The following is a 227,793-nucleotide window of genomic DNA, read 5'->3' on the forward strand; positions in this document are numbered from 1 at the left end:
GCGCGCTGTCTCCTCCGGAGACATGACGCGCCGTCACTTCGCGACGGAATGATGTTGGGTTGCTCCGCAACCCTCTTGGAGGCGTTGAGGGTTGGATGTTACTCTCTGTTGTCTTTGCCCCGTGGTATCGGGCGCCAGCCTCGGGTGGGTCACCGTGCCGGCGGAACGTGGCTCCCGGGCTAGGTAGCGGCCCGGTCTTCCATTTTCCCTGTTCAGGAGCTTAATATCCCTGGTTTGAGGGGGTTTGGGTCTCTGGTCGGGGTGGGCCCGGGGCACCCTCCGGGCTTCCCGGCCCCGGTCCGTTGTGATTACAGTATGCAGCAACTAGGGGAGGTTGACAACCGGTGCTGCGCCGTTGCTGTCTGACGGCACCTCAGATCAATCGTCCATGCTTGCTTTCGAGTGGACTAGACCTCTATGGACTTGGTACGTATTCCGTTACGGGTTACATGGCATCAGAACGGATTCCGTTTGAATTGAGGGGGCGTCACTCTCGAGGGACTCCCATTAGAGGTTTGTTACGGGTTCCGGAAGGGGCGCGTAACACGTAATGGCGTTGCGAGGAGGGAAAGGCAACCCGTAAGCGGAAAGGAATTGGGGAATTGAGCGCCACGAATTCAGTAGTTGCCGTAGTCGACGGTACGCGCGAGACCGGTGAGGAGTGGGCGGCGGGAAGTGCCGCTGCTGCGGACGGGATCGGTACGGCGGTCACGGCGGCTGAGGTCCGGCGGTACGAGCGCTGGATCGACGTTCCCGCCGGGGCTGGTCACTCGGACCCGGCTGGCCGACGCCGACCCGCCCCGGCGTCCCGGTGGTCCCGTCCGCGCCCGCGTCCGGGACTTCAACTGGCGGGGGAAGGCCGAGACGTTCGACCTGTACGCCGTCTCCGAGTCCGTGCCCACCGCGGCCACCGGCCACCAGCTGGCCGCTGCGGCGCTGCGGCGCAGCGGCGGGCGGTCGGGCGGGGGTGTGAGGGGTGCGGGGTTGTCGGTCAGCTGCCGCTGCTTGAGCACGACGGGGGGCGGGTGTGCGCGGCGTGCCGGCATCTGGCGCGGCTGGCCGAGAAGCACGAGGCGCTGCGGGTGCGCAGGGCTGAACTGGGCCGGTGGGCTGGGGCGTTGCTGTCCGGGGCGGCTGGCGTTGGTGTGGGTGGAGGTGACCTCGGCTCCGCTGACGGGGGTGGGGCGGGCGCGGCCGCCGCTGGCCGGGCGGGTCCAGGTCGCGGATGAGACGGGCCTCGTCCTGGAGGACGTCCTCCGTCTCGCCGGGCCGCGGACGGGCGGGGCGCCGGCGGACGCGGTATCGGCGGGTGAGGGGGCGGCCCGTCTCGGGCGGGTGCTTGAGGGGCGCCGGCGGCTGGTGTGGGGGGCGCTCGGGGACGTCACGGTGCGGCTGGCGGTGTTGGGGCATCCCGCGGACCTCGACCGTGCCCTGGCCGTGCTCTCCGGTCACGGGATCCTTTGGCCGGACGACATCGCTTCCCGCTACGCGCAGTGGTGCGGTGAACTCGACCCGGCCGCAGGGAAGTTGCGTACTCCGTGGGCGCCCGGGAGCGCCGACCGGCTCTGGTACGTCCTCGCGCAGATGGCCGGCACGGACAGGGCGGACGGAGTGGATGCCGTGGGCGAGGTGCCGCAGCCCGGTGGGTGATGCCGGGCGCCCGCCGGTCGCCGGCAGGGTGCAGGGCGGGCGTGACCTTTCGGGGCGCGCTCGTTGTGTGGGTTGCGGGGTCTCTGCCCTCGTGGGGACCGATGTAGTCGCGAGGCTGGTGAGCATCGGCTGCGGGGCCGGTTTCCGGGCCACGGCTCAGGGGCGCCTGCCGAGGGTGGGCAGCCCGGCCGAGGTGGCCCGCATGCTGCGGCCGCGGCGCGCGGCGCGAGCGTCCTTGAGGATCCGGCGGGCCCGGGCGCGCCACAGCTGCGCCTCTTCCGGGCGGCCGGCCTCGCGGTGTACCGCGGCGACGCGCAGTGTGGCGGTGCGGGTCCGGGCGGTCAGTACCTCGGCGACGGGGGTCAGGGGTCCTTCCACCTGTATGGCGCCGGGGGCTCCTCGCAGGCACAGCACGAGGCGCCGGTCCGGCTCGGCGGCGCCGAGTTCGGTTACGTACACGCGGGCCCGGGTCAGGCCGGTGGCGATCTCGGCGAGGCGCTCCAGCTCCGGCCATGTGCAGGGCAGCAGGACGTCCTCCAGCGCGGCGTGCGGGGCCGGTCGCCAGGACGCCGCCCGTGGGCTGCTCTCGTCGCGGCGTACCCGTACGGCGATCACCGGCCAGGGTTCGCCGGTCAGCGCCGGGTGCCGGATCTCGTCTTGGGTCACCTGTTCCTCCGCGCTGCTCGGATCGCCTCACCGCGGTATCGCCGCCGGTCCTGGGATGCCGACCGTGCTCGCGGCCCAGGGGGAGCGCTGGGCTGTGGACAGGTATTGCTCTCTTCTGGGGGGTTGGCCTGTGACTTCGTGGCAGAGGGAGGAAGGTACGTCGGTCCGGGCATGCTCTGGTGGAGGTCGCGGGAGCGGGGCGGGCGCTGCCACCATCGGCTCACCGCGCCGGTCGTGCTCGCTCCCGGCCGGGCTGTCGTGTCGATCGCCTTGGAGGGCCCCGTCATGTCCGCTGTCCCGACCTCCGCCGAGCCTGCCGGCGTCCAGCCGGCCGCTGTGGCCGTGCCTGCCTCCGGCAGGCTCGGTGCGGGCGAGGCGGCCGTCGTCATCACCGCGATCGCCGCGGTGACTGTGCTCGCCGTCCTCGAGCGCCCGATCCCCGCGGTGTTGAGCGTGCTCACGGCGGCCGCGGGCCTGCTGCTCGCCGGCGCCCGCGCGGGCCGGCTCCTCGCCGCCATCGCTGCTCTGGCCGCCAGCGGCGGCCGCGGGTGAGCCGCCGGCCGGCCGGGCCGGTGGAGCTGGCGCGGCTGTGGGACTGGCTGCAGGCGGCAAAAGGGCAGCGCACCTTCGCCTTCCTCGCCCGGTGGGCCGGCGTCGGGGGGATGCCGGTATCCGTGTGCACCCTGCGCCGGGCCCTGGACGGCCGGCATCCCAGCCTGCGCACCGTCCGCGCGTTCGCCCGTGGCGCGGGCGCAGACGAGGAGGAGGCCGGGCGGCTGTGGGCGGCGGCCGAGGCCGCCGTGCGCCCCAAGCCTGCTGGGAAGCCGGCTGCGTACGTACCCGGGCGTCAGATCACCACCCGGGCGGGACTGGCCCGGGCCATGGAGAAGGTCCGGGCGGCGGCCGGCGGGCCGAGTCTGCGTCAGCTGGCCGCCTCGCCCGCGGCCGCGGGCCTCCTCTCGCGCAGCGCCCTGCACAACGCCCTGACCGGCCGGCGGCTGCCCGGCGAGGAGCTGCTGGCCGCGTTCGCCGCGGCGTGCGGCGCCGGCAAGGAGACCACCCGGGCGCTGCTCGCCGCCCGCGCGCGGCTCCTGACCGGGCCCGAGCCGCGGACGCGGGCGGGATACCCGTGCGGCATCGTCGAGGAGATCGCCGATGAGGTCGAGGAGCGGCGTGCGCGGGACGCGGCTGTGCGCCATGGATTCCGGAGGAGGACGAAGCCGACGAGTACGACCGGCAGTTGCGCGATGAGGAGGAGGCCGAGCACCGGCGGATGGCGGCCTGGGTCGACAGCCTCACCGACGACGAGCTGAAGGAACTCGAGCAGGCGCGGTCCGCGGCCGGGGCCGGCCGGGACCTTCGCGCCGAACTCGCCGCGTACCTCCCGCGGTAGGCGGGCGGGGGCCGCGCGGTGGCGCGGAACTGGTGCGGCCGGCGGCATCGTGACGGCCTCCGGCCGCGCTGCTGCGGCGCGGCCGGGCGGTTCCCGTCAAGCTCTCCAGGTCAGATGGAGGGCGCCGCGGTGCGGTGCGCGTAGTCGTTCAGGCCCGGCAGGTCGGGCCGCAGCTCGGCGACCCGTGCGGTCAGCGTGCCCACCGAGGGCCGGCGGGCCTCCAGAGGGGCGGCGAGCTCGACGAGGCGCAGCTGGGCGAAGACGCCGGCCGCATCGCCGGCGTCGAGGAGGGCCCGGGCGGTGGCGGCGCGGGCGCGTCGTTCGGCGGTGGCAGCTGGGCGCGGTGCAGGCGGCGGGCCGCGGCGAGTGCGGTGTCGAGGTCGCCGAGGTGGCGGTGGATCCCGACCCGGTACAGGGCGCACTGGGCGGCGGCCAGCTCCCGGGGGCGGCCGGCGGTGTACGGGTGGCGGGCGGTGCTCTGTTCGGCCTGGGCCGTGAAGTCGTGGGCGGTGGCGGGCTGGTGGGCCTGGGCGGCGGTGGAGGCGGCGGTAAGCGCCGCCATGCCCGCGGCATCGAGCTCGGCGGCGGTGGGCCGGGATCCGGCCGTCAGGTGGAGGCGTGCCTCTTTCAGCAGGTGCAGGGCCTCAGCGGTGCGGCCGGTGCGGCGCAGCGGGGTCGCGGCCGCGCGGGCCGCGTCGGCGAGCACCACCGGATCGCCGGAGCGGCGGGCCGCGGCACCGGCCCGGCTCGCATAGGCGCCGGCGGCCTCGGCGCGGTCCTGCCTGACCGCGAGCTGGGAGGCCAGCACCCACACGCCGGCGGCCCGGGCGGCGCCGGCCGGGCCCTGCTCGATGCTCTGCGCGGCCCCGGCCAGGAGCAGCGGCAGCACTTGGTCGAGCCGGGCGTAGGCGCCGGCGGAGAACAGCCGGCCGCCCGCGGCGACGTCGCCGGCGGACAACCGCGGCATCAGAGCCGCCCACGCTGCCACCGGGTCGGCGAAGATACCGGCCCCCAAGGCGACTCCCGCCGCCAGCACACTGCGTCGCTCCACACCCAGCCCCCTTCCGCAGCACGGTCCCGGCGGGCAGCCAGGGCCTGGTCGTGACGCTACGGCCGGGCTGGCCGGCCGCGGCAGGGCGCACGACGTCGACCGTGCGCGCCCCCGCCCCCGCCTCAACAGCCGCAACGGAGTCTCGCAACGGCACTCGCAACGCGACATGCAACGGTGCTTGCAACGCGACATGCAACGGGCAACGACGGCGTCGGCGGGACGGGGGGCTGGGAGCGGCACGCGGCTGGCCTGCCGACGTACAGTCCGGCGGGGCCCCGCGCGGAGTGCCGCGCGGGGCACCGCCGGCGGGTGACGTACGGTCCCTTTTGCCCGGCTCGACAGGACGGCCGCGGCCTGCGGTCCCGCGCTTCCTTCGCACGTTGCGCGGGACCGCGCTCGTCGTCCGCTGCTCTGCACCCAGGTCCGCAGCCGCCGTGAGGTGCGGCGCGGTACGGGCATCTCCCGCCACCGGTTCTACGGGCCGACGGCGTGCGGCGTGCGGTCTACCGGCGGCGGAGCACCGTGTACGACTCGAGAGCGGGGATGGCGGAAAATGCGCCGAGCCGGCACCGGGTGCGGTGCCGGCTCGGCGGGTCGGCGGGCGCGGGCCAACGCGCCTGCCGGAGAGTCCTGAAACGGGTTCGGGCTTGCGACCAGGGCCGTCAGGAGAACACCGGCGGCTTGCCGTCGGTGTTGTGCTGGGACCACCGTCTTTCTGATGGGGCCTGGTCCGCAAGTCGGCTGGAACAAACGGTGAGCCGCCCAGGGCGCGGACCGCGCGGACAGCGACGTCACCGGCGCGGTGGGGGCGGGCCGGCGGGGCGCCGAATTTCGTAGCGGGACGGGGAACATCTGCGGGGCCAGGAATTCACATTCCAGACAAAAGGTGCACCTGGGCGAGGTGGCGGGGTACGCGAGCGTGGAAGGCTGTGTACCGCGCAGCCCGCAGCACGGCAGGGCCAACTGCCTTGCGAGCCACGTCACTTTGCGACCAGAGCCCGGGCCCCGGCACGCCGCCGGCGGCCCCCGTCAGGACGGAGTCCTGCACGCCATGAGCCATGTCCCCCTCCCCCTCCCGGCCGGCCCCGCCCCGGCCTGTGCCTGTCCCTCTGCCGCCGTGCCGCCGACGGTCCGCGGCAGCGAACCGGACGGCGCTGCCGGGCGGTTCGGGCCCACCCACGCGCTGATCCTGCTGATCGCCTTCCTGGGTCTGGGCTGCGGCCTGTTCCTCGCCGGCACCGAGCTTCAGACCGTCTTTGCGTTGCTGGGCGGCTGCGGCGCGATCGGCGCGGCCACGCTCACCGCCGCAGGCGGCGGCCGCCGCCTGATGACGGTCCTCGTCGAGACCGCCGTGCGCTCCGGCGCGGGCAAGTAGGCGCCGGCCATGCCCCGTTCCCTCACCGTCGCCGGCTGCTCCCCGCAGCGCCCCTTCGCCGACCTCGCTCAGCACCTGATCGCGCTGCGCCGGGCCGCGCGGCTGCCCCAGCGTGTGCTGGCCGAAGCCGCCAACGTCTCCCGCAGCGCCGTGCAGCGTGCCGAGTCCGGCACCGCCGCGCCCACCGTGACAGTCCTCGACGCCTACCTGCGCGCCTGCGGGGCCGGCGAGGCAGACCGGGCCCGGGCCCGTCTCCTGCGTACCCGTGGCCGTACCGCCCAGCGCGACAAGCTCCACGAGCTCAAGGCGCCCGCCCCCGACTTCATCACCACCAAGCGGGACCTCGCTCTCGCCCTCGCCGAGGTCTACGAACGGGCCGGTGCTCCCTCCCTCAGCGACGCCGGCCTCACCCCCGGCCGCACGCCGCTTCCGCGCACCACCGCGTGGCGGATCGTCAACCGCAAGGGCCTGCCGGCCAGCGCCGAGCAGCTGGTGACGTTCCTGACCGCCTGCGGCATCAGCCGTCCGGCGGCCCAGCGTCCGTACATCGACGCCTACAGCCACGTCATCGCCCAGCGCGGGACACGCCGCCTTCCCCCGCGCGCACAGCGCACGCAGCTGATCCGCCGCATCCACCCGGCGCCCCTGGCCCGCGGCGGAGCAGACACCGGCGCCCGCTACGACCTCGCCGGACTGGCCGCAGCTCTCCCGAAGGCCGGCGAAGCCATCGCCGCAGACCGCGCCCGCTTCGACCTCACCCCCCTAGCCGCAGCCCTCCCGAAGCTCGGCGAAGCCATCGCCACGGCGTACCGGTCTGCCAGCCGGGAAGCGCACCGAAACGGGACCACCGCACCCGACTGGAACACGGCCGCACCCCTCATCGGCCACCAGCTCAGCCGCGCCCTTGCCGACGGTGTCTTCACCGTTGGCACCGACGACAGGGGCGTCGACTTCTTCATGCGCACCGACGACGGCGGCATGGTCATCTGCCAGGCCAAAAGCCACAGGGATCCGCCCGGGCCTCCCCCGGCGTTGCCCACCGAGGTCTCCGCGCCGCCGCCACGGCCCGCTCCAGCCGCCCGAGTCGGCTGACCGCAGGCGGCGGATGCCCGCCACCCGCCGCCGGCCGCGGTCTCCTGGGACAGGCCGTGGGCCCGGCTTCAGGACAACCGGCCCGCCAGCAGACCGTTCAGCACCCCGGCCCGGTACGACACCTGCGAAGTGAGGGGGCGCGCCAGGTGCCGCATCGACGCGTCCGCCGACCACTGAATGCGTCCGATGGGCAACTGCAGGACGAGCGGGGCGCCGGGGGCCAGGACATGGAAGCCGTCGGCCTCGTAGTACGGGGCCAGGTACGGCTTGTGGGTGTGGATGCCGCCCACCATCGCCTGGTAACCCTGGCGGGTGTAGGAGCGGACCAGGTGGTCGACGAGCTGGTGGCCGAGCCCTTGGCCGCGGGCGCTGTCGGCCACGGACACCGCCTCCAGCTCGACGAGCGCCCTCGACAGCAGCAGGCACAGCGGCCGGCCGAGGCCGGCTTGCATCTCCATCAACCACTGGACCGGCGGGATCGCGTGAGCCAGGCCGACAATGGGCCCTGCGGGCTGCTCCTGGGCGAGCAGCAGGGTCGCGGTGCCGAACTTCGGCGGCAGCCGCCAGCCGGTGCGCATCCGGTCGATGATCTCCTCGGGCATCGCGTCGTCGAGGAAGTCGACCGGCTGAAGCAGCGCGCGCACCGCCTCGGGGTCGTCGTCGGGAGTGGCCGGGCGGATCAGGTAGCGGCCGTGTACCTGTGGCGCTTCGGCGCCCTCCGGCTGCGGTTGCCGTGGCGCGCTGCGGCGCTCTGCCCTGCGTCGAGAGGCTCGTCCCATGCCCTCCATCGTGCCTCAACCCCACCCGGCGACAGCCGAATTGGCCAGGGCAGGCACGCGTCCGGGGCCCGAGGGCCGGGGCTGACGGCGCGGCGCAAGCGCGTCTGCCGAAGCGTCGGAAGTTGGGCGGCATCGGATATCGTCGCCGGTGGTGCTGGACACGCACGCACCCAGACCGCCGCAGATGCTCCCACGCAGCGCTGGCTCACAGGTCGAAGGCCCGCCGGACAGGGATACCGGCACCCCGGCACCCCGCCGGGCGGGGGTCCGTGGAGTTTTGGCCGCGCCCTTCTTCGTACGGCGCGCAGGCGTGGGCGGCGTGCCGGGAAGTGACCACTGTGAGCCGCCGTACCAGCTCCGATCTGACCGCCCGCGCCCAGCAGTTGGCCGCCCGGGCCGGCATCCCCTACACCGCGGCCCTGGCCGCGCTGCGCACCCCGCGCACCACCGGCCCTACCGCGCCGGACCACAGCGCGGCCACCGGTCTCCCCGCACTGGATGGCCTGCTCGGACCGCTTTCGCCCGGCACCCTGACCGTGCTGGCGGGGCGGACCATGGCCGGCGCAACCGCGCTGCTGCTGGGCATCGCCCGCCACCACGGCCACCGCGGCCGGCCTGTCATCCTGGCCGGGCTCCAGAGCAGTCCGCACGCGACGATGCGCAGCCTGCTGGCCGCCGAAGCCGGCCAGGACCTCGACCGAACGGCCGAACACGCCCCCGACCGGCAGATGGTGGCCGAAGCAGCCGCCCGGCTGCGCGGGATTCCAATCCGCCTGCTCACCCCCGACGGCTCCAACGCCGTCAGCCGGCTGCGCGCCGAAGCCGCCGCCGGCGGGGCGGGACTGCTCCTCGTCGACACGCTCCGTCTGGCGGCCGGTCTGGAACCCTCCCCGCCCCTGCCTGGCCAGAGTGCCGCCGAACTCGTGGTCCTCGCCCGGGAGCTGGATGTCCCCGCCGTCGCCACTGCCCACCTGCGCCCCCGGCGCGGTGACGGTGACAGCCGGCCCCGGCCCGACGACCTGGACGACCGCGGCGTCCTCGATCACGCCCACCGCCTGGTCCTCCTGCACCGCCCCGCCCGCCTCGGCCCCGTCCCCGGCCAACGCGACCTCGTCACCCTCCACGTCGCCCGGCCCGACGGCGCCGAGGTGGGCACCACCACGATGCTGTTCGAGCCCGAGTACCACCGCATGGTCGCCCCTCCCCGCGCCTGACCCGTCCCGCAGCCGCAGGCCTGCGGGAAGAGGAACGCGCGCCCCGCCGACCGTCCAGGGCACGGGCGGGCAGCGGGGCGGGCGGCGGGGGTGGTCAGGCGGTCTGCCTGGTCATCAGCACGCCCGGGGCCGGCCGATGCGCCTCGGGCACCCGCTGCCGGCCCCGCTTGCCCTCAGAAGTCCAGTGCCCTCTCCCCGCGCGGCCCGACCCGACAGCGAGCGCGGGGCGGGGCGGGGCTGTTCAGGCGAGGTACCGGCCCAGCAGGACGGCGCCGAGGATGAGCGGTCCGAAGATGCCCAGGAGGTTGACGGCGTTCATCAGCGGACCGTCGCCGCGTCGGCGTGATGGCATGGGTATCCGGGTCCCTTCTCAGGCGCCGAGGCCGACGTAGGAGACGAAGGTGTAGGCGCCGCCGCCGGAACAGTGATCTTCGACCTTCGCCCACGTCGTACGGACCACCTGAGACAATCTCCAGGGCGGCGAAATCGCCTCCCCGACTACGGAGGTACGCAGCATGAAGAGGATCGGCGCCATCCCAACCACCCCGTGGCCCCGCTGGGCCCTCCTCCGGGGTGGACCGTGCGCCGCCGTCGCACTGGGCGTCGTCGGGCTCGCGCTGGCAGTGGGAGTGAGTTCCGCCGTGGGCACCGCGTTCGTGATCGTCGCAGCCGTCGGGGCACTCTTCGCTTTCGTACTCACCATGCCCCGGCGCAGCAGCGATCGCGGGGAGGGGTGATTCCTCCCCCCCTTCCCGCGCTCCGCCCCTCCCGATGGCCGCTCACTTCCGAGCGGCCATAGATATTTCCAATTATGCAATTGCACCCCTCTGCGGGCCGCCGCCCGCACCCCGGTCGGCCGGACTCCCCGGCATCCGCCGAGCCCCACCGAACTGCCCCGGCCCCCATCGAGACGTCAGCCAGAGCCTTCAACCGCCACCCGGACCCAACCCACTGCCTCACCCTCTCCACGATTTCGTGCCATCCGTGCTCTCTCGTATCTGTGTCCAGTTCCATTCCTCCGTCGCTCTGCTCCTCTGCTCTACTCCTCCGCTCCTCTTGTTCCTCCTCCTCAACTCGCCGGCATCGCCCACCCGTTCTCGCATCCTGTTCCTGGCCAACTAGCCCTGTAGGGAAGTAGTCGGCGTTCCACGGTCCTCCGAATACAAGGCTTGACCTGGGCTTTTTCCACCTTCAGAGGTTGGTTCCGGCGCGACCAGGAGCGCGACGAGAGGCGCGACCAGGAGCGCGACGAGAGGCGCGACCAGAGGTGCGACCAGAGGTGCGACCTCGTCCGGCCCGCCGCATACGGACGATCCACCGCCGATGGCGCCCGGCGCCTGCTGCTTGTCTCGGGCGGGCCGGAGGCCCGGTTCACCCGAGGTGCGCGGTGTTCCGCCCGCCAGACGGTGACTTTGCCTCCCTGATAACTGGGCGCAGGAGGTGAGGGTGAGATCGCCCCGCTGCCGTCGTGCGGCCACCGGGGCGATTCCGCCTCCCTCGTCAGCAAGGACGGTCCGTCCTGCCGGGGTGATCTCCCCTCCCTGCCATGCTCCAACGTTGGAGGGTGAATTCGCCCCTCCTAGAGGAGGGCGAAATCACCTCCGCCTTCCTGTTGGCGGCTCCACAGTTCGGGGGGCGATTCCTCCCTGGCGCACGGCCGTGACGGCCCCAAGGGCGGTGCTCCGAGGATGCGGTTTATGCGGTGAGGTCGACCGGCTGCAGACAGCAGCAGAGGTGACGTTCGCCACGGCTGTACGTGTAGCCGTGGCCATGGCACTCCGGGCAGTCCCGGTCGTGTTCCTGCGGGACACCGGCCGTGCAGTCGATCGGTTCGGCCCAGACGGGCACGAAAATACCGTCGCCCTGATCGTCCCAGGTGAGGGTGGCCATGACGATGCCGTCTCCGCCGCAGCCGCCGGGGCAATCCGGCTCGTGCAGTTGGTCGTCCTCGTCCCTCTCGCCGAGTACTTCGAGATACGCCTCCAGCAGGTACTGGCGGGCGTTCTCTTCGGTCGTGCGGGGGTGCCCGTCGAGTTTTCGTACGTGGTGGCCAGCCTGAGCTGCTGCCTGCGCTGCGGCGCGGTCGGCGGGTGCGAGTGCCGACGCTTTCCAGAGCAGGAGCCCGCGCGCCATGTGGTGTCGGCGCATCTGGGCGTACGCGTCCGTGGTCAGACCGTCGTTCTGGCACGCCTTGGCCACGGCGTACGACCGGAGCACGTCGCTCACGAGCCGGGACTCGGTCGGGTAGCGCCCGGGCAGGGCGGCGGGCTCGGCCTGCTGGTCCGCGGCGGGAGGTGGGAGGGCGGCTCGGGGACGGGGGCCGGCGTGGTGGTGCAGGTCGGCATAGGTGGTGCGCAGATGGTTGATGCCGGAGCCGCGGGTGGTCGGCAGGTGGAAGCCGTCGTGGGCGAGGAGTTCGGTCCCCAGTCCGCGGGCGGTGTCGTGGACTTCGGTGTCGCGTGCTCCTCGCAGGGCGAGGACGTCGTAGAGGGCGCCGAGGTGCACGAGGTGGGCTCGCCTGATCCGGTGGAGCTGGTCGTCGCGGTAGGTGTCGGGGTGTTCGTAGGTATCGTCGCGCTGCAGGTTGGCCCAGCGGGCTTCGAGGATCATGCGCTGGACGGAGGCGCGTTCCTGGGCGTAGGCGGCGATGGCGTGCTCAGGCAGATGTGTCAACGAGGTGGCCACAGGTGTCATTCCTGTTCGGTCGGAGGGAGTGGTGCACGGGCGTGATCGTGGTGCAGGTGGTTGTGGTGATGCCGTCGAGCCGCCCCTGATCGTCGTAGGACAGCTCGAGTTCGAGGATTCGGTGGTCCGCGTGCGGGCGCCGGCAGAGACCGCAGGTGCTGTGGGCGAAGTCGTCGGCGCCGTGCGCGGCGAGTTGGCGGATGTCCCTGCGGCCGAGGACCAGGACGACGGGCCTGTCCTGTGTAGTGGCGCTGTCCGCGCGCGCCAGGTGCACGAGGAACTCGGCGGGGCTGGGATCGGTCGGTGTCCGCGGGCTGGTCATCTGACCTCCGGTATCTGGCGGGGGCCGTGGATCGGCGAAGGGCCCGGCAGTGCCGGGCCCTTCGCCGGTCAAGGTTCAGAAGTGGTCGCCGACTTCGACGCTGTCGTATTCGTCGCGGGTGACGGTCTCCCAGTCGGTCTCGTTGCCGTCCCGCAGCTTCAGCTCCCACTTCGCGGGGGTCCGGTACCCCTTGAAGACGGGGACCGAGGTCGTCCCGCAGGGCGCGGAGGGGCTGCTCTTCCCCGGTGCGCTCGGGCTCGGGCTCGGGGCGGAATGGGTCGGCTTCTGTTTGGAGGCGTCGCTGCGGGGCGGGTTCGGCTTCGGCTTCGAGGTGTCGGTGCGCGGCGGCTTCTGCACATCGGGCTGCTCGTCGGAGGTGTCGGTACGCGGCCGGGGCTTCGGCGGGTTCGGCCGGGAGAGGCTGGTGCGGAGGGTCTGCGTGCGCGCGGAGCGGCACGCGGCCGGCCGTTCGACGTTCTCGTAGATCGGGCCTGTGGCGGGCCGGGCGCGCTTTTCGACGACCTTTCCGTGGTCCAGGTCGGTGGCGCCGCATCCGGTGAGGATCAGGGCCACGGAAAGTGCTCCTGCCGCGGTCATCGGGCGCAAGGTGGTGCGGTGCAACGTAGGTCCTTGAGGTCTGTGGCTGTTGTGGTCAGGCCGGTGGGCGGCCGTGCGGTGATGCGCGGCCGCCCTGCGTGTCTCAGGTGCGGGGAAGCCCGGTGACCAGGCGGTTGTAGAGCTCGGCGTTGGACAGGGCCAGCGGGTTGGCGCCGACGGCGCTGATGCCGGTGTTTCCGGGGAGTCTCCTGAGGAGGTCGAAGTGACGCTCCGCGCCGAACGGGACGAACTGCCAGCGCACGTTCTCGTGGGCGGTGGCATGGAGGAAGTCGCGGGTAGCTGATTCGTCCTGCGGTCCTCCGTCGGTCTGGAACACGACGAAGGCGGGGATCGATGCCTTGAAGGCCTTGGATCCACGGTAGTGCTCGAGGACCGCCTCCATGGCCGGGCGGTAGTGGGTGCCGCCCATGGGGCCCAGGGAGTTGTGGAGTTGGGCGATGCGGCCTTGGTGGGCGCCCAGGGCGACTTCCTCGAAAGCCTGCGGGCGTCGGAGCAGACGGCTCCGTGCGAGTGTGTGCATCTCGTCGGAGAAGAATCCGACCGGGACCCTGCCGTCGTCGTCGAGGTGCGCGGAGAGGCTGAGGATCTGGTCGCTCAGTCGCTGGACGGTTCCATTGCGGAAGTACGGCTTCATGGAGAGGGAGCGGTCGATCACCAGGTAGACGGCGGCGCGCCTGCCGATGAGGTCGCGGTCTCGGAGGCTGGTCTCGGCGTCCTTGTACATGCCGATGAGGTCGGGCGCGGTTCCGGCGACCTTGTCGAGGCTGATGGCCGAGGTCTTCTCAAGGGAGTGGGTGGCAGGCATGGCGAACTCCTGGCTTGGAGTGGTGATCGGGTCACTACTAGAGGTGTACTTCGCGGCGTCCGTGTGACATCGCGGCGTGAAGTTTCTGGCGTGGAGGGGCCGTCACCCCGTGGCATCGGCCCCGTGTTCCCGCACGGTCAGTGGGCCAGAAGTTCTTCGAGGATGCTGTCGATGTCGATCGCGTCTAACTCGCTGCCTGCGGGGACCGCCTCGTAGGTCTTGTCGAGCCAGGACTTGACGGGGGCCGCCATGCCTTCGAGGCGCGCGAATCCCTCGGGGGTCTCCAGCTCGATGCTGAACCTGGGGTCCTGGGTGGTCCCGAGGGGGGTGATCTTCACGTCCCCGATTCCGGCGGGTGCCGTCATGCCTTGCGCCAGCAGTTCGCGGGCGAACGTCCACCGGACCACCTCGTCGGGCGAGATGTCGAAGGAGAGCTGGACGGCGTAGGGGTCGGCGCTCAGGTAGTAGAGCCTCACGGGCACGGGGACTCGCACGTCGTGCTCGGTCACGAGCGTCATGCGGATCTTCTGTTCCAGACCGGGAAAGCCCATGGATGATTCCTGTTCTTCGGCGTTGAGAGCCCGTCGGTGACGACGGGGGTGGGGCGGCGGAGGTGGCAACGCCCTGCGATACTAAAAGAGTACAGCGATATTTCCAATTAAGCAACACACGTACGCGGGTTGGTGCCGCTCCTCCCCCTCCCGGCGCCCGGACCCGGGAGCACGCTTCGCCGGCGAAGCGCTGAAAAGGCTCGCAGGCCGGGATGGTGGGTCTTGAACGGCTGGATCGGTTCTCGCAGGCCACCATCGGTCCTTGATCACGTCGGGCATTGGCCTTGTTCGGCTGGGGCCGCTGATCACGGCCAATCAGGATCCGATGGGCGCCGATCAGCCGGCCATTCACCGCAGGGACTCGATGGCCTCCTCCAGCGCGGCCAGGTAGAAGCCGCGGGGCGCGCCGTCGATTTCCCTGATCCGCTCGGAGGTCAGTTCAACCTGTGCGGCGTCCAGTTCACGCCGTACGGCCTTGCCGAGCTCCCGGAGACGGTAGATGTCGCTCTTCTCGTCCCACCGCCCCCAGCGCTCGGCGTCGAGGGCCCGCAGGTGCGGGTGGAGCTGGTCGTAGGTGAGATAGGCCGGGTCCTTCTCGAGCATGAAGGCTCCGCGCAGGACCTGGACGATCGCCGGCAGTTCCTCGGGCCTGTCGTGGTGTGCAGCGGGTGTGTCGGCGGCCAGGAGGTCCAGGAGTGCGCGCCATTCGGCGTCGAGACCGGCCTCAGACAGGGTGAAGGTGAGGTCGGGCCGGCCTGCGGCAGCGCGCTCGACGCCGACCTTGGCCGCGTACTCCGCAGTGACCTCGCGGACCTTGTAGCGCACCGGGCGGTCGGGCATGCCGGGCAGGCCCTGCGCGTAGATCTGGCCCGCATCGTTGACCTGAGTGTGAGTGGCCGCGCGCAGGAGGTCGGCGCGGTAGCCCTCGGCGATTGCGCCGCCGCCCAGGAGTTCGGTGACGTCGACGCGGCGGCAGGAACCGAGGAGCTTGCCGGACAGTTTCGGGCCGACCGCCTCACCGAGCCAGTCCTTGGTGCCGAACTGGCTTCCGCCGACCACCCAGATCGCTTCCTTGCGGCCGACCAGGAGCAGCCGGATGAGCAGGCTCTTCGCCTGGGCGGAGAGCTGGGCCCACTCGTCGACGAAAACGACGATGGCGGGGTGCTCGGGCGAGACACGCCACTTGTTGCCCCAGCCGTAGCGGGCACGCAGCCGGGCTCGGGCGGAGCACAGTGCGAGCAGGAACTGCAGGGTGGCGACGATCTTGTCGTCATCCATGCAGGCGTCGAGGGTGATCGCCTCGCCGAGGTCTCCGACGCCGGTTCCGACCGGATCGAGGTTGAAGGCGACGGCGTCGCGGCAGGCGGTGACCACCTCGGCCAGCGCCAGCATGACGCCGCTCTTGCCAGCGCCGGAGTCGGCGACCATCAGCAGCATCAGTCCTGCGAGGGCGAAGGTGAGCTGCCGGGCGTCCATGGAGACGCCGTAGTCGGCCGGCTCGGTGATCGACATGGACAGCGGGGCGCGGTACGGGACGTCGCCGACGAGTTCCGGGCTGAACGGAGAGTGCTGCACCATGCGGATGGTGCAGGCGTCTCCCGCGTCAGGATCACCTTCGATGAGCAGGCCGTTGCGGCGTAGCTTGAGCAGGGTGATCAGGCCCTTGTAGGTGTCGTCCTTGTTGAGGTCGTCGGGGGTGCCGGTGTTGAACGTGACACGAGCAGACCATCCCCAGGGCTCCCCGGTGACGTCGGTGACGTGATCGACGTCCTGACCTTCGTGCAGCAGGGCTCGGAGCAGGGCATCGCCGGCCTCTTCGGTGGTGGATGCCTGGGCGATCGGGAAGGGGGTGCGGTCCTCCTCCGGGCCGTCGCCGCTGGGTGCGCCGGCCGCCGCGGCGTCCTCCTGCACAGGAGGGGCCAGTTCGGGCAGCAGCAGGTCCTCGGGGATGGGCCGTTCGACGAGTTCAACGGGGTGGTGGGTCAGCCACCATCCGCCTGCGGCGAGCATCGGGGCAACGGCGAGCAGGCTCGCGGGGACGCTGGCGGCTGCGGTGCCCGCGGCGCCGAGGGCGGGAACGAGGGCGCTGAAGCGGCCCAGTGCCATCAGGGAGCGGGCCCTGCGGATCTGCTCCTCCGTGGGCTGCTCGGCGGCGAAGGGGACCGACTGGAGTGCGGTGAGGCCGTTGCGGCGGCGGCGGATCTCCAGGCTCAGGTCACGGATCCTCTGCTTCTCGGAAGCCTCAAGGCCGTACGCCGCGGCGTCTGCGAGTAGGCGCTTGAGCTTCTTCTCGGCTCGGCGGACCGCGCTGCGGGCCTCTTCCCGGCGGGCCAGGTCGGCTTCCAGCGGCTTGTTGATGATCCGGCGGCGGATCTCGTCGTCGGACATGTAGCCGGCGCGCAGCCAGTACCGTGCCGCGGTCAGGGCATGGCGCAGGCCGGGAAGGATCTGTCCGGCGATCGCGCCCGCGGCAGTGCGCGCGCAGTGGGCTACGCGCCGGGCCGTGACCCAGGGCCGCCTGCGGGTGCCAGGGTCAGCCGACTGTGCCTGCGACTCCTGTTGGGGGCCGGAGTCTTCATCACCAACGAGTTCGGCGAACACGAGTTCGCCGTACGGGGCAAGTTCCGTGCTCTCCGGCGGGTCGTGGGGGCGGTGGTGCATGGGTGCAGGGCTCCTTGGGGCGCTGGTGACGGGCCGGGCGCGGGCGGCCGTTCACGCACCGGGCAATGCGTGGACGACCGTCTGCGGCCGGTCAGCCGCCGAAGATCCAGAGCCCGACGTTGTTGCCGGTCAGGGTGGTGGCGCTGACGATCACACCCATGAAGCCGAGCGAGGTGCCGTAGCACATGGCCACGACGGCCCCTCCGGCCATCTCCTTCCAGTCCGCGGGCTTCCCCTTCGCCGCGTACAGGCGGACGCCGTACCAGACCAGGCCGCACAGTCCGATCGCGGCGCCGCCCGCGGACACAGGGGTTACTGCGGAGCGGGGCGGGTTCGCGTTGGCGGTGGCACCGGCGGCCTTCTCCACCGCTGTCTCACCTGCCACGTTCATGACCTGTCGTAGAGCTCCGGCGATCTCGCCGAAGAGGCCGCCGGAGTTCACCGTGACCAGCAGGACGAAGAAGAAGACAAGGACGAACGTCTTCCATTTCCTGAGCACCTTGTACTTGAAGCCCGCGACGACGGCCGTAGTGGCCATGGCGCCGAACAGCAGGGCCCCGAAGGAGGCGTTGGCGGTCGAATTGTTGAAGAGGTCAATGGCGAAATACATGATCAGGCTCCGGCAAGAAGGTGTACGAGGGCACGCCAGGTGAAAATCGCCAGGCCCGAGACGCCGGCCCAGATCACGGGGCGGGTGATGATCCAGCCCAGGCGGGAGCGCACCAAGCGCCAGGTCAGTCGCCCTGCGGACTTGGCCGCGGTCAGAGCGGCACGGCACAGCAGCCCGATAGCGCCGCCGACGATGGTTCCGATGCCGACCGCGCCCGCGAAGCCCAGGACGGCGCCCGCGGAGATCAGTGGTGCCCCGGGGCCGTCAGCCGTGAAGGCGTCGGCCACCCACCGCGCTGCGGGGGCCCCGTGGATGGGCACGACGTTGGCGACCGCGAGGCACAGGAGGTTGCGGCCGAGCTGCAGTCGGCTCCAGTCAACCTCGTTGCCCTCGGAATCGGTGCTGTGCGTGCGTTCGATGACGGCAGCGAGCAGGTCTGTCCAGCCCAGCCCGAACGCGGCGCCGACGGCCTTTTCGACGCCGCGGCTGACCACCTCCGTGATGTCGAGGCCGGAGTCTGCGGCCGCGGTAGGGGTGTGGTCCGGTGGCTCGGGCGGAGGGGCGGTCCCGGTGACGGCGCAGCGGGTCAGCCCGAGGTCGGCCAGAGTGCAGGTGTCGCTGAGCGGACAGCCCGGGCAGCAGCCCTTCGGGGCGGCGGCGGGGACCGGCTCTCCCTGCTCCTTCGACACGTTGATGTGCGGTGAGGTCATCGGTGGCCTCCCGCCTTGGCTGCCGTGGGCGCGGGGCTCGCGGCGGCGTGACGGGGCGTGGCCGTCTTCGGCACCGTTGAGGTGCCGCCAACCAGGTACAGCCCCGGCCTGCGGAATCCGCCGTACGGGGTGCCGACGATGCTCACCGCGGGCTCCGGTCGTCCGGTCGGTGCGCCTTCGGGCACGACGGCCCAGTCCGATCGCTCGCTCGCATGCGCCTGCGGGGACGGGGTCGCGTCCTCGGTGGCCGGGGCGAAGCCCGGGGGCAGCGCGGGCAGGCAGTTGCTGTGCGGCCAGCGGGCGTCGTTTACCGTGCTGGCCGCGAGGAGCGCTTCGGCCGGCTGCGCGGGGGCGCCGGCCCGGAGCAGGCGGCGTGCCCAGGCCCGATAGCGGCTGCGAGCAGCACGTTGGTCCGCCGAAGGGGAGGATGTGTAGATCGAGTCCTCCCGCTGCTGGCCTTTACGGGCGGCGCGGCGGACCTGCTCCTGACGTCGTGCGCGGCGTGCCCGGTCTCCGGCCGCCTCCAGGCGGTCGGCGCGCTCGGTGGCGGACTCCCCGGCTCCGTAGCGGGCCCGGGCAAGCCGGTGGTCGTCGCCGACGAGCAGCCACTGCAGGCTGATCGGCCGTCGGCGACGGAACGGCCGTCCCTGGCCGGGGTCGTGGGTCATGATGTGCGGGCTCCCGATTCATGGAGTGGGGAGACCCGGCCGGGCCCTAGGAAAGCGGGCCGGGTCTCCCGGTTTTGGCGCTCGAGCCGGCAGTCGGCCAGAGCGGATGTCAGACGCCTGCGAGGTGCTGGCCGAGCTGGCTCTTCGCCATGGCGTTGAGGTAGTTGGCGATCTTCAGTGCGCGCTCGTCGGCGATCGTGTCTCCGTTTGATCGCACCTCCTCCGAGATGCTGCGCTTGCTCAGCGGCTGGTTCCTGGCGACGAGGCGTTCCACCGCGGCGCGTTCCTTGTCCTCGAGCACCATTTCCTCCCCCTCTCGTTCCGCACCGCTGGTGCGCTCGCGTCCGTTCCGGTCGTTCCGTTCCGCGTTCTCCGTTCCGCCCGGCGCGTGCCGTTTCGCCGCTGGCTCCGTTCCGCCCCGTTCCGCGGTGCGGCCCTCCGGCGTCGCCGCGCCCGGTGCGCGTTCCGTTCCCGTGCCGCTCGCACCGTCCGGGGCGCCGGCCGGTGGGGCGGAACGGAACGGGACGCTGGAAGAGTCCTGGTCAGCTGAGGGACGGCCGAGCGGAACGAGGTTGTCGTTCCGGTCCGTTCCGCCGGTGTGCGTGCCGGCCGGCGGGAGCGGTGTCCGGGGCGTTCCATTCCAGTGCGCCCACGCGCCGCTGCCTGTTCCGTTCGGTGCGTTCCCGATCTGGCGGAACAGGGGGACCGTCGCCGGACCGGCGCCGTCGTAGAGACCGGCGAGTGGAACGTGAGGGATCACGATGCGGTTCAAGGCCGTTCCGGAACGGAGCGCGTTCCGGTCCGCCAGCTCGATGCTCGCCGCGTTCCAGGCTCGTTCCAGGGTGGAGAGAGAAGCGTTTTCGATCGTCAGCGACCAAGCCGTCCAGGACCGGACCGGGAAGCGGATCCAGCGGATCAGGCCGATCTTCGGTCGTGCCCGGGAGACCAGCCCCTGCTCGCGCAGGTACTGGCGGTGGACCAGGGAGGCGTACAGCTCCCACAGCACCATGCCGACGACACTCATGGTCGCAAACGCGACGGAGGCCTGCGTCGGCCGCCCGCCGGGACCACAGTGGTGGGCGTAGTTCATCGCGGCCGCTCCGGACGCGAACACCCACGTCATGATCCGGTAGATGGTTCCGGAGTCGCCCTGCTGCCGGGCCTGGTGGTACATCCAGCCGGTGAAAGCTGTCGTGAGCTCCCACGCGGCGGCAAATCCGAGCGCGAAGACGGTCCACCAGCCGAACGCGTCCTTGGCGTATTCGGTCTGGGACCACCAGGCCACCGCCATCGGGGCCAGGATCGGGCCGGTGACCAGGATACGGCGGGCCTGGTTGCGCACGAGCTCACGCACCCAACTGCGGATCTGTCCGAGCCGGTAGGTGAGCGTGGGGCGCCCTTTGGCCTGCTTGTGCTCACGCCGAGCCGTCGACCGCTGGTGACGGCCCTGCTGTCGCACCCGCTTTCGTTCCTGCCGGCGCGCGGGGCGCGAACGCGCGCGCTCCCACGCCTTTTTGGCCTCGGCGAGCAGCCGGTCGGCCTCCTCGTTCTTCTCCGTCGCCGCGGTCTGGCGGTTGGTGGCCTGCTCCAGCAGGTCAGCGGCCCGTTTCTCGGCGGATGCGACCGTCGCGGCCGCGGCGCTGCGCAGTTCCGCGGCGTCGCGGGCGGCCCGTTCCCGGTCTGCCTTGATGTCCAGTGCCGACTGCCGGCGCCGCTCGGTGTCAGCGTCGGCCGCTTCCTGGCGGATGCGTCTGGCCTCGGCCTCGGCGTCACGCAGACGGCTGTTGGCCTCATCGGCGTCGCGCCGGGCTGCACGCCGGAGCTGGTCGGCCTGGATCTGTGCGTCGGCGAGCACCTGCTCGACGTGCACCTGCGCTGTCTCGTGGGTAGCGAGTGCCCGGGTGGTGGCCTCCTCAACGAGGCGCCGTCCTTCCGCTTCCGCAGCGGTGAGGACCTGGGATGCTTCACGGTCGGCGGCTTCCTTGGTCACGGCGGCCTGCTCAGCGGCACCGGCCGCGACGGCCGAACTCGCTTCCCAAGCGCACTCCTGGAGCTCCCGGGCCCGGCGTTCCGCCTCCTCGCACACACGGGTGGCCTGGGCCCGGGCCGCGGCGAGACTGGCTTCGGCCTGCATCGTCGTCTCGGTCCTGAAGGCCTCGCACTCCTCCTTCGTCAGGTCGAGGATGTCGGCCGACCGGTCGCGGGCGTCGGCGAGGAAGGCCAGGACCTCGACGGCCTCGACGGCATCCAGCACCTGGCTGGGGTTGTCCGCAGGCTGCGGACTCTGTGGCTGCGACGAGGCCCTGGGGGGCTGGCGACGTCGGCGACGGGCCTTGCTGCTCACCGTCGTGCTCCTTCTTCGTGGCGTGCGCCATCGGCCTGATCTGGCGGGCACAGCATCGGGGGAGGTAGTTGGGGGGCGAGATCGGCGACGTGACGGTCATCTCCGGCGCCGGGCGGGCTGGCCTTCCCGCGGCTGTGCCGCGGCCTACTCCGGCTCGCCCGCGCCCTGCGCGTCCTCGGCTTCGTACGGACCGAACAGCGCGCGGTCCAGGTCGGCCTCGTTGGCGGTCGGACCGTCCAGCGGCGGGTATGTCACGCGGCTCATGAGTTGGCCGTCCGGCGCCCGAGGGCGTAGAGGCGAGCGCACATCCCGTTGTTGTGGGCGTCGGCCTGGTCCTTGAATCCGTAGCGGGCCAGCACACTGGCGGCGATCGCGAGTTGACAGGTGGCCGGGCGGCGTAGCCGGCCGCTGTGGACGCCCCGCTTGCCCTGGCGTTTCTCGTTCTTCGTGAGTGTCATGTCGTTACTCGCAGAAGTGCTGGAACGGGTAGTACCCGGCGCATGACGCCCAGTAGTACAAGGGCTGCTGCTCGTAGCCGGGAATGATCTGCAGGAGCACGGTGAATGTCCTTCGCTGCGGGCCCTGGCTTGCGGCTTGCAGGTCGTCAGCAGTTGCCGCACGGGCGGGGCCGACTGTGTTCATCGGGGTCGTCCTCCTCCCCGCGGTGCTCGGGCTGTTGGGACGGCGCCTGGTGGTGAAGGTGCGCGCACGCCGACTCGGCGGCATCGTGGACGACAGCGTCCGTCGGGGGCGCCGACTGCTCGATCCACGCTCGGTAGGCGTCGGCCTTGAGGCGGGCCCGGTGCCACAGGATCAGGAGGACACCGACGAGGGCGGTCGGCTGCGGTTCGGTGCCGTCCTGCGGCAGAGGCAGGAGGGTGACGGGTGTCTCGGCCTTCGCCTGCAGGGCCTGCACAAGACGGTGGTTGAGGGCGCGGAGCTTGCTCATCTCGGAGGAGGAGTCGCGGGCCGGCGTCGTGTGGTCTGTCATGCGGCCCACCCCGTCACGCGCCGGTACTCGCCCTGGAGCCGCTCGTGGTGGGCGACCGCGGCCTTGAGCTCAGTGTGGTTCGTCTTCAGGACGTCCGGCTTGACCGAGAGGCCGATGTGGGACTGGGTCAGCCTTTTCACCTCGCGGGCCGGGCGCAGCCGCTCGACGCGCTGTTCGGCCGGCCTGGCGTCGAGGGCGCAGGCCTTGGCCAGTCGCTCGTGGTCGGCTTTGCTGAGGGTCAGCTGCATCTCCTCGGTGGTGCCGCCGCGCACCGCCAGGTCGCGGGGGTGCTCGGGGTATCGCAGGGCGAGTTCGAGGCAGGCGGCGGCGATCGGGCAGGGTGCGCAGTACTGGGCGATGGTGAGCTCGCGGCGAGTCATCCACTCTTCGGCCGGCTCTTCGTTGAGCTGGTAGAAGGCGTTGACGTCGTTCGTGCCGCCGCAGCGTCCCAGCAGGAGGGCCTCGCGCAGCTGGGATTCGCGCATCTGGCTGGCGACGGCCTGCCCTTCGGGGCCGGTGAGGTATCCGCCGTCGGCGAGCTCGGCGGCCGAGGGGGTATCGGCGAGCACGCGGCTGATCTCGGTGGTGCCCTCCGGTGTGAAGTCGGCTGTCATGCTGGTCATTGCGTCGTCTGTCCTTCGTGGCGGGAGGGGGCGGCTTGCGTCACGACGGCCTCCGAGGGCTCGAATCCCTCGGGGGCCGTTTTGCGTGAGCGCAGAACCATCTGGACTACCTGGAGTACCCCAGGTAGTCCAGATGGTGCAACGGTTTGCCGATCTCGTCAAGAGCACTTACGGCGACAGCGGCCCTGCACACCCCGCCCCTTGGGCGTGCGGCAGTATGTGCCACATGGCCACGACCCCGACCAGCAGGCGCAGCCTCGCCGACCAGCTGCGTACTGAGATCCTCAACGGCGAACCCGACCGTGCGCCCGGCACTATCGTGTCCGGGCGCCAGCTCGCCGAGCATCTCGGATGTGCACGCAAGACGCTGATCGCGGCCATGCAAATCCTTGAGCAGGAGGGCCTGATCAGGGCAGTTCCCAAGGTCGGCTACATGATCCTTTCGCCTGCTGCCGCCTTCGAGGCACGCGTCGACGAACACGGCCACGTCCGGCCCGCCCTCGCGCAGGCCGGCGACACGACCGAGCCGGTCACCACGGCGTTCCGCAAGGCGTCCGACGGAGTCGCCGACGCGCTGGGCGGACCGCCGGAGATGAGCGTCGTCCTGCGCCAGAGCGTCCTCGGCCGAACCGGCGCCCCCTGGGCAGTGCGCGAGATGTACGTACCGCGGGGCATCGCCGACGCCGCTCCCCGACTCCTGGATCCAGACCTCGTCGACGAGGCCGGCATCCTGGACGCGGCCGGCCTGAAGGAGACCGGGCACCTGCACACCATCTCGGCGCGGCTGGCGACGGACCAGGAGACGGCGCTACTCAAGTCGCGCACCGCCGTGACGCTTTCAGTGCAGCGCGTGAGCTACAGCGGGGAACAGGCGCGGAGTTGTGAGTTTACGATCATCCGGGCCGATAGAGTCAGCTTGACTGATTGGTCTGGAAATGTGCCTAACTATGGTGAACCGGACGTGAAATGATCCCTGATCAGCGCGACGCGCGGCGTGTACCGGTCCATCAACAGGCTGTGCACTTCTGTTGTCGTTGGGGATAGGGTGACCCTCGATTGATCTACTGCTAGCCCTGACAACACGATGCCCCCGGACCTTGAGCAAGTCCGAGGGCGTGTATCGAGTTCGAGAAACCGAATAAGGCGGTGTCTCGTGGTGGAGCGTACCCGCACCCACACACAAATGCACAGTCAGCCCGGCCTCGTCGCTGCGTCCAAGACGCCGACGGACCGGGGCTTTTTGCTGTGCGGACACCGCTCATCGCTCATCGCCCTGACCGAGGAGGGCGGAATGTCGTAGAGATACCGGGCGGGCGTCCCCTAGCAGGGAACGCTCCTCGCCCTTCCGCGCCGGATCGGAGTTAGCAGCTCCTCTTCCGGCCGTCACCGCTCCTACGGAGTTACCAGCTCCGTCGAGCGAAGAGCCAGACCGCTAGGTCTGGATGATCACTGCCTCCCAGCAGCATTGGCCCCGAGGGGCCTCAGTCGTCCCTGGATAGCACCAGGGAGGAACCGGAGTACATCTTGCAGCACCACCATGGCATTTGTCAGCTCAGCAGCCGTCCGGGACCAGCCTTCTCAGCCATTCGTCCCTCAACTGTCACGTCAAGGTCACACGACGTGATGGCAATTTCTCCCCGTGTGCCCGCTTCAGGAGTGTCATCCACTTTTGGGCGCGGCCCCGGGACGGCCTGCTCACGCGACCTGCTGGTGGCGCCTTCCGCGCCATGTCCACCAGGCGCCTCGCGCTGAATCCGCCCCCGCGGCCAAGGGGTCCGGACAAGGGGCTTCGCCCCTCGCTTCACACCTTGGCCATGGGCTTTCCGCGCCCAGCTGCACGGCATGCCGCGCGTCAGCAGGCGAGCGTCCGGCCATCACTGTGCACGGATGCAGCCGCAGGGTTGACACCTCTGACCGCAGCCGGGCGCCTGGTCCCATATCTGCAAGGCCGTCTTCTCCGCACAGCCGGGAGGACGGCGACTCGAGCACCTCGTCGACGGTTCGTCACCCCGCCGACGGCGTGCGGGAGAAGTGTGTCCAGTTCTGTACTCCTCGCTACCATCGACCCGCCCATTCCGGTCCTGCCACAGCAGGCGTCGGGCTCTTCCCGCGTGTCCCGTAACCAGCGACCCGTACGGCGCCAGCGCGTCAAGGTGCCGATGCGCCTTGTGGAGTCTGCGCACTACGCCGACGTCGCCCTGACCGTCTACATGAAGATCAAGGCGCTCGGCCAGCGTCCGGAGGGCTGCACCGCAGGGACGGCGGTCCTCGCCTCCTACCTCGGGCTGTCGCGCTCGTCCGTCGAACGCGGCATCGCCCAGCTGCGCAGGCCGGGTCCGGATGGCGTCATCGAGCTCCCGACCAACCAGCGCCGGTCTCTGCCGGGAGGATCCGGCACCACGGCCCGGCGTCGCGTGCGTCCGATGCGGCGGGACGAGCGCTTCATCTGGCTGCCCGTCGCGGCCTGCGAAGACCTCAGTCCGCGGGAGCTTCGTGCGTTCGCGGTGCTCTGCTTCGCCCAGGCCCAGCGCATCCCGCTCACCGAGGGCGAGCTGGCCGGCCACCTGCACCACCACTCCGGTGCGCGCGCGGGCACAGCGCTGTCGGCGGCGGCCGCGGGAAAGGTCGTTGACGCGCTCGAAGCAACCGGATGGATCACGGTGCTGCGACGGGCAGGGGCCCGAGGCCGGCACCAGTTCATCGCGCACGACGTCCCCCCTGCGCCGCAGACATCGCCGCCCTCGACGGCGGCGGAAGCCGACTCGGCGTCTTCGCAACCTGATGAGGGATCGGGTGTGGCGCCCAGTGAAGGTTCGCTCGCGACTAGGGAAGACCAGAGAACTGACCGACCTGATGACGAGCGCCGCCCTGACTCACCCGCCGCAGGCGAAGTACAGGTGGTAAAGGGCGCTTCACCTGTGGATAACTCCGGCTCACGCCCTGCGCGAGATGGTGGGACCGAGGGAGAACTCGCGCTCCGCGCGGGTGCCAGACGAGCGCTCTCCCAGGGCGGCCAAGCCACTCAGGCCAGCTACGACGGCCCTGCGCTGACGCTGCACCCGCGGATCGTCGAAGTCCTTGAGCCCGTGCAGCCGCTGTACCGGCAGGCGAACACGTTCATGCAACGGCGAATTGCCCGCGAGGTCGGGCGCCAACTCGATCACGGCTGCGACGTCCCCCGGCTCCGCCAACGGCTGACGGCGCGATTCGCGAGCGTGCTGATGTCGGACATCAAGGACCCCGCCCGATGGCTGATGGGGGTCGCGCTGCCACGGTGGGGCTGTGGCCACCAGGCCTGTGAGTCCGGTGTGATGTGGCCGAGCGGCGAGGCCTGCGCGGCATGCTCCGACGTCGCGACCACACGGCGCTGGGAACGCCTACGGCTCCACCGGATCGAGCTCGGCCAGTGCCCCGACCACGGCCTCGGCGGACCAGGGACACCATGCACGCAGTGCGTTCCGTCGGTGCCGTCTCGTCCGGCTCCTGAACACGTGCTCCCGGCTCCGCGCCGCTCGGTCTGCCGGGACTGTGGCTGCCGGATCAACCTGCTCGGCCCCGCGCTCGGTGATCAGCTCTGCAAGCCGTGCCGGGAGCAACTGCGTGCGCTGGCCGCCTCCACGGCGCCGGAGCGCCAGCGCGCCTCGGCGCGGTGCGTTGGGTGGCCCGGGGAGACCTGTGAGCGGTTGGCGCTGCCGACCCGGCCGGTGTGCGCGCGGCACCGGGCGAAGGAACTTCTCGCCGAGGTGGCCGGACGATAACCAGCCGCCTCGTCCGCACTCGTGCGCGAGCCGAAGCGCGCGTCGGAGTGCGGGCCTGCCTCCTCGGTGCGCCGCCGGGTGCCGTCGTCGCGCGCGGCGCGCGCGGTGCCCACCGACGTGCGCTTGTGGCAGGCGCGCGGCGCGTACGCGCTCGACCCACGCGGCGCGCCGCCAATGCGGTCGGCGGCGATCGGGGTCCCGCGCGCGGTGCCGAGCGCACCGGTCGGTCAACTGATCGGACGCGGCTCCAAGGGGCTTCACGGAGCTGTCCCGCTTGTGACGTGCTGTAGTCGCCAGTGATGCGGATGGACTCCTCAATTCCGATGCACCCATGGCGGATTACCCCTTGTCCAGGTTGATGACCACGCGGCGGTCGCCCCTTGTCCAGCTTGCGGAAGCCCTCCTTCCGCCCCTTGTCCACCGCTGCGGCCTGGCGCGTCATTCCTTGACCAGGTTCGCTACCGGCCAGCTGTCGCCCTGGTCCGGGTAGGACGCGGCCCGGCCGCAGCGGGTCTCAGGGGAAACATCTCTCACGGGGTCCGCCCTTCGCGTGCATCACGCTGCGTCAGCAGAAGGCGGTGGACGCACCGCTGCTGCGGGGCGGGAGGCAGGGAACTGGCGCGCCGCGCGCGCCGGCCTTCCGTTCGGCAGGTGGCACTGTCGCCGGGCGAGGTGCGCACGGTGCGCCCGGCGAAGGTCCCGATGGCGCGCCGCGCGTTGCGGACCTGCCAGCGAAGGCGCGCACCGGTGCGCCCGGCCGCGCGCACCGCGCACCGCACCAAATCCGCGCTGGTGCGCCGGCCCCCGCGCGATGCGCACCGTGCGCGCACCCCTTGTCCAGCTCGCGCACCGGTGCGCGCACGTCCACCGCACCCCTTGTCCGGTGCGCGCGCCACCGCGATGCGAAGCGCGTTCTTCCTTGGCCGCTTGCCTCGGCCTGTGCGGTCAGACCGCGGACTAGGGGGGTCAAAAGATCGTCAGCGGCATCCCCACCGGATGACTAAGGACGGTCTCGGATGTCGCACCGCACAAGCCCCCTCAGCACCTCTTCCGCCTCGGCCACCGACGAGGGCTCCAGCACCCTTCGGAGCCTGAACCGCGACTGGGCGGCACTCTCCAACGACCACCGCGCCTGCGACCTGGTCGCCGACTGGGCCGCCGAGCACCCGCTGTTCGCCGGCGCCCAGAACCCGCAGGGTGTGGTCGACAAGATCAGCGCCCTGTTCCGCCGCGGCGCCTGGGAGGACCACGACCAGGCGATGTCCATCCTGCTGCGGCGCGCCAAGGGCACCGGCGCCGATCAGGATCTGGCCTGGCGGGCGGCGGCTCGCGTCATGTTGCCGAAGACCGTCTCGATGGCCAAGTCGCAGCAGCGCGAGGGAATCCGCTGGGACGACATCGTCTCGGCGATGTTCAGCGCGCTGTTCGAGGTCGTGGGCACCTACCCGCTGGAGCGCCGCCCCCGGGGCGTCTTCGCGAACATCTCGATGGACACCCTCGTCCTCGCGCAGAAGACCATGGCGGCCGACTACGACGACCGCTCGGCCCTGCGGGACATAGGGGACTCGTTGCTGCCACTCGTCGGCGACCGGTCCGCCGCACTGCTGCCGGCCGGCGCCCCCGACCCGGCGACGCAGGTGCAGCTGGCCGACTGCCTCGTGCGGGCCGTCGAACTCGAGATCGTCAGCAGCGACGAACCCGAGCTCTGCGCCGATGACCCCCGCGCCGAACTTCTTTCCCTCGTGATGTGGGCCGTCGACATCCAGGCGCTCACGATCTCCGACGCCCAGCGGATCGCAAGCTACTACCTGGAAGCCTCCACCGTCCCCGGCCGCGCCCCGCGCACCCGCCGGTCGATGGGCAACGAAGGCGCGCGCCTGCGCCAGCGCGCCAGCCGGGCGGTCCGGCCGCTGCGCCAGGCAGTCCGCACCGCCGCCTGAACTTTTTGCCCTCCGGCTGTCACACGGCGGACCAAAACCACACCTCTACGGGTGATCCGTGCACGGCCCCCTTTCCCGCTCTGACCATCGACTTCACGGGAGCACCTTCATGACTGCCGCCCACACCTCCGGCCCCACTCGCGCTGCAGGCCCGCTCGCCGACGAGGACGAGACCCGCGTGGCCACCGCCCGCATCACCGCCACCCGCCTGGGCACCGCCCTGGTGCGCGACCCGCTCGACCGCACAGTGCACGAGGAGATGCGCCACTTCCTCGACCACGACTCCGAGCCCGCGCTCATGTCCTGGGAGACGCTGAAGTCCCGTACCCCCGAGCATCTGAAGTCCCGCATCGCCGCACTTCTGACGGCGCAGGCCCAGCGGAGCGCGTCTTGAAGCGCTCACGCCGAAAGGCTCGCCGGGAGAACGAGGCGTGGCCCGAGGACGCGGCTGTCGAGACCGTCGAACGGGGGCCAGCCGAACAGGACGAGACGGAGGAGGCCGCCGGCTGGAAGACAAGCACGGCCGGCCTGACCGGACTCGCGCGCCTGGCCCGCCTCGGGGCATGGACACTGATCGCCTCCGGCCCGGTCATCGGAGTCCTTGCTCTGCTCAGCTCCTCCGCACCGGCCCAGAGCGCGCCCAAGCCGCAGGCCGCGGTCAAGTCGACCGAGGCGACCGGGCCGGCGGGCTTCGCGCAGCTCTTTGTCGGCTCCTACCTGGAAGCCGGGGAGGGCACCGAGAAGAACCTGGCGCCGTACTACTCGGGCAGCATCGCGCTCACGCACCCTGCCGGCACCCGCAGCGCCCTGCGCACGCAGGTGATGGACGCCCGCGAGCTCTCCTCCGGCTACTGGTCCGTCACCGTCGCGGTCAACGTCGCGGCGAAGTCCAAGAAGGGCGGCTACACCGACGCCGGAGTCCAGTACTTCCGCGTCGCCGTGCAGTCGACCGGCTCCACCGCCGACGCCACGTCCGGATACACGGCCGTCTCCCTGCCGGCGCAGGTCGCCGCGCCGCGCTCACTCAAACCCGGTGACCTCGGCTACCCGACCTCTCGCGGCAGCGGGACCGCCGACCCCGCATCGGATACCGCCGCCTCATTTCTGAAGGCGTACGTGGCCGGCCAGGGCGAGTTGGACCGCTACACCGCCCCCGGCGTCCACATCTATCCCGTGACGCCGACCCCCTACTCCTCCATCAAGCTCACCGCTGTTCAGGACGACTCCCCCGACAGCGCCGACAACAAGGTCCCCGGCGACGGCGTCCGCAGGCGCCTGCTGGTCTCGGTCGACGCCACCGACGCGGACGGCAACACCTTCCCGCTCACGTACGCGCTCGGCCTGACCGCCCGCGCCGGGCGGTGGGAGATCTCCTCCCTCGACGACGCCCCAGCCACCGCTGCCCAGAGCAAGCCGTCCAGCGCCCCGAACGCCCAGGCCCCGGCCACACCCAGCGGCGCCGCATCACCGTCCGGCAGCTGACCACCGTCCGCCCACCACCGAAAGAGGAAACGTTCATGCACCCGCTGACCGCAGATCCGAACACTGTCGTCCTCGCCGGCGACCTGCTCGACTGGGCCACGCTCAAGACCAACCAGATCGGCACCCTCATCAAGCTGGTCGTCGGCGTCATGGTCCTGGCCGCCGTCGCGATGGCGTACTGGAGGACCAAGTCCTGGGTCGCCACCCTCGTCGCGTTCTTCCTGGGCGCGCTCGTCCTGTGGGGCATTGCCAACCTGCCGTCCCTGCAGTCGAAGGTCGGCTCGGAGATCGACGACCAGGCCTCCAGCGTTGCCCCGCAGGTGCCCGGGCCGGACTCCGGCAACTTCAAGGCGCTGCTGTGAGTGCGTCCGAGGAAGACCTCGTCGGGCATTCCTACACCCGGGCCCGGAAGCATCCGCTCGTCATCGGCAAACTCCCGGGAGCCGGACGGCTCCCGGGAGGCCCGTACACGATCACCCAGATCGTCACCATGGTCGTCGTCTTCGGGCTTCTGGCCATCACACAGGCCCTCTGGGCGCATTTCGGCCTCGCGAACATCCTCATCATGGTCGCACTCCCCTGGGGGCTGGCCTGGGTGCTGCGCTACGCGCGGATTGACGGCCGGGATCCGGCACGCGCGCTGCGCTCCCTGCTCATCTACGCCTCGGCGCCCGCAGGCGGCCGGCTTGCCGGCCGCCCCCAGCGGCATCCGCGTCCCCAGCTGTCGCGGACGACCGCAACCGTCCGGGCCGTCGGGGGCCCTGACTCCGACGGGCTCGCCCCGGCGCCGCAACGGCCGCAGGTGGCTGCGGTGCCCCAATCGCGCCCGGCAGGCCGCCCGGCTTCGGCCGCCGTCTCCTCCGCCCGGCCAGCCGGCCCCGCCGGTCCGGCTCAGGCGACGCCGCCCCGCGCGAGCGGCCGAAGCCAGTTGCAGAGTCTCCTCGCCTCGCTCGAGGACCAGCACCCCCGCTCGTAGCAGCGCCCTGCGCCTCATCCACGAAGGACTTCAGCCATGCGTCTCCCCGTCCGGCACATCAGCGGCAACCTCATCTGGACGACCAACGCCGCCACGTGGGGCGTATGGAAGGTCGACACCGAGAACTACACCCACGCGTCCAAGGCAACGAAGAGGGAGAGGCTCGACGCCCTGGAGGCGCTGTTCAAGAGCCTTCGCGGTGAGGTCCTGTTGCTGAGCCTGTGCCCGCAGGTCGACGCCGCCTCTGTGGTCCAGCGGATGACGGCCGGGGTGGACTGGGACAAGAGTCCCGAATACGTCGACCTGTCGCTGAGGGTCCTCGACCAGCTGGAAGGTCTCGAACTGACCGGCCGCGTCGACTTCCTGGCAATACCCCTGCCGCACCTGGACCTCAAGCAGACCGCCAGAGCCGTCGCCTTCTCGGCGCAGGCCGAGTTGATGTCCGCGCTCGGGCTGCCAGTGCCGCCCATCACCGCAGATGAGGAGGCCGAGCGGCTTCTCCAGGCGAACCGGATCGCCGCATCCTGGCCGGCCGGCATCCAGCTCAAGGCCGCCACCGAAGCGGAAATCCTGTGGATCTACGGACACGCCGCGCGCCGAGGTCTCGACGAGCCGCTGCTCCCGGAAGAGGGTGCACTGCGCGGCCTGCGAGGCCGCGGGCGCACCGTCGCCGCTCACACCCAGGTCGTCCTGGACGAGGGCGGCCGCGCAGGGCAGAGCCGTAAGGGGCCCTCGAACCCGTTCGGCCGCCGCTTCGCCAAGGTGACCACCGAGTTCGGCAGCAGCTACCAGGCCTTCAGCGTGCTGGCGGAAATGCCCGACTCCTTCCGCTTCCCCGGCTCGGAGTACTTGGCCGCTCTGGATGACTTCGGCTTCCCGGTCGACTGGGCGGTCCGGCTGAACATCGAGGCCGGCTCGAAGGCCGAGCCCAAGTCCCGCAGGCAGCAGCGCGAGCTCGCGCACCAGCGCGGTGAGTACGACGGAGAGACCGCCGGCGTTCCGGCCTCCCTGGACAAGGCATCGTTCTCACTGGACGAATACCGGGACCGGCTGACCTCCTCATCCACCGAGGTAGAGATCCGCGCATCCGTCGTCACCTGCGTGTGGGGCGCCACCTCGGAAGAGGCCAACGAGCGGGCCAACTCCCTCAAGCACCACTTCGGCGGCAACGACTACACCCTGGTGAGGCCGGTCGGCGACCAGGTCCCCCTCTTCCACGCCATGCTGCCCGGCACCAAGACCCCGCGGCCCCTTCTCGACTTCAACCAGTACCTGCTCGCCCGCGACTTCGCCATGGCGATGCCGTTCAGCGGCGCCAGTCTCGGAGACGACACCGGCTCCCTGTACGGCCTGCAGTTGTCCGGCGGCGGTGTCCGTCCCGTCTTGATCGACTTCAGTCACGGGCCCCGCGTCAACGCCTCGGCGAGCGCGGCCTTCGTGGGGGAGCTCGGCTCCGGCAAGAGCGTCGCACTCAAGACGGCGATGTACTCAATTCTGTCCACCGGCCACCGCTACGGTGAGTCCCGCAGCCGCGGCCGCGCCCTGGTCATCGACCGTACGCCGCAGCAGGAATGGACCAGGTTCGCCCTGGCCTGCCCGGGCGAGACGCAGATCATCCGGGTCGACGAGACCGCCGGCGTTTCGCTCGACCCGCTGCGGATCTTCCGCGGACCGCGCGCGGCGCGGTACTGCGAATCGTTCCTCACGCCCCTGCTGGACATCGCCAGCATGTCGATCGAGGGCGTCACGCTCGCCGAGAGCATCGAGGCCACCCGGCGTGGCCCGGCCCCGTCCATGACCGCGCTCATCGCCAACCTCGCTGCACGCGCGAAGACGCCGGACGCGGAGGAGCCGAACGACGCTGCCGTGCGCGCCGCGGCCTCCGAGCTCGTCCGCAAGATGCGGGCCTTGTCGAAGAAGGACCTCGGCCGCACGATTTTCGACCCGACCCTGCCGGTCGTCCGCATCACGAACGCCGACTCCATCGTCTTCGCCGTCGACCGGCTCGGCCTGCCGACCAAGGAGGAGCTCAGCGAGCACCGCCTGCGCAGCCTGGAGGTTGAGAAGAGGTTCGGCTGGCGCCTGATGTACCTCATCACCGCGCTGTGCCGGGAGGTCGCGTTCGCCAACTCCTCGGAGTTCACCGGCGTTTTCCTGGACGAGTGCTGGTGGCTGACCTCGTCCGCCGAGGGTTCCAACTTGCTGCTCGAGATCATCGCCGACGGGCGCAAACACGGTGCGGGTGCCTTCGCGGGCAGCCACGACCCGTACGACATCGGGCCTAAGAACGAGCTTGGCGACAAGATCAGGGCGCTGCTCTCCCACATCTTCGTTTTCCGCCACCGTTCCAAGACCCTCGCCGCCCGGTGCCTCGAGTTCATCGACCTCGATCCCCACGACGAGGAAATGATCAAGCTGATCACGGAGAACCTGAGCCCGCTCAACGTCTCCGACGCCGAGCGCGGCCTGCGCGCCGGCGAATGCCTCTACCGGGACCTGCGCAAGCGGATCGCGGGAATGAAGGTCCTCATTCCGGCCGACGACGGCGCTGCGGACGCCATTCACACGACGCCGGGCCAGATGGGTGAGGACGAGCCGGCCGTCGCGGTGCCCCTCGAAGGGGCTCTGGCATGAAATCCGCCTCCCGTGCCGCGCCCCGCCGGCGAGCCCTGCGTATCTGGCTCATCGCCGTGCCCCTGGCACTGCTGCTGGGTCTGAGCGCCGCAGTCGCCTTCGCCGACACGGTCCCCACCCCGAGCCCTGGGCCGGCCCCCACCGCTCCGGACGCCAAGCCCACTCCGAAGCCGGGCGGCGACAAGGACAAGCCCGACCCGTGCGACCAACTGCCCCACGGCAGTGCTCAGTACAAGTACTGCAAGGAGGGCGGCAGCGGCGGGGGTGCCGACGGCAAGGACGACAAGCCGACGACGAAGCCCAAGCCGGAGGACACCTACAACCCGATGGAGCCCCGCCCCGGGGTAACACCGCCTGCGCCTCAGCCAGGTGACGAGGACAAGCCGGTCGAGGACCTGAGTAAATCGCCCAAGGACGGCTCCAACGGCCTGCTGCAGCCGTTCAACGTCAAGGACAAGGACGGCGTCCCGATCTCGGCGTACAGCGTCGACTCCGACACGGGCGGCTGGACCGACATCGACTTGACAATTTGGAACCTGCTGGCGCAGTTCTTCTTCGGAGTCGCCAAGTGGTTCGTGGGGTTCGCGTGCTGGCTGATCGATTGGGCGCTCAATTTCGGGCTCGCGAAGATCCTGGTCAAGCCCGCCGACAACATCGCCACCAGTTTGCGCAATCAAGTCATCAACCGTCTCGGTCTGCCCGGGCTCTTCCTTCTGTTCGCGGGCCTCTATGCGGCTTGGCAGATCCTCTTCAAGAACCGCAGCAAGGGCTTCGCCGAAGCCGGCACGTCCCTGGTCGTCGCCGCCATCGCCACCACAGTTCTGCTCTCACCGGCGCAGGTGCTGCTGGGCACACACGACCAGCCCTCACCGGGCGGTTCGACGATGCTGCTGAGCGACGACGGCCTGATAGGGAAGGCAAAGGACCTCTCGCTGGAGGTCAGTGCCGTCGTCCTGTCCCAGAACCCGGAGGGTGACGCCAAGCCGGAGAACGTCTCCAAGCCGATCACCGACGCTCTGGTCGACGCGTTCATCGTGAAGCCGACCCAGTTGATGCTCTACGGCAAGACGTTCAAGGACCCTGCGTGCTCAAAGGCTTTCGCCGAGGCGTCGCTGGTCAAGTACAACTTCGAGCAAATGGGCATCGACTTCTTCGAGGCCAACAGGATCAACCCCACCGGTGAGGCCACCTACGCGGCTCAACTCACCAACGCGGGCGAGCATTTCACCAAGGTGTGCAAGGTCAAGGAGGGCGACGCAAAGAAGGCGTCGGCCGACATGACGTTCTCGGCGGCCTTCGTCGCGCTCGCGGCGATCATCGTCTCCGTGCTCATGGTCCTGGTCACCGGCACCTTCCTGGTCGCGCAGGGCTGGCTCGCCTTCGAAGGCATCAAGGGGCACTGGGCCCTGGCCGCGGGCATCCTTCCCGGCGGCGGCCGCGGAGTTCTGTGGCGCTGGGTCTCGGCCATCATCAAGGCCGTCCTCGGCGTCATCCTCGCGATCTTGTTCCTCGCGGTCTTCATCGTGATCATCGTCGCGCTGATCGACGCGGACACCGGTGAGATCCTCGCCGTCAAGTTCATCTGCCTGGACCTCGCCGCCGTCGCGGGAATCGTCGGCCAGAAAAAGATCAAGGAGACCGCGCGGCAGGTCAGCGTCAACTTGAACCGGCGCCTGGCCAACGCCCGCGTCGGCGGCAGCCGTCAGAGCGTCTTCAACTCCTTCGGCCGATACGCCGAGACCGCCCCGGGCATCAAGCAGCTGTTCGGCGAGGCCCGCGGTGAAGCCCGCAAGGTCAGCAGGCCGATCGGCAAGGCTGGGCGCACGGCCAAGCAGATGTGGATGGGAACACCCCAGCGCGGCAAACGCGGTGGCCGCCTGCGCTCGGCCGCACGCCTCGCCACCAACGCCGCGGCCGCCGTGGGCACAGGTGGCGCCGCGACAGCCGCGAAGGTCGCCGCGCAAGGAGCCGCCAAGCAGGCACTGCGCCGCCGACTCGCCACTGCCGCTTCGAACAAGATGGCGCAGTCCCGCGGAGGCCGGGCCACCCTGGCGGCCGGCAAGGGCGCCGCCGCGACAGCGCAGTTCGGCTGGAAGGCCACGAAGTTCGCCACCCTCGCGACAGTGGGTGCCCCGGTAGGCGTCCCTCGAGGCATCACAGCTGCCAAGCGGGGCGGGACGGCCGCAGCCGCCCGGGCCAACGCCGTCAAGGGGCAGCTGACAGCAGCGAAGAACCGGGCCGGCGCGCGGGTCACGGCAAAGGTCGACGGCGCCCGCGCCTTCGGCAACGAGTACCGGCGCAATGTGCAGACCGCAGGGCGGTTCGTGGGACGTCACGCGGCCAACGCCCAGCTCGGCATGGCCCAACCGATCTCCGGACCAACGCGCCCGTCGAGTCCTCCTGGTGTGCGCGCGGCCGCCAGCTCGCCGCCTGTGCCCGGGCCTGCGCCGTCCTCGGGGGCTACCGCTCCGTCCGGCCGCTCGGCGGCGGGACCGGCCTCCATCCCCGCACCGGTGCTGCCCGTGCCTTCGCCCAGCGGCGGCGCCCCGCCTGCATCACCACCGCCTCCCCGGCCCATCCGCCGGGCGACGCGGCCGGCGGGCCCGCCCCGGCGCCCCTGACTGGCCGCGGGGGTGAGCGACACCTGCTGCTCACCCCCGCGCCCCGAAATCCCTGACCCGTCTTACCGGCCATGCCCGCAGGAGGTGCCCCATGCCCGAGCCCGTGAACACCAGCACCGTGAAGGTTGTCGCGCTCTTCGCCGCGGCCGCCCTCCTGGCGATCAGCGGGATCCTGCTTCTCGTCGTCGACCGCGGCCGTCCGGCCTCGCGCGCGGCTTCGCCCGCGCCGGCGGCCTCTTCGATATACACCTCCGAAGCGCAGCCGACTCAGCCCGAGCCGGCCGGCTCCGCGGCTCTCTCCATACAGGGCACCACAGCGCCGGACGAGGCGCCCGCCCCGGCGTCCGTGCCGCCGAAGGCTGCGGAGACGGCTCGCCAGTTCGCCATCGCCTGGGCCTCGCACGATGCGAGCCCGGGACACGACACCTCCTTCAGCGACGCCGGGCGACGTGCCGCGGCCTACGCCACCGCGGACCTCGCTACTCAACTGCGGGAGCCGGGCGACCGATCCACGCGGCTGTGGCAGCAGTGGGTTGCCGACAAGACCCGCGTCACCTGCGCCATCGACCGCGTAGCCGCACCCGACGGAGCGCCGGCGCCGACCATGACCCGCGCCTTCGTACGAGTCCTCTACACCTGCACGACCTACTCAGCCGGCCACCAGCCCACCCACTCCCCCGATCAGCTCGCGCTCGAGATGCACCTCGCTTCCGCAGACGCGTGGCGAGTCGGCGCGCTCGTGAACGCGTGAGGAGACCACGGTGAAGAAGATCCTCATCGGCCTCGGCATCACCTGGTTGTGCTGCTGCGCCCTCCTCGTCGCCACCGTGATGGCTGTCGCAACGAAGATCGGAAGCGACACCATGGGCAACGGCATCGAGAACGCCGGCTTCGGCGGTGGGATATCCCAAGGCGCTGACGTTCCGGATTGGCTGCGGACGCTGATCGACAAGGCCATCAACCAGTACGGGTGTCCCGAGGTCACACCCGCCCTGCTGGCGGCTCAGCTGTATCAGGAGAGCGGATTCGACCCGAAGATCCAGTCCTTCAAGACCGTCGAGAAGGACGGGAAGAAGGTCAAGGTGCCGGTCGCCAGTGGCATCGCGCAGTTCATCCCCGGGACATGGACGACGCACGGCAAGGACGGCGATGGTGACGGCGACAAGGACGTCTTCGACCCTGCCGACGCGGTGCCGGCCGCCGTCGACTACGACTGCGACATCGCCAAGGACGTCCGCAGTGTCCCCGGTGACAAGGCAGACAACATGTTGGCCGCCTACAACGCCGGGCCGTACACGGTGAAGAAGTACGGGGGGATCCCTCCGTATCCGGAGACCCAGAACTACGTCAAGATCATCCGTAGCCTCGCCAAGAAGTGGACCGACGCCCTGACCCAGAGCGGCCCGGTGCCTGCGGGTAGCGGGCGGACCGGACAAGTCGTCGCCGCGGCGCAGAAGGCGCTGGACACCGCCTACGTGTTCGGTGGGGACTGCCGCGCGCCGTACACCGGGGGGAACGGCTGTGACTGCTCAAGCCTCGTGAAAATGGCGTGGGCCAGCGTAGGTGTGAACCTGCCGCGGACCACGTATGACCAGGTGAATCAAGGGACCGTGGTGCGAACCACTGACGATCTCCAGCCTGGCGATCTGCTCTTCGCCCGCGGCAGCGCCTCTCGCCCCGAGCATGTCGGCATGTTCGTGGGCAACGGCCAGGTCATCGAAGCCCCCAGGACCGGCCTCAAGGTGCGCCTGAAGCCGCTCTCGTACTGGAAGCCCCAGATTCTGGTCATGAAGCGTGTTGGCTGACCTGCGTCTTTGTAGCTTCCGATCCAAGTTGTCAGTGTCCGATTGATCTGTCGGCAACTTGTCGGTTGGAAGCGGCATTGAGGGGTCCGTGTCAACGAGGACGGGTGGTCGGACGGTCAGCCGTGACGAGCGCGTAGATCATTGCCATGGCAGCGTCGGCGTACCGTCCGGGTCTAGGCCGTACGGCCACAGTCTCGCAAGCTCCACCCGCATCCCGAACAGGCCGAGCAGGGTGTTGCCGTGGTCGGCGGCCTGGCGGTAGAAGGCTTCGGCACCGTCCCGGTCTCCGGCCTTCTCCCTCGTCCCGGCCAGATGCAACAGGGCGCGGGTGTTGCCGTGATCGGCGGCCTGCCGGGCCAGGGCTTCGGCGCTCTGCCGGTCCCCGGCCCTCTCCCGCATCCCAACCAGACGCCACAGGACGTCGGTGTTGCCGTGGTCGACGGCCTGCCGGGCCAGGGCTTCGGCACCGTCCCGGTCCCCGGACCTCTCCCGCATCTCGGCCAGAAGCCACAGGGCGTCGGTGTCGCCGTGGTCGACAGCCTGCCGGGCCAGGGCTTCGGCACCATCCCGGTCCCCGGCCCTCTCCCTCATCCCGGCCAGATACAACAGGGCGTCAGTGTTGCCGTGATCGCCAGCCTGCCGGGCCAGGGCTTCGGCGCCCTGCCGGTCCCCGGCCCTCTCCCGCATCTCGGCCAGACGCCACAGGGCGTCGGTGTCGCCGTGGTCGACGGCCTGCCGGGCCAGGGCTTCGGCGCCCTCCCGGTCCCCGGCCCTCTCCCTCATCCCGGCCAGATACAACAGGGGGTCAGTGTTGCCGTGGTCGACGGCCTGCCGGGCCAGGGCTTCGGCGCCCTCCCGGTCCCCGGCCCTCTCCCGCATCCCAACCAGACGCCACAGGACGTCGGTGTTGCCGTGGTCGACGGCCTGCCGGGCCAGGGCTTCGGCACCGTCCCGGTCCCCGGACCTCTCCCGCATCTCGGCCAGAAGCCACAGGGCGTCGGTGTCGCCGTGGTCGACAGCCTGCCGGGCCAGGGCTTCGGCACCATCCCGGTCCCCGGCCTCCTCCCTCATCCCGGCCAGATACAACAGGGCGTCAGTGTTGCCGTGATCGCCAGCCTGCCGGGCCAGGGCTTCGGCACCATCCCGGTCCCCGGCCTCCTCCCTCATCCCGGCCAGACGCAACAGGGCGTCAGTGTTGCCGTGATCGACAGCCTGCCGGTAGAGCGCTTTGGCGCTTGCCCAGCCCCAGGCCTCCTCCCGGATCACGGCCAGATACAACAGGGCGTCGGTGTCGCCGTGGTCGGCGGCCTGCCGGCAGAGGACTTCGGCAGCCTCTTGGTCCCCGGCCTCCTTCCGCATCATGGCCAAGCCCAACAGGGCATCGGGCTGGGCGTAGCGGACGGTGCGGCGGTGGAGGTGGTGGGCCCATTGCAGGCGGTGTCGGCTCTCGGCTGCGTGGGTGAGATTGCTGAGGTCGTCAGCGTGAGTGAGGTGCGTGTGAGCGGAGTGCCAAAAGGAGGCGGGTGGGCACAGGGGGCGGCGGGTGGTGCGGCCGTGTTGTTCGAGGTAGTCGGCGAGCCGGAACACCGGCCCCGCCGACGGCGGTGCCGGGTTGTCGGCCGTGGTCGTGGGGGTGGGCGGGCGTCGTGGAGCCCGGGGGGTGGCCCGGCGAAGCGGGGCCTGTTTGCCGTGGACCAGTTCGGCGAGTTCGGCGAAGGCTCGTTCGGCCCAGTCGTCGGTGAGCTGATCGTAGTCGGTGTCGGTGAGGTAGTCGGTGGCGGCGTCGGCGAGGAAGGCTTGTGGGAGGTGGAGGCCGACGCCGAGGCGGCGTGCGTCCATCGCTGCTTCCAGCAGTGCTCTGGCGGGCGGGGTGGCGTGCTCGTAGCGGCGCAGGAGTTCGGGGGCTCCGGCCAGGTCCTGGGTGATCCGTCCGGCGTCACGGGCACGGGTGAGGGCGTCGGCCAGTAGTCGGTCGCCGTTCTCGGCAAAGGCAGCGGCCGTGGTCAGGGCGGCGTTGTCGAAGGCGTCCGGGACGGCCGACGTGTGGCCGGCCAGCAGTTCCCGCACCCGGCTGTGCGGATCCGGCCCGCCTGGCGTGGGCAGGGCGGTGTACTGGTGGGCGTACTCGGGCCACAGGGTGCCCAAGACCAGGACGGGTCCGCGCTCCTGATCGATCAGCAATCGGTGCACCGCCGCCGCGATCCGCTCCCCTGCCGCTTGGTCGCCGAAGTAGTGCTGGGCCTCGTTCAGCCACACCACCGTGTGTGGTTCGACCCGGTGCAACTCCTCCAGCGCAGCCTCCACCCGGGTCGGATCGAAGGGATGCCACAGCCGCCACCCCTTCTCCGCGAGCGGCTGGACGGCCTCCCAGCACGCCCGGGTCTTCCCCGTCGAGGACGTGCCCACCAGCACCACGATCCGGCTGCGGCCCGCCGTCACGTCCCGTACCGCATCGGCCAGCACCTGGTCATGCTCGCGGGGCACATACCCGGGCAGCGCCCGCACCCCAGGCGTATCCGCGCTGGAGACGGCCTTGCCGGAACCTGCGGGGTGGACTTCCAACTCGTACGGCTCCCACTGGCCGATCGGCCTGCCCGGCCCCGACCCGCCCGCCGTGTTCGCGCCCGACTCCTCGGCGGCAGCCCGCTGCAACTCCAAAAGCTCGCCCACCGGCAGCTTCAGTACGCGGGCCAGCGCCGCCACCGTCTCCGCCGAAGGCAATATTCCGTCGGACTGGAACGCCAGCTGCACGGTCGTACGACTCAGCCCTACGTTCTGGGCAAGTTGCGTCTTATTCAACCGGGCCCGAGCCAGCCCGTCGCTGAGCCTCCTGCGCAGTTCAGTGCGCGCCGGACTGTGACCGTTCTGCTCGTCGTGCACGGACCCGACCCCCGAGGTGGTGTTCGCCTGTGTTCATCTTCCTCCCGGCGAACCACGGCGCACACCGCTTCCGCGACTTTCGACCACGTCAACACCCCACGCCTATAGGGAGTCTGCCGTGATCGTCGCTGTCGTCCTCCTCACCACCGCATTCACCATCGTCGTCGCGCTGCTGGCTGGCGCCGCCGCAGGCAAACTGGCCCGCTTGGACGGCGCCACCTACCCCGCTGCCCTCACCCGCGCCGCCGTGACGTTCGGCGCCGTCCTCACCCTCGCCGCCACCTTGGCCTCCCTCTTTACCTGACAGTCGTCTGGTGGCAGGCCACTTACCCGGCACACCGACCGAAATCAGCTATCTGCCAGACATGCCGGAAAGCCGCAGACCTGCGCGGGGCCCGCGAGCACGAGATGGCGGAAAACGCAGCCTGATCGGGCCCTGCGAACCGAGGAATCCGACAAGTTCGCTGGACGGTTCGCCGACAAGCCTCCCGGACAGCCGCCCGAAGACACAGGCCAGCCAGGCGTCAGAGGACAAAGGGAACCGGAACCTACAGTCTTTGTCGTCCCTCGTTGCGCTTCGCGACGCCTCCTGGCCTTGGGCTCATGTTGCCCGACAGCGCAAGGCCGGTGGGATAGCCCCGGTTCGCTCATTCGTCGGTCGCGTCGGGGGCCGGTCCTTCACCAGTTCCGAACTGTTGATGCCAGCGCAGGGCGCCGAAGTTCTGCCACAGCACACCGAGTTCGATTTGGGCCGGGTTCAGACCAGTCCCCTCCGCCAGCTCGTCGGCGCTGATCCCCTGGTGATGATGCCCGATCGCCCGGCCGATCTGGCCTGCCCACAACTCAGCGTCGATGAACGGCCGACGTTTGTACTGCTCGATCAGCTGCTCGAGGTGCTCGCTGGTGCATCCCACCAAGGCGCCTGCCGTCGCCTTTCGGGTCGAAAGCGTGGACCACCGACGAGTCTCGGACCGACGCGTACCACTCGCTGTCGTCGGCGACTGTGACACCGCACAGGTCGCACAGCTCCGGCAGGGCCTCGGCCTCGTCCTCCTCGTCGATTCCGCTCACACTCCACGTCTACCGTTCAGGGGCCCGCACCCCGTTCTCACAGGCCCCAGGCGCTGTAGGAAGCGCAACGCCGGTGAGACATCCCGGCCGCCATGGAGCGGAACGACCGCCGTTCGCCGCTGGGCAACGTTCCAGGCCCGGCAGCGGCCGCGCGTCGGGCCTTAGGTGCGCTGATCTGCGGAGACTGGGCTGGATGGCAAGGACGCGCGCGGGCTGAGTTGCGTTTCCGCGCACATCGGAGGTCAGCGGCTCCCGCTCCGCGATCAAAAAGTCCGCCCAGCCATGTCACACGGTCACCGCTTTCGACACCTCTATGGGCATCCGCGCTCCCCCTCGCCCCCGGAGTTCCGACATGCCTTCCCTCACCTTGTTCCCCGCCGCTTCGCCCCCCGGAGCCACCCGATGACCACGAACGATGTCATCGACCGTCTGATCGACGTCGGACAGAACCTGCCGGCGTACGGCGAGGCCGCCTACGCCTGGGTGGCCGACAACGTGTGGCTGCTGGCCGTCGTACCCGTGGCGGTCGCCCCCCTCGTTCTGGCCGTGTCCGTGGCACGCCGGCGCTTCAGCCGGCGCCGGCTGAAGGACCGGCAGGCCTTCGAGGTCCTGCCGACCACCGGCTTCGACCCCGTACTCGAGGACGTTCTGCGCTTCGCCAAGCAACTGGCTCAGGCGCAGCGAAGCGTGTCGCGCTGGGCCTTTACCCCGGTGCGCGGGACCGCGGTGCGCGTACGGCTGCTGTCCCAAGGCGGGCTTCTGACGATGCGCGTCGAGGGCCCGGCTCGGGCGGCGGCGATCCTGCGCCACCAGGGCTACAGCCAGTGCGAGATGCGCGCGGTCGGCGCCGCCGCGATAGACGCCGACCGTCCTGAGATCCGGCTCGGCGTCGACCTCGACAGCAACTCCCGCACCGCGCTCGCGGCGTGACAAAACGAAAGGAGGCAGTGGTGAGCAAGAACTCGATGTCCCCCGGCGCGAAGCGGCGCGGCCCGAGCAGGCCCAAGCCCCGTAACGACAAGCCGACGCAGCACGTCGCCCGCGCCGAACTGGCTCTGGCCCTGCCCGACTACCTGTCTTTGCGAGAGGTGCCGCTCAAGCCCGACCCGTTGGAGGCGCTCGCGGCCGCCGTCGCCGACGTGCGCGAGGACCTGGGCGAGCGGGCGGACATCGTGCTGGATCTAGTGCCGATATCACCGTCCAAGGTCAGTCGCCGGCGCAGCCGCCTGCTGGCGCAGGCGCGCCGCAACCCGAGCAGCATGCCGGCGATCCCCGGTCTCCCGAGGCAGGTCACGGGCGGCCCCAACTTCGGCGGCCTGGCCTCCCTGGGCAACGAGATCGCCGCAGAAATGCGCGGCCAGCAGGGTCGCGGCGGCCAACGGCCAGCGCAGAGGCAGCGCATGCCCAGCATCTCCGACGTCAAGGCGGCCATGGGCAAGTTCGGCCCCGGCGCCGATCCGGTGTTCGCTCTGCAGCTGCTGATCCGGACCTGCTCCTCCGACCCGACGCGACCGCGCATGCTGCTCGAACAGATCATGGCGACGCTCGAAGGTTGGGCCGGCGACAACCACCTGCGCCCGGTCGGGCTGAACCTGCTCGTCACGCGGCTCCGCGCGGACTCGCGGCTGTACCGGCGCAGCTTCGACCGCCGTTTCGCCACGGGCGAGTTCGCCCCGCGGCGAGCCAGCTGGGTGACGGGCGCGGAGCTCGCCGGCCTGCTCAAGCCCGCCACAAAGCACAACATGGCGGCGAACGTGGCCCGATCCGGTGGCGTGGTCCCCCCGCCGCCCCCGAGCCTGCCGACCTGGACTGGGCAGCCGGACCTGCTGCCGCTGGGATGGGTAGCCAAGCCGGGTGGCGGCGAACGGCTGGCCGGTCTGCCCTTGATCTACCTCCTGTTCGGGCTCTTCCTCGGAAAGGCCGGTTACGGCAAGACCGAGATGAGCTTGGTGCAGGCGATCGCGCTCGCCCACAACGGCCACGGAATCCTGTTCCTGGACCCGCACGGCGACGGCTGGCAACGCGCACGTCCGTACCTTGCGCATCCGCAGATCGCCCCGCGGCTGTGGGAGATCGACCTGACCTCGCCGGACCTCGACGCGATGGTCGGTTCGTGGAATCCGCTGTCCATGGAGAACCGCGGGGAGTCGGAGATCCCCGACATCGTCAATTCGATCGTCACTGGCTTCGCGAGTGCGCTGAACTGGTCCGACAGTGCGGGCCGCGCCAAGACGATCCTCACGCGTTCGGTCGAGACGCTCGCCCGTCTGTCGTGGATCCTCTCGCAGGCCGGCCGGCCCGATCTGGCACCGACGATCTTCCAGATCCGCACCCTGCTCAATGACGAGGTGTGGCGCGACGCGATCGTCCCGTACCTGCCCAAGACGCTGCGCGACTTCTGGGTGCACACCTACCCGAAGTACTCGAACGAGGCCACCCCTGTCGTCACGAACATCATCGAGCGACTCGACAGCTCCAACAGCCTGAAGGGCTTCCTCGGTTCGTCGCTGAGCACGTATGACATCCGGCACGCCATGGACACCGGGCGGATTGTGTTCGTGTGCCCGTCGGGCACCGGCGACACCGACCGGATTGTCTCGTGCCTGCTGATCTACGACCTGTTCCGGGCCGGCCTGTCTCGGCGCACCATGCCCGTTGCCGACCGCAAGGACTTCTACGCGTTCATCGACGAGCTCACCGCGGTGGACGGCGCCAGCAAGGGCACCCTCGCCGCGATCGCCGAACAGCTCCGTAAGTACAAGGTCAAGCTCCTCGCGATGACCCAGATGTCGCAGCGCCTTTCGCCGACGACCCGACAGGGTCTCTTGCAGAACCTGTCGATCCTGTCGACGACAGCCAGCGACATCGACGAGGCGCAGCTGGTCACGCGCAGGTGGGGCAAGAAGGTCGCGCCGGACACGATCTCGCAGTTGCAGCGCTACCACTACGTCATGTCCGTCACGCTCGACGGCGGGCAGTCCGATCCCTTCCGGGTGCGTGGCGCGAGCGTCGAGGAGCTGTACGGCGACTACCTGCGCGAGGACGACGTGCACCACCTGGACACCGCGGTCGACGCGAACCTGCGTCGTCGCCGGGTGAGGGACATCCTCGACGACCTCGGCAAGCTCGATACCCGCCTGCGCCTGTTCCTGGCCACGCTGCCGCCCCCGCCGCCGGACGAGGACCAGGGGCCTGATGAGCCGCCGGTCAACGACGGCCCGGAGCCGCCGGACGACGACCCGGGCCCGCCGCCCCAGGAGGCGCCGGTTCCCGACAACGTCACCTTCCTCGTCAAGAACAAGGGATCACGAGTGGGATGAGCACGCTGACCGATCACGAACCCCTGTCTCAGCCGCAGCGCGTCCAGTCCTTCCAGGCGCTCGCCAAGTCGGCTCTGGAGCTTCTCTACCAGCACCGCCTCATGACCACGGACCAGCTGCACCGGCTGCTCACTCCGGGCGCCCGTGGCTCGTCCTACCTGCGTCGGCAGCTCGCGACTCTCGAAGAAGCCGGCCTGGTCCACCGCCTGCGTGCCCAGGGCGAGTCCAGCGGCAGCAACCGTCTCAACCAGCCGTACGTCTGGTTCTTGACCGAAGAGGGCGCCGACGCCGTGGAACAGGCCGCGGAAGTGTTCTCCCGCCGCTACCGGGTAACGCCCGATTCGGCGGCCAGCACACGCCAGGCCCACACCCTGGCGGTCAACGAGGTGGGGATCGCGTTCGTCACGCATGCCCGCCGGCTCGGCCATGACTGCACGCCCTTGTCCTGGACTCCGGAGGTCGCCCACCGCATCCGTGACGGGATGCGGCGGTTCGAAGACGACCACGTCATCTCCGACTCGGTCCTGCACTACGTGCACGTCCACCGCGGGGCGCGCACGATGCTCAACCTGTTCATCGAGCTCGACCGGGCCACCATGACCACGGCCGACCTCGCCAAGAAGGTGTCCGCGTACGGACGGCTCTATGAGTTCGTACCTCAGCACCCCGACCGTGCGCGGCGCTCCGCGGCGTCGACCCGGCCGGCGTGGCAGCACACCTATCCGGCGTTCCCGCGCCTGCTGATCATCCTCGACGGCGCGGCCAGCCCCACCCTGGCCAAACGGCTCGCCGACCGCACCGAGGACCTGTACACGCTCACGCGCGTGGACCCGCGCCTGGCGCGGCTCGCCCGGCATCTTTCGGTCGGGGTCACCACCCTCCAGCAGCTGCGTGAGCAGGGCCCCTTCGGCCGGATCTTCACCCCGCTGCTGCGTGGCACGCCCGAGGAGCGGCACCCCTCGACCGACATGCTCCTGCGTCATCCGGGCGCCGCGGGGCCCGCTCGACCTCCGCCGGCCCGGCCTCAACCGCGCTGATCTGTCACTCGCCATCCCTCGGGGCCAGGCGCACCCCGCCTGACGACTAGCTGTGAAGGGAGGCTCCGCCGATGAGCACCGCCGTTGAAGAAATGTCGGCCCCCACGCCCGCCGTTCTGGGCCTGGCCGAGGCGCTGGACAGCTCGGATCAACTGCGCCAGCGCCGCTTCGAGATGCTGCCGATGCGTGGCTCCGTCTACACCGACGTGCAGGGGCGTGGCCCCGGCCCGAGCACCAGCCCCGAGGGGCTCGCCGACCTGATCACCTCGATCTCGGCCGTCGGCGTTCTCCATCCCGTCCTGGTGGAGGAGCTGCCCGGCTCCGACGACCGTGTCCAGCGGCGCCTGGTGATCGGCGAGCGCCGCTACCGCGCCTGCCGCTGGGGCGCCGTGAACCAGCCGGACAACCCGCATTTCGAGAAACTGCCCGCTGTCATCTGCCCGGGTCCCATCAGCGATGAGGACCGCCGTACCTGGCAACTGGTGGAAAACCTCGCGCGCGAGGACCTTCAGCCCGGCGAACTCGCCGGCGCCCTGCTGCTCGAACGCAGCGCGATCCTGCGCACCCAGCTCGACAACGCCGGCATCGAGGTGAGCGAGGAGATCCAGCGGCTAGAAGACCCGGTGGCCCGTTTCGAAGCCTTGGAAAAGTTGCGCGGCAGCGACGCCAACCTCGCCGCTCCGTGGAACCTCGTGCTGCGCCGGCTCGGCCTGCAGATCACCCCGCGGCGCGCACGCGAGGTCGTGGCCGCCTTCCGGACTCTGCCGCGGGAGCTGTCCGCGGACATGGACCAGCACCAGGTCGCGCTCGCCGCGCGCACGAATCTGGCCCGACTCAGCCGTGGCCGCCGCGAAGCCGCCAACGAGTTGTGGCAAGCCGTCAAGCGTCTGGGCCGCACCGACCTGCTGTCCGCCGCCGCCCGGACTCAGGCCACGCATCCGGAGATGCCGGCCGAGGCCGCTGCCACTGCTGCGGTCACCTCGTACGAACAGGCCAACGCCGAGCGGGCCGCAGCGCTGACCCGGCCGACGCCCGAGAACGGCGAGGGCGAGATCAATTCCGCGGCGATCGAGGAAGCCGGTCAGTGGATCCCGTCCGAACGGAACGGTACGCGCGAGGCCTTGGACCCTGCCGACTCACCCGGGCAGCCCGGCCAGCAGGATCCCTCCGCGCAGCCGGCCGGCACGGAGCTGGGCAAAGAGGCGCCGGTCGGCGATGAGCCGAAAGACACGGCCGACCCCGTCGACCCGCCCGTCCTCGCCTCCGCCCTCGAAGGGCTGCGGGCCCTCAACACTCAGCTGGCCGAGGGCCGCACCCTGCACCGATTCGACGCGGGCTCGCTCCGCATGCTCCTGACCGAACTCCAGCGCCACACCAGCGCCGGCGCTGAAAGGACTGCCGCATGACTGTCTCCCTGCCCATGCCCGGAATCGGGCAGCCGGTTCCGGCCCCCGCGTCCGGCTGCGACTGCAACAACTGCCCCTTCTTCATGGACAACCCCCGTGCGGTCGAGCCTGTCTGCTCGGGTTGCACCTCCAGCTGCGAGTACTGCGGCTGTGCCCGTGCCGAAGACCCGGTCCCCGGCAGCGAGCCGGGCCTGGCCTGCACCCGCTGCCCCATCCGCTGCGGCACCCGCCCCGATCACGAGGCCTGGATGAAGGACATCGGCGGCACCATGCACTTCACCGGGCTCCGCGTACCGGGAGCCCTTCCCGACCTGCCCCTGTTCACCCCGCAGGTCGACGGGCACGACGTACGTACGCTCGACGCCCAGCTGAAGTGGCCCGCCTACGCTCTCGGGCTGCGCCGTGTCATCAGCCCCAAGACGCACAAGTTGTTCCCGCGGTGGGAGGGTAAGACCGCCCACCAGTTCCTGGACCTGCGCCCCGATCAGAAGGCGATCCTCAGCGGTTACGCGGAGGACCCGCTCGTGGAGGCCTACTGGACGCGGCGCAAGGCCGACGGCTTCGCCGACATGCTCGCCGCCCAGGAGTGGGACCTCGTCCTCACCCCGAACGCGTCGATGTACTTCAATCAGCCCCGCGCCGAGAACCTGATCAACATGCGGCGCAACCTGATGCTCGCCGCCGAGCTTTCCTCCGCAGGGGTGACTGCGGTCCCCAACATCTACTGGCTGCGGCTGGAGGACCTCGACCGCTACCTGGACTGGCTCGACGAGTCCCCCACCCTCCCGCCCGCCCTCGCCATGAACCTGCAAACCTTCCGCACCCAGGCCGACTGGGAGGAAATGGCGGTGCCCGGGCTGACCTACCTGGCCGCCACGCTGCCGCCCGACCTGCCCATGGTCCTCACCGGGGCGAGCCGCGCTGACCGCATTGCCACTCTCAAGGCGCTGTTCCCCGGACGGCTGTACCTGATCAGCCAGAACCCGCTGCAGTACGCCCGTCACGGCGCGGTCATGACGGAGGAGGGCCGCGTCGACACCCAGGCGCGCACCGAGGACCTGTTCACCGCCAACGTCCGCTTCTACTCCGGTCTCGCCGACGGCACGATCACCGCACGGACCGGGGCCTAACAATGGGCTCGGGCAGCCGGATCGATCACCAGCACCACCTCGTCGCCACCACGGCGGGGCTGACCATCGAGGCCCCAGCCAACGAGGTCGACCTCATGCCCGAGGCGCAGCGTGAGCTCATCGACCAGGCCCTGCAGATCCAGGCCGGCTGGGAGGCGAACAACGGGCAGGCCACGCTCGAGGAGTCCATGGAGTACTGGGGCCTGCGTGATCGGCTCCGACATGAGCACGACCTGTGGAACGGCCACGGCCTCATTGAGGATGCCGAGCGCGAAGAGGCCGAGGAAGAGAGCCCCAGCTTCCCGCCCCGGGCCAGTGAACCGCCGGCGGGCATCCCCCTGCAGCGCACCGCGGCTCAGCAGGTCCTGGATGAAGTACTGGAGGAACACCAGGCATCGGCCGCGCTCGCCGTGCAGGCCCGTGACCGATGGCCGACTGAGCCTGAGGCCGGCTTCGTGGAGGACTTCGAGGCCTTCCGCGAGATCCACGATGCGGCGTGGAACCGGGAGATCCAGGGTGAGCAAGCGGTGCCCTACCTTCTGGAAGACGCGACCGGAGGACTGGGTGCCCGCGAGGGCGGGCGCGGCTTCGGCGTGGAGATCGAGTTCGACACCGACGGCGACTGGGACGATCAGCACGAGGCGCTCCGTGCCATCGGCCGTGACCTGCACGAGGCCGGCCTGGCCCAGGACAGGCGCATGCACAGTTACCACTCCCAGCAGTACGCCGGATACACCGACGCCCCCAACGCGTGGCGCCTGGAGGACGACTGCACCGTCGCGGGCGAGATCGTCTCGCCGATCATGTACGACGAGCCGCAGACCTGGCAGAACCTCGCCACTGTCTGCGAGATCGTCCGACGGCACGGTGGCGGCGCCAGCGAGCGCACCGGCGGCCACGTCCATGTCGGCCTCCACGACTACGACCACGAGGTCGCCAACCACCACCGCCTGATGCAGATGTACGGCGACTACGAGGACGTCCTGTTTCGGCTCGCGGCGAACCGGAACGCCCCTGACTCCGCACACCGCGGAACCGGCTGGTGCGAGCCCAACCACGTGCCTGCGGGCGGCTACCGGTCCCTGCCCGACGTCCACAGCCGTGCCCGGCACGGCATGGCCGTCAACCTCACGGCAGCGCGAGGCCAACGGAGCGACCACGGCGAGTTCCGGCTGTGGGACGGCTCGGTCGATCCCGCCGTTATCCAGACGCAGATCAACGTCTCCCTCGGCATGGTGGCCGCAGCAGTCCGCGGGGGACCACAGGCATCCAGGCGGAGCGAGTCGATGTCGCTGGGCCGACACCGCCAGGAATGGGGGCCCGATCAGCGGCTCATCGACGGAGACCTGGAGGCCAACAGCCTCAGCTTCCGTCGATTCACCGACGAGATCTTCCACCGCAGGCAAGAGAGAGCTCAGGCAGCCGCCCTCTACGCCGTCACCCGCTGGCAACAGCCCGACGCCCAGGGCTGGTAGCGCTCGCACTCGCCGCCACAAGCCACCCCGCCGACCCGCTAAGGGGACGACGGACGAACAAAGACCCGAAAGGGGGCCTTACCGATGGCGTCCGGCAGCAGGATCGACCACCAGCACCACCTCGGCAGAAGCTCCGCCGACCCTGGCCGCTCTGTGCGGCTCACCACCCGACGGACCGTGAGGAGGGCCTGACACATGGGATCCGGCAGCAGAATCGACCACCAGCACCACCTCGTCGCCACCACCGCGGCAGGGCTCACCGTCGAGGCCCCTGCCAGTGGCGTCGACCTCATGCCCGAGGGACAGCGCGAACTGATCGACCGTGCCCTGCAGATCCAGGCCGATTGGGAGGCCAACAACGGAGCCGCCACCTCGGAAGAGGCCTTGGAGTACTGGGGTCTGCGCGAGCGGCTTCGCAGCGAGTACGACCTGTGGAACGGGCACGGGCTCATCACGGACGCCGAGCCCGAAGACGACGAGGGAGGAATACGTCAGGCCAGCTCCGAGTCCACTCTGGCCACCCCCGAAGCGATTGACGCTCTTCGTTCAGCGCTCAGCAACGGAGTCCCCGCTCAGCGTGAAGTTCCGCCCGATGCGGGTCTCTCCCCCGATGACCGTGCGGTCCAGCGGGCGGCCGCTCAGCAGGTCCTGGACGAGGTCGCGGCCGAGCATCAGGCGGCCGCGGCGCTCCAGGAGCAGGCTCGCGAGCAATGGCCGGCCAACGAACCTGTCAGCTACACCGACGACTTCGATGCCTTCCAGCGAGACTACGAGGCCGCGCGGGAGCGCGCGGAGCGCGGGGAGCAGGTCGTTCCGTACATGACGGAGAACGCCACCGGCGGACTTGGGGCACGTGAGGGCGGCCGTGGGTTTGGTGTCGAGATCGAGTTCGACATCGACCCCGGCGTCGACCGCTGGCAGGCCATCCAGAACATCGGCCGTGAACTGCGCGATGCGGGCCTGTCCCGCACGGCACGGCAGCACGGCTACCACTCCCAGTTGGAGGCGGGCTACACCGACGAGCCGAACGCATGGCGGCTGGAGCAGGACTGCACGGTGGCCGGCGAGTTGGTCTCGCCGATCCTGTACGACGAGCCCCAGTCCTGGCAGAACCTTGCGACTGCTTGCGAGATCATCGAGCGCAACGGCGGCCGAGCCTCGTTCGGCACAGGCGGCCATGTCCACGTGGGTATGCACGACTACGACCACGACGTTGCCAACCACACCCGGCTCATGCAGACGTACGCCGCTCACGAGGACGTGCTGTATCGGCTCGCCCAGAACCCTGCTTCCGAGGGCAATCAACACCGCGGTACACGCTGGTGCCGTCCCAACCCGGTCCCGTCGCAGGGGTATACGGCGATCTCGCAGATCGAGTCGTACCACGGCATGGCCGTGAACCTGAGCGGCGCGCGGCGCGGCGGGCAGAGCGCGCACGGCGAGTTCCGGCTGTGGGACGGATCGCTCAACCCTTCTGTGATCCAGACGCAGGTCAAGCTCTCCCTGGGCATGGCGGCCGCGGCCGTTCGGGGCGACACCACCGTCCCGGGCACGCGCATGCAGCTGGGCAGCCATCTCGAGCAGCGGCGCCAGGCCGGCGTCGGACAACGTAGGCGGCTGTCCGGTGACGATTGGCGCACGACCACCGCGGACTTCCGGCGGATGGTCGATTCGCTCTTCCAGCGCCCTGAGGATAAGGCGCAGGCAACCGCTCTGTTCCAACAGACCCGCTGGCAGCGGCACTAATCCCCTGGAGATGCTATGACCTTCATCCGCACCCGCAACGCCTCTTCCGCCGCCACTCCGCTGGACCCTCCGAAGAAGGACAACGGCAGCAACTACGTCTTCGAGATGATCTACGACGGCGGTAGCTGGCGCGGCTACTCCGACACCCCGACCGAGCTCATGGAAGGCCTGATCCCGGAATACCCCGAACTCATCAGCCCGAAGGAGAAGGCTGCCGCACGCATCCGGCTGGCCCTGCGCCTCCAGGTGCAGCTGCAGGCCGCGCTCGCGGCGTCGGAAGAGTTCGCGCAGTGCAGTCCCGAACAACAGCAGGCGATTCTCGCCCCGCGGGACACGCCACCGGTGGTCAGCCGCTGGGATGCCCCCGTCCCGCTGGTCCTGGTGACCACGTTCTACAAGCCGGCCGGTCGGCTGCCTCGTCCCGAGGGGCCGGATGAGGCGCTGATCTGGATCGAGCCCGATGACGAGTGGAGCCTGCTGGTTTCGCTCCACCAGGCCGGTGTGATCCACCTGGCGGCCGAGCAGGGTGCGCTGCCGCCGAACGTGCGGGGAGAATGAACGTGGGGTCGGGAAGCCGAATAGATCATCAGCACCACAGTGTCGCGCCGACGCGGGGCACGGACACGCTCGTCGCTGAGGCTCCGCCGCTGACCATTGAGGAGCGGCCGGAGCGCGCTGAGGTGCGCTTCGTTGACACCAGTCCAGTCGACGAGCCGATTCTGCAGAACTACGTGGTCAGCGGCGACGACCACCTGCTGTTTTTGCCGCGCCACCCGGACACCATCCAAGGACAGGTGACCGACGAGCAAGACGCCCTGGTCAACCTCGGTGCCAGCGTTTCCGACGAGGACGGGCGCCACTTCATCGAGGGCGACGTTCGGGTCACCCGCGGCCCGGACGGCCAGATCCAGGTGAGCCCGGAGAGCCTGCGGTGCACTGGCGGCGACATGCACGCCGGTGACGAGGACGGCACCTGCTCCCACCAGGCCGCGGTGGCCAACCTGGTGCAGGAGCAATTCGGCGCAAGCGGCCGCTCGGCGATCGACCGGGCCGCCGCTCAGGAGGTCCTGGACGAGGTGGCGGCCGAACATGCCGCCTCGATCGCTGCCCAGGATCAGGCCCGTGCCGAGCGGGCGGCCCAGCCAGCGGTGCGCTCCTACTTGACGGACATGGACGCCTTTCAGGAGGCGTACGACCAGGCCCGCGAGCGCAGGGCGGCGGGCGAACCGCTGGTGCCCTACCTGACGGAGAACGCCACTGGCGGCCTAGGCGCGCGCGAAGGCGGGCGCGCCTTCGGTGTCGAGATCGAGTACGACTACCCGTCGTCGATGTCCTACTCCGAGCAGCAGGCTGCCAATCAGCGGATCGCCCGTGAACTGCATGAAGCCGGCATCGCGCCCGACCCGCACATGCACCGATGGCACCAATCCGCGCGCGAGGGATACACCGACAATCCCAACGCTTGGCGCCTGGAGAGCGACAGCACCGTCGCCGGTGAGATCGTCTCGCCGATTCTCTACGACGAGCCGCAGACGTGGAACAACCTGGCCAAGGTGTGCGAGATCGTCCGCCGTAACGGAGGCATCGCCAACGCCCGCACCGGTGGCCACGTCCACGTCGCCGTCCCGGACTACGACCATACCGTCGAAAACCACAACCAGCTGATCAATACCGTGGCTGGGTACGAGGACGTCCTCTACCGGATCGCCCAGAACCCGGCCAGCGACCGCCACCGTGGACTGGAATGGTGCGCTCCCAACCACCAGCCGTCGAGCCCCTACACCTCGGTCTCAGCCGTCCAGCGGTACAACAACGACCACCACATCGGACTGAACTTCCAGTCCGTCCACGGTCGGGACAGCGACCACGCCGAGTTCCGGATGTGGGACGGCTCGCTGGATCCTGGGACCATCCAGGCTCAGGTCAACGTGTCGCTTGGCCTGACGAACGCCGCCCTGCGGGAAGCCGGGACCACTGAGCCGCCGCCGCGGCAACGTGTCGGGCACCACCGTCAAGCCTCGGCCGGGCACCGCGGGCGACTGACTGGGGAGGCCTGGTCCAACACCACGCGGTCGTTCCGCAGCCTCGTGGACCGGATCTTCAGCCGGGAGGAGAACCGGGCGCAGGTCACCGCGCTGTTCGCCGGCACCCGCTGGCACAACGGTCAGTACTGAGTGCCCAACGGGAAAGGGGCTGGGGCACCGCAATGTTGCGGTTCCCCAGCCCCTTTCCCGGGTCGGTGGCCTTACTTGGGCGAGAGCCAGAGCGTCGGCGGCACGGACCGCGACCGCTGGGGCTCCCGGAGCGTCCGGTGGCCACACACCTCCTCGTCGGCCAGCTGGTCATCCAGGCTGAAGCCCCGGTAGGCGACGATGTGCGCCAGACGGTCGTCCTTGGCACGGGCCGTCGCGGTGAACTTCCGCTGGTCGATCGGGACCGGAGCCCCCGAGGAGTAGTCCACCATCATCAGCGTTCCCTCCGGAACCATCAGGACTTCCGTGATGGAGACGTCCGCCCCACGGGCGGCCTTGTCGAACCACCCGGGGTTGGACGCCCAATAGAGGTTTCCGTCCGTGTCGACAGCGACAGAGAGCGGGCTCACCGCCGTGCGCGCCAACATGACCAGCTGCGGCCAGCGCCGGTCGGTCCACACCAGCGCAGCCCGGCCCACGGTGGACTCCAGGACGTCGAGGGTGGGCAGAATGACCCCGCCCGCCTGGTCGAGAGCCTGGTACAGGACCTCGGTGTCGGTACCCCCGGTCGGACGCGGGAGACCGAAGTCCGACCGGAGCGGCCAGGTGTCCACGTCTCCGTTGTGCGTGCCGATGAGCTGACCCACCTGCAACGGGCTGGAATTGACCAGGGTCGTCCCGCCCTGGGTCGCCCAGCGTGTGTGCCCGAGAGCGACCGGAGCCGCGTCGAGCGCGCTGTTGTAGGCGGGCTTCCACACGTCGCGGAACCGGCCCGGTCCCTTGATGATCCGCCAGCCGCCCGCCGTCACGTCGCGACGGTTGGTGACCGGGCGCCGGTCCAGCTTCTTGGTCGCGGAGGTGGCGAATGCCAGCCCTGCCGAGTCCTTACCCCTCTCCTCGGCCAGCTGGCCGAGGGCAACGCACATGATGGTCGCGCGAGTGGGGTCACAGGTCTGGTTGCGGATAACCCCGAACAGACCGCACATGGTTGTTCCTTACTTCGCCTCGGGCACCCAGAAGGGTCCGAGGTGTACTGCTCAAGCCGTCAGGCCGCGCCGCGCGCGGCCTGACGGGTGTTTCAAGATGGGTTGTGCCATCCGCCGCCCCGGACAGGGGTTCGTACGGTGGCGTTGCGGACTACCGGTAGTTCCGGGATTCCGCCTTGACGAAGTCCCCGCCGGGGATCTCGTCAGCGTCGGTGAACCAGCGGCGGGACGACTCGCCCGCGAGGTAGACGTACGCCTCAACCGTGCTGCCATCGGCGAGAGTGACAGTACGAACCTTGCGGTCGTACATGTTCTCGCGCCCCTCACCCCGATAGCCTTCGAGCCGGTCCAGGCGACGGAGCACCGTGGCCCACAGCTCGGCGTCCACGTCCATGACCTCACCGACGACGATGCGGCCCTCTCGCTTGACGGCGAAGGGGACACCCGCACCGAAGAGCGTGTAGTCGTTCAGAGTCGCCGGGCGCTCCTGAACCGTGGTCCCCTGGAGGATGCCCAGGTAGTTGCCCTGTCCGGCACGGAGCGTGCCATAGACGAAGACGGGCTTCTGCTCAGTGGTGAACAACTCGTTCGCCACCCTTCTGTACTGCTCGCCGGTGACCTTCTCCGGCGTTGATAACTCAACTCTACAGCATAATTTCCAATTATGCAACTACACTCGTAGTGTGCTGCCCGACACGAGAGTGCACTTGAGGTTGTGAGCCCCGGGAGAGGGACCTCAAGCTCACCGCGCGGAGACAGTGCCGCTCGGAGGTCCGCAGGCTCGTGGGCATGCCGGCAGGCTCGACCGTTCACCTCTTCGGCGCCCGGCTTTCGACTGTTTCGAAGGCTCTCAAAGTCACAACGCGCAGGTCAGACACGCTGTCAACTCTCACTTCTGCTGGCGTTTCTCAGCAGTCGAGATGGTGGACGAGATCGTGACCGCCCTGCGCCACGATGCCGCCCAGGCCCTGGCCGCGCAGGGCGTCGGTGCCGAGGACAGAGTGAGGCCGGACGATCAGCTCGCCCATGATGAGCTGATGGGTGCGGGCACGCAGCAGTATGCGCCGGACGCAGGCGAATTCTTGCGGGCCCTGCTCACCTCTCCTCCAGATATGCGGTGATGCGGGCGGCGGTCGGGTCGAGGTATTGGCGCTGCGTCGCAGCATGAAGGATTCGGCCGAAGATCGAGAAGGTCAGCCGGAGGTAGCCTCGGCCTCGCTTCTTCAGCAGGATCGTGCCGTACTCCTCGCGCTTCTCGATGCGCCATCCGGCGAACACCGCCGCCGTAAGGACGCGGACCTCGTTGTCGCTGCGCCCCTCGCGGTTCTCCGGACTGGCGACAGTCGGTAGCGCCAGGCCCTGGGCGACGGTGGCGGGCAGATTGGCCGCGAACGGGGCCGGTCCGGCGGCCTGAGGCGGCAGCATGTCGCCGGCGATGCCGCCTGCACGGGCCTGGAGCCATCGGCAGCCGTAACAGACGCCGGTGAGGCCACGACAGCGGCGGTGCACAAAGCCCTCACAACGGCGGCACCGCACCCGGAGCTCGCCAGCAGAGTCCTGTCCGCACGAGTCGCAGCCTCGGAGGTAACTCACCAGCACTTCCTTCGGTTGTCGCGCCTGCTGCACAGATGGTTGATTGCAGGCGGCTCCGAGTGCAGCGGACGGGACGGCCTCGCCCACCTGCATCCCGAAGCGGGGCCGCCCTGGCAGCCCGGGTGTTGGGGCTGCTACGGGTCGCGCGGCGGGTGTGTTGGACAGGGCGGGGCTGGAGCGGCGGCCGCGCCGCTGAGCCTGCCCGACTATCCCGTCACGGTGGAGCTGAAGCCCGTGCTCATCACGCCTTCCTGGCATCAGAATCCGCGTCGACCGAGTGTGCCATGGCGTCGGATTCAGCCAGGTACGACCGCAATCGCTCGGCCCGCTGCTGGAGCGTCGTTGACAGCTCCTCTATCTGGCGTAGGTCCTGGAGTGCTCCCTTCCGGCGCCACTTCGCGCCACGCGCGTACAGGCGGTCCATCCGGCCCACGAGCGCCTCATCCGCCTCATGCACCTGGATCACCGCGCGAATGACGTGCTGCGTCTTCGCTGCTACGAGGGCTGATGCCTCGGCGTGCGTCCAAGGCCCTGTCCTTCGCTGGACCGTGAACTCGCGTGCGTCCCCGCCCCGGTCAAGTTCCAACCCGGTGCACAGCGTCTCCACCCCATCGATGGTCAGGACGCCGTCCGTTCTGACAGGGGAACCGTTGATCGTCTGCTTGGAGCCGTACCGCCCGACGTGGACGGCGAATCGGGAGGGCACGAGTTCCCGCACGGTCTCGGTGGGCAGAAACAGATCCGCGCACTTCGTGTCAGCGAACAGCGGATCGATATTCACGTGCCCTTCGACACCGCGGCCGCTCAGTGCGTACGTCGTGCGCCACGGCCAGAAGCGCAGCCTGTGCTCGGTGATCTCCTCTGTCGAAGCGCGTCGGATCGTGACCGTGCCGAAGACCGCGGCGATCTTGTGCTGTTCACTCATGGGTTCCCTTGCCGTCTGTAGGTGACTGCCGCTTGGAGGCTGAGCACCCCAGCAGATCACTAACCCTACTTCAATAAATCCAATTATGCAATAGACGGGGCCGAATGAGGCGCCTCCGGCGATGAGTGCGTGAACCCGGAACGCGAGGGGTTACCGGCGAGGGCGCAGGTCGGCGAGGTGAGCGCCTCGCGCTCACACCCCGCCTTGGAGTCCCGGACCTGCCGTCCACTCCTTAACCCGAAGTCCCGCTGACTCAAGCGGGGCCTGAATCGATAGCGCCCAAGCCGGAGGGCTTGTCGACTCCCACCCTCGACTACGCCACCCAGTGCGCGTGATTGCTTAAATGGATTTACTGCTGTAGAGTCGAGGTGTTGCGGCGGATCGTTTTCGCCCGTCGCCCCGCGTACCACCGTGAAGGAGCCGCCTCGTGCGGCTCAGCCTCCGCCTCCCCTCCCAGCACGGCGGAGGCTCCGGGCCCGGGCGCGCCTCCCCCTGGCCGTCCGGGCCCGCTCCCTCAACTAACCTCTTCCCAAACGGAGTTGACCTTGCAGTTCATCATGAGCACGTGCAGCCTCGCTCGGCTCGACCAAGCAGCGATCCGCGCTGCCAGTCAGCGGTCGACAAGTGGTCAAGCAGGCCATGTCGGCAGCGGGCCGTCTCTATACGCCACCTTCGCAACCGCCGAGCGCGCGAGGAGCATGCTGCGCCAGGTGCTCGGGTTGAGACAGTGGGTCGCGGTCATCAGCAGGACGGACGATCTCCACCACCTGGGTGAAGGCTCCATTGGCCAGGCCGTTCGGCTACGGGTTTCGGAAGGATCGGACCCCCGCGAGTTCCTCGCAGCGTACGACAGCGACCGTTGCTTCATCCTGAGCGTCATCGCTCCGTGCCCGCAGTGCGCGGCGCCCGTGCCCACGGTGCGTATCGGCAGTCTGGCCGATTACGGCGACTGGCTCAGCAACGCGCCGAACCTCGCTGAATCCCCGCTCTACCGCACGTCACCCGCCCACCGCGGCGGCTGTCCGCTCTCGCGCGAGTAGCCAGACCCACGAACAGCAACCCGACCCGCGGTGTCCGGCGACCCGTGCACCGCGCACTGAACCAGATAGAAGCAGTACCGATGACCCGCTCGTCCTCCCCGTTCCCGCAGGCCGAACAACACATCACCGTCGTCACGGTGCCGGCTCCCCGCCGGCTCACCGAGAAGGAGCAGGTCTTCCACGACGGGCTCACCGAGCACCTGCTGTTCGCGCTACCGATCGCCATGCTCGAGGTGTGCCGCATGCCGGCCCACGCCTTGGATCCGCTCCGGGCGAAAGCGGCCACCGCCATTGGCAGCCGCGGCGATGCCCTCCCAGTTCCAGAAGACGAAGCACACCGCCGAGGCCGGCACCCAACTGGACCTCGGTCTCGCGTACCTGGCGCTGATGACGCCGGGCGGCATCACCAAGTTCGGGGTGCACGCCTGTGCGGCGCCCCACGCCAACTGCCCGGCCGATGCCGGGGATTGTGACCAGACGGAAAGCACGACATGAGCACTGACACAACGACCGACGATTCCCGCCCCACGGCGCCGAAGCCGCGCCGGTGGCTCCTGACCCAGAACCGGCAGCTGCGAGCCGAAGGGATCTTCAATTGGCCGCTGCCGGCGTGGGGAGGTCGTTTTCAGGACGGCACGACATATAACGCCTGCCCGGAGGCCGGGGCTTGCGCGAAGCTGTGCTACGCCCGGGTCGGCACTTACCGGTGGCCGGTCGTGCTGGCGGCGCACGAGCGCAACATGTGGATGGTGAAGCACGCTCTCGCCGACTGGGAAGCCCAGATGTCGGAGGAGCTCCGCCACAAGCGGTACCGGGGAAAATGGATCAGGCTGCACGATTCCGGTGATTTTTTCTCCGACGAATATCTTGAGGCGTGGCTGCGAATCATGCGGAATGCACCTGAGGACACCTGGTTTTACTGCTACACGAAGTCCGTATCCAGATTCCGGCGGCTGGTCGAGCCGAATCCGCCAAAGAATTTTCTGTGGTGTTACAGCCTGGGTGGAAAGGAGGACAAGCTGCTCGATCTGGAAACCGATCGCCACGCCGACGTATTTCCCAGTGTCGTGGAGCTAGAGGAAGCGGGTTATACCGATCAGACGGAGTCAGACCTTCTGTCCGTGCTGAGCGACTCGCACATGGTCGGAATCCCAGCCAACCGGATCCCGATGCTGCTCAAACGGCAGGGCAGCGAGACCTTTTCCGGCTTGCAGCGAGCGCTGGACAAGAAGCTCGCGGAGAAGCGGCAGCGCGCCGCCGAAGCCGCCCTTGACCTCGCTTCCTAACCTTCCACTTCACACGACCGCACGCGCCGGCACAGGACCGCACCGCGTCGGCGCGACACCTGGAGCGGGCCCCGGAGCACATGCTCCCGGGCCCGCTCGTACGCCGTCCCATGGACGGGTCAACCCCGACCCGCCCGTGAATTGCTTAATTGTATGTATCGCTGTACGTTGTGACCCTGGTCTCTCCCTGCGTCACTTCGGCCTACCGGCGGAATCGTGGGAAGGGGCCGCTGGCCACGTACAACAGCATCACTCGCCGGCACGTCACTCCGCCGGCAGGAGACGATCAGGCCACGCAGGCCCTGGAGCAGACGATGATTCCCGCAAACTCAAAGATCAAGCAGACCACTCTCGAGAAGATCGCTAAGCGATACAAGGTGGGCGGTTCGACCGCGGCCTCCTGGTCGCTCGAGCCGACGTTTCCCGGCTTCCTCGACAAGGGCTGGGGCAAGACCCAGCTGTACGACGAGACAGCCGTCGACGAGTGGGTCCTGGAGCACAAGCCGGAGGCCTGGGTCGCGGCTCACCCCAAGCAGAAGCAGAAGGCCACCGCGCTGCCTGCCGGCGATGCGAAGGACCTCCTGCCGCTCAAGCTGATCGGACAGCTTGAGGGCCGCTTCCTCTCCCGCGAGGCCACGCCGATCGCGACCCTGCGCACCTACATCTCCAAGGGCGACCTCGCCCGGCCCGATCGGCGCCCCGGTGATGGGGGCAAGCCGGAAGTGAAGGAGGACATGTGGTTCCGGGAGACGGCCTACGCCTACATCACCCGTCGGCGCAACGTCCGGCGGAAGAGCGGTGGCGACGAACAGCGGGAGCCGAGCGAGTTCCTGCAGCGGTACTTCGCGGAGAACCCTGGCCTGCTCACCCTTGAAAAGATTGCCGAACTCGACGGCCAGGAGCACGGGCGTAAGCCGACCGCGCTCACCACTCTCAAGATCTACATCTCGCAGGGCAAGCTGGCGCGCCCCGACCGTGTTCCGGGCGACGGCAAGGAGCCCGCGGTCGAGGAACGGATGTGGGAGCCCGAGACTGCCCTGCCGTACCTCTGCCGACCCGCGAGCAGGCGCAGCCCGGCGAAGGCCGCCGAGGACGAGTCCGCTGACGTGCAGCCGAGCGAGTCCTTGAAGCAGTATTTCGAGGAGAACCCGGGCCTGCTCACTCTCGAAAAGATCGCCGAGCTGGACGGCCGGGAACAGGGTCGGCCGAAGGCCACGGCGCTGTCGACCCTGCGTGTCTACATCTCGCAGGGCAAGCTGGCACGGCCCGACCGCCTTCCGGGCGATGGCAAGGAGCCCGAGGTCGACGAGCCGATGTGGACCCCGGAGGCCGCCCTGCCTTTTCTCGCCACACCGCGGCAGGCGTCGCGAGGGAAGGCGGCTCCCGCTACGCCGGCCGCACACGAGCTCCGCAAGCCGAGCGAGTTCCTGGAGCGGTACCTCAAGAAGAATCCGGGCCCCCTCACCCTCAAGGTGATCGCCGAACTCGACGCGCGCGAGCAGGGCCGCGAGAAGCCCACGGCTGAGTCCACTCTCAGGGCGTACATCTCACGCGGCGTACTGGCGCGGCCCGATCGGCTCCCGAACGACGGCAAGACGCCTGCGGTCGACGAGCCGATGTGGACGCCTAAGACCGCTCTGCCGTACCTGCTCCGGCCGCTCGGCCGCCGCAGCTCTGCAGCGAAGGCCGCGACCGACAGCGGCCCGCAGGACGACGACCAGTAAGTTCGACGACCATCAGCCCTCTCCTCAAGGACCGTCCATGACAAGTCGCCGCATCGACGACACGGGAATCAGTGCCCGGTACGGCGCATCACCGAAGGAGACCGCCGCCTGGATCAAGCTGATCAACTTTCCGGCCGCAGACGACGACGGACTGCGGGACGTCGACCGTGTCGACTCCTGGGTGCAGGCAATGCGGCCGCAGTACTGGCCGCCCAAGTCGGAGACGGTCTCAGCCGCCAGGGTTCCTGGCGCAAAGGCGGCCAAGCCGGCGGCTGCTGCCCGTCCCGCGCCGGCCACCGAGAGCCGCTCCGAGATGGCCAAGCGATTCAACATGAGCTATCAGGCCGTGGATGTGTGGACCAAGGCCAAGGAGCGGCGCGACGCCAAGGGCAAAGTCGTGGCGACCGCCTTCCCTCCTCCCGTGTCGAAGGGTCGCTGGGACAAGGCGGCGGTGGACGCGTGGGTGCGTGCGAACAGGACCCGGGTGTGGACGGCCTACACCGGCAGTGAACCCCAGTTCGTGAAGCCCCTCCCCGAAGGGCATCCCAAGGACCTGCTGGGCATCAGCGAATACGGCGTCATCCGCGGCAACGCGCTCAGCGGAAAACCTGCACAGCGGCGCACAATGCAGGCGTATCTGCTGCGCGAACAGATTGCGGCCCCAGACCGCGTTCCAAAGGACCGGAAGCGCCCTGAGGTATTCGAGCCTATGTGGTATCGGGAGACGATCTACTCGGAGATCCGCCGACGCCTCTCACGAGGGGCATCGGAGGCGGATGGAAAGCCTCCACAGGGATAACAAACGCGCTCTTCTCAAAGATTTGCCGCAATTCCGTGTCCCGCTGAAGGCGACTACGGGAGCCCCCAACAATTCTGCTGAACATTGCTTAATTGGATATATTGCTGTACTCTCAGGCATGTGGGTGGGCGGAAGGCAGCCCGCTCCCCATTGGCCACCGTCAAGGTCGCGCCGCCGGGCTCCCCGGAACATCAGGGAAGCCCGCCGCACCGCCTTGGCCCCAACCTCCGAGGAGATCCGCGATGCAGACGGAACCTCGCCTGCCCGAACCCGAAGCACTGGAGTTCCTGGAACTCCTCAAAGGCGCCCCGTTTTCCGCGCCGTACGCGGGAGAGGTCATCGACTGGCTCATCAGGAACAGCTCGGCGCAACCCACGATGGACGAAGCCGACTTGGCACCGGCCGCACGGGCGGTCGCCACGCTGTGGCGCTACGCCGCCAGCGGCGACCCGGGGGCCGGCGAGATCTCCCAGCGCATGAGCGACGTCACGCATGCGCTCACCCTCATCCGGGATGGTCACTACGCGGCGGACCCCAGCCCTCGCTCTGCCCACCGCGGCGCACCTCCCATCCGTGGGCGGGACGTACGCAAGCTCTGCGTGGCTGTCGGACACAGCCGGAGCCTGGCAGGCCCCGGACGCGCCGTCGTGATCGTCCATCACCCTCACGACCACACCGTCTACCGGCCGCTCGGTGCACTGGTACGCTCCGGGCCCCCCGGCCAGAGCCACGAAAACCTCGGACGAGAGGTGCTGGCGATCCTGGCTCCCCATGTACGACTCGCCGACCGGCGGTCGTGCGAGGGGAGTGGAGTCCTGGTCGAGTCACGGCGCGAGGCCGTCACCGTCGCGTGGTGGTCCCCGGACCTGGCTTCGGAAACCGGCCTCGGACACGCTGAGCCATGGTCGGCCGGTGGGCTACGGTCCCTGTGCTCCACGCTCCTTCGCAGCGAAGGCATGACCATCTCCCAGTCCGACGGGGCGCTCCTCGTCTCACGGTGACGCCGGGGCCCCGCGTCATCTTCGGGCCACCGGGCCGAACCCCGACCGCCTGCGCCTTTCACATCGTTTCTGCTCGGCCTTGCCCTGGGCGCGGTCGTCGCGTTCATCACCAGGGCCTCACCGACGACCCCCAGCTCGCAACGAGCTTGGCGTGACCGTCCTCGTCCTGGTGTGGCTGGGCGAATTCATCCTCGACGTATTCCTCTGACAACACGTCACATCGACTGCTGGACAACGATCTCCATGAACGCGCCCCTGCTCTCTGCCCGCGCCCACGAGCGCCTTATCCAAAACCTGGCCACCGATATCGACACCCCTGCGGCGGCGTCATGGGCCCACGTGACCGCCGTGGCCCACCACCGCGTCCGCAATGCCCTGGTGCCCGCAACCGAGCCGCCTGGCTCGCCGGACGCCGTACGCCGGGTGATCACGGAGCTGGCGTCCGCCCACCCCGGCCTGGCCGGCTTCCTCGACCCGCAGGTGGTCCCGTTCTGGACGGCGCCCCTCACGCCGGCCGCATGGACAGTCCTTTCGGACTTCTGGGGCGGCGGAGAGGTAGTGGACGACGGGCCGCACCGCGTCGACGGCTACCGCCTCGGTGACGCCTACCAGGCGCTGTCGGCCGACGCGCGCAGGTCGAGAGCCCTGTGCCAGACGCCGCCGTGGATCGCGGAACTCCTTCTGAAGCTCTCACTGGAGCCGGCCACCGACGAGATCGGACCGCACGACGTCCGAATGATCGTTCCTGCCTGCGGTACCGGTCACATCCTTCTGGGTGCCTTCCACTCCGCCCGCGTCTACCGCCGCCGTGGCCGCGCGTACGGGGCGCCCCTCGGCAGTGAGGCGTCGATCGAGCGTGCCCTTCAATCCGTTCATGGCGTCGACCTGGACGCCTACGCGGTGCTGCTCGCCCGGTACCGACTGCTGGCCACGAGCGCCTCCATTCTGAAAGTCCGCATCGATCAGCTGCCGCGCGCGTGGCAGGTCCAGGTCGCCTGCGCGAACTCTCTGCTGGATCGTGAGGAACCACTTCTCGAGCGCGGCCGCTACCACGCGGTCGTCAGCAATCCGCCCTACATCGTGGTTGCCGATGCGCGGCAGCGTGATCTGATCCGCAAGGCGTACCCGCGGGTCGCGGCTGGCAAGTTCCCTCTGGCGCTGCCGTTTTACGAGTTGATGTTCTCGCTTGCGGTCCCCGGCGGCCATGTAGCCCAGCTCACCTCGAACTCGTTCATGAAGAGGGAGTTCGGCCGCAAGTTCATCGAGCAGTATCTATATTGCATAATTGGTTTTATTCGCGTAGTCTTTGCGGAAGCTCCGCAACGGCGGCGCGCAGCGGCTACAGCGAAGCCCACGCGCACCGAAGTCGTTCCCGCGCCGAGTGACGTACCGTCACCGCCGACCTCCGTCCCGCCTCGAGGAAACTCACCTGGAGCGGCATCGGGTCGTCGATCGGCAGGCCCCGGCACCCTCCGCCGCCTCCTCCGAGGAGTAACTCGTGAACAACGACTCCGTTCCCGACCCCGTCCCCCTCACCGAGTCCGACTGGCTGGGCCAAACGGTGACGGACCTGGCAGGCCGCCAGGGCGTGGTGCGCCGCGTCTACGAGGTCGACGCCGTCCAGGTGGCGATCCTCACCGCTGCCGTCCCGGACCCGGACACATGCCCGATCTGGGACGAGCCCCTCGATCTGCTCGCCCGCGACGGCGAGAAGGCAGCCTTCGCCGACTACTCCCAGCAGGCCTACGAAGTCGGCCGCCTTGAGATAGCCGTCTTGCGGGGCTATACCCCTCCAGCCGAGACGAACCGCTACCGCGCATTGCGCAATCGCGTCACGCGGTACCCCAAGGCCCAGAGCAGTCTCCATTTCGCGCTGATCGCCCAGGTCCGGGCAGGGGACCGCGTGATCGACTACCTCCAGAACTGGCAGGGGACGGTCCTCGATCCCGACCCCCTCCCCCGGATGTGCTTCCGCCCCAAGATGACCGTCCGCCTCGACGAGGCACACCGCGACGAGAGGTGGTCCGACGGCGTCGTCGACCTCTGGACGATCACCCTCTACCCCACCCTTGGGCTCCTGTGACCATCACTGAGAAGGGCACGGCCGACAGCGGGTCATGCCGTATCGCGCCACACCGGCACTTCATCCCCGGACTCGCCCTGACGGCAACCGCCTCCGCCGGTCTCGGCATCACCGCCCAGGCCGCGACGGGCATAGTGCCGCCGCAGGCTCCCGGCGTCGCCTTCGCGATCGACTCCCTGGCCCGGATGGCCACGTATTCGGCATACGGCATCGCCGTCGCCGCCACGGCATCACTCATCACCTTCGCGGCCGCGGCGAAAGCCAGGGAAGGCCGCTCACGACATCGCACAGCAGAAGCAAGGAAATGAAATGACCAGCACACCCACGGCCCCGAACACTCAGGCCCGGACCACGGTTCCGGCTCCCGGCCACACAGGCCGCGGCTCCATACGCAAGTTCCTGGATGCCGGCATCCATCCGGCGACGCTGCGCCCGCTCGCGGCCGGGATGCGCTGCGCAGAGTGCGTTCACCTCTACCTCAAGGTGCTCGACAACGGGTCCGAGCACAGGAAGTGCGGCCTGGTGGCCGGCACCGGCCGCCGCAACGGAGGCCCCGACATTCGCGAGGAGACGCCTGCGTGCGTAGACATCGCGAAGGTGACCGCGCCCGTCACCCAGGAGAGCCGCAAGACCGCGGGCGGAACCTTCTAGCAAATTGCATAATTGGATATAACACGGTAGTTTTAGGGGATCGCTGGGTGATCCAGCGCCCCCTTTGCGTTCCATCCTGACGAGGTTGTCCTGTGACTCCCCCATCCCCATGCCCCGACCGAGGCACGTTTTCGTCTCCCGGCCCGGCCCCTGAGCCGACCTTCACCCTCCCCGGCGTCTCATCCCGGCTGCTCCCCCCGCCCAGCGACTACACCAAGGCGGAACTGATCCCGCTCCTGGCGCGCGCCCGCAGCGGCCCCGAGGCTCCACGGACGCACTACACGCGTACCGACTTCCGGTCGGCCTCCTCCCTGGCGGACCGGATCACGACAGAGATCGAGTCGGCCCACAGCGAAGTGCTGCGCGCGGCCGGACTGATGGGCCTGGTGCCGATGGCACTCGGCGAGGACATCGACACCTCCCGTATGCCGCGTCCGCGCGGCGGTCTCGGGGACGAGATGTTCATCGGGCGAGCAGAGATGGTGGCCGCCGTGCGGCAGTGGCGCAGGACGAAAGTCGCCTACGACCTTGATCCCGATCTGTCGGAGAGCCTGGTCGACATGGAGATCGACACGGAGTTCCCCGGCGAGGTTCTGCGGCATCTCCCCCACCCCGACCCGCTGTTCATGCTCAGGAAACCGGCCGTGGTCGCCGACAGCGAGGGCGCGCCATCCGAAGTCCTGGGCTTTCTCGTGGTCGGCCGCCCGGCTCTGCGCGGCGTATGCAGCACCTCCGAGATCACGGACGACACCCCCATGTACCTGGTGAGCGCTCTGGTGCGCCCCGCCCACGGCCGACTCGGCTCAGTGCTGCTGTTCGCCAATGCGGCCACCGGGACCACGACGGTCAGCAAGATGGTCGACGACAGCGTGAGCCTGACCGAACTGGCCGAGGGCGGGCCCCGGTCGGCGGACACAGCCACCCTCGGCTACGTGCGGCGCCTGGCGGTGCTCGTCATCTCGCACATGCTCTATATGTGCAGCGACCGGCCCGATGTGATGCCGACGCCGTCGGCCGCCCCGATGCGCGGCCGCCACAACGCCAAGGGCGGACGCCCCGCGACGGTCTACCAGGTGGGCTGGAGGCTGGGGCCAGCCATCGCGGCGTTCAACAGCAAAGTCGCGCGACTTCGTGAGCACGCGGTCGCACTGGGCGGCTCCGTCCTGCCTCACATCCGACGCGGTCATCCGCACACGTTCCTCCACGGGCCCGGCCGGATCTGGAAGAAGGTCCGCTGGGTGGCCCCCACGCTCGTCAACGCGGCCGCCTTCGGCGACGAGGCGCAGGGAGTGATCATCCCGGTGTTCTGAGTCGCCGCACCGACCTACGCCCCTGCCTCCGGCGGCGGAGAGCCGAACAAGCCTCCGCCGCCGCCGTCCAGAAAGAACAAGCCGCCGCAGACGTCGACGCCCTATGCGAGGCCGCGCTCGCACACGTCGCACGGGATCTGGCCCTGCAGATCGCCGAAGCGCGGCAGCGATGCGATGCGGCACGGGACTGGATCACCCGTGACAGCCTCCTCCACCAGCCCCGGTGGCTCGTGTACGCGCTCGCCACCGTGCTAGGCAATCCCAAGGACACCAAGGCAGCTCACGGATACGCGCGTTCCGGGGGCGAGAAGTCCAGAGTTATTGCATAATTGGATTTGTAGATGTAGTTTATTAGGTGCCGGTGCGGCTTACTCGCCCCGCCTTCTCGCACACGCACAAGCTACTGACGAGGCATCATGCACACCCTCGGCTCACTGCCGTCTCCCGTCGTTCACACCTGGACTCCCCCTGAGCCCAAGCGCCTTCCCGAGCTGCGCCAGGCCATGGAGGAGCACCAGCGCACGCGCTTCGGGCTGCTGAACATGGCTGAGTCGCTGCGGCGCGGCAGTTCCTCCCTGTACCCGTACCTCCCCGGAGCCCCGGACCCTCACTCCGCCGCCTCGCTGGTCCTGTGCGGGCAGGAGTCGCAGCGGCTCCGTGACGCCCGCCTCTACTTCGCCGACGGGGACATGACCGGGCTGGCCGTCGCCGCAGGGCGGACGGCACCGACAGAAGAGATCACCACGGACCGTCTGCCCTCCCCGAGCGGCCTGATGGTCTTCGCCGATCCCATCGGCTCGTACGACCGCAAGGCCGGCGGACCGGATGCTCCCGAGCACCTTTGCGAGATGAGCGTGCCGACTCCGATCGTCGGCGTCTCCTGGTCCCTGTGGAGCCCGGATCAGGTCTTGGGGGGAGCCGCTCGGTGGTTCGCCAACACGGTGCACGGCAGGAGGCTGATCGAACCCGGCCGCCAGGGCATCTGGCTGACGTTTTACACGGCCGGGCGGATCTACGACACGCTCGACCCCGACGCGCTGCTGCCCCTGGACGAGCACAGCGCCGTACGGGCGGGCGCCATAGCCGAGTTCTACCGTCGGCAGCCGGAGCTCATGTGGGACAACGAAACGGTGCTGCTCAAGGGCGATCGCTTCCCCGATTCCAGCACGCCGCTCGGCACGACGGGCGCCTGGGCACAGATCGTGTACACCGCTTGGCAGCTGATGGCCCAGGAGGGCAAGCACGCGTGGACCGAGAAGGAGGTGGTCCACCGCGACCGGGCCGGGCGCAAGCGCGATCGCCGAGAAGGGCTGAGTGAAGGTGACGTCAACGTCGTCCGGCTGCTGCCCCGCCACCGGCCCTCGCCGGATGCCGTTCAGAAGGACCAGCAGGCGAGCGAGCCGCGCCGGGCGCCGAGTACGGCCTTCCGCTGGGAGGTCGCTCCCTACCGCAGCCCCAACCGGTGCCTGAACACGCGCGCCCACCCCGACGGCTGTGCCCATGCCGAACGCATCATCGCCGGTCACCACAACGGCCCCAAGGGCATGCCTGTACGGCCCGCCAAGGGTCCTGTTCACGTCTGGGGCAAGATCCCCAATCCCCGATAACCACCCGGCCGTACGGCCCTGGCGGGAGTCGAAGACTCCCGCCAGGGCCGCCGCCGTACGCGTTGCCCGCCGGTGCGCAACTGCAGGACGCGCCGGCGGGCGCCGGCGTCCACCACCAACCCTGACGAAAGAAGTTTCTCCGTGACACCGACCGCCGCCCCGGACGGCTCAGAGGCCGACACCCTCATCCATGACATCACCGCGGCTCTGGAGGCCGACGGCACCCTCGACGCCGGCACCTTCGACGTTGTGATGTCGCACCGGCGAACGCAGCACGCGCTCACGACACGACTGGACGGCCGACGTGTTGTCCGCGTCCTGCCGACGTCGACCCCGAGCGAGATCATGCGGTTCGTCCGGCAGAACGCCTCGCTCCTCGAACTCCACGCCCAGCGCATGGCCGAACGCGCCCCACTGCACCCTGACAAGCACCTCGCGGATGGATGCAAGCTCACCTGGCTGGGCACTCCTGTCCGCCTCTACCTGGTCGACACCCCCGTCCCGGTTCACCTCCGGCAGGGAACGGGCGCAGGTCTGCTTGTGGCCTACCGCGGCGACATCACGCGGCAGGGCGCACGGCCGATCATCGACTGGTACGCACGGGCCGGCCGCGCCTGGCTGGAGACGGCGGCGCCGGCCCGCTGGTCCCGCCTGCGGACCCGGCGCCCGCTGCCGCAACTCGCGGTTCGGGACATCGGCCGCCGGCACGGCGGCATCTATCAGGAGCACGCCCACGAGCTGACGCTGCACTGGGCCGTCTTCCAGCTCCCGCCGCTCCTCCTGGAGTACGTCCTGGTGCACGAGCTGGTGCACGCAACCCGTCCGCGCGGCCGGTCCCACGGGCCGGAATTCCGGGTCCGGCTACGGCGTGCGCTTCCCGATGCGCCGGCCCGCCACGAGCAGTTCAAGGCCGCGTTCCGGCTTCTCTGGATCGGCGACACCAGTTAGATTGCATAATTGGAAATATGTAAGTACTGTTAGCGATCCGTGGGAAGAGCCTCCGGCCGACGTGTCGTCGGATCGCGCCCTTCGTCTACGAACATCACGCCGCGGCGCCCAGGCCCGCGGATCCTCCGCGACAGAGACCTACCAGCATGAACCCTCAGTCCTCCGGCCCTGTGGCCGAGTGGTTTCCCTCCTCGGTCACCTACAACGAGCTCGGGCCCTACGACGCCGAGGTCCTCGGCCACCGGCGCGACGGAATGGTCCTGCCCCGCTTCACGGCTCAGGTGATGCGCCAGATCGCCGATGAGGGCCGAACCGTCACACCGGACACCCCAAGGATCCGGCTCGCCGACGGGATCGCCGAGATCCTCGACCGCGGCCGCCCGCCGAGGGTCGTCGAGCGCTGCTCACCCGACGCAGCCGGCCGGTTCGCCCTCGGACACGGCACCTTGCCCTGGCACGAGTACACATCGGTCGACACTGCGGCCTTCACTCACGCCCTCGACGACGCGCGAGCCGCCGGATACCCGCCGGCAGCCCTCGACACATGGACCATCGCGTTCGTCGATCACGGCCACCGCATGGCTCTCCTCGCGGTCTACCGCTCCCCCGACGAGAACGCCGCCGCCTACGACGCGCTCTACAACGCCCTCTACGCCGGCGGCCTGTCGTCCTACGAGACCACGCAGTCCCGCGCCGACGCCGCCGAGCTCGCGGCACGGCGGCACTTCAGCCGGGAGCGCGCACACGTCACGCCCGGCACCGTCGTATGGCCCACGGTCGCCCCCGCGACACGGATCACAGCAGGTCCCTGCTGACAACGCGGTCGCCGCAGACACCTGCCGCGCCCTCTGATCCCGACGTAATTCACCAGCACAGCACGAAAGTCAGCTCTCTCATGGCCCAGCCTGATTTCGCTGCCCGTCTCACGGAGGCCCTGTCCTCCGTCCGGCAGCCCGCCCCCACCCCCGCCCCCGCCCTCGTTCCTGAGGCGCCGGCCGCCGACAGCCCCGACTGTGCCGATCCCGGGTGCGCCCGGCACGCCGGAGTCAGCAACCCGCCCCACTTCCCCATCACCCGGCGCAGCGGCGCCGACCTCGGGGAATCGATCGCCGATGCCTGGTACGGGAGTTGCGGCAGCAGCCGCATGGACATCCCGGTGGGCGTCGTCGCGGCCCTGGCACTGTGGCCCAGCAAGTCCGAGGGCGCGATGCATGCAGGCGCTCTCTCCAATTACATCGCCGCCCAGCCCCCGCGGGTCCTGGTCAAGGGATACGCCGAGGTGTACGCCGCGACCTGGATGCTGCGGCCCGACCTCATGGACGTCGCCGCACCGATCTTCCGCTGGACGGAGGAAGACCTCGGCGAACAGGAACTGCGCGGGATCGCGGCCGTCACCCGGGCCGCGCTGCGCGCGGGCGTGCTCCACTACACCGGAGACAGCGACCCGTACTTCCGCTGCGACATCGACCTGATGTCGTGGACCATCACCAACCTTCGGCACAACAGCTCACGCAAGGGCCTGGGGGAATACCACACCCCGCCCGAGATCACCGATCTGATGGCGCGCATGCTCATGGGCACCACCGAAAGTCCCCACGTCGTCAAGGGCGCTGGGGAGTCGTTCAATGAGCCGACCGCCGGCACCGGCGGCATGTTCCGATCCGCGGTCCAGGGCATGCGCGAGCGCGGACTGAATCCGCACGAGCGTACGTGGGTCATGCAGGAGCTCAACCCGCTCGCCGCCGCCGGGGCGGCAGTCAATGCCGTCGTGTGGGACCTCGGCCCGGGAGCGGTCGTGGTCGTGGGCGACACGCTGGCCCAGGGCGACCTGAGCCGCGAGGCCTTCGCTCACCAGCGCGCGATGCAGGCCCACCGGGACACGATCCGCCAAGCCACCGCATTCGCCCTGGCCACCCGGGAAGCGGTTCGGATGCTCGACGCCGTCACCGCCGACCACGCCGCGTGAACAGGAGCACCATGAGCAGTGGACAACCCGACCGGGCACTCCTGCGGGATCTGACCTGGCTCCCCTCGGCGCATGCCCGGCGGGCGTTTCTGCCCGACCCGCAGGAGCACGCTCGGCGCCTGATCGGCACGGTCACGGCGCTGTGGCCTTCCGGCTCGTCGCTGGAGGTTCCCCTGGGTACGACGGCGGCGCTCGCGCTGCTGCCGCTCGCCGACGCCGAAAGCCCCGAACTTGCCCACGACATTGCCGCGCTGGAGCCTGCCGGCCTCATGACCGTGCTCCGGCAGATGTGGGCACACTTGTGGCTCAGCCAGCCGTATCTCGTCGAGCGAGCACATCTGCTGTGGCGGTGGCTGGCCGACCCGTCGCAGCAGACTGCCGACACCGTCACCGAGCTGACCCACCACCTGTTCAAGAGCGGGGTCCTTGAGTTCGGCGCGAACCCCGAGCGCTATCTGGCCACCGACCTGTTGGGGCGGCTGCTGCAGCAGCTGAGCGACCGCGGGGAGAAGAGCGGCCGCGGCGCGTTCCACACGCCCGACGTCGTCACCGATCACATGGTCGAGTACTTCGCCGATGACCTTCCGCCGGGCACGGTCATCGGCGAGGCAGCGGCCGGCTCGGGCGCCATGTGGCGGGCGCAGGCCCGCCTGCTGCACGACACGGGCCGGGACCCGGCTCAATACCGTTGGGTCGCCGCCGAAGTCGATCCGCTCACGGTGGCCGTGCTCGGAGCCAACAGCCTCCTGTGGCGGCTCGGTTCGGACGTCGTGATCGCCTGCGCCGACGCACTCGCCGGCGACAGCGGTATGGCGCAGGCACAGCTGGAGCGCGCGGGCGCCACAGCGCGCCGGGACGCGTTCGTAGCCGACCCACACTCTACAGACATTGCTTAATTGGATTTATAGCGGTACAGTTTCAGGCATCGGGAGGCGAAGTCACGCCTCCGGCCCACGCCGCTGGCACTGCCGCGACCGTCTTGCTCCGAGGAAGGCCCGCCGATGACCACCCAGAACAACACCGACACCCGCGCGATACTCGACCAGATCACGGAGCTCGACGGTGATGCCCTGTATGAGATCCATTTCGCGGCCCGCGAGCGGCTCACCGGGAGGCACCTCTCACAGCTTGCCCGGCTGCTGATGCCGGTCATCGCCAGCGCGCTGGCCCAGGAGGCCGGGGCCACTGCCCGTCACCTCGTGGTCCGCGCCATGGCCTTCGAACCGACACGGTCCCAGCCGCTTCCGGTCCGCTACAGCGTGGACTCGCTGTATCTGCCCATCGCACCCCTCACCGGCCCGGAGCGGCAGGAGAAGCTGACCGTGCCCGAAGGCCTCACCAGGCAGGCGGAACAGCTCCTCCGGGCCCTCACCAACCTGGCCAGCGGCCTCACGCCCGGTCACGACCTCTACCTCCAGCTCCCCTGACGCCCGCGTCGCCCGGCAGCCCCACGGAGCAGCCGCCCCGCCTGGCCGGTCCCCCCTCACCCAACTGCGCAGGATCACATGAGCACCCGTCACACTCTCGTCTGCCTTCCGCCCCTCGACGACCCGAAGGACTGGGCGGCGGCCGTCGGCGAAGCGATCGAGCCGTACGGCGACGACATCTACACCTGGACCGCCTTCGAGCGGTACGACACCCATTTCATCATCCAGCCGAACATGCAGCTGCTGACCGGCGACGCCGTCCAGAGCCCACGCGCGTACGGCACTCTCCGGTGCAGCGGCGGACGCAGGGCCTTCCTCGACTTCGACGCGATGCGCGAATGGCGCGCCGGTCAGGCGGCCGACCTCTTCGACGCGTGGAAGAGGGCGACCAGGGACATGGCCCCGGCCGTCCCCCTCAGCGACTTCCGTGCACTACACCCTCAGGCCCCCTATCTGCCGCAGGTCAAGTTCCGCGCGCAGCCTCAGATCCAGGTCCTGGAAGAACTCGACATGCTCCGCTCACGGCCCAAGGATGCCGAGGTGGTCGCACTGGTCGCACTGGACCGCGACAGCTTCATCGCACGCGCCCAGCAGCGCGCCGTCCCCGGGGACTTGCTGCTCACGCTCGACGGCACCCTCCACACCAATCCGGCCTTCGTGAACGCCGACGACGATGCCGAGACCGGCAGCACGCGCTACCTGGAGCTGGCCAACACCTACCTGGATGAACTCCCGCCCGACCACCTCGTAGTCGGCCTCGACTGCCGCCTCGCGGGGTAGCCGCCCGCGCCCGCCCGGCATCCGCCCGGGCGGGCGTGGCCCCGCCCGCACCCGTGACCCGTTTCTCGCCTCTGCAAGGACCCTCGCATGCACACCCCACCGACCCCTCCGTCCCTGGCCGCTCTGGCCAGGAGCGGGCACTGCACCCGATACGAGCGCAACGGCAGCCGCTGCCACCGGCCGACCCGGCGCAATGAGTGGTGCGGCGCCTGTGCAGGCTTCCTCCGCCCGCACCGGCAGGAGCGAACAGATGCACCGCAGCCGGCCCGTCCCCCCCACCAGTGGTTTCCCCTCACCACCGAGACACTGCCGCTGACCCCGGAGAAGGCTTACGACCCGAAGATCCAGGTCACGCGCTCGGCGATCGACCAGTACCGCGCAAAGCACGGCGGCGACACGTCGACGGCGGAGACCGAGATCCGCTGCCTGCTGAAGAACCTCATCTCCACCGGCAAGCATCAACGCTTCGAGAACGGCACCTGGCGGCTGCTGGCCGACGAGCGATTCGCCGTCCTGCTGTCCGCCGATGCCGCCCGCGTCATCAGCTACAGCACCCCCCACGGCGAGAGGACGTACGCCCAGGTCAAGGCTGGGGTCCCCAGCCGGAGTCGACGCAAGGAGAAGGGCTGGGTCCGAGAACTGCAGACCGAACTGCCCATCCGCTACACCAACCTGGTGCTGCGCCGCTTCGCCCGCGAGGTGCTCGACACGGAGTTCACGCGATCGACCGGCCGGAAAGTGGTCGAGGCCGCACACGCCCGCGGCATGCAGGTACAGCCCGACCGCCCGTTGAATGGCGCGGGACGGCGACGCATGACGGACGGAGAAGGGCTGAAGTGGCACTTCGTGTACTCACCCGGTGAGCGCCCCACGGTCGTTCACCTCTCGTGGAAATCCGGCTGGGGGTCCGAGGCTGCTGCACGGGCGGAGGCCGGACGATGAGCGAGGGCCCGCTGGACACCTGCCTGCCACGCTTCGCCCGGCACGGCTCTTACCCGCCGAAGTGGGGCTGGCTGCCCAAGGTCCACGCCGCGGTCGGCCAGGACCCGCAGGCCTTCTCGCGGCCCGAGGCGCCCGTGCTGTTCGCCGTCGGTTCCTCGATGGTGCCCGCGATGCGCTTCTGGGCGCTGGCCTTCGGTCTCATCGAGCCGGTGGACGGCGGCCGCGCCCCCACCCGCTATGCGGCCACCGAGCGCGGCCGGTGGCTGCTGGACGAGGACGGCGCCGACCCGTGGCTTGAGGAGCCGGGGACACTCTGGCTGCTGCACTGGTGGCTGCTGAGCGCGCGCCCCTGCCATGTCCCCACGTTCTGGCACCTGTTCGCGGGATGGGGGATGAGTCTCTTCAGCCGTGCGGAGCTGCGGGCCTCCGTGCAGCGGGCGGCGGACCGTAGCGGCTGGCGAGTCCCCAGCGACAACGTCGTGGACCGGGACCTGACCGCGCTGCTCGCCATGTACGCGCCGCCCGCGACCGAGGACGCGCCACGGGCAAGCATCGAGGAGATCCTGTCCAGTCCGTTCCGGCAGCTGAACATCCTCACCTTCGACGACGCACCGGGTGTCCCCGCCTTCCGCGCGGCGTCCGTGCGGGGCCGGCAGATCCGCCTGCAGCGCAACCGCCCCGACGGCGCCCCTGCGGCCATCCTGACCTACGCCTGTCTCGACTACGCCCGCTCCGTCGGCCACCAGGGCCCCGGCACCATGTCTCTCGCGGCGCTCGCCTCGGCTCCCGGAGGGCCGGGACGGCTTCTGCTGGCCAACGAGCCCGTGCTGCGCAGAGCCGTCGAGCGAACAGCGCACACCCTTGGGAGCGACCTGTCCGTTGTCGACTCGACCATCGACGGGCAGACCCTGCTGTCGTTCGGCGACGAGCCGCGCGTTCTCGCCGAACGCGTCCTCACCTCCCACTTTCAGTAATTGCGTTCTGAGGCAGGCCCGGCGAGCTGGCGGCGTAATTCCCTACGTCGAGGTGACGCTACCTGCCGCGCCTCACCCTCCGCCGACCGCCCGGTCAACAACACAGGAGACCACCTCCATGACCGACCACACCACCCGACTGAAGAACGCCGCCCCCCTCATCGCCTCCCACCTCGGCGTCGACTGGGGCGTCCTGACCGTGACAGCCGATGCAGAAGACCCCGGCGTTGCCCTGATCGGCAACCCCAACGGCCAGGTCGTCGCCCTGCACATCTCCACCTATGGCACCCGCGAAGGACGCCTGATCGCCGAAGGACGGCTGCCCGACGCGCCCGACGACGTCAACCGTGACGAGGTCAGCACCTCGTCCATCACGACTGGCTGCATCGGCATGGCCCCCGGCAAGCTCGGCAAGCCCCAGCAGGTCGCAGGCGAGATCCAGCGCCGGCTGCTCCCCACCCTGCGCGCGGCACACGAGATGTGGATGGCCAAGGTTGCCGAGGCCCGCGGCAAGGAGAAGCGCCGTCAGGCAGCAGCAGCCCTGATCGCCACCGTCGACGGCATCACCGGCCCTACCCGCAATCACCCGTCTGCTCGCAATCACCCCCGCGCGCTGCTGCTCGCCTGGGACGGAAAGGACCGGCTGCCCAACCACACCCGCCGCCCGACCAGCCACTGCGTGCCGACGATCCGCGTCACCGCCGACGCCAACGCCGACGCCGAGACGGTCATGCTCGAGATGCGGAACCTGTCGGCCGAAGCCGCCCGCGCCGCGATCGCCGCCTCCATCTCGACCTCCTCCAACACTTCCCGCTTCCCTCTGGAGATTCTCTGATGACGTCCGAGCCCCTCTCCGCCGCCGCTTTCGCCCACTTGAGGAAGGCGTCCGTGCATCCTGACGGGCATCTGCCGGCCAGCGTCGGCAGAAAGCTGCTGGCCCTGTTCGTCGAGAACAAGTACGTGTACCGCCATGATGCCGACGGCTACGTGCTCGAGGGCGACGACGCACTGCAGGACCTAAAGGCCCCCGACCCCGAGGCGCGCCCGTTCATCATCACCGCGGCGGGACGCCGTGCCGCCGCCCTCAACGGCGGACAACTCCGGGCCCTGACCGAGGGAGTCGGTCCCGACGGCCGGCTGGCACGGACGGTGGCATGGCCGACGGCGCACGCCCTGGCCCGCCTGCTCCTCGTGGAGCTCCGCGACGAGCAGGGCAACCCGACGCCGGGCGACGGAATCCCGTTCCGGACCGAACTCGGGAAGACCGTGGCCGAGGAAAACTCATCCCCCGAGATTGCGTAATTGGATTTATAGCAGTACTATCAGGAGTGGTGGGTGCGCATGTCGCGCCTCCGGCTCATTTCTGACCGCGCTGGCCGTCAGCGCTGGCTGCCGCCCTGGCCGACCGGGACCGCCCGGATGCCGGGCAAGGCGGCGGCCTTCACCACCGCAAGGAAGACCATGCCCCTCTCCCCCACCGCGCCGTCTACCGACGCCAACGCCCTGGAGGACTCCGCACTGCTTGCCGCACTCGGCAACTCCAGCGGAAACGTCCACGCCCCCGACGGCGCGCGCCTGGTGTCCATCGGCCTCGCCACCGTGAACGACAAGGGCCACTACTTCCTCACTGAGGACGGCCATGCCGCCGCCCAGGGCCTTCGCCAGCGCGAGCGTCTGCTGATCTCCGACGCGGCGTTGAAGGTCATCGGCAACGGCCACGCACATGGCAAGGCGACCGGATGGATCGCCGGTGTCACGTCCTCCCGCCGCGCCTATGTCGAAATGGTCCGGCTGCCCCACACCACCCCCGAGACCTTCGATGACCTGGTCATCCACGGCACCTGGTACGGCCTCCGATTCCAGCTGTATGTACGCCTCGGCATCCACGCAGAGCATGAAGGGGCCCGGCTCTACCTCGGCTCCGCCTCCGGTGCGTCCCGCGCTGCCGAACACGCGGACGCCGTGTGGAACGACCTGTGCCGTGACCATCGCGTTCACGGCATTCACCCGCCCAGCACCGTCTACACCGCACCCACCGGGCTGTTCTTCCACCACCAGAGCCGTCACGTGCTGTTGAGCCGGGACGAACACGGCCGTCCGCGCGCCGAGATCACCAACGGTCCCGATCTCGGACGCTCCTGGACGGGCCACCGCGCTGACGTCGCGGTGAAGGCCATGTGCAGCAGCCTGTACGGAACCCCATGCGCGCACGGATGCGTCACGGGCCGTGACTCCTGCACCGGCTGTGACGGCACCGCCGAGGCGTTCGAGAACACCTACGGCACGCTCCTCGGGCCCATGCCCGCTCCTCCGCTCGCCTGATCCGGCCGGTTCCCCGTCCCAGAATGACCAACCCCTCGTGACCACCAGCCGGGCCGAACTCACCAGCGGCCCCTACACGTTCAACCTGATCACCGGCACCAGCTACACCACCGTCGAACTGGCCGTCACCGAGACGGGCGACATCGTCGTCACCGGGCCGCTGAACCTGTCCCATGTCCTGGCCAAGACTCTGGTCGACCACAAGGCCGGGTGGATCGGCGCCCGCCTCCAGCATCTGGCGGTCGTCGCCGCACAAAACCGCTTCACAAACGGGCCCTGTCCGCGCTGCCTCGTCTCCGTCGGGTCCTTGCACATGGACCACTGCACCGTCGCACGGTGCGCCTTCACCGGCCTCCAGCGCTTCGGCTGCGGCCACGGAGGCGACCGGTGCAGGACTACCTGGTCGGGCCAGTGGCCCGGCGATGCCGAGTGCATCGAGTACGGGTTCTACTCCCGGATCGGCCCGAACGGATGGGAGAGCTGCTCGGCCGACGCCTCCGACGCCATGCCCGACATCAACCGGCTCTACTCCGAGTGCCGCTGGGACGTACGTACCCAGCGGATGGTCCTCCCCGACAGCTGACCCCACCGTGCGCCCGGCCTCCGCGTGGCCGGGCGTCCCGCCCGCCGTCACCGCTCCGATTGGCTTTCCATGCTCGCCCCACTCGCTCCTCCCAAGGCCACCCGCGACCCGCGGATCGGGCCGCTCGCGCGGCACGCGCGGTCCGTCCCCGTTCCCTTCACCCGCCCCTTCCGCCCCCACCCCGGCTTCAAGGTCGCGCCGCAGGACACCAAGGCGGAGCGGCTGCTGCACCTCTTCCACGATCGCTTCGCCGGTCTCGGGCACGAACTGATCCGCTGCCAACTGGAGTTGCCTGGCGAGCCGCATCCTCTCGCCGTCGACCTTCTCGACCTCACGACGCATCGGCTCATCGTCGGCCGGGGCACCGCCGAGCGCTCGGCGATACACGAGGCCATCGGCGAGCTCCTCGATCTGAGCGGCCTCTTCCTCGGCGCTTTCGCCAAGACCCTCCTCCTGCCCCAACTCCCCGATCCCGACCTGGACCCTCTGCTGAAGAGCCTGGGCATCACCGTCACCTGGCCCAGGCCCGCAGGCTTCCGCGACAGCAGAGGCCGTACGGCGTGAACCAGTCCGCCGCCCCCGGGTCCAGCCCGTGCCCCGTCCCGCGCTCATGGCCGAATGCCGAGCTCCTAACCAGCGGCGTCCTCACCGATCGGGCCGGGGCGCCGCTGGGGGCACCGTGCGGGTGCGGTGGCCTGACCGACGGCGACACCTGCCCTCTGTCCCTCAGATGCCCCAGTTGCGCCGAGCCCGCGGGCCGGCCGTGCCGCAGGCCCAGCGGCCACCAGGCCGCCGAGACGCATGTCCCCCGCCTGCGGGCCGCCGGCTCACTGGACAAGGCCCGTGAGCGCGACGGCGATCCCACGCTGCCCGCGCCGTGGCCCGACCGCGACCCCACCGACCAGATCCTCCCGAAAGACCGCACGTGACCACCGCCGCACCAGAAACCGCGCCGCCCTTCGACTTCTTCTTGGGCGCTCACCACCCGGGATGGCTGGAGACCGCCGACGTCCCGCTGTGCGTCTCCCACGCCCGTCTCTCAGGCCGGCGGTCATTGCCCCGTGCCCGGCACGGCTGGTTCCTCGACAGCGGCGGATTCAGCGAACTGTCGCTCCACGGCGGATGGCGCCAGTCAGCCCGCGACTACGCCGCCGCGGTGCGCCGGTACCACGACGAGGTGGGCCAACTCCGCGCAGCAGCCCAGCAGGACTGGATGTGCGAATGGGAGGTCCTCCGCAAGACGGGCAAGACGCTCAAGGAACATCTCGCGCTGACCGTGGCGAACTTCGTCGAGCTGAGGTCGATCGCCCCCGACCTGCCGATCATCCCCGTGATCCAGGGGTGGACCTATCCCAGCTACTTCCGGTGCATCGACATGTACGAGAAGGCGGGCGTGGACCTCACTCAAGAACCCCTGGTCGGTGTGGGCAGTATCTGTCGGCGTCCGAGCCTGCACCTTCCGACGATGCTGCTGGCGGACCTCGCGCAGGCCGGCATCCGGATTCACGCCTTCGGCTTCAAGAAGGCGGGCCTGAGGATCGCGTACAAGAACGTGGTCTCGGCCGACAGTCTCGCCTGGTCCTACGGAGGCCGCCACGAGCCGGGGTGCAGCGACACCCACCAGCACGAGAACAACTGCATGCGGCACGCGCTGTGGTGGCGGCGGGACCTGCTCGACCACATCGCCGACGACCAGCGGCGGCAGCGATGACGGGCCCCATCATGCCGACCGCGGCCGACCGGAGCGCCATGCAGACGGGCGACTCCCGCGGCTTCACCCAACGCTGGCGGTACGGCACGCCCACATGGCGACATGTCTCCGAGGGAGGGTTCCGTGCCGACCGGTACGAGGTGACCGAGATCGATGAGGCGGACGCGAAGGCGTTCGTCCAACGACATCATTACCTGTCCGGATGGCCTGCCGTTTTGCACCGTCTTGGCCTCCTGGACCGGGAAGCCGAGCTCCACGAGGACGACATCGCCGTCGACGGCTCACCGCTGGTCGGCGTCCTGGTGCTCGCCGTCCCCATGAACATGCGCGTGCTCACCAACCCCTTCCCGCACCTGGTCCCGCTGCGCGAGAGCGCCGAGATCGCCCGCCTGGTCCTGACGGAGACCGTCCCCAGCAACGGGGAGAGCTTCTTCACCGCCGCCGCGTTGCGTCGCGTTGCCGCCGACGGGTTGAAGGGCGCCGTAATGTTCAGTGATCCGGTTCCTCGCTGGCGCCTGACCGAAAACGGAAAAATCATCCAAACGCGGGGTCATTTGGGCATCGTGTATCAGTCGTTGTCCGCCGTATACACGGGAAGAGGCACCGCGCGCACGCTCACCGTCCTCCCGGACGGGACCACGTTGACAGCGCGTGCCCGCTCGAAGCTGCTGCGCCAGGAATCCGGGGCGCTCGGTGTCGCCCGCCGTCTCGAACGGTTGGGCGCACCGCCCCGGCCTGCCGGTCAGCCGCTCGGCGTATGGCTGGACCAGAGTCTCGCGCAGATCGGTGCCGAGCGCCTGCCACACCCCGGAAATCATCGTTACCTCCTCCGGGTGGGCCGCACGCGTGCCGAGCGGACGCGGACCGTCATCGGGCTCAAGCCGCAGCCTTACCCCAAGAGCGTCCCTGCCTGACGGGGCGCCCCTCACCTCGCACTTGCTCATCCCTGTACCCCTGACCAGCCCAGGAGCATCCATATGAACGTCAGTCCGCTGAACGCCGACCAGCGTGGCCGGATCGCCGACCTGCTCGGCGCCGCGAAGCCCGCACAGGACAGGCTGGTTGAAGTACTCGCCGTTTCTGTCCGTGACTGCGCTCAGCACGATCACGCCTCACAGCGGGAGGACTGGTACTGCCAGAACCTTCGCTCCTTCTGCGGAGAGCGCATGGGGCCCGTACTGCGCCGGCTGCTGGATGCGGAGGCCGAGGTGGAGCGTCTGACCGCCGAGGTCGGCGAGCTACGCCGAGGCGCCACCCACGCGGTGGGGGCCGCCGTTCGCAGCGTGCACCAGCGGGGACACGACATCGCGTTGCCGTGGGAGATCATGGAGTTCCTCACCGGCGGCGCCGAGACCGCCGCGGCCGCTCCCCCACGCGCATTGCCCCGTGACAACTTCGAGGTCGTCATCTCCTCCCCCGGCGGCCCCCCTCCCGTCGTAGCCGAAGAGGTCCGCTGCAAGCAGTGCAGCGGCATCACGACGCAGGCCGGGTTCGACGGGCAGGGGTGGACGCTGGACCGCCTCGACCGCATGGCCGACCGGCACGAATGCCTTCCCCGGGTGAGCGCCGACGACGCTGCGTGCCCGCAGGCCCTGGCCCCGGACGAGCCCCAAGGGAGTTCGGTAGAGGGGACGTTGGGCCGGTGAGGTCCTTCACCGCCGGCCGGAGCAGCGACCAGGCAGCCCGGCCGGCCGCACGACGCGCATCCGTACATCTCTCCCACACCGAAGGAAATGGAGTAACCCCATGGGGCTCTCGCTACGAGCCGGACGCTCGACCGGTCCACTTCCCCGCGACCCGTGGCCGCAGTGGTCGTACGGCGGTTTTCGTCTCTTCCGTCGCGGGCTCGCCGCACACGTAGGCATCGATCTGCCGCGCATGCAGGGCTTCGGCGGGGACACCGCCTGGACCAGCTAGAGCAGCCCGCTGCGGCATCTGCTGAACCACCCCGACGACTCCGGTGAGATCTCAGCGGACTAGGCTCGGGAGCTGGCCCCCGTGCTGCACGATGCACTGACCGCGCTCGCGGCCGAGGACGTCGACGGGCTCCTGTGGGGCCCCGACAGCCACAACGGGCGAGCAGGCCGGGATCTGGTGGCGCTGTTGACCCTGTGCGGAGCCGAAGGCCTGCCCGTGATCTTCGTCTGATGGACGCGTCCACGCTGTCCGGACCGCTCCTGTCTGCCGCCGGACTATCGCTCGTAGGCCCAAGCGTGTCCGGTCTGGCGATACTCCGCCACAGGCAGTGGCGCTACACCGGGGCGCATGCGGCTCGTGTACAGGAGTCCGTCGAGGTGGTCGATCTCGTGCTGGATCAGCCGGGCGAGGCCGCGTTCGTAGACGGCGGTGACGGTGCTGCCGTCGAGCACCGTGGCCTCCACCGTCACCGTCAGCGGGCGCGGCACCAAGCCGCGCACGTCGAAGAAGCTCAGACAGCCCTCGTACTGCTCGTCCGACTCCGGTCCGCGGGCGATGATCCGGGGGTTCAGCAGCACGATGGCCGGGGCGTCCGGGGTGGGTGGCCTGACGACGGCTGCGGCGCGGCCGATGCCGATTTGGGGGGCTGCGATGCCCATGCCCTTGGCGAAGGGATGGATCTGGGAGATCTGCTCCATCGCGGCGAAGAGCCGGTCGACGGCGTCCTCGGACGCCTCGCGTTCGGCGGGCAACTCGAGGGCGCGGGCCGGCTCATTGAGGATCGGGGCTCCGCATTGGACCACCCCCAGGTCCCGCATCCGCTCGCTTGGCTGCACCTCAGTCACCCGAACTCCCTGTTGGCGCTGCCCAGTTCATGGGGCACTCGGACGCGCCTCGAGACGATACCGGGCGTACAGGGTCGGAGTGGAGGTCACCAGAGAAAGGCGGCGCATCCCGTCCGCCTCGCGCCGCACTTAGACATGGTCTCAGAACTGATGGTGTGTCGGTCCCGGATGGATCGGCTCTGAGCGGGGATCGTCGGGCATGTGGTGACGAGACGGCAGGAAAGCCTGATCGATGATCGGCTCTGGGAACTGGTAGAGCCACTGATCCCGGAACGGCCGCCTCCGAAGGGTCCAGGGGGGAGGCCACGGATCGATGATCGTGCCGCGCTGGAAGGGATCGTGTTCGTGCTCAGCACCGGTTGCCGTTGGCGCGACCTGCCTCAGAAGTTGGGCTGCGGGTCCGGACACACCGCGTGGCGACGATTGCGGGAGTGGCAGGATGCCGGGGTTTGGGATCGGCTGCACCAGGTCATCTTGATCGAGCTCCGCGAGGCTGAGGTGCTGGATTGGACCCGCTGTTGCGTCGACGCGGTCGCCGTCCGGGCGAAAAGGGGGGGCGAGCTTACCGGTCCGAGCCCTATCGATAGAGGCAAATCCGGTTCGAAGTACCACATCTTGTGCGACCGCAACGGACTTCCCCTGCACGTACTTGCCTCGGCGGCCAATACCCACGACAGCCAACTGTTCGTCCCGCTGTTGGAGACCAACCCGGGCGTACCCCATGGTCGTGGCCGACCGCGCAGGCGCCCGGACAAGCTGCATGCCGACAAGGGCTACGACTACCGCCGCTGCCGCAGCTACCTGCACCGCCGCGGAATCGGTGTCCGCATCGCCCGACGCGGCGTGGAAGACCCCGCCCGGCTCGGCCGGGTGCGCTGGGTAGTCGAGCGCACGGTCTCGTGGCTGTTGCGGTTCAAACGCCTCGGGCTGCGCTACGACCGTACCGAGGCCACCCTACGCCCGCTGCTGACTCTCGCCGCCTCGATCATCAACCTCCGGCGCCTGCTGCAAACCGAATCCTCATCGTCCGTCACCCCAGCCGCATGAGCAACGACGACACGGTTAGCCCCCGGTCACTGAGAATCAATGCGCACCAGGTATCCGAGACGACGCAGGTCAGCCTGGCGTACAGCTCGACGGGGTTGCCGCCCGGACTCAGCTTCTGTCCGATTGGGGTTCCTCAGCGGACGCCGTTCATGTTGCTGCTACCAGTGTCGTTCTCCGAACCTCGCTGGCAGCCGGATGCTCGGGCAAGAGCGGCTCGATCGCCGCATACACGGCGTCTACAACCTCGCGTTCGAGTGCGCGCATGATGGTGGGGACCTCCCCGGTCGTCGGCTATGGATCGCACTCGGTATGAAAACCGAGCCAACCCGCCGACCGGCGGATGGTCACCTATCCGCGCGAGTCCTTAGTTCGCTGCTGGCGTCGTTGACGACTTCCCGGGGGTGAGTCCGTGCGCTGGCTGCCCAGTTGACGAGCCCGCGGCAAGATCCGCGTCATCGGAGCCCCCGTCATGGGGAAGGGATCGCAGGCTGCAGATCGCGTTCGCGCCAACACGCGGCGAGACTCCGGAACTCAGGAGTCGCCGCTCACCGACCGATGCTGACGTGGCCGATGGGCCTGCGTTCCGAAGCGACCCACGGTCGCGACCTGATCAGTCGACGGGTTACTGGTCGAAGAACGTCTTCAGTACACGGGCCATGAGTTCGGGGGCGACGACGTGTCCTTGCCCGTCGAGCGTGTGTCGTTCGGTCTGGGGGGTGGCGGCTGCTACCGCGTTCGCGGCGCGGTCGAAGAAGTCGGTCGGGAGGCCCGCCATCTGGGGCTCGGTGATCGGACCCTCGGTGGTCACCAGGACCGACTGAGTGATGCGGGCAAGTCGGTTCGTGGGGATCTTGTAGTCATTGAGGACCATGGCGTCCTTGACGAGCGTGTGGGCGAGCGCGACGGACAAGGCCCAGTACGGGTGCTGTTTGCCAGCCGCGATGTCCGCGTCGGGTCCGCCGGTAAGCCTCATGAACAGTTCCAGCATCTCCTCGTCCCGCCCGGCTTTGTATGCCTCGTGGGTGTCCGCGAGGTACTGGTTGAACCTCGGCCACAGGTCGTCCCCGATCACGTACGGCACATCCCACACCGCGATCTTGTCGATCGCCGAACCTGCCGCTGCTGCCTCCAGCGCGAGGGCGCCGCCAGATGAGGCGCCGTACAAGTGAGCTGAGCCGCCGGCTGTCGCAATCAGCGCGTCGAGGTCTTCCACCTCCCGCGCCACGGCGTACGGCGGTGTATTGCCGCTGTCGCCCCGGCCGCGTCGTGCGTAGTTGTAGACCGTGAAATGGTTGGCAAGGAGCCGGGCCAGCGGCGCGTTCTCAGCGCCGTCGTCTAGGGTGCCGCCGACGAGGATCACCGCCGGGCCAGTGCCTTTCCGGTCGTAGGCGATCCTCGTACCGTCGGCGGACGTCACACGAAGTGTCATCTCGTTCACTGCTTCTCTCCATATCTCGATGCGTGGTCGTCACCGTCGGAGCATGTTGACCCGCGCCGTGTGTAGCCGATGACGGTGCCGTCGGCTCAGGTGACGATTCATACTCCTAATTTAGGAGCATTCACTCCTGTTGTCTAGTACACTCGGGTGCATGAGCAAGAAGCGGGTGTTCGACGACCCCTGCGGCATCGCGCGAGCGCTGAACGCGGTCGGCGAGCGGTGGGCGTTGCTCGTCGTGCGGGAGCTGGTCTTCGGCCCGAAGCGCTACTCCGACCTGCACCGCGGGCTGCCGCAGATGAGCCAGAACGTCCTCGCGCAGCGGTTGCGCGAGCTTGAAGCCGACGGCCTGGTGCGGCGAAGGCGCCTGGGACCGCCTGCGCCCGCCGCCGTGTATGAACTCACCGAGCGCGGGCAGGAACTGGAGCCCGTGCTCCGCGCGCTCGCCCACTGGGGCAGCCGCGCACCGCTGCCCGAGGACGGCGCGGCGGAACTGAGCGTCGACGCGCTGCTGTTCGCCCTGCGCGCGACATTCGATCCGGCACTGGCGGGTGAGCTGTCGCTGCGCTGCCAGCTGGACGTCGCGGGCGACCGGTTCCGCGCCACCGTTGCGGGCGGACGCCTCGAGTTGGACCGCGGTGAGCACGCCGAACCCGATGCGTGGCTGACCGTGCCGGAGGCGGCGACATTGCGCGATCTGGTGTTCGCCGGTGCGGCGCTGCACGACGCCGTCGAGCGGGCAGACACGGAAGTGGCGGGCGATACCGAGCGGCTCGCCGCGCTGCTGCGCTGCTTTCCCGCAGCCGTGCGGTATCCGGCGCCACAGGACCCCGGGCCGCCGGATCCCGTGTCGCCGGATCCCGTATCACCTGACCCCGTATCACCGAACGCCGAACTCCCGGATCCCGCCGTCAGCGCAGGAAGTCGTCGAGGGTGAGCGGCAGTCCGCGGACCCCGGACACCGGTGGCGAGGTTACGCCGGCCGACAGTTCAGACTCCGCGGGCTCGCGGAACTCATCGCCGAGACGACAACGCACCACTTGGATAGCGACCCGCAGCTCAACGCCAGGCGCTGGTCCACGACCGAGCATGATCGACTTGTTGCAGTAGCCCATCCCCATAAGAACCAGCCGAGCAGTTCTGAGACCAAGTCTTAGCAGCAGGGGCGACGCCTCTGCGGTCCTGGAGGTCGCGGTGCCCCACGCCACCGGGGCCAGGGAACCGCAGGCACGACTCCGCGCCTCCCCGTGGCCGGGTCGGCTAGGAGGCGATACCCGAGATTCGCCGGACGCTCTCCCTGGCTGCGCGCCGAGGGCTGAGCGTCCCGGCCTCCCGCGCGCGCCGCGCCGTGGCGGAGAACCGCACGGGGCCGACCCATCCGATAGATATTGCTTAATTGGATTTCCTACTGTAGAGTTGTGTCAACGGCGAGCGAGAAGCGGCCGTTCGCACGGGCCGTATCCGGTACCCCCCATCGGATACGGCCCGTCCAACCACACAGCGCTGTAGCTCAGTTGGTAGAGCGCGGATCTTATAAGTCCTGGGTCGCTGGGTTCGATTCCCGCCAGCGCTACTTACGACCCACCCACCTCCCATGCGATCCGTGAATCGTCGGACCGCCTATTCACGCCCCGGAGGCGCACCACTCATGCAAATCCCCTACGTCGTGCGGGATGCCGCCACCGGCGGTCTCCTGCACGGCGTCTTCTTGTCCAGTGAAGCGGTGGAGTTCGAAGGGGTTCTGAAGGACCCCGACGGCCTGGAGGCGACTCCGTACCTCTACTGGGCCCCCCAGGAGCAGATGTGGTTTCTGGCGCACAACAACTGCACGCCCGCACAGCTCGTATACGAGGCCATGGACCCCGAGGCCGCGCGCGCCTGGCTGGTCGAACATGAGCACCCCGAGGCCGTACGGGAGCACTTCGGATAGTGCTCCCGAAGCGGGCCCGCGCCGCCTCCGCCACCGAGCAGTCGCGCGCCGCCAAGTACCGCCGGATCCGGCACCCCGACAACCGCGCCCCCGAAACTCGCACGAGTCCCCTCGGCAGCCATCACATCTGCTGGTGCGGCCAGCCGTTCAGGCACCCATGGCCCGGCGCCGAAGAAGGCTCGGCACACCCGCGCCCCTCATGATCATTTTCTGGAGAACACCGTGCTGCGCTTCCGCTTCCGACCCCGTCACGATGGTGAGGATTTCGACGACTATGAGCAGGCCTTCATGGACGCCTGGAGGAGCTTCTGCTCCCGGCGCGGAATCACCCCCTTCCCGAAGTTCGCCACCGGCGACGCGTACCTGGACGCCTGGAACGCGTCGCGCGAGTACACCGAGCGCCCCCTGAGCAGAATCATTCCGCTGCCGCTCCCAGTACGGATGGGGCAGTTGCGCCCTGGGCGGTACCGGCTCCTGGCCGTGAAGTACTGGCGAAAGAACCCGGCCCGGCTGTGGTGGCTCGGGCACGTATGGGACGAGATGCGAGCCGACTGGCGAGGCCCGGCCGCCTGATGCCCCCGCGCGAAACCCGCCGATTCGAGGAGATGAGAGCGGCATGACGATGAGCCGCGCCGAGGGGCGCACGAATGGGAGTGTGGAGTTCCTCCACGTGACGGCGGAGGCCGTTGCCCTCCGCGATCTGCGCTGGTTCTGCGACCACTGGTCGCGCGAGTCGAGCTACAGCAGGTGGCGCCGCCTGCCGCCGACGAGCCTGCTCGTCCTGGAGAACGGGAAGACTTACCCAGGACTCTTCACTGTCAGCGGCGGTGAGCGGGGCCGCTTCGGCTACCGGGACGGGCGGCGCTTCGTCCGGTGCCACGGCGTAATCATCCCGGTGCCGGCCCACAACGACGACACCCCAACCCGGCACGACTTCGAATAGTGGGAGCACGGACCCATGGAGGACGAACCGCCCGTGGCCGACGTGGAGAGCATGCATTTCCCGCTCCCGGGAGAACCCGCACGGCGGCCGCGCACCTAACCCCATTAAGATATATTGCTTAGTTGGATTTACTTTCGTAAGATTGGGGCATCGCCCGGGGCGTGAGCCCGCCCCCGTTACGGGAGGCCCGAGATGACCGTCTCCACACCAGCAAGCACCACGGACTTCAGCCTCCCCCACCCCGGGACGCACCTGGTGGCCTTCAGGATCACCAATGTCGGCTCGGCGCGGCGCACCGAGGAGCTGGACCTGACCGTCGGCAAGACGGAGGAGACGGGCACCTTCCCCATGAACGCCCCGCACGGCCCGCTTACCGTCACCGCTGTCGCCGCACTGTTCGGGGCCAACGCGTCCGGGACCTCCACCGTCCTCGGCGCGCTGGCGAACATGCGTGAGGCCGTACTGAGCTCCTACACCCGCCAGACGGCCCCCGTCTCACCGGCTCACCGGCCCTTCGCCCTGAGCCCGGACGACGCTGCTGAGCCCAGCACGTACGAGATTGAGCTCGTCCGCGACGGCGAACAGTGGACGTACGGCTTCGCCGTCAGCGCCCGGGGTATCGAGCGGGAGTGGCTGCACAGCGTCACGGCCGCCGACGGACTGCGGACCTGGATCGACCGGGATGCCGCACGGACCGACCGGGGCAGCTGCGCCTATCGGTGGCACGGCCTCACGCCGGACACTGGGCGGCTGGAACACCTCGGCAGCGACCGTACCCTGGCTCTGTCCCTGGGCGGGCTGCTCCAGGTCGGCCCCTTCCGGACGGTCTACGACTTCTTCCGCACCGAGCTGCTGCTCATCGCCCCCCGCGATGCGCAGCAGCAGGGGCGGGCCAGGGACCGGCTCGGGGAGTCGGCCGAACTGCGCCGCCGGATCGGCCCGTTGCTCGCAGCTGCCGACCTCGGCGTCGACGCCGTGGAGATAGACCCGGCCGACGGCGAGGTCAAGCTCGCCCACACCGCCGCCGGAGGCCGATCGGTACTGCTGGACTGGGCGATGGAGTCCTCCGGCACCCGCGCCCTGGTGCTCGTCCTGGAACGCGTTCTGTGGGCACTGGAGCACGGCAGCGTCATCCTCATCGACGGCCTCGGTAGCCCGATCCACCCGCTGCTCACCGCCGAGATCACTACGCTCTTCGTCGCCTCGTGGTCCAACCTCCGGCACGCGCAGTTACTGTGCACGTCCCACGCGGTCGCCCTTCTCGGCGGCGCACGGCACGGTCAGAGCCTGGAGCCCCACCACGTGTGGCTCGCCGAGCGGGGCCGGGACGGCTCGACCGGGGTCTACCCGCTCACCGACGCGAAGCCGGGCAGGGGCGAGGACCTGGCCGACAGCTACCTCGCCGGAGCCTTCGGCGGCGTCCCCGGCATCAGCGAGGGCCGAGTCGGGCGCGCGCTCCTCGCCGCCGGGTCCGCCACCCAGGGCTAAGACGCTGCGGCCGGGCCTGTCCCGGCCGCAGGCCGCTGATAGTTCGAGCGCCGGCGAGCGCGCCCTGGCAGACTTTCGACAGCCGGACGGTGCGTCACACATCACCATCAAGGAGATCCCGTGAACCACCCTTCCCCTCTCGACGAGCTCAACGAGGCGGGACACGTGCCAGCCGCAACAACCAAGACCGAGCCGCCGTCCGGGCTGAGCACGCGGACCTTCCCCCTTGAGACCGGGGTAGAGCGCGACCACCGAAAACGTCCCTGCACGAAGTGCCCCTGGCTGACCAGCACCGACCTGACCGAATTCAGCGACGAGGACATGGACATGCTCCGGCGGGCCCACGGGCGCCCCGGAGCCGAGGCGCCCGTGGACGCGCCCATCGTCGCCTGCCACCGCGACCAGCCCGGCACGGCGCACGCCATGCGGTGGTGCGCCGGATTCCTCGCCGTGGTCGGCGAGCAGCGCCTCGGCGTCCGCCTCGCGCTCGCCTTCGAGGCGTTGCCCCCGCAGGCCGTCAATCCACCCGCCAGCTGGCCGGAGCTGTATCCGGACCTCGACGCACTCGTGGCGGCCCGGGCCGAACAACTCGGTCTGCCGTCACCCGCGACGGCCTGCGAGGAGGGTGACAGCGAAGCCCAAACCACCACGCCGACGGCCCTCGATACGGTCGGCGTACCTGTTCATGGAGGTACACATCATGACGACCAGTGAGCCCGCAGAGCTCCGCATCAAGGAGCTCGAAGCGACTCTGACAGAAGTCCTGACCCACATCCGGCCGCAGGGGCACCCGAGCTGGGAGCTCAACACCTGTCTCGTGACCAACGAGCAGGTCACCCAATGGGCGAAGGTCGTCGGCCTCGCCACCGCCCAGAACTGATGAAGGGGAACAATGTGCTCGATCTCGACCGATTCGCCATCGACGACGGCCGCCATCTGCCCCAGCTCGGCATCGCCGAGGACGAGTCCACCGCTGCCGGCACGGCCCGCTTCCGGGCCAGGTGCTCCTGCGGCCGGATGTCCCCCCATCCTACGGGCACCCGCGAGCAAGCCCTGGCCGCGCACATTGCTCACGTCAACACCAAAATCGGTCCCTCCAAGGGGCCGGACTGGCTCGCCGTCGGCGTGCGCGCCGGCATCCTGGCGGTGGCCATGCTGATCATCTGGGGCGCCTGCTACGCCATCGGCCTGGTCGTCACCCACGACCAGGACCTCACCGGTGCCACCGCCAAGGCAGTCCTCGGCGGCTCCCATCTGGCGGGTCTCGCCTTGGTCTTCGGCCTCGTGGTCGCCGCCCGGCGTTGCATCGCTCCCACCCGCGCCTGACACCCCACCACGAGAAGCGTTGGACACCAACCTCACGGGCCACCGCAGCGGGCACACCGTCCCGCCTGCAGCGGTCTTTCGCCGGACGCCCACCGGGGGTGAATGATCGAGTCCCGCGGCGACAGAAGAAGGCTAACGTATATTGCGTAATTGTATTTACTCATGTAGGCTGTATGTCATCGACCCGGCCCGAGCCAGAGCGTAACCGTCACCCACTGCGCACCAACTGGCCGCCGAAAACGGAGGATTGCGTTGCCCACGTCGATCGACACCGCTGTTCACTTCCACCCCCCGGGGACCCCCGGGAGGCTGTGCAACAACCACAACCGCCAGATCCTCGCCGTCAACACGTGCCAGCTCGCCCGGTTCCGCGGCTACGACGACACGATCAGCGACGAAGAGATCATCGCGACCATCACCGAGGTGAAGGGCGGGCGATACCGGTACCGGCCCCAGCCCGCCACCTACGAGGCGGTCCGGTCCGGTCTCAAGGCTCCCCTCACGACCGCCGACCACGCCGACGTCGTCAAGGACCGCGTATTCGCCGCCGTCGGCCAAGGGCACCCCGTGCTCGTATCGGACGACGACGGCAACGAGTACTACCTGGTCGCCATCCCGGCCACCCCCTGACCCTTCAGGCCACCGGCCGAGCGGGGGAGGAAGCAGACGGCACGCAACCTCCCCCACGGCCGCTTGTTCACGGAAAACCGGACCACACGCACCACAGGAGCCACCATCTCCAGCAAGTCCTCCGGCACTCCACCCGACGTCTCCGTCCCGCCCCGCACCCCGTAGGCCGATTCCGGCCACATTCGCCGGTGCGGCACTGATGCAGGGCGGACGGCCCGTCGAGCGGATCCCGTGCTTTGGCATGATCCCTTCCACAGCCCCAACCCCGCCCACATCAACGGAGCTCACAATGAAGACCGCCACCCTGGCCGGCACATGCGCCGCGGCGCTCCTGGCCCTCGTCCTCACCGGATGCAGCCAGGACGGCACAGCAACAGCCGGCGACCACGCAGGATCCTCCCGGCCCGCCGCGGCCAGCCCGGCCGGACTGCCCGACGGAATCGCCGCCCTCGGCTCCCAGCAGCAGCTTGGAGACGAGGCGTGGAAGGCAACCGTGCACCCCCTGAACACGGCGACTCCCCCGGCGGACGGCTCGCTGCCCGCCGGCTGGTCCCCCGCTCGCGTACAGGTGGACCTGACCAACATCGGATCCGACATCGCGCTGCTGCCCGAGACCGCGGTGACCGTCCGAGTCGGCGAACTCGGCCTCGAGACGAAGCCGTTCACCGATCAGAACCTGGCCGACTTCCCCAAGCCGGACGCCGGCACCAAGGTCAAGCCAGGCGCCACCTTCACCGCCAACCTCGGCGTGGCCGTTCCGCCGCAGACCGCAAGCCAGCGGGCCACCGTCACCCTGGAAGCGACCCAGGCCGGACTGGCCGAGGCCGACACCGTGTTCTTCGAGGGCACGCTGCCCGGCTCCCCCACCCGTGCCACCCCTACGCCGGCGGACACCGCGGCCACCGGCTCGGCGATCGCACTGGGCCAGTGGTCATCCGATGGCGTCCGGGTCTCCCCGCTGCAGCTGGCCGGAGACAAGGGCGGCCGACGCGACGCCACCCTCGAGCTGTCCGTACGCAACACCGATGACGATCCCCGCGCCGGCATGGGCGTGACCTTGCGCGTACTCGTCGGCGCAGACCTCACCACCGCTGACACCGTCTCCGCGGGCCTCGGGTACCAGGACGCGCCCATCGCGCCGCACCGGACCGCTACCGACACCGTTCGCGTCTCGGTTCCCTCCCGAGCCGTCCCGGGCCCCGTGACCGTCCAGGCAGAACAGCGGGGCGGGTCCCAGCTCATGTTCGAGGGAAGCCTGAAGTGATTACCACACCACGACCCGCAGCCCTGGCTCCCCGCCCCGCCGCACGGATCCCGGGCCAGGGGCGTACGAAGAGGCGCCCGGTCGCCACAATGTCAGCGGGACAGCTGATCATGGAGGGGTGAACCCCGCACCGCACAAGCGCATCCAGGCCTCCGCCCAGGTCACCGTCACCGTCGGCTCCGCGAGCTGGGCGCAAGCCTCGGGAGCGAAGCCCTCCGAGTCCGCGGTCCGCACGGACGTGGTGGCCGTGGTACGGCGCGCGCTGGACAGCGATGTCGTGCTGGCGAAGGCCGGCGCCAGCGTCGCGGTCAAGCCGGTCACCCTGCTCGACACCGCCCCGGAGATCACCGGGACGGTGAACGCCGCGCTGTTCGAGCGAATACGGCTGTACCCCTTCCCCCTCAACGGGTTGGCCCACGAGACCCTTCAACGGCAGATCGCCGCCGGCAAGACCACCGCGCTGGGTTGCGGTCGCGGCGGACGGATCGTCGAGGCGATCGGCCGGGCCGGCACCGTCACCCTCCCTGCGGCTCCGGCCGTGTACTCCGACCGGCACGGACGGCTGACCCTCCAGGCGCCCGCATTCAGCGAACTTCCTCCGGACGGCGCCTGGTTCTATGCCCCGACCGAAGTCGTGGCCCTGCTGCTGTTCCCTCAACTGGCTATCCTCCTGGACGGCGCCGACTCCGGGGTAATGGAGGGTCTGCGCCGGCTCGTGGAAGGGCGGCGTGCGCAGTCACGCGCCGCGGCAGCACATCGAGCGCCGCCGCCCGGGTGAGCGGGTCGGTCATCGCCCCGGTGCGGCTGGCCACAGCACGTGCCATCCAGGCGGCCACGCGAGCAACAGTGTTCCGCGGGTGCCCGCTCAGCCACTGCCAGGCGGCTGCGTCCTCCCGTGCGCTCGGAACACGGTCGTCCAGCACTCCGGCCCTAGCAAGATCCAGCAGCTCGTCCGCGCGCATCAGGGCACGGTCGCACCGATCCCGCGCTTCCTGGTCGGCTGCTTCGTTGGCGCGCCGAGCCGTGGTCGCGGTTCTACTCTCCGGCTGCCAGGACGAGCGGGTCGAGGACGGCGAACCGGTAGTTGAGCAAGGCGGCCAGGATGAACAGGACAGCGGCACGCTTGGCGGGATGGAGTGGTTCGACCTGGGCCCAGGCCAGATCTGGCTCTCCGCGCATGCACAGTTGGATGATGTCGCTGGCCAACAGCATCATCGGATCGTCGGCGGCATTGCCCACCGAGACGACCTGGCCGTCGGGCCGGACGTCGCCGGCCAGCATGCGGCCGGCGACCTCGAACGCGGCACGCAGGTGGGCCTCGTCGCGCGCACCAGGTCCAGCAGCACCGCGGTGTTGGCGGCGCGTCCCGTCACCGGGTCCACGGAAGCCATACGGCACAGCAGCGGACTCACGGCACGCTGCGCGGGAAATGCGCGGCAGCAGCAGCGGCAACGGCCAGTTCACTCGCCTGCTGTTCAGTCAAATCGGGCACGCGGGACAGCCTAGGGGAAGGTGGGCGATGCCCGGCGCAGCACCACCGGTTCACCCGCTGCGACGTTGACGCCTGGCCCGGGGGCGCCCGGCTGAGACGGGACACATCGCTGGTGAAGTCGGCCCGGGGCGCCGCGCGCGGGAAAAGTTCCGCCAGCTATGGCACACGCCGCCTGATCTCGACACCTCTATAGGCGTTGAAGATCCCCCGAAGGAGGCCAAAGTGACCACAGTGACCGGGCCCGGGTCCGCGCAGCCCGTCGACGTTCCGGCGAGCGGGGTGGCCAGGAGTGGGGGGTCGGCGGCGGCGTGCACCGGATCACCTGCGGCGTGACGCGGGCGGCGCTCGCGCTGGCCCAGTCCCGGGACCCCACGCTGGCCGCGGGCCACCCCGAGGCCGTCGCCGTATAGGTGCCGTCCTGACCAGGCCGCTCGCCCACGCCCACGTCCCTGGCTCCCGGCAGGGCGGGCACCCACCCACCGTCCGAGGGATTCACATGAAGCCAGTTTCTGAGGTCGTCGTCTCCGCAGCGCGGGGCCGGGTCGCACGCGTGCGCCGACTGCTGTGGCGCGGGGCCGGCGCCACAGGAGGGCCGTCCGCCGAGATGACCACGGCGCGCGCCATCGGGCGGGCCATGTTCTTCACTCTGCTCGCCGTCAGCCTCGTCGGCACGCTGATGACGACGATCTACCTGCCGGCGCCGTGGGGTCGCCTGGTGGTGCTGCCCGCCGCGCTCGGCGCCTTCTGCGCGGGTGTCGCCGCATGCCTCTACGCGCTCCTCGCCTCGTGCGCCGTCGTCGAGGCGGCACACCGGCGCGCCTCGGCGGCCGGTTCCACGGTGAAGCGGCACGCGGCGCGCCGCCGGGAGGCCCGGACATCGGCAGTTCCGAAGTGACGTCCGCGCGATTCAGGGGCTGTTGCCGGTCGGCAAATACTCGATGGACTAAAACGGAAAAAGCAGCACAAAACGATCTTGACGGGTCAGGGGTCCGGTGTCAGATTCGGGGTGATCACCGCTCAGATTCACAGCAGCGACGGTGGTTGAAGGCTGTGCTGTTGCGAGCGGAGGGGGGTGTCCCATGCGTTCAAATGCGTCCGTGCCGGCCACGGAAATGGGGAGCGCGCCGACCCCCGGGGCCGTGTTCGCCCGGGAAGGACGTGACGGTGGCCGGTCGTGGGGTGACCGACTTTGCTCCGGCCTCACTGCTGAGCGAACGGACAGGCGCGAAGCTGTCGAGGGAGAGCCTGGCGCGGGCCGCGTCCCGGCACGAGCCCTGCCTGAGCGCTGCGCACATCAGCTTGTACGAACTCGGTCGCCGAACTCCGCAGTTGAGCACGCTGGCGGCGCTGGCGAGAGCGCTCGGCGTGGAGGTCCGCGTGCTGCTCGTACCGGTCGACACCGCAGATCTGGCGCGCCTCCGCGTGGAGGCCGGCCTCAGGCAGGGCGACCTCGCACGCCTCCTGGGACTGCCGCAGGCCCGTTGGTCCAGGACCGAGCGCGGGCTCGCCGCTGCGGAGGCCCAGGTCCTTCGGCAGGCTGCCGAGGCACTCCGCAAGCCCTACGAGGTGGTGGCCCGCTCGGCGGTCCATACGCGGCGTACCGCTCTCTCGGCGCCTCCCGGACGAGTCCCGCGGCGGGAAATGACCACGCCGGTACGCAGGTTGACCACGTACGCTCCTTAGCTCGCACGCGCCTGACTGGGTAGGCCCGGACTGCAGCCGGGTGTGCCGGACGGTGCACCGTCACGACCACGATTGAGGGGGATATGCCCATGGCACCGTCCGTCAAGGCAACCGTTTCGAAGATCACCAAGACCCGCGCGAGCGCGGTGGCAGTGAGTCTGAGCGCCGTCATCCTCATGGCCGGCTGCGGAGGCGGGGGCGACTCGGCCGCGAAGAAGCCGTCCGCTCCCGCCACCACCAGCGCATCACCGTCTGCCGCCCCGGAGCAGGAGGCCCGGGAGCAGGTACTGGCGGCCTACCACGGCATGTGGAAGGAACAGGTCAAGATCTACGGAAGCGGTTCGTTCAAGGGCTCCGATCTGGAGAAGTACGCCGCCGACAAGGCCCTGGCGAAGGTCCGGGCGGCCGCCTTCTACTACCAGAACAACGACCTGGTGGTGAAGGGCGAGCCGAAACTGAAGGACAACCCGACGGTCACGCTGTCGTTGGGCGGCGAGTCGAAGAGCGCCACGATCGTCGACTGCGTCGACAGCAGCACCTTCGTCCCCGAGAACCGCAAGACGGGCAAGAAGTCCCAGCTCGACGGTGACAACCGGCGCAAGGTGCAGACGTCCAAGGCCCAGTTCGGCAGCGGCCGGTGGATGATCACCGATTCCACGATAGACAAGGGGTCAACATGCTGAGCCTGCGCGGCCGCGGGGCTCTCCTCGCGGCCGCCGCCGTCGCCGTTCCTCTCCACCTGGGCCTTGCCGCCGCTCCGGCCGCCGCCGACGGCGGCAAGCCCGGCGGAGGCGTCACATGCCCCGAGCTCGTCCCCGACTGCGACATCAACGCGGAAGGTGGCGGGGGCGGAGGCAAGGGCGAGAAACCGAAGCCCGCCGGGGATCCGGGCGGGGGCGGCGGTTCCGCCAAGTGCTACATCGAGTGGGACAACATCGGCGAAGTCCCCTGCTACGACGCGGACATGGGGTGGTTCAATCCGGTCGGCCAGTGCTACTGGGAGATCCTCGAGCCGCAGCCGGCCAAGGACGCCGCCGACTGGGAATGGGGCACCGCGGCACCCGCCACCGACGCCGAGCGCGCCAAGGGCAAGGTCTACAACGTGACCTGCCCTGGCGGCGGCCGTGAACTCGCGGGTGGCTCCACCTGGAGCCTGAACCCGCCGCCGGGCTTCGGCGGAGGCCCCACGGCCGAGGAGCTCGCCCAGGAAGCCATCAAAAAAATGCGGCTCCTGGGCGCCGACATCGGCAGCGCCCCCAAGACGGGCAAGACCGGCCTGGTCGGCATGCCGGTGTGGATCTGGAACACCAAGGCCCCCCGTACCTGGGGCCCGGTGACCGCCAGCGCGTCCGCACCGGGGATCACCGTCACCGCGACCGCCAACGTGAAGAAGATCGCGTACACGATGGGCGACGGCGGCTCCGAGGTGTGCACCACCGCGGGCACGCCGTATGAGAAGCGTTTCGGCGGGCAGCCCAGTCCCGACTGCGGCTACCGCTACACCAAGACATCCAGCTCCCAGCCCGGCAAGGCGTTCACCATCACGGCCATCACGACCTGGACCGTCCACTGGGCCGGCGGCGGCCAGGAGGGCGACATCACCACCACGCGGGAGGCCGAGCCCGCCCAGATCACCATCGGCGAGGCCCAGGCCGTCGCCAAGCCCTGATGCTCCCGCACCGCGAAGGAAGCCGTTCATGAGCACCGCACCCAGCCCGTCAGCCCCCGACACCGCGCACCCGGCCCCGGCTCCGCAGCCGCTGGTGCGCCAGCCCGTCGTCCGCCGGCGCAGGTCCAGCTGGATCGCGCTGGGCACGGCCGTGATCTGCGTGTGCGGAGCAGCAGGCGGCTGGCTGTACACGGTGACCAGCCACCGTGAGCCGGTCATCGCGGTCGCCCGGGACGTGCCCATGGGCGCCGAGCTGAAGGCCGAGGACCTCATTGAGGCGCAGATCGCCACCGATCCGGCCCTCAAGCCGGTTCCGGCAGGGGATCTGAAGAAGTTGATCGGCAAGCGCACCACGGTGGGCCTGTCCCGCGGCAGCCTGCTGACTCCTTCGTCGGTCACCGACGAGCCTCTGGTCCAGGCCGGCGAGCAGCTCGTGGGGGTCTCGCTCACGCCCGCCCGGCTGCCTGCGACCCGGCTGAGCCCCGGGCAGAAGGTCAAGGTGATCCACACGCCCAAGGAGCCGGTGACCGGATCCTCCGACGACAACACGGCCGGGCAGACGCTGCAGGCAACGGTCATCGAGGTCGGCGGTCCGGACAATTCCGGCGACCGCGTGGTCGATCTCGCCGTCAGTCAGCTCGACGGAACCCGGCTGGCCACCTGGGCCGCGTCCGGCGATGTCTCCCTGGTGATCGTTCCGGCGGAGGGCTGAGGTGGCTGTCATCGCGTTCTGCGGCGCCAGCGGCGGTCCCGGCGCCACCACCACCGCGCTCGCGGCCCTGCTGACGTGGCCGCTGGCCGGCGGACGGCGGGTCGTGCTGGCCGAGTGCGACCCCGACGGCGGGTCGGTGGCCGCCGGCTACCTCGAGTCGAGGGTCTTCGGCGACCGCGGCCTGCACCATCTGCAGATCGCCGACCGGCGTGGCCACCTCGAAGAGGTGTTCTGGCAGCAGCTGCTGAACCTCTCCGAGCCGGAGACCGACGCCAACCGGCTGCTGCTGCCCGGACTGATCAGCCCCGCCCAGGCGGCCGGCCTGCACCAGACCTGGCCCCGGCTCAGCCAGTTGTTCAGCGACCTCGAACAGCGCGCGAGCGGCTACGACATACTCGTCGACCTCGGACGTTCCGGGGCCGCGGGCGCGGCCAGCGCCCTGACCCGCAGCGCGGACCTGACCGCCGTCGTCGTCCGAGGCACACTGCGGGCCGCCCACGCGGCCAAACCCCGGGTGGAGGCACTGCGCGCCGCGCTGCAGATGCACGGACGTGACAGCAGCCGCATCGGGCTCGTCGTGGTCGGAGAAGGACCGTTCCGCCCCCGCGATCTCGCCGAGGAACTCCAGCTGCCGATCTTCGCGGAGCTGCCCTTCGACGAGAAGACCGCCCGCGTCCTCACCCACGGCGGCGACGGCGGCCGGAGCTTTGGCAGCACGCCCCTGATGCGCAAGGCCGCGGAGATGTCCCGCACCCTCCAGACGCTTGCCGTACAGGAGCAGCTGCGGCTGAACGCCCCGGCAGAGCACCGCCCCACCACCCTCTTGCGCCGCCTGAAGACGGGAGCCTCCCATGACGCGAGGTAGGCCGCTCTTCCCCGGCCCCTCCGGCCCGGGGAAGCCCCAGCTCCCACCCGCCGCCGAACCGCGCGCTGAGAACTTTGGCAGCCCGGCCCTCGGCGCGGCGGCACTGCCGGGTGCGCCCACGGCCGCCGGCCGCGCGGCCCTGTGGGAGTGGGGCACCGTGCGTGCCCTGCGCGACGAGCTCAGCTCGCTGATGGCGCCGGAGTACCAGGCCTACAAGGAGTCGGCCGGCAAGGAGATGACGGCCGAGGAAGCCGAGCAGCGCGGCTGGGAGATCATCCAGGACCTCGTGGCCCGCTGGGCGGCCGATTTCTCCGCATGTCGGCAGATCTCACCGACCTCCGCCGATGAGACCGGTCTGGCGCAGGCCGTTTTCGACCTGCAGTTCGCGCACGGCCGTCTCCAGCCCTACCTGGACGACGATCAGGTCGAGAACATTCTGATCAACGGCTGCGACAACGTGTGGGTGGACTACGCGAGCCAGCCCAACCGCAGGGTCGCGCCGATCGCCGAGTCCGACGAGGAACTCGTCGAGCTGCTGCAGATGCTCGCCCGGCGCCACGGTGCCGGTGAGCGCAGCCTGTCCAAGGCCTCTCCCACCTTGGCCCTGCGGCTCTCGGACACGTCGCGTCTGCAGGCCATGATCGAGGTCACGCCCCGTCCGTATGTCGTGATCCGCAAGCAGCGGGTGCGCGACGCGAACCTGGAAAAGCTCGTGGAGTTCGGCACCATCGACGCGAGCCTGATGCACTTCCTCAAGGCTGCGATGGCCGCCCGCAAGAACATCATGATCAGCGGCACGCAGGGTGTGGGGAAGACGACCATGCTCATCGCGCTCGCCCAGGAGATCGACCCCCAGGAGCGGGTCGGCACCCTGGAAACCGAATTCGAACTCTTCCTCCACGAGGTCGGGCACCTTCAGCAGGTCGTGCCGATGGAGGCGCGGGAGGGCAACGGCGAGCGGGTCGACGGACGCGATGCCGGCGAGATCGAGCTCGCCGACCTGATCGCGCCGTCGCTGCGCATGATGCTGCGCCGCATGATCGTCGGTGAGGTCCGGTCGCGGGAGATCGTGCCGATGCTGCAGGCCATGAGCGCGGGCGAGGGCGGCTCGATGTGCACCATCCACGTCAAGCGGGCCGACGCGGTGTTCGCGCGGATCGCCCAGCTGTGCATCCAGCACGGCGGCGGCATGACACAGGAACTCGCCTACCTCACCTCTGGCATGGCCCTCGACTTCGTCGTGCACATCCACATGGACGACCGCACCGAGCACGGCGGCATCAAGGAACGGTTCGTCCACCAGGTTCTGGAAGTCACCGGTGAATTCAGCGAGTTGACCGGTGCACCGGCATTCAACCGGATCTTCACCCCCGGCCCCGATGGCCGGGCCGTGCCCACGGGTATCCAGCCCGCCTGCCTCGACGACCTGATCCGCGTCGGCTTCAACCCGGAGTGGCTGTCCACGTACCAGAACGTCGGGGCCTGGATGTCCCGCCCAAGCGGCAAGGTGGCCTGACCATGGGGATGTTGATCGCCGGATTCGTCACGGCGGGCATGGTGGCCGGCCTGCTGCTGGTCGTCGCCGGGCTGCGCGGTTCCGCCGCCCCGGCCTCCGCCCGCCCGGTGAAGATCCGCCAGGCCCGCCCGCCCCGGGCCCGCCGCATGCTGCGCCTGCAGATCGGCGGCGCGGCCGCGGGCGCCATGCTGATCTGGGCCGTCACCGGGTGGCTGCCCTCCGCGCTGCTCATGGCCCTCACCGTGTTCTTCCTGCCGTGGCTGCTCAACCCCAACAGGAGCGCGACCGAGCAGATCGAGCGCCTCGAAGCACTCGCCCAGTGGACCAAGCGACTGTCCGACCTGGTGAAGACCGGCATTGGCATCGAGGACGCGATCGCCACCTCGGTGCGCACCGCGCCCAAGCCGATCGAGCGGGAAGTCGCCGACCTGGCTGTGCGGCTGCACTCACGGATGGAGCCGCGCGAGGCCCTGACCGCGTTCGCCCGGGCCCTGGGCGACCCGCGCGCCGACCTGGTCGCCGCGGCGCTGCTCCTGCGCATCCGCGACCGCGGCCCGGGCCTTGCCGACGTCCTGTCCGACCTGGGCAACCGCACCAAGGACATCGTCCGGCGCCGCCGCGACACCGAGGCCTACCGGGCCAAGCACCGCACCACGGTCCGCTGGATCTGCGCCATCACCGTCGTCGTCGTCATCGCCACCTCCTTCAACAAGGAGCAGGTCGAACCGTACGGAACACCCCTGGGGATGATCGTCATGCTGGTCCTGATGGCCGCCGTGGTCGCCTTGTTCTGGTGGATGAACCGGCTCGGCGCCACCGTCACGCTGCCCGGCTTCATGGGCAACAACGCCCCCGCCTCACCCGCGGCCAAACCGGCCGAGTAGATGGAAGGGGCCCGATGACACCGCTGGCACTGTCCCTGCTGATCGGCGCAGGCATGGGCGCCGGCCTGTTCCTGCTCGTGCGCGAACTCTTCCCCTCCGGGCCCGCGCTGGGCCCCGCCCTGGAGCGCCTGCACGGCACCGCCGCCGCACCCCGCTCGCACAAGACCGACGACGAACCCCCTGCCCTGACCCGCGCCGGAGACGCGGTCGCCGAGCGCGTGCGCCACTGGCCCGGCATCACCATCCCGGTCAAGAACCTGAACCTGGTCGGCGAATCGGTCGGGGAGCTGTTCGGGGCGAAGCTGCTGCACTTCGCCGTCGGGCTGCTGCTGCCCTCCCTGTTCACCCTGATCGTCACGATGGCCGGCATCCAGTTCCCGATCATCCTGTCCGGTCTCGCCGGCCTGCTGGCAGGCACGGCGATGTGGTTCGTGCCCGACGCCCAGCTCGCCAAGCGCGCCGCCCGCGCCCGCGCCGAGGCCACGCAGGCAGTCATGGCGTACGCCGAACTCGCCGCGATGGAGCGGGTCTCCAGCGCCGGCGCCCAGGACACCCTGGAACGACCCGCCGAGGTCGGCAGCGGCTGGGTCTTCCAGCGCATCCAGGCCGCCCTGCTGCGTGCCCGCCTCGACCGTGCCCCCGCCTGGGAGGCACTGCGCCAGATCTCCGACGAACTCGACGTGCCAGCCGCCGCCGACATCGCCGACATCGTCAGCAGCGCCGGCACCGACGGCGCCGCCATCTACGCCACGCTGCGCAGCCGCGCCGAAAGCCTCGCCGACGAACAGGCCGCCGATGACCAGGCCCGCGCCAACGCCGCCTCCGAAAGCCTCGTAGTGCCCGTGACCCTGCTGTCCATGGTGCTGCTCGTGTTCTTCGGGTTCCCGGCCGTGGCGCGCATCTTCTCCGTCTGAACAGCACCCAAGGGAGCACCACCGTGAACGACCTGAACCTGCGCATAGCCGCCACCGCCCACGCCGCCGTGCTCCGACTCACCGCACTCGTCCACCACCACCTGGACACACTGCGCGAAGAGGACGACCGGGGCGACAACAACATCTCGATGATCATGTGGATCGTGGGGGTCGTGGCCTTCGCCGCCCTCGCCATCGCCGCGTTCAAGGTGCTGGGCCAGAGCAAGCTCGATGGCATGACGGGCCTGTGATGCGCTGCCCCGCCTGGGCCCGCCGCCTGGGGAGACGGCTGCGCGAGGACGACGGTGACGCGTCGCTGGAGATGCTGATGTGCTTTCCCGCCGCTCTCCTGCTCGTCTTCCTGGTGGTGGACGCCTGCAACATCTACTTCGCCAAGACCGCGGCGACCACCGCCGCCCGCGAGGCGATCGCCGGTGCCCGCGGCTACGGCAGCACGCCCGGCGAGGGTGTCCGGCGGGCCGACGCGGTCTTCGACCGGGTCGGCGACAGCTTGCTCGCCCCCCGGGTGAGCGCCAGCAGCAGCGCCGAGCGCATCGAGTTCACCGTAACCGGCAAGGCCCAGTCCGTCCTCGGCCTGAACATCACCGTGACTGAGCACGCCAGCGGCCCGGTGGAAAGGTGGTCCAATCCGTGATCGTGCCCGCGCGCTGGAACCCGGACGACGACGAAGGCCGCATCGCGGTCGAGTTCGTCATGTGGGTGCCGGCCGTCCTGCTGTTCTTCGCGCTGGCCATGGTCGCCGGGCGCGTCACTACCGCGAGCAACGCGGTCGACGCCGCGGCCGCCGACGCCGCCCGCGAGGCCTCCCTCGCGCGCACCGCCGACGAGGCCTACCCGCGAGCCAAGGCGGCGGCCCAGTCGGCGTTCGACGACAGCAAACTGCACTGCGCGAGCACGTCGGTGACCGTGGACACCTCCGGCTTCTCCGCACCGCTGGGCCAGTACGGGGCGGTCACCGCGCGCGTCCGCTGCACCGTCGCGCTCGCCGACCTGGGTGCCGGGTTCGGATCCAAGACCGTCGAGTCGTCCTTCACCTCCGTCATCGACCGGTACCGGCAGCGATGAACCCACTGACGCTTCTTCGCACCCTCCTCACCCCGCTGCGCGATGACCGCGGCTCCCTGTCCCTGTGGTGGATCCTCATGGTGATCCCCTTGCTGATCATGCTCGGGATCACCTACGACCTGGGCGGCAAGCTCCGCGACATCGAGCACGCCGACGCGATCGCCGCCGAAGCCGCCCGGGCCGGCGCGCAGGCCATCGACCCCGCGCAGGCCGTACCGGGCGACGCCGTCGTCCTCGAACCGGCCAAGGCCGCGGCCGAGGCCCGCCGCTACCTGACTGCCGCCAGAGTGGACGGCACCGTCACCGTCGACGGCAACGGCACCACCATCACCGTCGACGTCACCACCCGGCGCCCCACCGTCTTCTTGCAGGTCATCGGCCAGCCCTCGCTGGACGTCGAAGGCCACGCCTCCGCCGAGCTGCTCCACGGCGTCGGCGCTCCTGAGGAGTGAATCCCGCCATGACACCCCGCCGCTCCCGCCGCCCCGCCGTCAACCTCCTGCGCGGCTTGGCCAGCCTCCTGGTCCTGCTCGCGTTGCTGGCCGGGCTGCCCGCACTGCTGTGGTTCCTCACCGGCGTGCTGCTGCCCCACGGGGTCTCCCTTGACGAGATCACCACGCTGCTGACCTCCCGTAACCTCGGCGCACCGTTCTTCGCCGTGGTCATGGCCGGCGGATGGATCGGCTGGGCCGTCTTCGCCGTGTGCACCGTGCTGGAGATCCCCGCCCAGCTGCGCGGCCGGCCGAGCCTGTCCATGCCGTCGATGGGCGTCCAGCGCCTGGCGGCCACCCTCGTCGGCGGGGTACTGCTCCTGGTGCCCGCCGGCACCGCCATGGCCGCCCCCTCCCACGCGGCCCCCGCACACGCCCCCACCCACGTCTCCGCGGCTGCAGCGCCGCAGGCCGCACCCGCCAACGCACCCCGCTCCGCAGCCGCGGCGGCGACCACCACCCACTACACCGTTCAGCCCCGCGACAGCCTCAGCAAGATCGCGCAGCAGGAACTCGGCGACGCCGCGCGCTGGACAGAGATCGCCCAGGCCAACGACGGGCACACCATGACCGACGGCACGAAGTTCTCCGCCCGCGGCGTCCTCCAGCCGGGCTGGAAACTGTCCATGCCCAAGGACTGGAAGCAGCAGGACCAGACGACTGCGGAGCCCTCCGGCGCCCGCCACAGCGAGCACACGGTGCGCTCCGGCGAGAACCTGTCGACGATCGCCGAAGACGAACTCGGCGACGCCGGCGACTACATGGACATCGCCCGCCTCAACCAGGGCAAGAAGCAGGACGACGGCCGCACATTCACCGACCCGGACGAGATCTACCCTGGGTGGAAGCTCGTCCTGCCCAGCTCCGCCTCCGCGCCTTCCCAGGACAAGCCCGCCGACGAGCACCCCAGCGCCGATCAGGACTCCTCCACGGACAAGGACACCGGTGAGAAGGAGGCGTCGCCCACCGCCCCGGCCCAGCAGCCCGACACCCCTGACCGTGATGCCGCCGGCTCCGACACCAACCGGGACCCCATGCCCTCTACTTCCGAGCCGTCCGCGCCCGCCACCCCTGCGCCCGACCACTCCACCCCGGCGGCCCCCGACCAGCACACGCCTACGGCCGAGACCGCCGGCGAGGACGACGGGCCGAGCGTTGCCGTCACCGCGGCCGCGGTCACGAGCCTGTTCGCGGCCGCCGTACTGGCCGTGCTCGGCGCGCGCCGAGCCCACCAGCAGCGCCGACGCCGCCACAAGCGGCGCATCCCGATGCCCGACGAGCACACAGCCAGCGCCGACCTCGAGCAGGAGATGCGCAACAACGCCTCCGCCGACGGCCTCGACCTGCTCCACCAGGCCCTGCGTGCCCTGGCGGCCAACTGCGCCCGCACCGGCCGGCCTCTGCCCGAGATCGAAGCGGCCCGACTCGATGCGCGTGGACTCGAAGTTCACCTCTCAGCACCGGCCCCGGCCATCGCCCCCTTCACCGACAGCGAGTCCAACCCCGCGGTGTGGTGGTGCCCCGGCCGCGGCGCGGCACTGCTGTCCTCCGACGAGGCCCGCGACACCAACGCCCCCTACCCGGCCCTGGTCAGCATCGGCGAGACACCCGACGGCGACCCTGTCCTGATCAACCTCGAGACCATCGGCCTGCTCCAGCTGCACGGCAGCACGCAGGACGTGGCCGCGGTCATGCTCGGGATGGCGGTGGAACTCGCCTCCTCCGCGCTCACCGACGACACCTCCCTGCAGCTGGCCGGCCTCGGCGCCGAACTCCAGGACGTCTTCCCCGACCGTGTCCAGCACCATCCGGCGCTCAGCTCCGCCCTGGACGAAGTGCGCGCGCACGACGCCCTCCAGCGCGGCGCCCTGGACGCAGCCGGCGCCGACAGCCTCCTCGCCGCACGCCTGGGCGCCGACGGCGGCGACACCTGGATCCCCCAGATCCTCATGTGCCCGAACGTGCCGACCGAGCAGCACGCCGAGGACCTGGCCGACCTGCTCTCCTCCCGGCCGCGCACCGCACTCGCCGTGATCACCGCCGCCGACGGAGCTCTCCAGCTGCCGGGCGCCTGGCTCGTGCCCGCCGCGCCCGGTGCCGAAGTCGAACTCCCGGGCCTGGACCTGACCGTCACGTTGCAGCGCCTCGAGGCCGAGGCGTACGCCCCGCTGCTGGATCTGCTGTCGACAGCCAACCGCACCGACGACGTCCCCGCCCCGTCGTGGACCGCGGAACCCGACGCCGCTTCCCACCTCGACCTTCCGGACGACGACGGCTCGGCGCTCGCCCCGCAGGCCACCGGCAGCCAGCCGGCGCCCATCCAGGTCCACGTCGCCACGACGTCCGCGAGCGACTCCGCCGTGGCCCTACCCGACTTCAGCGCCCTCACAACCGGCACCGCATCCGAAGCCGGCCTGGAGGCTTTCCAGGAACCGGACTTTGACAGCGCTCTGTCACCGGAGGCCGCCGCATACGGTCCGCAGGACGGGCCCGAATTCCCGGTGGACCAGTCCGCGGAGATCGAGCCGCTCCCGACGGACGAGCCGGTGGACGATGAAGATCCGGCCGCCACGGCGTACGCGCCGTACGCGGACGACGGGCCGACGCCGTGGGCGCCGGATGAAGGGAGCGCGCTGAGCCCTGCCGTCAGCGATGCCCCTTCCGCCCTCGCCGGCCTCGACGAGCCGGCCGCCCCTCACGATCCCGGCAGCGGATCCGCGGCGGACTTCGACGACGTCTTCGCCGAGGTTCTCAGCGAGCAGCGCGACCACTCCCCGTTCGATGTACCCGAAGACCTCGGCGCCGACGGCTTCGTCGACGACTCGGGTACCGGCCCCGAGCCGGCACCCGAGGCCACCCCAAAGGCGCAGGCACCGGAGCCGCCCCTCGCCCGGGTCACCGCCGTCACCTCCAGCGTTCTCGCGGCCCTGAACACACCGCCCGACCCGCCAGCCGCTCCGCAGATCCGTGTCCTGGGCCCGGTCGACGTGGTCGGTGCTCTGGGCCGCGTCGAGTCCAACCGCCGCAACTCCCTGACCGAGATCGCGGCGTGGCTGGTGCTGCACCCCGGCCGTAACCGGCACGAGCTCGACGAAGCGATCTGGCCCGGCCAACGCGTGTACGCAGGAACCCGCAACACCGCCATCAGCAAGCTGCGGACCTGGCTCGGGCGCGACCCGCGCCTGCCCGCCGACGCCCCCGACAGCTCCTACCTGCCACCCATCAGCAACGGCGTCTACGCCTTCAACCAGGACGTCACCGCCGACTGGCACCAGTTCAAGGACCTCTACCTCAAGGGCATGCACCACCAGGGCGAGGACGCTGACACCGCTCTCGCCCACGCCCTCGCCCTGATCCGCGGCCGCCCTTTCGCCGACATCGACCAGAGCCGCTACGTATGGGCCGAACACGACATCCAGGAGATGATCTCCGCCACCATCGACGTCGCCCATGAACTCGCCGTACGCCGGATGGCCGTCCGTGACTTCCGTGCCGCAGCGAACGCCGCATCCGTCGGACTCACGTGCGACATTCAGGCCGAACTGCTGTACCGCGACCTCTTCCAGATCTACAGCGCAACCGGTGACCGGGCTGGGCTCGAGCGCACCGCCCACCAGCTCAACAGGATCTCCACCGAGACCGGGCTCGACAGTGCACCCGAGACAGTGGCCCTCCTCAACACGCTGCTGGCCGCCAACTCTCTGGGAGCCGCGATGTAGGTTCCGCAGTTTCGCGAGCACTTCCGCGTGATCATGAGCACCGTTCGAGCGTTCCCGCGTGATCATGAGCAGAGGTAACGTTCAGTAGCGGTCAGCTGTCGGTGGTCAGTTCGCGCGAGCGCCCCAGCGCCTGGCCAGCCGCCGCGCGTGCCGGACTAACGCCACGACACCCCGTTGATCACCTGCCGATGATCACACCACGGCCGTCTACGACCATCAACACCTAGCAGCAGGGGCGCTACGCGTTCCCACGCCACATCGTCAGGTCACCACGACCCACCACAAGATCATTATCAGTGGTCTTCGTCCGTGCTGAGGAAGACCGACTTGAACAGGTCGGCCGCGTCGACGAGGGGCCCGGTGGGCACCCGGAACTCACCGCTGGTCACCGCGTCGTTGCCGTGCTCGGTGAGATCCCACGAGACCTCCACCGCACTGGCATGACGATCCTTCGCGATGATGACGTAGTCGTCTTGGTCGCTCGTCCAAGGCACGTTCGGACGGAACGACTCCGGAGTGAGCACAACTACGGCGTCCTCGCCATGGGTGCTCCAGGTCACGGGATAGCCCCGTGGGAGGGGTCGGATAGCGGAGTGGTCGAAGTTCGGCAGGAACGGCTCGTGCGGCCCCAGCACTGGTTCGACGGCCTTCTCGAAGGCTGCGTCGTCCGGGTCGAGGTAATCCAGCACCTCGCAGTTATGGAACGTCAGAATCAGGTGCGGCTTGGCCACGAAACGATCGCGACTGACCACCTGGACACCGGCACCCGGCATCCCGACGCCTAGGAGGTGCTCCCGACCCTTCGCGATGTGCTCGGCCTTCTTGCTCTGCCATGCGGCGAGCGCCTGCTCCCGGTCCTCCGTCGACAGCGGCTTCGGGCTGCCGAAGACGCTCGGCGCCAATCTGAACGACGTCGAGGCGAAGGCGTCTTCAGCCGGTGTCGGCTGCTTGGTGAACTGCTCTTCTTCGTGGCGGCGCAGGCTCTCCAGGATCTCGTCCACGCGGTCGACCCTGCAGATCGGGCCGAGCAGTTGCACCTCAAGGTCAATCGGTGGCTTCCCGCCCCGGCGGACGCGCTCGACGAGGGCGAGGACCTCTCCGGAGCGCGCGGGCCGCGTGTTGCTGGTGCCTCGCACGTAGATCGCGCCGTCCTCGATGTTGTCGCGGCGGTCGTCACCCTGATAGCTCTTGTGACACGGGAAGATCGTCTGGCCATCCTCCGGCGGCTGGGCGATGACGAACAGGACCTCGTGGTCGGAGTCGATGCCGATCCGGCCGAACTCGAAGGCCGGGAACTGGGGCCCGAGGTAGGGGCGGAGCCGGTCCTCGAGCTCGTGGGCCTCGGTTCCGCGCGGTACTCCGGGAGCGCTGTTCTTCTGTGCGCCGATGACCAGGACCGCGTAGCCGTGGAAGTGTCGGGCCGCCTCCCCCGGACGGCGGTTTGCTGCGCCCAGGAGGAACTTTGCGATCTTGGCCGCGGTCGCCTTGCTGTTCATGTCGAGTGAGCTCTTGACCTCGAGGTAGGTCGCCTCGGCCTCGTCGCCGACAGCGACTACGTGCTCAAGAACGCCCCGTAGGGCACGCTCACCGAGGGGGATGACGCTGGTGTCGAGGGCGGAGGTCCCGGCGTCCGAGTCGTCTGAAGGCAAGAGATCCGGCATGGAACGATCCTCCCATTCATGACCGCCGGGCGGGATTGAACATCCGCCTCCGAGAAGCGGAAGCGCGGACCAGCTTCGGGAAGGAGTCAGGGCGTACAGACAGTCAACGATCACCGCATGCGTCACTCCTTGGCCAAATTCTCCCGGTGCCCGCTCTCCTCACCGACCGTTCGGCCAAAGCTGCGACTGATGTCCGTGCCCCATGGCAGGCTGTCGGCGTGATCATGCAGCCCCCTCACGACGCGGCCGACTTCGCCTTCAGCCCGACCGACGCCCTGGACATACCCGTCGTCGTACGCGACTTCAGCTCGCTGCGGCGGCCCTCCGAACCTCTGTGGAGGGGTGCCACCCAGCCGTGGCCGGGGGTGGCCGACATGCCTGCGTACGGGACCTACCTGGCGACCACGACCTGGCGCCAGGTCCTCCTCGCGGCCAAGGGCGTAGGGCGCGACCTGACCCCGTGGCTGCGCCGCACTCCCTGGCTCGCCGTCAACGAGGTCATCTCCCGTACCGCTCCTCTCCAGGCCTACCTCCAGCTCAAGGACGTGCCCGCACCCGCGCCCGCGGCCGGCCGCAGGCTCTTCGTGAACGCCCTCTACCAGTACGGCAGTGAGCGCAGCGCCCACTCCGCCTTCGGCTACCACTTGGGCATGACCATGGCGCACTGGCTCTGCGCCGGGATGGCCGGCCTGGGAAGCACCTGGCATCTCGAAGCCCGAGGTCCGGGCGGCCTGCCCGGCTTCACCGACCCGGCTGCCAAGCTGCCCGACCTGTGGGGCAACCACCACGCCGCCGGCCTGCCCTGGCTGATCGAGGCGAAGGCAGCCCGTGCACTCGGCTCCGGCGTGCTGAAGAACGGGAGAATCCAGCTGGACGGTGGCAGCGCCCTCATGCCCGGCATGGCACACCGGCAGGTCCTCTGCGGCACGTCGCTGCCCGGCAATAAGCCCGGCAAGTGGGAGCAGGACCACCTGTTCCTGGCCCTGCATACGGCCCACCCCCACGGCGGGCCGCAGACCGGCGCCTCCCCGGCCGGCAGTCCGCAAGGCGACGCGGAAGATCACATCGCCGATGACCCCGATGCCCTGATGGCCGTCACCCGGCAGCAACTCCTGACGTACCAGGCTTTGGCCTTCGGGGCCGTGGAGCAGCGGCGCGTCGTCCCGATGCGCCGCGACCGTACGGAGCGCGGGCGTCACCGCACGGGTTCCCTGACGCTGCTGGAACACGACGAATCCACCACCGGCCTGCGCCGTCGGCTGCGCGCACAGCAGGTGGACACCGAAGGGAGCCTGGCGTCGCACACGGACGCCACCGCGTTCATCGCCGCCCGCATCCCCGGCACCGGCATCCACCTCGGTCTCTCCCGCCGCCTCTACGCGGCGTGTGAGGCCCTGTACCTCCAGCAGACCGACATGCCCGACACCGTGGCCTTGGCCGACGGCCTCCGCCTGGACGACCCCGGCTTCGGTCAGGACCAGGACGACGACGAGGCCCGCGAGCAGTACGCGCGGCGGGCTCGCCAAGCCCACTACGAGCAGGAGCAGCGGTATCGGACGCGCGTTCGTGAGGCGGTGAGCGCGGCCTTCCGGCTGGCTGAGGAACACCCGGAGGACAGCCGGCTCACGGGCCCGCTTCTTCCCGTACGCGTGGACGACCCCGACAAGCCCCTGCTCCTCGAAGCCGCCACGGCAGAGAGTTACCTGGCCCTCGAGCCGACCGACCCCGTCCTCTCCACGGCGGGCCGCACCGCCTGAGCTTGTTCGTCGTCTCCCAGGATCTGATCTGGCAGCCCTGCCGATGGCCTCTGGGGGCTCGGGACGTTCGCCGGTCTGGCCGACGTCGTAGCGGGTGGCGGGCGCGGGCTCCCCTGTCATCGTCGGACGCGGCGCCCTGCGAGGGCGGCGGGCACTACCGCGTCGGGGCCGTAGCGCCGGCGGGCGCGGTCGGCGGCGGCCTCGATGCGGCGGGCCTTGCTGTCGTCGGGATCGAACGTCAGCTGCTGGGTGGTCCGGGTCGCGTCGGTGAGTTCGCCGGTCAGGGTGAGCGCGCGTACCCGGGCGCGCTGCAGACCGAGGGCATCGAACAGCTCGGTGGCGGTGCGGGTCAGGGCGAGGGTGTGTGCAGTGGCCTCGGGCAGGGTGCGGGTGCGGGTGGTGGTGGTGCGGTCGGCGTAACGCACGGTGAGGGTGAGCGTGCGGGCAACGGCCTGGTCGCCGCGGAGGCGGGTGCCGAGCTGGTGGGTGAGGGTGAGCACGGCGCGGTGCTGGGCGTCCGGGGCGAGTTCGTCGCTCGAAGGTGTGGCTGACGGTGGTGGTCTTGGGCAGGGCGTTTGGGGCGACGGTCCTGGGGTCATGGGCGTGGGCACGCTCGTACAGTTGGCGGCCGGCGGCCGCGCCGAGCAGGCGTTCCAGGGTGGCGAGCGGGGTGCGGGCGATGTCGCCGACGGTCTCCAGTCCGTGGTGGGTCAGGGTGCGGGCGGTGGCCGGTCCGACGCCGGGCAGCGCGGCGACCGGGCGCGGGTGGAGGAAGGCCACGATCGCCTCGTCGGTGTCGGGGATGACGGTGATGCCGCCGGGTTCGGTGACGGCGGCCGCCATGGCGGCCAGCATGAGGCTGGGGCCGGCGCCGATCGTGGTGGGCACGCCGGTCCAGGCGAGGGTTCGCAACCTGATCAACTGGGCGAGGCCTTCGGGGCCCCGCTCGAAGTAGCGTTCTGCGCCAGTGAGATCGGCGATCGCGGCGTCGGGCGGGAGTGCCTGGATGCGGGCGCTGATGGTGGCGAGCAGGTCCAGCACCTGCGGGTAGCGCGGGTCGCCGGGGGCCAGGCCGTGGTAGTGAACGTGCACGATATGCCGCTCCCGGGGCCGGTTCGGGGTCATGGCGCTCACCCGGCACTTCCGGGATCTCCAGACGCCTCAGAGTGTCTCGCTTCCCTGCTGCAGACGGGTTCGTCGCCATGGGCCGCGAGACGCACGCCGTTCGCAGCAGCATGACCATCCACCTCTCGCAGTGCTTCGAGGGCTGCAGGTGCACCTCCAATATCAATATATCGAACATAAATCGAACATTGCGAGGTGAGCGACGGCTGCCCTTGACGTTCGAGAACGGCCCCTGCAGCTCCGGCCAGCGAAGATCCTGGCCTAGTCGTCCGAACGTGGTCGGGGCATGATCTCCGTTGTGCATGAGGACGAGAAGGCGCGCGGGAGCGCGTCGTACGCGCTGACCGAGACGGAGCACGGCCATGTCTGGGGCGTCTGTGCCGAGGTGGAGGGGCTGTTCGGAGAATGCCGGCGCGGGACGTACGAGTTGTTCGGCTGGGTTCCGGAGGGATCCGGCGTGTCCGGCTGGGTCGGCAGCAGAGTGTGGCTGGTGCCGGAGGATGAGGCATGCGATGCCTGGCTGCTGGAGGACGCGGAGAGCTCGGGGCAGCCCGTCGGGACGGACAGTCGGGTGCTCACCGGCCTGGACGACTACGAAGGCCCGCCCGAGGGGTACAGGGGGCGCGTTCGCGTGCACGACGGGCATCGCTGGCTGGGCTCCTGCCGGGAGTTCACCCGCATCATGTCGCCCGAGCAGGTACCCGCACCAATTGTCCTGCGAGGGCTCGCGCCGAGTGATCGGCTCAGGGCGGCACTGGCGAAGGGCACCCGGCGGGCCCTGGACCTGGAGGAGGCCGCGCCGGAGATAAGGGACGGCCAAGGAGAGATGCTCACCGATCGGCTGCTGTGGACCACGATCAGCGCCTGGCGCCCATCCTCTTGCGGAGCGGACCTGATCGACCTTGAGCTCGACGGAGGCCGCTTCACACCGGTCGCCGAATACGCCCGGTCGATCTGGGAGCGATGGCTCGCCGGACCACCGGCCGCCGTGAACACCTGGGCCGGCCTCGACACCCGCCGCCGCGGGGCCTGGCATGACCTTGTACGCGAGCAGGGCTGCCGACGATCCCACCGTGACCGGCCGGCCGGTCACGCCTACGAACTCGACGGCCGGTACGTCACCGACGAACCAGCCCTCTACCTGGCGCTCGGCGAGGCGGTCAACGGCCCCGGCGGCTACTTCGGCGGCTGCCTCACCGCCCTCGACGACTGCCTGCGCGGCACCTTCGGCTACACCGCCCCCGCCACCTTGCTCTGGCGAGACGCCGCGACCGCGCGCGAGCACCTGTCCCACGCCCTGACACCGGACGGCCAGCCCTACAACTTGTTCACCACAATCCTTGAAACCCTGGCCGAGGGCGGCATGGACGTCACCTTGGCATGATCCGCTGTCCGATTCCTCTGACGCTCTTTCTGCGCAAGCGCTCCAGTTGGCGAACCGTGCCAACTGGAGCGCTCAGCTACACCTGAAATGGCTTGTCCCAAGGTCGGTTATCGACCAGGATCACCTCAGGACGACCAGAAAGGGCCATGCCTTCTAGGCACCCCGCTCCGCTCTCCACCGCTCGCGCACCGCCGTCGCCGCATCGCAGTGCCCGTTGGCTGTGACCGACCGCCCGTTCAGGAGAGCCCACCGTGCAGAAGACCGTCCTTGTTCCCTACGCCCATCTGCCCCATGCGCACCATGACCGCCACGTTCTGACCAGTACTGTCGACGTTTTCGGCACCGCCCGCTGGCTGCTTGCCGACCGCGTTCCGCAGCCTGGCGACGCTGTCCGGCCCTTTGACGCGCTGGTCGTTTCCGTCGATCCGGACGGCAACACCGAACTCACCGAGCTGAGCGCCGTGCGAGCACGCTGGCCGCACCTGGACCGCCTGCCCGACGGCGGGTTCGTAGTCGCCGCGTCTCGCGCCCGCCGATACGAGGACGCGAACCAGGTCCAGATCTTCGACGCGCTCGGCCGTGAGACCTCGTCCTTCTCCGTCGGGGACGCCATCGAGCACCTGCTCGTGGACGAGGCCAGCCGTATCTGGGTCGGTCACTTCGACGAGAACCCGGTGGGAATCCGCTGCTGGAGCGCCACCGGCCGACTCACTTGGACATCAGACGACGCCGGCATCCCCGGCCTCTTCGACTGCTACGCCCTGAACGTGTCGGGCACCACCGCCTGGGCCTGCCCATACACGGACTTCCCGCTCGTCGAGATACGCCCCGACCGCACCCATCGGCCCGTGAGGGTGTGGGCGAACCGCGTACGAGGCGCCAAAGCAGTGGCAGTCCACGGTGAGCGGGTCGCCTTCTACGGTGGCTACGGCGAAGAGAGGGACCGACTCGCCCACGGAGAGATCATGGAAACATCCGTCGAGCCATCGGACGTCGGCCTGCTCACCCTGCCCGATGGCTCTGCCCCCGGCCGTCGGCGGGTTGTCGGCCGAGGAAGCAAGATCTACGTCCAGGCCGAGCCGTTCACCACCTGGGGCGTGTTCGACCTCAGCAGCTGATCGCCCTTCTGACCTGGCAGGGAGCAACGTGCCGCCGTCCTTCGTCCACCGGATCACCAAGTACGACCCTGCAGACCGTGATGAACACGGCCACTACACCGGTGCCGAGGAGGCGGTCAGTGACCATGGGCTGGTCGAAGCCGCGTACCTCTCGGCGATCGCCGCCTTCGCGGAGGCCTCAGGCATCGATCGGCTGGAGATCCGCGAGCCCGCAGTCACCGGGTTCGTCCACTTCGGCGTGGAGCCGTCGGATGGGAGACATGGTCTCGGCGGACTCTTCCCGCCCGACCTCTCCGGCTACCACGACGGGGCCGAGGTCTCCCTTCCGGTCGCTCTGGAGCTGGTCCGGGGCATGCTCCGCGACCAAGGTGCCTGGTGCCGTCTGGAGGCGGGGGACATGTTCACCGTGCATGTCGGGTGGGACCAGTACGTGTATGTGGGCAGCGACCGGCTCTGCGCGGACGCCGTGGCCCGTACCCGGGAACTCGGCCTCTTCCCGGAACCGATGGCGACCTCCCCCTATGCAGCGGAGCCGGACGTGACGGAGGCGGCCGACGAGGGGTTCTGGGCGCGTGTGCGCACCGTGCTGGCCTCACGGAAGGCGGTGCTCCTGGAGGAGGGCTACGTCCGCAACGCTGCACGCTTCCACCGCCTCACGCCGGAGAACCTCGACGCGGTGCGTACTGGTCTCAGCCCACGCGCCCTGCTAACCGTCTGGCCGGACCTCAATCCCAATGTCGGCGCGGTGCTTGCCACGCTGCCAGAGGAGGGATCCGCGGAGTTCGTCTGGGAGGCACAGGACGGGACGATCAGACACGCGGTCGTCGATGACACCGAGTACCAAGAGCTCGCCACCCTGGTGGCCGGCGCCCGGGCGGCCTGCGCCCTGCCCGTGTACCTCGACGAACGCCACCCGCTTCTTTGCGCCGCCCTGCCCGACAGCGACGGCGTGCTGCGCGCTCGGTGGTGACCCCGTTCACGCCGGTTGGCCACAGACCGGTAGCTCGACTGACCCGGCGTCTGTTGCGGCCGGTGCCGCGGCCGAGCTGCACACCGTCTGATCTGGTGGTTGGAGGAGATGTGCGAAGCACACATCTCCTCCAACCACCCAGGCGCCGCGCTGGCGCTTTGCCTGATGGTCAAACAGCGCGTAGCCGCGGCCCCTGGAGGGTTTCCGGCTCCTCGACGGGGTCGGCTTCTGCCGCCCCTTCTGCCGTGTCCTGGGTCGCGGAGCGGAACTTCGTCTTGAGGTGTGGCGTCGCCTTCATGGTGGCGGCGGTGAGCGCACCGCCCGCTACCGCGGAGACCGCGACAAGCCCGGCGACGGCACGTTTTCCGTTGAGCAGGTCCGCATGGCCAACCAGGTTCCTGGCGCCGTCACGCAGGAGCGTGCTGTACCCGCCGCTCGCCGAGTTCGACAGGGCCGTCCCTACCACGCGCTTCACCAGCATCAGTTCCCAGACCGAGCCACCCCAGCGAATGTTCATGGGGCCACTGTAGAAGGCTCCGGGGAGGGGAAGTGGCGGGTTTCGCGCGTATCTCCTCCGCCCACCGATCTGACCCCGGCCCCGAGGCCGTACGCGAGCTGGGCAGCTTCATCCAGGAGCAGATGGCCGCCGCTGTCCCGGACCTGTCCGGCGGCCCGCCGACCCGTGTGTGAACCGTCCGATCCACCCACCGGCTAGGGGCCGCTTTGAAGACCGGGGTCACGGGAAGAACCGGATCGGCTTCCCCCGCCCGGCCCCGGACCGCTACCGTGGTCTCATGACGAGGTTCCAGGTCGAGATGAGCGACGAGTCAGGCGGCAGGCTCCGGCGCGCCGCCGCGGCCGAAGGTGTCGACCCCGACACGTTCGCGACTGCCCTCGTTGAGGCGAACATGCCCCGGCATCTGTTCCTCACCGGCGCACAGGCGTGCATCGACGAGCTCGGAGAGGCCTTCGCCGTCCGGTTCGGCCCGAGCCGGCCCGGCCGCCAGGTCGCCTGAGCAGAAAGACCCTCGTGCAGCTGTCGATCGATCGCCGTTGGCTGTTGGAAATCATCGAGCAGCGCCTCGCTGACCATCCGGACATCACTGACTGGGGTGCGACAGCCGCGGCCGTGGCCCGGCACAGCGACACGATCCTGGATCAGGTCGTCTACCCGGAGCCGTATCACCGCGCTGCGGCCTTGCTCCAGTGTCTGCTGAGGATCCCCGCGCTCGCTCACTCCAACGAGATCTTCGCCCTCTCCGTGGCCTACGGTTTCTTGAACATGTGCGGGCTGACCGTGTCATCGAAGGCCGACGAGGTCGGGGACCTCGTCGAGGCGACGCTCGCCGGGACCGTCGACGTCCGGCAGATCGCCGCCCAGCTCAAGAGCTGGACCAGCTGACCCGCATGTGGACGCAGGTGCAGATCAACGGCCTGGACGTCTTCACGCAGTACCCGAGCCCGTTCTCCGCCGGCCCGCTGCAGCCCGACGTGCTGACCGGCGGCCTGGACGCCGCGCAGGTGCGCACACGTAACGCGTATCACGAAGCCGGGCACGCGGTCATCGGCATGGCCGAGGGTCTGCCGGTGTCCCTCGCGATCCTTGGTGCCGGCTCGGCGGAAACCCGTACCCCGCCGGGTGCGTACGCCGAATCCGGGAACGTCTCGGTCGGCCCGTTCGCGGTGGCCCCCCTCGACAGCGTGCTCGCCTTCCACGTTGCGGGAGTGCGTGCCGCGCACCGCTGGCTGGACCAGGAGCAGTTGTTGACCCCGGCGACGGCGTTCCTCAACGACGTGGTCGCGGGCGTAGGCGATCAGGCCAAGCTCCGGTCGGTCGATGCCGCGCAGCCGGTGCTGTTCACCTACGGGACGGGACGTCCGCAGCAGGTGCCGGACGGCTGGGACCATGTGGAGCTCGCTACGGTCTACGCCCGGGTGGATGGCCTGGTCGAGCGGTACTGGCCGTACATCGCTGCGGTGGCCGGCCATCTGCTCGCGCACGGCCGGGCGGATGCCGAGGATCTGGCGGTCCTCTTCCCGCGAGCGCAGCGGCCCAACGGCCGGTCAGAGCCGAGAAGTTCGCTCCCTCCGCGGCCATCGTCCGAGATCCCGGCCGTGAACCCTCCTCGCTCCCGGGCCACCGAGCACTCCTCACAGGCCTGAGCGTTCCGTACCTGCCCGTTCTCGTGGTTCAGCGGACCGGTTCCTGCTGCACGGGGCGTTGTCAGTGGTGCTTGGTAGCGTCGGTGTGAACGGCTAGACGCGTACTGCCGTCCGCTGCCGTCGCCCGCGCCCACGCCGCGCGGTGACTCAGTTGGCCAAGGTCTCCCGGGGCCCGTGTTCTGTTCCCCTGCCCGGTATGAGTGCTGACTGCCGGCGGCAGCGTGGGGGTCGTCGCACCAGGAGTACGTCATGCCGAAGAAGCAGCCCACCACCTCCAAGAAGTCCCGCGCCGCCGCTCGGCACGGCGCGAAGTACACGGCGGCCCTGCGGCAGCAGCGCAGCCCGCACACCATCACCGCGGTCCTGGTGCCGAGCGGCCGCGGCTCCCTGGACATGACGCTCGGCAACTGGACACGGACCGTGCACAATGTGCGGAGTCTGAGCGACGCCCTGTACTGGGAGGGCTGGGAGATCGCGCGTGGCCAGGATCCTCAGGGCCTCTTTCCCGATGGCGGTGAACTGCCGGTCTCCCGCAGCGTGCGCGGCATGCTGGAGGACCAGGCCGCCGAGATCCGGGGGACGGTCCCCTTTTCCCAGACTGCCGACGCCTACGCCTGTGCCGTCGCCGCCGCGATCGAGGCCCGTGGCGGGCGGATCGCCGACTGGGACGTTCAGGTCGACGAGGACCGCCGGATCTACATCACGCTCGGAGAGGACTACGAGGACCGCGAAGCCGATGAAGAACAGCCGCGGCGCTGGGTGGTCGGGTGGATGGACACCCGCCGATGGTTCACCTTCCTCGAAGCGGCCCTTGGCGAGTCCCTCGGCGGTTGCCTGAGCGATCTGGCCTGCCCCTTGATGTCCCTGCCCGAGCACGTCGCCGCCGAGGTGGCCCACCTGTGGGGCGGGGCCCCTGCAGCCGAGCCGATCCCGGGGCTGGAAGAGCCGGGGCGGGAGTGGCGGGCGCCCCACGGGTACGTGGTGGACCCGCCCGTCACCGGTGACCCGACGGACGTGATCCTGGACCTGGAGCGGTCGTTGTCCGCCTACCTCACGCACCCGGATGCCAGCGCGTGGCAGGCCGCGTAGACGTGACGCCAGGGGCTGGTGGCGGCCGCCGGCGGAAGAGAGCCGTCGGTGGCCGCCGGCATCTACCAGGTGACGACTGACGTGAACCTGAGTGTCGATCGCCCGGTGGCACCGATGGCGCCCGGACCGCGCCTGGCCGATGACGAACAGATCCGCTCCCGCATCGCATGGTCCCTGCGCGAACACCGGCCTTGGGGAACATCGGTACAGCCGTTGGCGCTGAGATTGATCATGAGGTCTAGCTGCGGATCTCCGCGTTCGGGCGGGGCCTGGCCTGGAGGCGGTCGCGTAGGTCGATCTCCTCGGGGGTGAGCGGGTCTTCTGGCCGGCGGATGCGGACGGACTTGGGCCGCAGTGGCGGGCCGTCGTCCGCCGCAGCTTCTTCGGCTTCGGCCAGTGCCCGGTAGAGCGAGGCGACCGAGGGATTTTTGCCTGCGTTCTTCCCCGTCTTGATGACCAGCTTCTTCGCGATCTCGGGCACAGGAACACCCTTGTCCTTGAGCGCGACGGCGAAGGTGAGCATGTCGTCGTCGATGACCTTCGGCCGTCCGCCGTGGTTGCCCTTGGCCGCTGCGGTGACCTGGCCTTCGAGGGTCTTCTCCCGGATGTAGTTGCGTTCGATCTGCCCGGCGACGGCGAGCACGGCGAAGAACATGGCGCCCATGCCGTTGGGGTCGTAGATGCCGGTGAGCGGGCCGGTGAGGAGTTCGAGCTGGATGCCGCCGGCTTGGAGCTCGGCGGACAGCGTCATCAGCTCGGCCGCGTTGCGCGCGAGCCGCTTGAGCTCGTGGACGGTGAAGATGACCGGCGTCTCGGGTGCGGCTTCCTTGAACTGGCGGGCCAGCGCAAGCGCCTTTTCCAGCTCGGGCCGCACCTTGACGCGGGTGCTGATCTGCTCCCGGAAGACCTTGTGGCACTCTGCCCGGTGGAGGGCTTCGAGCTGGCTCGCCAGCTCCTGGCGGGCAGTCGAGGTGCGGGCGTACCCGATCCTCACGGGCCGCTCGGTGCGGGGCGCGGGCACGACGCCTAGCGCGGGGCCTTGCTTCCACACGCGGCCGGGGAGGCGGTCGGCGGGGACGGGGATCTCCAGTTCCTCGCGGAGTGCGGGGACGAGGACGAAGCGCGGGGTGTGGTACTTCGCGGCGGTCTTCCCGCCCCGGGTGCGGCAGGCGCTTCCAGCGGGCGCGTCACAGTTCGGGCAGTCGTGACGCTCTACCGCCAATGCGGCCTGATCGGGCGTGAGATCCATGGCGGCAGCCTCGCAGAAGTACCTCGCACAACACGTCGGTTTCGAGAGGACTTTTGCGAACGGTGACCTGCGGAGACGTGATCACTCCCGGGCCTCTCGCAGATCTCTCACAGATGTTCGTTTGCGAGAGGCGGCCTCCGCTACCGGCACGGCTGTTCTGTCAGTCCCCAAGGCTGGTAGCGAGACCGGCCGGGGTGCGGTCGTCAGGTGCGCGGCCCGGCTTCGCTCGGGCGCGGGTGGGCGGAGCCGCGCCCGGCGGGACGGCCAGCGCCGGATCGGGAACGCGCAGGCACCGTCTCACCCATTTAGCCCAATTTGAGCGAGTTGGGTTGGATGTGGCAGATTCGGTCGTGCTCGACTGGTTGGGTCCGGTTGTCCCCGTTGTGAAGGAGTGGACATGTCTCCCGCAGTGGTCGAACTCATGGAAGAACTGGTCACCGATCCGCGTCGGCAGCAGGCGTTTCGCCGTTCGCCGCAGGAGTACACCGCCGACCGCGGCCTGAGCCAGGCTGAGCAGACCGCGCTCACCTCCGGCGACGTGAAGCGTATCCGCGCCGTGCTGGCCGACCACAGCTCCGTCAAGGAGGCTCCGAGCGCCCTCCTGCTCGTCACCACCCACCCGGACGATAAGAGCTGAGCCGGCGGACGTGGACCCGCATGTGACGCAGGAACCCGACAGCTCGGTACAAATGCCCAGGGAGAACGCGCAGTTGGTTGTCGTGGGCACCGGATACCGGGCCGTCGGGGACCTGACGATTGAGGCCAAGGCCAGCCTCGAACAGGCGGACAAAGTGTTGTGCCTGATCGGGGATCCCCTGGTCACCCAGCACATCCAGCACCTGAACCCCACGGTGGAGACTCTCGACGGCCACTACGCCCCGGGCAAGCCCCGCCAGGTCAGCTATGAAGAGATGGTCCAGCACATCCTCGCGGAGGTGCGCCGTGACCAGTTCGTGTGCGTCGCCCTGTACGGGCACCCCGGGGTGTTCGCCTATGCGGGGCATGAGGCGATCCGCCGAGCCCAACTCGATGGCATCCCGGCGAGGATGGTCCCGGCCAGCTCCGCGGAGGACTGGCTCTTCGCCGACCTGGGAATCGATCCCGCGACCCACGGCTGCCAAAGCTTCGAAGCCACCGACTTCCTCCTCCACCATCGCGTCTTCGACCCCACCAGCCTGCTGATCCTGTGGCAGGTCGGCGTCATCGGCATGTTCGACCGGGTCCCCGATTTCGACGCGCGCCCCGGCGCCGCAGTGCTTGCCGAACTCCTGACCATGCACTATCCCGACGACCATCCCGTCACCGCCTACGAGGCATCGCCCTACGTCGCCGCACCGCCGCGCGTGACCACCGTCCCGCTGGCCAAGCTCCCCGACACCCCGATGAGTGCCGCCACCACCCTGGTGGTTCCGCCTCTGCCGGAACGGCCGATGGACCGTGACGTGCTGGCACGGCTGACCGGCCGCGCCTGACCAGCCGGGCCGCCCCGTACCTTGCGGCCCGATCGCGACGATCTCCGTCGCGATCGGGCCGTCATCACGTCCGCCGCCTACCGAGGGAGGTCGTCGCGCAGGATGGAGTACACCTCCACGTCACGCCACCGGCCGTCGCGCCAGCACGCTCCGCGCGTCACACCCTCAAGTTTCATCCCGTTTTTCACGCAGCACGCCGCCGCCGGCGTATTGCCCACCTCCACGTGTGTCTCCAACCGGTGCACCTGCGTGTGGGCGAACAGGTACTCCCGGAGGGCCGACCCCGCGGCCACCGTCTCTCCCCTGCCGCGCTCCTCCGGCAGCACGCACATTCCCACGTTCCAACACCGAGACGTGCCGTTGTACGTCACGGCCCTCCACGACGCCGCCCCCACCGCGACGTCACCGCGCACCACCGCCAGCATGCCGTCGTCCGCCCCCAGACACCGGTCCAGCTCCCAGCGGCTGCGCACTTTCCCAGGCCCGCCGACGTGATTCCACCCCGTCCACGCGAACGGCCCCAACACCTCCGGATCAGTCAGCAACCGCTCCAGGACACCGAGATCCTTCTCCCGAAAGGGGCGCAAAAACGAAATGTCGTTCATGACCGGTACGCTAGCCGCTTTGCGAAGCAGCCTCACCGACAACACAAGGCCCAGCAAACCGTCAAGCACAGCGAAAAAGGCACTCGCCTACGGCCTGGCCACCACCACCTATGCCGCCTGGTGCGCCCTCGAAGCCAACTGGACGCTGCGCCGCCGCAACCAGGGCCGCGCCAATCCTGTCCAGCCCGTAGCCGCGGAACGACACAGCGGCCGCGTGCTCCTCGCCACCGCAGTCCTCGGCGACCTCGCCGCCGCCGGCCTGCTGCGCCACGCGCCCAGCCACCGCCTGACCGGCGACCGCGCCACCACCATCCTCATCGCCCTGCCCGGCGTCTGGACCGGACTGGCCCTGCGCCACCGGGCCATTGCCGCCCTCGGCGAACACCACCGCGCCACCGTCGACGTCCACCCCGACCAACCCCTGATCCGCACCGGCCCCTACCGCCGCCTGCGCCACCCCTCCTATGCCGGCGGCCTCCTCGCCGTCGCCTGCGCCGCCTTCGCCCTCGACCACCCCCCGGCGGCAGCCGCCGTCATCGGATGCACTCTCGCCGGCCAGCTCTACCGCATCCACGCCGAAGAAACCCTGCTCACCACCGCCTTCGGCGCCGCATACACCGACTACGCGGCAACCACCGCGCGCCTGATCCCCGGCATCTGGTGAATCACACTTCACCGCCCGGACCGGACAGCGTGCGAGGCACCCCACACAGGCACCCGATCCACCATGTATCCGCCCTCGCCTGTCCAAACAGCCAGAACGGTGCAGACTTTCACCGCTCCCGGACAACGCTCCGGCTCGCTCAAGACAGCAGGCCCGCCTACTCCTCGTCGTCTCCGTCGATCCCGGCGGCATCCGGGTCGCGCAGCGGGCGCAGGCCGCCGTTGGCCGGGGCGGAGGCAGTGAAGCTGTAGCGGCCCAGGACGTTGAGATTGCGGTGCTTGAGCGGGGAGAGCCGTGCGATGTCCTCGTCACGGATCTCGTGAGCCTCGGCGCGCAGCTGGGTGACGGCGGCGTCGATGTACCGGGTGGTCCAGTGCACGACGGCGTTGAGGACCAGGCCCAGTGAGCCGAGCTGGTCCTCCATCCCGTCCCGGTACGCCTGGTGGATGGTGCCGCGCTTGCCGTGGCACACGTCGCGGGCCAGCTTGTGCCGGGACTCCTGCGCGGTGAGCTGGCGGTTCATCTGGCGGCGGTAGGTGTCGTCGACCGGGTCGACCACGCGGAGCAGGTGCTCGGTCTTGGCGATCCGGCCGTACTCGGCGAATGCCTGGCCCAGCGGGGTCGGGTGGCCTTCGCGTCCGAACATCCGCAGCAGGTCGTAGGCGCGGACCTGGTTGGTGACCAGGGAACCGGCGACCCGGAGCATGTCCGGCCAGTGAGTAATCACCTTGTTCAGGTTGACCCGGTTGCGGGCCAGCGGCTCCAGCGGCCCGTACGTGCCGGTCTCTACGCCGGGAAGGGACGCGCGCCAGAACCGTTGGTCGTCCAGGTCTTTGAACCGGGGGCTGAAGTTGTAGCCCAGGATGCGGAAGATGCCGAACACGATGTCGCTGTACGAGGCGTTGTCGGTGGCGACCATCTCCGGCTTCACCCCGCCGTCGAGGTTCAGCAGGGCGTCCAGGATGTGCAGGGAGTCGCGCGGCGTGCCCGGCACCACCATCTGCCCGATGCCCGCGACCTGGTCGTTGACGGCGTTGAGCCAGGTGATGCCGCGCTTGAACCCGAAGTACTTCGGCGATGGGGCAGCGTTGATGGTGCGGACGGGAACGACGAACCGCAATCCGTCGACCGAGGCCAGCAGCCCGTCTCCCCAGTACCGCACGATCGGCACCTGGCCCTGCGCCTCGATCAGCGCGGCGTTCGCCGCGGCGATGGTGTCGGCCCGCAGGTAGAACTGGTCGACGTGCACCAGCCGAGAACGGTGAAGCGCCTCATGCGCGGGGTTGATGACCGGGGTCATACCGATGTTGCACGCCTCCGAGACCAGGAGGGCCACCAGCGAGGTGGTCAGATCCTTCATGCGAGTTGTCCCGTCGCCCAGATGTACGAAGGCGTCCAGGAACCCTGTCCAGCCGTGCACCTCGAACAACAGCTCCGGCAGGTCGATCTTCGGGAGCATCTTCTCCACCCGCCCCCGCAGCCACGTCAGGGACTTCGGCTCGCCCAGCGCGCCGAGCTTGGACACGTTCAGCTTCGCCCGGCCGCCCGGCGGGACCTCGATGGTGACCTTCGTGTCCTGCCCAGCCGTCTCCAGCCGCTCCGCCATCTGCTTCCACGCCGCATCCAGCGCCGTCACCAGCGCGGCCAGGTGCTCCTCGACCGGCATATGCAGGCTCAGACCCGCCAGAACTTCCTCCCGCACGGCCTCCCACTCGGTGCCGTCCAGCAGCCTGGCGCGCGGGTCGGACCAGCGGTGCGAGGGCGAGGCGAACACGTCCCGGCGCTGAAGCGCGCGGTGCAGCTGCTCCAGCACACACACCACGTATGCGTCCCGGTCCACGGCCCCCGGCGGCAGCTCGGCGTTGGCATACACCGCCTTGCGCCACGCGGCCGGCACTAACTTGTCATCGACCTCGCGCGGCAGCAGCGGCTTGTCCTTCACCCGCCGCCGCGCCAGAGCGGGCAGCCGCTTCACCCCGGCCAGCACCCGCTTCCCGCCGGTCGCCGCGTCCAGCGCCTTCGACTCGCCCAGCAGCGACAGGAACGGCCGCACCGTGTTGTACCGGGTGGCCAGCGCCGCCCGCATCGCGACGGCCGCCGAGTCCTCGTCCTCCGGCACCAGCGAGACCACCAGCACGGCCGCACTCATCACCGCGGCCCGGGGCGCGACCTCCTCCACTGCCCGCCACAGTGCCGCCGCGTCCAGATCCGTGCCGTGTGCCTCGACCAGCTCCAGCTCCTCGAACAGCACCTTCGCCGCCCGCGCCAGGGTCCGCGACGCCTTCTCCAGCTGCGGCAGCGTCGAGAGCCGCTCCTTGTCCGTCGCTCGCTTCGCCGTGCTGATCAGCCTCGTCGCCATCAGCACCGAGAACAGGTCCAGGGCCTCATCGATCGCTTTGGCCTCAAGGTGGCGCATCACCGCGGTGAGCATCGCCGTCCGCTTGGGCTCTGCGGCCCGCTCCAGGCTCGCAGCCTTGGACCCCAGCCCGTAACGGGCCAGCGCCGCGAGCCGGTTCGGCGGGATCTGTGACAGCTTCAACCGCCCCAGCTGGAACGCACCGATCTCGTCGACCCGCTCCAGTGACCGCGCGAACGCCGTGCCCGTCGTACGCGTCGGAGGCCGGCGCAGTCGCTCCAACTCCGAGTACCGGCCGCCCTCCGGGGTCACCAGCGTGGCCACCAGGTCCGCCGGCAGTGCAGGATCCGCGCGGTGAGCCGCCCTGGACACGGTGGCGTGCAGCCGCTTCTCCGCGATCGCGCGAACCTCCGACACCTGCCGGACCAGCACCGAGACACCCGGCAGCAGCACCCGGTTCCGCCGCAGCCAACCCACCGCCTGGTTGAACAGCGCGACTGGCCCCTCCGCATGGGTCCACGCCCGGCCGTGCAGGAACGTACGGAACTTCCGACCCCACTCCGGATCGTCGTACGGGTGGTAGCCGTAGGCGTCCCGGATCTCCCACGCGTGCTCGTACGCCGTTTTCAGCCGCTCGGTGTACCGCTTCACGCACGACGGGTCTTGAATGCCGAGCTGTACGGCCAGGTGCTCGACCACCGGCCACGGCACCGCCAGGGGGGCCTCCAGGAACAGCCCCACGTAGCGGACCGTGCACATCTGGAGGGCGAAGCCCAGCTGATGATGCATCGTACGCCGCAGCGCGATCAGATCCCGGTCAACATCGTCCAGGAAGAAGAACCGCTCCAGCTCAGGTCTCGTCGGCTCCTCGGCGAACTTCCCGTACGCCTCGGCCTGATCATCAGTTAAGAACTCCACCGGCATGACGCGGACCGTAGCCAGGCCCCGCCCGTGATCGACGATCTTTCGGCGAACTCCAATTCTGGGGATGATCGCTGTGCTAGCCAACCATGATCGTTCTCAGCGCCAACGGCTGTACCGATGTTCCTACCGACGCCAATTGCATCGGATGCGAATAGGCGACACTCGCCCTGAATGCTGGCCGGACCCTGCACAGATGCGGTCCCAGCAGGGCCGTTGGCCTCGGAGTCACGGTAGCGGTCTTGTCGGCAGACAACTGCATGTCTCACTCCATCGAGCGATTGAACTGCGAAGACGCCCCCGAGTCGCATCTGATGCGAAATTCTCGCGTCAGATGCGATGGACGGAGAGTGATGTCGGATGGGTGTGGACGGTCACGTTCCAGGTTCTGCTCGGCTGCACCTGATCGACGGCCTGCCGTTGCTGCGACCGGACGAGCAGGTCTTCGAGGCGATGATCAAGGGCTGGCGCAACCAGCAGCTCGCCCGGAACCTCTCGCAGGGGTACGTCGATGACCAGGAACGTACGGTCCGCGCCTTCATCCGGCATGCCGATGCGATGCCGTGGCAGTGGACGCCGCAGCACGTCGATGAGTGGTCGGCCGATCTGCGGGCCGTGCACGGCTGTGTCCGCTCCACCCTGCGCAACTACCAGGGCTCCGTGCGCCAGTTCTGCGACTTCCTGACCAACCCAGCCTACGGCTGGAGCGATGAGTGTCTGCGGCACTTCGGTACTCACCCAGTCCAGGTGGTCTACGACTGGAACGCGGCGACGCACGCCGACGAAGCCGAGGGCGAGCCGGAACGACGTGCCTTTACCCGGCCCGAGCTGGAAGCGTTCTTCGACCACGCCGACGAGGAAGTGCTTCGTGTTCGCGACAAGGGCCGTAAGGGCTGGCTGCCGGCCTTCCGGGACGCCGCCTTGTTCAAGGTTGCGTACGCCTACGGTCTGCGACGCAACGAGACCCGGATGCTCGACCTCACCGACTTCGGCCGCAACCCGGAAGGTCGGGAGTTCGGTGAGTACGGCACCCTGCTGGTCCGCTACGGCAAGGCCAAGAAGGGCTCGCCGCCCAAGCGCCGCAGCGTGCTGACCGTCTGGCACTGGACACCCAGCACCATCGAGGAATGGATCAGCGAGGTCCGGCCCGGGATGCGGCACTCGACCAGCCGGGCCCTCTGGCCATCCGAGAGAGGCCCGCGACTCGGGCTCCAACGTCTGGACTCCCGCTTCGCCGCCTACCGCGACGCCGTCGGCCTGGACCCCGCGCTGGAGTTCCACTCACTGCGCAGGTCCTACATCACCCACCTGATCGAGGACGGCCACGACCCGCTGTTCGTCCAACAGCAAGTCGGCCACGACCACGCCTCCACCACCGCGATCTACACCTGCGTCTCCTCCGACTTCCGCACCCGCTCCCTGCGACGCGTCCTGGACGCCACCATCGAGGCCGCTCTGCGGCCGGGAAGGACCTCCTGATGCCACGCCAGATCAGCTACCGGTGGCGCCTGCGCGAGCTGATGGCCGCCCGCGGCATGTTCACCGTCGCCGAACTGATGCCGCATCTGACCGAACGTGGCATCACTCTGTCCTCCTCCCAGGTCCACCGTCTGGTTTCGGGAACCCCGGAACGGCTGTCCCTGCCGGTGCTGGCCACCCTCTGCGACATCCTCGACTGCACGCCCACCGACCTGATCGCCACCTCGGCCCAGAACCTCCCGGCCCGCCGAGCCGCCGGCGAAGAAGCTCCGATCAACCTGGCCGCCCGCCGACCCACACGGGTCCGGCTGACGCCCGAGGGGTGAGTGGTGACGCCCGAGGAGTACGAGCGGTGGATGATCCGCGACTGCGCACGCTGCGGCCGTCGCGCCTCGAAGTCCGCCGAGTGGTCGGACGGCCCGATCTGCCGAACCTGCTACGACCGCGCGATGCGAGTCCGCGGCCGCTGCCCCTGCTGCGACACCGACCGGCTGCTGCCCGGACGGGACACCGACGGCGCACCGATCTGCCGCGACTGCGCGGGCATCGTCCGCGACTTCTTCTGCAATCGCTGCGGCTTCGAGGGGCTGCTGCTTGGCGGACGCCTCTGCGAACACTGCACCCTCGCCGACACGCTCGCCCGCCTACTCGACGACGGCACCGGCCGCGTCGCCCCGGCGTTCCTGCCGCTGGTCAAGATCCTGCTGGAGATGGACCGGCCCAAGAGCCGACTCATCTGGCTGCGCAATCCCAACGTCGTCCGACTCCTCCAGGGCCTGGCCACGGGCAGTATCCCGCTCACCCATGACGGGCTGCACCAGGAAACCCCCTGGCGAAGCGTCACTCACCTGCGTGACCTGCTGATGGACAGCGCTGTCCTCCCGCGAGTCGACCGGCAACTCCTCCTCTACCAACGCTGGCTGACCGAACGGCTCGCCACCATCGAAGACCCCGAACACCGCAAGCTTCTACGACACTTCGCCACCTGGCACCAGTTGCGGCGCCTGCGGACCAAGGCGGAGAAGGGACCGCTGGGACGCTCCCAGACCAACCACACCAAGCAGGAAGTCACCCAGGCTGGTGCCTTCCTTGCATGGCTCGCCGGTCGAGGACGTGCAATCGGGCAGTGCCGGCAGGCTGACATCGACACTTGGCACACCGAGAGCCTGGCCACCCGCCGCCCCTCCCAGTCATTCCTGCGGTGGTGCATGAAGACCGGCAGGATGCCCCGCCTCACGCTGCCGCCCGCGGTCATCGCCCAGGACTCGGAACCGCTGCACCAGCACCGCCGGCTCGCGATCCTCCGCCGGGTCCTCAACGACGACTCCTTGCCCCTGCGGGCCCGGGTCGCCGCCGCGCTCGTTCTCCTCTACGCGCAACCCGTCAGCCGCATCGTCCGCCTCACCATCGACGACATCACCGACGACGAGACCACCGTCACCGTCCAGCTGGGAGACCCGCCGTCACCGCTGCCGGAGCCCGTCGCCGACCTGATGCGGGCCTACATCCAGTCCCGGCAACACCTGCCCTACGCCAGCAGCAGGAGCTCACAGTGGCTCTTCCCCGGCCGTCAGCCCGGACAGCCGATGAACCCGGTCAGCCTGCAAGTCCATCTGCGTGAGATCGGCGTCCCTCCACAGCGCGGCAGAACCTCCGCGATCCGTCAGCTCGTCCTCCAAGCTCCGGCCCCCGTCATCGCGAAAGCACTCGGCTACCACGACAAGACCGCCACCCGCCTGGTGACCGAAGCTGGCGGAACCTGGAGCCGATACGCTCCTGGTGATCACTCGCGGTGACCGCCGGGAGAGGTTCGGTCGTTGTCTCACACGACCGATGCGCGGAAAGGATCAGTGGGAATGATCTCCGCCTCGTCGAAGAGCTGCTCCAACGCCTCATGACCCTGATGCCTGCGGAACTCGATTTCGGCGGCCGTCACAGGCAAGGTCCACAGGATGCGGGCGTGCCCCCCGGGCAGCGGACAGTGTTCAAGGTCAGGTCCGTGGAGATAGGGCAGGCTGATCAGCAGGTGGTCGCAGTTCGAGCCCGGCACCCATGGTTCACCGATCGGCATGCTGTGCTCCAGGTCGAGCTGATGTCCACCGCAGTGGTAGTACGTGATCATGGCCATGAGGTCAATGAACTGCTGGTCGCGGACGTGGGCGGTCATGACGAACTCAAGCCCGTGACCGTCCTTCTCCATCGCGGCCCAGCACCCGGCGGTCACATAGGCCCAGCTATCGCTGCGTGGACCGGGGCCGACAACGAGAACCCGCAGGTCGGGCAGGACCTCGCGCCGTTCCGGCCCCAGGTCGCAGACGACGACCTCAACGGAATGCCCCTCGAAGAACGCACGGACATGTGACTCAACGGCCTCCACGGCCAGCAGCCTCGCATCACTCACCGCGCGATCATGCCAGACCCAATCAACCGGCCCGACTTCTCACCCAGCGTCATGGTCCGTGGGCCTCAGCCGCGAATACGCGACACCTCAACATGCGGGCCTACCAGTCCCAAGGCCGAACACAGCTACACAGCTGCCAACCGATCAGTCTTCGCGAAGGCCCTGCGCTGACTCCACCAACTGGATCCGCGCAGCGATGCCCGGCTCCCTGACGTCGGGAGACCTGAGCGGCCGTTCCCCGGAATGGACGACCACGAGAGAAAGTGAGCCGGAGTCCGAAGTGCTGCCGAATCGCCGTTGTACATCGTCAATAGAGCCAACCATCGGCTAGACGACTCGGCCCAGTCTGCTCGATCACACCTTCTTCACACCATTTCGTCGCTAGGCTGGCGACAACGCGCCCTGGCCGTCACGTCCCCCCGTGCGTGGCAGCTGGGGCCGTTTCGCGCCCGCAACCCAGGTGATGTCGGACGGCCCGCCCCTGTGGGACAGTCCCGGACGGCACCCGGGAGGCGTCATCGGAGCAAAACGGGCGCGCAGTTGGGGAGTTGCCTGCGAGGCTGTCTCCCCAGATCAGCCGGTTCGGGGAACGGACGCACGATGACCGCCAGGCACCTCACCTCCGCACAGCACCGCCGCGTGGAGTGGAAGGCCCTTGACCGGGCCATGGCGCGGTTTTCGACCGACTCGCTGATCGTGCTCCTCCAGGCGGCGCCCGTCGCGCCGGACAGCGCCCGCTTTCATGATCACCTGTTGCTGCTGTTCACCCGCGTCCTGCGCACCCCGGCCCGCGGTGGCATCCCTGCCGGCGCCGCCGACCTGCCCGTACTGGTGGAGGCGTCCGTGCGGGCCGCACCCGGGCGCGGCGTCGTGACCGATCGGGATCCGGGGGATGTCCGTGACCGGGTGCGGTTCACCGTGGCCGGAGACCAACTGCTGGTCCACCCCGGGCAACTCGCCCACTCCTTGCTGGTCCTGCGCACCCTGAAGCTGATGGCGGCGGCCGTCGACGAGGCTCTCCATGAGGTTCTCGGATTCGGGGCGGAGGACGTCCTTGAGCTGGTGTTGCGCCTGACCGACCGGAGCCTCGCCGCGCTCTGTGCGGCCTGGCCGGAGCCCGAGACCGCGCCGGTCGGCGAGGAGGGGTGCGAGGTCTCCTGCCGGGTAACGCCCGCCGAGGTCCGCGCGGCCGCCGCAATCGCCTGCGCGGATCCCGCGGAACTTGTGCAGGCCGCTCGGTGCCCGGAGCGCGCCGAGCGGGCACTGCAGTGGCTGACGTGTCGCATCGAGGATCTGCCGCTGCGCTACCACCCGGACATGCCGCTGCTCGGCCCGGTCCTGGCGGTGACCGCGCACGGCCGGCGTCTGCCCGTGCCGGCCTGCGCCGCGACGGAGGCCGCCGCCCCGGCCGTCGCCCGCCTGCTCACCTCGCTGCCTCCGGCCGGCCTGGAGGCGGCCGAGGCACGAATGCAGGAGCTGACAGTTGCTCGGCTCGCCCAACTGCTGGGCCTGGAAGCTGTTCCCGCCCGGCCGGGCCCGGTGTGTCTGCTCTCCTCCCCCAGCCATCGCCACGACATCGCCGTCGTCAGCGCTGTCGCGGACGGCGCCCTGGGTGTGCGCGTCGAGGAAGGCCGGGCCGCGCTCGCCGACGCCGACGTGCCGGCAGGCCGCGGCCGGCTCGTGGTCTACGGCGGCCCCCGGTTCCTCGGGCCCGAGCTGATCCGCGACACCCTCTTCCTGCACGTGGAGGAGGTGGCCGAGATCCTGCACGACGCCGAGGGCGACCTCGCGGCGCTGGCTCTGTTCGTGCTGGAGCTGACCGAGCATCCCGGTGTGCACGGCGTTTTCTACCGCGACGCGCTCGACGCCTGGTCGGCCTGGCGCCGCGGCGGGACGCTGCTGGCGCCCGGCCCCGACGGCGACGATGTCGCCATGGTCCCCGAGGCCGTACGCGACGAGGTCTGGGATCGGGCCGCCGCACGCGTCAGCGTCGACGAGGTCATGGCCGGGCGCCGGGCTCCCGCTCGCCGGGGACTTCCGGCACGCACGGCTGAGTGCACCAGAGGCGGGCGTGTCCGGCGTGTACGCCGACCTTGAGGACGTCACGTCGGGAGCGGTGGTGGTACGGGCGGCTACCGTCCCTCCGCTGGTGATCGTCGCTGTTCCCTCCCGCGAGCCGGGTGCCGTCCTGGACGCGGCCGGTATCGCCGGACTCGCCGATTCGCTGCGCACCGCGCTCACCACCATCGCGCCGGCCGCCGCCCACGCCGCGCTCCCCGGCGGTGCGCCGCTCCTCGTGCAGGTGACGGTCGCGCACCAGGCCCATCCGCACCCGGCCGGCCCGGATCCGGACACCGCTTCGCCCAGGCCTGCGGGAGGCGGCGCGAGCGGGGATGGTGACGCGGTGATGGAGGAGTGGCTGCTGCTGCGGGCCGGTGCGGACCCGGAGGCCGGGCGGATCGGCATCGACATCGACCCTCCGCTGCTCGCGGTGTTCACCGGCGACGGCAGCCAGGGGCACCACATCCTGGGCCGGCTCTTGCACCATCTGATCGAGCAGGTCCGCCGCGGCCGCGGCGCCGGACCGGGCACCGACGCCGACGTCTTCACCGTGGCCTGGGATTCTGCGTTCCCGGTCCTGCGCCTGACTGCCGCCACCAACGCGTGGCCCGCCACGGCCCCCTCTTCACCTTGCCGCGATCCCGGCACGTGCACGCGCGGGCCCTGCGCACCGCGGCCGGCGCCGTGCGGCGCGCGGGCGTACCGGCCGGCACCTGGTACGGCCCCGATGCCTACCGCCGGGGCGGGCCCGCCAAGCAGCTGCTGCACGCGCTGGAGGGTGAACTCGACGAGCAGATCCGCGCCTATCAGCCCTCTCTGCTCGGTGAGTTGGCGCGGCAGTTGAACGCCGCCTGGGTCGATCGCACCCGCTCGGCCCAGCAGAGCGCGGTGAACCTCGCTGCCCCTTGGGCGGCGAACTGGATTCCCGAGGCCGGACAGCGCCAGGTCGACGGAGCGAGGGCCGCTTCCGCTCTGCACCTGCTGCCGCAGCAGGCGCTGGCCGGGCCGCCCGCCGGTGGCCGGCCCGTCGACGTCCTCGCTGTCGCCGAACTCGTGGCTTTGGCAGAACTGGTGCTGCACAGCGGCATCACCGCGGTCTCCGCGGCCCGCCGCCTGCACGACCTTCACCTGGACATCGACCCCAGCGGCGTCTTCACCCTCACCTCCGGCCCGGACCCCGGCGAAACCGAGAGCGGGCCAGCACAGGGCGCCGGGAGCGGCGAGCACCTGGGCTGCGACGCCGACGCCTACCACCGCGCCAGACAACAGCGCCTGATCGCACAGGCCATCGCCGCGTAGCCTGAACTCCCCGATGCCGCCTCCGTACTCTGCGCCTCGGCCGTACGCACCGAGACTGCCTTCACCGCGCCTGAGCTGCCCGCCGGCAGCCAGCTCGAGCACGCCGACCGGCTGCTTCACCAGCACTGGGGCTGCGGCATCGCCGGGCTCGGCGCAGTCCTTGCCACCGCGTCCGACTGGCCCACCGGACCGGACGGAACCGCCGCTGTCACCACCGAGGACCTGGTGGCCGAGACCGTCACCTGGTCCGCGCTGCCCGCCGACCACATCCGCGCGGCCGTTGACCGGCTCCGCCTGCACCCCGGCAACGCCGCCGGCACCGGCCCGCACGCCTACACCGAAGTCGAACGCCGGTCCCGGCCCTTGACGCATCCCCTGATCGACGCCGGCGAGACGCTCCTGGTCCTGCCCTGGCTCGCCCGCGAGGCGTACGCGGCCTATCTCGACGACGGCCGGCTCCCGCACCCCGACCTGCCCGTCCCGGTCGCGCAGGCGCTGCTCCGCCACCGCCAGCAGCTCGACCAGCACCTCGAGCGCGAGATCAGCGAAGCAGTCCGTACCGCCGGACTTCCGCACCGGTTCCGTCTCTTGGAGAAGACAGCCGCCGGCCTCGGCATCCCCGGTCTGGTCGGGGAGATCGACCTCCTCGTTGCCGATCCGGCAACCGGCCGGCTGTGGGTGATCGAGGCGAAGAACCCCACCGGGGCCGTCGCACCCCACGCGCTGCTCCAGCACATCCAGAAGTTCACGACCCGCTACCGCGACAAGCTCCTGGCCAAGGCCGCCACCGTCGCTGCCCACCCCGGCCAGGCAGCCGCGGCCTGCGGCGTCACCGGCGAACAGGACTGGCGCGTCCTGCCCCTGATGGTCACCCGCACCATGGAGCCGGCCTCGTTTCTCGCCGACCCCCACGTCCCGTACATCACCGCCGAGCGTCTCACCGCGGTCCTGGCCGACCCCGCCGACCCCGAACCCGGCTGGATCCCGGCCACCGAGCCGGCGCGCTGACCCGGGCATCGCCGCGGCACCCGAACGCGGCCCGCAGAGCGGGAGGATACGGCCGGTCCTTCCCGTCGGACAGGGCACGTTGCCGGCTCCCGCCCGCCGGGCGGGCGGCACTCTGGCGGCCGAGTACCGCCGCCGTACATGATCAGCCGCATGGGTAGGAGCGCCTGGGATAAAGAAGCGACGAAGGTCGTCTGGGCCGACGACGACATCAAGGGCCTGCCGCCGGGCCTGGCCGGCGGCCGCTACCGTTGCCGGGCCTGCCGGGAGTGGCTGATCCTCAAGGGAACCAAGACCGACTCAAAGGTCCAGCCGCACTTCGCCCATCGCGGCGGAGAGGGCTGCAGCAGGCCGGAGGAAGAGGCCTTGCTCGACGCCGCTGACGAAGTCGTGATCCGCCTACGCGAGCAGATCCGCGCTCTTGCCGGCATCGCGCACTGCACCACCACCTCGCCCGGTGAGGACCCGACGGACCCGTCCGGGATGCCACCCGCGGTCATCGCCCAGTGCGGCACCACCACCGTGGTCATCGAAGCTCCGACCCAGGCGCTGCCGGGGACGGAGGCGATCCGCCGCAGGATCCGAGCGGTGCGGGACGAGCATGCCGGCGCGCAGCACGTGTGGTTCCTCAAACGGGACCTCTCCCAGTTCAATCAACTCGATCCGCATCCCGTGTGGTTGCGCGGCAGGGACGTGGTGCACGAGCAGGTGGCTCCCAACGAGCAGCAGGAAGCCATCCGCGCGGCCGGCGGGCACGTGTACTGGCTCGACGGGAAGGTCGTCCTCGTCCCCTACGGCATTCGTCGCTTCCGTCACCCGGTACAGAGCGGGCAGGACTGGACCAGCTGGCCGCGGTGGCGATCGGATCCGCGGGAGGACTGGAGGATCAGCAAGCCGCGCCCTGCGCCCGACGCCGACACCTGGGGCCTGGTGCCCATCGCGTTCGCCTCCCTCACGCGTACACGGGGCACCTTCCGGCCCGCCGACGCGCACCACGTGATGGACGAGCTCTACACCGTTCAGGAGAGCCGGTTCAACTGGCGAAACCAGCGCGCCCGGGAGGTGTACGCCGCCGTGCACTCTCCGCCGCCCGCTGTGTCGGAAGCCGAGCCCGCACCGGCGCCCGCAGAAGCCGCCGGGGCTGCGGATCCCGCTCCGGAGACGGCCTCCTCCGTGTCACAGGAGGCGGAGCCGGATCCGGTGGACACCGGGCAGACCACGTCAGGCGAGCACGCGAGCGGCGGCCCGACGGACGCGGTGATCCCTCCGCGCCCCGTCAACCCGCCGTTCGTGCCGCCCGCTCCTGCCTCCGCGGCGCCCGCCGCCCAGGCCCCGTTGGCACGGCGATGGCAGCGCCTGTTTCGGATCCCGCGGCGCGGAGGTTCGTGATTCCGGCGCCCGGCCTGCTCAGCCGGTCGGCCGTGAACTGCCCTTACGCACGTCGGCGTCGTTGGATAGCCTCTGGCAGACGGTGAGGGAGGGGTAGTCGCAGATGGCACACGCCCGATGGGGGAAGGTGATCGAGGCTCTGCGCGCGCAGGGCGAAGCCGTGCGCGCGGCAAATGAGCGCGTCGAGGAATGCCAGGCGGCCTTCGTCGCGGGTGAAGCCAGTCATGTCCGGCTGACCACGGCCGTGGCGCTCTGGCGGGTGTGCGAAGCGGACTACCTTCGGTGTGCCGTCGCGCTGCTGCGCGCGCACCTCGCCCAGGGCCGACCGCCGGTGCGGATGCCGGTCGCCGTAGTGTGGCCGCGTCCGCTGCGCCAACTCTGGAAGGCACGGGCGCAGGATCGCAGTGGTGGTGTGTGGCGGGCACTGCCCGGACCAAAGCTGCTCGCCCAGGTCGAGGCGGCCGGTCCCGACGTCCTGCTGGACGATGTCGCCGAGGCGATCAGAGCGCTGCAGGCGAGTCTGCACGGCCACCGGAAGAGCCCCCGCCTCTACGAGGCGTACATCCCGGACCGCTCGTCGTCGCAGTTCGACGCCGGGAGGACCGCGCCGACGGTGCCGGGATTCCCCGACCCCGGGCACTGGGTCAACCAGTCCTTGGCCCGAGGGAGCGGCCGGCGGGTGCAGCCGGGGCGTGGGACGGAACTGCGCCAGCTGGAGAGCGATGAGCAAGCCGTGCACGAACGCGCGGAGAACTTCGGCGCAGTAGTGCTGCGGCTACTCGAACACCACCATGGTCCCGCGGCCGCACCGTCAGGGCGGGCAGTGGTGCCCGCAGCCGCTTGGCGGGGAGCGGCCCGCTGGGTTGGTCGCGAGCAGCAGGCGGTGCCGTCCTTGGACCAGTGGCCGGGCAAGCTGAGTGCGGCTCAGGTCATCACGGTGGGCGGGCTCGGGTGGCTGGTGCTCATGCTCGCCGCCATCCCGTGGTCGGTGGCGATACAGGCACGGGTCCTCACCGACCATCCGACGCCGTTCCTGCTCACCTCCGTCGCGGTGGCGGGGCTGGGCGCCGGAGTCGTGTACCGATTCGGTCCGCGCCTGATGCGGCTGCCGGGTACCACCGCTGCGGTACCCGGCATCGCAGCGGCGGCCGCGGCCTACCTTGTGATGCAGGCCCAGGGCCCTGTGACGGGATACTTTTTCGCCGATCCTCTCGACCGGTTCGAGCGCCAGTTCACCAGCAGTTGCCTGGCCGCCAGCCCCTACCGGCTCGATGAGATCCAATCCGAGATCGTGGGCAAGACGCTGGTGGTCCGCCCGATCAGCGGGGACACGACGCTGCGACTCGGCCCGGCCGAGGACGGGGGTACGCACCCGCTGGGTCCGAGGGACAGTGCCACCCGCACGGTGCTTGAAAAGTACGGCTGCGAACTGCCCTGAGTTGCCCACCGTTCGCGGCGGGCGAGCGACCACACGGACACCCCCCAGGCGGGAAAGGCAGCGCACTACGGCAGTCCGCCCGACTACGCCTCTTGGCGGTGGTGGGAAGTGGTGGTCGGCAATCGCGGCCGTCAGCGTGACTCCCGGCCGAGCATGGCGAGATGACCTGTTCGCGGCGTCGGCCCGGGCGGCGAATGTCCCCCTGAACAGGGGCCCAGACGGCCCGGCCAACGCGAGAGGGGCAACGACGGGTGGAGGGCCAGCACAGTGCGGAGACCCTGCGGCGCCAGACCCGGACCCGGGACCACCGCGATGCACACGCACGGGTCGAGTTCGTGATGTCCGATCCCGCCGTACGGCAGCTCGGCCAGGAGATCCAGGAACACGAGTTTCACCTCGGCACGCTGATAAGCGAGATGTACCAGGCTGAAGTGGAACGGTGGGAGCGGGCGCTACGGGAAGGCAACACCGACCTGTTCGTCCAGATCTGTCCGGTAGGCACGGCGCTCACGGCCGGGCCTGCCTGCTGGACAAGGATCACGACGCCGACAGCGGCCTGCACTGGGGCAAGACCGCGGACGGCCGGCCCATCGCATGGCTCGGCAGCGCTCCCGCCGACGACTGAACGCAATCCGCCTGCCGCCAGATCGTCACCGGCCGACTGCTAGGAGTGTGCGGGCGACAGCTCCTCATGCAGAACGTGGTTCGCTTCATCGGCTCGGACGACGATCGGCCCGTACTTCCGCTCCAGCTCGACATAGGCGGTGCGGCCTGAGCCAGCCTTCTGATATCCGGCCCACCGGGTGAGGTTCTTGCGTGTGAGCTCGACACCTGCGACCTGGTGGGCGAGGTAGATCCGTTCGGCTCGCTGCCGCTTGCTCTCGTTCTCCGGGGCGGTTCCCAAGTCGATCGCCGGCAGGGGATCAACCTGGCCGTCATCCTCCTCATCGGCGTCTTCGTCCGCGTCTTCGTCGGCCTCCGTGACCTCTTCATCGCCGTCCACCTCGTCACCGCTGTTCGTGTCGGCATCCAGTTCGTCCGCGGAATCCTCAGCTTCCTCAGACGTGGCAGTGTCGTCCGCGAGCAGGTCTTCGCCGGGATGGTCGAGGGCGGTCTCCCCTTCGGGCTCCGTGACGGCCGCCGCGGACTCTCCCGGCGACTGTGACCGGGAGTGGTCGACGGGACTCTCCGGCGCCTGCGCAGCGCCGGACTCCATAGGAGCCGGAAGGCCCCGACCAGGGAGGCCCTCGGGAGAATGCGCGACGGCTGGCACAAGCTCGTGATCAACCGGCTGCACAGGTGTCGGTGTCGGCGCCCCCGCAGGACGGACCGCGTACCCAAGACGGCTGCGGCGCAGCGGCCGGAGCTCTTCACGCCTCGCCTTCCTGCGCCAACGCCATCCGTACGCGTCGCGGAGCTCCTGGCGGTACTCCAGCTTCTCCTGATACAGCTCAAGCGCTACCTCGTACGAGGGAATCGTGCTCGGCCAAAGCTTCCTGCTGCGCCAGATCAGCCATGTCGACCACGGGGCGAGTAGCCAGCGGCCCAGCGAGAGCGCGAAGTCCTCTGTCCCCGCGTCACGGGCCGTCGCGGTCTGGACCGCGTGCCGGACAGCCTCGGTGATCGCGATGAACAGCAGCGGAATCGTCGCATGCATGGTTGAGGCAAGTATATCCGGATATGCGGCCATTGCATTGAACGCCACCGTGGCGATGGTCAGCAGCCACGCAATGCGCCGCAGTAGCGGGTATCGCAAGTCCACCCAAGTCAGGGCGAGATCAAGGCTCAACATCACGATAATGCCGATATCTATACCAAGCGGAAAGATGCCTGCGAACCAACCAAATCCCCTCTCTGTCGCCAGATCGCGTACTGCCGTGTAGGAGCCGACGAAGCCCGTCAGGGCGATCAGGAGCGAGCCGAACCCAATGACTTCGAACGTCACCCGACGCCCGCGGGTCCAGACGACCCGGCGGCGCCCGTGTTGCCCGGCCGGTACCGCCTTGCCGAAATCAGCGGTCGTCGTCATGGACCCGTGCCCCCTTCGTCGTGCCAGTGCGCGCAGCGCCATCGCCCATAGAGGTGTGCTCAGCGGCGACCGTGTGACATTCCGCGCCTCCGCAGTTCTCGGCGATCGCGCTTCCGAATCTGAACGGTAGGAGCGCGCGCCCTCCCCATCCACCGCGTATTGACCCATGGAGCACCCTGTGACCTGGTCGTTGTCTTCGCCATAAGGCCGAACAGGGTCGAACCGACAGCGCGACTCACCTAGGCTCCAAGATCTCGGCATATGCCGGGAGTCGAACGACACCGCTCGGGGGCTGCCGTGATGACCGCGCTGACGACTACCGTCGCCCTGCTCACCGGCCTCCTAGTCGGGACGGCCGCACGGCCCTTGCTGTTCGCCTGGACCGTTCCCGCCGACGCACCGCTCCGGCGCTCCTGCCCCGCCTGTGGAACACCGGCCCGGGTAGCCATTCGGCTCCTTGCCCCGCCACGCGGCCGATGCGCGGCGTGCCGGACCCCCTGGTGTACCAACCGCGGTCTCCCGGAGGCGATGGCCGCACTCGCATTCGCCCTCATCGTCGCGAGCGGTCTGACCGGCTGGATAGCCGCGGCGCACTACTGGATCGCCGCATGCGGAACGGCGCTGGCTCTGATCGACGCGAAGGTGAACCGGCTCCCGAATTTCCTCACCCTCCCGGCCTTCGTCGGGGTCATCGTCCTGCTGGGAGGTGCCGCAGCGAACGGAGAACAAGGCAGCCTCCTCCGCTCCTTCGCTGCCGCGGCGGCACTCGGGACCGTCTTCTTCCTCATGACCTTCAGCGGCGTCGGACTCGGCGACGTGAAACTCGCCCCCACTCTCGGGGCCCTGCTCGGCTGGCACAGCTGGGCCAGCGTGTTCCTCGGAACCTTCGCGATGTTCGCCCTCGGCGCCGTAGTCAACCTCGCACGCGGACGTGTACGAGGGCGTGTAGCGTTCGGCCCGTACATGATCATCGGGGCGCTATGCATTTCAGTCTGCATCTCCTGAACGCCCTGTGGTTCCAGGACGTCCCCGCTGCAGGCCTGGAGCGAAGACTTCTGCTTCGTCGAGGACACGGTTGCCGGCCGCGGACGATGGCAACGCGCGTACGTGTACCCGGGAAGAAGTGCTCCTCAAACGGGCCATGTAGCCCGCCCCTCGATCACGGATGCGATCGCACGGCAACGCCGGAAGCGGCCGCGGCTCGGCCCGGCAACTGTAGGGAGCAGAAGCCGGTCCGGTAGCCCAATGCCGCGGTGAGTGCCAAAGCTGCCGGACCGCGCGCGTACTCACCCAGCGCTTACTCTTACGGCGCGGCGCGCCCTGCGACCGTGTGGATCAGTTCCACGACTCGCCCCGGGTCGGTGAGATCCGCTATGACGTAGTCGGCTCCTGCGGCCGCCAAACGCTCAGCCGAGGTCGTTCCCGAGGCAACACCGACGACTGCCGCTCCCCCCTGCTGTCCTGTGCGGACGTCTTGGAGGGAGTCTCCGATAATGACGGTGTTCTGGCGGTTGAAGGGGTGGTCGTACACCGCCGTGGCTCTGCTTTGGGCGATCCGTACCAGGGCAGGCCGATGGGAGTCGTCGGAGGCGTATCCTCCGACGGTCATGTCGACGTAGTCCGTGAGGGAAAAAGCGGACAGCTTGATTTCTGCGCTCGCTCTGAGGTTGCCGGTGACGATCGTCGGGACGAATAGCTGGGACTGGTGAACCGCCACCATGGCCTCGACAGCTCCGGGCATCAGGTGCCCGTCGCGACGCAATTCCTCCCGATGCCGATTTAGCTGTCCGGGCAGGCGGTCAACCATCAGGCGCGCGAGTTCATCGGTGTCCGCTTCGGGGACTCCGTTGGCGGAGAGGAGCTCTCGCACTGCAAGCGGCATGGTGACGCCAGTCCCCCGGGCGGGGAGTTGCTGCGCGTCACGGCCAACTATTTCGCGGAAGACTTCGCGGTACACCAAGCGGTCGGTGTTACCGACGTATAGCAGCGTCCGGTCGATGTCCCAGAGAACCAAGATCATGCGAGAGCTCGCTCCTTGAGGAGAGCTTCGCCCCGGTCGAGGAGCGGACGGACAGGCGCCGCATTCTTGAACTGGCGAGCCTCACGCAGCATCAAGCGCAGATGTTCGTCAAGACGAGCGGACTGGATTCCGTCCACCATGGTGAGCACTTCCTGTCCGGTAGCGCAGCCGGCATCGGCGTCACCCGCTCGCATTTGCGCTGTTGCTGCCCGGGAGAGGAACTGGGCCCTCGTGCGGGTTTCCTCTCGGCTCAGTACGCCGCGGGCTGCAGCGAAGGCCGTGGCGGCTTCCGTCGGACGGCCCAGTTCGAGGAAGCAGCTGCCTCGCTGGCCGAGGATTTCGCCAGGGTTGATCCAGTACAGCCAGTGCGGGTCGTCCTCGCCGGGTCCGTTAGCGCACAGCGCTTCTGCTTCCGCCAGGGCCGCCAGCGCGTGCCGTTCCTCGCGGAGCCGAGCGTGGCCTCGAGCCTGCCGCGTAAGGAGCATGGCGTGCAGGGCGGGCGCATCCTGGTCGCTTATGCCCTGACGTGCTGTCCGGGCTGCGGTGACCGCCTCGCGAGGGTCACCGACCGAGTAGCCGTGAATGGCCAGGAATGAAAGTGCGCCGGCTCGGAGCCTGGAGTCCGCCGAGGCATGAGCTGCACGCAGCGCGCCCAGGAACAGCCGTTGAGCCTCTTCGTGCTTGCCGCCATCGAATGTGTACCACCCGGTCTGGATGGCCGTGTCAGCTGTTACTGCCGCGAGTTGCCGGCCCGTCCGCTCGTCGTAGGTTCCGGTTTTCATCAACCCCAGGAGGACTTTCAGGTGCTGCTTGGCCGTGCTGGCCAGGGTTCCACTGCCGCTGCTCGCGTCCAGCTGCCTCAGTTCATCTGTGGTGGTCTGAAGTGAGGTGAGGAGCGGCTTGGTCACTCGTGTTCCGTCTCGAGCGTCCGCGGCCAGTGCCTCAGTAGGGGCGATGGCCGACTGCAGGACGTATTGAGTGAGACCGGCTCCGCTCAAGGCGGTCAGCACGCTTCGACGCTTCATGGGACCTCCGACAGCAACTTCAAGTGACGTCACCATACGGTCCGCTGTCCACGGCATCGCGGGATCGAGCGTGTCCGAAACCGCTGTCTGATGCCGGTCTGCAAGGGGCGCCAGGAGAAGCGGTCGCAAGTCCGAGGGAAGGCCCAGACCGTTGAGGAGATCGATGATGGAATCGCGGCCTCCCAGCTGCTTGCGACCGTTCTCCAGGTCGGAGATGTACGACTGGGTGAGCCCAGTTAGGGCGCGTACATCCATCTGGGACAGTCCCGACCGACGCCGCAACAAGCGAAGTAATTCCCCGAAGTCCCAAGCAGCAAGGGCTCGTTGCACCTGCTCGTCGCGCCAGGCGCGGTCAGGGACCGTGGGCGCGGTGCCGGTACGTGAGCAGGGTGCGCACATGGGCTCCGGGTTGTACTGACTCAGCGTGTTCCCGCACTTGCCGCACACGCGGATCGGCATCTTCATGGCAGCACCTGTCGTACCGAGTTAGACCGAACTCACTGCTAGTTACAGGCTATGCGCAGATCGATATCGCTGTAGCGATATCGCCACAGCGATGCATGTCGATCTACACCGACCCCAGACTCTTGCCACGACCGCAGCCGATCAGGCAGCGGCTTGAGGGCGATGTCCGCCGCCGCCACCTCGGAGGGGACCCTGGTGTTTGGGACCGTGCCAGTCCACCCACTCCTGGCCGTGCGAGAAGCACGGACGGCGCGAAGGGCGACGGGGACCATTGACGCAGCAAGCCTCCTTGGCGCCTCGCGACCATTTCGGGAGCGTGAGCACCGAGTCGAACGCGCTCGCCTCGGCGGCAAGCCGCAAGGCAGGCGGTGGCTGCTGCCGGTCGACATGTGTCCGGCAGCCGGCAGCCCTACGGCAAGTGCTGGCGTCCGGTTACTGCGGCCGGTCGCTCGCCGGTGCCCAGTAGTTCTCGAGCATCTCGGTCGGCCACGCAGGCTGTGTGACGACGCCTCGCGGAAGCATCTCCCTGAACACGGCCACAAGGTCAATGACAGGTGTTCCGTCATCTGCGTCCAGGTCCGTCACATGCAGATCGAGACCGTCGACGCGCAGCAGTTTAGGGAAGGACGTCCCCAGGCGCGGCGGGCGACGATGGTTGTGGTGCACGAAGGTGCCCGTCGCTGGCCAGGCCGGGTTATCGCGAGGGCTACGAGCGTGCAGCGCGACATCGTCGGGCGAGCCCTCGCTGAAGAACCAGATGACCTGCAGGTGCGAGAACTCCTCGATCCCTTTCAGAGTCTCGACGGGGTACTCCGGCCGGAGCCGGATGATCGACTCCACACCCCCCTTGTAGTCGTCCAGGCGCCCGGCGTGACCGCCGACGACTGTGCCGATCACTGGGACTTCGATGGAGTGTGCGGGCACAGGTTCCCCTTCGTTCTCGTCGTTCATGGTGCTCCGCGAGGAGTCGCGCCGTGCACCGCAGTTGCGATGGCGCGGTCAGCCTACGCCGCGGAGAACTGCCTGGGCGCGCTGGTCGAGTTCGGTGGCTGTGCGGCCGCCGCGGGCCCGCACAGGGGAGAGAGCGCGGCGCATCTGCACTACGGTGTCGCGGACCCGGCCAGACTGGATGCCGTCCATGGTGTCGAGGGCTTGGGACCAGGTCGCGCATGCTGCCTCGACTTGGCCTTGACGCACTTGGACGGCTCCCAGGTACCCGAGCGTGACGGCATGTGTCCGCGCAAAGGGGAGCGCACGGGTGCGAACGCTGCGCTGGAATTCGGTCTGGGCGCTCTTCAGGTCGCCCAAGTCTCGCAGCGTGCAGGCGGTCTCGTGGGCGAGGCTTGCCTCCGAGAAGAAGAAGACACGGGCCGGCGCCTCCGCTGTGCCGGCGTTGCTCAGGTCGTGCTCGGCTCGGCGCAGTGCTGCTCGGGCTTCGGGCCTCATCTTCGCCGCAGCGAGGGCCCGGGCGTGAACGACTCCGAGGAGCGCCTTCTCTCGGGGGCTGGCCAAGGAGTATCGGCGCTGTGCGAGGGACCCTTCGGCCAGCTCGAGTGCGCGCTGGGGGTGGCCGAGGTCGACGGCCTGGTGCGCGGCGGCGCGAAGGATGTGCCCGGCGAGGGGGGCGTCATCTGCCTCGGCGGCCATGCGGAAGGCGAGGCTGAAGTAGTGCTGGGCCACGCCATGGTCGCCGGAATCGAAACTCGTCCAGCCGGCGAGGTAGACCAGTTCGGCGGCTGCGGCAAAGAGGGCGCGGCGTACCTCTTCGGAGGGGAAGCGGCGGGCGAGGTAATCGGCGACGTCGTCCCTGATGTAGGTGATCAGTGCGGCTCGGCCGGCTCGGCCGCCGAGTCGCTGGTCCTGCCGGGAAAAGAACTGCATTGCTTCGTGAACGGCTTCGACATGGGCGGTCGTGACGGTCGCCCGGGAGACCGAACCGCGGCTTTGGGCGCGTTGAAGGGTCTCGTCCCACCATCGTTCTGGGGGCAGTGCGGTTCCGACGGCAGAGTAGGCCGACGTAGTCAGCACCTGTCGACGATTCATGCTCATGTTGTCCCCGAGGTCTACCAGCGCGGCCACCGTGTCGACGTCCCAACCGGGGGCCGTCGGCATCACTGCTTCCGTCGGGGCGAGCCCGATCTGCGCCAGTGTGACGACGCGCCCGAGTCCTCGCGAGAGCGTCTCGCTCAAGATACTGGGCGCCTGACCTTCCGGCATCGAGCCCAGGACCCACTGGGAGATGTGCGAGCGCGTCACTCGCAGCAGATCAGGGGCGTCGCACTCGGCGGCCACGCGTCGGAAGTGTGCGGCTACTTGCTCTTGGGACCAGCCCACTTCGCGGATGACGGCTGCCAGCAAGGTGTTACGTGTCCGCGCCATGTCGCGGCCCCCGTTTCGGAAATGATCTTTAGCAGCGTTAGCAGTGCCTGTGGCATCGGCGGGATACCCGCGAGCCTCAATTCACGGTTCGCTCTTCAAGACGATATTCCCCAACCGCCTTACGCGGCCGAGGAATCGACCATTCCACCCTCGCACGCAGGCGCCCTCTGCGTGACCGTGTCGCCGTCGATTGCGGCGAGGAGGAACAGCCGATGAACCAGCTCCACCCGCGGACGAGACGCTCGCGGCATGCTGCGCGGCCCCTTGCGGCAGCCGGTGACCTTGGCTGCGAGGCGTACTTCGAATCCCGGAAAGGATGTGCGGTGTTGACGGCTTACGACGCCGACGGAAGGTCGTCCTCCGGCCCCGCCCTTGCGAGCGCGTCCTCTCCGCATTTGCAGACCACGTTGGCGGCGGACCCGGCCGCTATCGGGGCGGCACGTCGAGGTCTCCGCGAGAGGCTTCTGGAGTGGGGGCTTGAGCCCATCGCCGACGATGTAGCGCTGGCTGCCCAGGAGCTCCTCACCAACGCGGTGAAGCATGGCTGCCGGGGCGTCCCGTCCGGGACATGCGAACTCACCTTGACGGCTTGGTGCAGCGCGACCAGGTTGCGGGTGGCTGTGACGGACCCCTCGACCGAGGTCCCGCGCCGCCGGTTCGCCAGCTCGGACTGCGAAGACGGACGCGGACTTCGCCTCGTTGACGAGGTCGCGGACCGCTGGGGTGCCACCACCGAACCCGATGGCTCTGGCAAAACGGTCTGGCTCGAGCTCGCTGCCCCGCGTGGGCGAAGGGCGCCGCTGTCATGAACGTCCGACGGCTGACCAGGATCGTGTCGCAGAACGCGTCGGAAATCTCACCTCCCCGTCCCGCGACGCGTGCGGCTGAGGAGACCGTCGCGCTGGTCCTCGACTCCGCTCAGGACGTCACTTACCTGGCGATGCGACTACGCGGACACCTCATGCAGCTCGGGCCGCTCATCGCGGCCCAGACCACAAGCAACGAGTCGCTCCACAAGGCTCTTGCCGAAGCGCAACGGCTGGCGGATGAAGAAGCCCCCGCGGATTTCATGCCCGCGCGGGTGCATGTGCGTCGCTTCGCGCAGGCCGTACAGGAGGTCCTGGACCAGCTCAGTTCTGCGGAGGCGGCCAGCACGGTCGGCCCGCACGCCACGCCCAACTCCAGCACGTCTCAGCGGTGTCGCGCTGCCGGGGAATCCTCGGAGTGCCCCCACACGCCGAACTGCCCCCCTCGTACGGCGGTTGGGGCTCGCGGATGAGCGCGGCAGTGCTGACCTTTCGCGGCCTCCAGGTCCCGTACGTTGCGCCGTGGACAGGCGAAAAGCCGTTCACCTCCCCCCTCGTGCTTCAGCGAGGGCCTAGCGGCCTACGGATCGGCTACAAGGACGAGAACCCAGCGGCCGACAGGCATGACGGCGTCCTGTATGTCCGACAGCCGATCGCCCCAGGCCTCGGGCGGCCCGATTTCCCGAACATGCACTCGCGGCGCCAGCGCAGGGCCGTGAAGCACATGCTGTGCCAGGTCCGCGGCGGTAGTACGTTCGGCCGCCCCGATGAGCGTCACCTCTTCCTGATGCGTGCCCCCGGCGGCCGGCAGATCGCCGAAGGCGAGAAGACCACCGCAGCACCGGTCTGCGTGCCGTGCGCCGTCGAGTCTGTCAACGCCTGTCCGCACCTGCGGGGCTCGTACGCAGCAGCCCTGGTCGGCTACTACCCGTCCTGGGGCGTGGCCGGCGTGGTCTACGACCCGTCAACGCTCCAGCCGCTTCCCAGCGAGACCGATGAACCCCTTGAATATGTTGCCCACGATGACCCACGGCTGCCATGGACGGTGGCCGCGCGCTACGTCATCAGCCTGCATGACGTTACCCCGGTCGATCTCGCCGACCTGGCCAGCCTTGAAACCGCCCCCGCTGTCTGCGAGGGGCGGCGATGACTCGACGCGGTGATCTCGATATCCACAGGGTGGCTGCCTGTCTCCGCGCACCTGACCAGGCGTCGTCTTACCAGCAGGAGACGCCAGCCGTGAGCTCTTCCACCCGCCTGCCCGGGACCTCCGGGCGCCTCCTCCCAGAGATGGATCCCATGACCAGCCGCCGCATCGAGGACTACGCGCTCATTGGAGACATGCAGACCGCCACGCTGGTCCGCAGGGACGGCACGGCCGACTGGCTGTGCCTGCCCCGCTTCGATTCGAGCGCCGTCTTCGCCGGGCTGCTCGGAACCAAGGAGCACGGCTACTGGCGCGTCGGCCCCGCCTGCGACACAGACGAGCCCTGGCCGGCCGCCACTCGCCGCCGCTACCGCGGCGACTCCCTCGTGCTGGAGATGGAGTGGGACACACCCACCGGCACCGCCCGGGTTGTCGACTTCATGCCCGCTCGGGACGGTCATGCGCCGCAGCTGATCCGGATCGTCGAAGGCGTCAGTGGCCACGTGGCCATGCGGTCCGCCCTGCGGATGAGCTTCGGCTACGGCCGCGTGGCCCCCTGGCTCCAGCGCATCGACGGACGCCCGGTCGCGGTGGCCGGGCCCGACGCGATGTGGCTCGACACGCACGCCGAGACGTACAGCGACGGGAAGACGACCTTCGCCGACTTCACGGTGAGCCCAGGCGAGCGCGTTGCCTTCACTCTCACGTGGCAGTCCGCCCACACGCCGAGCGCGCCCCCGAAGCCTGACCCAGGGGAGGAGCTGGAGAACGCTGAGAAGTTCTGGGCTGATTGGGTCGGACAGTGCAGCTACGAAGGACCGTGGCGCGAGAGCGTGATCCGTTCGCTGATCACGTTGAAGGCACTCACCTACGCCCCGACAGGCGGGATTGTCGCCGCGCCCACCACATCGCTGCCCGAGGAGGTCGGCGGCGTACGGAACTGGGACTACCGGTTCTGCTGGCTCCGCGACTCCGCTATCACCCTGAACGCGCTGCTGCGCACCGGCTACCGCGGCGAAGCGCGCGCCTGGCGCAACTGGCTGCTCAAGGCGGTAGCGGGCGATCCGGACGAACTGCAGATCATGTACAGCATCCTTGGAGAGCGTGACCTCACCGAACGTGAGCTCCCGTGGCTGCCTGGTTTCGAGGGTTCTGCCCCGGTCCGGGTCGGCAACGGGGCCGCCGACCAGCTCCAACTGGACGTGTACGGCGAGGTCTGCGAGGCGCTGTTCGTCGCCCACGAGAGCGGCCTTGCACCATGCGGCGACACCGCAGCCCTTCAGCTGCGGCTGGTCACGTACCTCAAGGACCACTGGAACCAGCCTGACGAGGGCATCTGGGAGGTACGCGGCCCGCGCCGGCACTTCGTCCACTCCAAGATCATGGCGTGGGTGGCCGTCGACCGCACCATCAAGCTGATCCAGGCCGGCGTAATGCCGTCGGTGGAGCTGGACGAGCTGCTGGAGTTGCGCGACACCATCCATCACGACGTGTGCACCAAGGGCTACGACCGGAATCGAAACACGTTCACCCAGTCCTATGGTTCGGACGAACTGGACGCCTCTCTCCTGCTGATCCCGCGGGTCGGATTCCTCCCTCCCGACGACCCACGGGTCGTCGGCACCGTCGACGCCGTCCGGCGTGAGCTGTCGACACCCCAGGGATTCGTCCAGCGCTACCCGACCGAGGGCGCGCAGGCGGGCCTGGATGGCCTGCCTGGCGACGAGGGAACGTTCCTGATCTGCTCGTTCTGGATGGTGGACGCCCTGGCCCTGACCGGCCGCCTGGACGAAGCGAAGAAGCTGTTCGAGCGGCTGTTGACCCTGTGCAATGACCTTGGCCTCCTGGCGGAGGAGTACGACCCGGTGGCTGATCAGCAACTCGGGAACTTCCCGCAGGCGTTCAGTCACATCGGCCTGGTCGACAGTGCCATCCTGCTGCATCAGCTGGAGCGGGCGAAGGCTCCGGTGATGGCTGCATGACCCCCACCCTGGCCCAGTTGTTTCCCGCCGTCCACGGTTCGACCCAGCCCGTGGAAGTGCAGGTAGGTGACGACTTCGAGGCCGCTGTTCTCCCTGCGGCCCAGGCCGTCCGGCTCGTCCAACTCCTTGACCGCTACAGGCCGCATCCGGTGGGCGCAGCAGTCGCCCAAAGCGGCGACTGGCTGCTGATCCTGCCTCCCGGCTCAGGGTGTGACTTGAACTGGCCGCAGCCGGTCCAGCACCTGGACAGGGGCGTCCTGCGCCTGCCGCCGGTCTCCGCAGGCACTGACCAGCCCTTGCACTGGGCCAGGTTCGGCAATGAGCGCTTACGTGCCTTCACCGCGCCACTGCCGCTGTACGCCGCGCTTCAGGCACTCGGGTCACCCGATGACGCGGGGCACCCCGCCCACGTCCCCTCTCCTCGCCTGCCCTTGCCATCCGTTTCCCCCATCCTCCACGGGATTTCGATCGCTTCCTCGTTGCGTGATCGGGTTCCCCGCCTCATAGACCGGCCGCCGGGGCGTGGTGAGCCTCCCCGGCCCGTGAGCCGCCCCCCGACGGTCGCGGCGCGGGGTGCACACCCCGGCGGCCTTCCTTCCAGCCCATCGACTCCCGTTTCGTTCGAGGACGCTTCATGATCGAGCCCCTGGTGACCACAGCAACGCTGCTGGGCGGCGGATTCGCCGTTACGGCCGTGGGTCTTGTCCGTCAGACCCGCGCCAAGCGGGCTCTGGCCGCGAGGCTTGGCCCGCTGGAGCGCGAACACTTCGCCGCTCAGCAGGTCACCGGCGCCCTGCACGAGGAGTCGAAGCACTTGGCGGAGACGCGGATGCCCGCGCTGGTCAACGCGGCAGCCCGCGGCCAACGCGGCGTCACGGTGCCTGGCCTCTGCGTGGGTTACCTGGCTGGCACGCCCATCGACGGTTACCACCAGGCCGTACTGGGCCTGTGCGACGAAGCCATTTCCATCACCCGGGACCGGATCGGACTCGCGGCCCGCTCCTCGGTGCGGGACATCATCGACGAGGCGCAGACCTACCTGATCCGCTGCCAGATGAAGGCTGTCGAGGAGATGGACAGGTACCCCGAGGGCACGGCCTACCACCAGAGCCTGATGGACCTCGACCACCTGGTCACCAGGGCCCTGCACACGCTTCAGCGCACGCGCATCCTCACCGGCTCGTGGCCTGGACTGCAGCGCGCCGACTGCACCTTCCGCGAGATCGTCGAGTCCGCCCGGGGGCGCATCGACGCCCTCCTGCGCGTGAACTACACGTACGAGCCCGGCACCGGTGAAGTGTGGGTGGAGGGTCGCGTCGTCGAGCCGATCACCGTCGCCCTCACCGAGTTGCTGTCCAACGCGACCACGTACTCCGACGGCAAGGTCTCGGTGGAAGTGCAGCAGATCCAGACCGGATACTGCATCGTCGTCGACGACGCCGGCCTGAACATGAACGTCTACCAGCGCCAGGAAGCCGCCCAGCTGCTGACTCAGCGCACGGTCCTGGACGTCACCTCCCTGCCGGACACTCAGCACCTCGGCTTCCCCGTGATCGGCCGCCTCGCCAGCGAGTATGGCTTCAACGCCGACGTCAGCAGCACATCCCCCTTCGGGGGAGTACGGGCCGTCCTTCGCGTTCCCCGAGACCTCCTTGGCCACGGCCCAACGGACGAAGAACGCGAAGCCGAACGCCAGGCTGCGGCAGCCTCGGTGGTCAGCCAGCCGCTGATACCTGAGCAACAGCTGTCACCGGACGGCTTCGGCAGCCCGTCAGGCGGCTCCGATAGCCCGGGTCTGCCACAGCGGCGCCGTCGTTCGCCCAGACATGCCTCCACCGCACTTCCCCGCGCGAGCGAACCTGCGCCGCCGGAAGACCCCGACGCCTTCTTGGAGGGCTTCGCCAATCTGACGGCGGCCATCCGCGAAGGCGAGAACGATCAAACCGAAGGAGAGCAGTCCCGTGACTGAGAACCAGCCCACCGCCGACACCGTCGACATGACCTGGGTCCTCAACCGCCTCAAGGAGGAGCAAGGCGTGTTGCACGCGGTTCTCCTGAGTTCCGAGGGCCTGGTCCTCGCAGCCTCGGACGGACTGGACAGGGCCGTGGCCGAACGCACCGCGGCGAACGCTTCGGGGGCATTCTCCATCGGCCGCGGAATCAGCGAGTTCGCCGAGACTGAGGGCGCGACGCCCAACAAGATCATCATCGACCTCCCCGAGAGCTGCATCCTGGTCTTCGGCGCCGGCCACCACACCGCCGTGGCCGTTTCGGTCGCCGCAGAGATGACGAGCAAGGAAGCGGTCGTCGCCTCCGCCGCGACGATCAAGGCCATCAAGGGCCTGCGTCCGTCGCTGTCCGCTCGGGAGCGGACAGCGTATGGAACATCGTGACGCCCCGAGGCCGGCGGCGGGCTGGGATGGTTCGGCCCTACACCCCGACCGGAGGGCAGGCCACCCCCAGCCGCCGCACCCTGGACCTGGCGACGCTCCTGATCGCCAACCGGGACAAGCCGTTGCACGGGCTCAGTGCCCACGCCCACCGGGTGATGCAGCACTGCCTGCCCGGTGCGCTGTCGCTCGCCGAAGTCAGCGCTGACCTACAACTGCCGGGCGCCGTGACGAAGGTGGTGGTCGCCTCTCTCGTCGACAGCGGCCACCTCATAAGCCGTTCTCCTGTGCCCGCCGCTCAGCAGCACGACAGACAGCTGCTGGAGAGGATCTTGGATGGACTGCACAAGCTTTAATGGCCGCTACCTCGCACCCGGTGTCCAGACCTCGGTGAAGGTCATCACGCTCGGCCCGTTCGGCATCGGCAAGACCACGTTCGTCGGCGCCGTGTCCGAGATCAAACCAGCGTCCACCGAGGAGCGAATGACGCAGGCCGGCGAAGTCGTCGACGACCTGCGCGACCTCAAGCACAAGGACACCACCACGGTCGCGTTGGATTTCGGCCGCATCACCCTGACCGAGGACATCGTGCTCTACCTGTTCGGTGCACCGGGACAACCCCGGTTCGCGGGCATGATCGAGGACCTGATGGAAGGCGCCCTCGGGGGCGTGGTGCTGGTCGACACCGCGCGCGTCACGGACTCCTGGGACGCCATGGAGCGCATGGAGGAAGCGGGCCTCCCCTACGTCATCGCGGTCAACCGCTTCGCCAACTCCCCGCGCTACGGCGAGGCAGAGCTGCGCAAGGCGCTGGACCTGCACCCAGCGACTCCCCTCGTCGCGTGCGACGTGCGTCAAAGGGAGTCCGCGAAAGCTCCGCTCATCGCGCTCGTTTCCCACCTCCTGTCCGGCCCCCTGGAGCCCGCCTCATGACCACACCGCCTCCGCTGTCCGCGCACGGCTGCCCCGTGCTCCACGGCGGCGCCTTCACCGCCCAATCTCAGGCGGTCTACGACCAGTTGCGTGTCCAGGGACCGGCCGGCTGGGCGGAGATTGCTTCCAACGTGCACGCCCTCGTCGTCACCCAGCACCGCGCTGCCGTGACCCTCCTCAACGACACGGCTACCTACTCCAAGGACTCGCGGCGCTGGCAAGCCCTGGCCAACGGTTACGTGCCCGAGGACAGCCCGGTGCTGGGCATGATGGCGTTCCGGAATTCAGTGCTCTACACCGACGACCAGGACCACGCCCGTCTGCGCTGGGCGATGGACGACTGCATCGCCCGCATCAGTCCGCACCAACTCCGCGAGATCACCCAACGCAGTGCCCTGACCCTGATAGCCCGCGTGATCGCCCGAGGCCGCGCGGACCTGATGACCGACTTCGCCGACACCTTGCCGCTGCTGGTTTTTGCAGAACTACTGGGCTGTCCGACGGAGATGTCCGCCCGGATGGTGCGCGCCTGCCAGGACCTCATCAGCGCCGGCCCCGCAGCAGCCCAAGGCGCGATCGACTTTGCAATGCTCCTGCACGAGCTCATCCAACTCCGCCATCAGCAGCCCGGCGAGGACCTCACGTCCTGGATGATCACCCATCCGGCTGGCCTGACGGACGAGGAGTCCCTGAACCAGCTGTTCTGCGCCGTCGGCGCCGGGATCATCCCCGTTGCAGCATGGATGGCCTGGGCCCTGCACCTGCTCCTCCGCGACGACGCCTACGCCGGGAACCTTGCTGCGGGGACTCTCACCGTGCGCCGCGCCCTGGAGAAGGCGCTGTGGCAACGCTCTCCGATGGCGAACTTCTCCGTGCACTACGCCCGCTACGACACCCAGCTCTACGGGGTGCACATCCCGGCAGGCGTGCCCGTGCTGATCTCTCATGCCGCTGTGAACACCGACCCTGCGCTGCCGGCGGATCTGGGGTTCGACAACCGCAGCCACCTCGCCTGGTCGGCCGGGCCACACCGCTGTCCCGCGATCACGCAGGCCACCACGATCGCGCAGACCGGCATCGAGACCGTGCTCGATCAACTGTGGGACATGGAACTGGCGGTGCCGGACGAGGAGATCGTCCTGCGCCACGGCCCTTTCCACCAGTGCCCCCAGGCGATGCCTGTGACGTTCCGTCCCAAGTCCGCAGCGCGCATCCCCGCCGCTGCCGTACTCACCGGAGGTACCGCGTGACCAGCACCCCTACCCAAACCGTGACGCTCGACAGCAGCGGCGGCCAGCGACTGTACGAGCAGGCCGACGAACTCCGCGCCGCCGGGCCCGCCGTCAAAGTGAGCATGCCCGAAGGCGTCATCGCCTGGTCGGTCACCCGCGGTGACGTCGCCAAGCGCCTCCTCACCCACCCTGACGTATCCAAGGACGCCCGAAAGTCGTGGCCCGCGTACAAGCCCGGCGCCATACCGTGGCTCTACTCGTGGGTCGACGTGATCAGCATGTTCACCTCCGACGGTGACGACCACAAGCGGCTGAAGCAGCTGGTCGGCAGGGCCTTCACCTCACGCCGGATCGAAGCCATGCGACCCGTCGTCCAGGCCATCGTCACCGACCTCCTGGACGGCCTGGACGGCCGAGACGGCACCGAACGCATAGACCTGCGCGCCGAGTTCGCATACCGGGTGCCCACCCAGCTCATCTGCGACCTGTTCGGTGTCCCGTCCGACCAGCGGCCCGAGATGCTCCGCGTCATCGACGCCGTCCTCACCACCGACGTCACCGCGGAACAGTCCGAGGCCATCAGCCGCGACTTGTACGGCGCGATGCAGACACTCATCGAGGGCAAGCGCCGGGCTCCGGGCGAAGACATGACCAGCCTGCTGCTGGCCGCTCACGAGGAAGACGGAGATCGGCTCAGCGAGACGGAGCTGGTCTCGACGCTGATCCTGATGATCGGGGCCGGCAGCGAAACCGCCGTCGCCCTCATGGGAGCCGCCGTCCGCGAACTCCTCACCCATCCTGACCAGCTTGCCGCAGTGCTCGCCGCCCCTGCCCGCTGGAGCGACGTGATCGAGGAGACGCTGCGGCTCCACCCGCCGATCATGCACATGCCGCTGCGGTACGCCACCAAGGACATCGACCTCGGGGAGGGCGTCACCATCCGGGCCGGTGAAGCCATCCTCATCGGCTTCGGCGCCCACGGCCGCGACCCGGGCATCCACAGCGACCCTGCCGCCTTCGACATCGACCGCGCCGACAAGCGGCACCTCGCCTTCGGCCACGGCATTCACTACTGCCTCGGTGCCCCGTTGGCCAAACTCGAAGCCGAGATCGCTCTGCCCGCGTTGTTCGCGCGCTTCCCCCAGCTCGCTCTCGCCGGCGCCGCCGAAGACCTGGAACCGCAGCGTTCCTTCATCGGCACCGACGTCACCGAACTGCCCGTCACATTGGGCGCCGCCGCGTAGCTGAGCGAGTGCAACACGGATGCCACTGGTGGAAAACCCCAATGTTGACGTTCCACCAGTGGCTTGACCACCGCGCTCAAGACGGTCACAGCCGCTTCGCCCTTCCTCGCAGAACACACGCCCAGACGTCCATCGGCCTCGACGCGCATCGGGTGACCGCATGGCACGTCGGGCACCACCTGCGCAGCTTCGCCTCTGCCCAGCTCATCTCCGACTGCCACGAGTAGTTCCCCCGTCATCCTCGGCCCTGCCGCGAAACCACTCAGTCTCAGCCCACGACCGGAAGTGCCCTATGCCCGTCAAAATCCCGACCGCTGCCCAGCTCACCCAGCTCACCCCTGCCGAGAAGCGGGTCGCCGAAGTCCTCGTCACCGGTGCTTCCAATATCCACGGTGCCCGGAACCTGGGAATGAGCAGTAGCACATACGCCGGCCACCTCGGCAGCATCAGCCGAAGGTTCCAGATCACCAGCAGAACTGGCAGGCCCGCTCGCGCGCATGCTGTGCTGGCCAGTGGGCAGGTCGCCCCGCCCCCGGCACCCGCCCATATCCCAGAATTCACCCTCGGTGAGCGGCGGCTTCTACGAGCCCTCGCTGAACACCCGGAAACGCACGAAATCGCCCGGGCGGCACGAGTTGCTGAGGCCGAGGTCCGACCGTGGATCAAAGCCCTGGTCGCCAAGGCCGGGGCTGACAACGACACCCACTTGGTCGGCCTCGGGCACGCCTGGGGTCTTCTCGGTGCGCGCGACAGCGAATCAGTCATTAGCGACGACACCCCGAGCGAGACCGACGGAGCGGCCCGGTGACCAGAACTCGAACACATGCAGAGCACCAGCCGACCACCGAAGCCATCGTCGACCCGGTATTAACTGGAGGAGCAGCCGACGCGCCTCATCCGCCGTATGAGATGCGTCCGCTGCTGACGGAGCAAGACCGTGACGCTGTTGCCAAGCTCGTCGAGCAGCGCACCCGGTGGCTCAACGACCGGTGGCTCACTCCGCCCTACCCGGGCGACCCGGCCGCCTTGTTCCGGGAGCCAGGGGCGGACTCGGTTGCCTTGTTCGAGGACGGCCTTCCTGTCGGGTGTCTGCAGCTGAACCGCCAGCCGGCACTCTCGTACTGGGATGCCGAAATCTACGAACCCAGTCTGCTGGTGTCCCTCGCCTTCACCGCACCCGACCGCAGAACCGACCTGGTCGGCAGGCTGATGACGCTGTGGGCGATGGACTTCGCCGACCGCCTCGGGATGACGTGGGTGCGCTGCGAGGTGCCGTCCGGCGCACCCTCCCGCGACGGCACCATGCGCATGCCCCTGGTCGACCACCTCATGAACGTGTGCGGCTGGCGGTTCCTCCGTCCAACGAAGGAGAAGGGCGGACGGCCGCTGGCCCTCTTGCAACTCCCGGCACAAGCCCAGCACCTGAAACCACTGATCTGCTGCACCGTCCCGCACCAGCCCGCCGTCCCGAACACGACCGATGGGCAGGGGCGATGACCACATGGACCGGCACCGTGACTGTTCCAAGCGGCGTTCGCTCGCGGCGGTCCGGCCCCCAGCCGACAGCACCGCCTGGAGGTTCTCCCATGTCCTGCACACCCACCAGTGGAACCACTGGGCCGCCCACCACACCGACCCCGGCCGAGGCTGCTCGCCTGGCCAGGTTCGATCCCCCGCTCGAACTCCCCGTCGTCCCGAAGCATCGCCGCCTGGTTGGCGAGGGGGCTCAGGAGTTCGAGACGAAGGTCATCGCGGCGTACAAGGAACGCAAGGCCGCGATCAAGGACATCTGCGCGGCGACGACCCGCTCTTACGGGGCAATCCACGGTCTCCTCAAGCGCTGTGGCGTTCAACTGCGTGGCCGGGGCGGCGTGCGGCGCAGCCAGGACGTCGCTTCGTGAGGACATGCAGTGACGGCGGCACCTGACCTCTTGTACCTGGCCTTCCTCCTCATACGTCCGGCACTGCTCACCTGGCTTCGTTTGCTCGAACTGAAGCGGTATGGCGGCCCGTGCGCCGGTTTCCACCATGCCGGCAGCCCTCGTCTGCCGAGCACTGGATTCCAACGAACGCCAGGACGGCCGATGGAGTGTGGCGTGAGTCAACTCCTCGTCGAGCTGCGCCTGAAGGATCGCCCGCTCGGCGCGCTGGCCGGTTGCCCCGCGCCCCCGGCGTTGCCCGGGTCATCGCCGTTGGACGACTTCACCAGCGGACCTCATTTCGACCGGAAGGAAAGATCTGTGTCGGCCCTGACACGTCCGCGTACCTGTGGTGCGCGGATCCTCCTTGCCAAGGACCTCATGGTCCACGCCTACGCCGAAGGCCGCGGTGTCGGCGGGATGATCCGCGGCTCCCTGTTTTGCGAGGTCGCCGAGCATGACGATGACCGCCACTGGGGTATCGCGCGGGTGCTCGTCGAGCCGCACGGCGGAGCTGTGTGGGCGACCTGGCTGGACGGGGAAGCGCCTCGCTGCCTCACTCGCAAGGACTGCCTGCAGACCGGAGCGGGCCCCCAGGACGCGTGCGCGCTGTTCGCCGGCCACCCCGGCGTCTGTTCGTACCTCCTCGACCATGCCCTGCGGCCGGACCCCAGTCGCGTCGAGCGTATCGACGCCGCGTTGGCGATACTGGCCACGTGCGACCGGCATGACGCACACACCCTGCAGGCGGCCGCCCACGACGCGGCGCTGTTGGCGTGGGACGAGCTGCGGGCCCGCCGCCTGTGGGTTTCCATGCCGGACTGCGATCAGGCAGCCGTGCATCGGCTGGTGAGCCGGACGGGCTCCGTACGGACACGGGATCCGTACGCCGTAGCGGAGTTCGCGCGGGAAGCCGCCGAGGTGACGTTCCTGTGGCAGCCGTCGGCCACCGGGCGCCTCCCGCGCGGGGAGAGCGCGACATCTCAGCTGAAGATCTTGGAAGGTCTCCCACAGGAGTGGCAGGCCGTGGTGCTGGGCGGCCAACGGCTGCCAAAGAGCTGGTCACCGCATGCCTCCACGCCTCGACCCCCGCTTGCCGAGGCGCTGGACGACGTCTGCCAGCAGGCCGGCGGCGGCCAGGAGCCACCACCCGCCTTGGACAGCTGGGCGGCGGCCTGGGACCACAAGGAGGACCGGGTGCGAGGGGCCCGCGCCGCCGCACGGCTAGCGAAGTTGCCGTACGGATGGCGGGTGGACGTGATACGCCGCATCGACTCCGGCGCCGAAGCGTCGGCCGCCGTGTCCGACGCCATGATGGCGATCAACATCCTCCGCACGTTCGGCCTCCGTCTCGCTTGGAACAGCGGTCACCAGGCCTTCAGCCGGTCCAACTCGTTGTGACTGCGTGCATGAGGCTCATCCGAAGCCACGTGACTGCATCGCGGCCTGGTCTGCGGCCTCACGCTGGGTGCCGCCTGCACCTGAATGGAGGCCCGCACGAACTGGCGCCCGACGGTGCCGTGCTCCGCGAACTGGAGCCGTTCGGCGAGGACGCCACACGGCAGTTCCTCACCTGCTGCCTGGGCGAACAGCGCGTCACCCGCGAGCCCGGTGCCACGGCGGAGATCACCCGCCATTCGGCCGGCTTCCCGATGGCGATCGCACTGATGGTCGCCCGACTCGCCGCCCTTCCTGCCCGATCCCTCACCGACGTCATCGCCGGGCCCTTCGGCAACCGCTCCGCCGACAACCCTCACCCCCAGCTCACTCCCCAGGAGACGACCGTGACCACAGCCCTCGACCGCGCCTACTGGTCGCTGCCCCGCGCCACACCCGCACCCGCCCTCTACCGCCGGATGGGCGCCGCCGCCGTCGACGACTTCGACGCGGCGCTGGCCGCCGCAGTCTGCGACCTGACGCATGCCAACGCGACCCGCGAGTTGGAGTCACTGCGAGACCTGCACCTTATCCAAGCCGTCAGCAACAACGAGCCGTCTCGCGGACCTGTCTATCGTTTCCACGACGAAGCCCGCGCGCACGCCCGCTACCGAGCGACAGCGGAGGCAGCGGTCGGCGAGGCGGAGGAGACCCTGCGGCGGTGCACCGACTTCTTCCTCTTCAATGCCAGCAGCGCCGAGCAGGCCGTGACACCCCATCACCGACAGCTGGAACGCTCCTACCTCTACCCGCCCGCCGAACCGCTCCACTTCGGCGACGCCGACTCCGCGCTGGCCTGGCTCGATGCCCAACAGCACAATCTGCTGCCCGCGATTCGCGCAGCGGCCGCCGGCGGCCTCGACGCCTCCACCTGGCAGCTGGCCCACGCCATCTGGCCGTACCTCCGCTCATCACACAACTACCAGCTATGGTCCGAAAGCCACGACCTGGGTCTCCAGGCCGCGCGGCGATGCGGGAATCGGCCCGCCGAGATCGAGATGCTCAACACCTGGGGCGTAGCCCTTCGCGGTAACGGCCGCTTCGAAGACGCCGCCAGAACGTTCAACGCCGTACTGGATCTGGCGCTCGCCACTCAGGACCGCCGCGCTGAATCCCAGGCGCGGCACGAGATCGGCGCGACACACGTGTACACCGGGCTGCCGGCACAGGCCGAGCAGTTCCTGCTCCTAGCACGAGAACAGCGGGCCGAGCTGGCCCGCACGAGTGACTCCGAACGCGACCAAGCCACGTACACACGGGCCGTGGCGATCACGAATGTCTGCCTCGGCCAAGCCCAACTCGCCCGTGGCAGAGCCATCGAGGCGATCGAAACTCTGGCCGCCGCCCGCACGACGCTGCTGGACGTTCCGGACCCCCTCGACGCTGCCCGAGCGCTCGCGTGGCTCGCCCGAGCCCACGCTGCCGGAGGCGACTCGGCAAAGGGCGAGGAGTACGGTCGCCGCGCCGTCGTCGAGTGCGACGCCACCCGTTCGGCACGCTGGAGTGCACACAGCAGGGAGCTGCTCGGCCACACCGTCCTGGAGGCCGGCCAGACCGACCTGGCACGCATCCTCTATGAAGAGGCAGTCGGGATCTACGCAGGTGTGAGCCGCCGTGACGAGGAGCGCGTCCGGCGGCACCTGCAAAAACTCCCATGAACACCTGGCGAGCTGCCGCCCAGACGGGCGGCGTGGTGTGGCATCCCGCGGGAACGGTCGCCGAGCAGCTGACCTGGCGTCTCATGACGGCGCCCGGCGTTCTGGGGCGCGCGTCCTTCACGCACACGCCGAGCGCGGGAACCGAAGAGATCCCGGTGGGCAGTGAGCTGCATGGGCTGACCTGGCAGCCGCGCCGGATGCTGCTGTTGCCCGAGATCGACGGCACGGTCCGTCAGGTACTGCTGATCCAGGGGTGGTTCCGGCCGGGCACGCACGCCGTCCCCGAGCAGTCCGTCACCACCAGGGACGGCCCGGACCACCGCCTCCTCCACGTTCACCAGTACCGCGTCACCCCGCCGACCACGCACGCTGAGAGCGCCCCGTGACCGCAGACCTCCGTACACCGACCCTGCCGGGCCTTCGCACCTGGCGCACCGCCCTAACCCTGGACTCCGCCGAGAGCGACCGCTGCCACGACGCCCACCAGCTCTACCGCCTAGTCCTGAGCGGGTTCGGGGCCGACACGCCCAAGGGCCCGGCATCCACCGGTCGGCCGGCGCACGTCCTGTTCGCGCCCGCTCGTGAAGAACCTCCGTCCGTGGGCGGGAACGAACGGCCCGACGCCGGGCGCCCTGTGAAGGTCCTCGTGCAGTCCCCTCAACTGCCGAATTGGCAGCCACTCCTGGACGACGGCCGCCTCAGGAGCGCCGACGCGTTCACCGCGGAGTACACCTACCGTGCAGGACAGTCCATCCAGTTGCGCGTCATCGCCAATCCGAGCCGTAAACTCCGGTCCCCGACACGACGAGTGAGTCTCACGGACCCCACCCAGGTCAGAGCCTGGCTGCACCGGCGGCTCTTGGAGCACGGCCTGTCCACGGACGTCGACGACATCGTTGTTGGGCCACCCCGCTGGATCGTCGGCACCAAGGGGACCGGCGACCGCTTCCAGCTCGTGAGCAGAACTCTCCAGGCCGGTGCCATCGTCCTTGACGCCGCCCTGGTTCACGATCTTCTCCGCGACGGGCTAGGGCAAGGCAAGTCCTACGGATGCGGACTCGTGCTAACCCACTCCAACCCGCCCGCAGAACAGTAAGATGAGGGTGCACCGCGAGAGGCGCCCTGGAGCGTCCCGTTCGCGGTTGCCTCTCTTCCTCTCTCCACTTCTCACGTGGAGCTGGCACTACCGATGCACCGAACATAGGGGACATCTACCTACCTCTCCACCCCTCCGTGGAGCTCCCCCTCGGACACAAGTGCGGCAACTTCCGGTTCGGTAGCGAGGCGTACACCACTCCACCGGCAGCCCGCGCCCAGCGGACCAGCCTGAGAACGTTCCGGCTCCTAGGCGCACGGCGCGGCCATCGGCCGCAGTCGACGGGGACGGTTCCGGTGAGTGCACACACCTCGCTTCCTTCCTTGGAGATGTCCTCGCGGCGCGCCGGTTGGCCTGTGCGACGGCCTCCTGGAGCACGCGGGCGCGCTCATCGCGGTGGTGCGATTCAGGGCATTCGCTGGTGGTCCGCAGACCTCGGCACCTATGTCGACCGCCGGGGCGTGTCCGGTTCAGCCCGAGCTCCGCATCACCACACGGAGGGCAGAGTGCAAAAGCACGCGGACGGCATGCACCTCGTCATCATGAACCTCATAAACGACGGCGGCCCCAAAACCAAGCAAGCTCATCCAGGCCCTCCGCCGCGAGTTCCCCTCGTTGGACCCGTGGGACCTGGCCGCGTGAACCAAGGATCTGTGGCGCTCCCTCTTCGCCGCGGGACTGCGCACTTACCGCAACCAGAGCACGGCTCACTCGTACTTCCATTGCGAACCGGTGCTCTGGTACTCCTCCACCGGAATCGGGAGGACGCCGGAACGCATGCGCTTGCGATAGAGAATGCCGTCGAGGTGGTCGATCTCGTGTGCGACGAGGCCGGCCATTCCCTGGTTGAAGCGGGACAACCACGTGGTGCCGTTGAGGTCGCTGTGGGCGACAACGGCAGCGGAACGGTCGATACCGATCTGGGGGGCGGCGATGCCTATACCCTTTCCGAACGTGTGCAGTTGGCGGACGCGGTCGACGGCTTCGAACAGTTCGTGGATGACGCGCTGGGCTTCGTCGGCTTCGGCTGGCAGATCGAACGGGCGGACGGGACTGGCGAGTACGGGGGAGCCTTCCTGAACGATGCCGGCGTTCGCCATGGCCTGGCTCGCAGAGAGGGTGCTCACAGGGCTGTTCTCTTTCGTGTCGGGATTCTTCAGACGCCATTCCAAGCGGAAGCGGGCGTGCAGGGGTGGGTCCATCGTGCTCCAGGCGAAGACCGTTCTGTCCCCCCTCACGCTCTGTCGAGGCGGCGTACGCAGAGGCGCAAAGTCCGTACTCATGGACGTCTGCGTCCCCCAGACTGTCGGCTCGGTCACGGTCGGAAAGGCGAGTTCCACGGAAAGGCGCCGAGTCGGCAGCCGGACAGCCCGCTGAAACCAGGGGCCCCATTTGTCGGCGCTGACGCTATAGGAGTAACAGATCTCCGCTTCCTGGCCCGGGTAGAGAGGGAAGCGACTGGTGGCGCTCTGGAACTGAAGCCACACCTCCTTGAACGCGTCGCGGTCGTGTTTGACGGTCCAGCCCATGGGCTCGTTCCCGCAGTGGGCTTCCAGCCCGAGTTCCTCTCAGGTCAACGGGTGGCGCCGGTACAGGGCGTTGGAGCGCTCGGGTTCGGAGGGGTAGTGATCCGCATTGATGCGGACGAAGTATCTGGTGACGGGATCAGCACCGTCGTTACGCAGAAGCCGACGCATGCGCAGGTGGAAGGTGCTGCCGTCGAGGTCCAGGGCCGCATCGTCTTCCAACACCAGCAGAGCTGTGTGGGAAGCGGCCTCGACCGGCTCAGCCTTCGTCGAAGACGTGTCGGTCCGCTGCCACGCAACCCACAAGGCGCCGCGGGCATCGAGTTCCGCATCCGCTCGGCGAGCGAGGTGGGCGCTGCCATGCTCGCGTCCGGCCTCGAGATGGCTGACGTACGAGGGGTCAACGTTGAGTCGCGCCGTCAAAGCCTTCTTGGACAGACTGCGAACGGTGCGCCAATGCGTGAGTTCAGCGGCGAACGTGCCGCGCTCTTCGCTCTCCAAGGCGCCTTCCTTCTCCAGGAGTTGGGCAAGACCATGAGTGAGTGCCCCTCACCGTCGCCTCGTCCTGCCCGGCGAGAGCTCAATGGTGCTAGCAGGCGGGCGTTGTGTCGTGATCGGCGCGCGCCAGCGGCCGTCCTTCACTCGTCGCTGCGGGAGGTCGGGGACTTGAAGCGCTGGGCACGCCTCGCATTACGTCACTTCGCCACTAGTTCTGTATCTGCAGCGCGCGTCCGGCTGGCAACCTTCGCGAAGACCGTTGGTGTGTCACGCAGCGGCGAGGGCCAGCAGCTCAGGCACTCCTTCGACGCTGGAGTGGGCCTCGAAACGAGGAACGAGCCCTTGCACCAGCTCAACGCACCGGGGGGCGCCGATGCGCTGGGCGACCTGAAGTGCTTCCAGGGCGGCCGCGGCCGCGCGTTCGGGCTCTCGCAGGTCGAGGTGGCTGCGGGCCTCGTAGGCGCGGAAGACACCACGGGTCTTGTCCCGGCTGGGCGGCAGCAACTTCCGGCCCTCGCGGATGAGCTGGTGGGCACGGCGGGTGTCGCCCAGGTCGAGCAGGGCCCGCCCCGAGTCGACGGCCAGATCGGCGCTGGACAACCACGCGCACCACGCCGGCACCGGCTCTCCGGACGAGGCATCGAGAAGGTGTTCGGCTGCCGTGAGGGCACGAAGGGTAGCTCGCCGCTCGCCTTGTGCCGCCAGGGCCCGCGCGAGCCGGAGCTGGAGCAGGGAGCGGGCAGCCGGGTGCCGGGTGCCGGAGAGGGCCCGTTTGAGGATGCCGACGGCCGTGCGTGGATCGTTCCGCCAGGAGGCTTGGTAGGCGAGGTCGCCCAGCAGAGCGGCGCCCATGTCGCGGTCGCCTCCGGTGTGGGCGCTGTGCAGTCCGGCGATCCAGTACTGGCTCGCCTCGGCGTGCAACGCGTAGTCGAACCGGTGCCAGCCCACCGTCTGGCTCAGGCTCGCGGCGAGTGCGTGGAGACGCAGTTGGACCGGCCGGTTGTACCGGCGGCCTTCGATGATGTCCGTGACCGTGGTCAGGAGCGCGTCAACCAAAGGTGCGGTGTGCTGGCGCTGCTCGGTTGCCTGAATGGTCAGGTGGGCGCTGGTCTCCTCGAGCAGGGCGACCAGTTCCTCCCCGACCGTTTTGGAGCCTTGCGCCGACATGGCCGTCAGGGCCCAGGTATCGGTCGACGCCCAGGTGCTGGCCAGCGTGACCAGGGCACTACCGGAGATGGCGGTCAGGAAGGTACGGCGGGAGGAGCGTTCCATGGTCGTTCGCAATGCCTCTCGGAGGGCCGGAACTGGGCTGGTAGGACCGAGCGGGATCACCATGCCGCCGACGCCCGGCAGCCAGTTCGGCCACGAGTGAGGGTCCACCACCTCGGCCGGAACGCCCAGCGCGTCGGCGATGTAGGACTGCGAGTCGGCATCGGGTGTGACGCCCTCTGTTTCCCATTTGTAGACGCGTTGCTTGGTAGCACCCGATCTCAGCCCGCGGCGTTCGGCCGCGCGACGGATCTCCCGGGCGAGATCAACCCCTGTCATCCCGCGCGCTTTCCGGGCCCGTGCCAGTGGGTGCTTCTTCTCGGCCACGTCGTCATCCAATCAAGGCTGCTTGCGCTGAGGGTAGCCGCGAGACGGCCGAGATTACCGCGGGATGACCGCCAACTCCTATTGCAATACACACAGTTGATCGACACTCGATCATCTCGGCGATCTGGTGCGTGGTGCGAGCGTACGGCCCACCAGGGATCAGACCCGATGGCCGACCTCTGTGTGTACTCCTCCGGCGGCCTGAGCCGCCTCGTCCCCAACTCCCGAAGGAAGCTCATGGATTTCAACTCCGTTCCGCTGCCGCCCGGGGCCTTCACCATTGCCAAGAAGTTCGGTTTCGAGGCTGGCCACCGCCTTCTCGGTCTGGCGGCCGAGCACAAGTGCTCCCGCCAGCACGGCCACAGCTACGAGGTGGAGGTCATCCTGACGGCTTCGCATCTTGAAGAGCCCGGGTTCGTCACCGATTTCGGCGCTCTCGCCCCGTTCAAGAAGTTCCTGGACACCGAACTGGACCACCGCAACCTGCACGAGATCCTCCCCTTCGAGCCGACCTCGGAGCGCCTGGCCCAGTTCCTGGCTGGCTGGTTCATCCAGAACCTCCTGGCGACGATTCCCGGCCGCCTGGTCGCGGTCCTCGTCCGCGAGACCGGCAGTAGTTGGGCGCGCTTCGATGTGGAGGAGCAGTGACCACACTCGAGTCGATCGCCGACGGACCGATGACGGACGATGCCGAGTTCTGGCTGATCGTTGCGGAGTGCTTCGGCGTCGAGGTACCGACCTTCCAGGGCGAGGGGCCGAGCTGTGGGCACCCTGCCCTGTTCATCCGTCTGTCCCGGTGCAACCTGACCTGCGTGAAGTGCGACACGAAGTACACCTGGGACTGGTCCCGGTTCGACCCGCGCAGGGAGTCGACGAGGCGGTCCGTGGCGGACTTGGTGGCCTGGGCCACGTCCTCGCCGGTGGAGTTGGTCGTGATCACCGGCGGGGAGCCGCTGCTCCAGCAGGCGCGCCTGGTGCCGTTGGTCGAACAGCTGCTGGCCGCGGGGAAGCGGCTGGAGTTCGAGACGAACGGGACCATCGCACCGTTGCCCGAGCTGGTGCTCGAAGGGGTCCGCTTCAACGTCTCGCCCAAGATCGCCAGCTTCGGGATGGACGAGGCCAAGAGCGTGGTGCCCGCCGCGCTGGATGCCTTCGTGGCGTGCGGGCGGGCGGCGTTCAAGTTCGTCGCGTCCTCGGTGGCCGACCTCGACCGGATCGCCGAGCTGGCCGACGCCCACCGGCTCGCGCCGGTGTGGGTCATGCCCGAGGGCACCACCGCGGGGGTGATCACCGACACGACCCGGGTTCTGGCGGACGCGGTCGCGGCTCGACGCTGGTACTTCACCACCCGCCTGCACGTGCTCGCCTTCGCGGATGCCCGAGGCCGCTGAGTCCCCTGCCTGCTCCGTTCCCCAGCCCCTGGAAGCGAGAGAAGCCCATGACGACATCTGTCGCCAGCTCCGAGCCGGACCTGAGCCCCGTCCCCGTGACCGGCCTCGGCGGCGCGGCCATCGACACCGGCCGGGTCGCCGACCTGGTCGGCCAGCTCCTGATCGTGTTGGGCGAGGACCCCACCCGCGAGGGCCTGGCCGACACCCCGGCCCGAGTCGCGGCCTGGTGGAAGGAGTTCCTGTCCCCGGACGACGCCGCGACGGCCACCTGCTTCACCGAGTCCCAGCTGAGCGATCAGCTGGTCATCGTGGGCGGCATGAGCGTGTGGTCGCTGTGCGAGCACCACATGCTGCCCATCAACCTCCAGGTCACCGCCGGATACGTGCCCAGCGGGGAGGTGGTGGGTCTGTCGAAGTTCGGACGGGTCGCTCAGCACTACGCCGGCCGTCTCCAGGTCCAGGAGCGCTTCACCCGGCAGTTCGCCGAGCACCTGTCCGGCGTGATCGGACGCGAGGACGTTGCCGTCGCCGTACGTGGTGTGCACCTGTGCATGAGCATGCGCGGCGTGCAGATGGAGACCGCCCGCACCACCACGACGCACACCGGCGGCCGGTTCCGGAGCGACCCGGTCCTCAACCAGCAGTTCATCACCCTCGCCGCTGCCCAGTGGAACGCGGCCTGATCCCCGACCAGCAAGCAAACCAAGAAGGAGGTGCAGCAGATGGCCACGTCCCCGACGCCGCCCGCTCCCATCGCTGACCGACCCGCCCCCCTTTACCTGACGTGGGACGACATCGGCGCCGCCACGCAGTCCCTCGCCGAGCAGGTGGCGGCTGGCGGGATGCCGCAGGCCGTGGTGGGCATCGTGCGCGGCGGCGTGATCCCGGCCGTGTGGCTCTCCCACCGGCTCGGGATCCGCGACGTACGGACCGTCGAGGTCACCCGTACCACCGGCGACGGCATCAACGCCGCCAAGAACCTGCTGCCGACGGTCCGCAACCCCGCCTCGCTCGGCGACCTGACCGGCTTGGACGTGCTGCTCGTCGACGACATCGCCGGCAGCGGCGCGACCCTCGCCCACACGGTCAACCTGCTCCGCGGCCTGGGCCCCGCCCGGGTGCGCGCCGCGGTCCTCACCGTCAACCGGGCCAACTGGACGCAAGAGGCCGAGCCTGACCGCGTCATCGACCACATCGCATCGCTGAACGACACCTGGATCGTTTTCCCCTGGGAGGGACAACATGGGCACTGAACGGAGCGAGCACTACCGAGACCGACCGGGCGCTCCGGCGGCGGCCTTGTCCGACCCGTCGGCCCGGGCTGCTGCTCGTGTGCCGGAGACCGGCATGACCACCACCCGGGTCCCCCGGCCCCGCCGCAGTTGGGAGGCTCCCGGCCGACCGCTGTGGGTGAGCGTGGAGGGCATCAACGGGGTCGGCAAGACCACCGCTGTGCGTGCGACGGCCGCCTCGCTCGGCTCGCGGTGCCTGCGGCTGGACGAGCTGACCGACCAGGCCGCCGATACCCTGCCCGGCCAGGTGATCGCCGCCCTCGCCGCGGGCGGGGACGTCTGCCTGCGGACCGGGCACCCGGTCGTGGAGACGCTCGCGCTGCTGGCGCTTAAGTTCCGCGAGTTCGAGCGCCTCACCCCCGAGCTGCTGGACGGCGTCGACGTGATCCTCGAGGACCGCGGTGTGGACAGCGTGGCCGTGTGCCAGGGAGCGATCCTGCACGACGAGCACCCGGCCACGCCCGCCCAGGTGGTGGCGGAGCAGATCCTGACCACCGCCCGCCGGTGGCGGTCGATGCCGGACGCCACCCTCCTGCTGACCGGCGACCGCGAGGTCTGCGTGGACCGGTTCGCCGCCCGGATCGGGCGCACACTCCCGGCGAGCGCCTTGGCGGTGATCGAGCAGACCGACCATCTGTACCGGGAGCTGGCCGCTGCCGAACCGGACCGGTTCACTGTGATCGACGTGACCGGCCACGGCCCGGAAGAGACCGGCAAGGCCGTTGAGGACGCCGTGCGCGCCCTCGTGGAGCAGCGGGAGGTCAGCCGTGCGTCGTGACATCACCGTGTTGTGGGCGCTGCGTTCGCCCTGCTCGTTCGGTTGCCCGCACTGCTACTTCGGGGAGCTGGCCGAGCACAAGGAGGCGCTGCCCGAGGGCCCGGGTGTGCTGTCCCACATCCCTGTGCGTGACCTCGACCGCACCGTCATGGAGGAGTTCGCCCAGTCCCTGGCCGGCTCGCCGGTCGAGCGGGTCATCCTGGCCGGCGGCGAACCGTTGGACTGGCTGCCCACCCTGAGCCTGATCAAGACGATCAAGGACGCCGGATGCGAGGTCGTCGTCGCGACCAACGGCGTGCCGCTCACCCGGCCCGGCATCGCCCGGCGGCTCGTCGAGCTCGGCGTCGACGGGGTCTCGGTGTCCATCGACAGCGCGGATGCCGCCGTCAACGACCGGCTGCGACCGTCCCGCTCCGGCCGAGTCGGCCACCGCGAGGTCCTGGACGGCATCCGCACCCTGCTCAGCGAGCGGGGCTCCGGGCCGGGTCCGCGAGTCGGTATCTACACCGTGGTCATGCGCGACCGCCCCCAGGAGATCACCGACGTCGCGCGACTCGCCTCCGATGTCGGCGTCGACTACTACGTACCCCAGCCCATCTCCCTGCCGGCCGACCACAAGCTCTTCGCCGAGCGCTGCCACACCGCCGAGGACGTCGCTGCGGTCGAGGACCAGCTGCGTCGCCTGCAGGCGGACCCCCGCGGGCTCGCCATCCCCGACCCCTCCTACGTGCGGCAGTTCCTCGCCTCGATCTCCACCCAGGACTGCGGTCGCGTCGAGGAGTGCTTCGGCGGGGCGCAGTTGTTCTTCGTCCAGCCTGACGGCTCGCTGTGGGACTGCCCGTCCGACCGGCGGATCGCCGCCACCGCTCCCTGGCAGCAGCGCAGCATCGTCGGCGCCGACGCCCGCACCCTGTTCGACGGGCGACCGGTGTGCACGGACTGCTCCCACTTCTCCCGGGACTGCGTGAATATGGGCCCGCTCGTGCTCGACATGCCCCGCTTCCTCGCGCGGGAGGCAACGTGACCGGCCTGCCGCAGCTTCCCCCGCTGGAGAGCATCGGCGATAGCGTGCTGGCGGCGTTGGCCGGCATGCCCGATCCCGCCAGTGCCGAGTTCGCCGCCCGGTTCGAGCACGCCCTGGCCCAGGCGTTCGCCCGGCAGCACGCGGTCGCGGTGTCCTCCGGCACGACGGCCCTGCACGTCGCGCTGTCCGCGGTCGGGGTCGGGCCGGACGACGAGGTCCTGCTGCCGGCGCTCACCGTCGTCATGACCGCCCAGCCGATCGTCGAGCTCGGTGCGAAGCCGGTCTTCGTCGACAGCGATCCCGACACCTTCGACCTGGACTACGCCCACGCCGTCTCCAAGGTCACGGCCCGGACGAAGGCCATCGTCCCGGTGCACCTGTGGGGCAGGATGGGCGACCCGGCACGCCTGCGCGCGTTCGCCGCGGAACGGGGGCTCGCCATCGTCGAAGACGCCGCCCAGGCTGCCGGAACGTCGCGCGCCGGGGTACTGGCCGGCTCGGTCGGCGCGGCCGGGTGCTTCAGCACGAGGGACGGCAAGATCCTCTGGAGCAACGAGGGCGGCTTCGTCCTGGTCGACGAACGCGATCTCGCCGATCACATGAGGGCCTTCCGCGGCCACTGGCTGACGCCCCCGCCCGGGGGCCGTCCCCAGGAGCGGCTTGGGCTTCCGGGGCGTATGCCGGAGCTGATCGCGGCGCTCGCCCAGGCCAACGTGCTGCGGTTCCCGTCTCTTCTGGAGCTGCGCCGAGCGCAGACCATCCATCTGCTGGGTGCCCTGGCCGGTGCCCGCGGCCTCACTCCGCTGCAGCCGGCGCCGGACGAGACGTGGAACCACTACTCCCCGCTCCTGCACATCGGTCTGCCGAACCCCCGGGCGTTCGCCGAGCACCTCGCCCAGCTCGGGGTACCGAGTTCCACCGGCAGCTTCCGGCTGGTGCCGTGCGACACCCGGCCCATGTTCGCCGGCAGTGATCGGGCCCCGTGCCGCGGCGCCGCTCAGATCCTGGACCGCACCCTCGCCCTCGTCCTGACAGAGCGCGACGACGAAGCGGTCCTCGACCGCTACGCCGCCGTCATCGCCCGGGAGGCCGACGCATGGCGTGGGTGACCGACTCCCGTAAGCCCGCGCCCGCAGGTCAACTGCGGTCGGCAGCCCTCCGTCCTCGTCCCCGAACGGATACCGCAAGCATGACGATCACACCGGTACGCCCCCCATGCAGCCGCGGCGCGCTGATCTCCGCCGAGGGACTGAACGGCGTCGGCAAGACCTACCTCACCAACCGTGCCGTCGAGACCCTGACGGCCAAGCCGTTGATGCTCGACGAGTTCTCCCAGCGGGCAGGCGGGCGCCCCGGGCTCGGGGAGGCGCTGCTGCGCTCGCTGCGCGAGGCCAGCGCCCAGGACCCGTTCCTGCGCGGCGGAACCCCGATGGCCGAGGCCCTGATCCTCATGGCCATCAAACGGCACGACCTCGACACCGTCCTGCCCGACCTGGCCCGCGGACAGACCGTCGTCGAGGGCCGCAGCGTGGACACCACCGCGGTGTGCCAGGCGCTGCTGCTGCACCCCGACGATCCGGACGCCGCCCTGAAGGCGGCGACCGACCTGCTGGGCCTCGCCTCCTCCTACCGGCCGCTGCCGGACCTCACGATCCTCGTCACCGACGACGCCTCGAAGGCATTGGAGCGCGCCCAGCGGCGCGACGCGTGCGTCTTCACCGGCGAGCAGGCGGACTTCATGCGCGCGGCGTGCACGCTCTTCGAGCAGTTGGCCGCCACCGACCCGGCCCGCTACCGGGTCGTGGACCGGCGACGCGTCGACGAGCACCAGGCGGCCGACCAGATCCGGGGGTGGATCCAGGGCGCCGGCGGCGATCTGGCGTGCCTGATGGAGCCGTGGCAGGGCCCGGACGCGGCGTGCATGTGCTGCGGCCGGCCCACCACCGCGGAGGCGGCATGAGCACGCCCGCCCAGCTCCCCGGCGGCCCCGCCGCGGCCAGCTGCGTGCCCGCGATCGAGGAAGGGGTCCGGGCCCTGGTTCTCGATTTCGACGGCACCCTCGCCGACACCCGGCGCGGTCACGAAGACGCGCTACGCGCAGCCCTCCAGCCGTACGGCGTCTGTCTGGATCCCGACTGGTACGACCGGCACATCGGGCTGTCCATCCACGACCTCCTGGCGGTGCTGCCCGGTGGCCGGGGTCTGCCGCACGGCGAGATCGTCCAGCACAGCCGCACTCATCTGCTGGCCACGGTGCACACGATCACGCCGAACCGTTGCGTCGTGGAGCTCCTGCAGCAGGCGCGCCGCGCCGGCCTGTCCTGCGCCGTGGCGTCGGGCGCCACCCGGCTGCTCGTCGCCCCGGGGCTCGACGCGCTGGGCCTGACGGACGCGTTCACGGCCGTCGTCGCGCGCGAGGACGTCATGCGCGGCAAGCCGGACCCGGAGCTGTTCCTCACCGCCGCCAGCCGCCTGGGCGTCGCGCCGGAGCGCTGCCTCGCGGTCGATGACGCGCCCGACGGCACGGCCTCTGCCCGAGCAGCGGGCATGCGCGTGCTCACGGTGATCGACGGCCACCTGGCCCCTGTCGGCAACGCGGCAGGGAATCCGGGTGCTCGCCGGCCGGCCGGCACGCGGATTGCGTGCGGGAGCACCCGGCCCGCCAGTCCGGGCCGGGCCGGGGACACCACGGGGCGGAAGCCCGCAGATCCTGCTCGATGACGGCGCGAGGCCGTCGAACCCGAGGAGCACGATGCCCGTCCTGAACTCGACCAAGAACCTGTATGTCATCGAACCGCCGACCGCGCGGCGGGAAGGCGTCGGCGTGTTCGAGTACACCGACCACTACACCGTCTTCCACTACGGCCGGATGCCGGATGCGATCCCCGGCAAGGGCGAGGCAACCTGTCGCATGGCCGCCTTCAACTGCCGTCTGTTGGAAGAGGCCGGGGTGCGCACCCACTTCCGACGGCAGGTCGCCCCGAACCGGATCGAGTTCACCCTCGCGCGCCTCCCGGACACCGCCGCCCGCCCCCTCACCCCGGCGTCCGGCAACTACCTGCTCCCCCTCCAGGTCCTCTTCCGCAACGAACTCCCCCCGGGCAGTTCCGTCCACCGGCGCCTGGCCGCCGGTGATCTGACCCCGGCCGATGTCGGGCTCGACGCCGTCCCTCCGGTCGGCGAGAAGCTCAAGCGGCCGCTCATCGAGTACGCGACGACCCGGGACGACGTCAACCGCTTCCTCACCCCCGCCGCAGCCCAGCACCTCGCCGGCCTGGACGACGAGCAGTTCCGGGCCCTGCGCGAGATCACCCTCACGGTCAACTCGGTGCTGACCGCCCACGCGGACAAGGTCGGGCTGAGCCACTGCGACGGCAAGGCCGAGTACCTGATGAGCAGCGGCCAGCACCTGGTGCTCGCCGACAGCCCCGGCACGCCGGACGAGAGCCGCCTGATGCTGGACGGCGTGCACTTGGGCAAGCAGATCCTGCGGGACTGGTACGTGGAGTCGGGGAACGAGATCCCCACCAGCACGCTGATCGCCGACGGCGTGCCCCGCAGCCAGTGGCCGCAGCCCGCCTCGCTCCCGCGCGAGTTCCTGCCGGTGATGACGGACCTGTACCGGGCCCTGAGCGAGACCTGGACGGGCGAGCGGCACTGGAACGCGCCGGAGCTGCCCGCCGCGGCCCGGGCCGTCGCCGGCCTCCCCCGCCGGTGACGGCACATCACGACGGCCGCAGCTCGCGCCTGCTCGCCCCGGAGCTACCCGGGGCGAGCAGCGCGATGGAACCTACGAGAGCGGTGAACCCATGGGCGCCCTGACCGAAGACCCGGCCTTCCGGGCGACGACATTCGTGATCATCGACTTCGAGACGACGACCCCCACCGGCTACCCGCCCCAGCCCATCGAGGTCGCGGCCCTCGCCATGCGCTGCCCGGACGGCGCGTGGCAGGAGACCGGCCGCAGCACCTCCTTGATCCGCCCGCCCGCGTTCGCCCCGGTGACCCCGGCGGATACCGCCCAGACCGGATTGACCGCCGAGCAGCTCCAGGGGGCGCCCACCCCGGCGGAGGCACTGGGGGCACTGGACCGACGGCTCACGACCGGCACCTCGTACCTGCTGGTGGCCCAGCACGCGGCCACCGAGGCCGGCGTCATCCACCACCAGGCCGAGCACTGCCCCACATTGGCCCGGACCGACCTGATCGACACGATCCCGCTGGCCAAGCGCCTCATCCCGAACCTGCCGAACTACAAACTCGACACGCTGCTGGCGCACTTCGGCATCCCGCAGCCCCGAGACCGGCACCGGGCCCTGGCCGACGTCGAGGTCACCGCGAAGGTCTTCCTCCACCTCATCAGCGCAGCCGATCAAGATCCTCAACTCGACGCCCTGACGGCGCTGGTGAAGACCGCCGGCCGTACCGCCAAGCACAACCTGCCGGTGCAGAGCGGGCTGTTCGACATCTAGATCCGGCAACGGACACACGCCATGCAGGACCACACAAAGACGGGACGGCATTCATCATGACGATCACGGAAGAACCCCGCGAGGACGAGTTCCACGAGGTCCCGTTCTGGTTCGATCCGCTGTGCCCCTGGGCCTGGATCACCTCGCGCTGGCTCCTTCAGGTCGAGCAGGTCCGGCCGGTGCTCGCCGACTGGCGGATCATGTCGCTGGCCTACCTCAACCTCGACCAGCGCGAGGGCAAAGGCCTCAGCGAGGACTACCGGAAGCTGATGGAATCCGCCTGGGGCTCGGTGCGGGTCTGCGCGGCCGCCGCCGAGCACGCCGGCCGCCCCGTGCTGGGCCCGCTGTACACCGCCATCGGCACGCGGCTGCACAACCAGCGGCGCCGTGAGGACCCCACCGTGATCACCGAAGCCCTGGAGGAGGCCGGGCTGCCCGCTTCGCTGACTGCGGCGGCCACCAGCACCGAGTTCGACCAGCTCATCAAGGACTCGCACCACGAGGCGTTCGACGAGGTTGGCCTCGACGTCGGGACCCCCGTCCTGCGCATCGCCGGCACGGTGCTGTTCGGCCCCGTTCTCACCCCGGCGCCCCGCGGCGAAGCCGCCGGACGGCTCTGGGACGGTCTGCTCGCCGTGGCCTCGACGGACGGCTTCTTCGAACTCAAGCGGACCCGGGACCGCAAACCATCTTTCGACTGAGCCGGCTCCCCGGACCGGCCCGCGCGCACCGCGCCTCCGCCTACGGAGCAGCGGCGCGCCCGCCGGGCGAGATCAACAACGAATCGAGGTTACCGAGTTGCCGCAGGACGCCCTGACCGGCTGGGACGACGAGACCACCGCCGAGGCCTACGCCGCCTTCGCCCGGACCTACCCCATGTACAGCGCCTCCAGCCGCGACCTTACCGCCCGCGCCCGCCTCACCGACAGCCGCATGATCGTTGACCTGTGCGGTGGCACCGGAGCGACCGCCGAAGCCATCCTCGCCATGGCGCCGCCTCGCTGCGAGATCGTCTCCCTCGACAACGCTCCGGCCATGCAGCGCATCGGCCGCCGCACCTTGAGCGACCCCCGCCTGTCCTGGGTCACCGCCCGCGCCGAGGAACTGGCCGAACACGCCCCGGTCGGCGGCATCGACGCCGTGGTGTGCAACTCGGCCATCTGGAAGACGGACGTTCCCGCCGTGTTCGCCGCGGTCCGCCGCGTTCTGCGGCCCGGCGGCCGGTTCGTGTTCAACATCGGCGGCGGATTCGCCGGCGTCGCCCACCCGGACGCGCAGGCCCGGTCTGCCAGCCCCACGCTCGGCTCGCTGATCGAGCAGATCGCCGCCCGCGAGTACGGCACGCCGCCGGCGCCGGTGAGCAGTACCCCTGGGTTGCCGCTCACCACCGTCCGCAGCCACCTGACCGCCGCCGGGCTGACGCTGGCCGAGACGGACATCACGGCCCAGCACACCACCATGGCCGAGCGGAGAGCCTGGCTGTCCATCCCGGTCTTCGCCCGCCCCGAGCACGGCTTCTCCTACGACCAGCAGATGGCGATCCTGCGGAAGGCGTACGCCCAGACCCGTCCCGACGACGTCACGGTCACCAGCTGGCTCGTCGTCGTCGCTCAACTCGACGGAGCCCAGGCGTGATCGGCGGGCACGAGGCCGAGCCGCTGAGTCGCGGCCGGTGCGCGGCACACTCCCGGTGCAGCAGCGGGCACGGACCCTACGGCTCCGCGGGGTCAGCCTGCGTGGGCCGGCCTGCTGACGGCCCGGGCGATGCGGTGGCCGACCAGCCGTTCGGCGTCCGTGAGCGGATACCAGGCGGCGCCGGTCACTTCCGCTTCCTGGATCTGGCCGACGTCCGCGTGCTCCGTCGTGAAGGCGTACCCGATGTCGAGGTGGTAGTGCTCCGGCTCCCCCTTCTCCGGACGGGCCGGAACGCGTCCGAACTCGACATATGCGGGAACCGGATCCGCCAGGAACACTGCGGCGGCGTCCAGGCCGGTCTCTTCGGAGAGCTCGCGCACCGCGGCGTCGATCAGCGTGGTGTCGGTCGGCTCAAGATGGCCGCCGGGCTGCAAGGTGATCCCGTAGGCCCGGTGCTCGATGAGCAGGATCTCGCAGCCGCCACGCACCAGCAGCGCACCGACCGTCACGTGCATCGGAAAGCTGCGCCGCGAGGCGAAGTTCTCGCCGCTGGCGAGCATCTGCACCGGACGGGACAGCAGCTCGGCCTCATCCGGATAGCGCTCCAGATACGCGGTCAAGGCGTCCGAGATGGCGGCGTCACTGATCGCCACGGGCCACCCCCGCTCCGGCCCGGGAGCAAAGCTCCCGGTCACCGACCGCTCGGATACAGGCAGCGAGCACGTGCACAGTCAGCTCCAGCGAAGGTCCGTGGCGTACGGGGAGGCTCGCACTCTACAAGCCGGGCACGAGCCGGTGCGGGCCAACGCGCCCATTCCGGATCCGCGAACAGCATCCTCGGCGATTCGGCCAACCGCCCGCGTTCGCACACCTGTTGCGGGGGCTGGATCCGTGCATCCTCCATGCGCCGCCGCCCGCTCTATCTCGGGATTCCAGGAGCGACCGAAACACATGTGTTCGATATCCCGGCCAGGTCGTTGAGCCTCACGACCACGCTGGACGACCGTCAAGGGGGACCCACGTTGACCTCGGCCGCTATGAACGAACAGCAGGCCACAGAGCCTCCTCCGCCACCGCCGGCGGAGATCACTTACAGCGGGCAGTACTCCGTCAACCCGCTCGCCGAGGTCTCCTTCCGGCGGATGTGCGGGCAGATCCCGGCCGTGCTGGGCCGGATCGCCCAGCTGTCGTGGCGGACCGACCGGCGTGCCGTGCAGCTGCTGCTGGGCTGCCAGGTGGTCACCGGCATTTCAGCCGCCGTGCTGCTGACTGCCACCGCCCGGGCCATGAGGCCCGTTCTCGGCGACGGGTCGGCCGGCGACCGGCTGCACGGAGCCGTACCGGCGCTGGTGGTGGTAGCGCTCGCCGCCGCGCTGGGCCGCGGCGCGGCGGCGGTGGCCACGTACGCCGAGCGGCGGATCACTCCGCGGCTGACGACGGAGACGGACAGCGCGCTGGTTGAGGCAGTGTGCCGGGTGGAGGCGTCCGCATACGCGGAGGAGGGGTTCTCCGACCGGCACGAGGCGGCCGAGATGGGAGTGATCCGCACCCAGGTGATGGTCACCGACGCCCAGCGGTTCCTGTCCGCGCTGATCCGGATGGTCACCGCCGCCGGAGTGCTGTCGGTGCTGAACCCGCTGATGCTGCCGCTGCTCCTGCTCGCCGTGCTTCCGGCCGGCGTCGGTGCCATCCTGACCGCCCGGGTCGACTACCAGATCCACTACGCCAACATCGCCGACCGCAACGTACGCGGGATGATGCGCTGGTGGGCGACCACCTCGAAGTACGGCGACGAGGTCCGCGCCAACTCGATGACCGACTACCTCGTCTACTGGTACCGGGCCCTGTCCGACCGGTGCGACCGGCGCACCCTGGCCGCAGCCCCACGGACCCTGCGCATCGGCCTGCTCTCCGCGCTCGCCAGCGGGGTGTTCTTGGTAGCGACCTGGGGAACGCTGGCGTGGCTGGCGGTCTCGGGCCGCATCGAACTGGCCGTCGCGGCCACGGCCGTCATCGCCGTGCAGACCACGCTCGCCGCGCTCTCCCAGGTCGTCATCAACGGCGCCGCGGTCTTCCACACCAGCCTCTACCTGAGCGACATGCAGGCCTTCCTCGACGACGCCGCCGCCCGCACCCCCCAGCGCGGCCGAGGCGGGCCCGGCGACCGCGTCGAGCAGATCCGGCTCGAGGAGGCCGTCTACCAGTACCCGGGCAAGGACAAGCCCGCCGTCGACGGCGTCTCCCTCACCCTGAGGCGCGGTCAGATCCTGGCGATCGTCGGCGCGAACGGCTCGGGCAAGTCCACGCTCACCCGGCTGCTCACCGGCATCTACCTGGCCGACAAGGGCAAGGTCCTCTGGAACGGCACCGACCTGGCCGAGGTGAACCCCGCGAGTGTGTGGGCGCAGACCGGTCTGGTGCCGCAGATCTTCGCTCAGTGGCCGATGCCGCTGCGCGAGAACGTCACCCTCGGCCAGCCCCGCACCTACGACGACGGCCCCGTGTGGGAGGCGATCGACGCGGTCGGCCTGCGCGAAGCCGTCGACGACCTCCCCGCGGGCCTGGACACCCTGCTGTCCCGCGAGGTCTTCGGCGGCTCGGAGCTTTCCGGCGGACAGTGGCAGCGCATCGCGTGCTCCCGGGCCCTGTACCGCCGCCCGGCTCTGCTGATCCTGGACGAGCCGACGTCCCAGATGGACCCGCGCGGTGAGCACCAGATCTTCGAGCAGATCAAGGCCATCGCCGCCGACCGCATCACCATCGTGGTCACCCACCGCCTGGAGAACACCAGGATCGCCGACCACATCATCGTGATGGAACACGGCCGGATCACCGAACAGGGCCGGTACGACGACCTCGTCCACGCCGGCGGGACCTTCGCCGAACTCCTTCACCTCTCACAGGACCGCTGACCACGTGCGCCCCGCCCAGGAGCAGACTGTGCCCTCTTCCCCGAGCCCCGCCGACCGCCGCAGCCACCAGACGCCCGCCCGCGCACCCGAACGCGAGGTACGCGGTATGAGGCAGACGAAGCCCCTGCCCATGGCGGTGCGGCGCTGGGCGGAGCAGCGCATCGGACCCGTCATGGACGTCCGCGACGCCTCGCACGACTGGGACCGCTCCCGGGTGTGGGAGGTGGAAGGCGGTCGCGGGGGCCGCTGGTACGTGAAGATCTCGCCCTCGGTGAAGTTCTTCACCCGCGAGACCCGGGCCTACCGCCACATCGTTCCCGCCCTCGGTCAGAGCCGGGCGCCCCACCTCATCGACAGCCGCGCCCAGGACCTGGCCCTGCTGCTCACCGCGGTCCCCGGCGCCCCGGCGAAGGAACTCGGCCTGGACGTCGCCGGGTGGCGGACCGTGCACCAGCAGGCCGGAGTGCTCTGCGCCCGGCTCCACGAAGCGGGTGAACTCGACCGCGGCGACCGCCTGGAGGCCGAAGCCTCTCTGGCTGCCGCCGCTGACGGAGCGGAGAAGTACCTCGTTCGCGCCGGGGACCGGCTCGACCAGGACGAGCAGCAGCTGATCCGGGATCACGCTGCCCGCCTTCGCCGCGTCGGCCCGGTGCCCGTCGGCTACATCCACGGCGACAACCAGCCGAGGAACTGGCTGTGGTCCCAGAGGCTCGCCCTCGTCGACTTCGAACGGTCCCGGCCCGCCGCCCGCGTCCAGGACTTCGTCATCCTCGCCACCACCCAGTGGGCCGACCATCCGGACCGCGAGAAGGCGTTCCTGCGGTCCTACGGTCGGGAGCTGTCCGACGCCGAGCGGCACGCGCTGCGCTGCCTGACCGCGCTGGACGCGGTCAACTGCCTGGCCTGGGGCCCGGACAACGGCGACGCCGAGGTCACCGCCCGGGGCCGGCGGACCCTGGACCGGCTCATGAGGGAGGAACGGCCGTGAGCGCCGTCCATCGGAGTATCGGGAACGTCATGGTCCTGCTCCAACGTCCCGACGACGGCCGGATCCTGACCGTCCGCCACCAGGCGTCGTCGTGGCACTCCCCCGGGATGCTTACGGTCGTCGGAGGGCGCCTTGAGGACGGCGAGTTCCTCGACGAGGGAGCGGCGCGCGAGCTCGCCGAGGAAGTCGGCATCCACATCAGCCCGGACCGCCTGCGGCTCTGCCAGCTGCTCCACTTCCACGCGGCAGACGGTGAGCGGGTGATCGGCGCCGCCTTCACGGTGCGGGACTGGGAGGGCACCCCGTGCAACCGAGAGCCGGGCACGCACACCGAACTGGTGTGGGTCGACCCGGCCGCGCCGCCGCCCGACTGCCACCCCTTCACCCGCGCGGTCCTCACCCACTTCGCCACCGGCCGGCTCTACGCCAACGTGATCGCCCCGGAACTGCTGGGCGGTGAGGCCGGGTGACGACCTCCACCCAGCCGGCCAAGGCCGCGAAGGCCACCTCCCCGGATCTGCGCCGTCTGGTCGCCAGCGAGTGCGCGAGCCTGTCCGGATCCGCGGTCAGCACCGTCGCCCTCCCCACCCTGGCCGTACTGGAACTCCACGCCTCCACCACCCAGATCGCCGCGCTCGCCTTCCTCGGCCAACTGCCGAACGCCGTCGTGGCGCTCCCGGCCGGCGCGCTCTCGGACCGGTACGCCAAACGTCCCCAGATGATCGCCGCGGACCTCACCGCCGCCGCGGGCCTCGCGACCATCCCGGCCGCCGCCTTCGCCGGGGTGCTCGGCATCGGCCAGCTCTACGCTGTCGCCGTCGTGCTGGGCATCACCAAGATCGTGCACGACGCGGCCGCCATCAGCTACCTGCCCGTCCTCGTCGAACCTCACCTGCTGCAGCGCGCGAACTCGAGGCTCGGCGCGGCCTCGTCGGTGGCCGACAGCGCGGGCAGCAACGCGGGCGCCGCGCTGGTCGGCGCCGTCGGCGCGGCCCGCTCGCTCCTCGCCGACGTCCTGTCCTACCTCCTCTCCGTGCTGCTCGTGTGGCGCATCCGCACCCCCGAACCGGTCGCCGCACCGCCGCCCGGGGGCCGCGGGACTCTCGCGCGGGACATCGGTGAGGGCCTGCGCTACGTGGCCGGGCAGCCCACGATCCGCACGGTGATCGCGGCCCTGTCCACGCTCAGCTTCGGCCTGGCGGTCATGAACACGTACTGGGCGTACTACCTCCTCGCCGACCTGCACGTATCCCCGACGGCGTTCGGCGTGATCATGGGCGTCGGCGGCGCTGGCAGCCTGGCCGGGGCGCTCCTCGCCCCGCGCATCGCCTCCCGGATCGGGATCGGGCCGACGATCATCATCGGGTTCGCGGTCAGTCCGCTGGCCCAGATCCCCCTCCTGCTCGCCGCGCCCGGCCTCCGTTGGCGGATCGCGCTCGCCGGGACGCTGGCCGTTCAGCTGTTCTGGGCCACAGCCTCCGGGACGAGCCAGCGGTCCCTGAGACAGATCCTGTGCGAGCCCCGTTTCCAGGGCCGCATGCAGGCCGCGAGCACCACGGTGACCGCCGGAGCCCGGCCGCTGGCCGCCGCGGCCGCCGGCGCCCTGGCCCTCTTCCTCGGCGTCCACGCCACCCTCACCGTCGGAGCGGTCCTCCAGATCGTCCCCGTGATCCTTCTGCTCGCCTCCCCTGTCCGCGCCCTGCGGGACATGCCCGTCCCGCCCGCGCGCACCGCCGTGCCGCCCGCCCGTGAAGGAGCCTCATGACGACGACCTCGACCGCCGCGTACTGGGAACCGCTCTGGGCGGGCGGCCAGCGCTACCGGCAACTCGACAGCCTCGAAATCCAGTTGATGGCCGAACACCTCGGTCCCGGCCGCGGCCGCCCCGCCCTCGACCTCGGCTGCGGCGACGGCACCCTGGCACGCCACCTTCACCACGAGCTCGGATACCGCACCACCGGCATCGACATCTCCCCCAGCGCCGTCGCACTCGCCGCCGCCCATGACGACGGCCCCGTCCCCGGTCCCGTGTGGCGATGCGGCGACATCACCACCAGCGACCTCACGGCGCTGCCGGAGCCCGCGTACGCGGTCATCACCTGCCGCCTGGTCTACCGGTGGATGGACGACAAGGCGGCCTTCCTCAACCGCGTCCGTCACCTCCTTGTGCCTGGCGGGACGTTCTGGGTGGTCACCGAGATCGCCGGGCGCCGCGAGAGCACCGACCCCCTCCACGGTCTCGGGATCAGCCCCGCCGAGGCCGAAATCCTCACCGCCGGCTGGTCCGCTGCCCAGGCCGCCGACCTCGACGTGCTCCGCTGCTACGCCCTGCGCCCCTAACCCCCACTCACCCCTTGCCGCTGGAGGACTCGGTGACCACCGAGAAGGACACCCTCGACATCTGGAACACCTACGGCACCCACCAGCTGACCAGAGGACTTCAGCTGCCGGAGCTGGACCGGTGGGACTGGGGAATCCCGGAGACCGGCCCCGGCATCAGCGTCCTCGGAGAGGTGGCGGGACTACGTGTCCTCGACCTCGGCAGCGGCCTCGGCCGGCACGCCGCGCACCTGGCCGCCCTGGGCGCCGAGGTCACCGCCGTCGACGCCTCACCCGCCCAGCACCAGCGCGCCCTCACCCGCTACCCGAACCACCCCGGCCTGCGCCTGGTGTGCGCCGACGCGGTGGCCCACCTGCGTGCTGCCGACCCGTACGACCTGATCTACTCCGTCGGCTCCGTGCCGTACCTGGACCCGGGCCGGCTGGTGCCCGCCCTGGCCAACGGGCTCAAACCGGGCGGACGCCTGGTCTTCTCCGCGCTGCACACCAACTCCGGCGGCGCCGGGCCCTCAACCGAGGTGACCCCGCGCCCCGAGATCCTGCGGCTGCCCGGCACGACCGAGGACCACCCGGTGAACATGTGGGTCCTCAGCGTGCAGCTATGGGAAGACCTCCTGGTCCAGCACGGCCTCACCCTGGAAACGGTCACGGCGATCGACTCCCCGACGGCGGACAACGCGGTCTCCTACCGGCTCTACATGGCCCGCCGGCCGGAACGCGTGCCCAGCCGCCCCCGCACCAACGCGCCTCCCCCGCCGAACACCGCCCTCGGAGTCGGCGTGATCGTGCACGGCCCGGACGGCATCCTGCTCGGCCAACACCGGCGCCGTACCTGGGAGCTCGCCGGCGGGACCGTCGAACCGGGTGAGACCTTCGCCGAGGCCGCCGTCCGCGAGCTCCGCGAGGAAGCCGGCCTCGTGGCCGAGCCCGACGACGTACAGGTGCTGGGCACGCTCCTGGACCGGGTGGGCGACGTCGTACGGCTGACGGTGCCCGTCCTGGTCACCCGCTGGTCCGGCATTCCCCAGCACCGCGAGGAGGCCATCGGGTCCTGGCGGTTCTGGCCTCTTACCGCGCTACCCCAGCCGCTGTTCGTTCCCAGCGCCCAGTGCCTGACCGCCTGGGACGCCACCCTCCCGCTCGATCACCCGCCCGCCCACTTCCAGCCGTACGCCTCCCCCGGCCGGTAGGCCGCCACCGACGCGACCGCGTCCGACAGAAAGGGCCTTACCCGTGCCTCCGTTCTCTTCCGCGCCCCGGCCTTCCCTGCTGGGCGTCTTCGGCCATCCGGACGACGAGTCCCTCCTGGCCGGCGGCATCCTCGCGCAGCACGCCGCCGCGGGCGCCGCGACCGCCGTGGTCACCGCCACCTGGGCGCCCGACAGCCACCGGGCCGGTGAACTCGCCGACGCCCTGGACATCCTGGGAGCGGGCACGCCGCGCATGCTGGGATTCGCCGACGCCCGCATCCCCGACTCCGCGCCCAACCGGCCCCGGCTCTGCGACGCCCCGCTGAAGGAGGTGGCGGGGCTGATCGTCGAACACATCCGCGCCGTACGGCCACAGGTCATCGTCACCCACGACGCCTACGGCCAGCTGACCGGCCATCCGGACCACCTCCGCACCCATCAGGCGACCCTGCTGGCGTTCCACGCCGCGGGCCTGGAGCACCTCTACCCGCAGGCCGGGGCCCCGTGGCAGCCCGATGGGCTGTACGCCGCGACGCACCCGGATTCGGGGGTGGGCGAACTGGGTGTGCTGTTGACGCGGGTCGGCAAGACGGTACTCAGCGTGCCGGACGAGCACGTCACCGAGACGGTCGACGTGAGCGACTGCACGGACCTGAAGTTGGCCGCGATCCTGGCGCACCGCAGTGAAGCGGCGCGAGAGCGGCCCCTTCCCGGAATCCTGTCCCGGCTTCCCGCAGCGGAGCGGGAGTCGATCATCGCGACGGAGTACTTCACCCTCCTTGGCAGGAGGCCGGCGCCGGACGGGGCGGTCCCCCGGCTATCGCGGTGAGCTGCTGCCGAGGGCCTTGGTCATGGCCCGGTTGACTCGCGGGTCGCGTCCGGCGACGTAGGAGGGACAGACCAGGTAACCGGCGCGGTGGTAAAGGGCAAGGGCGGCCGAGTTGCGCCGTCCGGTCTCCAGCATGATCCGCGTTGCCCCGCGGCTGGCGGCGTGCTGTTCGAGGCGTTCGAGGAGGTACCGGCCGATTCCGTGGCCGCGGGCGACGCCGGAGACATACATGCGTTTGATCTCCGCGGTGTGCTCGTCGAGAAGGCGTACGCCTCCGCACCCGACCGCCTCTTCGCCGACGTGCGCGAGGAGGAACAGGCCGGCGGGCGGGTGGAAGTCAGCCTCGGGGGTGGCGTCCGGGTCGTCGGCGAAGCCGTACAACGTGTGCTGTTCAGCGCGGAGGGCCTGGGTCAGGCGGCGCGCGTCCGGGTGGTCGTAGGGCGCGGCGGTCACGGAGGGCGTCAGGCGTATGACGGCCGGGGCGTCGGAGGCGGTGGGCACGAAGGTCATGTAGCCGATAGTGCCCTGTCGACGGCGGTGAGCGCACGGGCGCCGTCCGGCGCGCGCATACGGGCGCCGGCGGAGCGGCGGATCCGGCGCAGAAGGTTGCGGCAGCGGATGGACTGCACGTCGGGTACCCGGTCGGCGAGTTGCAAGAGGGTGGCTGCGGTGGCTTCAGGATCGCGGGCAATGAGGTGGGCGTGCGCGAGGTGGATGCCGTGCAGGAGCGCGGAGCGGGGGAATCCGCTGGTGGGGCCGTGGTCGGTGAGGGGGGACAGAAGCATGGTCGCCTCGGCGAGCAGGCGCCTGGTGTGGGCGGGGTTGGTGGCGGCGAGTTCGACGAGGGCGTGGCCGGCCTCGGCGGAGACCTGTTCGGGGGTGAAGTAGTACAAGGAGGGAGGGTCGTCGTCGCGGCGGTGTTCCAAGAGGGTCCGGCAGCGGTCGGTGGCGTCCCGGAAGGCGCTGATGTCGCCGGCCGCGGCGTGGGCGGTGGCCATACGGCCCCAGGCGCGGGCGCGGACGACGGGGCTGCTGCGGGCGGTGTGGTCGACGGCGGCTTCGGCGTAGCGCAGGGCGGCGGCGGGCTTGCCGGTCGCGGCGTGCTGGTAGGCCAGCATGCCAAGCACGTTGGCGACCGTGGTGGTGTCGCCGGCGGCTCGGGCGAGGCGGATCGCGAGGAGCTGGTAGCGCTGGGCAGCCGCGTTGAGGTCGGCGTCGAAGGCCATCCACCCGCTGAGCTGGGCCATGCCGCTGGCGGTGGCCAGGAGGCGGGTGCCGACGTCGGCGGTGTAACTGCTGCTGCGGACCAGGTCGAGGACGCCGGCGAGTTCGATGCGCACGTACCGCTGGGACAGGGCTCCGCCTCCGGCGGTGTCGTCCAGCCGCCGCAGGCGGCCGAGGTGGCCTTCGAGGACGTCGACGAACGCGGGCAGGACCTGCTCCTGGGTGCCCGGTGCGGCGGTGCGCAGCGGGCTTTGCCGGGTGGCGTCCCAGACGGCGCTCAGGAGCTGGCTGTCGCCTGCCGGGTGGAGGATGGCTTGCTCTTGCGGGTCGGTGGCGGTCCACGCGGTGGCGGTGGCCAGGACGTCGGCGACCGAGCGGCGGCCGACGAGGTCGTCGGTGGCGGTCTTCTCGGCCGTCGCGCCGCCCGCAGCGGGTTCTCCCCAGAGGTCTGCGGCGTTGAAGGGTTCGCCGGTCGCCTCGGTGAGGACGGTGGCCGCGAGCCGGCGCACGGTCGCGGAGCGGGGCCGGGTGCCGTTGAGCCAGGCCCGGCCGGCGGTCAGGTGCAAGGTGGGCTGGCCGGCGGCTTCCAGGCGGGGGTTGAGGGCCCGGACGAGATCACGGGGTGTCCACCGGGCTGCCCGGAGGGCGGCGGCCAGGGCGTGGTTCGAGGGGGGCGCGGACGCCGCCCCGGCGTCCGTCGACGTCGCGTCGCGGAGGGTCATCACGCCCGGACGCTACGTCAGATCTCCTGCGTGGGGCGCGAATTCTCGGCTTTTCTCGCTCTCGCCGCGAAATTCTCAACGTTCTCTCCGGTCCCCCCTGCCGCAGCCGCTTCGGCCGCTGTGTGCTGGTGAGCCCGCCGCCGGCCGACCGCGCCGACGGCTCGGCCGGCCACCATCTGGGCCGTCGCCGCCACCTGTCACGACGCGTACGGCCGCCTACCGGCGGCCGGTGCGCGGGAGTTGGAGGACGCCATGCCGCACCGTTTCGAGCCCGGTCCGCAGCGCGAGCGGATCGCGGCGGCGCTCGCGGACTACGTTCGCGCGGGAGGGGCGCTGTCGGTGGCGGACGGCTCCGGGGTGATCGGGGAGCTGGAGCAACGGATCGAGAAGGTCCTGGGCCTGCCGGATCCGCTGTCGTTCTCCTCGGGCACCGCCGGGCTGCACGCGGCCTACCTCGCGCTGGACATGCCGCCCGGCTCGGAGGTGATCGGACCGGTCACCACGTTCCACGCCTCGCTGAGCCCGACGCTGCACGCCGGCCTCAACGCGGTACTCGTCGACGTCGAGGCGGACACCGGAAACCTGTGCCCGGAGGCGCTGGAGGCGGCGATCACCCCGCTGACCCGGTGCGTGACAGTGACGCACTACCTGGGACACCCCGCCGCGATGGACGAGATCACCCGGATCTGCCGCGAACGGGATCTGCACCTGATCGAGGACATCAGCCACGCCTACCTGTCGATGCTGCACGGGCAGCGGGTGGGGACGTTCGGCGACATCTGCGTCGGCAGCATGCAGGACAAGAAGTCCTGGCCCGCCGGTGAGGGCGGCCTGTTCAGCGCCGCGCGCCCGCAGTGGCGCGAGCGGGCGCTGCTGGCCGGCCACTACCGCGGCCGCGCCCTGCTGCTGAAGGACCCGGAGCTGGCGGCGTTCGGGGAGACCGGGCTGGGGCTGAAGATGCGGATGCACCCGCTGGCCGCGGTGGTGGGCCTGGCCAACGCCGCGGACCTGGTGGAACGCCTGGCGGCCCGCCGCGCGCTGCTGGAGCGGCTGAGCCGGGGCCTTGAGGGCCTTGCGGGGGTGCGGCCGCCGGTGGTGCGGCCCGGCGCCGGCATGGGCGGCTGGTTCTCCTACCGGCCGCAGATCCAGCCCGGCGAGCTGAAGCCGGGGGTGGACGTCGACGCCTACCTGCGGAGGCTCCAGGACGCCGGGGTTCCGGCGCACTACCCGTCGGTCGGCTCGCTGTCCGGCATGCCGCTGTTCACGCGTCCGGTCCCGCTGCGCGCGGCATCCGGCACCTGGCGGCCGCGGCGGTGCGGGCCCTTCCACGGCGAGAGCGCCTACAACGCGGGCCGGATCAGCGTGAGCGTCACCGACCAGGACACCGAGGAGACGATCGACGCCTACGCCGCCGCCTTCGCCGAGGCGTCGCAGGCCCTGGCCCGGCCGGTGGCGGCATGACCGCCCGGGCCGCCACCCCCACCGTGCCCGGCCGGGCGGGCCCGGTACTACCGGCGCGACGGCGGCTGTTCGGCTGGTCGAGGGAGATGGCCGCGCAGCGCCGGGAGCTGGAGCGCTGCTGGACGGCGGCGCTCCAGGCCGGTGACGCAATCAGCCCGCCGCCGGGAGTCGCGGCGGCGCAGCATCTGGCGGACGGCGGCGGATTCCGCCTTGCGGCCGCCCGGGAGGACCAACTTCCGGCAGCGGCGCGCCTGTTCTTCAACGACCGGGTGGTGCACGGGGGCTGGGTGTATCTGCGGGGCTTCGGCTACTACGCGGCCGACGCGCAGATGTACCTGCCCGGCCGCGCTCCCGCGCCCGGTCGGCGGTTCGCCGCCGTCCAGCAACGGTGGCCCCGGTACGCAGAGTTCGCCCGCCCGCTGGCGGAGCCCGCGGCGCGGGAACCGGCCGGGTGGTACGCGTGGCTGGCGTGGCTGGCGTTCCTGGAATCGGCGGTACAAGACGTGTGCACCGCGCGGTGGAGCGCCGCGGTCCTCGGCCACGACAAGGCGGCCGGGGTGCTGGACGAGGTCCTTCAGGGGCTTGGCGCGCTGCTGGCCGAGGCGGCTTGGAACCGGTGGCAGCCGGACAGTTGCCCGGCCGGGCCGTGTGATCCGGCCACCTGGGCGGAGCGGGCCGCCGCCCTGAGCGCCGATGCTCGGATTCCGGTGGTCCTGTGCGAGCTGGCGCGGACGCTGGAGGGGCCCGAGGTCGCGGCGGACGCGGTGCGCGCCGTGCGCGAGGGCGACGTGCTGTGGCAGATCGCCGCGGTCGCCCACACCCGCTGGCCGGCGCTGGCCGCAGCGCACCCGGGCGCGCCGGTGCTGCTGGTCAGCGAGGCGTTCGGCGCGATGGCCGCGGGCCCGGTGCTGGCCGGGATGCTGCCGGCCGGCCAGCGCGGCCGGGTCCGCCTCGCGCTCGCCCGCGGTTCGGTCCACGAGGAGGAGATGGCCCGGGTCTCGGGCACCGCGTGGCGCACCGGGCGCCTGGAGGCGGACGGGCAGGTGGTGGTGCACCTGGACGACAGCGTGTTCACCGGCCGCACCCACGCCGGACTGCGCCGGGCCCTGACCGGCGTCCCGGCCGCGGTGTACCTAGTGCCGCTGACGCTGGACGTGGGCACGCCCTTCAACCACCCGGAGGAGATCACCGCGCTCGGCCGCGGGGTCGGCGAGCACCTGGCCGGCCTGGAGACCGCCGTGCGCGCCGTGGGCGGGGCGCTGCCGCCCGCTCCGAGCTTGTGGGCGCGCCGCAAGGCGCCGGGCCCGCCCCTGGGCGCCGGCGGCGGTCCGGCGGACCGGCGGGAGGAGGCGTTCGCGCGGGTGGCGGGCGGCTCGGACCGGCTGCTGGCGCTGCTGTGGGACCGCTACGCCCCGGAGGTCCGCGATGCCTGACCGGCCGAGCCCGCAACCGTCTGCCGACGTGCCGGTGGACGAGCTGGTGTTCACCGCGGCGGCTGGCCGCCGGGCCCGCATGGTGTCCTGGCTGGCCTACCAGCAGATGGCCGCCGACGTGGCCGGGCAGATCCGCCGCGCCCACCCCGGTGCGGTGACGCTGGTGGGGATCTTGCAGGGCGGGTGGATCACCGCCCAGTCCCTGGCCGATCTCCTGCCCGCCTCGACGGTGCTGGCCGCCGGCGCCCGCCGCCGCGGCGCGCGCACCGACGGCCTGGAGCTGCTTGCCGCGGCCGACGGGCTCCTTGCCCTGGGGACGCCGCCGCCGGGGCAGCCGCTGATCGTGGTGGACGAGGTCGTCGACTCCGGCCGCACCGCCCGTTTCTTCCTCGACCACCTCGCCCCGTACGCACCGCAGTTGGCGTGCCTGGCGGCCTCGGACACCGCCGACCCGGCGCCGCACTTCACCGCCTGGTCCATGTCCGACCTGCCCGCGCTGGTCCTGCCCTGGCGGGTCCTGCGCGACGCCGACCAGACCGCCGGGTGCCTGCTGGCCGCCGGCCCCCTGACCACCGCCCAGCTCGACGAGAGGCTGCGTGACCTCGGCCATGACATCGACCCCGACCTCCTTGAGTCCCACCTCGACCATCTCGCCGCCCAAGGCCGGCTCCACCGCGACGGGAACCTCTGGCACCTTCCCGGCGGGCCGGACGGCGGCTGATCCCGCGCCCGGCAGCGGCATCGAGCGGGTGGCCGCGTTCTACGACGCGGACCCCGAGCGGGAGTGGCAGCGCACCTGTTCCGGCCCCTACCACCGGCTGGAGACCGAGGTCATCCACCAGCAGGTCCTGGCCGGGCTGCGCCCGGGAAGCCGCATCCTCGACATCGGCTCGGGCCCGGGCGTCCACGCCCTGGAGCTGGCCCGCCACGGGCACATGGTCGCCCTGTCCGACCTGTCCGCGAACAGCCTGGACAGCGCCCGCGCCCGCTTCCGCCAGGCCGGTCTGGAAGGGCACCTGCTGGGCACGCAGCACGGCCCGGCGCAGCACCTGACGCCGCCGCCGGGGCAGTTCGACGCGGTGCTGATGTTCGGCCCGCTCTACCACCTGCTCGACGACGCGGACGCCGCCGAGGCGGTGCGCCGGGCCGCGACCGCGCTGGCACCGGGCGGCCGGCTCCATGCGATCTTCCTGACCCGCACCTCGGTGCTGCGGGACCTGCTCAAGCGCGGACGCTTCACCGAGATGACCGCCCTGACCGGCGGCGGCTACCTCGACCACGGCCGCTACGAGCCGCTGCCTGCGGTGTCAGCCGACGACTACATGCCCCCCACCCGCACCCACCGCCTCACCGAGGCCGAGGACCTGCTCGCCGCGGCCGGACTGGAGGTCACAGGCCGGTACTCGCTGGAGGGCGTCGCGGCGTGGATGCGCCCCTACGTCGACCAGGCGGCCGCCGATCAGTCGGCGTTCACCGCGCTGAGCCGCGCGGTGCGGGAGACCACCCAGGTGCGCGAACTCCTCGAAGCGGGCGATCACTTCCTGCTGTCCGCCGCACCGGCCGGACTGCCGCGCCCGCGCCCCCGGTCCCGCACCGGGGCGGGACGGGCGGACGTCGTCGGGCGCCACCGCGGCGTGCTGGCCGGCGCCGACGGCCGCATCACCTTCGCCCCGGCCCTCATCCGCCACCGCGGCCGCCGCCTGCTGGCCGTGACCACCGGCCCGGCCGACGCCCGTATCTACATCCCCCGGCAGCTGCCCGGCCGCGCCCCCGAGCCCTGGTACACCGGCGGCCGCAACCGCATCGTCCTTACCGCCCTGCCCGAGCCCGGGGGCGGGCCGGTGTCCCTGGACGGTGCCCGGCCGCTGCCGGTCCCGGACGGCTGCGACGACGTCACCGGCGTGAGCCTGGCCGTCCAACAGGAGGCGCTGCACGCCTACTTCAGCGCCCGGTCCGACGGCGGGGCCTGGTCGATCTACCGCACCGTCAGCCGCGACGGCGGCACCACCTGGGCCGCTCCCCGCCTCGCCCTCGCGCCCGCCGCCGAGGACGGGGCGAGCGACGGCGAGCACGTGCTGCTGCCGGCCGTGCTGCACCGCGGCGGCGCCTGGTGGATGTGGTACGCCGGACGCGACGGCCACCACCGACGCATCCACCTGGCCACCTCCACCGACGGCATCGTCTGGCAGCGCCACGGCGTCGTCGTGACCAACGGCCCGGCCGGTGCCCCGGACGCGTACGCCGCCGACTGCCCCGCCGTCGCCGCGAGTTCCGACGGCGGCCTGCTGATGGTCTACGGCGCCGGCACCTCCCGCTCGCTTGTCGCCGCGCACTCCCGCGACGGCCTGACCTGGCGGCCGCTGGGCACCGTCCTGCACCGCCGGGGCCCCGACAGCCCGGACTCCCGCTACGCCTTCTACCCCGCGCTGCTGCCCGAGGGGGGCGGCCGGATCCGGCTGCTGTACGCGGGCGAGGACGACCAGGCGCGCTGGACGGTGCTGGATGCCGGGCTGCTGGACGACAAGCTTCTGGCCGAGCGTCCCGCTCCGCTGCCGCTGACCGACGAGATCGCGGCCGCCGTCGACCGCGTCCGCGACGAGGTCCCCGCTCCGTACTGGGAGATCCCGGAGGACTGCCACGCCCCCGCGCCCGCCTACGCCTCCACCGACGGGACACTCAACCAGCTGCGGCCGAGCAGCACGCCGGTGTTCGCCGCCCGTACGACCGCGGGCACGGTGGTGGTCAAGCCCGGTCGTGGCCGGGCCTTCGCCGAGCGGGAGCACACCGGTCTGCAGGCTCTGGCCCGGCATCTGCCCGTGCCTGCCACCGCGCTGCACTACCGGGGCGAGGACGCGACGCTGGTCTCCCAGGCCGTGGACGGTGTCCCCCTGCGGGACCTGGCCGCCACCGACCCGGGACGGTTCCTGTCGGTGCTGGGCGAGGTGGCTGCCCGGCTGGTCCACGGCGCCACCGCGACGTTGACCCCCCGCCGGGAGGACGACGTCGACCACTCGCTCCAGACGCCCGCGGTGCTGTCCGGCTGGGTGGAGGACCTCGCCCGTCGGCTGCGGCCCTGGGCCGATCACACCCTTCACCTCAACGGCGCACCTACGCAGGTCAGTTGCCGCTCCCTCGTCCACCTCGCGCGCCGCTCCCTCACCCCGGCCGCCCCGGGCGGCTGGCTGGTCCACGCCACCGGCGACCTCCACCTGGGCAACGTCCTCGTCCACCCGACCGAGCCGCGCTGGTGGGTGATCGACGCCGAGTTCGCCGGCATGCACGACCTCGACCAGACGCTGGCCAAGCTGGCCGGCTCCTGCCTGAAGCACACCGGCCTGCTCGCCGACGCCGCAGTGTGCGAACACCGCGGCGTCCTGGAGGTCACCTGCCCGCTGGCCGAGCCGTTGGGCGGACAGCTCCTCGGCACGACCTGGCTGCTGGACCGGTTCGACGGCCTGCCCCTGGACCGGGCCCGGATCCTCGGCCTGCTCGTGCCCGACCTGTTCTTCCGCCTCACCCGCGACGAGAACGTCCCCGCCGCCGCCGAGGGCCTGGCCGCCCTCGCACTGGCCGCTCGGATGACCGGCCACGGAGCAGCCCAGTGACCCCCACCCCCCACCAGCCGACGCCGCCACTGCCCGCGGTCACCACCGTCCTGTTCGACATCGACAACACCCTGATCCCCACCCGCGCGATCTGGCAGCGCGCCCTGGACGCCGTCGCCGCACGCCTCGCCGGCGCCCACCCCGGTGTGAGTGCGGCCGTCATCGCCTCCACCTACGTGCAGGCCTCCGACCGGCTGTGGGGCGACTACGACCGCACCCTGGCCCCGCTCGGCTCGCACACCGCCGCCCGCCGCCACGTCTGGGAAACCGCCCTGCGCGAAGCCGGGATCGAGCTGGACGAGCGGCAACTGGGCGCCCACGTGGATGACTTCGCCCACCGGCAGATGCGCGCGATCCGCCCCGTCCCCGCCACCGTCGACGCCTTCCGGCGCCTCGCGGCGGTCTACCAGCTCGGCGTCGTCACCAACGGCGACGCCGACCAGCAGCACGCCAAGCTCGAACAGGCCGGCCTCGACCCGTTCTTCGAGACCGTGGTGTGCGCGCTGGGCAACGGCCACCGCAAGCCGCATCCCGCGCCGTTCCACCGGGCCTGCGAGGACCTGGCCGTCCGGCCCGAGCAGTGCCTGTACGTCGGCGACGAGTGGACCGCCGACATCGCCGGCGCCCGCGCCGCCGGACTGCACCCGGTCTGGATCAGCCCCACCGGGCAGCCCCCGCCCGGGGCGGCACCGACCACCCGCTTCACCAGCCTCGCCGCCTGCCTGAGAGCGCTGCGCGACCACGCCGCGCGCCGCCCGATCCGCGAAACGGAGCCCACGTGACCACCACGTCAACCACCCTCCTGCCCCCGCCCCGAGCGAACACGACCCACCCCGCCCCGCCCGTCTCCGGGAGCCCCGTCGCCTGCGACCTGCTGGGCCTGCTGCGCATTCCCGCCGCCGAGCTGCACCTCACAGCCAACGCCGGCCTGGACCCCGCCCTCCTGGACACCTTCCTCCCGGCCGCCCGCGGGCCCGCGGCGGGCGCGCGCACGATCCGGCTCAGCCGGGGCCCGGCCTACTACCACCCCCGCACGGCGCTGCCGTCCTGGGCGGCGCTGGGCGAAGCCCTCGGCCGCCTGGACCACCGAGCGCCGGGGCAGGCCCCGGCACTGCGGCACGCACTGCTCGACAACCTCCACAACCTCGCCGCCGCCGGCGCCTACACCCTGTGGCACGGCCTCACCGACCGCCCCAGCCTCACCGACGATCCGCGCCCGGCCGCGCTGGAACGCCTGCTGGAGACCGCCACCTCCACCGCCGCCGCGCTGCACGGCCACCGCGCCGCCGGCCCGTTCACCCCGCACCCCGACGACGTCGCACTGCTGCACGCCCACGAGGCGGGCTGGCGGACCTTCCGGGAGCTCGACAACCCGGCCAAGATCGGCAACGAGCTGCGCTTCCTCGCCGAACACGTCCTGGCACCCCGGCCCGACATCACCGCCGTCCTCGCCCCGCTGTACGGGTCGCTGTCCCTCGCGCTGGCCGCCCGGACCGTCCTTCCCGCCCTGCTCGGCCGGCCGATCGACGTGCACCTGGTCCGCCTCGGCTTCCACGACCAGGGCAACGTCGCCTACCTCGGCGCCGGCGGCACCGTCCGCCACCGCGCCACAGCCCCCCGCACCTACCGCGACCGCCTGACCGCCGCAGCCCGCGACACGACCCTGCTGGTCATCGACGACAACGTGGGCTACGGCGACACGCTGCGCGCCAGCCGCCAGCTGGTCGAGCAGCTCGGCGGTCGGGCCGTCACCCGCAGCGTCGAATCCGCGTGGACCCTCTACCACCGCTCCGGCCGGCACGACATCGCCGACGCCGCCGACCTGCCGAGCCTGCGCCCCAACCTGCACCACAGCCTCCAGACCCGGCTGACCGGATACCTGCTGCGCGGCGACACCAGCGCCTACCTGAGCGACGGAGCCCACCGTACGGCGGGCACGCTGCACCGGCAGATGGCCGCCAGCTTCGACCTCGCGGTGAGCACCGGCACCTGGACCACCGCCCAACTGGCCGCCATGCGGGCCGAACTCGCCCACGCCGCCTCCTGGAACGAACCGCCTGTCCCCCGCCCGGCCGCGCTCGCCGCCGCCTGAACCCGGAGGCGCCCACATGCCCACCACCCCCACCCCGGGGACCGCTGCGGCCACCCTGCCCACCGCCGATCCTGCCGGGCCGACCGGCCCGTGGCGGGTGAACGTCGACGTCCGCCACGGCACGGTCACCTCCCTCCCCGGCCTGCCGCCGGGACGGCTGATCGCCGACCTCCTCGACGACGACGTGCCCACCGCCGTCATCGACCTCGACCGCTCCACCGGCACCAGCACCAGCACCGCGCTGCTGGAGACGGCCGTGCGCCACCACCCCGGCCGGCTGTGGGCCGGCGGCCGACTGGCCCCGCGCGACCCGGCCGTCCGCCGCATCCTGGACGCCGGCGCCGCCGGTGTCCTGCTCGGCTCCACCGGCCTGCTCCCCGACGGACGCCTCGACCCGCACGCCTGGCCGGATTTCACCACCCTCGCCGACGCCGGACAACTGATGCTGTCCCTCGACGCCGTGGACGGGCGGATCGTCACCGACGGCTTCACCCGCACCACCAGCGTGGCGCTCACCGACGCCCTGGACGCCCTCCTTGACGCCACCGGCGGCGCCCAGCCCGTCCTGATCACCGACGCCCGCGCGGCAACCCACCGCACCCCGCCCCCCTGGCAGGTCCTCGACCGCCTCGCGGGCCGCCACCCGTGTGCCCCCCTGTGGTACGCCGGCGGCCTGTCCGGGTGGGCCGACCTGACGCGCCTGTGGCATACCGGCTGGGGCGCCGTCGTCGGCCGCGCCTACCTCACCGCTCCCTGTGGCCTGCCCGACGCCGAAGGCCGCCTTCACCGCACCCCGCCCACGGAGAACCCGACATGACACAGCCCGCCCCCGCGCCCGCCCCGGCGCCCGACGGTGACCCGTGGTGGATCAGCAACTACCGCGGCACCGGCTACCTGGAGCGCTACAGCAGCCACGACGGCGCCACCACCCGACGCGACGTCGCCTTCCTCACCGCCCGCCTCGCCCTGCAGACCGATCACACGATCCTCGACCTGTGCTGCGCCTTCGCCCGGCACACGGCAGAGCTGACCCGCCGCGGCTACACCCACACCACCGGCGTCGACCTGTCCCAGGACCTCCTCGACCACGCCGCCGCCACCGCCGCCGCGGACGGGGAGCGGATCAACCTGCTGAACGCCGACGTCCGCGACCTTCCCCTGGACGACGGCTGCGCCGACGCCGTGCTGCTCCTGTTCAACTCCTTCGGCTTCTTCGACACCACCGACGAGGACCTCGGCGTCCTGCGCGAAGCCTTCCGTGTCCTGTGCCCCGGCGGCCGCATGGCCATGGACCACTTCACCCCGCACCCCGACACCACCGGCATGGGCACCCGCACTGTCCGCGGCGACCATGCCGAAACCACCCAGCACGTCACCTGGGACCCCGTCACGCGCAGACTCAACCGGCACACCACCACCGCCTACGACGACGGCACCACCGGCACCAGCCACAGCTCGGTCCGCCTCTACACCCCCGCCGAGCTGACCGAGCTGCTGCACGCGGCCGGCTTCGTCGTCGACGAGCAGTTCGGCGGCTACGACGCCCGCCCCCTCACCGCCGACAGCAGCCGCCACCTCGTCACCGCACACCGCCCCTGACCCGGCCGCACGCCCGGGTCGGCCGGGCGGCGCCGGAAAACAAGGCCGGGCCCGGCCGCGTTCAGCGGCCGGGCCCGGCGTCGTTTCCGGGAGGGAGCGTGTTCAGGCCAGGCGGACCGGGAGTCCGTACCGCTTGGCGAGCTCGGCCTTGATCTCCCCGACCGGGACGGTGCGCTCCATGCGCGGCGAGTACAGCAGCGAGCTGACGATCGCCGCCGACGCGCCCGCTTCGGTGAACGCCGCCGCCGCGTGCTCGGCGGAACCGGCGCCGCCGGAGGCGATCACCGGCAGGTTGACCACCTCGGCGATCTTGCGGGTGATCTCCAGGTCGTAGCCCTCGTGCGTGCCGTCCTGGTCGATGGAGTTGACGCAGATCTCGCCCGCGCCGAGCTCCTCGCCCTGGCGCGCCCACGCGATGGCGTCCATGCCGGTGGCCTGCCGGGCACCGTCGATGAACACCTCGTACCCGCTGGGAATCTCGGCCGTGACCGGGACGCGCTTGACCTGCATGGACTGCACGATGCACTGGCGGCCGAACTCGGCCGAGCCCTCGGTGATGATCGAGGGATTGCGCACCGCCATCGAGTCCAGACTGATCTTCTCCGCGCCGGCGGCCAGCACCGCGTGCATGTCCTCCAGCGACCGGATGCCACCGCCCACTGTCAACGGCACGAACACCGTCTCGGCGACCTTGCGGATCGTGGCCAGGTCCGCCTGGCGGCGCTGGGCGCTCGCAAGGATGTCGTAGAAGATGATCTCGTCGATGCCGTCCGCGTACACCGACGCGGCGACCTCGGCGGCGTCGCCGACGTCGATGTTGTCCTCGAAGCGGCGGGCCTTGGTGACCCTGCCGTCGATGATGTCGAAGCAGGCGATCAGCCGGGTGGTCAGCCCCGTCGTGATGGTCAGGCCGGGCACAGCTCCTCCTGCGGGGTCTTGGCGAACCGCTCGAGGAGATCCAGCCCCAGCGGGCCGGACTTCTCGGTGTGGAACTGCGTGGCCATGATGTTGCCGCGCGCGACGGCAGAGGTGAACGGCAGGCCGTACTCCGTGGTGGCCGCGATGTTCCCGGCGTCCGCGGGGTCGGCGTAGTAGCTGTTCACGAAGTAGAAGTGGCCCGCTTCCGGCAGGCCGGCCAGGAAGGGATGGGCCGAGGTGCGGTGTACCTGGTTCCAGCCCATCTGCGGCACCCGTACGTCGGCGCCGTCGAAGGCCCGTACGGTCCCGGGCAACCAACCCAGGCAGGTCGCGTTCTGTTCCTCGCTGGTCTCGAAGAGGACCTGCAGGCCCACGCAGATGCCCAGGAACGGGGTGCGGCCTTCGATTACCCGGGTATGAAGCGCCTCGGGCCATCCGGCTTCGGACAGGTAGGTCATCGTGGTTCCGGCTGATCCGACACCCGGGAGGATGATCCGGTCGATGCCGTCCAAGTCCGATGGCGAGGTGAGCAGACGGTTCGGCACACCGAGGAAGTTCAACGCGTGAACCACGCTCTGGCTGTTTCCGGTGCGGTAGTCGATCACGCCGACCACGGGTCGGTCGTCCTGCATGAACGCCTCAATCTAAGGGCCGCCGAGGGCGCCCCGGTTGAAGTAGCTGGCCGCCGTCACATACAGACGGCAATGGTCACTATGAGTCTATCGGTGACGACTAGGCGATGCCGGGGTCTCTGCGAGTCAGCGTGGTTGAACTCTTAGCCTCCACCTTCCCAAGCCGCCCCGTCTCGAGGCCTTGAGCTGACGGTGCTGCTCTGGTAGAAATCGGCGGCGCTGGTCGAGCGGTTCGGTTTCCGAGTAGGTAGCGGCTGCTTGCGTATGTTCGCCCTACGTCTGGCCCCGTGAAAGTGTCCCCACGGGCCGGATCCGGATGCGGGGGCTGAGCAGCCCTTCCGGCAGCCAGGTCTGTCCGGGCATGAGGCCGATCGACGTTCCGCCCCGGACGAAGGTCCGCGCGATTCGGCGGCTGTCCTCTTGGCTGAGGATCGGTAGCGCGTTGATGTCCAGACGGTTCGGGGGCAGTGGCCACAGTTTCAGCACCAGCCCGGCCTCGTCGGCGGGATGGCCGATTTCCATGACGGGATGGCTGAGCAGCTGGAATTGCGCCATCCTCCCATCGGGCAGGCCGAATCCGAGGTTCGTCGCCTGGCCCGGTCCCCCAGCCGTATGGGGGTGGTGGATGCGCGGGAGCAGGAATTGCTCGTCGGGGGCGCGGGATTCCTCGGTGGCGCTCGGGTCGATGATGCCCAGCCACAGTGACAAGTCGGCGGGCAGATCGCCGGTGGTGCGCAGCCCGGGAAGCCAGTCGTCCGGGAACTCCCATGCTGAGCGGTCACGCTGAGGCGGTTCGGAGCGCTCAGCGTCGGGGTGGCTGGCCAGCAGCAGTGTCTTGACGGCCCAGCGGACGAAGGCGCGTACGGCGGGGCCGTCAATGGGCTTTAGGTCGTCGAGCGTGGCGCGGACGGGGATCTTGGCGGGTTGTTCGAAGGCGGTGTTCAGCCACCCGTTGCAGTCCCGGCCCCCTGCCGGCTCTTCCCCTTTGCCGCAGACCGGGAGCATCAGGCGGGCTAGATGGTCCCGTTCCACGACGCCGCTGGCGTATGCGACCGGCTCGCCGTTGACTTCGGTCGTGAAGGGGCCTTGTCCGTTGTGGCGCTTGAGGAACCAGGACGGCAGCACGTGTTCTCGGCGGCCTCGCACGGCAACGCCGCAGAACAGGCAGTGCAGTTCGCTCATGGCCTGGAGCGTACGCTCGGAGTCCTAGTGGGCGCGGTGCAATTGTTCTCGCGGCTCGCCTGCCGGCGTCGTGCTCAGCTCCCTGGGCTACCCAGCCGCCGTCGAGGCGTGGTCGGGCATCCAGCACTGTCTGCGCCGGCCGGAGGACCGGGCGGTGCTCGCCCTCGCGCCCCCCCCGCCATGCGGCCGCCTTGTCCAAGCGCCGCCTTCACGACACCGTCGCCGCCGCCGGCCGCACCCGGCTCCACCTCGCCGAGCTCTCCCTCGCCTGCCAACACGCCGAACGGCTGACCGATCTTGCGGAGAAGATGTTCTCCGCCCACCCGCAGGCCGGGAAAGACCGGTAGATCTGGTGGTGGGGGGCCCTCTCCTCGCCGCCCGCCTGTTCGCTGAGATCGGCGACACCCCCGACCGCTTCCCCACCGGCCGCCATCTGCGCGCCTACGCCGGGCCCCCATCACCTGGTCCTCCGACAGCAGCCACACGGTCGTTCACCGCAGGGTGTGCAACCGGGTGCTGAAGGCCGCCGTCCACCAGTGGGCGTTCGGCACGCTGACCCGCTGCCCCGGTTGCCGCGCCCTGTGCCACGCGCGCCGCGAACGCGGTGACGGCTACACGGCCGCGCTGTGCCACGTAGGCAACCGGCTGCTCAGCAGCCTGCACCACTGCGTCCGGACTGGTCGGCCCTACCAGGAACACATCATGTTCCCCGGTGCCCGGGACGGGGTGATGGGAGGCCAGGACGAACACCTGTACGTCACCTTTGGGCGTGAGCCCTGAAGCGGGAGCGGTGCCTGGCCGTCCTTCACCCCGTCCCCTCCCATCCTGTCCCGGCCGGGCCGGTGGACGGGCAGCCGGAACAACGCCTGAAACGAATCCCTGGGCCCTTGAGCCCTTACGCGGGAACGGCGCCGGCTGTCTTCCCATCGGCCCGGCTGGGGGATCTTGCTGGGGTAAGCGGGGGCCCGCGTGCCTGTGCAACGCCGGTTCCACTTCGCTGCTCGACGCCACTCGGTAGGATGGGCCGCGGCAGACTCTGCTGCCCCTGCCTGCATGTCGCGGCCCGGACCTGCGTGTGCGCTCGGCGGAAAGCCGCGAATCGCGACGTCAGTTGATCAAAGCTTTCTTGCGTCTGTCGGCGCGCCGGTCCGGGGAGTCGCGCTGCGGATTGGATTGACGTGGCAACCGAACGCGATGTTGCACGACTGCGGCAGAAGTACACGGGTGAGTCCCGCGCCGTGGCTCTGGAGTGGTATCGGAACAATGGTCTGCAGCAGGGACTGGTCCCCAATGCTGCGGACTGGGTGCAGGAACTCCTGGAGGCGGGAGTCCTGCGGGCGCTGATGCGCCCCGTGCTTCGCACCGACGAGCCGGCTTCCACCGGCACGCTTGCGGGTGTCGCGGCCGCGTCGCCGTCGGCAGGCGGCCTGACGCTGTACGTGCGCGAGTCCGATGTGCCGCTGGTACTGGCCCGGCTCCTCCCCGTCCAGGTGGGACCGGATCTGTCGGGCGTCCCGTGGCTGCGCGCGTGGGCGAGTGCGGATCAGGACCTCCGGCTCGGGCTAATCGGCCGGAGTGCGCACATCACCGTACGGGTCCAGCACACTTCGGGAACGGGCCGTACGGCGCGGGCCTGGGCAGGCCGGGCAAGCGAGGAGGACCTGGAACGTGCCGCGGCGTCGGCCGGTGCGGCGGGCGGCCGGCCAGTGTGGGACGAGCCCCTCCCCCAGCGGGTGGAAGGCGGTCCGCTGGAACTGCTGAGCCGGCCGTTCGCACCTGGTGAGGCCGCGCGGTGGAGCCGGGCGTTGCGCCGGGCCGGCTGTTTCTGGAGCGGGTGCCCGACTGGCGCTCCCGCCCGCCCGCGGCCGAGGAACTCGAGGGGCCCAGCCCCGCGCGCCTCCAGCCGCGCGCCGTCGGACCGGCCGGCACGTCGGGCGGCGGCGTGGTGGCGGTGACCTCGGCCGACGGCCGCGGCGGGTACGGGTGCACGACGACCGCAGTGGTTCTGGCCGGGGCACTCGCGCGGTCCGGCAACCGGGTCCTGGTGCTCGGCGACGAGGAGCCGTCCAACGTCCTGCGGATGTTCGGCCACCAGCCACCGCCCACCTTCACCGGCCGCGGCCGGTTGAACCTCGGGATCCTTCCGGACGATCCCGCCGAGGCGTGGGAGATGATCTCCCAAGCCCGCCAGTGGGAGTACGACGTCGTCGTCCTCAACCCGGGCTTCCAGCGCCGGCACCTGGCCGACGGCAGCGATCTGATCCTCGCGATGATGACCGACCGCCCCCAGGGCAGCGGCGGCTCAGCGCTGTGGACGTACACAGAGGTGATCGACCGGCGCCCGCAGCAGGTGCAGATGTGGCAGTGGCTGGACGAACAACTCGCTGGTCACCCGTCACAGGAGTCGAGTCCGCTCGAGACGTTGATGACCTTCCTCGACCTCATGTTCGGCGTGTATGTGGCCGCGCGTTCCGAGGACGGGGAAGCGTCCGTGTACGACGCGTCCGACCCGGAGGAGGTCGAGGAGTGGTGGGGCGACTTCCACAACGTCCTGCACTGGGGCTCCCCCGATCTCGACGACACCGAGGACAACGAGGAAGGTCCCGGCGGTGCGCCGGCGGGCGATGCCGCGTCGAAGGCCGGCGTCGACCTCGATGTCTGGCGGGCCGACTTCATCCGGTTCCTGGATCACCAGGGCCGGGCCCGGCATCCGGAGTACTGGCCCCAGGCCGCGGCCGGCTGGGCGGAGCATCATCGTCAGCGCCAACGCGAGGGTCTGGCTCCTGGGGACATGAGCGAGGACGAATAGTGGGTTGTCCTCAAGGAGTTCTTCGCGAACGTGGAGGAGCGGGCCGTCGAGAGGTGGGGGCTGAGTCTGTGGGAGGAACATCGAGCCCGGTGGGCCGCGGCGGTGATCAGGGACGAGGACCTGTTCGCGCCCTTTGAGGGTCTCGTAGAGTACAACCAGCTCCCCTGGCAGGGAGCGGACATTGCCCAGGACCTGGCGGACGAGGTCGGTGGGCTGCCTCCGGCGCCGGTGCTCGGTGTCCTCGGCCGCAGCCGCCATGCCATCGACGCCGGCCAGCTCAACGAGACGGCGGCAGCCATCACCCAGCACGGTCTGTCGGGGCTCATGGTCCTGCCCGAACTCCACGAGTGGGGGACTTTGTGGGGCAATCCGGCCGGCCTGGCGTCGCCGTCACCGCGGGCGGCCGCCGCCTCACTGGCCCTGGCGCGCTCCGTGACCGAACAACTGCCGCAGCGCCCGAAGAAAGACGGGCGTGAACTCGACGTCACAGCATGTCCGTTGGGTGCGCGAAGCGAACTTTCCTCCGCAAGAGGCCCTCGCCCTACGCCAGCAGGTGACCGTACGGCACGGCGCGATCCGGTCCTACGTCATCGACCACGGTGTCAGTGAAGCGTTGGCCCGAGCCCAGCTCCTCGACCTGGTGGAGGAGGCGGCTGTCCACGGTGAGGTCTGCACCAAGCCCGGTGAGGAGCTGATGCGGCTGGCGCTCCCCCGCCGTATCGGCCCGTACCACGTCATGATCGACTCGCGGACGCTCCACCTGTTCGCCTACAGCAACCACAACGGCGCGCCGACCTGGATGGAGGCCCGTACCCAGGCCGATCGGGCAATGGCGGCCGCCGCAGAACTGAAGAAGGAACAGCAGGCGGCCAAGCAGAGGCGCAAGGGAGTGAAGACTCCGTGCCTGACCAAGTCGGGGGATCCGGCCGTCCGTCCCGAAAGCGGGACCGGGCTGCGGGTGTGGCGCCAGCTGCGGCAGGTCGACGTGGCGGCGATGGTGTGCAACACGGCCGTCCGTGACTGCGTGTACTTCGCCACGGTGCCCGATGACGAGCGGCTGGCCGCGATCCGCGGCCAGCTGGAGTACGTGCTGGAGCGGGTATCGGAACACCAGGTCTCCGCACGCCCGGACGGCTTCACCGTCATGCACGGCCCCATCGCCTGGCATGTCCGCCGTGACGGCCGGCTCCTGGAGCAGATCACCCTGCGAGGCGACTGCGCCGAGGAACGCTTCGCCCCTCCACCCCAACCCCAGCCGTGAGATTCGGGTCGCGGCCAACACGTCAGTACGGCACGAGTCGGCTGCGCCCAGACGCCAGCCGGATGCGAGGCATCCCCGTCCCTGGTTGCTCGCACGGCAGCCCGCCGTCGGCGAAGGGTTCGTCAACCGCATGCCGGTAGCTCCAGGTCGGTGGCGGGAGCAGTGGGCCAGGTGGGGTGGTGAGGGTCGGAGAGGTCCCAGCCGCGCCATCGTTCGTCGAGGAGTTCGCCGGTGTCGGTGTCGACGACGCCGGCGGGTACGAGGACGAGCCGTGGCGGACGAGTGCGGTGCTGTCGTTCGTCCAGCCACTGCCGGTAGTGGGTGCGTTCGCGCTGGTGGCGCTGTGTGCGGGACAGGCTCCGTCCGCTGGTGCCGCGTTCGTGGGCACTGGTGTCCAGGACGTCCTCGTCGCGGCGCAGTCCGTCGGGCCCGGCGAGGGTGCGGGCGAGGTAGTACGTGCCGTCGCGTTCTACGGCCAGGCCGTCGTCGACGAGGCGGCGCAGCCGGCGCTGGACTGTGCTGCGGTGCAGTCCGGTGGCGGTCTGCAGGGCGCGGTTGTCGTGGCCGTCGAGCGGGTCGAGGCAGGCGAGGATGCGGGCGCCCGAGAGGCCGTGGCCGTAGTGGTGGAAGGCGTCGTGGTTCATCACCAAGCCGATCGCCCGGGTGTCGGTGGTGCGCGCGGTTGGGACAGTTCCTGCCCCCCGATACCCCGGAGTTGGCGACCGTCCTACTCCCGCCGCACTCGTCTCTGCCGCCACAGGGGTGCGGAGGCGGTCGGGGATCTTCAGCCTCCATACGGAGCCGTGCTTCTTGCCCGACCCGCTCTTGACCAGCTCCAGCCAGTGCTTGTCGACCAGACGCCGGTTGCTCGCCTCCACCGTCGCCCGCGCGCAGCCCATCTCCTCGGCCAACTGCCGCACGGACGCCCCGTGCTCCAAGCCGCCGGCCCGCTCACACAGCCCCAGCCGCGCCACCAGGTTCTTGAGGTCGCTGCGGTGCAGCCCGTTGTCCCGGAGGTCAGCCGTGGACCAGGACTGGTCCTCGACGACTTGGCGCACCTGCTCGATCGCCACGATCGCGTCCTGCCGGCACGCGATGACCGGTCCGTCCGACACCAGCCGGCGGGCCTTGTCGAGCATCGCGGCGAGCTTCGCCTCGATGTAGTCCGTGCCCTTGCGCTCGCGCAGCTTCCGCGCCCAGGTCCCGCCCGCCGTCGGGGTGTAGAGCAGGGCCTCGTAGAAGTCGGCCGGTGTCCAGGGCCGGTGGGGCTGCGCGCATGCGACCGCCAGCGCCATGGTGATCCGGAAACCGGTGTCGGAGTCGTTGGTTCCGCCGTAGCGGTCGGTGACGTCGCCCTCCAGCAGCAGCCGTCGCATCCGCTCCGACAGCCCGCGCCGCTCCCACACCGGCACCATGCGACGACGGCCTCGAACGGGCGGTCGCTCGGGTACGGGGATCGCCATCACGCGCTCACCCGCTCCCGGATCACGCTGGCCGACCGCGCGCCCGTAGTGCCGACGGCCGTCCCGGCCCGCTCGTCACCCGGCAGCCGCTGGGCCGCCAGCCCGGGCAACACGAGCGACCAGTCGGTGAGTTCGGCTCGGCCCGGGCCGAGCGAGAGCAGAGTGCGCAGCTCGGCGAGGAGTTCGCTCAGCCACCGTTCCGCGACCCGGGCGCGGGCTTCTTCCCCTGCTGCACGGGCGGCTTCGCGGGACTCCACCGTGTTCGGCTGGGTCTGCTTGCGCCGCAGTGCCGCGGCCGCCATCCGGGCGGCCTGCTCGGCTTCGTCCTGCTGCCCGAGCCGGACGATCGCCGCCCGGCGCCGCCGGTCCCGCAGCTTCTCCATCAGCCGGCCGCCGCTCCACCACAGCGCCGCCTCGTCCACGCCCTGTTCCCGCAGCTGGACGAGCCGCTCCTCCAGCACGGCCCGGGTCGCGCGCTCACACTCCTGCCACAACTCCCGAGTCCCCGGCACGTCGTTCGGCTCGAACCGCAGCGCGAGTGCGAACGCGACCGCGTCCTGCACGGCCGCCTCGATCCCGCGCCGCTCCGCGCACCCCGGGCACAATCCGGACGCCTCCGGCAGCCCGCAGTCCGTACACGGCGCCGCCGCTCGCGCCCGCTCCGCATCGGCGACCCGCTGCCGCTTGATCTCGTACGACGCCTCCCGCACGGCCTGCTCAGACACTGCCCGCTCGTGTGCCACGGCCTTGCGGACCATCTCCTCGCGCACGGCCTCCTGCAGCCGCCGCTCGACCTCCCGGCCCACCTCGCCCTGCGGCACAACCAGGCGGCCAGACAGCCGGTCCTCGATGACCTGGTCCGCCACCGCCCGCCGCAGCCCGCGCTTGTCGCCGATCAGCACCTGGCAGCTCTCGCACGCCCCCCGAGTGTCGAGACGGATGCCCTCGTCACACAGCGTCGACCAGCAACCGGGCCGCTGCGGCAACCCGACCTTCAGCAGCCAGGCCACCAAGTCCCGCACCGGCCCGCCCTGGTCACGCAGCCGGCGCTCCAGCCGCTCGGCCAGCACCCGCTGCGCCAGCTGAGGATCCACGACCCCTCGCAGCCGCCCGACCTCGCCCCGCACAGCGGTAGCCAGGTGCGTCCGCGTGCTGGACCGGCCCACCCGCACCCACAACGCTGCTACGGGCTCAAGTGCCTCGCCCAAGTCCTCCGGCACCGATGCCCGACCACGGAACACCCCGCGGCTGCCGCGAGCCTTCTCCCCGTCCGAACAGTGCTGACTTCGCTTTTCCCCGCGCAGCGGGCCACCGGCAGACCCGCCGGCTGCAGTCGTCGACGAACCCGGAGCCTCCTCGCGTGCACGCACGCGTCCCGGCAGATCACCTCCGCCCCCGACGGCAGAGCCGGAAAACCCACAATCATCCGCACTCTCATCACCAACATCAGCCACCCCAGCGTGCTCAGCGTGAAGGGACGTGGCAGCGGGGCGCCCCGAAAACTCCGGCGCAACGCCGGCTCCACCCTCATCTACAAGCCGCTGACCTGTACATTCGATGCTCTCGGCAGAGTCAAGATCTCCGAGTGCAGTATCGGGGCGCCCCCCCAACACGTCCTCGAACGACTCCTGCCGCCACCCGTCCCCCTCCAGAAGCGGGCCCTCGCTCTCCCCTCCTGCGTCAAGGTCGGCGCAACCAGCGCACGAGGCGGCACTCGCCGCAGGCGGTACGTCCCGAGCCGGCCGCGGGTCCGGGAGGAACGACGTCGGGCCCTTTCCTTTCCCCGAGACGGCGGCGACGGCCGGAACCACCAGGAGCCGCTTGCCCCGCTTGCCCGAACGCACAGGTGTCTCGATGACATCCCACTGCCGAAGCCGGCCCAGGACCTTGGCCGCCCCGGAGACCGAACCGCCCAACAGCTTCGCCAACGTTGCCGCGCCCCTCCCCCGGCCAGCAGCCACTGTCCCGCCGACCAGAGGAACCGTGCCGTCCTCGCGGCACTGCAGCACCAGCAGCAGCAAAGCCAGACGGTCCGTCGCCGCGCCCTTCTCCCGACGCTTCGCCAGCAGACCCGGTTCCGTTTCGCTGTTCGCCCAGCCCGGAGCGAACAAGGCCTCGATCAGATGCAGCAGCACCGCGAACTCGCGCTTGGACAGCGCCAGCGGAGCACCGTACGAACCGCGCGCCTCCCGCAACGGAGCCACACGGCACACCACGCCCTCGACCCGGCCGCTCGCCGCGGTGACAACCTCCGTTTCCACCGCCTTCGCCGCCACCAACGCCGGAAAGACGTCGTGGTCGACGCTCGACTCGGTGACCCCCAGCCAACGGCCCAGCTCCCGGGCCGTCGTGCGCGCTTCACAGGTGCGGTGATTCGACTTCGCCATCAGGACCAGCGCGGCCAGGATCTGCGCGTGCGTGAGCCCCGCCAGCCGCTCGTCAGCCATCAGGGCCCGGACTGCGGCGTACAACCGAGGCCGCATCGTCTTCCCGAGACACAGTGGGTGACTACGCCGGCCACTGTGGAAGGGTCCTGTTTCATCGGGGACGGCGCTTGAGGAGGGGTGGGAGGCCGACCAATGAGTATGAGACTCAGAAGGTGGCGATTTAGTCGTTTTGGGCTGATGGCTCCTGCCTGTTTTAGGCATGACCGAGCCAGCCCTCGTCCGGGTAGCTATGATCTGCTCCAGTCGAGGAGGTAAAAGGACGTCCGTCATCGCCACCCGGCCCGCTAGGGCGTAGCAGGACAGCCGGGCATGCGACGTATTCAGCTAGAGATGTCGGTTGTGCTTCACCTCCTCGACAACAGCAGTGGCCCGGGACCGCAGATCCCGGGCCGACCTGCGTCTGGCCCATGCGAGCCGACGCGTGGAGTGCGGCAGCACGCGAACGTGCTCGCAGTCAGTGGAAGCTCTATGCCGCGCCGGCCGCTGACGGCACCTGTTCCTCGCTGAGTGACGTCCGGGCCTCGGCCGCCCAGCGGCCGAGCGGGAGGTAGGAGTGGGGAGTTCCTTCCTCAGAGAGCTTGAGAACCTCGATTACGAGGGAGCTTGGAGACTCAGTGAGGACTGCGCCAGCCGGGTGGACGAGCAAACCAGTGAACTGGTCGACGGAGTCCAACTCCACTCGGGACTGCTCGATCGCGAGGTGCTCCCAAAGGCGCAGTCGCTGACGGGTATTGCGTGCGATGTTCTCGCCCGGCCAGCTGATGCGGCGGAGGGCGTCGAACGTACGGAGAGGCAGGACGTCGTTCTCCGTCAGGATCTGCGTAAGAAGCACCTTGCGGTCCCGTGCCTCGTAGGCGACCTTGGCCGGGACGTTGGCCAACGCGGCCAGGGTGGCCAGCTTCATCAGGCGTCCTTTCACATGAGCATCTTAGGGAGCACCCTAGCGCTTTTGACCTCGGAAATTTCCTGTCAGGAGCGATTGGGCGTGTCGAGTGTCCTCTGTCTTTGACTACAACGACGTCAGAAGCCCTCTGTAACTGCGCCTTTGCCCGAAATGCCACACAAGGTCGGGTTGGGTCGCGCGATCCGAGGCGGGCTGGACTTTCCTGACAGGAATCGGCCGTGCTGCCGTGCCACCGGGCGTTGCTGCCCGCATCAACGCGCTACGGCGCACAGCCGTGCGTACAGGCGAACATTCAGCGTTGCAGGTTGCGTTGCAGGTTGCGTTGCAAGGAGCGTTGCAAGCTACGTTGCACTGCTGGCGGCGTTCCATTGGAGCAGGAAGGCGAGGCGGCATTGGGCATGAGTGAGGGCCCCACCCGCCGTCTCGGGGTGGGGCCCTCACTCATGCCCAGCTGGCTGAAGGCCGCCGTCGGTTAGCGGCGGGTTGGCGGAGGTACTAGGCCCTCCGCCTCCAACTGGTCGAGGTATCGCTCAAGGACAGCCGAGAAGAGGTAGATGACTTGCCCGCGCTTGGAGGCTGCGGTCAACTCCATGTCCAAGGTGCTGGAGACGTCCCAGACCGGCTTGCTGACAAGGTAGTTGGAGGGCTTACCCTGCTCGGTGTAGGCGCCTCGCTCGGTCAGCCACTCACGGATGAGCACGAGCTGGGCCTTCACGGTCTTGGGGCACACCGTGAGCATCGCTGCATTCACGTAGTGGCCTTGGGCGAGACGACGGTTGCCGGAGGACCGCTTGTCGGCCTCCAGGCGCTTGGCCAGTCTGTCCTTAACGTCGGGTACGAGACGGAAACCCCAGCTTGCCCAGGTATTCGAGTTAAGGCGGTTATCCACGAAGCTGGCTTGGAGCGCCTTCTGAGCGACTAGGTCATTTGACGGAACTTCGCCGTCTGTACTGCCTGTCTCAGCCGTTGCTTGAGGTTCGGTTTCGTCCTCAGGCGTGGCTGCGACGGGCACGCGCTGCGCCGGTGCCGGCTCGGCGGCCCCGCTCGGCGCCTCTGGCTCAGTGAGGACAGAAGCGTCAGACGGGATCAGCGGCTGCGCAGCGGAGGCAAGTGACGCCAGGGACTGCACTGCTTCGCCGGCGCGGCCTGTTGAGTCGCGAACCGGCTCGGGCGCGTCGGAGGGGCGTGCGCCTTGACCAGCAGTGCCCTTGGGGCCACCGGCGGGACGAGATTCCGCTGCAGGGTGTTCAGAGACCTGCGGTCCAGCCGGAGATGGCGTGGCATCAGGGGCTGGCGCTTGGGGTCGCGGTGAGAGCGATTCTGCGGCGGCGGTTGAATCAGACGTCGACACGCCAGCCGGTACGTCGCTCTGGGAGCCAACGCGAGCCATCGGTAGGACCGTCGCGGGCGATGTATCGGTGGGGGGGCTCGAAAGGTCCGGAGGAGGCGCACTCCCCTGGTCATTCTGAGCTCCAGCGGTGATCTGCTTCAGAAGATCGGCCGTAGAGTCTGGGCCCGCGTTGATGTGGCTGCCACTGATGGCATCCGCCATTGACGCGCGAAGGACATCGCTCTGTACCGCCGAGCCTGCGCGCCGGCGCGTGCCGCGCCTCCGGGGCTGGTTCGATCCGCCGGATCCTGCCTCGGCCTTTGTGGTGTCGTCGCTTGCCATCAGGTGCCTGCCTGCTTGATCCGGTCAACTACTTCCACGGCGAGTTCGACGTACTGCCGACTGGGGGGCTGGTTCGGTTGAAGGATTACTACGGGACATCCGTCGTCGAAAGCAGATGAGATGAGCGTGTTTCGACGGATCTGAGACTCGAAGGCCATGAGGCCAAGATCCCTGAGGCGGTCCTCCACCCGCTCGTCTTCCGACGTGCGCTTGGATGGAGGGTTGGCCTTGTTCAGGACAGTTCCCAGGAACTGCGGGTGCGCACGGTTCTCAGTACGCTGCGGGGTGGCTTCGGTGAGTCCCTTCACCACTGCTACCCCTGGCACAGTCGCATACAGAGGCTCGCTGACCGCGATGACGAAGTCGGCGGCCGCAAGTGCCGCGGCAGCGAGTGCGCTGACGCTTGGCGGCGTGTCCAGGAGAATGATGTCGTACTTGTCTTCGATCTCCGCGAGTACCTCGCGAAGGATCAGGGTGGCTTCGAAGTCGCCGCTGGCGATCTTGCGTTCAGCATCCACCGTGGTGCTCTGCACACCGCCCAGGAGGTCAAGGCAGCCGACGTTCTCAAAGTCAGTGAGTAGCTCATCGCGGCTGTAGATCATGGGGCCCAAGGGGAGGCTCATGTCGTTGAAGCGAGCGTAGAGCGCGAAGCCGATGGAGCGGGCAGGCTGAGGCACGATGCCATAGGAGACACCTGCCTGTGCCTGCGGATCCAGGTCGATTACCAGGACGCGGAACCCGTTGAGCGCAAAGGCGCCACCCAGATTGACGGTTGTAGTTGTCTTGCCGGGCCCTCCCTTCTGGCTGGCCACAGCAATCTTCAGAGCCACAACAGTTCCGTCCTCTCAACTGATCCTGTCAGGAGTTGCCTGCCTGGCGCCTGAAGGTCCCATGGAGAGATGTGGGCACCGCGCATTCAGTACAGAACTGGACATCTTGGTGCACATGTACCTGGTGCCAGTCAACTCCGTGACCCGGAAATTTTCCTGACAGGCTAGCAGGGGAACACCAGGTACCTCTAAGGACACGCGAGTACCAGCGATTGGCGCGTTTTGGCTTGGTTCGAGTCGTGGTAGCAGTGGTCTGACAGTGAAGGAGCTAGGCCATCTGGTGGCGAGTTCGGATGACCGTGCTTTGAGTCGAGCGCGGCGGCTGGCAGGGCAATGTGCCTGCCTGTATGGGTTGTGAGGCGAGTTTGGTCAACCGGTTGTCTACCCAGACCGCCGGACGCCCGCTCTTGGTGTCGGACGCGCTAAAGCGTGAAGCGATCAACGAAGGTGCCACGTAGCGTTGTTTGGTAGTCGCGCAGAGCGAGCGTCTGTCGCGTGGGTTCGGCGGGGCGGTCGCGGCGTCTTCCGGCGAGCTGCGAAGGCGGCCCTCGTTCCGGTGCCGCAAGGATCTGTACGAAGGCGCGCTCGTTCGTTCAGAGCGGTGAACGAAGTTTGTTTTATCCTGGCGCAGGCCGCACTAGGGCGGGCTCGGTTCGGGAATCGCAAGCCCTAGGCGTACAGACGCCAAGCGAAAGTTGCGCGACTTGCAACGCGGTCACCTCAGATCACCTGGCCGAGCCTCGATCGTGACCTCGTATATGGGTAACAGAGTCATATATAGCGCTTGTCCATGTCGAACTGAGTGCCCGGCCTCGACGCGTGCACAAGCAGTCTCCTAGTACACGTCATGCCTTCGTTCGGCCGCGCGCACGTTAGACGTTTGCAGCCCTCGGGCGTTCGCCCGTAAACCTGCTCCACCATGCGAGAACGCGTCGCTCGTGGAGACGTCAGCGCGAGCAACCCATAGGCACGATGTCTAATCCGAACCTAGGCATCAGCATTTGCTCGCGATTGGTCTGTAGGTACAGAAGTGCTACCCCTTGGTCAATGCGACGTTCGTGCGTCAAGATGAAGCACTCAGTCGCGGTGCAGTAGGTTCCAAGCTATGCACGTCTAGCTTGCCGAATGACTATTGTTTAGCCGTTTGGACTACTCGAACGCACCGGCGCACACAGCGTGCCCCGAGGATGCCAAGTTCAGGGCGCTCGCCAAGGAGCGCAGTGTTTGGTAGTGACAAACAGTCGCACGTTCAATCTGGAACTCATTCTGAAGCGCATATTGCCGCCGTATCTGCCGTGCATCTTGCATCGCATTCCAAAGAGCATTCTGCGTTGCATATTGCAGTGCATGCTGACGCGCATTCAGGCATGCATGTTGCTGTGCATGTTGGCGTTCAACTCAACATGCATGTTCTCGAACATCTTGCCATGCGTTAACTCATGCAACCTGGCGTACATGTTCAAGTGCAAGTTCAAGTGCATGTCAACGTTCATGTTGCGTTGCGGCTTGCCACACATACAGTGTGCGCTTGTGAAAATCGCAGGTCATACCCGTGAGTGAATGCTCGGCTGGCCAGTGGCGCCGACACGAGTCCGGTGATCCAGCCGGTCTGCCCGCTCTCCAAGAGTCAGCTGCTCGCCAAAGCCGCTAAGGTCGAACGGAGTGAGTCGGGTGGCTACCTCGACGAGGCCGGAAGCCCTGTAGACGGGGTCGGCCTCCAGCTGTTGGACGAGGCGGGGCTCCAGCTCGGCTGTCAGCTTTGGCCAGGTCGGCCTCGCTGACGCCGAGGATGTCGGTGGCCTCTTGGAGCCCGGCCAGGGCGGAGCGGCTGGCGCAGGAAGCTGCTTCGGGCACCGGTCGACTCGTCCATGACCTTGGTGTGGATGAGAGTGTCGTACCACCTATCGGGGCCGCCCCCCCCGTAGGCGGATCCCGCTCGCAGCGGACTCGCACACGAGCAAGCGAGCGCGAGCCAGAGACCGGAGCTGGCTACCACGGTCGCGGCGGCCGGCACTTGTTGTCCGAGGAGCACCATCAGAGCGGATGCGTTCACCAAGCCTGCCGTGACTCCGGCTTCCATCCCCGGTCGGCGCCCACCGGTCAGCCGGGCCGCAACCGTGGCCACGAGGGTGCACACCCCTAGGAGGAAAGGGGTATGGAGCACGGCGGTGGCCAACACGCCCCACCAGGGAACCGTGGTCCACCCTGCGAGGTAGCCCGTAAGCGCGACTGTCGTGCCCAGGGCCGCCATCACGTTTCCGGACGAGCCGGATTCCGGTTCGGCGGTCGGTGCGCACAGCACCCACAGGCCCAACCCTGCCGCTGCGGCCAGTCCCGCTGTTGCCCACCCGGGCATCTCAGTGAACAGTGACAGCTGCGCCCACAGCGAGGCCGCACCGGCCATCGCCGCCCGTCCCGCGCTGCCTCGAGCGGCCGACAACCGCGTTGGTGCGGGGGATGTACGCGCAGGCCGCTGCCCAACCGCAGTCGACCGGGTCAGCCGGGATGGGGGAGTGGAGTATGTACCAGGCCCTGCGGTGTTAGTGCGGCGGGTCGCTGTCTGTGTCGGCGCCGCCCACAGCGGTGTCCCCGTCGCGTCTGCGGGCGCTGGCGGGGTGGGAGTGGCAACGGCGGTCAGGCGCCGCTCGGCTTACACGGCATCGGGGCGGCCGGCTGGATGGGCGCACAGCAGGTCCAGTACGAGGGCCTCCACGGCCACGGGTACGTCGGGGCGCACCGCTCGCACCGGCAGTGGCTGCGCCCCGTTCGGCCGGGGAAGAACCGGGCCGAACGGCGGTCGGCCGGTGAGGAGTTCGTACAGTACGCACCCCAGCGAGTACAGGTCGCACTGGACGTCCCCGGCCTCTCCCCGCAGCCGTTCGGGCGCCATATAGGCGGGGGTGCCCATCACCGTGCCGGGAAGGGTGACCGTTTCACTGCCGGCGTTCGTCTGTGCGATTCCGAAGTCGATGAGCGTGACCGTGCCATGCGGCGAGAGCATCACGTTCGATGGCTTGACGTCCCGGTGCACGACGCCGGCGGCGTGCGCGTCCCGCAGGCCGCCGCACATCTGTCGGCCCCATGCGATCACGTCTGCCACGGTCGGAAGACCGTGCGCCAGGACTGCCTGCACTGGTAAGCCATCGAGCAGTTCCATCACCAGGAAGCCGATGCGGCCGCCGCCGGTGATGTCCTCCCCAACATCGTGCACGCTGACCACATGCGGGCTGCGCAGCCGTCCTACGGCCAAGGCTTCGCGCTCGAACCGGACACGGGCGGCCTCCGGCGCTGCAGACAGATCGACCACCTTGATGGCGACCTCGCGCCCCAGCCGCACGTCGAAGGCCCGGTGGACCACACCCATGCCGCCGGCCCCGAGGACTTCACGCAGCTCATACCGGCCGACCAGCCGTGCTCCCCTGACCACCGCATCCACCTTTCCGGCTACAGCAGACCGCAGCCCGTTCGGCGCGATGACACAGCCCGGGCCCGATGCATGCCGCGGCAGCTCCCGGTCTACCTGCGGGCGCCCAACTGCACGGCGCCCGCAGGTAGACCGGATGACTGTCTCCGTCGGACTAATGTTGCATATTGGTACAGATAGTGCTGTAGACGCAGGAGGTTGCGAGGTAGAGCAGCCGGCGAGAGTCGCGCCACCGATCGAGGAGGTCGTGCGTGTCAGGGGCAGCGCAGTCGCGGTCGCCAGCTGTATTGACAGTCCTTCGCTGCTGCGGGCCCACCTCATTCCTCGGCCGACGCTGACCACCCGCTGGCGGTTCCGTTGGGGCCGGGGCTCACGCGCGGTGGTTCAGAGTCAAGTTGATCGGGGCCTCGAGCAGGCCGAAACGGGCCAGGCTTGCTCTCACCGCCTCGCGGTGTCGCAGCAACCTACGCGACCCCAGGGGCGGGGCCCGGAACGAATGGGTAACCAGCGTGGCTCGTCAATTGGTTCGATGACGTTCGCACCGCCTCTGCCGATCCGCGGCTGTCGTTGGACAGAACGCATACACCTGAGGGCAGTTACCGCGGGCTGTCGTTGCCTCCGCTCTGGACGCCAACCTCTTGAACATGGATTCTCGCGGCCACACGCGTCTGCGTCACCTGGTCGGTCGGGCCTTCACCCAGCGTCGGGTCGAGCAGTTGCGTGCCCCGATCCGGGCCACCCTCACACGCGGGAAAGGGTGCCCGAGTCCATATTATGGGCACCCTTTGAGCGCTGCTTTGCCTCAGCTTGAAGACGCGCTGCGCTCGCCCGTCGTCAAAGGGACGCTCGACAGGAGCGGCAACTTCCGACCTACGGACATCGGCCAGACCATGTCCAAGGAGAACAGGCGAGTGGGCGGCTCCAACAAGCTCATGACGTCCAGGAGGGCACCGAGGGCGCGCGGGTTGGAGGCTCCTGTCTCAACGCAGCGGTCGACATAGCGAGCGAGCATCCTCTCCATGGGGGTGGGTGGGGTGTCGGAAGCGCCGGGGTAGAGGGCGTCCTGGCCGACTGCCAGGTCCCACGCCGCGCCGACGGGACGTGCTGCGGCGCGCTGCATGCGCCGTGCAGTGCCCGAGGCGGTGATGGGGTGAAGGCGCAGTACGTCGCGGACGGCGAGCGCGCACTGGGCGGCGACGGACAGACCATGGCCATAGACGGGGTTGTAGCCGGCGATGGCGTCGCCGAGCGCGAGGAAGCCGTCGGGCCAGCGGTTCATCTTCTCGTAGTAGCGGCGGGTGTTGGCCGTGCTGCGGGAGGTTTTGACGTCGCCGATCGGCTCGGCGTTCGCTAGTAGTTCCCCGATGACGGGGTCGCCTAGACCGAGGGCGAAGTCGATGAAGGCGTCGTTGTCGGCGGTGGGCTCGCCGCCGCGGGTACCGCAGAGGGTGACTATCCAGCGGTCGCCCTCGATCGGCAGAATGATGCCGCCCTGGCCGGGCGGGGTAGCGGGGTTGGCCTGAACGTTGACGAGCGGGAACCCGATGCTGGCGGTGCTGCCGGGCGCCTTGTAGAGGCGGGTGGCGTAGGCAACGCCTGCGTTGACCTCGCGTGTTTCGACCTTGGGAAGGCCCAGGGTCTGGAGCCACTGAGGCGCGCTGGTGCCGCGGCCGGAGGCGTCGACGACCAGGTCGGCGTTGAGGACTTCTTTGATGTCGCCGGTGTGCACGCGGACGCCGGTGACGGTCGTCGACGAACCTTCTAGGCCGAGTGCGGTGGTGTTCTCGCGGAGCTGGATGCGCGAATCCTTCAGGACTCGTGCGCTCAGGACGTGGTCGAGGAGGGGGCGGGAGCACACTAGGTTGCGGTGCGGGACATTCTCAAAGCGCCGGAACCACACCTCGTTGGGGGCGCGCGAGACCATGTCGCCCATGATGCGGACGAGGCGCGCGCCGCGGGCGACGGTCTCGTCGATGACGCCGGGCAGCAGTGCCTCGAAAGCCTTTACTCCTCCCGTCCAGACGAGGTGGGCGTGATGGCCCTGGGGTATGCCTCGGCGAGGCTGAGGGCCGTCGGGCAGAGCGTCTCGCTCAAGGATGGTGACGTCGGCGCACTCGGCGAGGGCCGCCGCGGCTAGGAGGCCGGAGGCGCTGGCGCCGATGACGATTGCGGTGGGCCGGCCGGTGGTGGGTGTGTCAGACATGGACGGTCACGCTCTCTGTGCTGGTCGTCCGCTGGCGTATGCGGTCGAGGAGACGGGGCGGTGCAGGGCCTCGCCAATGGCGTCCAGGTGGTCAGTGACCTCGGGGCCGATCAGCGGAGGCTGGCCGTGTGGGGTGAAGGATGCTCCAGCGGTGTATGCCTTGACGGCCTTTTGGATGGCGACGGCGCCGGCCAGACCGCGGGCCCGGTCCTCGCTGTGCTTGGCGACGGCTTCCTCGTAGTGCTGCTGGTAGGCGACGTGGTCGAAGAAGGGGGCGAGGACGCGCAAGGCGTCGTGGATGCGCTGCTCTCGTTGCATCAGCTTCAAGCCCAGCGGCGTGAAAAGACCGAAACGGGCGCTGGCCGCCGAAGCATTGGTGACTTGGACGGTCCGCCATAGTGTGCGGAGACGCCGGTAGTCGTGCCCGTTGCGGATGCGGGTCTGAAGGGCGGGGCCAGCCTGCGGAATGATGAAGCCGAGCGCGACGAGAACGGCTTCAAGAAGCGCAAACGGTGGCGCCACTTTGGTGCTGAGTACGTCGAGGTTGTGCCCGCCCCAGCGGGCACTGACCGCACCCAGTTTGGCGATGTCGAAAACCAAACCCAGGGCGTATCCGATCTGAAGGCAGACGACGCCGCTCTTGATCCAACCTTTAGTGATTCTGGGGTACCACCTCCACAACATGCTCGCGGACACCAGAGAAGACACGGCATGTGCAAGCACGTACAGCAGGATGTGCTCCCGCATCCACGGGGTGCTGGCGTAGTAGGTATCGAGGTCGTAGATTCGTGCCTCAGGGACATCGGCGAGGAGAAACGTCACCCACAGCGCAACGATGATCCCGGCGTATATCCAGTAGATGGCGGTCATGCGCCGGCGACGCCGGTCAGAGGGCGGTTCCCTCCATCGCATGATCATGGTTAGGCCGGTCGCGCAAAATGCGGTGAGGAAGCTGTACGCCCAGGGAGCGGCGAGGTTCGGGATGCCGGTCCATACGTTCAGCCGGTGGATGTTAATCGGCGTGATGACGACGATGACGGCCGCAGCCCACAGCAGCAGGAGGGCAGTCGCGCGGACGTCGGGGTCGCGGTGGCCAGCGCGCCACAGCATCGGGCCTCGTAACGCGAGGGCACTGAAAAGGGCGACAGTGGGGACTATGTAAGGAATGTGGAGGTCCATCAGAGGACGTGCCCGCTTCGGTGCGACAGCGACAGAGCGAGACGGCCCTCGACGGTGGCGGCGTTGGCGCGGGGCTGTGCATGCCGTCCGTCCACCCAGGTACGGACCTCGCGGCCGAGCCACAGCCCGAAGGTCTCGGCGTTGACCTCATCATTGTGCGTGGATTCGGAACGGGCTGCGACGGCGAGCAGTGCATTGAGCGGGACATGCTCTGACTCGAGGACCAGTTCCGCTGCACGTTGAACGGCTTCGCCTGATGCGTCAGGGGCGGCCGCGCGAGCGGCAGCGCCCAGGCCCGGCATCGCGTGACTGCAGTGGTTGAACTCCTCGTGGTACAGCTCGTGCCCAAGGATGACCAATTGCGCCTGAGGGGCCATACCAGCGGCGATCACGATCACACTCCGGTCATCCAGTACCAAGCGCAATCCTGAGACCGGCACTTCCGGTGGGAACTCCCTGAAAACCAGGTCAACCGGTTTGTTCTTGCGCTCGCTCATTGCGCGGCAGAACTCGGTCATAACGACCTCCGCAGGGGCCGGCATCTGGATCCGCTCAGCCACGTCCTGTCCCAGCTCGGCCAACAGCGCCTTCATGGTCTTGCCGCTCATCGGTCCGGGCCCCCGTGCTTCGGCGGGATGACTGACTTGAACACGCCCTCAAGGAGAGCAGCCAACTGCTCCTTGCTGGCGATGCCAGAGGCGCTGCCGTGCACTCGCATGTCGCTGCCCAGCACTCCGTACCTCTCCATGAGGGCCTCGAGCGGGTCTCGCTCCGGGGGCTCGTACCGCAGAAGAATGCGCTGGAGAGCCCGGTTTAGAGCGTCGGCGGCCGGGCTGGTGAAGTACGTCTCCTGACCGTCCAATTCGAAGTAAACGGCCAGCTCATGCAGTGTTTTTGAGTTGGGTACCTTCTCCCCGCGGATAATGCTGCGGGCCCACGGGCGAGACAGATGCAGGGCCGCCTGGACCTCCCTGGTGAGCTGCGTCTCCGACTTGTTGGCATCAGCCCGATGGCGTGCGACGAAGGCTCTGATGCGGCTCAGAACCCGGTCGTTGAAGTCCAACTCCGGTACGCACTCGCCATGGAGAAGGGCGGTGACCGTGTCCTCAGGCAGAGAGGTAAGGCCGGCCAGCATGTGGGAATTTAGGACGGTTTGCCTGTCTAGGTTCTGCGCCTCGATCTGCGCATCCAGGCGCCTCAAGGTTTCGGAGACGGGGGTGTCCACCTATGCGCTCCCGCGGGTTGTCGATCGACTTGTCCCGCACTCTACGCGGGCCACCCAAGAAGGGAAACGATCGTTGCCTGATAGGGAAACGATCGTTGACACGGAACGTTAGCGGGGGGCAAGATCCTGCTGCGCACACGGCCCCTCCGGGCAAGTGGCGTGCGGCAAGGTGGAGTTGAAGTGGAACCTGACGCTCGGGTAACCCATGAGTCTCCCGGACGGTTCCGGGGGAGGGTGCGCAAGTCCGTGGACAGCCAACACCGAATGGTGCCTGGCGATCTCACATGCCGAGTAGTCCGCTGGGCTCCCTTCGCAGGCCACTCCGGCCGCCGATCTACCAGCGCGCTACACGCCCACGACAGCCGGGCTGCGCTCACCCGAGCTTCCGACCGGGGCATTGATGACCGCCATCCGTCTTGAACGGCTTCAGCAGCGGTCGACCACCAGGTTGCGCACAGAGCCACACGTTTGAAGGGAGACGGAATGCCTATGGACGTTCAACTAGCCACCCTGGAAGAAGCCGAAGAGGGCTTGGTCACCAAAGTACAGGCCATGAGGCTCCAACGGTTACTCAAGGGCCGCCGCGACCACCTACTCCTGAGCCAGGAAGCAGTCGGAGCGCGACTGGACATCAGCCCTCGGTCCTACGGCAACTGGGACGGAGCAAGGGGCAAAGAGTGGGCGGACGGAAGGCCGCGCCCAAACCAGCGGACCGCGGTTTCCCGCATCCTCAACGAGCCTTCCGCGCCCCTTGCCCACGACGTTGGCGCCGGCAAGACGCTCGGGACGTCCATGTGTGCCATGGAGCTGCGGTCTCGCCGCTCACGTTCCCATTTCCGCTCGGGCGGCGCGGGCAGCCCTGATTCCACCGGCGGTGACGCGGGCGAGAGCCAGGAGCAGTCCGTCTACTACACCGACCGTCTCAGCACGCTGATCGTCGAGCGGCTCCTCGCCCAAGCCCTGCGGGGCGTCGCGGAGGGCCACCCCGCAGCGGCCACAAGTTACGGCGGACGAAATTGCCGCACCTGTCGCCGGCCTTGCATCTCCAGCTATTGCTGGCGGCGCCATCCCCTTCCGCAGGGGAGTTGACAGGGATAGCTGAGCACTTTCCGATGGACCTCGGTCACTTCCAATCTCGTCGGCCCCGATGTCAGGAGTCGGGCTCGCAACGAGGAGAGCAAATGTCGACCTTTGGCTCGGTGTCCATAGACCGACCTGATCTCGAACTGAGATTCGTGGCGAGTGGTTCGCCACGCACTCAGGCCGCGGAGATCACCGGCGTGGTGAGGGTGACGCCTGAGCAACTACTGGAAGACGGAACCACTATGGTTCTGTCTGAGGGCTCGCTCGTCCTGATTTTCGGGATTTCCCCCTTCCGTATCCGCGGCAGAATCACAACCGTGCTCGATTTGTTGCTCCAGAGGATGAGCCGGGAGGGCGGCGCGGCTCTGGCCATCAGCGCTGCTCCAGGAGCACGACAGCCGTTCCCCCCGGCCATCGTGGACCGAGCAGGAAGGCTGGGCATCGCCCTACTGACCACGTCCGCTCCCGCCGAGTGCTGGCAAGGCGTGCATGAGGAGATCCAGCAGTCCCGTCTGAGGTTCGCTGAGCGCCGCGCTGCCCAACTCGGTTCCCTGGTACAGGAATTGCCCGCCCATCTGGCCGATTCCCGCGCGATGCAACGCATTGCGGACTGGCTCGCCCGGGTCCTCGACTGTCAGGTGCTGGTCAGTGAGCCAGAGCGTGTCCTCGCTGCCTCCCCGGCCACGGCTGCGGAACAGCTGGCCCAGGCCATCATCCGGCAATCCGTCGGAGGAGTTCGCCCCGAGATACCGTCCGGGCCTCACACCCAGCTCGTGTCGCTGGCTCCGCAGTCGGCTGCGAGCACCGTGCTCGCGGTTGCCCGCAAAACCCCTTTCGACGAGGAAGACTTGCGGCTGCTGCGGCATGCGGCAAAACTCCTCGGCCTCGTGGGCCAGGCGCATAGCGAGTACCGAGCAGCCTCAGGTGCTTCTCAAGCTGCGCGCAGCGCAGCGTTCGAGCTTCTTGTGGACGGTGAGGTTGACAAGGCGCGGCGCGTCATGGCCAATCTGGCGCCGGGGCTTCTGGAACCTGAGACCGCCCGCGTTTTCGTGGTGGAGACCCAGCCGGCACGCCGGGAGCTGGCTGAGCGCCGCTGCAGGACATCCGTCGGTCACCAGGCCCTCGTTGTGCCTGCGCCGAGAGACGACCGGCGGATACTGATCGTGCAGCCGATCCGTTCCGGCGAGGACACCGGAGTGGACGTCTCCGAGGAACTCACTCGCCTGGTGGGCGTCCTCGGACCTCCCTCGTCCCTGGGCGGCAGCGGCATCTACTCCATTACCCTGCTTGCCAACGCGCTCCATGAGGCCGTCACCGCGCAGCGGTTCGCTGCCTTCCAGCCCGACTCGGTGGCTCTCTCCGTACACGGCTCCGACCTTGTCAGCCTCCTGCCCCAGGCAGAAGCACAGCACTGGGCCCACCGACTGCTGATGCCGCTCATGCGCGGCCAGACGCAATGGGAGTCCATGCGGGAGACCCTCCCGGCCGCCCTCGCCTACCCGCACACGGTGGCCGCACGCCGGCTGCGCCTGCACCGCAACACTGTCATGCGGCGCGCTGCACGCGCTGCCGAACTCCTGCGCATGGATTTCGCCACCGTCAATGACCGCATTGCCGTCGCCCTGGCCATGGAGCTGGTCACACAGCGCGAGGCATCGGCCTCGCCGTACCTGACGGGTACGGAACCGCCGTCCCTGGCAGAGATTCTGGCTGCGCCTCAGGTGCAGGCCTGGGCGCAGACCCTGGTCCGGCCGGCCCAGGCGGACCGACGCGACTTGGTGTCCACGGCCCTGGCCTGGCTCACCTTCGACACCCACATCGAACCCGCGGCCCGCGCGCTCGGCCTCTCCGAGGTCACCGTCCGGTCCCACCTCCGGGCCCTGGAAGGCTACATCCAGCGTGACCTGGCCACCCTCGCCGGCGTGCGCGATCTCCAGTTTTCGCTGCACGTCGTTACCGGACAGCCTGACCTCCACTCGGCCAGACCTGACAGTCGCCGCCTGCTGACCCTCCAGAGCTGAGACCTGGCCCTCGTCGGCCTCGTGCGGGCCTGTGTCGAGTACCACGCATCAAAGTCGGGTCGAGCGAGCAGGTCGCGAGCCGTAGTGGGTGCCGTGTTGTCTCCCCTGGGGGCAGCAGCGGCGATGACCTACATGATCTTTCTGGCCAACCATCCTGATCTTCCCGCCCAGGGGTAGCAGTCCAGCCGACATGTCGCGCTTCCGCACCCGCACGCTTTCCAACTGTGGTGGTGGGGCGTTGGGCTGGGTTCAGGAGCGTTCACCTGCGTTCGTGAACGGCTGGCCGTCGGTGCGGGACGGCTTCGAATCTCGCCTAAACGTCCGTGTACGGCGCTTAATGAGACGGAAACTGAGACGGGCGTAGGCGTCCAGCCGGTACAGGTGTCGTCGAGCTATAGGCCGCGAAGTGCCTCGTAGAGGTCGCCGTATGCGCTCCAGCAGGTGATGCTGCCGTCGTCGTTGAGACTGCCCATGTACCAGTCGTCATCGTTCACGGCTTTCACCAGGCAGAGCCCGTGGAATCCCAAGACGATCTCGGGGTGGAGCCGCTCGCCTTGTGCCGGCCAACCGGTCACAACTCGATCGATGTCGAGAGATGTGGCCTCCCAGTCGCCGGAGACCTTACGGATCTCCTCCAGGGTCCAACCTGCCGGGAGCTGCCTGCCTGTCATCCAATGATGATGACAGCCACCGCACGTGCCGAGGACGGCACGGCTTCTCAGAGGTCGTTATCGTCTGATGTTTCATCCCGATATTTGCTGCTCTGTGTCTTCCGCGGGCCGCGCCACGAGATGGTGTTCTCGCTGGTGAGGCGGCGGGCCATGAGGTCGGTCATGGCAATGTGGAGCACGGCTTCGGATCGGGTGGGCAGGGTTCCCTAGTCGCGGGCGAGGTGGCGGTGGAGCATGAGCCAGCCGTAGGTCCGTTCGACCGCCCACCGCTTCGGGATCGGAGTGAAGCCCCTGGTCCCTGGCTTGCGGGCGGTGATCTCCATGGGCGTCGGGTGCTTCATCGTCGGTGTCCTGAACGTCGGCTGCAATGGTTGCCCAGTCAGTTCCAGCGAAGGCGTATCCGCTCAGTCACACGTCCTCCGCCCCTGTGAGAGGAACAGCATGGCAGACGTGATCGCCGTCAGGCTGCAGCGGCAAGAGCGGCTGGAAAGGCCGTCTGTTCGTCAAACAGCGTGTGGTGCTGGAGGCAGTGGTAGGGCTGGCCGAGCATGTGGTTGAAGAGGTTGCACTGTGCGGCGCCATGCCAGTCTCCGTGGTCGTCGCGTCGTCGCCGGTAGTGGGCCTTGGCGCAGACGGCCAAGTGCCAGATGAGTCGTACTGGATCCGGGATGTGTGCACGCCCGGCATGACCATCATAAGGAAGGTGCACTTCTGCGCTCGCATACGGCCGCCTGGTGCTAAGCCGATAGGCGGCAACGGCCATTTTGTGCACCGGTGATATGGCATCGCCTCGCGCATATGCCTAGCGTTGCTGATGCAAGCCCGGCTCAACCACTGTTACGAGTGAGGCACAAGCCGAACCCGCCGGTGGGGAGCCGATCAGGTCAGCGGCGAGCTGTCCCGGTGAGCGGCGACTATCTGCCGCACAAGCCAGGAGGCGGGTACCAGAGGGTGGTTGGAGCCACCGTCACGGCACCCGCTCTCGCCAGCACTAAACCAGGCCCAAGCCAGGGCCTGTGAAAAATGACTCTCAGCAGAGTCACCACCAGCAGAACTGAGGAACCACTGGGGCCTTCCACCGGCGTGTTCGAGCACGTCGGCGGTGTCCAGAATAGACCAGTGCGCCGTGCGAGAACAGCGTGGCCGCTGGACTTTCCTAGGAGAAGGCCCCCTGAGCCAGACGGGGCGAACGGCATGACCTTCAAGCACGCGACGGACCAGTCGGCATCGCCCACCACAGCGTGGGTTCGCCGGCGACGCTCCAGGGCGGAACGGGACCGCATGAAGGACCTCGGCGCAGCCGGGCTGAGCGGCTAGCACCCGACCACGCCCGACAGCGCGTCCCAGCCGGTTGCGGGTTTACCAGATCCTTGACCGGCGCCACGCCCGGGGAAGACCTCCTTCCCCCGAGCGAGCGGCGCGCGGCAGGAGCAAGGCGGCCTCCCAGCAGCTGCTCCTGCCGCGCCGCACATGGGGGGCGGATAAAGGGCCCTCCGCACGAGACCCTTGCGCCTGGCTACGCGCCTGCCGGACAACGTCCGGCCCACCCTCGTACCCCGATCTGCCGCCGCTAGGCGCAGGGGACACTCCCGGCTCACAGACCTTCCGTGCCTAGGGCAGCCACGCCCGCCGTCCACGTACCGGCGGCAGCCCGACACGGCCAAGCCCACTTACAGGCGAAGCGTCGGACCCCGTGCCGCGCGTTGGTCGACCCGTTCTGTCCCAAACGACGTATCCCAAGGAGAAGGCATGCGCATCGCCGCGCGCGTTGTAGCACTGACCAGCGCCGTTCTGTTGACGGCAGGCGGGGCCGCTCTCGCGGTCGCACCGACCGCCTCCGCCGTATCCAGGCCCTCCCAGTGCCAGTACGTATGGAACACCCCGCACAACGCGAAGACGACCGCAGTAGTCAACCTACGCACCGGCCCGAGTACGTCCGACACGTCGATCGGAATCCTCTCCAGGGGAACCGGCTTCACCCACTACTGCATCGCGTACCCCCACGGCAACAACTGGGCATGGGGCAAGGTCACCAGCGGCGCCAATGCGGGGAGGTGGGGCTGGGTCTACTACAACTACCTCACGCTCTGACCGCGGCCGTCCGTCCTATCGCTTGGACGCCGACTCGCCCAGCCTTCCTCGCTCAGCTGCGATCCCCGCTTTGGCCCGAGTCTGCCGAGGTCGATGCAAAGTTCCGCTTGTGCCCACACCGCAGCCGACCTGCTAGCTGGCGCACGAGCTGAGGATTCGGACACGGCAGAAGGTGTGGATCTGAGGACGCACGGTGGGACGGCTGAAGAGCCCTCTGCCCACTATGAGACCAGCGGACACCCGAACGGAACCTACACCGACCGTGCAGATGCAGCCCAACTTCCGGGCCGGACGGACGGGCCTCTTCCATCGTCCCGGCACCAGGCGCAGCCCGGCCGCTCATCCTCATCCCCCTGGGACGATCCACCGCGTTCTTCCGGCGCGGGCGCGGCCGGCTGCTCAGCGGGGGCGTCGTCCGCCCACGACGACGCCCCCGCCACATCCACCGGCGCCCGAACCCGCTGACGCCGGCCGCCCCACCGGGAACGTCGAGCGTCCGCACTTTCTGGAGCGTTTGTGTCAGCAACCACCCTGCCCGCCGCCGCCGAGGTTCCTGAACAATCCGCCCCACCCTCATGGCCGACCGCTATCTGGGCCCTGCTCGTCACCACGCTCGTGGCACGCAGCTTCGGCTTCGCCTACCCGTTCCTCAGTTACCACCTCAAGCACCTGGGCTATACCACCGAGGGCGTCGGCCAGGTCCTCGGTGTCTTCGGTATTGGCTGGCTCCTCGGCCAGTTGCTGACCGGATGGGCTGCCGACCGCATTGGGCGGCGCCGCACCCTCGTGACCGCGATGGCAACCGCCGCAGTCTTCCTTCCGCTGTTCGCACAGGCACATGGCTTCGCCGCCGTGTGTACCGGGGCCCTTATCGCCGGCATCGTCTACGACGCGGCGCGCCCGGTTGTCTCGGCGTTCATTGCCGACCTCATCACGGACGACGCGCAGCGTGCTGCGGTCAACGGATGGCGCCACGGCGCCGTGAACATCGGTGCGGCCCTCACCGGAGCGGTCGGCGGTTTTCTGGCCGCACATCTCGGCTTCCAGATCCTGTTCTGGCTCAACGCCGCCGCGTGCGGGGCATGCGCCTTCATCGCACGCCGCTCCCTGCCCGCCGACAGCCCATCCGCGATTGCGCCCTCCAGCCGCATCCCCCTACGGGCCGTGGCCCGCGACGCGCGGTTGTGGCTGCTGTGGGCGGGGAGCGTCTTCGCCCTGACGTGCGCGGCGGGGATGTTCACTGCGCTTCCGATGCTCATGGAGGACGACGGCCTGGCCGCCACCGCCTATGGATGGACGCAGGTCGCCAACGCCGGAACGGTGATCGCCCTCACCCCCCTGCTCACGCCGTGGCTCAGCCGCCGTTGCGGGGGACAGCGGCCCATGATCGGCACACTCGCGGCCAGCTCGCTCGTTCTGGGCGTCGGAATGGGCAGCGCCGGCCTCGCCGATACCACCCTCGGCTACAGCCTCGCCGTGGTCGCCGCCGTTCCCGGCGAAATCGCCTTCTTCATTGCCGCATCCGACGTCCTCAACAAGCTCGCACCCGAGTCCGCCCGCGGCCTGTACGCAGGCATCTGGGGATCCACCCTCGCCGTCGCCGTGATCGTCGCCCCGGTTGTCGCAGCCGTTTCCCTGGCTTCCGGCGGTGGGGCACTCGCCGCGCTCACCACCCTTGCCGCCGGCGCCGTGGGCGCAGCCCTGTGCCTGCCGCTCGCCGGGCTCACCCATCGGCGCACGGCCGCTCGCATGACCGCCGTGCCCGTCCCCGCCGCTTCCTGACCGCCGAACCGGAGAACCGCCATGAGACACACCACCACGGTGCCCAACCCGTGGGATTCCCAGCGCCCTTGGTCTCCCATTGCGACCGGCCGGCCCACGCCCACGACAAGGGCAGAGCGATGACCGCGATCGCTCCGGCCGAGCAGTCCGCCCCACCGACAAACGACCGACGACTGCTGCTCGGTGTCTTCGCCCTGCTGGGCCTCGCCATGGCGGTCTGGGGCACGAGGCTGCCCGCGGTCCAGAACACAGCACACCTCGGGCCGGGCCAACTCTCACTCGTCCTCCTCGGTGCCGCAGCCGGCATGGTCGCCGGACTCCAGCTCGGCGGACGCCTGGCACACCGGCACGGTTCCTCCCGGTTGCTGATCGTCCCCGCCATGGTCTTCGGCCTCGGTCTGGCCCTCCTCGGCCAGTGCCGAACCTTGCCGACCCTGATCGCCGCCGCGGTCGTCTTCGGCATCGCCCATGGGCTGTTGGACGTCGGCTGCAACGCCTCTGCCGTCCACTGCGAGCTCGCCTACCAGAGGCCGATCATGTCCGGGCTGCACGCCGCCTACTCAATCGGCGCCCTGTGCGGGGCCGCGCTCGCAGCCGTGACCACCTGGATGCCCCACAGCGTGCTGTTCGCGATGGTCGGCGCCTTCACAGTGCTCGCCGCGGTCATCGCCGTTCCGGGCGTACGGGCGTCAACTTCCCTCGATCACGCACCCCAGCGCCCCGAAGCAGTCCCGGACAAGGTCAAGCCAGCGCAGACTGCCCACGCCACTGTCTGGCTGCTCGGTGCCCTGGCCGCTGCATGCCTGCTGGCTGAAGGCGCTGCCGCCGACTGGTCGGCAGTTCACCTGCACTCCCTCCACAGCTCCGAGGCAACAGCGGCGGCCGCCTACGCCCTCTACAGCGCCGCCATGGCTGCGGGCCGGCTCGCCGGAGACCGGCTGACCAGCCGCTACGGAGCACCCGTCCTGGTGCGCGTCGGCGCAGCGCTGGGCGCCGCCGGACTCGGTGCCGCACTGATCGCCGGCAGTGCCCCGGCCGCCCTGCTCGGCTGGATGGCGCTCGGCGCAGGCCTGTCCACAGCCATGCCGGCCCTCATCACAGCCGCCGGGCGAGGAGGACCGCGTGCCGTGGGCACGGTCGCCAGTGCCGGCTACCTCGGCCTGCTCGCCGGGCCGGCCGCCATCGGAGCGATCGCCTCGCTCACCAGCCTGACCACCGCACTGGCC

215 protein-coding genes, 1 tRNA gene and 6 pseudogenes (1 of these 222 only partly in view) are annotated in these 227,793 nt (G+C 69.7%); 160 read left to right on the forward strand and 62 right to left on the reverse strand.

All coding sequences use genetic code 11. From position 1 onward, the window contains the following. Positions 1 to 617: 617 nt before the first annotated feature. Positions 618 to 1,046, reverse strand: a complete 429-nt coding sequence (locus tag ACFYO5_RS34225; protein ID WP_388716484.1) for a hypothetical protein — start codon at positions 1,044 to 1,046, stop codon at positions 618 to 620. A gap of 109 nt (positions 1,047 to 1,155) precedes the next feature. On the opposite strand from ACFYO5_RS34225, the gene ACFYO5_RS34230 reads away from it, so the two are divergent. Continuing rightward, positions 1,156 to 1,650 carry a hypothetical protein gene (locus tag ACFYO5_RS34230; protein ID WP_388716487.1) on the forward strand — a complete coding sequence of 165 codons (495 nt, stop codon included), beginning with the start codon at positions 1,156 to 1,158 and terminating at the stop codon, positions 1,648 to 1,650. Positions 1,651 to 1,806: 156 nt separating this feature from the next. Here the strand turns inward: ACFYO5_RS34230 and ACFYO5_RS34235 are convergent, their stop codons facing one another. Next, a complete protein-coding gene (locus ACFYO5_RS34235; RefSeq protein ID WP_388716490.1) occupies positions 1,807 to 2,316 on the reverse strand; it encodes a hypothetical protein in 510 nt (169 codons plus the stop codon). Positions 2,317 to 2,601: 285 nt separating this feature from the next. Here ACFYO5_RS34235 and ACFYO5_RS34240 point away from each other — a divergent pair, with 285 nt between their 5' ends. Next, positions 2,602 to 2,868, forward strand: a complete 267-nt coding sequence (locus tag ACFYO5_RS34240) for a hypothetical protein (protein ID WP_388716494.1) — start codon at positions 2,602 to 2,604, stop codon at positions 2,866 to 2,868. Next, the gene (locus tag ACFYO5_RS34245) at positions 2,865 to 3,629 is read left to right on the forward strand and encodes a hypothetical protein (RefSeq protein ID WP_388716497.1); all 765 of its coding nucleotides are present in this window, start codon (positions 2,865 to 2,867) and stop codon (positions 3,627 to 3,629) included. Before ACFYO5_RS34240 ends, ACFYO5_RS34245 begins: the two co-directional genes overlap by 4 nt. Before the next feature lie 270 nt (positions 3,630 to 3,899). Here the strand turns inward: ACFYO5_RS34245 and ACFYO5_RS34250 are convergent, their stop codons facing one another. Then, positions 3,900 to 4,760, reverse strand: coding sequence for a transcriptional regulator (locus tag ACFYO5_RS34250; protein ID WP_388716500.1), 861 nt, complete (start codon positions 4,758 to 4,760; stop codon positions 3,900 to 3,902). Between the two features lie 1,051 nt (positions 4,761 to 5,811). Here ACFYO5_RS34250 and ACFYO5_RS34255 point away from each other — a divergent pair. Further along, positions 5,812 to 6,135, forward strand: coding sequence for a hypothetical protein (locus tag ACFYO5_RS34255; protein WP_388716503.1), 324 nt, complete (start codon positions 5,812 to 5,814; stop codon positions 6,133 to 6,135). A 9-nt stretch (positions 6,136 to 6,144) separates the two neighbouring features. Next, on the forward strand, positions 6,145 to 7,227 hold the full coding sequence (locus tag ACFYO5_RS34260; RefSeq protein ID WP_388716505.1) for a helix-turn-helix domain-containing protein: 1,083 nt from the start codon (positions 6,145 to 6,147) through the stop codon (positions 7,225 to 7,227). A 68-nt stretch (positions 7,228 to 7,295) separates the two neighbouring features. Here the strand turns inward: ACFYO5_RS34260 and ACFYO5_RS34265 are convergent, their stop codons facing one another. Then, complete coding sequence (locus tag ACFYO5_RS34265) at positions 7,296 to 8,006, reverse strand: GNAT family N-acetyltransferase (protein ID WP_388716508.1); 711 nt, start codon at positions 8,004 to 8,006, stop codon at positions 7,296 to 7,298. 329 nt (positions 8,007 to 8,335) lie between these two features. Here ACFYO5_RS34265 and ACFYO5_RS34270 point away from each other — a divergent pair, with 329 nt between their 5' ends. After that, positions 8,336 to 9,220 carry a DnaB-like helicase C-terminal domain-containing protein gene (locus ACFYO5_RS34270; RefSeq protein WP_388716512.1) on the forward strand — a complete coding sequence of 295 codons (885 nt, stop codon included), beginning with the start codon at positions 8,336 to 8,338 and terminating at the stop codon, positions 9,218 to 9,220. Positions 9,221 to 10,915: 1,695 nt separating this feature from the next. On the opposite strand, the gene ACFYO5_RS34275 is transcribed toward ACFYO5_RS34270, so the two are convergent. The 13 genes from ACFYO5_RS34275 to ACFYO5_RS34335 all read right to left on the reverse strand — a co-directional run bounded on the left by ACFYO5_RS34275 (position 10,916) and on the right by ACFYO5_RS34335 (position 22,808). Then, positions 10,916 to 11,905 (reverse strand): hypothetical protein, encoded by a 990-nt coding sequence (locus ACFYO5_RS34275; protein ID WP_388716515.1) that lies wholly within the window; start codon positions 11,903 to 11,905, stop codon positions 10,916 to 10,918. Then, the gene (locus ACFYO5_RS34280) at positions 11,877 to 12,227 is read right to left on the reverse strand and encodes a hypothetical protein (RefSeq protein ID WP_388716518.1); all 351 of its coding nucleotides are present in this window, start codon (positions 12,225 to 12,227) and stop codon (positions 11,877 to 11,879) included. Before ACFYO5_RS34280 ends, ACFYO5_RS34275 begins: the two co-directional genes overlap by 29 nt. Positions 12,228 to 12,302: 75 nt before the next feature. Continuing rightward, a complete protein-coding gene (locus tag ACFYO5_RS34285) occupies positions 12,303 to 12,800 on the reverse strand; it encodes a hypothetical protein (protein WP_388716520.1) in 498 nt (165 codons plus the stop codon). A 127-nt stretch (positions 12,801 to 12,927) separates the two neighbouring features. Beyond that, positions 12,928 to 13,650 (reverse strand): VWA domain-containing protein, encoded by a 723-nt coding sequence (locus tag ACFYO5_RS34290; RefSeq protein WP_388716523.1) that lies wholly within the window; start codon positions 13,648 to 13,650, stop codon positions 12,928 to 12,930. 137 nt (positions 13,651 to 13,787) lie between these two features. Beyond that, positions 13,788 to 14,201, reverse strand: a complete 414-nt coding sequence (locus ACFYO5_RS34295; RefSeq protein ID WP_388716526.1) for an SsgA family sporulation/cell division regulator — start codon at positions 14,199 to 14,201, stop codon at positions 13,788 to 13,790. Positions 14,202 to 14,549: 348 nt separating this feature from the next. Continuing rightward, positions 14,550 to 16,862 (reverse strand): hypothetical protein, encoded by a 2,313-nt coding sequence (locus ACFYO5_RS34300; protein WP_388716529.1) that lies wholly within the window; start codon positions 16,860 to 16,862, stop codon positions 14,550 to 14,552. A 91-nt stretch (positions 16,863 to 16,953) separates the two neighbouring features. Continuing rightward, positions 16,954 to 17,472: a hypothetical protein gene (locus ACFYO5_RS34305; RefSeq protein ID WP_388716532.1), complete on the reverse strand. Its 519-nt coding sequence runs from the start codon at positions 17,470 to 17,472 to the stop codon at positions 16,954 to 16,956. Positions 17,473 to 17,474: 2 nt separating this feature from the next. Further along, positions 17,475 to 18,182 carry a hypothetical protein gene (locus ACFYO5_RS34310; RefSeq protein ID WP_388716535.1) on the reverse strand — a complete coding sequence of 236 codons (708 nt, stop codon included), beginning with the start codon at positions 18,180 to 18,182 and terminating at the stop codon, positions 17,475 to 17,477. Next, entirely contained in the window at positions 18,179 to 18,850 is a 672-nt protein-coding gene (locus ACFYO5_RS34315) for a hypothetical protein (protein WP_388716538.1), read from the reverse strand. Before ACFYO5_RS34315 ends, ACFYO5_RS34310 begins: the two co-directional genes overlap by 4 nt. 109 nt (positions 18,851 to 18,959) lie before the next feature. Then, complete coding sequence (locus ACFYO5_RS34320) at positions 18,960 to 20,840, reverse strand: hypothetical protein (protein WP_388716541.1); 1,881 nt, start codon at positions 20,838 to 20,840, stop codon at positions 18,960 to 18,962. A gap of 614 nt (positions 20,841 to 21,454) precedes the next feature. After that, on the reverse strand, positions 21,455 to 21,652 hold the full coding sequence (locus ACFYO5_RS34325; protein ID WP_330351901.1) for a hypothetical protein: 198 nt from the start codon (positions 21,650 to 21,652) through the stop codon (positions 21,455 to 21,457). Between the two features lie 146 nt (positions 21,653 to 21,798). Then, positions 21,799 to 22,185 (reverse strand): hypothetical protein, encoded by a 387-nt coding sequence (locus tag ACFYO5_RS34330; RefSeq protein WP_388716544.1) that lies wholly within the window; start codon positions 22,183 to 22,185, stop codon positions 21,799 to 21,801. Further along, a complete protein-coding gene (locus ACFYO5_RS34335) occupies positions 22,182 to 22,808 on the reverse strand; it encodes a hypothetical protein (protein ID WP_388716547.1) in 627 nt (208 codons plus the stop codon). Before ACFYO5_RS34335 ends, ACFYO5_RS34330 begins: the two co-directional genes overlap by 4 nt. Before the next feature lie 226 nt (positions 22,809 to 23,034). Between ACFYO5_RS34335 and ACFYO5_RS34340 the strand changes: the two genes are divergently transcribed. From ACFYO5_RS34340 to ACFYO5_RS34390, 11 genes are all read left to right on the forward strand, one after another. Further along, positions 23,035 to 23,778, forward strand: coding sequence for a GntR family transcriptional regulator (locus ACFYO5_RS34340; RefSeq protein WP_388716550.1), 744 nt, complete (start codon positions 23,035 to 23,037; stop codon positions 23,776 to 23,778). A 1,189-nt stretch (positions 23,779 to 24,967) separates the two neighbouring features. After that, on the forward strand, positions 24,968 to 26,566 hold the full coding sequence (locus ACFYO5_RS34345) for a hypothetical protein (RefSeq protein WP_388716553.1): 1,599 nt from the start codon (positions 24,968 to 24,970) through the stop codon (positions 26,564 to 26,566). Between the two features lie 1,016 nt (positions 26,567 to 27,582). Next, a complete protein-coding gene (locus tag ACFYO5_RS34350) occupies positions 27,583 to 28,506 on the forward strand; it encodes a hypothetical protein (protein WP_388716556.1) in 924 nt (307 codons plus the stop codon). 109 nt (positions 28,507 to 28,615) lie between these two features. After that, positions 28,616 to 28,900 (forward strand): hypothetical protein, encoded by a 285-nt coding sequence (locus ACFYO5_RS34355; protein WP_388716558.1) that lies wholly within the window; start codon positions 28,616 to 28,618, stop codon positions 28,898 to 28,900. Then, positions 28,897 to 29,988, forward strand: coding sequence for a conjugal transfer protein (locus ACFYO5_RS34360; protein WP_388716561.1), 1,092 nt, complete (start codon positions 28,897 to 28,899; stop codon positions 29,986 to 29,988). Before ACFYO5_RS34355 ends, ACFYO5_RS34360 begins: the two co-directional genes overlap by 4 nt. Before the next feature lie 35 nt (positions 29,989 to 30,023). Then, a complete protein-coding gene (locus tag ACFYO5_RS34365) occupies positions 30,024 to 30,350 on the forward strand; it encodes a hypothetical protein (RefSeq protein WP_388716564.1) in 327 nt (108 codons plus the stop codon). Next, the gene (locus tag ACFYO5_RS34370; RefSeq protein ID WP_388716567.1) at positions 30,347 to 30,964 is read left to right on the forward strand and encodes a hypothetical protein; all 618 of its coding nucleotides are present in this window, start codon (positions 30,347 to 30,349) and stop codon (positions 30,962 to 30,964) included. The genes ACFYO5_RS34365 and ACFYO5_RS34370 overlap by 4 nt, the downstream gene beginning before the upstream one ends. Positions 30,965 to 31,000: 36 nt before the next feature. Continuing rightward, complete coding sequence (locus ACFYO5_RS34375; protein ID WP_388716570.1) at positions 31,001 to 33,598, forward strand: ATP-binding protein; 2,598 nt, start codon at positions 31,001 to 31,003, stop codon at positions 33,596 to 33,598. Continuing rightward, positions 33,595 to 36,219, forward strand: a complete 2,625-nt coding sequence (locus ACFYO5_RS34380; protein ID WP_388716572.1) for a hypothetical protein — start codon at positions 33,595 to 33,597, stop codon at positions 36,217 to 36,219. The genes ACFYO5_RS34375 and ACFYO5_RS34380 overlap by 4 nt, the downstream gene beginning before the upstream one ends. Before the next feature lie 91 nt (positions 36,220 to 36,310). Continuing rightward, entirely contained in the window at positions 36,311 to 36,970 is a 660-nt protein-coding gene (locus tag ACFYO5_RS34385) for a hypothetical protein (protein WP_388716575.1), read from the forward strand. A gap of 10 nt (positions 36,971 to 36,980) precedes the next feature. Next, on the forward strand, positions 36,981 to 38,024 hold the full coding sequence (locus ACFYO5_RS34390; RefSeq protein ID WP_388716578.1) for an NlpC/P60 family protein: 1,044 nt from the start codon (positions 36,981 to 36,983) through the stop codon (positions 38,022 to 38,024). Positions 38,025 to 38,162: 138 nt separating this feature from the next. On the opposite strand, the gene ACFYO5_RS34395 is transcribed toward ACFYO5_RS34390, so the two are convergent. Beyond that, a complete protein-coding gene (locus ACFYO5_RS34395) occupies positions 38,163 to 40,775 on the reverse strand; it encodes a hypothetical protein (protein WP_388716581.1) in 2,613 nt (870 codons plus the stop codon). A gap of 247 nt (positions 40,776 to 41,022) precedes the next feature. Here ACFYO5_RS34395 and ACFYO5_RS34400 point away from each other — a divergent pair, with 247 nt between their 5' ends. Next, positions 41,023 to 41,208, forward strand: a complete 186-nt coding sequence (locus ACFYO5_RS34400) for a hypothetical protein (RefSeq protein ID WP_388716584.1) — start codon at positions 41,023 to 41,025, stop codon at positions 41,206 to 41,208. 343 nt (positions 41,209 to 41,551) lie between these two features. On the opposite strand, the gene ACFYO5_RS34405 is transcribed toward ACFYO5_RS34400, so the two are convergent. Next, the gene (locus ACFYO5_RS34405; RefSeq protein WP_388716587.1) at positions 41,552 to 41,818 is read right to left on the reverse strand and encodes a hypothetical protein; all 267 of its coding nucleotides are present in this window, start codon (positions 41,816 to 41,818) and stop codon (positions 41,552 to 41,554) included. A 559-nt stretch (positions 41,819 to 42,377) separates the two neighbouring features. On the opposite strand from ACFYO5_RS34405, the gene ACFYO5_RS34410 reads away from it, so the two are divergent. The 9 genes from ACFYO5_RS34410 to ACFYO5_RS34450 all read left to right on the forward strand — a co-directional run bounded on the left by ACFYO5_RS34410 (position 42,378) and on the right by ACFYO5_RS34450 (position 54,263). Continuing rightward, positions 42,378 to 42,905, forward strand: a complete 528-nt coding sequence (locus ACFYO5_RS34410; RefSeq protein ID WP_388716589.1) for a hypothetical protein — start codon at positions 42,378 to 42,380, stop codon at positions 42,903 to 42,905. 20 nt (positions 42,906 to 42,925) lie between these two features. Next, on the forward strand, positions 42,926 to 45,295 hold the full coding sequence (locus ACFYO5_RS34415) for an ATP/GTP-binding protein (protein WP_388716592.1): 2,370 nt from the start codon (positions 42,926 to 42,928) through the stop codon (positions 45,293 to 45,295). Then, positions 45,292 to 46,332, forward strand: coding sequence for a replication-relaxation family protein (locus ACFYO5_RS34420; RefSeq protein ID WP_388716595.1), 1,041 nt, complete (start codon positions 45,292 to 45,294; stop codon positions 46,330 to 46,332). Before ACFYO5_RS34415 ends, ACFYO5_RS34420 begins: the two co-directional genes overlap by 4 nt. A gap of 71 nt (positions 46,333 to 46,403) precedes the next feature. Continuing rightward, a complete protein-coding gene (locus ACFYO5_RS34425; RefSeq protein ID WP_388716598.1) occupies positions 46,404 to 47,738 on the forward strand; it encodes a ParB N-terminal domain-containing protein in 1,335 nt (444 codons plus the stop codon). Beyond that, positions 47,735 to 48,868, forward strand: coding sequence for a hypothetical protein (locus ACFYO5_RS34430; RefSeq protein ID WP_388716601.1), 1,134 nt, complete (start codon positions 47,735 to 47,737; stop codon positions 48,866 to 48,868). Before ACFYO5_RS34425 ends, ACFYO5_RS34430 begins: the two co-directional genes overlap by 4 nt. Positions 48,869 to 48,870: 2 nt before the next feature. Continuing rightward, positions 48,871 to 50,343, forward strand: coding sequence for an amidoligase family protein (locus tag ACFYO5_RS34435; protein WP_388716604.1), 1,473 nt, complete (start codon positions 48,871 to 48,873; stop codon positions 50,341 to 50,343). Positions 50,344 to 50,538: 195 nt separating this feature from the next. Next, positions 50,539 to 52,089 carry an amidoligase family protein gene (locus tag ACFYO5_RS34440; RefSeq protein ID WP_388716607.1) on the forward strand — a complete coding sequence of 517 codons (1,551 nt, stop codon included), beginning with the start codon at positions 50,539 to 50,541 and terminating at the stop codon, positions 52,087 to 52,089. Between the two features lie 15 nt (positions 52,090 to 52,104). Further along, positions 52,105 to 52,647 carry a hypothetical protein gene (locus ACFYO5_RS34445; protein ID WP_330351879.1) on the forward strand — a complete coding sequence of 181 codons (543 nt, stop codon included), beginning with the start codon at positions 52,105 to 52,107 and terminating at the stop codon, positions 52,645 to 52,647. Between the two features lie 122 nt (positions 52,648 to 52,769). Further along, the gene (locus ACFYO5_RS34450) at positions 52,770 to 54,263 is read left to right on the forward strand and encodes an amidoligase family protein (protein WP_388716610.1); all 1,494 of its coding nucleotides are present in this window, start codon (positions 52,770 to 52,772) and stop codon (positions 54,261 to 54,263) included. A 71-nt stretch (positions 54,264 to 54,334) separates the two neighbouring features. Here the strand turns inward: ACFYO5_RS34450 and ACFYO5_RS34455 are convergent, their stop codons facing one another. From ACFYO5_RS34455 to ACFYO5_RS34470, 4 genes are all read right to left on the reverse strand, one after another. Next, a complete protein-coding gene (locus ACFYO5_RS34455; protein WP_388716613.1) occupies positions 54,335 to 55,267 on the reverse strand; it encodes a hypothetical protein in 933 nt (310 codons plus the stop codon). 151 nt (positions 55,268 to 55,418) lie between these two features. Beyond that, entirely contained in the window at positions 55,419 to 55,862 is a 444-nt protein-coding gene (locus ACFYO5_RS34460; RefSeq protein WP_388716615.1) for a gamma-glutamylcyclotransferase family protein, read from the reverse strand. Between the two features lie 500 nt (positions 55,863 to 56,362). Then, on the reverse strand, positions 56,363 to 56,692 hold the full coding sequence (locus ACFYO5_RS34465; RefSeq protein WP_388716618.1) for a hypothetical protein: 330 nt from the start codon (positions 56,690 to 56,692) through the stop codon (positions 56,363 to 56,365). Between the two features lie 409 nt (positions 56,693 to 57,101). After that, the gene (locus ACFYO5_RS34470; RefSeq protein WP_388716621.1) at positions 57,102 to 57,785 is read right to left on the reverse strand and encodes a hypothetical protein; all 684 of its coding nucleotides are present in this window, start codon (positions 57,783 to 57,785) and stop codon (positions 57,102 to 57,104) included. A gap of 545 nt (positions 57,786 to 58,330) precedes the next feature. Between ACFYO5_RS34470 and ACFYO5_RS34475 the strand changes: the two genes are divergently transcribed. The 29 genes and pseudogenes from ACFYO5_RS34475 (at position 58,331) to ACFYO5_RS34615 (ending at position 83,087) form a co-directional block, all read left to right on the forward strand. After that, positions 58,331 to 58,825 carry a hypothetical protein gene (locus tag ACFYO5_RS34475; protein ID WP_388716624.1) on the forward strand — a complete coding sequence of 165 codons (495 nt, stop codon included), beginning with the start codon at positions 58,331 to 58,333 and terminating at the stop codon, positions 58,823 to 58,825. A gap of 306 nt (positions 58,826 to 59,131) precedes the next feature. Next, positions 59,132 to 59,320 (forward strand): hypothetical protein, encoded by a 189-nt coding sequence (locus ACFYO5_RS34480; RefSeq protein ID WP_388716627.1) that lies wholly within the window; start codon positions 59,132 to 59,134, stop codon positions 59,318 to 59,320. Further along, positions 59,317 to 60,111, forward strand: a complete 795-nt coding sequence (locus ACFYO5_RS34485; RefSeq protein WP_388716630.1) for a hypothetical protein — start codon at positions 59,317 to 59,319, stop codon at positions 60,109 to 60,111. Before ACFYO5_RS34480 ends, ACFYO5_RS34485 begins: the two co-directional genes overlap by 4 nt. 314 nt (positions 60,112 to 60,425) lie before the next feature. Next, the gene (locus tag ACFYO5_RS34490; RefSeq protein WP_388716633.1) at positions 60,426 to 61,835 is read left to right on the forward strand and encodes a hypothetical protein; all 1,410 of its coding nucleotides are present in this window, start codon (positions 60,426 to 60,428) and stop codon (positions 61,833 to 61,835) included. A gap of 37 nt (positions 61,836 to 61,872) precedes the next feature. Continuing rightward, the gene (locus tag ACFYO5_RS34495) at positions 61,873 to 62,634 is read left to right on the forward strand and encodes a hypothetical protein (RefSeq protein WP_388716636.1); all 762 of its coding nucleotides are present in this window, start codon (positions 61,873 to 61,875) and stop codon (positions 62,632 to 62,634) included. A gap of 242 nt (positions 62,635 to 62,876) precedes the next feature. Then, positions 62,877 to 63,635, forward strand: a complete 759-nt coding sequence (locus ACFYO5_RS34500; protein ID WP_388716639.1) for a hypothetical protein — start codon at positions 62,877 to 62,879, stop codon at positions 63,633 to 63,635. 735 nt (positions 63,636 to 64,370) lie between these two features. After that, positions 64,371 to 64,835, forward strand: a pseudogene (locus ACFYO5_RS34505) (Eco57I restriction-modification methylase domain-containing protein); the annotation flags it as partial. 298 nt (positions 64,836 to 65,133) lie between these two features. Next, positions 65,134 to 65,718: a hypothetical protein gene (locus ACFYO5_RS34510; RefSeq protein ID WP_388717186.1), complete on the forward strand. Its 585-nt coding sequence runs from the start codon at positions 65,134 to 65,136 to the stop codon at positions 65,716 to 65,718. Continuing rightward, a complete protein-coding gene (locus ACFYO5_RS34515) occupies positions 65,715 to 66,026 on the forward strand; it encodes a hypothetical protein (protein ID WP_388716641.1) in 312 nt (103 codons plus the stop codon). Before ACFYO5_RS34510 ends, ACFYO5_RS34515 begins: the two co-directional genes overlap by 4 nt. 1 nt (position 66,027) lies before the next feature. Continuing rightward, positions 66,028 to 66,369 (forward strand): hypothetical protein, encoded by a 342-nt coding sequence (locus tag ACFYO5_RS34520; RefSeq protein WP_388716644.1) that lies wholly within the window; start codon positions 66,028 to 66,030, stop codon positions 66,367 to 66,369. A 92-nt stretch (positions 66,370 to 66,461) separates the two neighbouring features. Beyond that, positions 66,462 to 67,679, forward strand: coding sequence for a hypothetical protein (locus ACFYO5_RS34525; protein WP_388716646.1), 1,218 nt, complete (start codon positions 66,462 to 66,464; stop codon positions 67,677 to 67,679). Between the two features lie 416 nt (positions 67,680 to 68,095). Further along, on the forward strand, positions 68,096 to 69,286 hold the full coding sequence (locus ACFYO5_RS34530; RefSeq protein ID WP_388716649.1) for a hypothetical protein: 1,191 nt from the start codon (positions 68,096 to 68,098) through the stop codon (positions 69,284 to 69,286). A 141-nt stretch (positions 69,287 to 69,427) separates the two neighbouring features. Next, the gene (locus tag ACFYO5_RS34535) at positions 69,428 to 70,234 is read left to right on the forward strand and encodes a YgjP-like metallopeptidase domain-containing protein (RefSeq protein ID WP_388716652.1); all 807 of its coding nucleotides are present in this window, start codon (positions 69,428 to 69,430) and stop codon (positions 70,232 to 70,234) included. A 146-nt stretch (positions 70,235 to 70,380) separates the two neighbouring features. Beyond that, positions 70,381 to 71,049 carry a hypothetical protein gene (locus tag ACFYO5_RS34540; protein ID WP_388716655.1) on the forward strand — a complete coding sequence of 223 codons (669 nt, stop codon included), beginning with the start codon at positions 70,381 to 70,383 and terminating at the stop codon, positions 71,047 to 71,049. Positions 71,050 to 71,129: 80 nt separating this feature from the next. Then, the gene (locus tag ACFYO5_RS34545) at positions 71,130 to 72,200 is read left to right on the forward strand and encodes an N-6 DNA methylase (RefSeq protein ID WP_388716657.1); all 1,071 of its coding nucleotides are present in this window, start codon (positions 71,130 to 71,132) and stop codon (positions 72,198 to 72,200) included. Continuing rightward, positions 72,197 to 73,096 carry an N-6 DNA methylase gene (locus ACFYO5_RS34550; protein WP_388716660.1) on the forward strand — a complete coding sequence of 300 codons (900 nt, stop codon included), beginning with the start codon at positions 72,197 to 72,199 and terminating at the stop codon, positions 73,094 to 73,096. The genes ACFYO5_RS34545 and ACFYO5_RS34550 overlap by 4 nt, the downstream gene beginning before the upstream one ends. 105 nt (positions 73,097 to 73,201) lie before the next feature. After that, the gene (locus tag ACFYO5_RS34555) at positions 73,202 to 73,627 is read left to right on the forward strand and encodes a hypothetical protein (protein ID WP_388716663.1); all 426 of its coding nucleotides are present in this window, start codon (positions 73,202 to 73,204) and stop codon (positions 73,625 to 73,627) included. A 78-nt stretch (positions 73,628 to 73,705) separates the two neighbouring features. Continuing rightward, a complete protein-coding gene (locus tag ACFYO5_RS34560; protein ID WP_388716666.1) occupies positions 73,706 to 74,407 on the forward strand; it encodes a hypothetical protein in 702 nt (233 codons plus the stop codon). Positions 74,408 to 74,494: 87 nt separating this feature from the next. After that, the gene (locus ACFYO5_RS34565) at positions 74,495 to 75,349 is read left to right on the forward strand and encodes a hypothetical protein (protein WP_388716669.1); all 855 of its coding nucleotides are present in this window, start codon (positions 74,495 to 74,497) and stop codon (positions 75,347 to 75,349) included. Then, positions 75,346 to 76,323, forward strand: coding sequence for a DUF4007 family protein (locus ACFYO5_RS34570; RefSeq protein WP_388716671.1), 978 nt, complete (start codon positions 75,346 to 75,348; stop codon positions 76,321 to 76,323). The genes ACFYO5_RS34565 and ACFYO5_RS34570 overlap by 4 nt, the downstream gene beginning before the upstream one ends. 118 nt (positions 76,324 to 76,441) lie before the next feature. Further along, positions 76,442 to 77,158 (forward strand): hypothetical protein, encoded by a 717-nt coding sequence (locus ACFYO5_RS34575; RefSeq protein ID WP_388716674.1) that lies wholly within the window; start codon positions 76,442 to 76,444, stop codon positions 77,156 to 77,158. Between the two features lie 53 nt (positions 77,159 to 77,211). Then, positions 77,212 to 77,625, forward strand: a complete 414-nt coding sequence (locus ACFYO5_RS34580; protein WP_388716677.1) for a hypothetical protein — start codon at positions 77,212 to 77,214, stop codon at positions 77,623 to 77,625. 159 nt (positions 77,626 to 77,784) lie between these two features. After that, the gene (locus ACFYO5_RS34585; protein ID WP_388716680.1) at positions 77,785 to 78,645 is read left to right on the forward strand and encodes a hypothetical protein; all 861 of its coding nucleotides are present in this window, start codon (positions 77,785 to 77,787) and stop codon (positions 78,643 to 78,645) included. 37 nt (positions 78,646 to 78,682) lie between these two features. Beyond that, entirely contained in the window at positions 78,683 to 79,228 is a 546-nt protein-coding gene (locus tag ACFYO5_RS34590; RefSeq protein WP_388716683.1) for a hypothetical protein, read from the forward strand. A 69-nt stretch (positions 79,229 to 79,297) separates the two neighbouring features. Then, positions 79,298 to 79,792, forward strand: coding sequence for a hypothetical protein (locus ACFYO5_RS34595; RefSeq protein ID WP_388716686.1), 495 nt, complete (start codon positions 79,298 to 79,300; stop codon positions 79,790 to 79,792). A gap of 361 nt (positions 79,793 to 80,153) precedes the next feature. Then, entirely contained in the window at positions 80,154 to 80,939 is a 786-nt protein-coding gene (locus ACFYO5_RS34600) for a hypothetical protein (RefSeq protein WP_388716689.1), read from the forward strand. Next, a complete protein-coding gene (locus ACFYO5_RS34605; RefSeq protein WP_388716692.1) occupies positions 80,936 to 81,853 on the forward strand; it encodes a hypothetical protein in 918 nt (305 codons plus the stop codon). Before ACFYO5_RS34600 ends, ACFYO5_RS34605 begins: the two co-directional genes overlap by 4 nt. 63 nt (positions 81,854 to 81,916) lie before the next feature. After that, the gene (locus ACFYO5_RS34610; RefSeq protein WP_388716696.1) at positions 81,917 to 82,585 is read left to right on the forward strand and encodes a hypothetical protein; all 669 of its coding nucleotides are present in this window, start codon (positions 81,917 to 81,919) and stop codon (positions 82,583 to 82,585) included. Positions 82,586 to 82,937: 352 nt separating this feature from the next. Next, positions 82,938 to 83,087: a hypothetical protein gene (locus ACFYO5_RS34615; RefSeq protein ID WP_388716699.1), complete on the forward strand. Its 150-nt coding sequence runs from the start codon at positions 82,938 to 82,940 to the stop codon at positions 83,085 to 83,087. A gap of 44 nt (positions 83,088 to 83,131) precedes the next feature. Here the strand turns inward: ACFYO5_RS34615 and ACFYO5_RS34620 are convergent, their stop codons facing one another. Then, positions 83,132 to 83,701 (reverse strand): peptide deformylase, encoded by a 570-nt coding sequence (locus ACFYO5_RS34620; protein WP_388716702.1) that lies wholly within the window; start codon positions 83,699 to 83,701, stop codon positions 83,132 to 83,134. Positions 83,702 to 83,905: 204 nt separating this feature from the next. Between ACFYO5_RS34620 and ACFYO5_RS34625 the strand changes: the two genes are divergently transcribed. Further along, on the forward strand, positions 83,906 to 84,748 hold the full coding sequence (locus ACFYO5_RS34625; protein WP_388717171.1) for an IS5 family transposase: 843 nt from the start codon (positions 83,906 to 83,908) through the stop codon (positions 84,746 to 84,748). A 622-nt stretch (positions 84,749 to 85,370) separates the two neighbouring features. Here ACFYO5_RS34625 and ACFYO5_RS34630 read toward each other — a convergent pair. Then, positions 85,371 to 86,177 (reverse strand): alpha/beta fold hydrolase, encoded by an 807-nt coding sequence (locus tag ACFYO5_RS34630; RefSeq protein WP_266518875.1) that lies wholly within the window; start codon positions 86,175 to 86,177, stop codon positions 85,371 to 85,373. A 160-nt stretch (positions 86,178 to 86,337) separates the two neighbouring features. On the opposite strand from ACFYO5_RS34630, the gene ACFYO5_RS34635 reads away from it, so the two are divergent. The 12 genes from ACFYO5_RS34635 to ACFYO5_RS34690 all read left to right on the forward strand — a co-directional run bounded on the left by ACFYO5_RS34635 (position 86,338) and on the right by ACFYO5_RS34690 (position 94,542). Then, on the forward strand, positions 86,338 to 87,120 hold the full coding sequence (locus ACFYO5_RS34635; RefSeq protein ID WP_388716705.1) for a winged helix-turn-helix transcriptional regulator: 783 nt from the start codon (positions 86,338 to 86,340) through the stop codon (positions 87,118 to 87,120). 562 nt (positions 87,121 to 87,682) lie between these two features. Further along, positions 87,683 to 87,756: transfer RNA gene (locus tag ACFYO5_RS34640), tRNA-Ile, on the forward strand. Positions 87,757 to 87,831: 75 nt separating this feature from the next. Then, positions 87,832 to 88,113, forward strand: coding sequence for a hypothetical protein (locus tag ACFYO5_RS34645; RefSeq protein WP_388716708.1), 282 nt, complete (start codon positions 87,832 to 87,834; stop codon positions 88,111 to 88,113). A 288-nt stretch (positions 88,114 to 88,401) separates the two neighbouring features. Next, positions 88,402 to 88,686, forward strand: a complete 285-nt coding sequence (locus ACFYO5_RS34650) for a hypothetical protein (protein WP_388716711.1) — start codon at positions 88,402 to 88,404, stop codon at positions 88,684 to 88,686. A gap of 43 nt (positions 88,687 to 88,729) precedes the next feature. Further along, entirely contained in the window at positions 88,730 to 89,056 is a 327-nt protein-coding gene (locus ACFYO5_RS34655; RefSeq protein ID WP_388716714.1) for a hypothetical protein, read from the forward strand. A gap of 192 nt (positions 89,057 to 89,248) precedes the next feature. Beyond that, positions 89,249 to 90,544: an ATP/GTP-binding protein gene (locus ACFYO5_RS34660; RefSeq protein ID WP_388716717.1), complete on the forward strand. Its 1,296-nt coding sequence runs from the start codon at positions 89,249 to 89,251 to the stop codon at positions 90,542 to 90,544. A gap of 165 nt (positions 90,545 to 90,709) precedes the next feature. Continuing rightward, the gene (locus ACFYO5_RS34665) at positions 90,710 to 91,258 is read left to right on the forward strand and encodes a DUF6283 family protein (RefSeq protein ID WP_388716719.1); all 549 of its coding nucleotides are present in this window, start codon (positions 90,710 to 90,712) and stop codon (positions 91,256 to 91,258) included. Next, positions 91,245 to 91,424, forward strand: coding sequence for a hypothetical protein (locus tag ACFYO5_RS34670; protein ID WP_388716721.1), 180 nt, complete (start codon positions 91,245 to 91,247; stop codon positions 91,422 to 91,424). The genes ACFYO5_RS34665 and ACFYO5_RS34670 overlap by 14 nt, the downstream gene beginning before the upstream one ends. A gap of 14 nt (positions 91,425 to 91,438) precedes the next feature. Continuing rightward, positions 91,439 to 91,870, forward strand: coding sequence for a hypothetical protein (locus tag ACFYO5_RS34675; protein WP_388716724.1), 432 nt, complete (start codon positions 91,439 to 91,441; stop codon positions 91,868 to 91,870). A gap of 252 nt (positions 91,871 to 92,122) precedes the next feature. Then, the gene (locus ACFYO5_RS34680) at positions 92,123 to 92,500 is read left to right on the forward strand and encodes a hypothetical protein (protein ID WP_329156130.1); all 378 of its coding nucleotides are present in this window, start codon (positions 92,123 to 92,125) and stop codon (positions 92,498 to 92,500) included. Between the two features lie 289 nt (positions 92,501 to 92,789). Then, a complete protein-coding gene (locus tag ACFYO5_RS34685) occupies positions 92,790 to 93,764 on the forward strand; it encodes a hypothetical protein (protein ID WP_388716727.1) in 975 nt (324 codons plus the stop codon). A 118-nt stretch (positions 93,765 to 93,882) separates the two neighbouring features. Continuing rightward, on the forward strand, positions 93,883 to 94,542 hold the full coding sequence (locus ACFYO5_RS34690; RefSeq protein WP_388716730.1) for a hypothetical protein: 660 nt from the start codon (positions 93,883 to 93,885) through the stop codon (positions 94,540 to 94,542). Positions 94,543 to 94,799: 257 nt separating this feature from the next. Here ACFYO5_RS34690 and ACFYO5_RS34695 read toward each other — a convergent pair whose 3' ends face one another. Then, entirely contained in the window at positions 94,800 to 95,228 is a 429-nt protein-coding gene (locus ACFYO5_RS34695; protein WP_388716733.1) for a hypothetical protein, read from the reverse strand. Between the two features lie 524 nt (positions 95,229 to 95,752). On the opposite strand from ACFYO5_RS34695, the gene ACFYO5_RS34700 reads away from it, so the two are divergent. From ACFYO5_RS34700 to ACFYO5_RS34765, 14 genes are all read left to right on the forward strand, one after another. Beyond that, the gene (locus tag ACFYO5_RS34700) at positions 95,753 to 96,151 is read left to right on the forward strand and encodes a hypothetical protein (RefSeq protein ID WP_388716735.1); all 399 of its coding nucleotides are present in this window, start codon (positions 95,753 to 95,755) and stop codon (positions 96,149 to 96,151) included. Positions 96,152 to 96,435: 284 nt separating this feature from the next. Beyond that, entirely contained in the window at positions 96,436 to 96,939 is a 504-nt protein-coding gene (locus ACFYO5_RS34705; protein ID WP_388716737.1) for a helix-turn-helix domain-containing protein, read from the forward strand. Positions 96,940 to 97,028: 89 nt separating this feature from the next. Continuing rightward, positions 97,029 to 97,622, forward strand: coding sequence for a hypothetical protein (locus tag ACFYO5_RS34710; protein ID WP_388716740.1), 594 nt, complete (start codon positions 97,029 to 97,031; stop codon positions 97,620 to 97,622). After that, the gene (locus ACFYO5_RS34715; RefSeq protein ID WP_388716743.1) at positions 97,616 to 98,608 is read left to right on the forward strand and encodes a hypothetical protein; all 993 of its coding nucleotides are present in this window, start codon (positions 97,616 to 97,618) and stop codon (positions 98,606 to 98,608) included. Before ACFYO5_RS34710 ends, ACFYO5_RS34715 begins: the two co-directional genes overlap by 7 nt. A 28-nt stretch (positions 98,609 to 98,636) precedes the next feature. Next, positions 98,637 to 99,320 (forward strand): SAF domain-containing protein, encoded by a 684-nt coding sequence (locus ACFYO5_RS34720; RefSeq protein WP_388716746.1) that lies wholly within the window; start codon positions 98,637 to 98,639, stop codon positions 99,318 to 99,320. A 1-nt stretch (position 99,321) separates the two neighbouring features. After that, positions 99,322 to 100,185, forward strand: a complete 864-nt coding sequence (locus ACFYO5_RS34725) for a hypothetical protein (protein ID WP_388716749.1) — start codon at positions 99,322 to 99,324, stop codon at positions 100,183 to 100,185. Positions 100,186 to 100,342: 157 nt separating this feature from the next. Then, the gene (locus ACFYO5_RS34730) at positions 100,343 to 101,701 is read left to right on the forward strand and encodes a CpaF family protein (RefSeq protein ID WP_388716752.1); all 1,359 of its coding nucleotides are present in this window, start codon (positions 100,343 to 100,345) and stop codon (positions 101,699 to 101,701) included. A 2-nt stretch (positions 101,702 to 101,703) separates the two neighbouring features. Further along, a complete protein-coding gene (locus ACFYO5_RS34735) occupies positions 101,704 to 102,585 on the forward strand; it encodes a type II secretion system F family protein (RefSeq protein WP_388716755.1) in 882 nt (293 codons plus the stop codon). A gap of 14 nt (positions 102,586 to 102,599) precedes the next feature. After that, entirely contained in the window at positions 102,600 to 103,499 is a 900-nt protein-coding gene (locus ACFYO5_RS34740; RefSeq protein ID WP_388716758.1) for a type II secretion system F family protein, read from the forward strand. Between the two features lie 23 nt (positions 103,500 to 103,522). Next, positions 103,523 to 103,750, forward strand: coding sequence for a hypothetical protein (locus tag ACFYO5_RS34745; protein WP_330351820.1), 228 nt, complete (start codon positions 103,523 to 103,525; stop codon positions 103,748 to 103,750). Then, positions 103,750 to 104,154 (forward strand): TadE/TadG family type IV pilus assembly protein, encoded by a 405-nt coding sequence (locus tag ACFYO5_RS34750; RefSeq protein ID WP_330351938.1) that lies wholly within the window; start codon positions 103,750 to 103,752, stop codon positions 104,152 to 104,154. The genes ACFYO5_RS34745 and ACFYO5_RS34750 overlap by 1 nt, the downstream gene beginning before the upstream one ends. Next, entirely contained in the window at positions 104,151 to 104,585 is a 435-nt protein-coding gene (locus ACFYO5_RS34755; protein ID WP_388716762.1) for a TadE/TadG family type IV pilus assembly protein, read from the forward strand. Before ACFYO5_RS34750 ends, ACFYO5_RS34755 begins: the two co-directional genes overlap by 4 nt. Further along, complete coding sequence (locus ACFYO5_RS34760; RefSeq protein ID WP_388716765.1) at positions 104,582 to 105,037, forward strand: pilus assembly protein TadG-related protein; 456 nt, start codon at positions 104,582 to 104,584, stop codon at positions 105,035 to 105,037. The genes ACFYO5_RS34755 and ACFYO5_RS34760 overlap by 4 nt, the downstream gene beginning before the upstream one ends. An 8-nt stretch (positions 105,038 to 105,045) precedes the next feature. After that, positions 105,046 to 108,795, forward strand: coding sequence for a LysM peptidoglycan-binding domain-containing protein (locus tag ACFYO5_RS34765; RefSeq protein WP_388716769.1), 3,750 nt, complete (start codon positions 105,046 to 105,048; stop codon positions 108,793 to 108,795). A 158-nt stretch (positions 108,796 to 108,953) separates the two neighbouring features. Here ACFYO5_RS34765 and ACFYO5_RS34770 read toward each other — a convergent pair. Both ACFYO5_RS34770 and ACFYO5_RS34775 read right to left on the reverse strand, forming a co-directional pair. After that, positions 108,954 to 109,078, reverse strand: a pseudogene (locus ACFYO5_RS34770) (transposase); the annotation flags it as partial. Positions 109,079 to 109,088: 10 nt separating this feature from the next. Continuing rightward, positions 109,089 to 110,456: a hypothetical protein gene (locus tag ACFYO5_RS34775; RefSeq protein ID WP_388716772.1), complete on the reverse strand. Its 1,368-nt coding sequence runs from the start codon at positions 110,454 to 110,456 to the stop codon at positions 109,089 to 109,091. 218 nt (positions 110,457 to 110,674) lie between these two features. Here ACFYO5_RS34775 and ACFYO5_RS34780 point away from each other — a divergent pair, with 218 nt between their 5' ends. Beyond that, the gene (locus ACFYO5_RS34780; protein ID WP_388716774.1) at positions 110,675 to 112,213 is read left to right on the forward strand and encodes a gamma-glutamyltransferase; all 1,539 of its coding nucleotides are present in this window, start codon (positions 110,675 to 110,677) and stop codon (positions 112,211 to 112,213) included. Positions 112,214 to 112,329: 116 nt separating this feature from the next. On the opposite strand, the pseudogene ACFYO5_RS34785 reads toward ACFYO5_RS34780, so the two are convergent. After that, a pseudogene (locus ACFYO5_RS34785) lies at positions 112,330 to 113,338 on the reverse strand (hypothetical protein). Between the two features lie 286 nt (positions 113,339 to 113,624). Here ACFYO5_RS34785 and ACFYO5_RS34790 point away from each other — a divergent pair. The 3 genes from ACFYO5_RS34790 to ACFYO5_RS34800 all read left to right on the forward strand — a co-directional run bounded on the left by ACFYO5_RS34790 (position 113,625) and on the right by ACFYO5_RS34800 (position 116,810). Next, a complete protein-coding gene (locus tag ACFYO5_RS34790; RefSeq protein ID WP_388716777.1) occupies positions 113,625 to 114,722 on the forward strand; it encodes a barstar family protein in 1,098 nt (365 codons plus the stop codon). Positions 114,723 to 114,973: 251 nt separating this feature from the next. Continuing rightward, positions 114,974 to 115,840 carry a hypothetical protein gene (locus tag ACFYO5_RS34795; RefSeq protein WP_388716781.1) on the forward strand — a complete coding sequence of 289 codons (867 nt, stop codon included), beginning with the start codon at positions 114,974 to 114,976 and terminating at the stop codon, positions 115,838 to 115,840. Between the two features lie 28 nt (positions 115,841 to 115,868). Then, the gene (locus ACFYO5_RS34800) at positions 115,869 to 116,810 is read left to right on the forward strand and encodes an RNA-binding protein (RefSeq protein ID WP_388716784.1); all 942 of its coding nucleotides are present in this window, start codon (positions 115,869 to 115,871) and stop codon (positions 116,808 to 116,810) included. 169 nt (positions 116,811 to 116,979) lie between these two features. On the opposite strand, the gene ACFYO5_RS34805 is transcribed toward ACFYO5_RS34800, so the two are convergent. After that, positions 116,980 to 117,327: a hypothetical protein gene (locus ACFYO5_RS34805; RefSeq protein ID WP_388716787.1), complete on the reverse strand. Its 348-nt coding sequence runs from the start codon at positions 117,325 to 117,327 to the stop codon at positions 116,980 to 116,982. 32 nt (positions 117,328 to 117,359) lie between these two features. On the opposite strand from ACFYO5_RS34805, the gene ACFYO5_RS34810 reads away from it, so the two are divergent. The 5 genes from ACFYO5_RS34810 (at position 117,360) to ACFYO5_RS34830 (ending at position 120,062) form a co-directional block, all read left to right on the forward strand. After that, positions 117,360 to 117,500 (forward strand): hypothetical protein, encoded by a 141-nt coding sequence (locus ACFYO5_RS34810; protein ID WP_388716789.1) that lies wholly within the window; start codon positions 117,360 to 117,362, stop codon positions 117,498 to 117,500. 104 nt (positions 117,501 to 117,604) lie between these two features. Then, the gene (locus tag ACFYO5_RS34815) at positions 117,605 to 117,826 is read left to right on the forward strand and encodes a hypothetical protein (RefSeq protein WP_330351805.1); all 222 of its coding nucleotides are present in this window, start codon (positions 117,605 to 117,607) and stop codon (positions 117,824 to 117,826) included. A 14-nt stretch (positions 117,827 to 117,840) separates the two neighbouring features. Then, the gene (locus tag ACFYO5_RS34820; protein WP_388716792.1) at positions 117,841 to 118,212 is read left to right on the forward strand and encodes a fic family toxin-antitoxin system, toxin component; all 372 of its coding nucleotides are present in this window, start codon (positions 117,841 to 117,843) and stop codon (positions 118,210 to 118,212) included. Positions 118,213 to 118,229: 17 nt separating this feature from the next. Continuing rightward, positions 118,230 to 118,973 (forward strand): hypothetical protein, encoded by a 744-nt coding sequence (locus ACFYO5_RS34825; protein WP_388716795.1) that lies wholly within the window; start codon positions 118,230 to 118,232, stop codon positions 118,971 to 118,973. 249 nt (positions 118,974 to 119,222) lie between these two features. Continuing rightward, entirely contained in the window at positions 119,223 to 120,062 is an 840-nt protein-coding gene (locus tag ACFYO5_RS34830) for a hypothetical protein (protein ID WP_388716797.1), read from the forward strand. A gap of 238 nt (positions 120,063 to 120,300) precedes the next feature. Here ACFYO5_RS34830 and ACFYO5_RS34835 read toward each other — a convergent pair whose 3' ends face one another. Next, a complete protein-coding gene (locus ACFYO5_RS34835; RefSeq protein ID WP_388716800.1) occupies positions 120,301 to 121,311 on the reverse strand; it encodes a recombinase family protein in 1,011 nt (336 codons plus the stop codon). 397 nt (positions 121,312 to 121,708) lie between these two features. Here ACFYO5_RS34835 and ACFYO5_RS34840 point away from each other — a divergent pair, with 397 nt between their 5' ends. Both ACFYO5_RS34840 and ACFYO5_RS34845 read left to right on the forward strand, forming a co-directional pair. After that, the gene (locus tag ACFYO5_RS34840) at positions 121,709 to 121,948 is read left to right on the forward strand and encodes a hypothetical protein (protein ID WP_388716803.1); all 240 of its coding nucleotides are present in this window, start codon (positions 121,709 to 121,711) and stop codon (positions 121,946 to 121,948) included. 22 nt (positions 121,949 to 121,970) lie between these two features. Beyond that, on the forward strand, positions 121,971 to 122,783 hold the full coding sequence (locus ACFYO5_RS34845) for an SAM-dependent methyltransferase (protein WP_388716806.1): 813 nt from the start codon (positions 121,971 to 121,973) through the stop codon (positions 122,781 to 122,783). 77 nt (positions 122,784 to 122,860) lie between these two features. On the opposite strand, the gene ACFYO5_RS34850 is transcribed toward ACFYO5_RS34845, so the two are convergent. Further along, positions 122,861 to 123,388, reverse strand: coding sequence for a GNAT family N-acetyltransferase (locus tag ACFYO5_RS34850; protein WP_388716809.1), 528 nt, complete (start codon positions 123,386 to 123,388; stop codon positions 122,861 to 122,863). Positions 123,389 to 123,407: 19 nt separating this feature from the next. Between ACFYO5_RS34850 and ACFYO5_RS34855 the strand changes: the two genes are divergently transcribed. Then, complete coding sequence (locus tag ACFYO5_RS34855; protein ID WP_388716812.1) at positions 123,408 to 124,052, forward strand: methyltransferase family protein; 645 nt, start codon at positions 123,408 to 123,410, stop codon at positions 124,050 to 124,052. Between the two features lie 157 nt (positions 124,053 to 124,209). Here the strand turns inward: ACFYO5_RS34855 and ACFYO5_RS34860 are convergent, their stop codons facing one another. Further along, positions 124,210 to 127,332 (reverse strand): Tn3 family transposase, encoded by a 3,123-nt coding sequence (locus ACFYO5_RS34860; protein ID WP_388716815.1) that lies wholly within the window; start codon positions 127,330 to 127,332, stop codon positions 124,210 to 124,212. A gap of 357 nt (positions 127,333 to 127,689) precedes the next feature. Between ACFYO5_RS34860 and ACFYO5_RS34865 the strand changes: the two genes are divergently transcribed. From ACFYO5_RS34865 to ACFYO5_RS34875, 3 genes are read left to right on the forward strand one after another with little or no spacing between them, the layout of a single operon-like run. Further along, positions 127,690 to 128,808: a tyrosine-type recombinase/integrase gene (locus ACFYO5_RS34865; RefSeq protein ID WP_388716818.1), complete on the forward strand. Its 1,119-nt coding sequence runs from the start codon at positions 127,690 to 127,692 to the stop codon at positions 128,806 to 128,808. Further along, positions 128,808 to 129,134 carry a helix-turn-helix transcriptional regulator gene (locus ACFYO5_RS34870; protein ID WP_119582293.1) on the forward strand — a complete coding sequence of 109 codons (327 nt, stop codon included), beginning with the start codon at positions 128,808 to 128,810 and terminating at the stop codon, positions 129,132 to 129,134. The genes ACFYO5_RS34865 and ACFYO5_RS34870 overlap by 1 nt, the downstream gene beginning before the upstream one ends. 3 nt (positions 129,135 to 129,137) lie before the next feature. Next, positions 129,138 to 130,604, forward strand: a complete 1,467-nt coding sequence (locus ACFYO5_RS34875; protein WP_388716822.1) for a hypothetical protein — start codon at positions 129,138 to 129,140, stop codon at positions 130,602 to 130,604. A 26-nt stretch (positions 130,605 to 130,630) separates the two neighbouring features. Here the strand turns inward: ACFYO5_RS34875 and ACFYO5_RS34880 are convergent, their stop codons facing one another. Further along, positions 130,631 to 131,209 (reverse strand): suppressor of fused domain protein, encoded by a 579-nt coding sequence (locus ACFYO5_RS34880; RefSeq protein WP_388716825.1) that lies wholly within the window; start codon positions 131,207 to 131,209, stop codon positions 130,631 to 130,633. Positions 131,210 to 131,809: 600 nt separating this feature from the next. Between ACFYO5_RS34880 and ACFYO5_RS34885 the strand changes: the two genes are divergently transcribed. The 5 genes from ACFYO5_RS34885 to ACFYO5_RS34905 all read left to right on the forward strand — a co-directional run bounded on the left by ACFYO5_RS34885 (position 131,810) and on the right by ACFYO5_RS34905 (position 138,401). Further along, on the forward strand, positions 131,810 to 133,306 hold the full coding sequence (locus ACFYO5_RS34885) for a hypothetical protein (RefSeq protein WP_388716828.1): 1,497 nt from the start codon (positions 131,810 to 131,812) through the stop codon (positions 133,304 to 133,306). 612 nt (positions 133,307 to 133,918) lie between these two features. Continuing rightward, positions 133,919 to 134,569, forward strand: coding sequence for a hypothetical protein (locus tag ACFYO5_RS34890; protein ID WP_388716831.1), 651 nt, complete (start codon positions 133,919 to 133,921; stop codon positions 134,567 to 134,569). A gap of 225 nt (positions 134,570 to 134,794) precedes the next feature. Further along, entirely contained in the window at positions 134,795 to 135,577 is a 783-nt protein-coding gene (locus ACFYO5_RS34895) for a hypothetical protein (RefSeq protein ID WP_388716834.1), read from the forward strand. Positions 135,578 to 135,727: 150 nt separating this feature from the next. Further along, a complete protein-coding gene (locus ACFYO5_RS34900; RefSeq protein ID WP_388716837.1) occupies positions 135,728 to 136,963 on the forward strand; it encodes a hypothetical protein in 1,236 nt (411 codons plus the stop codon). A 127-nt stretch (positions 136,964 to 137,090) separates the two neighbouring features. After that, positions 137,091 to 138,401: a hypothetical protein gene (locus ACFYO5_RS34905; RefSeq protein WP_388716840.1), complete on the forward strand. Its 1,311-nt coding sequence runs from the start codon at positions 137,091 to 137,093 to the stop codon at positions 138,399 to 138,401. A 664-nt stretch (positions 138,402 to 139,065) separates the two neighbouring features. On the opposite strand, the gene ACFYO5_RS34910 is transcribed toward ACFYO5_RS34905, so the two are convergent. Beyond that, positions 139,066 to 140,430, reverse strand: a complete 1,365-nt coding sequence (locus tag ACFYO5_RS34910) for a DUF2637 domain-containing protein (protein WP_388716842.1) — start codon at positions 140,428 to 140,430, stop codon at positions 139,066 to 139,068. A gap of 528 nt (positions 140,431 to 140,958) precedes the next feature. On the opposite strand from ACFYO5_RS34910, the gene ACFYO5_RS34915 reads away from it, so the two are divergent. Next, positions 140,959 to 141,435 carry a prepilin peptidase gene (locus ACFYO5_RS34915; protein ID WP_388716845.1) on the forward strand — a complete coding sequence of 159 codons (477 nt, stop codon included), beginning with the start codon at positions 140,959 to 140,961 and terminating at the stop codon, positions 141,433 to 141,435. Between the two features lie 298 nt (positions 141,436 to 141,733). Here the strand turns inward: ACFYO5_RS34915 and ACFYO5_RS34920 are convergent, their stop codons facing one another. From ACFYO5_RS34920 to ACFYO5_RS34935, 4 genes are all read right to left on the reverse strand, one after another. Next, the gene (locus ACFYO5_RS34920) at positions 141,734 to 142,450 is read right to left on the reverse strand and encodes an HAD family hydrolase (RefSeq protein WP_388716847.1); all 717 of its coding nucleotides are present in this window, start codon (positions 142,448 to 142,450) and stop codon (positions 141,734 to 141,736) included. Next, entirely contained in the window at positions 142,447 to 143,940 is a 1,494-nt protein-coding gene (locus ACFYO5_RS34925; protein ID WP_388716850.1) for a helix-turn-helix domain-containing protein, read from the reverse strand. The genes ACFYO5_RS34920 and ACFYO5_RS34925 overlap by 4 nt, the downstream gene beginning before the upstream one ends. A gap of 432 nt (positions 143,941 to 144,372) precedes the next feature. Further along, the gene (locus tag ACFYO5_RS34930) at positions 144,373 to 144,891 is read right to left on the reverse strand and encodes a TrmO family methyltransferase (RefSeq protein ID WP_388716853.1); all 519 of its coding nucleotides are present in this window, start codon (positions 144,889 to 144,891) and stop codon (positions 144,373 to 144,375) included. A gap of 48 nt (positions 144,892 to 144,939) precedes the next feature. Further along, on the reverse strand, positions 144,940 to 146,232 hold the full coding sequence (locus tag ACFYO5_RS34935; protein ID WP_388716855.1) for a Tat pathway signal protein: 1,293 nt from the start codon (positions 146,230 to 146,232) through the stop codon (positions 144,940 to 144,942). Between the two features lie 299 nt (positions 146,233 to 146,531). Here ACFYO5_RS34935 and ACFYO5_RS34940 point away from each other — a divergent pair, with 299 nt between their 5' ends. From ACFYO5_RS34940 to ACFYO5_RS34955, 4 genes are all read left to right on the forward strand, one after another. Beyond that, positions 146,532 to 147,128: an ATP-binding protein gene (locus ACFYO5_RS34940; protein WP_388716858.1), complete on the forward strand. Its 597-nt coding sequence runs from the start codon at positions 146,532 to 146,534 to the stop codon at positions 147,126 to 147,128. Then, positions 147,125 to 147,598 carry a DUF6415 family natural product biosynthesis protein gene (locus ACFYO5_RS34945; protein ID WP_388716861.1) on the forward strand — a complete coding sequence of 158 codons (474 nt, stop codon included), beginning with the start codon at positions 147,125 to 147,127 and terminating at the stop codon, positions 147,596 to 147,598. The genes ACFYO5_RS34940 and ACFYO5_RS34945 overlap by 4 nt, the downstream gene beginning before the upstream one ends. Positions 147,599 to 147,840: 242 nt before the next feature. Further along, entirely contained in the window at positions 147,841 to 148,275 is a 435-nt protein-coding gene (locus tag ACFYO5_RS34950; RefSeq protein ID WP_388716864.1) for a hypothetical protein, read from the forward strand. Between the two features lie 149 nt (positions 148,276 to 148,424). Continuing rightward, positions 148,425 to 150,254, forward strand: coding sequence for a glycoside hydrolase family 15 protein (locus ACFYO5_RS34955; RefSeq protein ID WP_388716866.1), 1,830 nt, complete (start codon positions 148,425 to 148,427; stop codon positions 150,252 to 150,254). On the opposite strand, the gene ACFYO5_RS34960 is transcribed toward ACFYO5_RS34955, so the two are convergent. Continuing rightward, positions 150,215 to 150,400: a hypothetical protein gene (locus ACFYO5_RS34960; RefSeq protein ID WP_388716868.1), complete on the reverse strand. Its 186-nt coding sequence runs from the start codon at positions 150,398 to 150,400 to the stop codon at positions 150,215 to 150,217. The genes ACFYO5_RS34955 and ACFYO5_RS34960 overlap by 40 nt on opposite strands. A 488-nt stretch (positions 150,401 to 150,888) precedes the next feature. On the opposite strand from ACFYO5_RS34960, the gene ACFYO5_RS34965 reads away from it, so the two are divergent. The 13 genes from ACFYO5_RS34965 (at position 150,889) to ACFYO5_RS35025 (ending at position 162,163) form a co-directional block, all read left to right on the forward strand. Further along, positions 150,889 to 152,223, forward strand: coding sequence for a histidine kinase (locus ACFYO5_RS34965; RefSeq protein ID WP_388716870.1), 1,335 nt, complete (start codon positions 150,889 to 150,891; stop codon positions 152,221 to 152,223). Next, positions 152,216 to 152,647, forward strand: a complete 432-nt coding sequence (locus ACFYO5_RS34970; protein ID WP_388716873.1) for a roadblock/LC7 domain-containing protein — start codon at positions 152,216 to 152,218, stop codon at positions 152,645 to 152,647. Before ACFYO5_RS34965 ends, ACFYO5_RS34970 begins: the two co-directional genes overlap by 8 nt. A gap of 26 nt (positions 152,648 to 152,673) precedes the next feature. Continuing rightward, on the forward strand, positions 152,674 to 153,000 hold the full coding sequence (locus ACFYO5_RS34975) for a DUF742 domain-containing protein (protein ID WP_388716875.1): 327 nt from the start codon (positions 152,674 to 152,676) through the stop codon (positions 152,998 to 153,000). Next, entirely contained in the window at positions 152,981 to 153,577 is a 597-nt protein-coding gene (locus tag ACFYO5_RS34980; RefSeq protein ID WP_388716877.1) for an ATP/GTP-binding protein, read from the forward strand. The genes ACFYO5_RS34975 and ACFYO5_RS34980 overlap by 20 nt, the downstream gene beginning before the upstream one ends. Beyond that, positions 153,574 to 154,827 carry a cytochrome P450 gene (locus ACFYO5_RS34985; RefSeq protein ID WP_388716879.1) on the forward strand — a complete coding sequence of 418 codons (1,254 nt, stop codon included), beginning with the start codon at positions 153,574 to 153,576 and terminating at the stop codon, positions 154,825 to 154,827. The genes ACFYO5_RS34980 and ACFYO5_RS34985 overlap by 4 nt, the downstream gene beginning before the upstream one ends. Further along, on the forward strand, positions 154,824 to 156,053 hold the full coding sequence (locus ACFYO5_RS34990; RefSeq protein WP_388716881.1) for a cytochrome P450: 1,230 nt from the start codon (positions 154,824 to 154,826) through the stop codon (positions 156,051 to 156,053). Before ACFYO5_RS34985 ends, ACFYO5_RS34990 begins: the two co-directional genes overlap by 4 nt. Before the next feature lie 292 nt (positions 156,054 to 156,345). Beyond that, positions 156,346 to 156,861, forward strand: a complete 516-nt coding sequence (locus tag ACFYO5_RS34995; RefSeq protein WP_388716883.1) for a LuxR C-terminal-related transcriptional regulator — start codon at positions 156,346 to 156,348, stop codon at positions 156,859 to 156,861. Next, the gene (locus tag ACFYO5_RS35000) at positions 156,858 to 157,550 is read left to right on the forward strand and encodes a hypothetical protein (protein ID WP_388716886.1); all 693 of its coding nucleotides are present in this window, start codon (positions 156,858 to 156,860) and stop codon (positions 157,548 to 157,550) included. The genes ACFYO5_RS34995 and ACFYO5_RS35000 overlap by 4 nt, the downstream gene beginning before the upstream one ends. Before the next feature lie 89 nt (positions 157,551 to 157,639). After that, positions 157,640 to 157,954 carry a helix-turn-helix domain-containing protein gene (locus tag ACFYO5_RS35005; RefSeq protein ID WP_388716888.1) on the forward strand — a complete coding sequence of 105 codons (315 nt, stop codon included), beginning with the start codon at positions 157,640 to 157,642 and terminating at the stop codon, positions 157,952 to 157,954. A gap of 9 nt (positions 157,955 to 157,963) precedes the next feature. Beyond that, a complete protein-coding gene (locus ACFYO5_RS35010) occupies positions 157,964 to 159,373 on the forward strand; it encodes a hypothetical protein (protein WP_388716891.1) in 1,410 nt (469 codons plus the stop codon). A 119-nt stretch (positions 159,374 to 159,492) separates the two neighbouring features. After that, complete coding sequence (locus ACFYO5_RS35015; RefSeq protein ID WP_388716893.1) at positions 159,493 to 161,067, forward strand: hypothetical protein; 1,575 nt, start codon at positions 159,493 to 159,495, stop codon at positions 161,065 to 161,067. After that, on the forward strand, positions 161,064 to 161,453 hold the full coding sequence (locus ACFYO5_RS35020; protein ID WP_388716896.1) for a hypothetical protein: 390 nt from the start codon (positions 161,064 to 161,066) through the stop codon (positions 161,451 to 161,453). Before ACFYO5_RS35015 ends, ACFYO5_RS35020 begins: the two co-directional genes overlap by 4 nt. Then, positions 161,450 to 162,163 (forward strand): type I-E CRISPR-associated protein Cas6/Cse3/CasE, encoded by a 714-nt coding sequence (locus ACFYO5_RS35025; protein WP_388716899.1) that lies wholly within the window; start codon positions 161,450 to 161,452, stop codon positions 162,161 to 162,163. Before ACFYO5_RS35020 ends, ACFYO5_RS35025 begins: the two co-directional genes overlap by 4 nt. Before the next feature lie 707 nt (positions 162,164 to 162,870). Here ACFYO5_RS35025 and ACFYO5_RS35030 read toward each other — a convergent pair. The 3 genes from ACFYO5_RS35030 to ACFYO5_RS35040 form a co-directional block, all read right to left on the reverse strand. Beyond that, positions 162,871 to 163,692, reverse strand: coding sequence for a peptide deformylase (locus ACFYO5_RS35030; RefSeq protein WP_388716902.1), 822 nt, complete (start codon positions 163,690 to 163,692; stop codon positions 162,871 to 162,873). A 39-nt stretch (positions 163,693 to 163,731) separates the two neighbouring features. Then, entirely contained in the window at positions 163,732 to 164,190 is a 459-nt protein-coding gene (locus ACFYO5_RS35035; RefSeq protein WP_388716905.1) for a helix-turn-helix domain-containing protein, read from the reverse strand. 264 nt (positions 164,191 to 164,454) lie between these two features. Then, positions 164,455 to 165,783: an XRE family transcriptional regulator gene (locus ACFYO5_RS35040; protein ID WP_388716908.1), complete on the reverse strand. Its 1,329-nt coding sequence runs from the start codon at positions 165,781 to 165,783 to the stop codon at positions 164,455 to 164,457. 168 nt (positions 165,784 to 165,951) lie between these two features. Here ACFYO5_RS35040 and ACFYO5_RS35045 point away from each other — a divergent pair, with 168 nt between their 5' ends. The 13 genes from ACFYO5_RS35045 to ACFYO5_RS35105 all read left to right on the forward strand — a co-directional run bounded on the left by ACFYO5_RS35045 (position 165,952) and on the right by ACFYO5_RS35105 (position 176,375). Next, positions 165,952 to 166,431: a 6-pyruvoyl tetrahydropterin synthase family protein gene (locus tag ACFYO5_RS35045; protein ID WP_388716911.1), complete on the forward strand. Its 480-nt coding sequence runs from the start codon at positions 165,952 to 165,954 to the stop codon at positions 166,429 to 166,431. A 29-nt stretch (positions 166,432 to 166,460) separates the two neighbouring features. Beyond that, positions 166,461 to 167,174 (forward strand): 7-carboxy-7-deazaguanine synthase QueE, encoded by a 714-nt coding sequence (locus ACFYO5_RS35050; protein WP_388717176.1) that lies wholly within the window; start codon positions 166,461 to 166,463, stop codon positions 167,172 to 167,174. A gap of 47 nt (positions 167,175 to 167,221) precedes the next feature. Continuing rightward, positions 167,222 to 167,857 carry a GTP cyclohydrolase I gene (gene folE / locus ACFYO5_RS35055; protein ID WP_388716914.1) on the forward strand — a complete coding sequence of 212 codons (636 nt, stop codon included), beginning with the start codon at positions 167,222 to 167,224 and terminating at the stop codon, positions 167,855 to 167,857. Positions 167,858 to 167,896: 39 nt separating this feature from the next. Continuing rightward, complete coding sequence (locus tag ACFYO5_RS35060; protein WP_388716917.1) at positions 167,897 to 168,427, forward strand: phosphoribosyltransferase; 531 nt, start codon at positions 167,897 to 167,899, stop codon at positions 168,425 to 168,427. Between the two features lie 94 nt (positions 168,428 to 168,521). Further along, positions 168,522 to 169,244, forward strand: a complete 723-nt coding sequence (locus ACFYO5_RS35065) for a dTMP kinase (protein WP_388716920.1) — start codon at positions 168,522 to 168,524, stop codon at positions 169,242 to 169,244. Next, positions 169,234 to 170,268: a radical SAM protein gene (locus tag ACFYO5_RS35070; protein WP_388716923.1), complete on the forward strand. Its 1,035-nt coding sequence runs from the start codon at positions 169,234 to 169,236 to the stop codon at positions 170,266 to 170,268. The genes ACFYO5_RS35065 and ACFYO5_RS35070 overlap by 11 nt, the downstream gene beginning before the upstream one ends. After that, complete coding sequence (locus ACFYO5_RS35075) at positions 170,265 to 171,377, forward strand: DegT/DnrJ/EryC1/StrS family aminotransferase (protein WP_388716926.1); 1,113 nt, start codon at positions 170,265 to 170,267, stop codon at positions 171,375 to 171,377. Before ACFYO5_RS35070 ends, ACFYO5_RS35075 begins: the two co-directional genes overlap by 4 nt. 80 nt (positions 171,378 to 171,457) lie before the next feature. Continuing rightward, positions 171,458 to 172,228 (forward strand): dTMP kinase, encoded by a 771-nt coding sequence (locus ACFYO5_RS35080; protein ID WP_388716929.1) that lies wholly within the window; start codon positions 171,458 to 171,460, stop codon positions 172,226 to 172,228. Then, positions 172,225 to 172,989, forward strand: coding sequence for an HAD family hydrolase (locus ACFYO5_RS35085; protein WP_388716932.1), 765 nt, complete (start codon positions 172,225 to 172,227; stop codon positions 172,987 to 172,989). Before ACFYO5_RS35080 ends, ACFYO5_RS35085 begins: the two co-directional genes overlap by 4 nt. 31 nt (positions 172,990 to 173,020) lie before the next feature. Further along, complete coding sequence (locus ACFYO5_RS35090) at positions 173,021 to 173,986, forward strand: phosphoribosylaminoimidazolesuccinocarboxamide synthase (RefSeq protein ID WP_388716935.1); 966 nt, start codon at positions 173,021 to 173,023, stop codon at positions 173,984 to 173,986. A gap of 91 nt (positions 173,987 to 174,077) precedes the next feature. Next, on the forward strand, positions 174,078 to 174,740 hold the full coding sequence (locus tag ACFYO5_RS35095; protein WP_388716937.1) for a PolC-type DNA polymerase III: 663 nt from the start codon (positions 174,078 to 174,080) through the stop codon (positions 174,738 to 174,740). Positions 174,741 to 174,796: 56 nt separating this feature from the next. After that, positions 174,797 to 175,441: a disulfide bond formation protein DsbA gene (locus tag ACFYO5_RS35100; RefSeq protein ID WP_388716940.1), complete on the forward strand. Its 645-nt coding sequence runs from the start codon at positions 174,797 to 174,799 to the stop codon at positions 175,439 to 175,441. A gap of 97 nt (positions 175,442 to 175,538) precedes the next feature. Beyond that, entirely contained in the window at positions 175,539 to 176,375 is an 837-nt protein-coding gene (locus ACFYO5_RS35105; RefSeq protein ID WP_388716943.1) for a class I SAM-dependent methyltransferase, read from the forward strand. Between the two features lie 92 nt (positions 176,376 to 176,467). Here the strand turns inward: ACFYO5_RS35105 and ACFYO5_RS35110 are convergent, their stop codons facing one another. After that, positions 176,468 to 177,028 carry an NUDIX hydrolase gene (locus tag ACFYO5_RS35110; RefSeq protein ID WP_388716946.1) on the reverse strand — a complete coding sequence of 187 codons (561 nt, stop codon included), beginning with the start codon at positions 177,026 to 177,028 and terminating at the stop codon, positions 176,468 to 176,470. Positions 177,029 to 177,412: 384 nt separating this feature from the next. Between ACFYO5_RS35110 and ACFYO5_RS35115 the strand changes: the two genes are divergently transcribed. The 7 genes from ACFYO5_RS35115 to ACFYO5_RS35145 all read left to right on the forward strand — a co-directional run bounded on the left by ACFYO5_RS35115 (position 177,413) and on the right by ACFYO5_RS35145 (position 184,634). Next, on the forward strand, positions 177,413 to 179,287 hold the full coding sequence (locus ACFYO5_RS35115) for an ATP-binding cassette domain-containing protein (RefSeq protein WP_388716949.1): 1,875 nt from the start codon (positions 177,413 to 177,415) through the stop codon (positions 179,285 to 179,287). A gap of 106 nt (positions 179,288 to 179,393) precedes the next feature. Continuing rightward, on the forward strand, positions 179,394 to 180,275 hold the full coding sequence (locus tag ACFYO5_RS35120) for a phosphotransferase enzyme family protein (RefSeq protein WP_388716952.1): 882 nt from the start codon (positions 179,394 to 179,396) through the stop codon (positions 180,273 to 180,275). Beyond that, a complete protein-coding gene (locus ACFYO5_RS35125; RefSeq protein WP_388716955.1) occupies positions 180,272 to 180,745 on the forward strand; it encodes an NUDIX domain-containing protein in 474 nt (157 codons plus the stop codon). Before ACFYO5_RS35120 ends, ACFYO5_RS35125 begins: the two co-directional genes overlap by 4 nt. Then, positions 180,742 to 182,040 (forward strand): MFS transporter, encoded by a 1,299-nt coding sequence (locus ACFYO5_RS35130; protein WP_388716958.1) that lies wholly within the window; start codon positions 180,742 to 180,744, stop codon positions 182,038 to 182,040. The genes ACFYO5_RS35125 and ACFYO5_RS35130 overlap by 4 nt, the downstream gene beginning before the upstream one ends. Continuing rightward, positions 182,037 to 182,615 carry a class I SAM-dependent methyltransferase gene (locus ACFYO5_RS35135; RefSeq protein WP_388716961.1) on the forward strand — a complete coding sequence of 193 codons (579 nt, stop codon included), beginning with the start codon at positions 182,037 to 182,039 and terminating at the stop codon, positions 182,613 to 182,615. The genes ACFYO5_RS35130 and ACFYO5_RS35135 overlap by 4 nt, the downstream gene beginning before the upstream one ends. 32 nt (positions 182,616 to 182,647) lie before the next feature. Then, positions 182,648 to 183,805: an NUDIX domain-containing protein gene (locus ACFYO5_RS35140; protein WP_388716964.1), complete on the forward strand. Its 1,158-nt coding sequence runs from the start codon at positions 182,648 to 182,650 to the stop codon at positions 183,803 to 183,805. Between the two features lie 43 nt (positions 183,806 to 183,848). Continuing rightward, positions 183,849 to 184,634 carry a PIG-L deacetylase family protein gene (locus ACFYO5_RS35145; protein WP_388716967.1) on the forward strand — a complete coding sequence of 262 codons (786 nt, stop codon included), beginning with the start codon at positions 183,849 to 183,851 and terminating at the stop codon, positions 184,632 to 184,634. Here ACFYO5_RS35145 and ACFYO5_RS35150 read toward each other — a convergent pair. Together ACFYO5_RS35150 and ACFYO5_RS35155 are read right to left on the reverse strand one after the other, a co-directional pair. Continuing rightward, complete coding sequence (locus ACFYO5_RS35150; RefSeq protein ID WP_388716970.1) at positions 184,623 to 185,144, reverse strand: GNAT family N-acetyltransferase; 522 nt, start codon at positions 185,142 to 185,144, stop codon at positions 184,623 to 184,625. The two genes, ACFYO5_RS35145 and ACFYO5_RS35150, sit on opposite strands and share 12 nt — an antisense overlap. Further along, a complete protein-coding gene (locus ACFYO5_RS35155; protein ID WP_388717179.1) occupies positions 185,141 to 186,580 on the reverse strand; it encodes a hypothetical protein in 1,440 nt (479 codons plus the stop codon). The genes ACFYO5_RS35150 and ACFYO5_RS35155 overlap by 4 nt, the downstream gene beginning before the upstream one ends. Positions 186,581 to 186,832: 252 nt before the next feature. Here ACFYO5_RS35155 and ACFYO5_RS35160 point away from each other — a divergent pair, with 252 nt between their 5' ends. From ACFYO5_RS35160 to ACFYO5_RS35195, 8 genes are read left to right on the forward strand one after another with little or no spacing between them, the layout of a single operon-like run. After that, complete coding sequence (locus ACFYO5_RS35160) at positions 186,833 to 188,041, forward strand: DegT/DnrJ/EryC1/StrS family aminotransferase (protein ID WP_388716973.1); 1,209 nt, start codon at positions 186,833 to 186,835, stop codon at positions 188,039 to 188,041. Next, positions 188,038 to 189,474: a hypothetical protein gene (locus ACFYO5_RS35165; protein WP_388716976.1), complete on the forward strand. Its 1,437-nt coding sequence runs from the start codon at positions 188,038 to 188,040 to the stop codon at positions 189,472 to 189,474. Before ACFYO5_RS35160 ends, ACFYO5_RS35165 begins: the two co-directional genes overlap by 4 nt. After that, on the forward strand, positions 189,467 to 190,195 hold the full coding sequence (locus ACFYO5_RS35170) for a phosphoribosyltransferase (protein WP_388716979.1): 729 nt from the start codon (positions 189,467 to 189,469) through the stop codon (positions 190,193 to 190,195). Before ACFYO5_RS35165 ends, ACFYO5_RS35170 begins: the two co-directional genes overlap by 8 nt. After that, positions 190,104 to 193,079, forward strand: coding sequence for a methyltransferase domain-containing protein (locus ACFYO5_RS35175; RefSeq protein ID WP_388716982.1), 2,976 nt, complete (start codon positions 190,104 to 190,106; stop codon positions 193,077 to 193,079). The genes ACFYO5_RS35170 and ACFYO5_RS35175 overlap by 92 nt, the downstream gene beginning before the upstream one ends. Then, entirely contained in the window at positions 193,076 to 193,861 is a 786-nt protein-coding gene (locus ACFYO5_RS35180) for an HAD family hydrolase (protein ID WP_388716985.1), read from the forward strand. The genes ACFYO5_RS35175 and ACFYO5_RS35180 overlap by 4 nt, the downstream gene beginning before the upstream one ends. Beyond that, positions 193,858 to 195,171 carry a hypothetical protein gene (locus tag ACFYO5_RS35185; RefSeq protein ID WP_388716988.1) on the forward strand — a complete coding sequence of 438 codons (1,314 nt, stop codon included), beginning with the start codon at positions 193,858 to 193,860 and terminating at the stop codon, positions 195,169 to 195,171. Before ACFYO5_RS35180 ends, ACFYO5_RS35185 begins: the two co-directional genes overlap by 4 nt. Before the next feature lie 16 nt (positions 195,172 to 195,187). Beyond that, positions 195,188 to 195,988 carry a HisA/HisF-related TIM barrel protein gene (locus ACFYO5_RS35190; protein WP_388716991.1) on the forward strand — a complete coding sequence of 267 codons (801 nt, stop codon included), beginning with the start codon at positions 195,188 to 195,190 and terminating at the stop codon, positions 195,986 to 195,988. Beyond that, complete coding sequence (locus ACFYO5_RS35195) at positions 195,985 to 196,770, forward strand: class I SAM-dependent methyltransferase (protein ID WP_388716994.1); 786 nt, start codon at positions 195,985 to 195,987, stop codon at positions 196,768 to 196,770. Before ACFYO5_RS35190 ends, ACFYO5_RS35195 begins: the two co-directional genes overlap by 4 nt. Positions 196,771 to 196,872: 102 nt before the next feature. Here ACFYO5_RS35195 and hisF read toward each other — a convergent pair whose 3' ends face one another. The 3 genes from hisF to ACFYO5_RS35210 all read right to left on the reverse strand — a co-directional run bounded on the left by hisF (position 196,873) and on the right by ACFYO5_RS35210 (position 199,502). After that, a complete protein-coding gene (gene hisF / locus ACFYO5_RS35200) occupies positions 196,873 to 197,688 on the reverse strand; it encodes an imidazole glycerol phosphate synthase subunit HisF (RefSeq protein WP_388716997.1) in 816 nt (271 codons plus the stop codon). Then, the gene (gene hisH / locus ACFYO5_RS35205; RefSeq protein ID WP_388717000.1) at positions 197,676 to 198,320 is read right to left on the reverse strand and encodes an imidazole glycerol phosphate synthase subunit HisH; all 645 of its coding nucleotides are present in this window, start codon (positions 198,318 to 198,320) and stop codon (positions 197,676 to 197,678) included. Before hisH ends, hisF begins: the two co-directional genes overlap by 13 nt. Before the next feature lie 273 nt (positions 198,321 to 198,593). Further along, entirely contained in the window at positions 198,594 to 199,502 is a 909-nt protein-coding gene (locus ACFYO5_RS35210; protein WP_388717004.1) for a hypothetical protein, read from the reverse strand. 191 nt (positions 199,503 to 199,693) lie between these two features. On the opposite strand from ACFYO5_RS35210, the gene ACFYO5_RS35215 reads away from it, so the two are divergent. The 5 genes from ACFYO5_RS35215 to ACFYO5_RS35235 all read left to right on the forward strand — a co-directional run bounded on the left by ACFYO5_RS35215 (position 199,694) and on the right by ACFYO5_RS35235 (position 203,572). Continuing rightward, complete coding sequence (locus ACFYO5_RS35215; RefSeq protein ID WP_388717007.1) at positions 199,694 to 199,849, forward strand: hypothetical protein; 156 nt, start codon at positions 199,694 to 199,696, stop codon at positions 199,847 to 199,849. Between the two features lie 8 nt (positions 199,850 to 199,857). Then, on the forward strand, positions 199,858 to 200,022 hold the full coding sequence (locus ACFYO5_RS35220) for a transposase (RefSeq protein WP_388717010.1): 165 nt from the start codon (positions 199,858 to 199,860) through the stop codon (positions 200,020 to 200,022). Next, positions 200,016 to 200,282 carry a hypothetical protein gene (locus ACFYO5_RS35225; RefSeq protein ID WP_388717013.1) on the forward strand — a complete coding sequence of 89 codons (267 nt, stop codon included), beginning with the start codon at positions 200,016 to 200,018 and terminating at the stop codon, positions 200,280 to 200,282. Before ACFYO5_RS35220 ends, ACFYO5_RS35225 begins: the two co-directional genes overlap by 7 nt. 1,012 nt (positions 200,283 to 201,294) lie before the next feature. Then, positions 201,295 to 202,311, forward strand: coding sequence for a cellulose synthase operon protein YhjQ/BcsQ (locus ACFYO5_RS35230; RefSeq protein ID WP_388717016.1), 1,017 nt, complete (start codon positions 201,295 to 201,297; stop codon positions 202,309 to 202,311). A gap of 502 nt (positions 202,312 to 202,813) precedes the next feature. Then, the gene (locus tag ACFYO5_RS35235) at positions 202,814 to 203,572 is read left to right on the forward strand and encodes a hypothetical protein (protein ID WP_388717019.1); all 759 of its coding nucleotides are present in this window, start codon (positions 202,814 to 202,816) and stop codon (positions 203,570 to 203,572) included. Positions 203,573 to 203,694: 122 nt separating this feature from the next. On the opposite strand, the gene ACFYO5_RS35240 is transcribed toward ACFYO5_RS35235, so the two are convergent. The 5 genes from ACFYO5_RS35240 to ACFYO5_RS35260 all read right to left on the reverse strand — a co-directional run bounded on the left by ACFYO5_RS35240 (position 203,695) and on the right by ACFYO5_RS35260 (position 210,888). Beyond that, on the reverse strand, positions 203,695 to 205,035 hold the full coding sequence (locus tag ACFYO5_RS35240) for a helix-turn-helix domain-containing protein (RefSeq protein WP_388717022.1): 1,341 nt from the start codon (positions 205,033 to 205,035) through the stop codon (positions 203,695 to 203,697). Continuing rightward, positions 205,035 to 207,482, reverse strand: coding sequence for a hypothetical protein (locus ACFYO5_RS35245; protein ID WP_388717025.1), 2,448 nt, complete (start codon positions 207,480 to 207,482; stop codon positions 205,035 to 205,037). The genes ACFYO5_RS35240 and ACFYO5_RS35245 overlap by 1 nt, the downstream gene beginning before the upstream one ends. A 466-nt stretch (positions 207,483 to 207,948) precedes the next feature. After that, positions 207,949 to 208,386, reverse strand: a complete 438-nt coding sequence (locus tag ACFYO5_RS35250; RefSeq protein ID WP_388717028.1) for a hypothetical protein — start codon at positions 208,384 to 208,386, stop codon at positions 207,949 to 207,951. A 472-nt stretch (positions 208,387 to 208,858) separates the two neighbouring features. Further along, complete coding sequence (locus ACFYO5_RS35255) at positions 208,859 to 209,398, reverse strand: hypothetical protein (protein WP_388717031.1); 540 nt, start codon at positions 209,396 to 209,398, stop codon at positions 208,859 to 208,861. A 659-nt stretch (positions 209,399 to 210,057) separates the two neighbouring features. Beyond that, positions 210,058 to 210,888 carry a ParA family protein gene (locus ACFYO5_RS35260; RefSeq protein WP_388717034.1) on the reverse strand — a complete coding sequence of 277 codons (831 nt, stop codon included), beginning with the start codon at positions 210,886 to 210,888 and terminating at the stop codon, positions 210,058 to 210,060. A 1,220-nt stretch (positions 210,889 to 212,108) separates the two neighbouring features. Here ACFYO5_RS35260 and ACFYO5_RS35265 point away from each other — a divergent pair. After that, on the forward strand, positions 212,109 to 212,324 hold the full coding sequence (locus ACFYO5_RS35265) for a hypothetical protein (RefSeq protein WP_388717037.1): 216 nt from the start codon (positions 212,109 to 212,111) through the stop codon (positions 212,322 to 212,324). A 1,214-nt stretch (positions 212,325 to 213,538) separates the two neighbouring features. On the opposite strand, the gene ACFYO5_RS35270 is transcribed toward ACFYO5_RS35265, so the two are convergent. Next, entirely contained in the window at positions 213,539 to 214,324 is a 786-nt protein-coding gene (locus tag ACFYO5_RS35270; protein ID WP_388717040.1) for a serine/threonine-protein kinase, read from the reverse strand. Between the two features lie 492 nt (positions 214,325 to 214,816). Here ACFYO5_RS35270 and ACFYO5_RS35275 point away from each other — a divergent pair. Next, positions 214,817 to 215,052 (forward strand): annotated as a pseudogene (locus tag ACFYO5_RS35275) (cytochrome P450); the annotation flags it as partial. A gap of 62 nt (positions 215,053 to 215,114) precedes the next feature. On the opposite strand, the gene ACFYO5_RS35280 reads toward ACFYO5_RS35275, so the two are convergent. The 4 genes from ACFYO5_RS35280 to ACFYO5_RS35295 all read right to left on the reverse strand — a co-directional run bounded on the left by ACFYO5_RS35280 (position 215,115) and on the right by ACFYO5_RS35295 (position 218,919). Continuing rightward, a complete protein-coding gene (locus ACFYO5_RS35280; protein WP_388717043.1) occupies positions 215,115 to 216,515 on the reverse strand; it encodes an NAD(P)/FAD-dependent oxidoreductase in 1,401 nt (466 codons plus the stop codon). A 6-nt stretch (positions 216,516 to 216,521) separates the two neighbouring features. Beyond that, positions 216,522 to 217,625 (reverse strand): DUF6545 domain-containing protein, encoded by a 1,104-nt coding sequence (locus ACFYO5_RS35285; RefSeq protein WP_388717046.1) that lies wholly within the window; start codon positions 217,623 to 217,625, stop codon positions 216,522 to 216,524. 68 nt (positions 217,626 to 217,693) lie between these two features. Further along, positions 217,694 to 218,302: a toxin gene (locus ACFYO5_RS35290; RefSeq protein WP_388717049.1), complete on the reverse strand. Its 609-nt coding sequence runs from the start codon at positions 218,300 to 218,302 to the stop codon at positions 217,694 to 217,696. Continuing rightward, positions 218,299 to 218,919: a hypothetical protein gene (locus ACFYO5_RS35295; RefSeq protein ID WP_388717052.1), complete on the reverse strand. Its 621-nt coding sequence runs from the start codon at positions 218,917 to 218,919 to the stop codon at positions 218,299 to 218,301. The genes ACFYO5_RS35290 and ACFYO5_RS35295 overlap by 4 nt, the downstream gene beginning before the upstream one ends. 1,181 nt (positions 218,920 to 220,100) lie before the next feature. Between ACFYO5_RS35295 and ACFYO5_RS35300 the strand changes: the two genes are divergently transcribed. Then, positions 220,101 to 222,023, forward strand: a complete 1,923-nt coding sequence (locus ACFYO5_RS35300; RefSeq protein WP_388717055.1) for a helix-turn-helix domain-containing protein — start codon at positions 220,101 to 220,103, stop codon at positions 222,021 to 222,023. 392 nt (positions 222,024 to 222,415) lie between these two features. Here ACFYO5_RS35300 and ACFYO5_RS35305 read toward each other — a convergent pair whose 3' ends face one another. The 3 genes and pseudogenes from ACFYO5_RS35305 to ACFYO5_RS35315 form a co-directional block, all read right to left on the reverse strand. Next, a complete protein-coding gene (locus ACFYO5_RS35305; RefSeq protein ID WP_388712855.1) occupies positions 222,416 to 222,694 on the reverse strand; it encodes a hypothetical protein in 279 nt (92 codons plus the stop codon). Between the two features lie 72 nt (positions 222,695 to 222,766). Then, positions 222,767 to 223,017, reverse strand: a pseudogene (locus ACFYO5_RS35310) (IS5/IS1182 family transposase); the annotation flags it as partial. 137 nt (positions 223,018 to 223,154) lie between these two features. Beyond that, positions 223,155 to 223,322, reverse strand: a pseudogene (locus tag ACFYO5_RS35315) (IS110 family transposase); the annotation flags it as partial. A gap of 1,166 nt (positions 223,323 to 224,488) precedes the next feature. Here ACFYO5_RS35315 and ACFYO5_RS35320 point away from each other — a divergent pair. The 3 genes from ACFYO5_RS35320 to ACFYO5_RS35330 form a co-directional block, all read left to right on the forward strand. Further along, on the forward strand, positions 224,489 to 224,785 hold the full coding sequence (locus ACFYO5_RS35320) for an SH3 domain-containing protein (RefSeq protein WP_388717058.1): 297 nt from the start codon (positions 224,489 to 224,491) through the stop codon (positions 224,783 to 224,785). Between the two features lie 516 nt (positions 224,786 to 225,301). Beyond that, positions 225,302 to 226,567 (forward strand): MFS transporter, encoded by a 1,266-nt coding sequence (locus ACFYO5_RS35325; RefSeq protein WP_388717061.1) that lies wholly within the window; start codon positions 225,302 to 225,304, stop codon positions 226,565 to 226,567. 119 nt (positions 226,568 to 226,686) lie between these two features. After that, a protein-coding gene (locus tag ACFYO5_RS35330) for an MFS transporter (protein WP_388717064.1) crosses the window boundary here: on the forward strand, positions 226,687 to 227,793 show its 5' portion. Its footprint extends 63 nt past the window's final position; only the first 1,107 of its 1,170 coding nucleotides appear in the window; its start codon is at positions 226,687 to 226,689; the stop codon falls past the right edge of the window.

The sequence above is a fragment of the Streptomyces sp. NPDC006259 genome, from assembly GCF_042870975.1.
Classification (GTDB): domain Bacteria; phylum Actinomycetota; class Actinomycetes; order Streptomycetales; family Streptomycetaceae; genus Streptomyces.

Excerpts from the sequence above, each read along its gene's own strand:
- ACFYO5_RS34485 (WP_388716630.1), top strand. The coding sequence starts at position 59,317 with ATGAGCACTGACACAACGACCGACGATTCCCGCCCCACGGCGCCGAAG.
- ACFYO5_RS34225 (WP_388716484.1), bottom strand. The coding sequence starts at position 1,046 with ATGCCGGCACGCCGCGCACACCCGCCCCCCGTCGTGCTCAAGCAGCGG.
- ACFYO5_RS34920 (WP_388716847.1), bottom strand. The coding sequence starts at position 142,450 with ATGATCTTGGTTCTCTGGGACATCGACCGGACGCTGCTATACGTCGGT.
- ACFYO5_RS34380 (WP_388716572.1), top strand. The coding sequence starts at position 33,595 with ATGAAATCCGCCTCCCGTGCCGCGCCCCGCCGGCGAGCCCTGCGTATC.
- ACFYO5_RS34685 (WP_388716727.1), top strand. The coding sequence starts at position 92,790 with ATGAAGACCGCCACCCTGGCCGGCACATGCGCCGCGGCGCTCCTGGCC.
- ACFYO5_RS35285 (WP_388717046.1), bottom strand. The coding sequence starts at position 217,625 with ATGCTGTGGCGCGCTGGCCACCGCGACCCCGACGTCCGCGCGACTGCC.
- ACFYO5_RS35165 (WP_388716976.1), top strand. The coding sequence starts at position 188,038 with ATGACCGCCCGGGCCGCCACCCCCACCGTGCCCGGCCGGGCGGGCCCG.
- ACFYO5_RS34570 (WP_388716671.1), top strand. The coding sequence starts at position 75,346 with ATGAGCGAGGGCCCGCTGGACACCTGCCTGCCACGCTTCGCCCGGCAC.
- ACFYO5_RS34930 (WP_388716853.1), bottom strand. The coding sequence starts at position 144,891 with ATGAACGACGAGAACGAAGGGGAACCTGTGCCCGCACACTCCATCGAA.
- ACFYO5_RS34375 (WP_388716570.1), top strand. The coding sequence starts at position 31,001 with ATGCGTCTCCCCGTCCGGCACATCAGCGGCAACCTCATCTGGACGACC.
- ACFYO5_RS35250 (WP_388717028.1), bottom strand. The coding sequence starts at position 208,386 with ATGAAGCTGGCCACCCTGGCCGCGTTGGCCAACGTCCCGGCCAAGGTC.
- ACFYO5_RS35135 (WP_388716961.1), top strand. The coding sequence starts at position 182,037 with ATGACGACGACCTCGACCGCCGCGTACTGGGAACCGCTCTGGGCGGGC.
- ACFYO5_RS34425 (WP_388716598.1), top strand. The coding sequence starts at position 46,404 with ATGAGCACCGCCGTTGAAGAAATGTCGGCCCCCACGCCCGCCGTTCTG.
- ACFYO5_RS34630 (WP_266518875.1), bottom strand. The coding sequence starts at position 86,177 with ATGACACTTCGTGTGACGTCCGCCGACGGTACGAGGATCGCCTACGAC.
- ACFYO5_RS34700 (WP_388716735.1), top strand. The coding sequence starts at position 95,753 with ATGAAGCCAGTTTCTGAGGTCGTCGTCTCCGCAGCGCGGGGCCGGGTC.
- ACFYO5_RS34345 (WP_388716553.1), top strand. The coding sequence starts at position 24,968 with ATGCGCCTTGTGGAGTCTGCGCACTACGCCGACGTCGCCCTGACCGTC.
- ACFYO5_RS35085 (WP_388716932.1), top strand. The coding sequence starts at position 172,225 with ATGAGCACGCCCGCCCAGCTCCCCGGCGGCCCCGCCGCGGCCAGCTGC.
- ACFYO5_RS34445 (WP_330351879.1), top strand. The coding sequence starts at position 52,105 with ATGACCTTCATCCGCACCCGCAACGCCTCTTCCGCCGCCACTCCGCTG.
- ACFYO5_RS34865 (WP_388716818.1), top strand. The coding sequence starts at position 127,690 with ATGGGTGTGGACGGTCACGTTCCAGGTTCTGCTCGGCTGCACCTGATC.
- ACFYO5_RS34605 (WP_388716692.1), top strand. The coding sequence starts at position 80,936 with ATGACGGGCCCCATCATGCCGACCGCGGCCGACCGGAGCGCCATGCAG.
- ACFYO5_RS34265 (WP_388716508.1), bottom strand. The coding sequence starts at position 8,006 with ATGGGACGAGCCTCTCGACGCAGGGCAGAGCGCCGCAGCGCGCCACGG.
- ACFYO5_RS34325 (WP_330351901.1), bottom strand. The coding sequence starts at position 21,652 with ATGACACTCACGAAGAACGAGAAACGCCAGGGCAAGCGGGGCGTCCAC.
- ACFYO5_RS35290 (WP_388717049.1), bottom strand. The coding sequence starts at position 218,302 with ATGAGCGGCAAGACCATGAAGGCGCTGTTGGCCGAGCTGGGACAGGAC.
- ACFYO5_RS34710 (WP_388716740.1), top strand. The coding sequence starts at position 97,029 with ATGGCACCGTCCGTCAAGGCAACCGTTTCGAAGATCACCAAGACCCGC.
- ACFYO5_RS35120 (WP_388716952.1), top strand. The coding sequence starts at position 179,394 with ATGAGGCAGACGAAGCCCCTGCCCATGGCGGTGCGGCGCTGGGCGGAG.
- ACFYO5_RS34595 (WP_388716686.1), top strand. The coding sequence starts at position 79,298 with ATGCTCGCCCCACTCGCTCCTCCCAAGGCCACCCGCGACCCGCGGATC.
- ACFYO5_RS34715 (WP_388716743.1), top strand. The coding sequence starts at position 97,616 with ATGCTGAGCCTGCGCGGCCGCGGGGCTCTCCTCGCGGCCGCCGCCGTC.
- ACFYO5_RS34305 (WP_388716532.1), bottom strand. The coding sequence starts at position 17,472 with ATGTATTTCGCCATTGACCTCTTCAACAATTCGACCGCCAACGCCTCC.
- ACFYO5_RS34500 (WP_388716639.1), top strand. The coding sequence starts at position 62,877 with ATGCAGACGGAACCTCGCCTGCCCGAACCCGAAGCACTGGAGTTCCTG.
- ACFYO5_RS34750 (WP_330351938.1), top strand. The coding sequence starts at position 103,750 with ATGCGCTGCCCCGCCTGGGCCCGCCGCCTGGGGAGACGGCTGCGCGAG.
- ACFYO5_RS35100 (WP_388716940.1), top strand. The coding sequence starts at position 174,797 with ATGACGATCACGGAAGAACCCCGCGAGGACGAGTTCCACGAGGTCCCG.
- ACFYO5_RS34910 (WP_388716842.1), bottom strand. The coding sequence starts at position 140,430 with ATGACGACGACCGCTGATTTCGGCAAGGCGGTACCGGCCGGGCAACAC.
- ACFYO5_RS34870 (WP_119582293.1), top strand. The coding sequence starts at position 128,808 with ATGCCACGCCAGATCAGCTACCGGTGGCGCCTGCGCGAGCTGATGGCC.
- ACFYO5_RS34490 (WP_388716633.1), top strand. The coding sequence starts at position 60,426 with ATGATTCCCGCAAACTCAAAGATCAAGCAGACCACTCTCGAGAAGATC.
- ACFYO5_RS34540 (WP_388716655.1), top strand. The coding sequence starts at position 70,381 with ATGAACCCTCAGTCCTCCGGCCCTGTGGCCGAGTGGTTTCCCTCCTCG.
- ACFYO5_RS35160 (WP_388716973.1), top strand. The coding sequence starts at position 186,833 with ATGCCGCACCGTTTCGAGCCCGGTCCGCAGCGCGAGCGGATCGCGGCG.
- ACFYO5_RS34355 (WP_388716558.1), top strand. The coding sequence starts at position 28,616 with ATGACTGCCGCCCACACCTCCGGCCCCACTCGCGCTGCAGGCCCGCTC.
- ACFYO5_RS34735 (WP_388716755.1), top strand. The coding sequence starts at position 101,704 with ATGGGGATGTTGATCGCCGGATTCGTCACGGCGGGCATGGTGGCCGGC.
- ACFYO5_RS34455 (WP_388716613.1), bottom strand. The coding sequence starts at position 55,267 with ATGTGCGGTCTGTTCGGGGTTATCCGCAACCAGACCTGTGACCCCACT.
- ACFYO5_RS34805 (WP_388716787.1), bottom strand. The coding sequence starts at position 117,327 with ATGAACATTCGCTGGGGTGGCTCGGTCTGGGAACTGATGCTGGTGAAG.
- ACFYO5_RS34670 (WP_388716721.1), top strand. The coding sequence starts at position 91,245 with ATGACGACCAGTGAGCCCGCAGAGCTCCGCATCAAGGAGCTCGAAGCG.
- ACFYO5_RS34650 (WP_388716711.1), top strand. The coding sequence starts at position 88,402 with ATGGACGCCTGGAGGAGCTTCTGCTCCCGGCGCGGAATCACCCCCTTC.
- ACFYO5_RS34960 (WP_388716868.1), bottom strand. The coding sequence starts at position 150,400 with ATGCGGCCTGTAGCGGTCAAGGAGTTGGACGAGCCGGACGGCCTGGGC.
- ACFYO5_RS34335 (WP_388716547.1), bottom strand. The coding sequence starts at position 22,808 with ATGACCAGCATGACAGCCGACTTCACACCGGAGGGCACCACCGAGATC.
- ACFYO5_RS35245 (WP_388717025.1), bottom strand. The coding sequence starts at position 207,482 with ATGGCTGACGAGCGGCTGGCGGGGCTCACGCACGCGCAGATCCTGGCC.
- ACFYO5_RS34660 (WP_388716717.1), top strand. The coding sequence starts at position 89,249 with ATGACCGTCTCCACACCAGCAAGCACCACGGACTTCAGCCTCCCCCAC.
- ACFYO5_RS34350 (WP_388716556.1), top strand. The coding sequence starts at position 27,583 with ATGTCGCACCGCACAAGCCCCCTCAGCACCTCTTCCGCCTCGGCCACC.
- ACFYO5_RS34310 (WP_388716535.1), bottom strand. The coding sequence starts at position 18,182 with ATGACCTCACCGCACATCAACGTGTCGAAGGAGCAGGGAGAGCCGGTC.
- ACFYO5_RS34520 (WP_388716644.1), top strand. The coding sequence starts at position 66,028 with ATGACCAGCACACCCACGGCCCCGAACACTCAGGCCCGGACCACGGTT.
- ACFYO5_RS35190 (WP_388716991.1), top strand. The coding sequence starts at position 195,188 with ATGCCCACCACCCCCACCCCGGGGACCGCTGCGGCCACCCTGCCCACC.
- ACFYO5_RS34645 (WP_388716708.1), top strand. The coding sequence starts at position 87,832 with ATGCAAATCCCCTACGTCGTGCGGGATGCCGCCACCGGCGGTCTCCTG.
- ACFYO5_RS34850 (WP_388716809.1), bottom strand. The coding sequence starts at position 123,388 with ATGAACGACATTTCGTTTTTGCGCCCCTTTCGGGAGAAGGATCTCGGT.
- ACFYO5_RS34435 (WP_388716604.1), top strand. The coding sequence starts at position 48,871 with ATGGGCTCGGGCAGCCGGATCGATCACCAGCACCACCTCGTCGCCACC.
- ACFYO5_RS34340 (WP_388716550.1), top strand. The coding sequence starts at position 23,035 with ATGGCCACGACCCCGACCAGCAGGCGCAGCCTCGCCGACCAGCTGCGT.
- ACFYO5_RS34470 (WP_388716621.1), bottom strand. The coding sequence starts at position 57,785 with ATGAGTGAACAGCACAAGATCGCCGCGGTCTTCGGCACGGTCACGATC.
- ACFYO5_RS34545 (WP_388716657.1), top strand. The coding sequence starts at position 71,130 with ATGGCCCAGCCTGATTTCGCTGCCCGTCTCACGGAGGCCCTGTCCTCC.
- ACFYO5_RS34555 (WP_388716663.1), top strand. The coding sequence starts at position 73,202 with ATGACCACCCAGAACAACACCGACACCCGCGCGATACTCGACCAGATC.
- ACFYO5_RS34655 (WP_388716714.1), top strand. The coding sequence starts at position 88,730 with ATGACGATGAGCCGCGCCGAGGGGCGCACGAATGGGAGTGTGGAGTTC.
- ACFYO5_RS34955 (WP_388716866.1), top strand. The coding sequence starts at position 148,425 with ATGACCAGCCGCCGCATCGAGGACTACGCGCTCATTGGAGACATGCAG.
- ACFYO5_RS35050 (WP_388717176.1), top strand. The coding sequence starts at position 166,461 with ATGACGGACGATGCCGAGTTCTGGCTGATCGTTGCGGAGTGCTTCGGC.
- ACFYO5_RS35065 (WP_388716920.1), top strand. The coding sequence starts at position 168,522 with ATGACCACCACCCGGGTCCCCCGGCCCCGCCGCAGTTGGGAGGCTCCC.
- ACFYO5_RS35095 (WP_388716937.1), top strand. The coding sequence starts at position 174,078 with ATGGGCGCCCTGACCGAAGACCCGGCCTTCCGGGCGACGACATTCGTG.
- ACFYO5_RS34835 (WP_388716800.1), bottom strand. The coding sequence starts at position 121,311 with ATGGATCTCACGCCCGATCAGGCCGCATTGGCGGTAGAGCGTCACGAC.
- ACFYO5_RS34995 (WP_388716883.1), top strand. The coding sequence starts at position 156,346 with ATGCCCGTCAAAATCCCGACCGCTGCCCAGCTCACCCAGCTCACCCCT.
- folE (WP_388716914.1), top strand. The coding sequence starts at position 167,222 with ATGACGACATCTGTCGCCAGCTCCGAGCCGGACCTGAGCCCCGTCCCC.
- ACFYO5_RS34790 (WP_388716777.1), top strand. The coding sequence starts at position 113,625 with ATGATCTCCGTTGTGCATGAGGACGAGAAGGCGCGCGGGAGCGCGTCG.
- ACFYO5_RS35240 (WP_388717022.1), bottom strand. The coding sequence starts at position 205,035 with ATGGCGATCCCCGTACCCGAGCGACCGCCCGTTCGAGGCCGTCGTCGC.
- ACFYO5_RS34840 (WP_388716803.1), top strand. The coding sequence starts at position 121,709 with ATGTCTCCCGCAGTGGTCGAACTCATGGAAGAACTGGTCACCGATCCG.
- ACFYO5_RS35005 (WP_388716888.1), top strand. The coding sequence starts at position 157,640 with ATGTCCTGCACACCCACCAGTGGAACCACTGGGCCGCCCACCACACCG.
- ACFYO5_RS34925 (WP_388716850.1), bottom strand. The coding sequence starts at position 143,940 with ATGAAGATGCCGATCCGCGTGTGCGGCAAGTGCGGGAACACGCTGAGT.
- ACFYO5_RS35300 (WP_388717055.1), top strand. The coding sequence starts at position 220,101 with ATGTCGACCTTTGGCTCGGTGTCCATAGACCGACCTGATCTCGAACTG.
- ACFYO5_RS34815 (WP_330351805.1), top strand. The coding sequence starts at position 117,605 with ATGACGAGGTTCCAGGTCGAGATGAGCGACGAGTCAGGCGGCAGGCTC.
- ACFYO5_RS34440 (WP_388716607.1), top strand. The coding sequence starts at position 50,539 with ATGGGATCCGGCAGCAGAATCGACCACCAGCACCACCTCGTCGCCACC.
- ACFYO5_RS34765 (WP_388716769.1), top strand. The coding sequence starts at position 105,046 with ATGACACCCCGCCGCTCCCGCCGCCCCGCCGTCAACCTCCTGCGCGGC.
- ACFYO5_RS34385 (WP_388716575.1), top strand. The coding sequence starts at position 36,311 with ATGCCCGAGCCCGTGAACACCAGCACCGTGAAGGTTGTCGCGCTCTTC.
- ACFYO5_RS34365 (WP_388716564.1), top strand. The coding sequence starts at position 30,024 with ATGCACCCGCTGACCGCAGATCCGAACACTGTCGTCCTCGCCGGCGAC.
- ACFYO5_RS34945 (WP_388716861.1), top strand. The coding sequence starts at position 147,125 with ATGAACGTCCGACGGCTGACCAGGATCGTGTCGCAGAACGCGTCGGAA.
- ACFYO5_RS34860 (WP_388716815.1), bottom strand. The coding sequence starts at position 127,332 with ATGCCGGTGGAGTTCTTAACTGATGATCAGGCCGAGGCGTACGGGAAG.
- hisH (WP_388717000.1), bottom strand. The coding sequence starts at position 198,320 with ATGCAGGACGACCGACCCGTGGTCGGCGTGATCGACTACCGCACCGGA.
- ACFYO5_RS35090 (WP_388716935.1), top strand. The coding sequence starts at position 173,021 with ATGCCCGTCCTGAACTCGACCAAGAACCTGTATGTCATCGAACCGCCG.
- ACFYO5_RS35045 (WP_388716911.1), top strand. The coding sequence starts at position 165,952 with ATGGCCGACCTCTGTGTGTACTCCTCCGGCGGCCTGAGCCGCCTCGTC.
- ACFYO5_RS35155 (WP_388717179.1), bottom strand. The coding sequence starts at position 186,580 with ATGACCCTCCGCGACGCGACGTCGACGGACGCCGGGGCGGCGTCCGCG.
- ACFYO5_RS34775 (WP_388716772.1), bottom strand. The coding sequence starts at position 110,456 with ATGCCGGATCTCTTGCCTTCAGACGACTCGGACGCCGGGACCTCCGCC.
- ACFYO5_RS34420 (WP_388716595.1), top strand. The coding sequence starts at position 45,292 with ATGAGCACGCTGACCGATCACGAACCCCTGTCTCAGCCGCAGCGCGTC.
- ACFYO5_RS35195 (WP_388716994.1), top strand. The coding sequence starts at position 195,985 with ATGACACAGCCCGCCCCCGCGCCCGCCCCGGCGCCCGACGGTGACCCG.
- ACFYO5_RS34430 (WP_388716601.1), top strand. The coding sequence starts at position 47,735 with ATGACTGTCTCCCTGCCCATGCCCGGAATCGGGCAGCCGGTTCCGGCC.
- ACFYO5_RS34560 (WP_388716666.1), top strand. The coding sequence starts at position 73,706 with ATGAGCACCCGTCACACTCTCGTCTGCCTTCCGCCCCTCGACGACCCG.
- ACFYO5_RS34330 (WP_388716544.1), bottom strand. The coding sequence starts at position 22,185 with ATGACAGACCACACGACGCCGGCCCGCGACTCCTCCTCCGAGATGAGC.
- ACFYO5_RS34635 (WP_388716705.1), top strand. The coding sequence starts at position 86,338 with ATGAGCAAGAAGCGGGTGTTCGACGACCCCTGCGGCATCGCGCGAGCG.
- ACFYO5_RS34585 (WP_388716680.1), top strand. The coding sequence starts at position 77,785 with ATGCCCCTCTCCCCCACCGCGCCGTCTACCGACGCCAACGCCCTGGAG.
- ACFYO5_RS34740 (WP_388716758.1), top strand. The coding sequence starts at position 102,600 with ATGACACCGCTGGCACTGTCCCTGCTGATCGGCGCAGGCATGGGCGCC.
- ACFYO5_RS34290 (WP_388716523.1), bottom strand. The coding sequence starts at position 13,650 with ATGCCTGCCACCCACTCCCTTGAGAAGACCTCGGCCATCAGCCTCGAC.
- ACFYO5_RS34495 (WP_388716636.1), top strand. The coding sequence starts at position 61,873 with ATGACAAGTCGCCGCATCGACGACACGGGAATCAGTGCCCGGTACGGC.
- ACFYO5_RS35020 (WP_388716896.1), top strand. The coding sequence starts at position 161,064 with ATGAACACCTGGCGAGCTGCCGCCCAGACGGGCGGCGTGGTGTGGCAT.
- ACFYO5_RS34760 (WP_388716765.1), top strand. The coding sequence starts at position 104,582 with ATGAACCCACTGACGCTTCTTCGCACCCTCCTCACCCCGCTGCGCGAT.
- ACFYO5_RS35030 (WP_388716902.1), bottom strand. The coding sequence starts at position 163,692 with ATGGGCTGGACCGTCAAACACGACCGCGACGCGTTCAAGGAGGTGTGG.
- ACFYO5_RS34530 (WP_388716649.1), top strand. The coding sequence starts at position 68,096 with ATGCACACCCTCGGCTCACTGCCGTCTCCCGTCGTTCACACCTGGACT.
- ACFYO5_RS34240 (WP_388716494.1), top strand. The coding sequence starts at position 2,602 with ATGTCCGCTGTCCCGACCTCCGCCGAGCCTGCCGGCGTCCAGCCGGCC.
- ACFYO5_RS35305 (WP_388712855.1), bottom strand. The coding sequence starts at position 222,694 with ATGACAGGCAGGCAGCTCCCGGCAGGTTGGACCCTGGAGGAGATCCGT.
- ACFYO5_RS34295 (WP_388716526.1), bottom strand. The coding sequence starts at position 14,201 with ATGGGCTTTCCCGGTCTGGAACAGAAGATCCGCATGACGCTCGTGACC.
- ACFYO5_RS34915 (WP_388716845.1), top strand. The coding sequence starts at position 140,959 with ATGGCCGCACTCGCATTCGCCCTCATCGTCGCGAGCGGTCTGACCGGC.
- ACFYO5_RS34980 (WP_388716877.1), top strand. The coding sequence starts at position 152,981 with ATGGACTGCACAAGCTTTAATGGCCGCTACCTCGCACCCGGTGTCCAG.
- ACFYO5_RS35115 (WP_388716949.1), top strand. The coding sequence starts at position 177,413 with ATGAACGAACAGCAGGCCACAGAGCCTCCTCCGCCACCGCCGGCGGAG.
- ACFYO5_RS34565 (WP_388716669.1), top strand. The coding sequence starts at position 74,495 with ATGCACACCCCACCGACCCCTCCGTCCCTGGCCGCTCTGGCCAGGAGC.
- ACFYO5_RS34410 (WP_388716589.1), top strand. The coding sequence starts at position 42,378 with ATGACCACGAACGATGTCATCGACCGTCTGATCGACGTCGGACAGAAC.
- ACFYO5_RS34720 (WP_388716746.1), top strand. The coding sequence starts at position 98,637 with ATGAGCACCGCACCCAGCCCGTCAGCCCCCGACACCGCGCACCCGGCC.
- ACFYO5_RS34300 (WP_388716529.1), bottom strand. The coding sequence starts at position 16,862 with ATGCACCACCGCCCCCACGACCCGCCGGAGAGCACGGAACTTGCCCCG.
- ACFYO5_RS34280 (WP_388716518.1), bottom strand. The coding sequence starts at position 12,227 with ATGACCAGCCCGCGGACACCGACCGATCCCAGCCCCGCCGAGTTCCTC.
- ACFYO5_RS35210 (WP_388717004.1), bottom strand. The coding sequence starts at position 199,502 with ATGAGCGAACTGCACTGCCTGTTCTGCGGCGTTGCCGTGCGAGGCCGC.
- ACFYO5_RS34610 (WP_388716696.1), top strand. The coding sequence starts at position 81,917 with ATGAACGTCAGTCCGCTGAACGCCGACCAGCGTGGCCGGATCGCCGAC.
- ACFYO5_RS34940 (WP_388716858.1), top strand. The coding sequence starts at position 146,532 with ATGAACCAGCTCCACCCGCGGACGAGACGCTCGCGGCATGCTGCGCGG.
- ACFYO5_RS34965 (WP_388716870.1), top strand. The coding sequence starts at position 150,889 with ATGATCGAGCCCCTGGTGACCACAGCAACGCTGCTGGGCGGCGGATTC.
- ACFYO5_RS34315 (WP_388716538.1), bottom strand. The coding sequence starts at position 18,850 with ATGACCCACGACCCCGGCCAGGGACGGCCGTTCCGTCGCCGACGGCCG.
- ACFYO5_RS34480 (WP_388716627.1), top strand. The coding sequence starts at position 59,132 with ATGCCCTCCCAGTTCCAGAAGACGAAGCACACCGCCGAGGCCGGCACC.
- ACFYO5_RS34975 (WP_388716875.1), top strand. The coding sequence starts at position 152,674 with ATGGTTCGGCCCTACACCCCGACCGGAGGGCAGGCCACCCCCAGCCGC.
- ACFYO5_RS34885 (WP_388716828.1), top strand. The coding sequence starts at position 131,810 with ATGACCGCCAGGCACCTCACCTCCGCACAGCACCGCCGCGTGGAGTGG.
- ACFYO5_RS34575 (WP_388716674.1), top strand. The coding sequence starts at position 76,442 with ATGACCGACCACACCACCCGACTGAAGAACGCCGCCCCCCTCATCGCC.
- ACFYO5_RS34830 (WP_388716797.1), top strand. The coding sequence starts at position 119,223 with ATGCCGAAGAAGCAGCCCACCACCTCCAAGAAGTCCCGCGCCGCCGCT.
- ACFYO5_RS35280 (WP_388717043.1), bottom strand. The coding sequence starts at position 216,515 with ATGTCTGACACACCCACCACCGGCCGGCCCACCGCAATCGTCATCGGC.
- ACFYO5_RS34985 (WP_388716879.1), top strand. The coding sequence starts at position 153,574 with ATGACCACACCGCCTCCGCTGTCCGCGCACGGCTGCCCCGTGCTCCAC.
- ACFYO5_RS35170 (WP_388716979.1), top strand. The coding sequence starts at position 189,467 with ATGCCTGACCGGCCGAGCCCGCAACCGTCTGCCGACGTGCCGGTGGAC.
- ACFYO5_RS34465 (WP_388716618.1), bottom strand. The coding sequence starts at position 56,692 with ATGCTGCCGCCTCAGGCCGCCGGACCGGCCCCGTTCGCGGCCAATCTG.
- ACFYO5_RS35150 (WP_388716970.1), bottom strand. The coding sequence starts at position 185,144 with ATGACCTTCGTGCCCACCGCCTCCGACGCCCCGGCCGTCATACGCCTG.
- ACFYO5_RS34260 (WP_388716505.1), top strand. The coding sequence starts at position 6,145 with ATGCCCCGTTCCCTCACCGTCGCCGGCTGCTCCCCGCAGCGCCCCTTC.
- ACFYO5_RS35080 (WP_388716929.1), top strand. The coding sequence starts at position 171,458 with ATGACGATCACACCGGTACGCCCCCCATGCAGCCGCGGCGCGCTGATC.
- ACFYO5_RS35060 (WP_388716917.1), top strand. The coding sequence starts at position 167,897 with ATGGCCACGTCCCCGACGCCGCCCGCTCCCATCGCTGACCGACCCGCC.
- ACFYO5_RS34255 (WP_388716503.1), top strand. The coding sequence starts at position 5,812 with ATGAGCCATGTCCCCCTCCCCCTCCCGGCCGGCCCCGCCCCGGCCTGT.
- ACFYO5_RS34900 (WP_388716837.1), top strand. The coding sequence starts at position 135,728 with ATGGGTAGGAGCGCCTGGGATAAAGAAGCGACGAAGGTCGTCTGGGCC.